Origin of the sequence: Oscillibacter ruminantium GH1 (assembly GCF_000307265.1) — a bacterium.
GTDB classification, from domain to species: Bacteria; Bacillota; Clostridia; order Oscillospirales; family Oscillospiraceae; genus Oscillibacter; species Oscillibacter ruminantium.
Genome location: NZ_DF158899.1, coordinates 1 through 207,932, shown reverse-complemented (window position 1 = coordinate 207,932; position 207,932 = coordinate 1). Strand labels below are relative to the sequence as shown.

Annotated in this window: 201 protein-coding genes, 1 tRNA gene, 3 pseudogenes, 1 riboswitch and 2 other annotated features; of the genes and pseudogenes, 114 read left to right on the top strand and 91 right to left on the bottom strand. The window is 55.3% G+C overall.

Annotation, left to right across the window (positions count from 1 at the left end; all coding sequences use genetic code 11):
* Positions 1 to 109 precede the first annotated feature (109 nt).
* A complete protein-coding gene (locus tag ON16_RS11205) occupies positions 110 to 934 on the top strand; it encodes a polysaccharide deacetylase family protein (protein WP_051131710.1) in 825 nt (274 codons plus the stop codon).
* Between the two features lie 370 nt (positions 935 to 1,304).
* Entirely contained in the window at positions 1,305 to 2,063 is a 759-nt protein-coding gene (locus tag ON16_RS11200; protein WP_243441820.1) for a LysM peptidoglycan-binding domain-containing protein, read from the top strand.
* 154 nt (positions 2,064 to 2,217) lie between these two features.
* Here the strand turns inward: ON16_RS11200 and ON16_RS11195 are convergent, their stop codons facing one another.
* The gene (locus tag ON16_RS11195; RefSeq protein WP_158441621.1) at positions 2,218 to 3,204 is read right to left on the bottom strand and encodes an FUSC family protein; all 987 of its coding nucleotides are present in this window, start codon (positions 3,202 to 3,204) and stop codon (positions 2,218 to 2,220) included.
* Between the two features lie 224 nt (positions 3,205 to 3,428).
* Between ON16_RS11195 and ON16_RS15075 the strand changes: the two genes are divergently transcribed.
* The 4 genes from ON16_RS15075 to ON16_RS11175 all read left to right on the top strand — a co-directional run bounded on the left by ON16_RS15075 (position 3,429) and on the right by ON16_RS11175 (position 6,496).
* A complete protein-coding gene (locus ON16_RS15075) occupies positions 3,429 to 4,664 on the top strand; it encodes a GH25 family lysozyme (RefSeq protein ID WP_144032098.1) in 1,236 nt (411 codons plus the stop codon).
* A gap of 416 nt (positions 4,665 to 5,080) precedes the next feature.
* Positions 5,081 to 5,554 (top strand): SAM-dependent methyltransferase, encoded by a 474-nt coding sequence (locus ON16_RS11185; protein WP_040662447.1) that lies wholly within the window; start codon positions 5,081 to 5,083, stop codon positions 5,552 to 5,554.
* 14 nt (positions 5,555 to 5,568) lie between these two features.
* Positions 5,569 to 6,162: a GNAT family N-acetyltransferase gene (locus tag ON16_RS11180; protein WP_051131708.1), complete on the top strand. Its 594-nt coding sequence runs from the start codon at positions 5,569 to 5,571 to the stop codon at positions 6,160 to 6,162.
* A complete protein-coding gene (locus ON16_RS11175) occupies positions 6,119 to 6,496 on the top strand; it encodes a nuclear transport factor 2 family protein (RefSeq protein WP_158441620.1) in 378 nt (125 codons plus the stop codon). The genes ON16_RS11180 and ON16_RS11175 overlap by 44 nt, the downstream gene beginning before the upstream one ends.
* Before the next feature lie 756 nt (positions 6,497 to 7,252).
* Here ON16_RS11175 and ON16_RS15805 read toward each other — a convergent pair.
* The 3 genes from ON16_RS15805 to safA all read right to left on the bottom strand — a co-directional run bounded on the left by ON16_RS15805 (position 7,253) and on the right by safA (position 8,461).
* Complete coding sequence (locus ON16_RS15805) at positions 7,253 to 7,426, bottom strand: hypothetical protein (RefSeq protein ID WP_158441619.1); 174 nt, start codon at positions 7,424 to 7,426, stop codon at positions 7,253 to 7,255.
* 87 nt (positions 7,427 to 7,513) lie between these two features.
* The gene (locus ON16_RS11165; RefSeq protein ID WP_040662438.1) at positions 7,514 to 7,780 is read right to left on the bottom strand and encodes a GNAT family N-acetyltransferase; all 267 of its coding nucleotides are present in this window, start codon (positions 7,778 to 7,780) and stop codon (positions 7,514 to 7,516) included.
* A 75-nt stretch (positions 7,781 to 7,855) separates the two neighbouring features.
* The gene (gene safA, locus ON16_RS11160; protein WP_040662435.1) at positions 7,856 to 8,461 is read right to left on the bottom strand and encodes a SafA/ExsA family spore coat assembly protein; all 606 of its coding nucleotides are present in this window, start codon (positions 8,459 to 8,461) and stop codon (positions 7,856 to 7,858) included.
* Positions 8,462 to 8,916: 455 nt separating this feature from the next.
* Here safA and ON16_RS11155 point away from each other — a divergent pair, with 455 nt between their 5' ends.
* Both ON16_RS11155 and ON16_RS11145 read left to right on the top strand, forming a co-directional pair.
* On the top strand, positions 8,917 to 9,390 hold the full coding sequence (locus tag ON16_RS11155; RefSeq protein WP_040662433.1) for a hypothetical protein: 474 nt from the start codon (positions 8,917 to 8,919) through the stop codon (positions 9,388 to 9,390).
* A 405-nt stretch (positions 9,391 to 9,795) separates the two neighbouring features.
* The gene (locus ON16_RS11145) at positions 9,796 to 11,400 is read left to right on the top strand and encodes a potassium/proton antiporter (RefSeq protein ID WP_040662427.1); all 1,605 of its coding nucleotides are present in this window, start codon (positions 9,796 to 9,798) and stop codon (positions 11,398 to 11,400) included.
* 215 nt (positions 11,401 to 11,615) lie between these two features.
* Here ON16_RS11145 and ON16_RS11140 read toward each other — a convergent pair whose 3' ends face one another.
* From ON16_RS11140 to rpmE, 5 genes are all read right to left on the bottom strand, one after another.
* Positions 11,616 to 12,251, bottom strand: a complete 636-nt coding sequence (locus tag ON16_RS11140; RefSeq protein WP_040662424.1) for a YigZ family protein — start codon at positions 12,249 to 12,251, stop codon at positions 11,616 to 11,618.
* Positions 12,226 to 12,780 carry a GNAT family N-acetyltransferase gene (locus ON16_RS11135; protein ID WP_040662419.1) on the bottom strand — a complete coding sequence of 185 codons (555 nt, stop codon included), beginning with the start codon at positions 12,778 to 12,780 and terminating at the stop codon, positions 12,226 to 12,228. The genes ON16_RS11140 and ON16_RS11135 overlap by 26 nt, the downstream gene beginning before the upstream one ends.
* A 5-nt stretch (positions 12,781 to 12,785) precedes the next feature.
* A complete protein-coding gene (gene hflX / locus ON16_RS11130; RefSeq protein WP_040662417.1) occupies positions 12,786 to 14,069 on the bottom strand; it encodes a GTPase HflX in 1,284 nt (427 codons plus the stop codon).
* A gap of 27 nt (positions 14,070 to 14,096) precedes the next feature.
* The gene (locus ON16_RS11125; RefSeq protein ID WP_040662414.1) at positions 14,097 to 14,603 is read right to left on the bottom strand and encodes a flavin reductase family protein; all 507 of its coding nucleotides are present in this window, start codon (positions 14,601 to 14,603) and stop codon (positions 14,097 to 14,099) included.
* Between the two features lie 131 nt (positions 14,604 to 14,734).
* Positions 14,735 to 14,938 carry a 50S ribosomal protein L31 gene (rpmE, locus tag ON16_RS11120; protein ID WP_040662411.1) on the bottom strand — a complete coding sequence of 68 codons (204 nt, stop codon included), beginning with the start codon at positions 14,936 to 14,938 and terminating at the stop codon, positions 14,735 to 14,737.
* 387 nt (positions 14,939 to 15,325) lie between these two features.
* Here rpmE and ON16_RS11115 point away from each other — a divergent pair, with 387 nt between their 5' ends.
* Complete coding sequence (locus ON16_RS11115; RefSeq protein ID WP_040662408.1) at positions 15,326 to 15,910, top strand: hypothetical protein; 585 nt, start codon at positions 15,326 to 15,328, stop codon at positions 15,908 to 15,910.
* A 71-nt stretch (positions 15,911 to 15,981) separates the two neighbouring features.
* Here ON16_RS11115 and ON16_RS11110 read toward each other — a convergent pair whose 3' ends face one another.
* Both ON16_RS11110 and ON16_RS11105 read right to left on the bottom strand, forming a co-directional pair.
* Positions 15,982 to 17,163, bottom strand: a complete 1,182-nt coding sequence (locus ON16_RS11110) for an aminotransferase class V-fold PLP-dependent enzyme (protein WP_040662405.1) — start codon at positions 17,161 to 17,163, stop codon at positions 15,982 to 15,984.
* A 275-nt stretch (positions 17,164 to 17,438) separates the two neighbouring features.
* Positions 17,439 to 17,918: a LysR substrate-binding domain-containing protein gene (locus tag ON16_RS11105; RefSeq protein WP_274531954.1), complete on the bottom strand. Its 480-nt coding sequence runs from the start codon at positions 17,916 to 17,918 to the stop codon at positions 17,439 to 17,441.
* A gap of 196 nt (positions 17,919 to 18,114) precedes the next feature.
* Here ON16_RS11105 and ON16_RS11100 point away from each other — a divergent pair.
* The 5 genes and pseudogenes from ON16_RS11100 to ON16_RS11085 all read left to right on the top strand — a co-directional run.
* Positions 18,115 to 18,911 (top strand): annotated as a pseudogene (locus ON16_RS11100) (shikimate dehydrogenase); the annotation flags it as partial.
* 6 nt (positions 18,912 to 18,917) lie between these two features.
* Positions 18,918 to 19,079: pseudogene (locus ON16_RS16455) on the top strand (sugar phosphate isomerase/epimerase); the annotation flags it as partial.
* A gap of 104 nt (positions 19,080 to 19,183) precedes the next feature.
* Positions 19,184 to 19,411, top strand: a complete 228-nt coding sequence (locus ON16_RS16015) for a hypothetical protein (RefSeq protein ID WP_051131706.1) — start codon at positions 19,184 to 19,186, stop codon at positions 19,409 to 19,411.
* The gene (locus ON16_RS11090) at positions 19,408 to 20,946 is read left to right on the top strand and encodes an oxidoreductase (protein WP_051131705.1); all 1,539 of its coding nucleotides are present in this window, start codon (positions 19,408 to 19,410) and stop codon (positions 20,944 to 20,946) included. The genes ON16_RS16015 and ON16_RS11090 overlap by 4 nt, the downstream gene beginning before the upstream one ends.
* Positions 20,947 to 21,298: 352 nt before the next feature.
* Positions 21,299 to 22,909, top strand: coding sequence for a sensor domain-containing diguanylate cyclase (locus ON16_RS11085; RefSeq protein ID WP_081579671.1), 1,611 nt, complete (start codon positions 21,299 to 21,301; stop codon positions 22,907 to 22,909).
* A gap of 144 nt (positions 22,910 to 23,053) precedes the next feature.
* Here ON16_RS11085 and ON16_RS11080 read toward each other — a convergent pair whose 3' ends face one another.
* The 4 genes from ON16_RS11080 to ON16_RS11065 form a co-directional block, all read right to left on the bottom strand.
* The gene (locus ON16_RS11080; RefSeq protein ID WP_051131703.1) at positions 23,054 to 23,887 is read right to left on the bottom strand and encodes a DeoR/GlpR family DNA-binding transcription regulator; all 834 of its coding nucleotides are present in this window, start codon (positions 23,885 to 23,887) and stop codon (positions 23,054 to 23,056) included.
* Between the two features lie 149 nt (positions 23,888 to 24,036).
* Entirely contained in the window at positions 24,037 to 26,502 is a 2,466-nt protein-coding gene (locus tag ON16_RS11075; protein ID WP_040662403.1) for an alpha-ketoacid dehydrogenase subunit alpha/beta, read from the bottom strand.
* 70 nt (positions 26,503 to 26,572) lie between these two features.
* Positions 26,573 to 27,949, bottom strand: a complete 1,377-nt coding sequence (gene lpdA / locus ON16_RS11070) for a dihydrolipoyl dehydrogenase (RefSeq protein WP_040662399.1) — start codon at positions 27,947 to 27,949, stop codon at positions 26,573 to 26,575.
* A 10-nt stretch (positions 27,950 to 27,959) separates the two neighbouring features.
* The gene (locus ON16_RS11065; RefSeq protein WP_040662396.1) at positions 27,960 to 29,276 is read right to left on the bottom strand and encodes a dihydrolipoamide acetyltransferase family protein; all 1,317 of its coding nucleotides are present in this window, start codon (positions 29,274 to 29,276) and stop codon (positions 27,960 to 27,962) included.
* Between the two features lie 475 nt (positions 29,277 to 29,751).
* Here ON16_RS11065 and ON16_RS11060 point away from each other — a divergent pair, with 475 nt between their 5' ends.
* From ON16_RS11060 to xylB, 12 genes are all read left to right on the top strand, one after another.
* Positions 29,752 to 30,837, top strand: coding sequence for a 6-phosphofructokinase (locus ON16_RS11060; protein WP_040662393.1), 1,086 nt, complete (start codon positions 29,752 to 29,754; stop codon positions 30,835 to 30,837).
* Between the two features lie 28 nt (positions 30,838 to 30,865).
* Entirely contained in the window at positions 30,866 to 31,033 is a 168-nt protein-coding gene (locus ON16_RS15800) for a hypothetical protein (RefSeq protein WP_158441618.1), read from the top strand.
* Between the two features lie 172 nt (positions 31,034 to 31,205).
* Positions 31,206 to 32,705 carry a sugar ABC transporter ATP-binding protein gene (locus ON16_RS11055; RefSeq protein WP_040662390.1) on the top strand — a complete coding sequence of 500 codons (1,500 nt, stop codon included), beginning with the start codon at positions 31,206 to 31,208 and terminating at the stop codon, positions 32,703 to 32,705.
* 13 nt (positions 32,706 to 32,718) lie between these two features.
* On the top strand, positions 32,719 to 33,717 hold the full coding sequence (locus ON16_RS11050; RefSeq protein WP_040662387.1) for an ABC transporter permease: 999 nt from the start codon (positions 32,719 to 32,721) through the stop codon (positions 33,715 to 33,717).
* Positions 33,718 to 33,797: 80 nt separating this feature from the next.
* Positions 33,798 to 34,784, top strand: a complete 987-nt coding sequence (locus ON16_RS11045) for a substrate-binding domain-containing protein (RefSeq protein ID WP_040662385.1) — start codon at positions 33,798 to 33,800, stop codon at positions 34,782 to 34,784.
* Positions 34,785 to 34,970: 186 nt separating this feature from the next.
* Positions 34,971 to 36,266 (top strand): class II D-tagatose-bisphosphate aldolase, non-catalytic subunit, encoded by a 1,296-nt coding sequence (locus tag ON16_RS11040; RefSeq protein ID WP_040662382.1) that lies wholly within the window; start codon positions 34,971 to 34,973, stop codon positions 36,264 to 36,266.
* Positions 36,267 to 36,308: 42 nt separating this feature from the next.
* On the top strand, positions 36,309 to 37,163 hold the full coding sequence (locus ON16_RS11035) for an amidohydrolase family protein (protein WP_040662379.1): 855 nt from the start codon (positions 36,309 to 36,311) through the stop codon (positions 37,161 to 37,163).
* A complete protein-coding gene (locus tag ON16_RS11030) occupies positions 37,163 to 37,591 on the top strand; it encodes a secondary thiamine-phosphate synthase enzyme YjbQ (RefSeq protein ID WP_040662376.1) in 429 nt (142 codons plus the stop codon). The genes ON16_RS11035 and ON16_RS11030 overlap by 1 nt, the downstream gene beginning before the upstream one ends.
* A 22-nt stretch (positions 37,592 to 37,613) precedes the next feature.
* Entirely contained in the window at positions 37,614 to 38,552 is a 939-nt protein-coding gene (locus ON16_RS11025; protein WP_040662373.1) for a sugar kinase, read from the top strand.
* Positions 38,553 to 38,624: 72 nt separating this feature from the next.
* On the top strand, positions 38,625 to 39,644 hold the full coding sequence (locus ON16_RS11020) for an aldose 1-epimerase family protein (protein WP_051131702.1): 1,020 nt from the start codon (positions 38,625 to 38,627) through the stop codon (positions 39,642 to 39,644).
* Positions 39,645 to 39,673: 29 nt separating this feature from the next.
* Complete coding sequence (locus ON16_RS11015) at positions 39,674 to 40,357, top strand: D-lyxose/D-mannose family sugar isomerase (RefSeq protein WP_040662371.1); 684 nt, start codon at positions 39,674 to 39,676, stop codon at positions 40,355 to 40,357.
* A gap of 6 nt (positions 40,358 to 40,363) precedes the next feature.
* Positions 40,364 to 41,824, top strand: a complete 1,461-nt coding sequence (xylB, locus tag ON16_RS11010) for a xylulokinase (RefSeq protein WP_040662368.1) — start codon at positions 40,364 to 40,366, stop codon at positions 41,822 to 41,824.
* Between the two features lie 66 nt (positions 41,825 to 41,890).
* On the opposite strand, the gene ON16_RS11005 is transcribed toward xylB, so the two are convergent.
* The 3 genes from ON16_RS11005 to ON16_RS10995 form a co-directional block, all read right to left on the bottom strand.
* The gene (locus tag ON16_RS11005) at positions 41,891 to 43,360 is read right to left on the bottom strand and encodes a sugar ABC transporter ATP-binding protein (RefSeq protein WP_040662365.1); all 1,470 of its coding nucleotides are present in this window, start codon (positions 43,358 to 43,360) and stop codon (positions 41,891 to 41,893) included.
* Positions 43,361 to 43,377: 17 nt separating this feature from the next.
* A complete protein-coding gene (locus ON16_RS11000; protein ID WP_040662363.1) occupies positions 43,378 to 44,367 on the bottom strand; it encodes a sensor histidine kinase in 990 nt (329 codons plus the stop codon).
* 71 nt (positions 44,368 to 44,438) lie between these two features.
* Positions 44,439 to 46,040: a response regulator gene (locus tag ON16_RS10995; RefSeq protein ID WP_040662360.1), complete on the bottom strand. Its 1,602-nt coding sequence runs from the start codon at positions 46,038 to 46,040 to the stop codon at positions 44,439 to 44,441.
* A 382-nt stretch (positions 46,041 to 46,422) separates the two neighbouring features.
* Between ON16_RS10995 and ON16_RS10990 the strand changes: the two genes are divergently transcribed.
* A complete protein-coding gene (locus ON16_RS10990) occupies positions 46,423 to 46,620 on the top strand; it encodes an alpha/beta-type small acid-soluble spore protein (protein WP_040662357.1) in 198 nt (65 codons plus the stop codon).
* A 148-nt stretch (positions 46,621 to 46,768) separates the two neighbouring features.
* Here the strand turns inward: ON16_RS10990 and ON16_RS10985 are convergent, their stop codons facing one another.
* On the bottom strand, positions 46,769 to 48,961 hold the full coding sequence (locus ON16_RS10985; RefSeq protein ID WP_040662354.1) for a 5'-nucleotidase C-terminal domain-containing protein: 2,193 nt from the start codon (positions 48,959 to 48,961) through the stop codon (positions 46,769 to 46,771).
* Here ON16_RS10985 and ON16_RS15605 point away from each other — a divergent pair.
* Positions 48,918 to 49,295, top strand: a complete 378-nt coding sequence (locus ON16_RS15605; RefSeq protein WP_144032097.1) for a hypothetical protein — start codon at positions 48,918 to 48,920, stop codon at positions 49,293 to 49,295. The genes ON16_RS10985 and ON16_RS15605 overlap by 44 nt on opposite strands.
* A complete protein-coding gene (hydA, locus tag ON16_RS10980) occupies positions 49,279 to 50,655 on the top strand; it encodes a dihydropyrimidinase (RefSeq protein WP_040662351.1) in 1,377 nt (458 codons plus the stop codon). The genes ON16_RS15605 and hydA overlap by 17 nt, the downstream gene beginning before the upstream one ends.
* 247 nt (positions 50,656 to 50,902) lie before the next feature.
* Here the strand turns inward: hydA and ON16_RS10975 are convergent, their stop codons facing one another.
* Positions 50,903 to 51,814 (bottom strand): NAD(P)-dependent oxidoreductase, encoded by a 912-nt coding sequence (locus ON16_RS10975; RefSeq protein ID WP_040662348.1) that lies wholly within the window; start codon positions 51,812 to 51,814, stop codon positions 50,903 to 50,905.
* A 391-nt stretch (positions 51,815 to 52,205) separates the two neighbouring features.
* Positions 52,206 to 53,294: a 3-phosphoserine/phosphohydroxythreonine transaminase gene (gene serC / locus ON16_RS10970; RefSeq protein WP_040662345.1), complete on the bottom strand. Its 1,089-nt coding sequence runs from the start codon at positions 53,292 to 53,294 to the stop codon at positions 52,206 to 52,208.
* 359 nt (positions 53,295 to 53,653) lie between these two features.
* Here serC and ON16_RS10965 point away from each other — a divergent pair, with 359 nt between their 5' ends.
* The 3 genes from ON16_RS10965 to ON16_RS10955 all read left to right on the top strand — a co-directional run bounded on the left by ON16_RS10965 (position 53,654) and on the right by ON16_RS10955 (position 56,612).
* The gene (locus ON16_RS10965) at positions 53,654 to 54,538 is read left to right on the top strand and encodes a hypothetical protein (RefSeq protein ID WP_051131701.1); all 885 of its coding nucleotides are present in this window, start codon (positions 53,654 to 53,656) and stop codon (positions 54,536 to 54,538) included.
* Positions 54,535 to 55,842, top strand: a complete 1,308-nt coding sequence (locus ON16_RS10960; protein ID WP_051131700.1) for a chloride channel protein — start codon at positions 54,535 to 54,537, stop codon at positions 55,840 to 55,842. Before ON16_RS10965 ends, ON16_RS10960 begins: the two co-directional genes overlap by 4 nt.
* A 65-nt stretch (positions 55,843 to 55,907) precedes the next feature.
* Complete coding sequence (locus ON16_RS10955; protein WP_040662339.1) at positions 55,908 to 56,612, top strand: DUF421 domain-containing protein; 705 nt, start codon at positions 55,908 to 55,910, stop codon at positions 56,610 to 56,612.
* 9 nt (positions 56,613 to 56,621) lie between these two features.
* Here the strand turns inward: ON16_RS10955 and ON16_RS10950 are convergent, their stop codons facing one another.
* Positions 56,622 to 56,807, bottom strand: a complete 186-nt coding sequence (locus tag ON16_RS10950; protein ID WP_040662336.1) for a DUF6774 domain-containing protein — start codon at positions 56,805 to 56,807, stop codon at positions 56,622 to 56,624.
* Positions 56,808 to 56,867: 60 nt separating this feature from the next.
* Complete coding sequence (csaB, locus tag ON16_RS10945) at positions 56,868 to 59,093, bottom strand: polysaccharide pyruvyl transferase CsaB (RefSeq protein ID WP_040662333.1); 2,226 nt, start codon at positions 59,091 to 59,093, stop codon at positions 56,868 to 56,870.
* 120 nt (positions 59,094 to 59,213) lie between these two features.
* On the opposite strand from csaB, the gene ON16_RS10940 reads away from it, so the two are divergent.
* The 7 genes from ON16_RS10940 (at position 59,214) to nudC (ending at position 65,546) form a co-directional block, all read left to right on the top strand.
* Positions 59,214 to 59,801 carry a GNAT family N-acetyltransferase gene (locus ON16_RS10940; RefSeq protein WP_040662330.1) on the top strand — a complete coding sequence of 196 codons (588 nt, stop codon included), beginning with the start codon at positions 59,214 to 59,216 and terminating at the stop codon, positions 59,799 to 59,801.
* 56 nt (positions 59,802 to 59,857) lie between these two features.
* On the top strand, positions 59,858 to 60,340 hold the full coding sequence (locus ON16_RS10935) for a DUF4330 domain-containing protein (RefSeq protein ID WP_040662327.1): 483 nt from the start codon (positions 59,858 to 59,860) through the stop codon (positions 60,338 to 60,340).
* 188 nt (positions 60,341 to 60,528) lie between these two features.
* The gene (locus ON16_RS10930; protein WP_051131699.1) at positions 60,529 to 61,209 is read left to right on the top strand and encodes a TrkA C-terminal domain-containing protein; all 681 of its coding nucleotides are present in this window, start codon (positions 60,529 to 60,531) and stop codon (positions 61,207 to 61,209) included.
* Between the two features lie 3 nt (positions 61,210 to 61,212).
* On the top strand, positions 61,213 to 62,331 hold the full coding sequence (locus ON16_RS10925; protein WP_040662324.1) for an ABC transporter ATP-binding protein: 1,119 nt from the start codon (positions 61,213 to 61,215) through the stop codon (positions 62,329 to 62,331).
* Positions 62,328 to 62,969 carry an ABC transporter permease gene (locus tag ON16_RS10920; RefSeq protein WP_040662321.1) on the top strand — a complete coding sequence of 214 codons (642 nt, stop codon included), beginning with the start codon at positions 62,328 to 62,330 and terminating at the stop codon, positions 62,967 to 62,969. Before ON16_RS10925 ends, ON16_RS10920 begins: the two co-directional genes overlap by 4 nt.
* Entirely contained in the window at positions 62,966 to 64,483 is a 1,518-nt protein-coding gene (locus ON16_RS10915) for a glycine betaine ABC transporter substrate-binding protein (protein ID WP_040662318.1), read from the top strand. The genes ON16_RS10920 and ON16_RS10915 overlap by 4 nt, the downstream gene beginning before the upstream one ends.
* 223 nt (positions 64,484 to 64,706) lie before the next feature.
* On the top strand, positions 64,707 to 65,546 hold the full coding sequence (nudC, locus tag ON16_RS10910; protein ID WP_040662315.1) for an NAD(+) diphosphatase: 840 nt from the start codon (positions 64,707 to 64,709) through the stop codon (positions 65,544 to 65,546).
* 145 nt (positions 65,547 to 65,691) lie between these two features.
* Here the strand turns inward: nudC and ON16_RS10905 are convergent, their stop codons facing one another.
* From ON16_RS10905 to ON16_RS10890, 4 genes are all read right to left on the bottom strand, one after another.
* Positions 65,692 to 67,575 (bottom strand): ABC transporter ATP-binding protein, encoded by a 1,884-nt coding sequence (locus ON16_RS10905; RefSeq protein ID WP_040662312.1) that lies wholly within the window; start codon positions 67,573 to 67,575, stop codon positions 65,692 to 65,694.
* On the bottom strand, positions 67,568 to 69,304 hold the full coding sequence (locus ON16_RS10900; RefSeq protein ID WP_040662309.1) for an ABC transporter ATP-binding protein: 1,737 nt from the start codon (positions 69,302 to 69,304) through the stop codon (positions 67,568 to 67,570). Before ON16_RS10900 ends, ON16_RS10905 begins: the two co-directional genes overlap by 8 nt.
* Positions 69,298 to 69,738 carry a MarR family winged helix-turn-helix transcriptional regulator gene (locus tag ON16_RS15070; RefSeq protein WP_051131698.1) on the bottom strand — a complete coding sequence of 147 codons (441 nt, stop codon included), beginning with the start codon at positions 69,736 to 69,738 and terminating at the stop codon, positions 69,298 to 69,300. Before ON16_RS15070 ends, ON16_RS10900 begins: the two co-directional genes overlap by 7 nt.
* A gap of 379 nt (positions 69,739 to 70,117) precedes the next feature.
* Positions 70,118 to 70,435, bottom strand: a complete 318-nt coding sequence (locus tag ON16_RS10890; RefSeq protein WP_040662306.1) for a YerC/YecD family TrpR-related protein — start codon at positions 70,433 to 70,435, stop codon at positions 70,118 to 70,120.
* A 547-nt stretch (positions 70,436 to 70,982) separates the two neighbouring features.
* Between ON16_RS10890 and hutH the strand changes: the two genes are divergently transcribed.
* Positions 70,983 to 72,545 carry a histidine ammonia-lyase gene (gene hutH / locus ON16_RS10885; protein WP_040662967.1) on the top strand — a complete coding sequence of 521 codons (1,563 nt, stop codon included), beginning with the start codon at positions 70,983 to 70,985 and terminating at the stop codon, positions 72,543 to 72,545.
* Positions 72,546 to 73,111: 566 nt separating this feature from the next.
* Here hutH and ON16_RS10880 read toward each other — a convergent pair.
* From ON16_RS10880 to ON16_RS10870, 3 genes are all read right to left on the bottom strand, one after another.
* Positions 73,112 to 73,594 (bottom strand): PH domain-containing protein, encoded by a 483-nt coding sequence (locus tag ON16_RS10880; protein ID WP_040662303.1) that lies wholly within the window; start codon positions 73,592 to 73,594, stop codon positions 73,112 to 73,114.
* 30 nt (positions 73,595 to 73,624) lie between these two features.
* The gene (nhaC, locus tag ON16_RS10875; protein WP_081579669.1) at positions 73,625 to 75,163 is read right to left on the bottom strand and encodes a Na+/H+ antiporter NhaC; all 1,539 of its coding nucleotides are present in this window, start codon (positions 75,161 to 75,163) and stop codon (positions 73,625 to 73,627) included.
* A 434-nt stretch (positions 75,164 to 75,597) separates the two neighbouring features.
* Positions 75,598 to 76,998 carry a pyruvate carboxylase subunit B gene (locus ON16_RS10870; protein ID WP_051131697.1) on the bottom strand — a complete coding sequence of 467 codons (1,401 nt, stop codon included), beginning with the start codon at positions 76,996 to 76,998 and terminating at the stop codon, positions 75,598 to 75,600.
* A 235-nt stretch (positions 76,999 to 77,233) separates the two neighbouring features.
* On the opposite strand from ON16_RS10870, the gene ON16_RS10865 reads away from it, so the two are divergent.
* Positions 77,234 to 77,665 (top strand): Lrp/AsnC family transcriptional regulator, encoded by a 432-nt coding sequence (locus ON16_RS10865; RefSeq protein WP_040662300.1) that lies wholly within the window; start codon positions 77,234 to 77,236, stop codon positions 77,663 to 77,665.
* A gap of 125 nt (positions 77,666 to 77,790) precedes the next feature.
* Entirely contained in the window at positions 77,791 to 78,159 is a 369-nt protein-coding gene (locus ON16_RS10860; RefSeq protein WP_040662296.1) for a metal-dependent transcriptional regulator, read from the top strand.
* Positions 78,160 to 78,338: 179 nt separating this feature from the next.
* Here the strand turns inward: ON16_RS10860 and ON16_RS10855 are convergent, their stop codons facing one another.
* Together ON16_RS10855 and ON16_RS15795 are read right to left on the bottom strand one after the other, a co-directional pair.
* Positions 78,339 to 79,253 (bottom strand): DMT family transporter, encoded by a 915-nt coding sequence (locus ON16_RS10855; protein WP_040662293.1) that lies wholly within the window; start codon positions 79,251 to 79,253, stop codon positions 78,339 to 78,341.
* A gap of 171 nt (positions 79,254 to 79,424) precedes the next feature.
* Positions 79,425 to 79,574 (bottom strand): hypothetical protein, encoded by a 150-nt coding sequence (locus ON16_RS15795; RefSeq protein WP_158441617.1) that lies wholly within the window; start codon positions 79,572 to 79,574, stop codon positions 79,425 to 79,427.
* Between the two features lie 306 nt (positions 79,575 to 79,880).
* Here ON16_RS15795 and infC point away from each other — a divergent pair, with 306 nt between their 5' ends.
* Genes infC through rplT form a run of 3 tightly spaced genes read left to right on the top strand, consistent with a single transcriptional unit; the run spans position 79,881 to position 81,075 of the window.
* Positions 79,881 to 80,453: a translation initiation factor IF-3 gene (infC, locus tag ON16_RS10850; RefSeq protein WP_081579668.1), complete on the top strand. Its 573-nt coding sequence runs from the start codon at positions 79,881 to 79,883 to the stop codon at positions 80,451 to 80,453.
* A gap of 35 nt (positions 80,454 to 80,488) precedes the next feature.
* Positions 80,489 to 80,686 carry a 50S ribosomal protein L35 gene (gene rpmI / locus ON16_RS10845; RefSeq protein ID WP_014117495.1) on the top strand — a complete coding sequence of 66 codons (198 nt, stop codon included), beginning with the start codon at positions 80,489 to 80,491 and terminating at the stop codon, positions 80,684 to 80,686.
* A gap of 35 nt (positions 80,687 to 80,721) precedes the next feature.
* Entirely contained in the window at positions 80,722 to 81,075 is a 354-nt protein-coding gene (gene rplT / locus ON16_RS10840) for a 50S ribosomal protein L20 (RefSeq protein ID WP_040662286.1), read from the top strand.
* A 211-nt stretch (positions 81,076 to 81,286) separates the two neighbouring features.
* Here rplT and trmB read toward each other — a convergent pair whose 3' ends face one another.
* Positions 81,287 to 81,976 carry a tRNA (guanosine(46)-N7)-methyltransferase TrmB gene (gene trmB / locus ON16_RS10835; protein ID WP_243441819.1) on the bottom strand — a complete coding sequence of 230 codons (690 nt, stop codon included), beginning with the start codon at positions 81,974 to 81,976 and terminating at the stop codon, positions 81,287 to 81,289.
* 320 nt (positions 81,977 to 82,296) lie between these two features.
* On the opposite strand from trmB, the gene ON16_RS10830 reads away from it, so the two are divergent.
* The 5 genes from ON16_RS10830 to acrA are packed head-to-tail and all read left to right on the top strand — an operon-like array spanning position 82,297 to position 87,108.
* Positions 82,297 to 83,073, top strand: coding sequence for an enoyl-CoA hydratase-related protein (locus tag ON16_RS10830; protein WP_040662281.1), 777 nt, complete (start codon positions 82,297 to 82,299; stop codon positions 83,071 to 83,073).
* A gap of 59 nt (positions 83,074 to 83,132) precedes the next feature.
* Positions 83,133 to 83,969 (top strand): 3-hydroxyacyl-CoA dehydrogenase family protein, encoded by an 837-nt coding sequence (locus tag ON16_RS10825; RefSeq protein ID WP_040662278.1) that lies wholly within the window; start codon positions 83,133 to 83,135, stop codon positions 83,967 to 83,969.
* A 23-nt stretch (positions 83,970 to 83,992) separates the two neighbouring features.
* A complete protein-coding gene (locus ON16_RS10820; RefSeq protein WP_040662275.1) occupies positions 83,993 to 85,135 on the top strand; it encodes an acyl-CoA dehydrogenase in 1,143 nt (380 codons plus the stop codon).
* 18 nt (positions 85,136 to 85,153) lie between these two features.
* Positions 85,154 to 85,957, top strand: a complete 804-nt coding sequence (acrB, locus tag ON16_RS10815) for an acryloyl-CoA reductase electron transfer subunit gamma (protein ID WP_040662272.1) — start codon at positions 85,154 to 85,156, stop codon at positions 85,955 to 85,957.
* 17 nt (positions 85,958 to 85,974) lie between these two features.
* A complete protein-coding gene (acrA, locus tag ON16_RS10810) occupies positions 85,975 to 87,108 on the top strand; it encodes an acryloyl-CoA reductase electron transfer subunit beta (RefSeq protein ID WP_040662270.1) in 1,134 nt (377 codons plus the stop codon).
* Between the two features lie 230 nt (positions 87,109 to 87,338).
* On the opposite strand, the gene ON16_RS10805 is transcribed toward acrA, so the two are convergent.
* Positions 87,339 to 88,223, bottom strand: coding sequence for a DNA/RNA non-specific endonuclease (locus tag ON16_RS10805; RefSeq protein ID WP_040662267.1), 885 nt, complete (start codon positions 88,221 to 88,223; stop codon positions 87,339 to 87,341).
* A gap of 259 nt (positions 88,224 to 88,482) precedes the next feature.
* On the opposite strand from ON16_RS10805, the gene ON16_RS10800 reads away from it, so the two are divergent.
* Positions 88,483 to 88,917 carry a hypothetical protein gene (locus ON16_RS10800; protein ID WP_040662264.1) on the top strand — a complete coding sequence of 145 codons (435 nt, stop codon included), beginning with the start codon at positions 88,483 to 88,485 and terminating at the stop codon, positions 88,915 to 88,917.
* 643 nt (positions 88,918 to 89,560) lie between these two features.
* Entirely contained in the window at positions 89,561 to 90,778 is a 1,218-nt protein-coding gene (locus tag ON16_RS10795) for an LL-diaminopimelate aminotransferase (protein ID WP_040662261.1), read from the top strand.
* Here the strand turns inward: ON16_RS10795 and ON16_RS10790 are convergent.
* The 4 genes from ON16_RS10790 to ON16_RS10775 are packed head-to-tail and all read right to left on the bottom strand — an operon-like array spanning position 90,762 to position 92,451.
* Positions 90,762 to 91,478, bottom strand: coding sequence for an AAA-type ATPase lid domain-containing protein (locus ON16_RS10790; RefSeq protein WP_040662258.1), 717 nt, complete (start codon positions 91,476 to 91,478; stop codon positions 90,762 to 90,764). The genes ON16_RS10795 and ON16_RS10790 overlap by 17 nt on opposite strands.
* Positions 91,426 to 91,728, bottom strand: coding sequence for a sigma 54-interacting transcriptional regulator (locus ON16_RS10785; RefSeq protein WP_040662255.1), 303 nt, complete (start codon positions 91,726 to 91,728; stop codon positions 91,426 to 91,428). The genes ON16_RS10790 and ON16_RS10785 overlap by 53 nt, the downstream gene beginning before the upstream one ends.
* Positions 91,729 to 91,763: 35 nt before the next feature.
* Positions 91,764 to 91,961, bottom strand: a complete 198-nt coding sequence (locus ON16_RS10780) for a PAS domain-containing protein (RefSeq protein WP_040662252.1) — start codon at positions 91,959 to 91,961, stop codon at positions 91,764 to 91,766.
* A gap of 7 nt (positions 91,962 to 91,968) precedes the next feature.
* Complete coding sequence (locus ON16_RS10775; RefSeq protein ID WP_051131695.1) at positions 91,969 to 92,451, bottom strand: pyridoxal-phosphate dependent enzyme; 483 nt, start codon at positions 92,449 to 92,451, stop codon at positions 91,969 to 91,971.
* A 737-nt stretch (positions 92,452 to 93,188) separates the two neighbouring features.
* Here ON16_RS10775 and ON16_RS10770 point away from each other — a divergent pair.
* The 5 genes from ON16_RS10770 to ON16_RS10750 all read left to right on the top strand — a co-directional run bounded on the left by ON16_RS10770 (position 93,189) and on the right by ON16_RS10750 (position 96,478).
* Entirely contained in the window at positions 93,189 to 93,740 is a 552-nt protein-coding gene (locus ON16_RS10770) for a nucleoside recognition domain-containing protein (RefSeq protein WP_243441818.1), read from the top strand.
* Between the two features lie 87 nt (positions 93,741 to 93,827).
* Complete coding sequence (locus ON16_RS10765) at positions 93,828 to 94,355, top strand: spore maturation protein (protein ID WP_040662247.1); 528 nt, start codon at positions 93,828 to 93,830, stop codon at positions 94,353 to 94,355.
* Positions 94,356 to 94,397: 42 nt separating this feature from the next.
* A complete protein-coding gene (locus tag ON16_RS10760) occupies positions 94,398 to 95,318 on the top strand; it encodes a S66 peptidase family protein (protein WP_040662244.1) in 921 nt (306 codons plus the stop codon).
* A gap of 67 nt (positions 95,319 to 95,385) precedes the next feature.
* The gene (locus ON16_RS10755; protein WP_040662241.1) at positions 95,386 to 95,811 is read left to right on the top strand and encodes a hypothetical protein; all 426 of its coding nucleotides are present in this window, start codon (positions 95,386 to 95,388) and stop codon (positions 95,809 to 95,811) included.
* 46 nt (positions 95,812 to 95,857) lie between these two features.
* Positions 95,858 to 96,478: a hypothetical protein gene (locus ON16_RS10750; RefSeq protein WP_040662239.1), complete on the top strand. Its 621-nt coding sequence runs from the start codon at positions 95,858 to 95,860 to the stop codon at positions 96,476 to 96,478.
* A 301-nt stretch (positions 96,479 to 96,779) separates the two neighbouring features.
* Here ON16_RS10750 and ON16_RS10745 read toward each other — a convergent pair.
* The 5 genes from ON16_RS10745 to polA form a co-directional block, all read right to left on the bottom strand.
* Positions 96,780 to 96,855, bottom strand: a tRNA-Thr gene (locus ON16_RS10745).
* 907 nt (positions 96,856 to 97,762) lie between these two features.
* Positions 97,763 to 98,770: a tRNA (adenosine(37)-N6)-threonylcarbamoyltransferase complex transferase subunit TsaD gene (tsaD, locus tag ON16_RS10740; RefSeq protein ID WP_040662236.1), complete on the bottom strand. Its 1,008-nt coding sequence runs from the start codon at positions 98,768 to 98,770 to the stop codon at positions 97,763 to 97,765.
* 24 nt (positions 98,771 to 98,794) lie between these two features.
* Positions 98,795 to 99,388 (bottom strand): GNAT family N-acetyltransferase, encoded by a 594-nt coding sequence (locus tag ON16_RS15065; protein WP_051131693.1) that lies wholly within the window; start codon positions 99,386 to 99,388, stop codon positions 98,795 to 98,797.
* A complete protein-coding gene (rimI, locus tag ON16_RS10730; RefSeq protein WP_040662233.1) occupies positions 99,342 to 99,845 on the bottom strand; it encodes a ribosomal protein S18-alanine N-acetyltransferase in 504 nt (167 codons plus the stop codon). Before rimI ends, ON16_RS15065 begins: the two co-directional genes overlap by 47 nt.
* A gap of 50 nt (positions 99,846 to 99,895) precedes the next feature.
* Positions 99,896 to 102,547: a DNA polymerase I gene (gene polA, locus ON16_RS10725; RefSeq protein ID WP_040662232.1), complete on the bottom strand. Its 2,652-nt coding sequence runs from the start codon at positions 102,545 to 102,547 to the stop codon at positions 99,896 to 99,898.
* Between the two features lie 269 nt (positions 102,548 to 102,816).
* Between polA and ON16_RS10720 the strand changes: the two genes are divergently transcribed.
* Entirely contained in the window at positions 102,817 to 103,242 is a 426-nt protein-coding gene (locus tag ON16_RS10720; RefSeq protein ID WP_040662229.1) for an RrF2 family transcriptional regulator, read from the top strand.
* Between the two features lie 62 nt (positions 103,243 to 103,304).
* Here the strand turns inward: ON16_RS10720 and ON16_RS10715 are convergent, their stop codons facing one another.
* Together ON16_RS10715 and ON16_RS10710 are read right to left on the bottom strand one after the other, a co-directional pair.
* Positions 103,305 to 105,125 (bottom strand): flagellar assembly protein A, encoded by a 1,821-nt coding sequence (locus ON16_RS10715; protein WP_158441616.1) that lies wholly within the window; start codon positions 105,123 to 105,125, stop codon positions 103,305 to 103,307.
* A 649-nt stretch (positions 105,126 to 105,774) separates the two neighbouring features.
* The gene (locus ON16_RS10710) at positions 105,775 to 106,380 is read right to left on the bottom strand and encodes a single-stranded DNA-binding protein (protein WP_040662224.1); all 606 of its coding nucleotides are present in this window, start codon (positions 106,378 to 106,380) and stop codon (positions 105,775 to 105,777) included.
* Positions 106,381 to 106,569: 189 nt separating this feature from the next.
* On the opposite strand from ON16_RS10710, the gene ON16_RS10705 reads away from it, so the two are divergent.
* Positions 106,570 to 107,733: an Mbeg1-like protein gene (locus ON16_RS10705; RefSeq protein WP_040662223.1), complete on the top strand. Its 1,164-nt coding sequence runs from the start codon at positions 106,570 to 106,572 to the stop codon at positions 107,731 to 107,733.
* 381 nt (positions 107,734 to 108,114) lie between these two features.
* Here the strand turns inward: ON16_RS10705 and ON16_RS10695 are convergent, their stop codons facing one another.
* On the bottom strand, positions 108,115 to 108,420 hold the full coding sequence (locus ON16_RS10695; RefSeq protein ID WP_081579667.1) for a DUF1540 domain-containing protein: 306 nt from the start codon (positions 108,418 to 108,420) through the stop codon (positions 108,115 to 108,117).
* Between the two features lie 422 nt (positions 108,421 to 108,842).
* On the opposite strand from ON16_RS10695, the gene ON16_RS10690 reads away from it, so the two are divergent.
* Positions 108,843 to 110,084 carry a DEAD/DEAH box helicase gene (locus tag ON16_RS10690; RefSeq protein ID WP_081579666.1) on the top strand — a complete coding sequence of 414 codons (1,242 nt, stop codon included), beginning with the start codon at positions 108,843 to 108,845 and terminating at the stop codon, positions 110,082 to 110,084.
* 72 nt (positions 110,085 to 110,156) lie between these two features.
* Here the strand turns inward: ON16_RS10690 and ON16_RS10685 are convergent, their stop codons facing one another.
* From ON16_RS10685 to ON16_RS10655, 7 genes are all read right to left on the bottom strand, one after another.
* Positions 110,157 to 111,137, bottom strand: coding sequence for an ABC transporter permease (locus tag ON16_RS10685; RefSeq protein ID WP_040662218.1), 981 nt, complete (start codon positions 111,135 to 111,137; stop codon positions 110,157 to 110,159).
* Positions 111,138 to 111,151: 14 nt separating this feature from the next.
* Complete coding sequence (locus tag ON16_RS10680; RefSeq protein WP_040662215.1) at positions 111,152 to 112,252, bottom strand: ABC transporter permease; 1,101 nt, start codon at positions 112,250 to 112,252, stop codon at positions 111,152 to 111,154.
* On the bottom strand, positions 112,249 to 113,799 hold the full coding sequence (locus ON16_RS10675; RefSeq protein WP_040662212.1) for an ABC transporter ATP-binding protein: 1,551 nt from the start codon (positions 113,797 to 113,799) through the stop codon (positions 112,249 to 112,251). Before ON16_RS10675 ends, ON16_RS10680 begins: the two co-directional genes overlap by 4 nt.
* A 300-nt stretch (positions 113,800 to 114,099) precedes the next feature.
* Positions 114,100 to 115,347: a BMP family ABC transporter substrate-binding protein gene (locus ON16_RS10670; RefSeq protein WP_040662207.1), complete on the bottom strand. Its 1,248-nt coding sequence runs from the start codon at positions 115,345 to 115,347 to the stop codon at positions 114,100 to 114,102.
* Positions 115,348 to 115,586: 239 nt separating this feature from the next.
* The gene (arcC, locus tag ON16_RS10665) at positions 115,587 to 116,519 is read right to left on the bottom strand and encodes a carbamate kinase (protein ID WP_040662203.1); all 933 of its coding nucleotides are present in this window, start codon (positions 116,517 to 116,519) and stop codon (positions 115,587 to 115,589) included.
* Between the two features lie 184 nt (positions 116,520 to 116,703).
* A complete protein-coding gene (gene ygeW, locus ON16_RS10660; RefSeq protein ID WP_040662200.1) occupies positions 116,704 to 117,897 on the bottom strand; it encodes a knotted carbamoyltransferase YgeW in 1,194 nt (397 codons plus the stop codon).
* An 88-nt stretch (positions 117,898 to 117,985) separates the two neighbouring features.
* A complete protein-coding gene (locus ON16_RS10655) occupies positions 117,986 to 119,353 on the bottom strand; it encodes a YgeY family selenium metabolism-linked hydrolase (RefSeq protein ID WP_040662196.1) in 1,368 nt (455 codons plus the stop codon).
* Positions 119,354 to 119,599: 246 nt separating this feature from the next.
* On the opposite strand from ON16_RS10655, the gene ON16_RS10650 reads away from it, so the two are divergent.
* Positions 119,600 to 120,223: a helix-turn-helix transcriptional regulator gene (locus tag ON16_RS10650; protein ID WP_040662194.1), complete on the top strand. Its 624-nt coding sequence runs from the start codon at positions 119,600 to 119,602 to the stop codon at positions 120,221 to 120,223.
* Positions 120,223 to 121,698 (top strand): pyridoxal-5'-phosphate-dependent protein subunit beta, encoded by a 1,476-nt coding sequence (locus ON16_RS10645; RefSeq protein WP_040662191.1) that lies wholly within the window; start codon positions 120,223 to 120,225, stop codon positions 121,696 to 121,698. The genes ON16_RS10650 and ON16_RS10645 overlap by 1 nt, the downstream gene beginning before the upstream one ends.
* A 46-nt stretch (positions 121,699 to 121,744) precedes the next feature.
* Here the strand turns inward: ON16_RS10645 and ON16_RS15790 are convergent, their stop codons facing one another.
* Complete coding sequence (locus tag ON16_RS15790; RefSeq protein ID WP_158441615.1) at positions 121,745 to 121,915, bottom strand: hypothetical protein; 171 nt, start codon at positions 121,913 to 121,915, stop codon at positions 121,745 to 121,747.
* Positions 121,916 to 122,055: 140 nt separating this feature from the next.
* On the opposite strand from ON16_RS15790, the gene ON16_RS10640 reads away from it, so the two are divergent.
* From ON16_RS10640 to rplL, 13 genes are all read left to right on the top strand, one after another.
* Positions 122,056 to 122,250 (top strand): YlcI/YnfO family protein, encoded by a 195-nt coding sequence (locus ON16_RS10640; RefSeq protein WP_040662188.1) that lies wholly within the window; start codon positions 122,056 to 122,058, stop codon positions 122,248 to 122,250.
* A 14-nt stretch (positions 122,251 to 122,264) separates the two neighbouring features.
* The gene (locus tag ON16_RS10635; protein WP_040662185.1) at positions 122,265 to 123,506 is read left to right on the top strand and encodes a threonine synthase; all 1,242 of its coding nucleotides are present in this window, start codon (positions 122,265 to 122,267) and stop codon (positions 123,504 to 123,506) included.
* 217 nt (positions 123,507 to 123,723) lie between these two features.
* Positions 123,724 to 124,047 (top strand): PadR family transcriptional regulator, encoded by a 324-nt coding sequence (locus tag ON16_RS10630; protein ID WP_040662183.1) that lies wholly within the window; start codon positions 123,724 to 123,726, stop codon positions 124,045 to 124,047.
* Positions 124,032 to 125,300: a DUF2812 domain-containing protein gene (locus tag ON16_RS10625; protein ID WP_040662180.1), complete on the top strand. Its 1,269-nt coding sequence runs from the start codon at positions 124,032 to 124,034 to the stop codon at positions 125,298 to 125,300. The genes ON16_RS10630 and ON16_RS10625 overlap by 16 nt, the downstream gene beginning before the upstream one ends.
* A gap of 18 nt (positions 125,301 to 125,318) precedes the next feature.
* Positions 125,319 to 126,518: a DUF2812 domain-containing protein gene (locus ON16_RS10620; RefSeq protein WP_040662177.1), complete on the top strand. Its 1,200-nt coding sequence runs from the start codon at positions 125,319 to 125,321 to the stop codon at positions 126,516 to 126,518.
* A gap of 86 nt (positions 126,519 to 126,604) precedes the next feature.
* Positions 126,605 to 127,021 carry a Holliday junction resolvase RuvX gene (gene ruvX / locus ON16_RS10615; protein WP_040662173.1) on the top strand — a complete coding sequence of 139 codons (417 nt, stop codon included), beginning with the start codon at positions 126,605 to 126,607 and terminating at the stop codon, positions 127,019 to 127,021.
* Between the two features lie 213 nt (positions 127,022 to 127,234).
* Positions 127,235 to 127,384 (top strand): 50S ribosomal protein L33, encoded by a 150-nt coding sequence (gene rpmG, locus ON16_RS10610; RefSeq protein ID WP_014118663.1) that lies wholly within the window; start codon positions 127,235 to 127,237, stop codon positions 127,382 to 127,384.
* 33 nt (positions 127,385 to 127,417) lie between these two features.
* Entirely contained in the window at positions 127,418 to 127,627 is a 210-nt protein-coding gene (secE, locus tag ON16_RS10605) for a preprotein translocase subunit SecE (protein WP_040662166.1), read from the top strand.
* Between the two features lie 10 nt (positions 127,628 to 127,637).
* Complete coding sequence (gene nusG, locus ON16_RS10600) at positions 127,638 to 128,165, top strand: transcription termination/antitermination protein NusG (protein ID WP_040662164.1); 528 nt, start codon at positions 127,638 to 127,640, stop codon at positions 128,163 to 128,165.
* Positions 128,166 to 128,269: 104 nt separating this feature from the next.
* Positions 128,270 to 128,695, top strand: coding sequence for a 50S ribosomal protein L11 (gene rplK / locus ON16_RS10595; RefSeq protein ID WP_040662161.1), 426 nt, complete (start codon positions 128,270 to 128,272; stop codon positions 128,693 to 128,695).
* An 85-nt stretch (positions 128,696 to 128,780) separates the two neighbouring features.
* Positions 128,781 to 129,473, top strand: a complete 693-nt coding sequence (rplA, locus tag ON16_RS10590; protein WP_040662158.1) for a 50S ribosomal protein L1 — start codon at positions 128,781 to 128,783, stop codon at positions 129,471 to 129,473.
* Positions 129,474 to 129,529: 56 nt separating this feature from the next.
* Positions 129,530 to 129,658, top strand: a sequence feature (ribosomal protein L10 leader region).
* Positions 129,659 to 129,735: 77 nt separating this feature from the next.
* Positions 129,736 to 130,266 (top strand): 50S ribosomal protein L10, encoded by a 531-nt coding sequence (gene rplJ / locus ON16_RS10585; protein ID WP_040662155.1) that lies wholly within the window; start codon positions 129,736 to 129,738, stop codon positions 130,264 to 130,266.
* A 51-nt stretch (positions 130,267 to 130,317) separates the two neighbouring features.
* Positions 130,318 to 130,689 carry a 50S ribosomal protein L7/L12 gene (gene rplL, locus ON16_RS10580; protein WP_040662152.1) on the top strand — a complete coding sequence of 124 codons (372 nt, stop codon included), beginning with the start codon at positions 130,318 to 130,320 and terminating at the stop codon, positions 130,687 to 130,689.
* A gap of 339 nt (positions 130,690 to 131,028) precedes the next feature.
* Here the strand turns inward: rplL and ON16_RS10575 are convergent, their stop codons facing one another.
* The 5 genes from ON16_RS10575 to ON16_RS10555 all read right to left on the bottom strand — a co-directional run bounded on the left by ON16_RS10575 (position 131,029) and on the right by ON16_RS10555 (position 135,403).
* Positions 131,029 to 132,213 carry a pyridoxal phosphate-dependent aminotransferase gene (locus tag ON16_RS10575; protein WP_040662149.1) on the bottom strand — a complete coding sequence of 395 codons (1,185 nt, stop codon included), beginning with the start codon at positions 132,211 to 132,213 and terminating at the stop codon, positions 131,029 to 131,031.
* 406 nt (positions 132,214 to 132,619) lie between these two features.
* A complete protein-coding gene (locus ON16_RS10570; protein WP_040662146.1) occupies positions 132,620 to 133,309 on the bottom strand; it encodes a PDC sensor domain-containing protein in 690 nt (229 codons plus the stop codon).
* A 507-nt stretch (positions 133,310 to 133,816) separates the two neighbouring features.
* On the bottom strand, positions 133,817 to 134,596 hold the full coding sequence (gene trmD / locus ON16_RS10565) for a tRNA (guanosine(37)-N1)-methyltransferase TrmD (RefSeq protein ID WP_040662143.1): 780 nt from the start codon (positions 134,594 to 134,596) through the stop codon (positions 133,817 to 133,819).
* Positions 134,586 to 135,092 carry a ribosome maturation factor RimM gene (rimM, locus tag ON16_RS10560; protein ID WP_040662140.1) on the bottom strand — a complete coding sequence of 169 codons (507 nt, stop codon included), beginning with the start codon at positions 135,090 to 135,092 and terminating at the stop codon, positions 134,586 to 134,588. Before rimM ends, trmD begins: the two co-directional genes overlap by 11 nt.
* A 74-nt stretch (positions 135,093 to 135,166) precedes the next feature.
* Entirely contained in the window at positions 135,167 to 135,403 is a 237-nt protein-coding gene (locus ON16_RS10555; protein WP_051131690.1) for a sporulation initiation factor Spo0A C-terminal domain-containing protein, read from the bottom strand.
* A 122-nt stretch (positions 135,404 to 135,525) separates the two neighbouring features.
* Here ON16_RS10555 and ON16_RS10550 point away from each other — a divergent pair, with 122 nt between their 5' ends.
* Positions 135,526 to 135,771 (top strand): helix-turn-helix domain-containing protein, encoded by a 246-nt coding sequence (locus ON16_RS10550; protein ID WP_040662137.1) that lies wholly within the window; start codon positions 135,526 to 135,528, stop codon positions 135,769 to 135,771.
* A gap of 66 nt (positions 135,772 to 135,837) precedes the next feature.
* Here ON16_RS10550 and ON16_RS10545 read toward each other — a convergent pair whose 3' ends face one another.
* The 4 genes from ON16_RS10545 to ylxM form a co-directional block, all read right to left on the bottom strand.
* Entirely contained in the window at positions 135,838 to 136,068 is a 231-nt protein-coding gene (locus ON16_RS10545) for a KH domain-containing protein (protein WP_040662135.1), read from the bottom strand.
* A 15-nt stretch (positions 136,069 to 136,083) separates the two neighbouring features.
* Positions 136,084 to 136,323: a 30S ribosomal protein S16 gene (rpsP, locus tag ON16_RS10540; protein ID WP_040662132.1), complete on the bottom strand. Its 240-nt coding sequence runs from the start codon at positions 136,321 to 136,323 to the stop codon at positions 136,084 to 136,086.
* Positions 136,324 to 136,399: 76 nt separating this feature from the next.
* Positions 136,400 to 137,752 carry a signal recognition particle protein gene (gene ffh / locus ON16_RS10535; protein WP_040662129.1) on the bottom strand — a complete coding sequence of 451 codons (1,353 nt, stop codon included), beginning with the start codon at positions 137,750 to 137,752 and terminating at the stop codon, positions 136,400 to 136,402.
* A gap of 3 nt (positions 137,753 to 137,755) precedes the next feature.
* A complete protein-coding gene (gene ylxM / locus ON16_RS10530) occupies positions 137,756 to 138,121 on the bottom strand; it encodes a YlxM family DNA-binding protein (protein ID WP_040662128.1) in 366 nt (121 codons plus the stop codon).
* A 365-nt stretch (positions 138,122 to 138,486) separates the two neighbouring features.
* Between ylxM and ON16_RS10525 the strand changes: the two genes are divergently transcribed.
* Positions 138,487 to 139,746 carry a DUF819 family protein gene (locus tag ON16_RS10525; protein ID WP_243441817.1) on the top strand — a complete coding sequence of 420 codons (1,260 nt, stop codon included), beginning with the start codon at positions 138,487 to 138,489 and terminating at the stop codon, positions 139,744 to 139,746.
* Between the two features lie 75 nt (positions 139,747 to 139,821).
* Positions 139,822 to 140,796, top strand: a complete 975-nt coding sequence (locus ON16_RS10520) for a dipeptidase (RefSeq protein WP_040662125.1) — start codon at positions 139,822 to 139,824, stop codon at positions 140,794 to 140,796.
* Between the two features lie 93 nt (positions 140,797 to 140,889).
* Here the strand turns inward: ON16_RS10520 and ON16_RS10515 are convergent, their stop codons facing one another.
* Positions 140,890 to 141,453, bottom strand: a complete 564-nt coding sequence (locus ON16_RS10515) for a cupin domain-containing protein (protein ID WP_243441816.1) — start codon at positions 141,451 to 141,453, stop codon at positions 140,890 to 140,892.
* Positions 141,454 to 141,615: 162 nt separating this feature from the next.
* Between ON16_RS10515 and yfmF the strand changes: the two genes are divergently transcribed.
* The 3 genes from yfmF to lgt are packed head-to-tail and all read left to right on the top strand — an operon-like array spanning position 141,616 to position 145,245.
* Positions 141,616 to 142,884, top strand: a complete 1,269-nt coding sequence (gene yfmF, locus ON16_RS10510) for an EF-P 5-aminopentanol modification-associated protein YfmF (RefSeq protein WP_040662122.1) — start codon at positions 141,616 to 141,618, stop codon at positions 142,882 to 142,884.
* Positions 142,881 to 144,146 carry an EF-P 5-aminopentanol modification-associated protein YfmH gene (gene yfmH / locus ON16_RS10505; protein ID WP_040662119.1) on the top strand — a complete coding sequence of 422 codons (1,266 nt, stop codon included), beginning with the start codon at positions 142,881 to 142,883 and terminating at the stop codon, positions 144,144 to 144,146. Before yfmF ends, yfmH begins: the two co-directional genes overlap by 4 nt.
* Before the next feature lie 25 nt (positions 144,147 to 144,171).
* Positions 144,172 to 145,245, top strand: coding sequence for a prolipoprotein diacylglyceryl transferase (lgt, locus tag ON16_RS10500; protein WP_051131689.1), 1,074 nt, complete (start codon positions 144,172 to 144,174; stop codon positions 145,243 to 145,245).
* 79 nt (positions 145,246 to 145,324) lie between these two features.
* Here lgt and pyk read toward each other — a convergent pair whose 3' ends face one another.
* Positions 145,325 to 147,067 (bottom strand): pyruvate kinase, encoded by a 1,743-nt coding sequence (gene pyk, locus ON16_RS10495; RefSeq protein ID WP_040662117.1) that lies wholly within the window; start codon positions 147,065 to 147,067, stop codon positions 145,325 to 145,327.
* A gap of 213 nt (positions 147,068 to 147,280) precedes the next feature.
* On the opposite strand from pyk, the gene ON16_RS10490 reads away from it, so the two are divergent.
* Both ON16_RS10490 and ON16_RS10485 read left to right on the top strand, forming a co-directional pair.
* Entirely contained in the window at positions 147,281 to 147,661 is a 381-nt protein-coding gene (locus tag ON16_RS10490) for a winged helix-turn-helix transcriptional regulator (protein WP_040662114.1), read from the top strand.
* Positions 147,662 to 147,765: 104 nt separating this feature from the next.
* Positions 147,766 to 148,323, top strand: a complete 558-nt coding sequence (locus ON16_RS10485; RefSeq protein ID WP_040662111.1) for a cysteine hydrolase family protein — start codon at positions 147,766 to 147,768, stop codon at positions 148,321 to 148,323.
* Positions 148,324 to 148,436: 113 nt separating this feature from the next.
* On the opposite strand, the gene ON16_RS10480 is transcribed toward ON16_RS10485, so the two are convergent.
* Positions 148,437 to 148,655: a DUF378 domain-containing protein gene (locus tag ON16_RS10480; RefSeq protein WP_040662108.1), complete on the bottom strand. Its 219-nt coding sequence runs from the start codon at positions 148,653 to 148,655 to the stop codon at positions 148,437 to 148,439.
* 191 nt (positions 148,656 to 148,846) lie between these two features.
* Here ON16_RS10480 and ON16_RS10475 point away from each other — a divergent pair, with 191 nt between their 5' ends.
* Together ON16_RS10475 and ON16_RS10470 are read left to right on the top strand one after the other, a co-directional pair.
* Complete coding sequence (locus tag ON16_RS10475; RefSeq protein WP_040662105.1) at positions 148,847 to 150,127, top strand: DUF1015 domain-containing protein; 1,281 nt, start codon at positions 148,847 to 148,849, stop codon at positions 150,125 to 150,127.
* Positions 150,128 to 150,159: 32 nt separating this feature from the next.
* Positions 150,160 to 150,528: a VOC family protein gene (locus tag ON16_RS10470; protein WP_040662102.1), complete on the top strand. Its 369-nt coding sequence runs from the start codon at positions 150,160 to 150,162 to the stop codon at positions 150,526 to 150,528.
* Positions 150,529 to 150,658: 130 nt separating this feature from the next.
* Here ON16_RS10470 and ON16_RS10465 read toward each other — a convergent pair whose 3' ends face one another.
* The 3 genes from ON16_RS10465 to ON16_RS10455 all read right to left on the bottom strand — a co-directional run bounded on the left by ON16_RS10465 (position 150,659) and on the right by ON16_RS10455 (position 153,399).
* Entirely contained in the window at positions 150,659 to 151,516 is an 858-nt protein-coding gene (locus tag ON16_RS10465) for a MetQ/NlpA family ABC transporter substrate-binding protein (RefSeq protein WP_040662099.1), read from the bottom strand.
* Positions 151,517 to 151,718: 202 nt separating this feature from the next.
* Positions 151,719 to 152,402 (bottom strand): methionine ABC transporter permease, encoded by a 684-nt coding sequence (locus ON16_RS10460; protein WP_040662096.1) that lies wholly within the window; start codon positions 152,400 to 152,402, stop codon positions 151,719 to 151,721.
* On the bottom strand, positions 152,395 to 153,399 hold the full coding sequence (locus ON16_RS10455; protein ID WP_081579688.1) for a methionine ABC transporter ATP-binding protein: 1,005 nt from the start codon (positions 153,397 to 153,399) through the stop codon (positions 152,395 to 152,397). Before ON16_RS10455 ends, ON16_RS10460 begins: the two co-directional genes overlap by 8 nt.
* A gap of 65 nt (positions 153,400 to 153,464) precedes the next feature.
* Positions 153,465 to 153,707 (bottom strand) — a binding site (T-box leader).
* 241 nt (positions 153,708 to 153,948) lie between these two features.
* Between ON16_RS10455 and ON16_RS10450 the strand changes: the two genes are divergently transcribed.
* On the top strand, positions 153,949 to 154,788 hold the full coding sequence (locus ON16_RS10450) for a DUF368 domain-containing protein (protein ID WP_051131688.1): 840 nt from the start codon (positions 153,949 to 153,951) through the stop codon (positions 154,786 to 154,788).
* A 286-nt stretch (positions 154,789 to 155,074) separates the two neighbouring features.
* Here the strand turns inward: ON16_RS10450 and ON16_RS15060 are convergent, their stop codons facing one another.
* The 6 genes from ON16_RS15060 to ON16_RS10420 form a co-directional block, all read right to left on the bottom strand.
* Positions 155,075 to 156,148 carry a uridine kinase family protein gene (locus ON16_RS15060; protein ID WP_051131687.1) on the bottom strand — a complete coding sequence of 358 codons (1,074 nt, stop codon included), beginning with the start codon at positions 156,146 to 156,148 and terminating at the stop codon, positions 155,075 to 155,077.
* A 62-nt stretch (positions 156,149 to 156,210) separates the two neighbouring features.
* Positions 156,211 to 156,657: a helix-turn-helix domain-containing protein gene (locus ON16_RS10440; protein WP_040662092.1), complete on the bottom strand. Its 447-nt coding sequence runs from the start codon at positions 156,655 to 156,657 to the stop codon at positions 156,211 to 156,213.
* 253 nt (positions 156,658 to 156,910) lie between these two features.
* Entirely contained in the window at positions 156,911 to 157,285 is a 375-nt protein-coding gene (locus tag ON16_RS10435) for a hypothetical protein (RefSeq protein WP_040662089.1), read from the bottom strand.
* Complete coding sequence (locus tag ON16_RS10430) at positions 157,272 to 157,958, bottom strand: hypothetical protein (protein WP_040662086.1); 687 nt, start codon at positions 157,956 to 157,958, stop codon at positions 157,272 to 157,274. The genes ON16_RS10435 and ON16_RS10430 overlap by 14 nt, the downstream gene beginning before the upstream one ends.
* Positions 157,955 to 158,458 (bottom strand): anti-sigma factor, encoded by a 504-nt coding sequence (locus ON16_RS15055; protein ID WP_051131686.1) that lies wholly within the window; start codon positions 158,456 to 158,458, stop codon positions 157,955 to 157,957. Before ON16_RS15055 ends, ON16_RS10430 begins: the two co-directional genes overlap by 4 nt.
* A complete protein-coding gene (locus tag ON16_RS10420; protein ID WP_051131685.1) occupies positions 158,445 to 158,957 on the bottom strand; it encodes an RNA polymerase sigma factor in 513 nt (170 codons plus the stop codon). Before ON16_RS10420 ends, ON16_RS15055 begins: the two co-directional genes overlap by 14 nt.
* A 338-nt stretch (positions 158,958 to 159,295) precedes the next feature.
* Here ON16_RS10420 and ON16_RS10415 point away from each other — a divergent pair, with 338 nt between their 5' ends.
* From ON16_RS10415 to ON16_RS10405, 3 genes are all read left to right on the top strand, one after another.
* On the top strand, positions 159,296 to 159,769 hold the full coding sequence (locus ON16_RS10415; protein ID WP_243441815.1) for a pyridoxamine 5'-phosphate oxidase family protein: 474 nt from the start codon (positions 159,296 to 159,298) through the stop codon (positions 159,767 to 159,769).
* Positions 159,769 to 160,764 (top strand): tRNA dihydrouridine synthase, encoded by a 996-nt coding sequence (locus ON16_RS10410; RefSeq protein WP_040662085.1) that lies wholly within the window; start codon positions 159,769 to 159,771, stop codon positions 160,762 to 160,764. Before ON16_RS10415 ends, ON16_RS10410 begins: the two co-directional genes overlap by 1 nt.
* Before the next feature lie 71 nt (positions 160,765 to 160,835).
* Positions 160,836 to 161,015, top strand: a complete 180-nt coding sequence (locus ON16_RS10405) for a hypothetical protein (RefSeq protein WP_040662911.1) — start codon at positions 160,836 to 160,838, stop codon at positions 161,013 to 161,015.
* Positions 161,016 to 161,338: 323 nt separating this feature from the next.
* Here the strand turns inward: ON16_RS10405 and feoB are convergent, their stop codons facing one another.
* The 3 genes from feoB to ON16_RS10390 form a co-directional block, all read right to left on the bottom strand.
* Positions 161,339 to 163,339, bottom strand: a complete 2,001-nt coding sequence (gene feoB, locus ON16_RS10400; RefSeq protein ID WP_040662082.1) for a ferrous iron transport protein B — start codon at positions 163,337 to 163,339, stop codon at positions 161,339 to 161,341.
* On the bottom strand, positions 163,336 to 163,563 hold the full coding sequence (locus tag ON16_RS10395) for a FeoA family protein (protein WP_040662079.1): 228 nt from the start codon (positions 163,561 to 163,563) through the stop codon (positions 163,336 to 163,338). Before ON16_RS10395 ends, feoB begins: the two co-directional genes overlap by 4 nt.
* 323 nt (positions 163,564 to 163,886) lie before the next feature.
* The gene (locus ON16_RS10390; RefSeq protein ID WP_040662076.1) at positions 163,887 to 164,720 is read right to left on the bottom strand and encodes a BadF/BadG/BcrA/BcrD ATPase family protein; all 834 of its coding nucleotides are present in this window, start codon (positions 164,718 to 164,720) and stop codon (positions 163,887 to 163,889) included.
* A 223-nt stretch (positions 164,721 to 164,943) separates the two neighbouring features.
* Here ON16_RS10390 and ON16_RS10385 point away from each other — a divergent pair, with 223 nt between their 5' ends.
* The 3 genes from ON16_RS10385 to ON16_RS10375 all read left to right on the top strand — a co-directional run bounded on the left by ON16_RS10385 (position 164,944) and on the right by ON16_RS10375 (position 169,125).
* On the top strand, positions 164,944 to 166,392 hold the full coding sequence (locus ON16_RS10385) for a nicotinate phosphoribosyltransferase (protein ID WP_040662074.1): 1,449 nt from the start codon (positions 164,944 to 164,946) through the stop codon (positions 166,390 to 166,392).
* A gap of 52 nt (positions 166,393 to 166,444) precedes the next feature.
* Complete coding sequence (cls, locus tag ON16_RS10380; RefSeq protein WP_040662071.1) at positions 166,445 to 168,013, top strand: cardiolipin synthase; 1,569 nt, start codon at positions 166,445 to 166,447, stop codon at positions 168,011 to 168,013.
* Positions 168,014 to 168,282: 269 nt separating this feature from the next.
* A complete protein-coding gene (locus ON16_RS10375) occupies positions 168,283 to 169,125 on the top strand; it encodes a tRNA 2-thiocytidine biosynthesis TtcA family protein (RefSeq protein ID WP_040662069.1) in 843 nt (280 codons plus the stop codon).
* 71 nt (positions 169,126 to 169,196) lie between these two features.
* Here the strand turns inward: ON16_RS10375 and ON16_RS10370 are convergent, their stop codons facing one another.
* Positions 169,197 to 171,107 (bottom strand): LTA synthase family protein, encoded by a 1,911-nt coding sequence (locus ON16_RS10370; protein WP_051131684.1) that lies wholly within the window; start codon positions 171,105 to 171,107, stop codon positions 169,197 to 169,199.
* A gap of 70 nt (positions 171,108 to 171,177) precedes the next feature.
* Positions 171,178 to 171,801: an ECF transporter S component gene (locus tag ON16_RS10365; RefSeq protein WP_051131683.1), complete on the bottom strand. Its 624-nt coding sequence runs from the start codon at positions 171,799 to 171,801 to the stop codon at positions 171,178 to 171,180.
* A gap of 101 nt (positions 171,802 to 171,902) precedes the next feature.
* Positions 171,903 to 172,050, bottom strand: a riboswitch (FMN riboswitch).
* Between the two features lie 182 nt (positions 172,051 to 172,232).
* Between ON16_RS10365 and ON16_RS10360 the strand changes: the two genes are divergently transcribed.
* The 6 genes and pseudogenes from ON16_RS10360 to ON16_RS16415 all read left to right on the top strand — a co-directional run.
* Positions 172,233 to 172,769, top strand: coding sequence for an SLOG family protein (locus ON16_RS10360; RefSeq protein ID WP_040662066.1), 537 nt, complete (start codon positions 172,233 to 172,235; stop codon positions 172,767 to 172,769).
* Entirely contained in the window at positions 172,766 to 173,623 is an 858-nt protein-coding gene (gene ispE, locus ON16_RS10355; RefSeq protein WP_040662064.1) for a 4-(cytidine 5'-diphospho)-2-C-methyl-D-erythritol kinase, read from the top strand. The genes ON16_RS10360 and ispE overlap by 4 nt, the downstream gene beginning before the upstream one ends.
* Positions 173,624 to 173,724: 101 nt before the next feature.
* Positions 173,725 to 174,363, top strand: a complete 639-nt coding sequence (spoIIR, locus tag ON16_RS10350) for a stage II sporulation protein R (protein WP_040662902.1) — start codon at positions 173,725 to 173,727, stop codon at positions 174,361 to 174,363.
* A gap of 32 nt (positions 174,364 to 174,395) precedes the next feature.
* On the top strand, positions 174,396 to 174,854 hold the full coding sequence (locus ON16_RS10345) for a VOC family protein (RefSeq protein ID WP_040662061.1): 459 nt from the start codon (positions 174,396 to 174,398) through the stop codon (positions 174,852 to 174,854).
* Positions 174,855 to 175,033: 179 nt separating this feature from the next.
* Positions 175,034 to 175,336 (top strand): helix-turn-helix domain-containing protein, encoded by a 303-nt coding sequence (locus tag ON16_RS10340; protein WP_243441814.1) that lies wholly within the window; start codon positions 175,034 to 175,036, stop codon positions 175,334 to 175,336.
* Between the two features lie 152 nt (positions 175,337 to 175,488).
* Positions 175,489 to 175,617, top strand: a pseudogene (locus ON16_RS16415) (IS3 family transposase); the annotation flags it as partial.
* Positions 175,618 to 175,938: 321 nt separating this feature from the next.
* On the opposite strand, the gene ON16_RS10330 reads toward ON16_RS16415, so the two are convergent.
* Both ON16_RS10330 and ON16_RS10325 read right to left on the bottom strand, forming a co-directional pair.
* Entirely contained in the window at positions 175,939 to 177,249 is a 1,311-nt protein-coding gene (locus ON16_RS10330) for a 2-hydroxyacyl-CoA dehydratase (protein WP_040662055.1), read from the bottom strand.
* 3 nt (positions 177,250 to 177,252) lie between these two features.
* A complete protein-coding gene (locus ON16_RS10325; RefSeq protein ID WP_081579662.1) occupies positions 177,253 to 180,195 on the bottom strand; it encodes an acyl-CoA dehydratase activase in 2,943 nt (980 codons plus the stop codon).
* A 236-nt stretch (positions 180,196 to 180,431) separates the two neighbouring features.
* Here ON16_RS10325 and ON16_RS10320 point away from each other — a divergent pair, with 236 nt between their 5' ends.
* Both ON16_RS10320 and ON16_RS10315 read left to right on the top strand, forming a co-directional pair.
* On the top strand, positions 180,432 to 181,004 hold the full coding sequence (locus tag ON16_RS10320; protein ID WP_040662052.1) for an epoxyqueuosine reductase QueH: 573 nt from the start codon (positions 180,432 to 180,434) through the stop codon (positions 181,002 to 181,004).
* A gap of 137 nt (positions 181,005 to 181,141) precedes the next feature.
* Positions 181,142 to 181,681, top strand: coding sequence for a flavodoxin family protein (locus ON16_RS10315; RefSeq protein ID WP_040662050.1), 540 nt, complete (start codon positions 181,142 to 181,144; stop codon positions 181,679 to 181,681).
* A gap of 157 nt (positions 181,682 to 181,838) precedes the next feature.
* Here the strand turns inward: ON16_RS10315 and ON16_RS10310 are convergent, their stop codons facing one another.
* The gene (locus ON16_RS10310; protein WP_040662048.1) at positions 181,839 to 182,405 is read right to left on the bottom strand and encodes a phosphoribosyltransferase family protein; all 567 of its coding nucleotides are present in this window, start codon (positions 182,403 to 182,405) and stop codon (positions 181,839 to 181,841) included.
* Between the two features lie 321 nt (positions 182,406 to 182,726).
* Between ON16_RS10310 and gdhA the strand changes: the two genes are divergently transcribed.
* Entirely contained in the window at positions 182,727 to 184,079 is a 1,353-nt protein-coding gene (gene gdhA / locus ON16_RS10305) for an NADP-specific glutamate dehydrogenase (protein ID WP_040662046.1), read from the top strand.
* An 87-nt stretch (positions 184,080 to 184,166) separates the two neighbouring features.
* On the opposite strand, the gene ON16_RS10300 is transcribed toward gdhA, so the two are convergent.
* The 3 genes from ON16_RS10300 to sfsA form a co-directional block, all read right to left on the bottom strand.
* Positions 184,167 to 185,117 (bottom strand): Na/Pi cotransporter family protein, encoded by a 951-nt coding sequence (locus ON16_RS10300; RefSeq protein WP_051131680.1) that lies wholly within the window; start codon positions 185,115 to 185,117, stop codon positions 184,167 to 184,169.
* A gap of 102 nt (positions 185,118 to 185,219) precedes the next feature.
* A complete protein-coding gene (locus ON16_RS10295) occupies positions 185,220 to 185,846 on the bottom strand; it encodes a manganese efflux pump MntP (RefSeq protein WP_081579661.1) in 627 nt (208 codons plus the stop codon).
* Complete coding sequence (sfsA, locus tag ON16_RS10290) at positions 185,821 to 186,501, bottom strand: DNA/RNA nuclease SfsA (RefSeq protein ID WP_040662043.1); 681 nt, start codon at positions 186,499 to 186,501, stop codon at positions 185,821 to 185,823. Before sfsA ends, ON16_RS10295 begins: the two co-directional genes overlap by 26 nt.
* 566 nt (positions 186,502 to 187,067) lie before the next feature.
* Between sfsA and ON16_RS16160 the strand changes: the two genes are divergently transcribed.
* Entirely contained in the window at positions 187,068 to 189,149 is a 2,082-nt protein-coding gene (locus tag ON16_RS16160) for a methyl-accepting chemotaxis protein (protein ID WP_243441813.1), read from the top strand.
* Positions 189,150 to 189,278: 129 nt separating this feature from the next.
* Here ON16_RS16160 and ON16_RS10280 read toward each other — a convergent pair whose 3' ends face one another.
* Entirely contained in the window at positions 189,279 to 190,427 is a 1,149-nt protein-coding gene (locus ON16_RS10280; protein WP_040662041.1) for a GGDEF domain-containing protein, read from the bottom strand.
* Between the two features lie 314 nt (positions 190,428 to 190,741).
* On the opposite strand from ON16_RS10280, the gene ON16_RS10275 reads away from it, so the two are divergent.
* Together ON16_RS10275 and ON16_RS10270 are read left to right on the top strand one after the other, a co-directional pair.
* The gene (locus ON16_RS10275) at positions 190,742 to 192,010 is read left to right on the top strand and encodes a methionine gamma-lyase family protein (protein ID WP_040662888.1); all 1,269 of its coding nucleotides are present in this window, start codon (positions 190,742 to 190,744) and stop codon (positions 192,008 to 192,010) included.
* A 107-nt stretch (positions 192,011 to 192,117) separates the two neighbouring features.
* Positions 192,118 to 193,023 carry an EamA family transporter gene (locus tag ON16_RS10270; RefSeq protein ID WP_040662040.1) on the top strand — a complete coding sequence of 302 codons (906 nt, stop codon included), beginning with the start codon at positions 192,118 to 192,120 and terminating at the stop codon, positions 193,021 to 193,023.
* Positions 193,024 to 193,103: 80 nt separating this feature from the next.
* Here the strand turns inward: ON16_RS10270 and ON16_RS10265 are convergent, their stop codons facing one another.
* Positions 193,104 to 193,640: an O-acetyl-ADP-ribose deacetylase gene (locus ON16_RS10265; RefSeq protein WP_040662038.1), complete on the bottom strand. Its 537-nt coding sequence runs from the start codon at positions 193,638 to 193,640 to the stop codon at positions 193,104 to 193,106.
* A gap of 179 nt (positions 193,641 to 193,819) precedes the next feature.
* Between ON16_RS10265 and ON16_RS10260 the strand changes: the two genes are divergently transcribed.
* Positions 193,820 to 194,485: a hydrolase gene (locus ON16_RS10260; protein ID WP_040662037.1), complete on the top strand. Its 666-nt coding sequence runs from the start codon at positions 193,820 to 193,822 to the stop codon at positions 194,483 to 194,485.
* Positions 194,486 to 194,534: 49 nt separating this feature from the next.
* On the opposite strand, the gene ON16_RS10255 is transcribed toward ON16_RS10260, so the two are convergent.
* Positions 194,535 to 195,893, bottom strand: coding sequence for an 8-oxoguanine deaminase (locus tag ON16_RS10255; protein WP_040662035.1), 1,359 nt, complete (start codon positions 195,891 to 195,893; stop codon positions 194,535 to 194,537).
* A 133-nt stretch (positions 195,894 to 196,026) separates the two neighbouring features.
* Here ON16_RS10255 and sdaAB point away from each other — a divergent pair, with 133 nt between their 5' ends.
* From sdaAB to ON16_RS10225, 6 genes are all read left to right on the top strand, one after another.
* The gene (gene sdaAB, locus ON16_RS10250; protein WP_040662886.1) at positions 196,027 to 196,692 is read left to right on the top strand and encodes an L-serine ammonia-lyase, iron-sulfur-dependent subunit beta; all 666 of its coding nucleotides are present in this window, start codon (positions 196,027 to 196,029) and stop codon (positions 196,690 to 196,692) included.
* Complete coding sequence (sdaAA, locus tag ON16_RS10245; protein WP_040662034.1) at positions 196,692 to 197,576, top strand: L-serine ammonia-lyase, iron-sulfur-dependent, subunit alpha; 885 nt, start codon at positions 196,692 to 196,694, stop codon at positions 197,574 to 197,576. The genes sdaAB and sdaAA overlap by 1 nt, the downstream gene beginning before the upstream one ends.
* Positions 197,527 to 197,910: a hypothetical protein gene (locus ON16_RS10240; protein WP_144032094.1), complete on the top strand. Its 384-nt coding sequence runs from the start codon at positions 197,527 to 197,529 to the stop codon at positions 197,908 to 197,910. The genes sdaAA and ON16_RS10240 overlap by 50 nt, the downstream gene beginning before the upstream one ends.
* Before the next feature lie 73 nt (positions 197,911 to 197,983).
* Entirely contained in the window at positions 197,984 to 199,375 is a 1,392-nt protein-coding gene (locus ON16_RS10235) for a uracil-xanthine permease family protein (protein WP_040662030.1), read from the top strand.
* 413 nt (positions 199,376 to 199,788) lie between these two features.
* Positions 199,789 to 201,699: an acyl-CoA dehydrogenase family protein gene (locus tag ON16_RS15360; RefSeq protein ID WP_081579660.1), complete on the top strand. Its 1,911-nt coding sequence runs from the start codon at positions 199,789 to 199,791 to the stop codon at positions 201,697 to 201,699.
* Positions 201,700 to 201,743: 44 nt separating this feature from the next.
* Positions 201,744 to 202,946: an FprA family A-type flavoprotein gene (locus ON16_RS10225; RefSeq protein WP_040662029.1), complete on the top strand. Its 1,203-nt coding sequence runs from the start codon at positions 201,744 to 201,746 to the stop codon at positions 202,944 to 202,946.
* Positions 202,947 to 203,085: 139 nt separating this feature from the next.
* Here ON16_RS10225 and ON16_RS10220 read toward each other — a convergent pair whose 3' ends face one another.
* Positions 203,086 to 203,517, bottom strand: a complete 432-nt coding sequence (locus ON16_RS10220; RefSeq protein WP_040662028.1) for a divergent PAP2 family protein — start codon at positions 203,515 to 203,517, stop codon at positions 203,086 to 203,088.
* Positions 203,518 to 203,946: 429 nt separating this feature from the next.
* Here ON16_RS10220 and ON16_RS10215 point away from each other — a divergent pair, with 429 nt between their 5' ends.
* The 3 genes from ON16_RS10215 to ON16_RS10205 are packed head-to-tail and all read left to right on the top strand — an operon-like array spanning position 203,947 to position 206,454.
* Positions 203,947 to 204,165: a cation transporter gene (locus ON16_RS10215; protein WP_040662026.1), complete on the top strand. Its 219-nt coding sequence runs from the start codon at positions 203,947 to 203,949 to the stop codon at positions 204,163 to 204,165.
* A gap of 51 nt (positions 204,166 to 204,216) precedes the next feature.
* Positions 204,217 to 206,082 carry a heavy metal translocating P-type ATPase gene (locus ON16_RS10210; RefSeq protein ID WP_040662024.1) on the top strand — a complete coding sequence of 622 codons (1,866 nt, stop codon included), beginning with the start codon at positions 204,217 to 204,219 and terminating at the stop codon, positions 206,080 to 206,082.
* Between the two features lie 12 nt (positions 206,083 to 206,094).
* Complete coding sequence (locus ON16_RS10205; protein WP_040662022.1) at positions 206,095 to 206,454, top strand: ArsR/SmtB family transcription factor; 360 nt, start codon at positions 206,095 to 206,097, stop codon at positions 206,452 to 206,454.
* A gap of 136 nt (positions 206,455 to 206,590) precedes the next feature.
* Here the strand turns inward: ON16_RS10205 and ON16_RS10200 are convergent, their stop codons facing one another.
* Entirely contained in the window at positions 206,591 to 207,535 is a 945-nt protein-coding gene (locus ON16_RS10200; RefSeq protein WP_040662020.1) for an AEC family transporter, read from the bottom strand.
* Between the last annotated feature and the right edge of the window lie 397 nt (positions 207,536 to 207,932).

Sequence of the window (207,932 nt, the reverse complement as noted above, 5' to 3'; positions counted from 1 at the left end):
ATATGCCGATGGCAACTACAGGCTCTCTTATGCATAATTTCACAGTGATCGCGCAAAACTGAACACAACTGACAAACGGTTTCATGCCGGAGAAAGAAGGTTGTGTTCCTTGTCTAATTCCATCCGGATACGCGGTGCTGCGCTTGTCTATTCTCTTTTGTTTGCAGTATCGGTGCTCAGCGGTTGCGGCTGCTCTTACAAGGGCACCGTCACAACAACGAACGGTTCTGCCTGCATTCCAGCGGTACAAACAGCCAACTGGGGACTTTCCTTTCCCACGGAGGGGCAGACCCCCATAGGCAACGCCAGCGCCGAAGAACTGGCCAAGTACCACGCCTACTATGTAGGAGACACCGCAAATAAAGTGATCTATTTGACCTTTGACTGTGGGTATGAAAACGGAAACACGGCAAAAATCCTGGATGCGCTGAAAAAACACAATGCACCAGCGGCATTTTTCGTGGTGGGGCATATGATCGAATCTGCCCCGGAACTGGTACAGCGGATGGCAGACGAGGGGTATATCGTGGGCAACCACACCTATCATCACCCCGACATGTCCGCCATTGCCAATCAGGCGGCTTTCCAAAAAGAATTGGATGACGTGGCCGCACTGTATTACAAGACCACAGGAAAGGAACTTTCCCACTATTATCGCCCTCCGAGAGGTGTGTACAGCGTAGAAAACTTGCGTCAGGCCGATGCGTTGGGTTATCGAACAATCCTTTGGAGTCTCGCATATGTGGACTGGTACGCTGACAATCAGCCCACAGCAGAACAGGCATATAAAAAACTGCTTCCACGCATCCACAACGGCGCCATCGTCCTACTGCATCAAACCTCATCTACCAACGCGGAGATCCTTGACGAGCTGCTAACCAAATGGGAGGACATGGGCTATACCTTTGCCTCGCTCGATGAACTGCCACTGTGAGATAGACCGCGACGGCTTGCCGCTACCATGGCGCAGAAGCGAAAAATAGAAGCTGTTTAATACGCGATACACCAGAACCAGATATAAAAAGGCCCTCACCGATCAATTAAGATGGGTGAGGGCAATTTCTTTTGTGCGGGCATTATTCGGGGTGATGGTTCTAATAGGGCCGGCAGCGCCCGCACTGGGTTATCGAAGCGGTTGGCTTGATGAAAAGCTGGCGGCGGCCGGACTGGGGACGGCGGTGTAGTATATAAAAGTCCGCCCGGGTAATCTCCGGACGGATTTCGCAGTTTAAGCGCTATGTGCTAATAGGCGGAAAAGGGAACATTTTCGCAAACCAATCATATCATGTAACGGCAGCATCATATTGATTGGAAAGGCAGTGAAGCCCATGTCCTCATGCCCGATAGGAACAGGTTCATATACCGTCCAGCCCGGAGACTCGCTGTGGCTGATCGCCCGGCGCTTCCAAAAGACCATGCAGGAAATCATGTCCGCAAATCCTATGTTGGATAAAAACAATCTGCGTATTGGACAGATCATCTGCATTCCTTATGCAGGTTCTCCGCCCCCGTCCCAGAGTATCAGTAAGACTGAGCAGACGTTGAGCAATCGAATGCGGTTACTGTGGGAGCAGCATGTCTATTGGACGAGGCTGTTCCTTGTCAGTGCCGCTTTCGGACTGCCCGACACGCAGCTTGTTGCAAATCGCCTTCTGCGAAATCCTAAAGATTTTGAAGCAGCCTTGAAACCATTTTATGGTGAAAACATTGCCGCAGCATTTGCGGAACTGTTTACAAGACATCTCACGATAGCCTCTGAACTTGTTAGCGCGGCAAAAGCTGGCGACAGTGCTGCTGCTGCCGATGCCGAGCGGCGCTGGTACGCAAACGCGGATGAAATTGCGACCTTCCTGAGTAGGATCAATCCATATTGGTCGGTGCAGGAATGGCAAAAAATGTTGTACGATCACCTCGCAATGACCAAGGCGGAAGCCGTTGCCATATTGACTCAGAAGTATGAAGACGGTATCAACATCTTTGAGAGGATTGAGCAAGAAGCACTGGTGATGGCTGATGCGATGACACAGGGACTCATAAGGCAGTTTTTTCAAAACTACAGATAAGAATTCTTTATAGAAATCTAACAGGTGCCGATTGGATATGGCCTTGTAAATATAAGACTCCCCGGGGCTTATCAGACGGCAGGCCCCGGGGAGTTTTTGCGTTCTTGATTTTTGCATCCGGCTACTATGTGAGATGCACACGAAAGACATCGTATTAGGAATTTTGGAGGCTCTTATCCCAGCGGCGGAACAGCCGATTCCAGAAAAACAGGCTAACCACCGTGACCGCGGCTCCAATCAAATTGTTGACAATGCGGGTAGCTGCCGCTGTATGGGCGGGCAGCAACAGGGTAGCCGTCACCAGCGCACTGAAGGAATTATAGGCCGTTTTGATAAAATAGGACGTGATAAACATGGAAAGGAAGCCCGCCAGCAGGATTACCGCTGTCTGATAGCTCTGGGGAATCAGCCAGCCGAACAGCGTCAAAAACAGGACGCAGCCCAAAATGGTGGCTGGAACCCGCAATCTCCGCCGGTGAATCAGCTCCTCCTCCACGGGGGTCATCAGCGACAGAACCGTCAGATTTACCCACATGCTCTTTGGAATGCTGAGCAAATCTCCAACCAGCATCGTGGGGATCAGCGTGCCAAGAAGACTCATGGCCCAGCGCTCCCACGCTCCGTAGCGGGACAGCGGTGCAGTCAGTGCCGCCAGACCGGCCCGTCCGCAGGTTCTGCGGTTAAACATCCAGTGGACCAGACCGATGAAGCAGCCGATCACCGCCAGACTGACCATCCGCTTCCAGAGCAGGTCGCCGGACACGTCATAGCCACGAAGCATCACAAAGCCCATAAGAAACGGCAGATAGGCACTGCGGCTCTCGTCCCGGCGGGTGGCCAGCAATACGGCGCCTAAAAACAACGTATCTATCGCAAGCCCCAGCAGGGGATGGAGCGCAGACCACTTCGCGCACAGCCCCATGGCTACCAGCAGCACCGGTATCAGTGCCCCGCTGTAAACTGCGGCCATGCCGAAGTCTGCCTTTAAAAATATCAGCAGGCTCATCAGCAACACCACGCCCACGATGCTGTTTTCCCGGCCGAACAGGGCATTGTAGCCGCTGATGAACAGCACGCAGAACAAAAACACGGAAAGTTTTCCGGCAATCATCCGCAAAATAGTTCTAATTTTTCCTTTCATATCACAAATCACCGGGAAGCAGTATACCATGGGTGTGCTTTCCAGTAAAGTCAACAATCTGTGAACAACTGCGCGGCCCCAAAATCGGGTAGTCGTGATGATACCATTATGAAAATAAAAATCTTAAGCGAAATATAGGAGGACGCCTTCACACAGAACTCACAAAGATCATCATCATTCCATAATATACGTTGATGGAGATATCATTGTGGGAATAGATAGAGGTGACAAAAATTAAAAATTGCTGCAAAAAAATATGGGTGCTGTTCATTGCTATTCTGTGTATTTGTTCCTTTTCCGAGGTAGTTTCAGCAGAAGAATATGAGGGGCTCGATGTAAGCGTTTGGCAGGGCACTGTCGATTTTATGGAAGTAAAGAGCGACGGCAAGCAAATCGTCTATATTCGAGCTGGATACGGCTTGTCCGAAGACACGATGTTTCGAACAAACTCGAAAAATGCAAGAGATGCAGGAATGAGAATGGGCTTTTACTTTTATGTGACTGCTCAGGATGTGTCCGAGGCGAAAGCTCAGGCAGAATATTTTGCTTCGCTGATCTCCAATGAGCCTTACGATTGCCGTCCAGCGGTGGATTTTGAAATATTTACGGGGCTTACAGACGAAGAATGTATCGAGATCGCGCTTGCTTTTTCCGAAACACTGGCGAATAAAACCGGAGAGACACCGCTGTTTTATACGGATGTAGATCATGTGGAATATCTCTGGGGCGACCGTCTGACTGATTATCCATTGTGGGTGGCGAATTATGACGTGAGCGAGCCGGAGTCTATCGGCGCTTGGGACAGCTGGGTGGGATTTCAATACTCCGACACAGGAAACGTGAACGGGATTGATGACAATGTTGATTTGGATAGATTCACTTCAGACGTACTTTTGGAAAGCAGCGACACGGAATTGCCGTTCATAGATGTCGCACAAGATAATTGGTATTATAAAGCAGTTGCCTCGCTTTATGATGCTGGACTGGTAAAAGGCGTAAGCAACACGGTGTTTGCTCCGGATGAGGATGCGGAACGTGCGGTTCCAGTAACGATTCTTTACCGGCTGGACGGCTCACCAAATGTTTCGAGTGAATCCGTCTTTGCTGATGTATCGTCTGATTCGTGGTATGCCGACAGCATTGCATGGGCCGCTGATAACGATATCGCAAAAGGAATCGGCGGAGATCTGTTTGCGCCGGATAAAGGCGTCAGCAGGCAGGAAATGGCTGTTTTCCTGTATCGCTACGCAGTTTACAAGGATTATGATACCACAAAAACAGACAGCATGGAGAGGTTTACGGATTATGATCTGGTTGCCGATTGGGCGGAAGACGCCATAAAATGGGCCGTGGGGATGGGAATCATTACCGGTACCAGATCGGATATGCTTGCGCCGGATGCGGCTGCCACGCGGGCGGAGGTGGCGGAAATGGTATATCGAATGATGGAAGCGTACTGACGCACCGCTCACATTTTTTTTGCATATCCGGTATGTGCGTCAAACACATGCCGGATAGGTCAATCATCTGAAAGGGACAACCACATAGATGGCTCTTTCGGATAATATGTTAGGAAGACGTACTTCTTAATAGTTGTACTTGGGGGACACGCCATTCGCATTCGGGAAATTTTGCACCACGCGCAGCGGTCGAATTTATTGTTCGCCTTAAATTTTTCATGATGTTCCTCAGGACAGGCAATTGCAGCAATTCTGAGCAACTCAATAAATTGAAGAATGAGGCACAGCGCATTTATAGAATCTGACAGAGCAATCAATCAAAATTTGTCTCGGAGAAAATAAATGCTTGAAGTATAAAAAACTTCCGCTACAATGGAATTACGACGTCGTAATTCTGTTTTACGGAGGACATCCATATGAGCTATTCTATGAATCCGGTTGGCAAAATTCACGCAGATGAAGATGGTTGTTTTATTGAACTGGAACGGAGATTCATTCCTGCCATGGCGGGGATGGAAGGATTTGCGTTTATACAGGTGCTTTGGTGGTTTAGCGACTGTGACAACGATCAGTCGCGCACAAGTCTGGTTGAGAACAAACCTTATCGGAACGGCCCGGATGTTATGGGCGTTTTTGCCTCCCGATCTCCGGAGCGGCCGAATCCCATTGCCGTCACGGCTGCTCAAGTAACTTATCTGGACCACGACAGAGGTGTTATCGGCCTTGGCTGGATCGACGCGAATAATGGAACACCGGTGCTAGACATCAAGCCCTATACTCCCAGCGTTGACCGAGTGGAGGCCCCGGCTGTTCCGGACTGGTGCGCCCACTGGCCGAAAAATGTGGAGAGCAGCGGCGAGTTCGACTGGAACACGGAATTTAACTTTTGACAGAGGACCGCGCTATGAGTTTGAACGATTATATTCTTGAAAAGCCAACGCTGGAAACGCCACGCCTAATCCTGCGCACGATGACAGCGGCGGACGCACCCGATCTGCGCGAATGGACGCCGAACAAAGCACTGTATAAGTTTTGGGGCAAAAACCCCGGTAAGGCAGATAAGAACCCGGAGCTGATGTTTGCCGCTCCTGTAAAACCAACTAAGAGTTTCCATTGGGGCGTTCTCTGCAAGGCTGACAGCAAAGTCATCGGCGAAGTATGGGTCTACCTGATCGAAAGTGACCGCATGGCCAAAATGGCCGTACGGTTATCGGAGCAATATCACGGGCGGGGCTATGCAACGGAGGCACTGCGCACGGTTGTGAGGTTCTGCTTTGAGAAAACAGAGCTTAAACGCCTTTGGGCGGATGTAGATATTCGCAATAAGGCTTCTTGCCGCATGTTGGAAAAGTGCGGTTTCATTCAGGAGGGGATGATTCGACAAGGGAAGATGGTATCAACGTGGTGCGATTATTATCTTTATGGACTTTTGAAAGAAAATGGAGGTTTTATGCTTGACTGCATTAGAGAAAGAGACGGCAATAACGGCCTATTTTAATATGTGGGTGCAACGGGAGTTCTCAAAGTTAGATACCATTTTCGCGAAGGATATATATTATTGTGAGTGCTATGGACCAGAGTATTACGGACTGTCCGAAATATATCAGTGGATCGAAGCAATGCTGCAAAAGCAAAAGGTGTTGGAATGGCGCATAAAAAGATTCTTTCATGAAAATGATTCTGTTATAGTCGAATGGTTTTTTAGAGAGCAACAAAGTTCCATTATTCACGGCTTTGATGGTGTTTCTATTATAGAATTTCAATCTGATAGAAAAATACATTCTATAAAAGAGTTTGAATCAAAGTCCGATCATATTTCGCCCTATCATTAATAGAAAACAAGGGAGAAAGATTATAGACTCCGCTGTCTTCAATAGAATGAGCATTGCTCTGGCTCGCCAGAGTTGCCGGCTATGTTGATGCAATTCATATAAAAACGGGAACCCCCAGGCTACCAACGGTTGTTTGGTAGTCTGGGGGTTGTGTTTTTAATTGGAAATTAGGCTTTTTTGCCGATAGCTGGATAGCAGGGTGTCGCAGGTCATGGAATCAGTAGTGCGGTACGCTCGTCTTTTTTACAGGTCCTTGAGGACCCGCTGCGTATTGCCTCACCCGGCATGTTTACAATGCGGTCCCCACTGCGCGGTCAAAGATTTAATGAGTCAATGTGTGTCGGCAACCGGTCTGGGTGATTTGTTTTTGCAAGATTGTTGATCCACCGATGTACCTTTTCCTGCGCCAGTTCATCCTATCTGAATCCCTAAAATTTCTTTTATGTGCTTTTTCTTGTTTTTTATATCCGTAAATTGCGGAAGGCGAAAGCACAGCCTTTGCCTGCGCCGTTTTAGCGCCCTCGTCAACCGCGGATACCTGGTGTCCATACACAAATTTTTTGCAACCTGATAGAGACGAAATACCGGATGAAGCCAAGGTGGGACAAGCGCTCCAAATCGAATGTAATTGCCGACGATAAGAAGCTCATTGAAAGTTACAACGCCGTGGTCAAGGAACGTGCATGTGGAGATTTTATTTTGATAGGCGACGATTTTTGGCATATAAAATGACCGCCCCATATGGGGCGGTCAGAATCAGAAGGCATAGTCGGCGCTTTTGACTAATCTTTTCAGAGCATCCAATGAGCTTGGCGGATCTTTCTCAGCCAAAATTTGCGCCTGAATGAATTTGGGAAGGTCGTTGAAGTATGCTGCGGCCTGCGGCTCAGGTCCGATATTGGCATACTGATCGGTATAGGTCAAATCCATATTATCACCTCTGCTGCTAGTTTGCCCAGAGGAAACAAAAATAGCATTGCAAAAGTTGGACGTTCGTATGGAAAGGAACGGTTTTGGTCAAAGCAGATCCGATGCCTCCGGGTGAGCGGAAAACCATTTTGAAGCGTAGCTGCAGATTGGACGAGCCTTCATTCCATCAGTGCGAATCTGGTCCACGGCAGCAGAGACTAGCTGAGAGGCGATCCCGTGTCCGCGCAGGGAGTCATCCACAAAGGTATGGGTAATTGCTGCCAGACCGTTTCTGGAGGGAAAATCAATTTCGGCAACCAACTTGCCTGATTCATCCTGGGCATAAATTCTGCCGGGTTCTTTTATAAAATCCATATCATTCACCTCGGTAGAAACGTATCACGGAAGGCTCAATGCTGAATATCGTAAAAGCAACACGGGGAAAGAAAATCAGCCGATGAACAGCTGCGTCCAGTAATGGCCGTTTGCCACATAGCCTACGCCGATCTGCTTATAAGAGGAATTCAGAATATTGGCGCGGTGGCCGCTGGAATTCATCCATGCATTTACCACGGCCTGTGGGGTAGTCTGGCCATAGGCAATGTTTTCACCGGCAGACTGATAGGTGAGGCCGAAGGACTTGATCATCTGGAACGGACTGCCGTAGGTGGGACTGGTGTGAGAGAAATAGCGATTACTCACCATGTCCTGAGACTTATAGCGGGCGATACGGGAAAGCTCCCAGTTTGTATTGAGCGCAGAAAGCCCGTTCTTCACGCGGATTTCGTTGACAAGACGGATCACTTCATTCTCAAAGGCCGTGACGGAGGAATCAACCTGAGGAATAGCAAGAACCTGTCCCGGGTAGATCAAATTGGGGTTGGACACGTGTGGATTGGCGAGAATGATTTCGCTGGTGCCAACCTGATACTTCACGGCCAACTTCCACATTGTGTCCCCGCTTGCGACGGTATGGGAAAGACTGGCGGCAGAGACGGGAGAGACGATCGCTGTGGTCACGAGAAGCGCCGCAAGGGCGGAGACGATCTTTTTCATGGGAAAACCTCAAAAGCAAAATATTTTCTTGCAAGAATACAATGATTGTAACTAATTTGTAACTATTTATCAACCGGTAAAATGTTCCTGCAAATTGGGCAGAATGTGTCAGGGGCTTGAATCGCCCACGAGCCATTGCCGCCGAGCGGATAGAAAACCTTTCGCGCCGGGTCGCTGGCGCGACTGCGCGACTGCGCGGCATTGCGGATGCTGGAGACGTTTTTTGACACATGCCCCATCACCATCATCTTGCCGATTTTAAATTTGGCGGACAGTGTGGGACATTGAATAAAAAACGCGGGGCAGAGTTTTTGGGGCTCAACCAAAGCGGCGTAAAATTACGCAAGTAAAATGAAAATATAGTTTTACTTTTGCGCAATCCATGATATAATGGAACCATAGCAAATAGAACATGCTCCAAGAAAATCAAAGAAAATGTCGGGAGGTAAACGATCATGGGCTATCCGCAAACAGGCAACGAGGTGTTTGTCAGCTTTTCACTGTCCAATACGATGCTTTCTGGAATTGGCAAGGGAACGATTACCAGAGAGGAAGTTTCGGTCGATTACTTAAAGGAATTGTTCAGAAAATACGGCGTGGTCGTCTCGGCAAAGCCGGAACAACGCAAGCTGTTGGAAGAGATCAATGATATCTACGACTTGAAGCTGGATATTCCCGAGAATCTGAAGATTATCCACCTCTCGGAAAAGAACCGCCGTCTCGTCGTAATCTCCGTGCAGGGCCTCAAGCGGATCAACGGTTCTCTCCTCCCAGAGTATTCGGAACAGGAATTCCAAGAGGCCACATTCAGCTTTATCAAATACTATGTGCAAAGCCGCCATTATGATGACCTGATTGCGGAGAATGCAAAGCTGAAACGGGATCTGGAGGTTGAGATTGCTTGGCGCACCAGAGAGTGCGACATCTGACCGCTCCGTATGGCACCGCTGAAGCCCTGCGGCGGAAAATGAGAAAATCAAAAACGTCAGCTGTAAAGGGTGCGGCGAGACTCCAAATACGAGTGAAACACGCAAAAGGAAAGAAACGCCCTGTCGGCGTTTCTTTCCTTTTGATATTATTGGCATTAGGCGTTTTGCAGGCACAGCCGGTAAGATACGGGACTCTGCTTAACGAAACCTTAACGGAGGAAGAGAAAAATAAATGCGGCAGGGGTCCACAGAAGTGGCTGAATATGTTATACTAGAATATAAAAATAGGGTGGAAAATGCAGAGGAATGAGACTGCGCGCCGCAGTGCCGGCGTGTCCGGAAACGGTTTTCCGGACCGCTGCCTGTGGGGCTGCCCTAAACAACAAAGAAAGGCGGTGCGTTTGACTGAGTTATTATCTGCTTGCGGTGGCGGTGGTGATCGTAGCGTGTGTAATCTGCAATAAAATTTCCAGCCGACTGGGAGTCCCTATGCTGTTGGCGTTTATCCTGCTGGGAATGTTTTTTGGTTCCGATGGAGTGGTGAAAATCCCCTTCAGCAATTATGCGCTGGCGGAACAGGTTTGCTCCGTGGCGCTGATTTTTATTATGTTTTACGGCGGCTTCGGCACCAAATGGAGCGAAGCAAAGCCGGTGATCTGGCAGTCGTTGTTGCTCTCCTCGCTGGGAACGGTGATGACCGCCGGGCTGGTGGGCCTGTTCTGCCGATACGTTTTGCATATTGCCCTGCTGGAGAGTTTTTTGATCGGCGCGGTCATCAGCTCAACGGATGCGGCCTCTGTGTTTTCCATCCTGCGGTCCAAGCGGCTGAACCTGCGGTACAACACCGCGTCGATGCTGGAGGTGGAGAGCGGAAGCAACGACCCGTTTTCCTATATGCTGACGGTGATCGTCCTCTCGCTGATGAACGGAGAAGTGTCCGGCAGCGGGTTTGCGTACATGCTGTTTGCCCAGATTTTCTTTGGGGTTGTGTGCGGTGTGGGGATCGCGGCTCTGGCGCTGGCGTTTATGAAGCGGTTTCGGTTCGCCTCACCGGGGTTTGACGCGATTTTTATCGTGGCAGTGGCGGTTTTTTCCTATGCGATTCCTGCGTGCATTGGCGGAAACGGGTATCTGAGCGCCTATCTGACGGGAATTATTCTGGGCAACCGCAGAATTCACAATAAGAAGGCGTTGGTTCACTTTTTTGACGGTATGACGGGGTTGATGCAGATGCTGCTATTTTTCCTGCTGGGTCTGCTGGCGTTTCCGTCGCAAATGCCGAGCATTGCGCCCAGAGCCTTCTGCATTGCCCTGTTTTTGACATTTGTTGCGCGCCCGATTGCGGTGTGTCTGATTCTCACGCCCTTTAAAAGCAGTCTTCGCCAGCAGATTCTTGTGGCTTGGGCGGGGATGCGCGGCGCGGCGTCCATCGTATTCGCTATCATGACGGTGATCAATCCCGCCGTGACACACAATGATATTTTCCATATCGTATTTTTTATCGTTCTGTTCTCCATCCTGCTGCAAGGAACGCTGCTGCCCATTGCGGCGCGGTGGCTGCGCATGACGGACGCGGGGGCCGACGTTATGAAGACGTTCAACGATTATATAGACGAGGTCCCGGTGCAATTTATCCAGTTTACCGTGACGGAGTCCCATCCGTGGGCGGGCAAGGCGATTTGTGAGATTGTGCTGCCGCCGGACTCCTTGCTGGCGCTGTTGGTGCGAAAGGGAGAACAAATTGCACCCAACGGCGGGACGGTACTGGTTCCGGGAGACACCTTGGTTCTCAGCGGAAAGGCGGGAGATCGGGTGTGCGGGGTGCAGTTGTATGAGCGAACCGTGCGCCCGGGGGATGGCTGGGCGGGCCGAAAAATCTCGGAGATTCCGCCGGGAGAAGCGCTGGTGGTCATGATTCGGCGGGGAAACGGCGTAGTCATCCCCAGCGGCGATACCATGTTGAATGAAGGGGACGTTCTGGTGGTAAACGACACAAAAAGCGAGAAATAAAGCGCTTTGCAGACTGCTTTTTAAAACGGTCTGCCAGACTGTGCGCTGAAATTTCCAGCAAATGATATGAAAACGCAGCGACTCCGAAATTATCGGAGCCGCTGCGTTTTTTACAGGTCTACTTCACCTTGTATGAAAGCCTCTCGCGGCGTTTTTCCATCGACTGCCCCGCGCTGTAAGCGGCGCATCTGCGGCGTTAAGCTGCTGGCGGTAATCTACCGCGCTTCCCGCGGGCCGGGACGGAAATCCTCTCCCCGCTTTTCCATGGACAGAGTACCGGCGGAAAGCTCCGTTAAGCGAGGGGCAAAAGCCTCAGCACCGCCCAGAGGGAACGCGGCGCGCAGCGTGATGTTCGCGCCGTAATCCGCATTTTCGATCATGCCTCCAGCGGTCGTCAGCTCCAGCTTTATCCGCTCCAGCAGGGGATAGGTGCAGGGAATGTCCCACAGTGTCCACAGGCTCACACAGCTGACGCCGGCGGCATCCAGCGCGTCCTTGGCGCCCCGGGCATACGCTCGTGTCAGGCCGCCTGCTCCCAGAAGAATTCCGCCAAAATACCGGGTCACCACGCAGCAGACGTTGACCACTTCTTCCCGCTGGAACACGTTCAGCATGGGCTGGCCCGCCGTGCCCTGCGGTTCGCCGTCGTCGGCGTAGCGGACCGCGCCGCCTTCTTGAAGCAGATAGCACCAGCAGTTGTGGCGGGCGTCGTAATAGCGCTTTTTCATTTCCTCGATATGGGCGCGGGCTTCCGATTCGCTCTCCACCCTCCAGATATGACTGATAAAGCGGGAGCGTTTTTCCGTAAATTCGCTTTCTGCCGCTTCAAACGGAACCAGATATCCGCTCATGCCATTCCTCCCGCGTTTGCATATAGTCGTAGGTTTGCCGCCACTCATCCATCTCCTCCACAAATTCGGTAAAGGAGAACTGATAGTGGAACCCACATTTCCGAATTACCCGGGCGGAGCGCCAATTTCCGGCATAGTGCCCGCACCAAATGCGGCAGAGGCCCAAGTCCGTGAAACCGTATTGCAGAACGGCCTCCAGCGCCTCCGGCATCAACCCTTGGCCCCAGTAGCCGGGATGAAGCCCGTAGCCGATCTCATCGTCGGGGCAGCCGGGCTGCTCTCCGGCGGGGTGGCGGCCCACATAGCCGATGGACCCCAAAGCGCGGTGGTTTTCCTTCAGTTCCATGGCGAAAATACCGGGCAGGGAGAATACGTCTCGAATGATGGTCCGGCTTTCCTCCATGCTTTGATGAGGCGGCCAGCCCGCGATGGGGCCAACGCGGGGATCGGAGGCATAGGAGAAGACGTCCTCCGCGTCCTCCGGAGTAAACGGCCTGAGAATCAGGCGTGCTGTTTCAATCTCGGCCAATCCAATCAGCTCTCTTCGTCTGTTTTTTCAAGATATGGGGCCACCTGTCCCAGAACCCGGGGAGCGCACACGGCGGTGACGTCAATGGTTGCCGCGTAATCAACCTTTTCCACCTTTGCCTCCCGGTACAGCATATCCAAAAGTCCGCCTTTGTCATAGGGCAGATGGATGATGACACGCCGAGCGCCCTTGTCCAGACGCCGGTCAATGAGCTGCAAAAGCTCCTGCACGCCCTCGCTGGTTTTTGCCGAGATGGTGACCATGTCTTCTCCCCGGGGCAAAATTTCCCCGCCGGAGAGGTCGCATTTGTTGAAAACCTCGATGCGGGGAAGACTGCTGGCCCCCAGCTCCGAGATCAGGTCTTCCACAACTTGGGCCTGCTGCTGCCACTCGGGGTTGGACACGTCGATGACGTGAAGCAGAAGGTCCGCATATTCCAGCTCTTCCAGTGTGGCCTTGAATGCTTCCACCAGCTGATGCGGCAGCTTGCGGATGAAGCCGACGGTGTCGCTGAGGACCACGTCCAGCGTGTCGCTGACCGTCAGAAGTCGGCTGGTGGTGTCCAGCGTGTCAAACAGGCGGTTGTTGGCGGCAATATTCGCGCCGGTGAGCTGATTTAGCAGCGTGGATTTGCCCGCGTTGGTATAGCCAACGATGGCCACGACGGGAATCTCGTTTTTTCGCCGCTGCTGGCGCTGTGTGCCCCGAACCCGGCGGACATCCTCCAAGTCGGCGCGGAGTTTGTCGATCTTCTTGTGGATTAGGCGGCGGTCGGTTTCCAGCTGGGTTTCGCCGGGGCCTTTCGAGCCGATGGCCCCATTGCCGCTGGTGCCGCCCTGACGCTCCAAGTGGGTCCACATACCGGTCAGGCGCGGGAGCAGATATTGATATTCCGCCAGCTCTACCTGAAGGCGGCCCTCTTTCGTTTTGGCCCGCTGGGCAAAGATATCCAGAATCAGACCGCAGCGATCCAACACTTGAATACCTAAAAGCTCTGTCAGCACCCGCTGCTGGGAAGGGGACAGATCATTATCGAAAATGACCATGGTAGCCCCCACGTTTTCGCAGTAGAGCTGTACTTCCGCCACCTTGCCCTCGCCAATAAAAGTGCGGGGATCGGGCTTTTCGCGGTTTTGGAGGATGATGCCCTCCGTTTCGCCTCCGGCGGTTGCCACCAATGCGGACAATTCCTCCATGGTAGTCTCGTCGGCGTTTTCTTCTTTGCGCAGCACCGGGGAGTTCAGCCCCACCAGCACCACTTTATCCCGAATTTCGTTTGTTTCCTGCATAAATCTCCTTTTCCGCCTATCCGGCGGTTATGCCTGATAGGCCTCCACGACCTCGCCCACATACATGCGATGCCAGTCGCCCTCCTTATAAAAAGGCTCGGCTGCCGCCTGATCAATCACACATTCCGGCTTCATGTCCTGCGCATACAGCTTGCGGCACACCAGCACCAGTTCCGCCTCGTCGAAAAACGGGGCGTCGCCCGCGCCATAGCGCACCGTGAGGCCGCAGGCCGCAATTTTATCAAGATCCCGCCCGCTTTTTGAGCCGCACAGATGCAGCGCGTCGCGGCAAGATTCCGGCAGGACGGACACGGTGAAATAGTCGTGGGATTCCATAAACTGAAAGGTATAGCGCGACTGCCGCACGTATACCGTGCAGACAGGCTTTTGCCAAAGCTCTCCCAAGCCGCCCCAGCCAATGGTCATGGGGTTGCAGATGTTTCGATCTCCTGCGGTCAGCAGGGGCGTCCGCCCCGTAAACAGACGGAGCGTCTCCAGAGAGAGATCTCTGGCGTTGACAGGTTTCAGGCGCATGGCAATCGTCTCCTTTATTTTAAAAGCATAGCGTTATTATATCCGTCCCGCCAAAAATTGTAAAGCGGGCAAATAGACGCAAAAACCCCGTATCCTTACGGATACGGGGTTTTGTGAACGTGTCAGTGGACTTATTTGCCCAGACCGAACTTCTTATTAAACTTGGCCACGCGTCCGCCGGTATCGACCAGCTTCTGCTTGCCTGTAAAGAAGGGGTGACACTTAGAGCAGACTTCCACCTTGATATTTCTCTTGGTAGAACCTGTCTCAATCACATTACCGCAGGCGCAAGAAATAGTAGTCTGCTGATAATCGGGATGGATTCCTTCCTTCATTGCTCTTGTTCACCTCTTTCGATCCGACTCGATTTTATTCAGTGCCCTCTCACAAAGGCACAAGTTAGTCTAGCACAGTTTTTCGAGGATTGCAAGATCTTTTTGTAGAAAATTTGTAAAAAGAGGAGGAAGTTCTGCTCTCGCGGCTCTGGACGATTAGAGAGGCAGATAAAAAGTCCAAAATGGACAAATCAACCAAATTTTATCCGACTATTTGCCATGACATTCCCGAGCCAACAGGTTTTTCACACGGTGTTAACAGGGGTGGGAGGGGCCTTTGCACCCGCTGAACGGGATTCCACGCTATAATTAAAACTAATAAAAGGGCTGACGGCAGAAGTGGGAGAAGGCTGCCTGCTGAACAGTTACAAGAAGGAGCGAATCATCATGGAAAAAGAATTGAATGAATACCTGCGGGAGGGCGAAACGGTCCGCTGGAGCGGACGCACCGCGCCGTTTCCGCTGATGGGCGAGCGGACAAGAGAGCAGATCATTTTCAAATGGGTGGCCACGGCAGCCGCGACCTGCGCACTGCTGGGAACTTACTGCTCACGGGATGGCGCTCTTAGCTGGAAGTTTATTGGACTGGTTGTATTTGTGGCGCTTCTGATCATTGCAACACCTTGGATCGAGCAGGGAAGCATTATGAAACAGAAGTATTTCGTTACCAACCAGAGAGTTATTTTCCTCATGCGGGACAAGAGCATGTTCTACATGGAGCTTTCGGAGTTGGACGGTGTGCAGCGGGTGAGCCTTAACGGCGAGGCGGACACCTTGGTGCTGGGCAGCGTTATCTTTGAGGATATTCGCCGCCAGCTGCGCTGGAGAGCCTGCCATCCCAAGACGAATCTGCAGGGGCAGGAGGGTCAGGACAAGGCGATTGGTCTGGTTCTCTATGGAATTCGGGACGCGGACATCGTCCAGTCCCTGCTTCAGCAGGCCACGGCGGTCAAATCGGCTAAAACAGCTTGAATTTTATAAAGGAAGACGCGTGGCGGGAACACCCGCCGCGCGTCTTTTTGCAGGGAAAGGAATGCCGAGTTTCAAGGGGCAGAGAGGAAAACAGGCCGTTGGCTCAGAATCTTTCGGATGGCCCGCAGGCATACGTCCACTTCCTCCGAAGTGTTTTCCGGTCCGAAGGAAAAACGAACCGTCCCCTGGGGAAAAGTGCCAAGAGTCTGATGGGCGCGGGGAGCGCAGTGAAGCCCCACCCGGGTCATGACCCCGGCCTCCTGTTCCAGCGCATAGGCCAGCTCCGCGTTGTCCGTGAGTGAGAAGTCCACGCTGACCACGCCCAAACGCTCCGTCAACCGGGATGGATCGGAAATTCCCGCGACTTTTGCTTGCGAAATGGCTGAAAGTCCCTCTAAAAACCGGGAAGTCAAGGCCATCTCGTGCCGATAAGCCGTTTCCGTGCCGTTTTCAAGCGCTGTCAACGCCTGCCGCAGACCGATGATGGCGGGCAGAGGCAGGGTGCCGCTCTCGAATTTGTCCGGCAGAAATTCCGGCTGATCTTCCAAGTCCGACTGGGAACCCGTGCCGCCCTCAATTACCGGGCACATCGCCGCCGCCAGCGGCGGTGTTACCAGAAAACCGCCCACACCCTGAGGCCCCCGCAGACTTTTGTGGCCGGGAAAGGCCAGAAAGTCAATCGACATACCTGCCATATCGATGGGGTAGATTCCTGCGGTCTGGGCTGCGTCCACCGCGAACCACACGCCCCTTTCCCGGCAGAGCGCGCCGATAGAGGCCACAGGCAGAATCGTGCCGCAGACATTGGAGGCATGGGTGCAGAGCACCGCCTTCGTATTGCGCTGAAAGCAGTCCCGAACTGTTTGGGGGTCCAACGTGCCGTCCGGTGCGCATGGGGCGACACTCACTTCCACGCCCGATTGGGCCAGCGTATACAGAGGGCGCATCACCGCGTTGTGCTCCATGGAGGAGACGATCACATGGTCGCCGGGAGAGAGGGTTCCCTTCAAAAACTGGTTCAGAGCGGCGGTAACTCCGCCGGTAAAGCAGACGCAGGCGTCCTTCGGGGCGGAAAACAGCCGCTTCAGCCGCTCCCGAGTATCCAGCACCTGACCCAGCAGCTCATAGGATCGCTCATAGCCGCCCCGGCTGATGTTGAACGCCCCGTTTTCAATCAGGTCGGCCATTGCCCGGCCTACGCCGGGGGCTTTGGGAAATGAGGTGGCGGCATTGTCGAAGTAAATCGTATCCATGGTGCTCCTCCATCTATCGTCATTGGCTTTATTTTAATAGGAATATGGCGGCGGTTCAATCGGTGGATGGAATCGGAGAATTATATATATCGAAGAAACCGATATGCAGAGCGCTCCAGCGACAGTTTTCAGAACTGGCGCCGGAGCGCTTTAATCTGGCTTTTGCACAGGCAAAAGGTGGGCTGAAAACAGAAAAGAGGAGTTATGCGGAAATTCTCTGAGTTCCATTGATTTTGTCTATCCAAGCAAGGACGGACCTTTCAGCTTGGCTATTTTTACAGGTGGGTTGTCCGCCGCACATAGTCGGTAAAATTCCGGGCGGCGGGGGGCAGGGACCGGTTTTTCAGCGTTGCCATATAGAAAATGCGCTCCCAAACGGGGTTGGAAATCTGCAAAATGCGGACGTTCAGCCGCAGGAGCAGTTCCATATATGGAACCACGGCAATGCCAAAGCCCTGAGCCACCAGTCCGGTGATTACCTGATTCTCCGTTACTTCGTAGGCCAGGGTGGGGGCCGCGCCCAGCTTTTTGAACATCCCGTCCACCACATGGCGCAGTCCGGAACCGGGGCCGAAAAAGATATAGGGGTAATCCAGCGTGTCCGCCAAATCCACAGTATGATGCTTTGCCAGCGGATGCCCGCCGGGGACGATCAGAACCAGATCCTGCTGAGACACCGGGGTGAAGTCCACGTCTTCATCCCCCGTGGACGAACAGAAAACCACGTCGTAATCGCCGCGGCGCAGGCCGTCCAGCAGCCGGTGATGTCGGAATCGAAGCGGAAGTCCACATGCCGACCCTCGCTCTCCTTTTTCAATAACAAAAACTATGGATTTAAAAATGTAATTAATTTGTTTTTAAGCTGTACCACCGATAGAATGTGATTTGCGAAGGGAATCAGAAAATCGAAACAGGATGGCGGTCCGTTTTGCCGCCAAGGAGGAAACAAGTATGGAAATCTCGGGAAGGACCCGGCTGCTGGGGCTGATCGGCTCTCCGGTGGAACACTCCGCCTCGCCGGCGATGTACAACTATTGCTTTGAAAAGTATGATCTGGACTGCCGCTATTTCGCCTTTAGCATTCCATTGGAAAAGGCGCGGGATTCAACCTGCGGGAGGCCAACGTGACCATGCCACTGAAGGGGGAGGTGGGTCAGTATCTCGACAAGCTGTCTCCCGCTGCGCGGATCATCGGAACGGTGAACACCATTGTCAATGAAAATGGAAGGCTGAAGGGCTACATCACCGACGGCGAGGGTTATGTGAAAAATCCCCAGTCCATCGGTTCGGACGTGAAGGGCAAAAAACTTACTCTCTTGGGCGGCGGAGCCGCCACCGCCATCATTGCCCAGAGCGCTTTAGACGGGGCGCGGGAGATCGCGGTCTTCAACATGAAGGACACGTTTTTCCCCAAGGTGGAAGCGAATATCCGCCACATTGCAAGTCAGGTGCCATCCTGCAAAATGGCGCTGTACGATCTGGCGGACACTGCGGCGCTGCGCCGCGAAATTGAAAGCAGCGACATTCTGACCAACGCCACCCGGGTGGGCATGGCCCCGCTGGAGGACCAGAGCCTCATCACCGACCTGAGTCTGCTCCGCCCCGGTCTGGTGGTTGCGGACACCGTGTATCATCCGCTGGAGACGAAGCTGCTCCGTGACGCGAAAGCAGCTGGATGCAAGACCGCCCAAGGCTTGGGTATGCTTTTGTGGCAGGGGGCGGCGGCCTTTGCGCTATACTCCGGTGAGATTGAGGAGCAGATGTGCTTTCATATGTGCGAGCTGTTCGGTGTGGAGCAGATCATCTGCGGCATGATGGAGAACTACTCCGTGGAATACACCGCCCAAAAGCTCCGGGAACTGTGCCATCGGGCGGGAAAATATGGCATCGGCGTGGAGCCGATGCCGTACAGCGGAACTTTAAAGGTGTAAAACAGGTCTTAGAGGCCGCGTGGCCTAAAATTCTGGAGAAAAAAATCAAAACTTGAAACGACTTTTTGCCAATTGAGGAGAAATTTATTATGGAATCCCGTATTTCCGGCCATACCCGGCTGTTTTGCCTGATTGGCTCTCCGGTGGGACACTCCGGCTCTCCCGCCATGTACAACTATACCTTCCAGCGCCTTGGCATCGACGCGGCCTACATGGCCTTTGAGGTGCCGTTGGACAATTTGCCTGCGGGCATGGCAGCCATCAAGACCTTCCGCGTGGGGGGGGTAACATCACCATGCCCTGAAAGACGGCGGTGAAGGACTATCTGGACGACCTGTATCCTGCCGCGGCCCTGATCGGCGCGTGCAACACCGTCACCGTGGGGGAGGACGGCAAACTCACTGGTCACAATACCGACGGCAGTCTCAGCGACCGCTCCATCGGCTATTACAGCGCCCGGGCCAAGGGCGGCCCCAGAAAGCCCTGCCTCTTCACAGACGAAACGGTTCCCGGCTTCAAGGCGGCGGCGGACGCCTGCCACCAGTACGGGGCCAAAGGCTCCATTCAGCTCCAGCATGCGGGACCGGAGGGCAGCTCCAAGCTGACGGGCTTCCTCTTGAAAGCCGCCAGCCCCATTCCTGCCCCCGAGGGACGGGAGGTGCCGGAGGCTATCGGCAAAGAAGAATTTTACCGCCTGATCGAGTGCTATGGCCACGCGGCCCGCCGCGCCCAGATGTCCGGCATTGACATGGTGGAGGTCCACTGCGCCCACGGATATTTGGTCAGCACCTTTATCTCCCAGCGAACCAACAACCGCACCGACGAGTTCGGCGGCTGCTTTGAAAACCGGATGCGCCTTGCCAGACTTATCATTGAAAACATCCGCCAAAAGACCGGCGGAAACCTCCCCATTCTTTGCCGCATCAACGCCGGCGACGAGGTTCCCGGCGGACAGACCGTGCAGGATGCGGCGGCGGTGGCAGCTTACTTAGAGCAGGAGTGCGGCGTGGACGCGCTCCACATCACCCGGGCCATCCATCTGGCGGATGAGTTTATGTGGGCCCCCGGCGTGACCCACGGCGGCTTCAATGCCGATCTTGTGACGGAGATCAAAAAGGCCGTGTCCATTCCCATCATCGCCGTGGGCCGGTTCACGGAGCTTGGCGGCAACTTCCGCATTGCCGCCTATCCCACCGGCAAGGGCCAGATCACTGCGGCGATCCGATCCATGATCGTGAAATGTGAGCAGGCGGGGATTGACTTGCAGACGGGTACGGAGGCTGCCGTGAAATCCATTCTGGCGCTGCAGCCAGACGCTGTGATTCTGGCCACCGGCGCCAATCCCCTGACTTTAAAAATTCCCGGTTTGAGTGAATGCGGTTATGTTACCGCGCAGAATTTGCTGGACGGCAAGGTCCGGATGGGCAAGCGGGTTCTGGTGGTTGGCGGCGGCGGCATGGTGGGCTGCGAGGCAGCGGAATTTTTGGCGGAGGGGGGCCATCAGGTGGGAATTATCGAAATGAAGGACGTGATCGCAGGCGATGTGGTACCGGAAAATCGAAAGTTCATGTTTGATAATTTCACCCGCCATGGTGTGGAGCTGCGTCCCGGCGCCAAGGTTGGCCAGTTTTATCCCGCCGGCGTGGACTACGCCCTGATGGACGGAACCGCCGGCTCCATGCGTGAGTATGACAGCATCGTTCTGGCCATGGGCAGCCGCAGCAGCGATCCTTTGAGCGAGGCACTGAAAGAAACTGTGCCGCAGGTCTTTGCAATCGGCGAGGCGGCCAAGGCCCCCGGCAATGCGGTCCTTGCCACCGGCGATGCGCTGGACGCGGCACTGGCCATCTGATTTTTGCGCTGAAAATTTTTGGCGCCAGAGCAGAAGTTAACTAAAAAATGAGCATATATTTCTGAATATTGCCGCCCGGAGGACTCAAAAAGCGAGGTCCGCCGGGCGGCTTTTTTCGCGTCTGCGGATTGTAAAACGCGTGCTTTTTGACAAAATCACTGAAAAACAAATTCTTTCTATTTTTTTTTCCATATTTATGCTACAATGGCTAAAAATGGATTACTATTTTATGCGTCCGCGCATTTATATGCGGACGCTGGACATTCAAGCTGCGTCAACAAAACGCGGCGGGACTTTTCCGTTGCTTGGTATGGCGAGGCAAACTCGTTGAAAAAACGGATGCCGCGCTGCCATGGGGGTTTATACTGTGTACGACTATCATCTCACAATCCATATTCTTGGCGGCAGCGCCGACTTGGAGGAGGCTTTGTGTCAGGTTCCTCTGCCGGAGCAGACCTTTTGTCACATAACGAGGTTTCCCGCTGCGGAGGGGGAATGGACGGCGTGTGACGTTCTGATCGTGAATCTTCCGGACGGAGAGGCTCTGAACCTTTTGCCCCGGATACCGGAGAAGATTCAACTGGTTCTGTGTGTCGGGCAGCAGGAATTGGCTGCCATTCCGACGGGAAGACCGTATGCTGATTTTTGGGTGCGTCCGATTCCGGCGTTTTTTCCGGCTTTTCGTTTTGAAAAGCTGTTGGGAGATTTGCGAACGCAAAGAGACGGATACATTGCGCAGAGCTGTCTGGACACAGTCATCGACAGCATCCCGGATCTAGTATGGTTTAAGGATGTCCGCGGTTCCCATGAGAAGGTAAATGAGGCTTTCTGCCGCGCGGTGGGCAAGACCAAAGAGAATATCCGGGGCCGGGGGCATTATTATATCTGGGATATGACGCCCAAGGACTACGCCGCCGGAGAGTATGTCTGTCTGGAGTCGGAGGAAGAAGTTATCCGAAAAAAACAGACCTGCCTGTTTGACGAAAAGGTATTGAGCAAGCACGGGATGCGCCAGTTCAAGACCGCAAAATCTCCCGTTTTTGACGAGGCTGGTCAGATTATCGGAACCCTAGGGGTGGCGAGAGACGTCACAGACCTTGGAAATATTAGCACGGAGCTTGAAATCTTGCTGCGCAGTATGCCCTTTGGCATTTTGATCGAAGATGACGAGGGCCACATCATCAAGGTCAATGAAAAGCTGCTGGAGTATTTTCAGATTTTCAGGGACCAGATTGAAGGACGGCCCTATGACCAATGGAAAAAAGAACTTTTGCGCAATAAGGTTCAAAGCGACGAGGACCGGGAAATCGTTGTATCGAAGACGGTGGGCGGCGCAAACAAGATTTTTAAATTTCACGAGGATACAATTTTCGATATTTTCCATGATCCGGTGGGGCGGGTTTGCATTTTGCGGGACGTGACGATTGAGCGTGCGCTCCGGGAACGGATTATCCGCAACTCCAACACGGATTTCCTCACGGGACTCTATAACCGCCGTTATTTTTACCGGTATGTCAGTAAGAATCGGGGAACGCAGCGGGTGAGCCTGATCTATCTGGATTTGGACTATTTTAAACAGATTAACGACGCCCACGGACACGGAACGGGGGACGAGGCGCTGGCGCTGGCCGCCCGGCTTTTGAAAGAAGGCTTTCCAAACGAATTCATCGCGCGTCTGGGCGGCGATGAATTTCTGATTTTACTGCTTGGGCCATGGGAACTGGCGGAGTTGAAGAATCGGACGGAACAGATGCTTCACCGAATGAGGGAGGCATTTCAAGACGACCCGCGCATGGATACGCTGTCCGCCAGTGCGGGAATTGCCCAAAGCGACGATCCGAATGAAGAGATTGATGCGGTGATTCAGCGGAGCGACGCGGCGCTCTATGCGGCAAAAAAACATGGGCGGGCCTGTTGCTTCCTTGAGGCAGATGAACGTTTGCAAAAAGGGCAAATGCGCTGATCGGCCTTTTCCCGCGCATTGAAGATCGAAATCGGATTAAACGCAGAAAACGCCGAAAGCGCAAAAATACAGCGCCGAGTCCATAGGTCTCGGCGCTGTTTTAACGTTCGGAAAAGACAGCGCGAATGCAAGAAACCGGATGATTTACAGCCGTTTCTGCTGGAGGAGGCGCTGGTAGAGCGCCTCGCGCTGGTCCGAGGACAACGGGTCCTCCGGTGTGAAAATCTGGGTGTTTGCCGCTGTGGCCGCTCTCAGAATATCCTCCGGCGGCGTCTGGTCGCAGATCAAAATCTGAATGTTCGCCAGAGACGCAAAGGTGAAGGGGTGATTTTTGCCGATTTTCCCGGAATCCAGAAGCATGATGGAAAATGCGGCTTTCCGAATGATTTTCTGCTTGAGCTGCGCCTCCTGAAGAGAACCGACGGTAAAACCGCTGGTCACAGAGTAACCGGAGGTGGCCATCACCGCAACGTCGATGTTCATGCCGTCCAGCATGGCTTCGGCCTGAGGGCCGGAACATGAGAGCGTGTTGGGAGAAACCTGCCCGCCCAGAAGCGTGACGTTAAACCGGCTGCTCAGAGCCAGCTCTGACGCAATGTTGACGGCGCTGGTCAAAACGGTGTAATTTCCCACCTTGAGGCGGCGGGTCAAGGCGGCCACCGTACTGCCGGCGTCCAGATAGTAGGCGTGATTGGAGCGGAGCAGTCCGGCGGCGAGTCTTGCGATGCGCTCTTTGGCGGCAGTGTTCTGGTGGATTCGCTCGGAAAAGGCGGATTCCAATCCGGCCAGCCTTGGCTTTTGAGAGAGAATGGCTCCTCCTCGGACCCGGACAATATAGCCCTCTTTTTCCAGCTTTTCCAAATCCCGCCACAGCGTCATCGGGGAGCAGGGACCGATCAGAGGGACCAGATCACTGTTCCGTGCCTCGGTGTGCTCTGTGATATAGGATAAAATTGTGGATTGTCGTTCGTTCATCATCCTGTGTTACACTCCAGCTTCCGGCGCTCGCGCCGTTTCAGGTTTATTTTACTGCATGGACGAGAAAATGGCAAGGTAATTAGTCAAGAGAACAGCGTGGGGCTGAACGGTGGAAAGGTTCGCGGAACCCTTCCGCCGTCCTTGCTGCATCAGATACCCAGACGGTTTTCCCGCAGCTGCTCCAGCTCGGTGCAGTTGTGGACACAGACATGACCGGGCAGAGGCAGAATGCGCTCGTGAATGGCATCCACAATCCACTCCGGCTGGGGGAAGAAGGCGTTTTCCAACTCGTGGGGCGGGGTGATCCAGTCCTTCGCACCCACGACCACGGGCGGCGCGTCCAGATAATCAAAGGCCAGCTCCGTGATGTTGGAGGCCAGATTGCGCATAAAGGAGTTGCGCTCGCAGGCGTCGCCGGTAATGACGATGCGGCCCGTCTTCTTTACGGATTCGATCACTTTTTCATAGTTGAAGGGGACCAACGACCGCGCGTCGATGACCTCGGCAGAGAGGTTGTATTTTTCCTGCAAAAGATCAGCGGCTTTCACGGCGCGGTACAGCGTGGCTCCGATGGAGAGGATGGTCACATCGCTACCGGCGCGCTTCACGTCCGGTTCGCCCAACGCGATTTCGTACTCCTCCTCGGGAACGCCCTCCTTGTGGAACAGCTCACCATAGTCATAGATGCGCTGGCTCTCCAAAAAGATCACCGGATCGGTGCCGTTCAGGGCGGACTGCATCATGCCCTTGGCGTCGTAAGGCGTGGCGGGGAAGACCACCTTCAAACCCGGGATGTGGGCGCACAGGGCGGACCAATCCTGAGAGTGCTGTGCGCCGTATTTGGAGCCAACGCTCATGCGGACGATTACCGGCATTTTCAAAACGCCCGCGCTCATGGCCTGCCATTTGGACAGCTGGTTGAACAGCTCGTCTCCCGCGCGGCCAAGGAAGTCGCAGTACATCAGCTCGGCCACCGCTCGGCCGCCGCTCATGGCGTATCCCACGGCGGCGCCCACAATGGCGGCTTCGCTGATGGGAGAGTTGAACAGGCGGTGATAGGGGAGCGTTTCGGTGAAGCCGCGGTAAACGGCGTAAGCGCCGCCCCAATCCCGCACGTCCTCGCCAAAGGCCACCAGAGTGGGGTCTTCATAGAATTTCTTCAAAATAGGCTCGGCGATTCCGTCCCGAACCTGATAGACCTTGTTCTTGCTGACGGGCTTGCCGGTTTCGTCCAGCCCCTGTCGAACCTTTTTGGACAGCGCCACGGTGCGGGGAGATTCCGCAAAGGGAACCAGTGTCTCCGCCTTGCGGCTCTCATCCATGGAGCGGATATGACCGTTGGAGAACATGAGATCGCCAATGGCGTTGGGGGTCTTGCCAAAAATGTCCACCCGGGGAGAAACGGCGTCGTCAATAGCCAGCTTCATGTTGCGCAGCATGTCCGCCTTGACGGTGGACTGAATGGCATCCAAGTCTGCCTGCGTGCAAAGACCCGCTTCCATCAGTTCCTTGCCATAGGCCTCAATGGAATCCTCTGCCTCCCAAGCGGCGATTTCCTCCTTGGAACGATAGCTGCTGGAATCAGAAGGAGAGTGGCCCGAAATGCGGTACGTGACGATTTCCAGCAGCACGGGGCCGTCCTTCTTCGCCAAATCCTTCTTCCTTCCGTAAACGTCCATGACCGCCAGCGGGTTGTAGCCATCTACGCGCTCGGCGTATAGCTGATTGGGGCGCAGAGCCGCGCCCACCCGGACGGGAGAACCGTAGCCCATCGTCTCACCCCAAGTCTGACCGCCCATGCCGTAGGTATTGTTCCAGATGTTGAAGATGATGGGCATACCGCCGCCGTCCTCACCCCAGAGGGTGCGGACCTGATCCATGGAGCTGAAGTTCATGCCCTCCCACACCGGACCGCAGCCCAGAGCGCCGTCGCCAATGTTGCAGACCACCACGCCGGGCTTTTTGTTCACCAGTTTATAGAGTGCCGCACCGGGAGCGATGGAGCCGGAACCGCCCACGATGGCGTTGTTGGGATAGATGCCAAAGGGGGTGAAAAACGCGTGCATACTGCCGCCCATACCCTTGTTGAAGCCGTTCTCCCGGCCAAAGGTTTCGCAGATCATGCCATAGAGCAAAAAGTCCCGGCCCTGCGCGCGAAGATCCTTGCCGTTGTCCTTTACCACGGAGAAGGCCTTGCCGCCGTCAAACGTCTCCATGATCTCCGTCAGGCGCTGTTCGTCCAAAGACTCCACAGCCCGGAGGCCCCGAGCCAGAATTTCGCCGTGGCTCCGGTGAGAGCCAAAGGAGAAATCGTCAATGTTCAGGTGGTAGGCCTGACCAACGTAGGCGGCCTCCTGCCCGATGCCCAGATGGGCGGGGCCGGGGTGGTTGTAGCCCACGCCCTGATATTCGCTGGTGGTTTTGATGAGCTGGAGCATCGTCTCAAATTCCCGGATGTACGCCATATCCCGGTAAACGTTGATAAGATCTGTTTTTGAATAGCGGTCTGTCTCATCCTTCACCGCTTTTTGGTACTGATTGCTGACGATATCCTGCATTTCGATGGTTCCCGGGGCGCGCATGGCCTTGGGGTCTACAAAAATCTGTTTTGACATAGGGACCCTTCCTTATCTATCAATCGTAATATGTTTCACGGAAGCCGCATATGGGCGGCGGGTTGCCGAATTATCGGCCCTTGTACTGAGCCAGAGCGTCCCGGAAGATTTCGCACACGGTGGGATGGGGGAACACAAACTCCCGCATCTCCGGCACAGTTAGCTCCAGCTCAATGAAAATGCCGGCGGCGATGATGAACTCCGAAGAGGCGTTGGCAAGCACCTGCGCACCCAGCAGGGTGCCGCGCTTGGCGTTGAACACCAGCTTACAGATGCCGTCGCCGCCCTCGTTCTCGGCGACATAGCGGCCGCTGTACTGCATGGGCAGCTTCACAACGGAAACCTCGTAACCCTTCGTTTTGGCCTCTGCTTCGCTGAGTCCCACGCTGGACAGCTCCGGCACGGTGTACAGCACGCTGGGAATGGCCTCGTACCGCATGGTGTCCGCCTTGCCCAGAATCGTGTTGACGGCGACCTCCGCCTCGCGATAGGCGGTATGGGCCAGCATGAATTTGCCGTTTACATCGCCCACGGCATAGACGCCGGGGACGTTGGTCTTCATGTGTGCGTCGGTGACGATAGCGCCCTTTTCCAGCTCTACACCAATGTTCTCAAGACCCAGCCCCGCCGAATTGGCTTTCCGGCCAATGGCCAGCAGCACCTTATCTGCCGGAAGATCAAAGGTTTTCCCATCTTTTTCGCAGACTACCGCGCCGTCCTTCACGGCGACGACCTTGGTGCCAAGGTGGAATTCCATGCCGTCCTTTTCCAGATTTCTGTGCAGAATTTTCACCAGATCCGGGTCGTTTGGGCCTGCGATGTGATCCAGCATCTCCACCACGGTAACGGCCGTTCCGGTGAGCTGATAATAGGCGGCCATTTCAAGGCCGATGACCCCGCCGCCGATCACTGCCAGCCGGGCGGGAGACTCCCGCAGGGACAAAAGCTCCCGGTTGGTCAGGGCAAAGCCGGAATCCAGCGCCTCTTTCAATCCCGGGATGGGCGGCTGGGCATTGACGGAGCCGGTGGCAACGATGAGGTTTTTGCCGATATACAGCTCCTCGCCCACCTGTACGGTGACGCCCTCGGCGCTTCTGCCGGTGATCACACCCCGGCCATTCACCACGTCCACATGGCTGGCTTTCAGAGCCGCGCCCACGCCGGAGACGAGGGTGCGGACGACCTTTTCCTTCCGGTCGATCACCGCGCTTTGGTCGATGGAGACCTTTTCTACCCGAACGCCATACGCCTCCCCGTGGAGTGCGTGGGCATAGGTTTTGGCGCTCTGCAAAAGTGTTTTGGTGGGGATGCACCCCTCGTTGAGGCATGTGCCGCCCAGATGGCGGTCCTCGACGCACAGCGTTTTCAGCTTTGCCTGTCCGGCCCGCTCTGCGGCGAGGTATCCGCCGGGGCCGCCGCCGATGATGATAACGTCGTAATTTGTCATAGCGTCCCCCTTATTCAGCCAACAGGGCGGTGATATTTTCCAGTGCCTCTTTCAATTCCTTCAGGAAGCGGGAAGCGGGAGCACCGTCCAGCGCACGATGGTCATAGGTCAGGGAAATTCCCATGGCGGGATAGACCGTGATCTGCCCGTCCACCTTGCGGACGCGGTCGATCATGCAGTCCACGCCCAGAATTCCGGTCTGGGGCGGATTAATGACGGGCGTGAAGGACTCTACACCCAAGGACCCCAGATTGGACACGGTGAAGGACGCACCCGTGAGCAGGTCGGGGCTGATGGACCCGGTCTGGGCCGCTGCCGCCAGAGACTTGGCTTCCGCCGCGATTTGCGCCAGCGACTTGGTATCCGCGTTAAAAATGGTGGGAACCAGAAGACCTCTGGGCGTATCCACCGCCATACCCAGATGGACATGGTCGAAATAGCGCATCTTGTCGTCCAGCAGATGGGCGTTTAGGTCGCGATGGCGGAGCAATACCCGGGACACCGCAAACAGCACGATATCATTATAGGTAATGTTTGGCAGGTTCAGCGTCTCCGCCGCCGTTTTCAGCTGTTTGCGGTAAGCTATCATGGCGGTGGCGTCAAAAGAGCTGTGATGGGTCAGCTGCGCCATTTCAGACAGAGACTTGTGCATGGACGCGCCGATGACCTTACGCAGATGAGAGAGCTTTTCATCGTGATAGCCTGTGTCACTGCCAATCGGCGCGGGAGCCGCGGGAATCGCGGCGGGCGCGGTCAGGTCTGCCGTGCGGATACGGCCGCCCACGCCTGTTCCGGCCACGCCGGACAGGTCGCCGCTTTCCAGAACGGCGGCGGCAGTCAGCTTTTGGCCCGACAAAACATCCCGCTCCAGCACGCGGCCGTGGGGGCCGGTGGGAGCAATGCAGGACGGGTCCACATGCAGCCGCGCCGCGGCGTTCCGCGCCCGGGGAGAAATGCTAACGCCTGCGCCGGGAGCCGCCGTGGCCGCAGCCGGCGCGGCGGATGCTTCCGCGGAGGGAGATGCCGAAACTTCTTCTGTGGGAGCAGTTTCCGCCGCTCCGGCGGGGGCCAGCGCGGAGAAATCTTCTCCGGGCGTGCCGATTACGGCCACGGTGTTCAGGCAGGGAATGTCGTCGCCTTCCTGACAGAACACAGCCAGCAAAGTGCCGTCCGTCTTGGCCTCCTCTTCAAACATCGCCTTGTCCGTCTCGTAAGTAAACAGAATGTCTCCGGCGTGTACCTCGTCGCCAACCGCTTTCTTCCACTCTGAAATCAGGCAGCTTTCCACTGATTGTCCCTGTCGGGGCATAATGACCGCTGTTGCCATGCCAAGGCCTCCTTGTTATATTTAAACATTAATATAACATATAATGTTATATATAACAATATACACAACGGACCATTCACTGTCAAGCAAAAAAGAAAAACGGACATAAAACATCATATATAAATCAAGTTTTTAAAAATTATGATGAAGATTGAGCAATAGAGTATAAATTGTCAGAGGAAAGTCGAATGGCAGTACAACGATTATAACAATAAATATAACATTATTAAATTAAATTTGTGTTATAAAATAGAGCGGATAATGGAAAGTGATTTTGCCTGATTGGTGGAATCGAAGTGAAGGAGAGGGAAGACTGCTTCAATTTGACATTTTGGGATAATCGGGCGTATACTCATCCTTAAATTGCGTCGTCCGCCATCTGCTGAATGCGGGCCGCGCCTGAAAACCTGCGGGGGAGGATTTTCCGCGCGTGAAGCGGGCGCTTGATGCAGCCAATTAAACAGGAGGAAATTCCATGAAAAGAAAAACGCGCGTGGGGTTGATTACCAGCGGCGGGGACTGTCAGGGTCTGAACGCGGCAATCCGTGGGATCGGAAAGACGCTCCTGCATTATGTGGACAATGTAGAACTCTTCGGCATGTATGACGGGTATCGGGGTCTGGTGGACGGAGATTATAAGTTCATGGAGGACGGAGACTTTTCCGGCATTCTCACGGAGGGCGGTACGATTCTGGGAACCTCCCGCCAGCGGTATGTGCCGGGGAAGATGATCGTGGACGACGACGGGAACGACTTGATGCCCGCCATGCTGGATACGTATACCCGGCTGAATCTGGACTGCCTTGTGGTCATGGGCGGAAACGGCACGCAGAAAAGCGCCAAGCTGCTGATGGACGCGGGAATGAACGTGATCACCCTGCCCAAGACCATCGACAACGACATCTGGGGCACGGATACCACCTTTGGCTTTCAGAGCGCGGTGGACATTGCCTCCAACGTGATTGATTACATCCATTCCACCGCCAGCTCCCACAGCCGGGTCTTTCTGGTGGAGGCCATGGGGCGGGACGCGGGCTGGCTGACGCTTCATGCCGGGATTGCCAGCGGAGCGGACATCATTTTGATCCCGGAAATCCCCTATGATATCGACAAAATTGTGGAGGCCATTGAACAGCGCAAAAAGCGGGGACGGAACTTCTCCATCATCGCTGTGGCGGAAGGCGCCGTCTCCACGACAGACGCTGTCCTCACCGAGGAGGAGCGCCGCGCCGCCAAGGAAACCATGGGCCACTCCACCATTTCCTATCAACTGGCAAGCCAGATTGAAAAGCGCACCGGGCAGGAGACACGGGTTACCATTCCCGGCCATTATCAGCGGGGCGGCCCACCCTGCCCCTATGACCGGGTGCTGGCAACCCAGTTTGGCACGGCGGCGGCAAAACTCATTATGGAGCGGCAGTACGGGCGGATGGTGGCCGTTCAAAACGGCCAGATCGTCTCCATTACGCTGGAGGATGCCGCCAGCCGCACCAAGTTCCTGCCGGTGGATCATCCCCTTATTACGTCCGCCCGTGACGTAGGCGTTTCCTTCGGGGACTGAGTCCTAAAGCCTTGGAGGCGGGGTACAGGTGAAGATGCAAGTGGTCGAAAAAGCCCGGTGGACTTTTCCGACCGCTTGTTTACTTTTACCAAAAGAAGTCGAGATATGGAAAAATACGGAGAATTTGGACGGGAAATATGCACAAAAGCAATTAGCTGTTTATCGTCAAAATGTTGAAAATGCTAAAACTGAGTAAAAATTGCCCCCCTAATCGTAAGATTTGCACCTTTTGAAATAATCCGTTTCGTACTATACTAACCAAAAAACATGCCACAGGTGGAAACTATTTTTGGCGGAATTATCACGAATTCACGAAATTTGGAAGCCAATTGTAAGAAAACCTCGTGAACAGTAAAGGAAACGGGCAAATGAACGAATACATTGTGGAAATGGAGAACATCAACAAATCCTTTTCAGGGGTGCCGGTTCTCAAGAACGTGCGCTTTACCCTGAAAGCGGGAGAAGTCATGGCGCTGCTGGGCGAAAACGGAGCGGGAAAGTCCACTCTGATGAAAATTCTCAGCGGCGTGTATGTTCGCGATTCCGGCACCATGAAGATTTTTGGTGAGGAACAGGGCGACTTGGACACGAAGAAAGCGCAGGAGCTGGGCGTGGCCATTATCCATCAGGAGCTGAATATGTGCCGGCATCTGACCGTGGCGGAAAACATCTTTTTGGGCCGCGAGGTCAGGAAAGGCGTTACGCTCAACAACCGGGAAATGGTGAAGCGGACGCAGGAGGTTTTGGACTCTCTGAAGATCGACCTCAGCCCCAATACGGTGGTGGGCGACCTGCCGGTATCCAAGCAGCAGATGGTGGAGATCGCCAAAGCGCTGTCTGTCCATGCTAAAATCCTGATTATGGACGAGCCGACATCCGCGCTGTCCTCCAAGGAAATTGACGAACTGTTTCGTCTGGTGGATCAGCTTCGCAGCGAGGGCTGCGGCATTGTATACATATCGCACCGCATGGAAGAACTGAGCCATGTGGCAAATCGCGTGACAGTGATGCGAGACGGCGAGTTTATTATGGAAGGGAACTTCGCAGACTATACGATGGACCAACTGATCGCCAAAATGGTTGGCCGGGATATCAAGGAGAAATTCCCCCGCGTCCAATGCCAGCGGGGCGAAAAGATTCTGGAAGTGAAGAACCTGAACGCGGGAAGAATGGTCCGCGATGTGAGCTTTGATCTTTACGCCGGTGAGATTGTGGGAATCGCGGGTCTTGTGGGTGCAGGCCGCACGGAGACTACCCGGGCAATTTTCGGAATCGACCCCAAGGACTCCGGCGAAATCGTTTTGGATGGGAAGTCCGTTTCCATTAAAAAACCCATTGACGCGATCAAAGCCGGAATTGTGCTGACGCCGGAGGACCGGAAGCGGGACGGCCTTTGCACAAAGCTGGGCGTTCGGGAGAATTTGAGCATTCCCAATCTGGACTGGCTCAGCAACGGCATCGGCAAGGTTAACCAGAAGAAGGAACGGGAAATTGCCGACAAGGTAGTGGAGGAGCTGCAAATCAAGCTGTCCTCCGTTGAAATCAATGCGGAGAGCCTTTCCGGCGGCAACCAGCAAAAGGTGGTCATCGGCAAGTGGCTGGCGCGAAACTCCCGGGTTATTATGTTTGATGAGCCGACCCGCGGCGTGGACGTTGGCGCGAAGGTGGAGATTTACAATCTGATGAACCGCCTGAAGCAGCAAGGCACCGGCGTACTGTTTGTGTCGTCTGAGCTGCCGGAGATCTTGGGCATCAGCGACCGGATTCTGGTCATGTGCGATGGGCATTTGACCGGAGAACTGCCGGTGGCAGAGGCCACTGAGGATAAAATTCTCTCTTACGCAACCGCGTTTGAATCTAAAATCTAAGGAGCAATACACAATGAATGAAAAGAAGTCAAATCGGCTGAATCAAGCCCTGTCCGCCCGCGGTGTCCGCTCGGTGGTAACCGCGGTGATCGGATTTTTGATTCTGTTTGTGGTCTTTGCCGTGGCCAGTCCCTCGTTCCGTTCCGGCAACAACATCCAGAACCTGCTCCGCCAGATCGCGCCCACGCTGATCATCGGCATCGGTCAGGGCTATGTGCTGATTACCGGTAACATCGACCTTTCCATCGGCTCTGTGGTGGGTATGTCCTGCATGACTGCCGGTACTATGATGACCAAGGGCGTGAATCCGGTTTTGGCCTGTCTTTTGACCGTTCTTCTGGCGCTGCTGGTCGGTTTTGTCAACGGCACGCTGGTGGCAAAGATGAAGCTGCCCTCTTTTATCGCCACGCTTGGCACCATGACTTTGGCACGCGGACTCGCGCAGCTGGTGAACAACAACCATAATACCGACTTCATCGGCAACGATGCACAGGCCTTCCGCGATCTGTTTTATTACGGCGAGTTTGCCAAGCTGTACAGCGCGGTGTGGATCGCAGTGATTTTGTGGGTGGTGTTCAACTTCCTGCTGAGCAAGACTCGTACCGGCCGCCACATCTACGCGGTGGGCAGCAATCTGGATGCCGCGCGTCTGTCCGGTATCAATGAATACCGCACCATCCTGATCACCTACGTTGTAAGTGCTTTCTGCGCCTGCGTCACGGGTCTGATCCTGCTGGCTTCCGCCGGTATGGGCACCATGGATGCCGGTGGCACATACGAAATGTACGCAGTGGCGGCATGCGTCATCGGTGGCATCTCCACACTGGGCGGCACCGGCATTCTGGCGGGCGTGATCGCCGGCGCCGGAATCTGGGGTATCCTGCAAAATGGTTTGCAGTTTGTGGGCGCTCCTGTGGCGCTGCGGAATATCATCATCGGTATCATCGTCATTCTGGCGGTTATGATGGACGTGGTGGCCCGCAGCAGCAGAAAGAAGATCAAAAAAGCGTAAAAACAGTGGATATTAAAGCCCGAAGGGCTTTGATATAAGGACTGAAATATCGGTCCAAAAAAATAACAAGGAGAAGAATCATGAAAAAGAAAGTATTGGCTCTCGCAATGGCTCTTGCAATGTCCACCGCGCTCTTTGGGTGCGGCAGCACCGGCTCTGCCAGCAGCGGTTCCGCCGCTTCCGGCTCTGCATCCGGCTCCGCCGCAGGCTCCACCGCCGCACAGGATGTGAGCATCATTCTGGTTACCATGGACGGTTTGGACAACCACTGGGTCAACGTGGACAAGGGCGCTCAGGCCGCCGCAGCTGAACTCGGCATTAAGTATCAGTGGATGGCTCCCGACAAGAAGGACACCGCACTGCAGATCGAAATGCTGAACAATGCTGTTGCTGCTCAGTGCGACGGTTTGGTTGTTGCCGCTGTGGATCCCGACGCGATTGTCTCCACTCTGCAGAGCGCGGCTGACGCCGGCATCAAGATCGTCTATGCCGACTCCACCGCCAACTTCGACGCTGTGGCAAAGTTCACCACCGACAACTATGCCGCTGCTAAGCAGGCTGGCGAGCAGATGCTGGCCGGTCTGAAGGAGAAGGGCATCACCTCCGGCGATATCGGCATCGTTGCTTTCTCCAACGCCACCCAGACTTCCGTTGATCGTGAGCAGGGCTTCCGCGACGCGTTCGAGGGCACTGAGTTCAACCTGCTGGAGACCCAGTATGGCAACTCTGAGGTTGCCGCGTCTCAGGCTGCTGCTGAGAACTTCATCTCTCAGGGCGTTGTGGGCGTCTATGGCAACAACGAGCCCGGCGCTGTCGGCGTGGGCAACGCTGCCGCCGCCAACCCCAACTGGAATGGCGTGGCCGTCGGCTTCGACGCTTCCGACACGACCATGGACATGGTTGAGAACGGCTCTTTGTACTGCGTGATGGCTCAGAATCCGTATAACATGGGTTACGGCGCTGTCTATGCCGCTTACAATGCCGTTACCGGCGGCGACATCGGCGAGACTGATGTGGACACCGGCGCCAGCGTTGTCAACAAGGACAACGTGGCTGATTTCCGGTAAGCAGCTGCAAAACAGCGACATCTAGGATTCATAACTAGAGCGGATTTTCCGGCGGCGGCAGAACGACGGGCGGCTGCTTGAAAATCGCTCTAATAAGGGAAAATGAGCCGCTGAGGATGATCGAAAAACTATTCGTTCCTCAGCGGCTTCCCTTTTTCAACGACGAAACAAAAAAGGAGCCATGAAATGAAAGATTATTTGCGCGATATGGTGGCCCGGCGGAAGCAGGGCGAGGTTTGCGGCATTGGGAGCTATTGCACGGCGAACGAACTGGTGATCGAAGCGTGCATGCAGCGTGCCCTGCGGGACCATCAGGTGGTTCTGGTAGAGGCTACCGCGAACCAAGTCAATCAGTTTGGCGGCTATACCGGGATGCGCCCCGTTGATTTCCGGGATTTTGTCTGTGAGATTGCGGACCGTATCGGCTACCCCCGTGAAAATATCATTCTGGGCGGCGACCATCTGGGACCGCTCACATGGCAGAACGAACCCGAGGCACAGGCGATGGACAAGGCGGAGGAACTGGTGCGCCTGTTTGTGTTGGCGGGCTTTAAAAAGATCCATCTGGATACCAGTATGCGCGTGGCGGACGACCCCCGGAATGAACCGCTGACGGACGAGACAATTGCCCGCCGGGGCGCGCGGCTGTATGCCGCCTGCGAGGAGGCGTATCAGACACTGCGGGCACAAAATCCAGATGAGGTGCGGCCCGTGTATATCGTGGGCAGCGAAGTGCCCATTCCCGGCGGCGCACAGGAGGCGGAAAGCTCTATCGCCGTCACCGATCCTGCGGCGCTCAATAAAACTGTGGAAACCTACCGCAAGGCGTTTGCCGCGGCGGGTTATGCCGACGGGTTTGAAAATGTAATCGGCGTGGTGGTGCAGCCCGGCGTGGAGTTCGGGGACGCGGACTTTTTCCGCTATAACCGCGCCAAGGCCAAGGAACTGACCGCTGCCGCGAAAAAGCTGGACGGCATTGTTCTGGAGGGCCACTCCACCGACTATCAGCCCGCCGAGGCGCTGCGCGAGATGGTGGAGGATGGCATTGCCATTTTAAAAGTTGGCCCTGCATTGACCTTTGGCCTGAGAGAGGGCCTGTTTGCTCTGGACATGATGGAACGTGTCCTGCTGCCCGAGGGGCAGCGCGCTTATTTTGCAGATACGCTGGAACGCGTGATGCTGGAGCACCCGGAGAATTGGAAGAAGTATTATCACGGCGACGAATTGCAGCAGGCCGTGAAGCGCAGATTCAGCTTCTCCGACCGAATTCGATATTACCTGACCGACGCCGAGGTGAAAGCGGCGATGGATCAGTTGATCGCAGGGATGCAGAAGGTGGAAATTCCCCTGAGCATGCTGCACCAATATATGCCCCTGCAATACCCCAAGGTCCGGGACGGACAGCTCCCCATGGATGCGCGGGAACTGGTGAAGGACTGCGTTGTAACGTTCGCAGAGGATTATATCCACGCCACACGCTGATGCGTGTGTGAAACCCGGAAAAATAGATGGGAGGAAATCATTTTGGTAATCGATATGCACGCGTTCCCCGGCTTTCTGGAAGAGATTTGCGAGGACCCCAAGCGGGTGGAGTTCCGCCGGGAACAGTATTTTTTGTATAAGCAGCACGTTTGGCCACTGAGCCTTTTCGTGCTCCAGATGAATGCGGCGGGGATTGATAAATCCGTAATCTCCGCGGAGGACGTGACCACTCGTGCGGGTGATACCATCGTCTCCAACGAGGAGGTTCGCAAGCTGGTGGATCTGTGCCCGGATCGGCTGATCGGCTTTGCCAGCGTGGACCCTTGGCGCAAGGATGCGGCGCAGGTTCTGGAAAAGGCGTTTGGAGAGCTGAAGCTCTCCGGCCTGAAGCTCAGTCCCGCGATCCAGCGCTTTATGCCCAACGACGCCATGATGGAGCCGCTTTACGCGATCTGTGAGAAGTACAACAAGCCGATTCTCTTTGAGTCCGGCATGACTTGGGTGAAGGACAGCCCGTCCCGGTACGGCAATCCGCTGCTGCTGGAGGATGTGGCCATCGCTCACCCGGACCTGAAAATGTGCATGGGCCACTTTGGCTGGCCGTGGGTGCGGGAGACGGCCATGCTGGTTCTGAAATATCCGAATCTGTATGCTGACACCGCCCTGCTGTATTTCGACTCTCCGGTTCAGTTCTTTGAACACACGTTTAAAACCGACTTGGGCGAATACTGGATCGACCGGATGCTGTTTGACAAGGTGCTCTTTGGCTCCACCTACCCCCGCATCGAGCAAAAGCGGATGCGCAAGGCAGTGGATTCCCTGACTCTGCGCCCCCACCAGCGGGAGCTGGTTCTGGGCGGCAACGCGGCGAGCTTTTTGGGACTGGAGGAAGCGTAATGGTAAAGCACTATGAATTTTTCGTCACGACGGAGGACGAGTATTACACCACCTATATCGGTGACACGGTCAAGGCGTTTATTGCGGAGTCCGGCGTGCAAAACGGCATTGTCTCCGTGGTGACGGCGCACACCAACTGCGGAATTATCGTCACAGAGCCGCTGGACTGCATTTTAAGCGACTTAAACGTTCTGCTCCACCGGCTGGTGGACGACGACGCGGAGTATTCTCACGCCCACTTCCTGCCCACCTATGGCCGCACCAGCGCCAATGCTTACGGCCATCTTCGCTCCATTCTGGTGGGAAACAGCACCACGCTGTCTTTGGTGAACGGAAAGGCCTGCATGGGCGAGGCGCAGGAGATCGTGTTCATGGAATTTGACGGGCCGCAGGCTCGGAAGGTTTTCGTGGACATTATCGGCGAATGATTGGAAAGGAAAGGGACTGAATATGGCATACGATATCGTTTCCATCGGCGCGCTGCTGTGCGAGGTCATGCGCAAGGAGCTGGATAAGCCTTTGGACACTGCGGCGGATTTTACCGGCCCCTATCCCAGCGGTGATTCCGGCATTATGCTGAATGCCGCGGCCAAGCTGGGTGCGAACAGCGCCATGATCGGTGTGGTCGGTGACGACGGCTTTGGCCGCTGCATCGTCAACCGGTTACAGGAGAGCGGAGCGGACTGCTCCATGGTGCGCGTTCACCCCGAAGCCGCCACAGGCGTTGCCTTTGTGTGCTACTTCCATGACGGCAGCCGGAATTTTATCTATCACGTCCATCAGGATGCGCCGGGGATGATGTCCGCCGAGGACATCCATCTGGAGAAGCTTCAGGGAACCAAGTGGCTCCATATCACGGGCTTTGCCATGTCCGTCAGCCACGGCGCGGCGGACACCATCCACCGTTTGGTGCGGGAGCTGCCGGCGGATACGCAGATTTGCTTCGATCCCAACATTCGGCCCGAGGCGCTGAGTGTGGAGGAAATCAAGGCGCTGTGCATGCCGGTGCTGGAACGCTCCAGCATGATCTTCCCCAGCAAGGGCGAGGCCATGATGTTTACCGGCGCGGCTACCGACGATGAGGGCTGCGGCATCTGGGCAAGTCAGGGGAAAACCGTGGTTTTGAAAAACGGCGAGCAGGGCTGCCGCATCTTCTCCGGTGACCAGATTTTGGATGTTCCCAGCTTTTCCGTGGAAGAGGTGGACCCCACCGGCGCAGGCGACACGTTCTGCGGCGCGTTTTTGACGGCGCTGATCGCCGGAAAGAGTCTTGCCGAGTGCGGCCGGTTCGCCAATGCGGCGGGTGCCATGTCCGTGCGCAAGCAGGGCCCCATGGAAGGCGCCCCCTCTCTGGCAGAGGTTGAGGAATTTTTGGCGGCGCACGCATAAACGTATCTCCCGGAAAAATACCGGGAGTGAATGGAACGCAGCGGTTTCCGGCTTAGGGCCGGAGGAAGGAGTATGGCCATGGGCCAGAGCTATCAGAAACAATTGGAGTATATCGGCGATCTGAACCAACTGATGTCCCTGCGGGAGGGCGTGCTCTCCGGCGGATTTCAGGATGGTGTTCGCGTGATGGATGTGGACAATGGCGGCAATCTCTCCGCCACAGTTCTGCCGGGGCGGTGCATGGATATCTATCAGGTGCGCTATAAGGGCAAGAACATGAACTATCTGGCGCCCTGCGGAATCGTGGCCCCGGAGTATTACGACGCACAGGGGACCCGCTGGCTGCGCAATTTCTTTGTGGGCATGCTGACCACCTGCGGCTTGCAGCACTTTGGCAATCCCCAGACGAAGAACGGCGAGGAGCTGGGCCTTCATGGCCGAATTGCCAATACCCCGGCGGAGAATGTGAAGTATGCCCGGGGTCTCCGGGGAGAAATCCCCACGCTGACGCTGGAGGGCACCATGCGGGAGGCCCGCATTTTCGGCGAGAATCTGACGCTGCACAGAAAGCTGGAATTTGTTCACGGGGAGGACAGCATCCTCCTGACCGACACCATCACGAACCACGGATTCGGCAACCGTCAGGTGCTTTACGCGTTGCATTTGAATTACGGCTATCCTCTGCTGGAAGAGGGCTGCAAGCTGATTCTTGACAGCGAGGAGACAGCGCCCCGGGAGGAGAATGCCGCCAAGTACCTGTCTTCTTGGCAGCAGATTGAAGCGCCCCAGTATCCGTATCCGGAGCGGTGCTATTTCCATAAGCTCCGCCAAGACGCGGACGGCATGGTGCAGTACACCCTGTTCAACGAGAAGCGGGGCATTGGCGTGAATGTTCGATACAGCGGAGAGGACCTGCCGTTTTTCTGCCAGTGGAAGATGCTGGGCAAGGGAGAGTACGTCATGGGTCTTGAGCCGATGAACGTCTTTTTGGACGGTCCGAAGGTGGACGAGCCGGGCTGTGCCGCGCCGATCCTCGGACCCGGGGAGAGCAAGACCTATCAAGCCCGGCTGAACTTCATCGACCACATCTGAGCCGCCCTTTGGGCAAAAGGAGAAACAATATGAAGCGTTCAAAAATTAATCAGTGCATCCGGGACATGGAAGTACTGCTGGCGGAGCACCGCGTGGAGCTGCCGCCGTTTTGCAAATGGACTCCCGCCGATTGGGCGGACAAGAGCCACGAATACGACGAAATCCGCGATAACCAGCTGGGCTGGGATATCACGGACTGCGGGCTGGAGGATTTCGACAAGGTGGGCTTTGCCCTCATCACCCTGCGCAACGGAAACCAGAACAACCCGAAATACAAAAAGGTTTACGCGGAAAAGCTCATCATGCTCAAGGAGGGTCAGCGTTTCCCCTGCCACTTCCACTGGAATAAGAGCGAGGACATCATCAACCGCGGCGGCGGCACCATGATTATCCACGTCTATAACGACGCCGGAGACGGCAGCCGTTCCACGGAGGACGTGCTGGTCAACCGGGATGGACGCTCCTATCTCGTGCCCGCCGGTACCGGCGTGGAGTTGAAGCCCGGCGAGAGCATTACGCTCTGGCCCCACCAGTACCACGACTTTGACACGGTTCCGGGCACAGGCGACATCCTCATTGGAGAAGTCTCTATGTGCAACGACGACAATACCGACAACCGGTTTTACGAGCCGGTGGGTCGCTTCCCCAAGATTGAGGAGGACGAGCCTCCCTATCGTTTGCTGTGCAACGAGTATCCACCCGCAAAGGACTGAGACAGCATGGACTATATCGGAATTGATCTGGGAACCTCGGCAGTCAAGCTGCTCTTAATGGGCGGCGACGGAACCATCCGCAATGTAGTCTCCCGGGAATATCCCATCTACTTCCCCCGTTCTGGCTGGTCGGAGCAGCGGCCGGAGGACTGGTGGAGCGCCGTGCAGGATGGACTGAAGGCGCTTTTGACCGGATTTGATGCAAAGCAGGTGGCGGGAATCAGCTTTGGCGGGCAGATGCATGGCCTTGTTATGCTGGACGCGGAAGATCGAGTGATCCGCCCCGCCATTTTGTGGAACGACGGAAGAACGGCGGAGCAGACCGCTTGGCTCAACGACACAGTGGGCAAGGAGACGCTTTCAGCCTGCACGGCTAACATCGCCTTTGCCGGTTTTACCGCGCCAAAGCTCTTATGGGTGCGGGAAAAGGAACCGGAGAATTTTGCCCGCATCGCAAAAATCATGCTGCCCAAGGACTATATCGCCTATCAGCTCACCGGTGTACACTCCACGGATTATTCCGACGCGTCCGGCATGTTGCTGCTGGACGTGGAGCACAAATGTTGGTCGGAGAAGATGCTGGAGCTGTGCGGCGTGGAGAAAAGCTGGCTTCCCGCGCTGTTTGAAAGCTATCAGCCCACCGGTACGGTAAAACCTGCTCTGGCCGCGCAGCTGGGTCTTGAATGCAACTGTGTCGTGGCGGCAGGCGCAGGGGACAACGCCGCTGCCGCTGTGGGCACCGGCACGGTGGGGGAGGGACGGTGCAACGTTTCGCTGGGCACCAGCGGCACCATTTTCATCTCCAGCCGCAGCTTCCGGGTGGACAGCCGCAACGCGCTGCACGCCTTTGACCATGCCGACGGGCAGTATCACCTGATGGGCTGTATGCTCTCTGCGGCATCCTGCAACCAGTGGTGGATGGATTCCATCATCGGAACCAAGGACTATGCTGCGGAGCAGGCCGGGATGGAAGAGCGGCTGGGGGAAAACTCCACGTTTTTCCTGCCTTATCTCATGGGAGAGCGCTCTCCTCATAACGACCCGAAAGCCCGGGGCATGTTCATCGGCATGTCGATGGACACCACCCGCCGGGATATGACGCAGGCGATCATGGAGGGCGTTTCCTTTGGCATTCGGGATTCCTTTGAGGTGGCAAAAGCGCTGGGAATCCGTCTTGACAGCACTCGTATCTGCGGCGGCGGTGCGAAAAGCGCCCTGTGGCGGAAGATGATTGCCAACATTCTGAATCTGCGGGTAGAGCGTGTGGCCTCGGAAGAGGGGCCGGGTCTGGGCGCCGCCATGCTGGCGGCGGTAGCCTGCGGAGAATACGCTTCTGTGGAGGAGGCGGCCGATGCCATCGTGCAGGTGACGGAAACTGTGGAGCCGGACCCGCTTTTGGCTGCAAAATATCAGGAGCAGTATGAACGGTTTGAAAAGCTGTATCCGGCGGTAAAAGCCTGGTTTTAAAGCAAGTTCCAAAGACACAAAAAGCGCCGGGCCCATTCGGGTCCGGCGCTTTTTCCAATCGACGGCTCAGTCGGGGAACAGGTCCTCCTGTAAAAGGCGCAGCTCATGAAACTCATCCGGTGTTTTGGCCAGCGCGATTTTCCCGCCGTCCACCCACAAAACCCGATCCGCCACATACAGCGTGTCGTAAAGATCGGTGGAGAGCAGCAGCACGGGAATGCCGCTGCTGCGCAGCTTGGAGATCAGGCGGAGCGTGTGGGGCCGCAGATACATATCCAGCCCGGAAATAGGCTGGAGGCAGACCACCAAATCTGCCTTTGCAATCAGATACTGATAGTAGGCCAGCGTATACAAATCCTGTGTGTGCAGATCGTAGAGCTGTTGTTCATCCAGCAGATCCCCCAGCTCCGGACGGTATTCCTTGGCCACGCTGTTTAAAAGCCGCTGCTTGCGCCAGATGCGGGGGACTTTTTCCCCCAGGGCAAAGCAGAGATTGTCCAAAACGCTCATGTCCGGAAAAAGTCCCGTTCGAGAGGGCAAACGATCCAACAGGCCCAATCGCAAATCGCTCAATTCTTTGCCGCAGGCCACAACGCCGGGAACAGGCACGCGCTGCTTCAAATCCTCGAAAAGACCCATCAGATCGTCCAGAACCGTGTTGCTGCGGTCGATGAGAAGGAGTGTCTCTCCCGAACAGATTTCAAGGCTGAAGTGATCCAAACCGCCCCGACAGATGTTTTCCAACCGCAGGACAGGCTTTCCGCGGGGGCGCTTGGACTCGCTGTCTGCCTGCCCCAGACGCAGCAGAGCCTCATAGGCGGGCTTGGCCAAAACGCGAATGTGCTGATTCAGATCGGAGCTTCGATCCACCACTTTTTCTATGCGGCCTTTTTTGAAAACAGCGATGCGGTCGCAGATTTTTCGCAGCGCTTCGTGGTGGTTATAGACGTAAAGAAAGGTCATCCCATTTTGGGCCAACCGTTTCAAAAGCTGATGAAACGCAGCCAGTTCCTCACTGCCCAGCAAATCCGGAATGTCAATCAGCACCACCAGAAGCTCTCCAGCGGTCATGGCGCGGAGAAGTTCCATCACCAGCCGGTCATAGTTTTTCAGCTGTCCTGCCAGCATTTGCTGGGGCAGGCGGATGTCATACTGTTGGAAAAGCTGCTCCGTCTGCGCTTGCAGTTCCCGCTCCCGCACGTAAAATTTGCGAAAACCCGGACGAATGACGAAAAGATTGTCCGCAAGGGACAAACTGTTGATCAAGCGGCTGGTACTGTCAATGATAGCGACCTTGTTTTGGGTGACGGGATGAGGGCCGGGACTGTTGACCAGCTGATCCTGAAAGAACACATGACCGTTTCGGATCGGCTCGTTCAAAGCGATCAGCTTGAACAGCTCTGCTCCGCCATGTCGCTCCAGCCGCAGCATACCATAGATCTCTCCCTGAAATATCTGCATACTCAGGTCGTTCAGATGGGTCTGCCCGTTTTCCGCGTAAAGGACGTGATCCATCCGAAAAATCTCTTTTCTCATAGCTGCCTCCGCTTTCTTCAGGCGGGACGGGGCAGCGAGATTTCCACATCGGTCCCCGCGCCCAAGGTGGAATAGACGATCATCCCGTAAGTGTCGCCAAAAAGCAGATGGATGCGGTTGTTCACATTGGCAATGGCAATGCCGCCCTTTCCGGTTCCTGGGGGAGAGTTGCCCGCGATGCGCTGATTCACCTTTTCCAGAATTTCCGGGGCCATGCCCACGCCGTCGTCTGAAATCCGAATGAGCAGACATCTCTCCGTTAGCAGCAGTTTGATGGTGACGCTGCCATCCCCCAGTTTTTGCTCGATCCCGTGGATAATGGCGTTTTCCACAATGGGCTGCAGCGTCAGCTTGGGAATTTTACACCGGATTAAGGAATCCATGTCCTCCTCGTCGTAGTCGATGTGCAAGGAGAGCCGGTTGCCAAATCGGTACTGCTGGATATAAAAATAGGTCTTGATGTTTTGCAGTTCCTCGTCCACAGTGACCACGTCCGCCTGATTGCTGATGGTATAGCGGAAAAAGGAGGCCAGCGCTTCACACATTTCCGCCACGCTGCCAAGACCCGAGATCAGCGCCTCGCTGCGGATGCTCTCCAGCGTATTATAAAGAAAATGTGGATTGATTTGATTTTGCAGAGCCTGATACTGCGCCTGCCGCTTGCTGAGTTCAAAGGAGTCTGTGGCTTTTAAAGTGGCGCTCAACCGCTCGATAAAATAGCCGTATTGCCGATTATAGTAGTATTTTGGCGAGGGCAGGTCGGCCAGCTCTGGAGTGGACGCTGCCAGACCAAGCCGCTTCGTCTCATTCCAATAGGGCTTCCACAGGAAGAAAAACTCCAGTGGAATCAAGGCGACCGCGGCAAAAGCAACCAGCAGAATCGGCAGAAACCAGCGGGTATGGTAGGCGGCGGCTGCCGCCAGAGCCAGCAGGGCGAGAAACAGGATGAAAAACGCGACCCGAAAAATCAAAAGACGCGTTTCCAAAAAACTTTTATGCTTTTTCATTTCCGGCCTCCCCTCCTATACTGCCGCGATTCATAGAGTTTGCTCTAGGGCAACACCGCACAGAGTTTGCCCTAGGAATAAAGATTCCTGTATTCCTTGGGACTGACGCCGGTGGCCTTTTTAAACGCTTTGGAAAACCGTTTGTAGTCGTGGATTCCAACGGACTCGCACACGGCCTCCGTCGTCTGCTTTGTACCCCGCAGCAGTTCCTTGGCGGCGTTGATGCGGATTTCCAGCAGATATTCTAAAAACGTTCTGCCCGTCTCCTTGCGGAACAGGGTGCTGAAATAATTGGGACTGAGTCCTACTTGGGAACATACGCCATCCAGATTGAGCGGTTCGGCATAATGCTCGGTGATATACTGCCTTGCCTCATTGATGGGGCGGACTTTCTCCCGCTTCATCCATTTTCCGGCCTCTTGCAAATCGCGCAGACAGTTGGCCTCCAACAGGCGGAAAAGGTCTTCAACCCGGCCGCACAGGTCGGCCTGTTCGTTGAAACAGGACTCCCGCTCTCCGGCGGGGGAGAAACGCAGTTCATTTTGAAAAAGGCCGGATAGAAGAAAGAGGTGATAAGCGGTCTTCACGATGTGAAGAATCTGGTGTCCGGATATGCCGCTTTGCAGGACTTTTTTCTCTAAATTTTGAATAGCAAAGCAAATTTGATCTTCGCTTTGCAGCGTGATTCCCTCCTGAACCGCCGCGCTGAACAGGTGGAAAAGCGCCTCGTTGTCCGTGTTTTCCAATTCTGGAATTTCGGACAGAAAGACGGGAACTTTTTCCAACAGAAGCCGTTGCCCCATCGCGTACTGCGCCTGCTGACGGCATTCGCCCAGTTGAGAGATAGATGTGAACTCTTTGCCAACGCTGAGAAGCAGTTCAATGCGCTCAAAGGCGTGGATTTCCATCCGCAGCTCCTTGATGACGCGGGTCAGAGCCGCTTGCAGCTGTTCCCGATTTTGCGGCGCATAATTTAAAATGCCAAAAATCTGCCGTCCCCGGGCGACCATACTGAATTCATGGCAGAGCGGACGAATCAGCTCCCCCAAGCTGTTTTCCGCCAGAGGGAGAAGCAGGTCGAAGACCGACTGCGCATAGGGAATCCCGATGGTCTGGAAATCCTTAAAGGATTCCTGAATGCAGAAAACTTGGAAAACACCCGGCTGGAAGTGAGCGTAATACTTTTTGTTGACCTCTTCCATTGTGGAGGGAACGCTGCCATTCTCCAAGTCAAACCAGATCATTTTCAGGAGATCGGCTTGCGCACCCTCCAGAGAGTCGGAGCCGTCCGAGTGCTTTTTCAAATATCGCTTGCGGACCTTTTGCAGCGTGGCGTTCAGCAACTGTTGATTGACAGGCTTGAGAATATAGTCCTGCACGCCATATTGAATGGCGGTCTGGGCATACTCAAAGCTGGAGTAACCGCTGATAATGATAAACTCCAGATCCGGATCGTATTCTCTGGCCTGCTTCATCAGCTCCAACCCGCTGCATCCGGGCATTCGGATATCTGAAAGGATCAGATCCGGCTGCTTTTCCTGAATAAGCCGCAGAGCCTCAATGCCGTTGGAGGCGGTTCCCACCAACTCCATCTCCAGAGATTCCCAGTCAATCAGATGGCAGATCAGTTGACAGACTTTTTCTTCGTCGTCTGCGACGATGACTCGAATCATGCTGTGTCTCCTTCGTACGTTGATACTTTAGGCGTTTGCGCCGTTATAGTATATTTATTATAAACATATAAAATAGTTGCCTAGCGGCTATTATACCACAGACAGGCTAAAATGCGAAGTATCTCAAAGAAAAAAGAGACAAATCCTGTTAAATCTCCGTTGTTTGAGCGCCGAAGGCGCAGGGCCAAAGAGATTGGGCGGAGCGTATTTTTTTGAAATCTGCCTGCCGATTTAAAGGAAAAGCTGTCGTGTTTCAAAATTTTACCGTCTGAATTCCGGCATATTCCTTTCTTTTCGAGTCAAACTATGCTTGCGATACCCAGAAAACCCACAAACACAAACGACACAAACAAGTTTGGTATTGAGAAAAGGAGAAACGATTATGTCTAACAAGAATAACAACAAGATCAACGTGCCCGAGGCCCGTGCTGCCATGGATAAGTTCAAGATGGAGGCTGCTTCCGAGGTTGGCGTCAACCTGAAGGAAGGCTATAATGGCGACATCACCGCCCGCGAGGCCGGTTCTGTCGGCGGCCAGATGGTCAAGAAGATGATCGAGTCCTACGAGAAGTCCCTGTAACTTCTCCACTGAACTAGAAACGCGGCTCCCGGCTTTTGCCGGGAGCCGCGCTTTTTCAAACGAAAGCGCCCCTGTGCGCAATCAACAAAAGAGGCCGCCGGTTCGAATGCACCGAACCGGCGGCCTTTCAAGGCTGTTGAATTGGAGATCAGGCGGCCTTGGAGGCGGTCAGAGTAGAGGCGAAGCGATAGATAATCGCCGCAGACTGGCCGCGGGTGGCAGTGCCCATGGGACGGACTGTGCCATCGCTGAAGCCGTTCACCAAGCTGTTGGCGTTGGCCCAAGCCAGCGCCTGCGTGGCGTAAGAGGAAACCTGAGACGCGTCGGTGAAAGCGGTCAGGCTGCCGGTGGTGGTGACGTTGTAGCCCAGAGCCTCCGCATAGCGGTACATGAACGCGGAGAACTGCTGACGGTTCACAGAGTCGGCGGCCACGAAGGTGGTGGCAGTTTTGCCGTTGACAATACCGTTTTCATTGGCCCAAGCCACGGCCTTGCCCAGATCCGTGGTGAAGTCCACGTCGGTAAAGGCGGGAGTGGCCTTGGCGGAGGGCTTGCCAGCCAGATTCCACAGAGCCAGAACCACATCGCCGCGAGTCATAGTGACATTGGGGGAGAAGGTGGTGGCGGTGGTACCGGGGATCAGGCCGCTCTTCTCGGAAAAGAGTACGGCGTCGTAGTAATAGGCGTTGGAAGCCACGTCCGTGTAAGGCAGAGCCGCGGCCTTGACGATGGTGATGCGGCCCTGAGCCTTGGCGTATTCGGCGGGGACAGTGCCCTTCAGCGTGCCGGTAATATAGTTGATGAGAATCTCGTTGTCCAGCATGGCGGGAACGGAGAGGAACTTATCCTTCTGGAACATGTTCAGGCCGTCGCCCGCGCCTTCCAGCATATAGTTGTGAGAGGCCAGCTTATAGGTCTTGTTAGCCACGATGGCCACGCCGCCAACCTTCACGTCCTTGACGCGCCGGGCACCGGTGACGGAGACGAACATCTTGTTGTCATCAACCTTCACGGTGGAGGGAACGGAGGTGTCGATGGTATAGGTCATACCGGACACATGCAGGAAGCCGCCGTTTTCATCGGGAGTGGTGCGGGAGGCCATTTCCAGCGCGTCCAGAATCTGCTGGCCGGTGGCTTCCACCATCCGCAACTCGTTGCCATAGGGATGGACCGCGATGATCTGCTCATAGGTGATGTTGCCGGCCTTGATGTCGGCGCGGATGCCGCCGCCGTTGACGATGGCGATGTCGGCGCCCGCGGCGTCACGGTAAGCGTCAGCCACCAGATCGCCCAAATTGGTCTCCTGATTGCGGATGGCGCGGGTCTTGCCGTCGGCCTCCAGCGTGGTCAGATCCACAGAGGTCTTGGCAACAACCTTTTTCAGCAGCGCGTCGTTCTTGGCCAGAATGCCCTTGACAAAGGTGTCCATACTGGAATCCTTGGCGGTATAATCCGTGACCAGTTCCGTGGTGACGGTGCCGTTGGGCTTCAGAACCAGCTTGCCGATGGCGGCCAGCTTGGTGCCGGTGGAGGTCAGTAGAACGGTCTTGCCGTCCTTGTCAGAAACCTTCTGAGAGGGAATGGTGCTGTGGGAATGCCCGTCGATGAAGGCGGTCAGACCGGAGACGTTGGCGATGATGTCGGTAGAACGCCAAGGAGCGCTCTGCTCATCAATGCCGCAGTGACCAACTGCCACAACGTAGGTGGCGCCTGCGGCCTTAGCGGAGTTCACTGCGGTCTGCACGGCGTTATACAGCTCTTTGCCGTTATTGCCGTTGCAGAAACCGTAGATATACTTGCCGGTGTTGTCCTGAAAGTAGGAAGGAGTGGACTTGGTGATGGATTCAGGCGTGTCGATGCCCACATAAGCCACCTTGGTGTCGCCGTAGGTAATCATCTTATAGGCGTCAAACACTGGCTTACCAGTCCGCAGGTCCATGAAGTTGGAGCAAACATAGCCGCTCTTCAGTTCTTTGGACAGGTTCAGGAATTGATCCATACCGTAGTCAAACTCGTGGTTGCCGGGGACGGCCACATCGTAGCCCATCTGGTTCATGATGTCCACCAGATACTCGCCCTTGGACAGTGTGCCCAGAGCCGCGCCCTGAACCGCGTCGCCCGCGTCGGCCAGCGTCACATAATCGGTGGCTTTGAGCATTTCGGCCTTATAGGCCGCAAGACCCGCGTATCCGATGTTGTCGTCCACGCCGCAGTGGACGTCGTTGGTGTACAGCACCACGACATCGCCCTTTTCTACCGTGGTGGTGTCGGTGGCAAGACCGACTGTGGTCAAAGACATGGCCATGACGGCAGCCAGCAACAGGGAAATTGCCTTTTTCATCTTCTACCTCCTTAAAATCCAAAGCACGGAACAAACCGCACTTTCTATTGATATCAGTATAAACCGCTTCTTCAAAAAAGGGAAGAGGGAAACGTGTAAACTGTGTAAAATTTTGAAGATTATAGTGAATTGCACCGGCACAATTGACAAAAATACAGGAGATCGCATGTTGAAGGGCGGCTGTGGTTTTGAAGAAAAGGGAAGATTGTCCGCCCAAAAAAATATTTCTTTCCGACGTGGCTTTCACGGCTGGAAATCAAAAGAAAACTGTGCTATGCTGAGTCTGCATAAAGCAAGGACGCAAGGGAGGTTTTGCGATGAAAACATTGCTTAAAGGCGGCAGCGTGGTGTCTGGCCGCGGTGTCCGCCGGGCGGATGTGCTGATCGACGGGGAGAAGATCGCGCAGGTAGGCCGGGGACTGTCCGCCGCAGGCGGAAATGTGATGGATGTGACGGGGATGCTGCTGTTCCCGGGGTTCATCGACGCGCACACCCATTTTGATCTGGATGTGTGCAACACCACGACCGCCGACGATTTCACGTCGGGCAGCCGTGCCGCCATTCGGGGCGGCACCACCACGGTGATTGACTTTGCCTGCCCCAACAAGGGAGAGTCTCTGGGATACGGACTGGATCTGTGGCACAAAAAGGCAGACGGCCAGGCCTTTTGTGACTACGGTTTCCATATGACCATTGACGATTGGAATCCCTCTATTGAGACGGAGCTGCCGGACATGTTCGCAGCAGGTATCTCGTCTTTTAAAATGTATCTGACCTATCCCGCTATGATGATCGGTGACGGGGCGATTTACAGTGCGCTGAAAGCCATCAAGCGGATGGGCGGCATCTGCGGCTTCCACTGTGAGAACGCCGGAGTGATCGACGCGATGATCGCAGAGAAAAAGGCCGCTGGGGAGCTTTCTCCTGCTTCTCATCCCCAGACCCGCCCGGCCTGTTTGGAGGCGGAGGCGGTGGGCCGTCTGCTGCGCATCGCACAGGCGGCGGACTGCCCGGTGGTGATTGTTCATTTGACTAATCATCAGGCGATGGACGAAGTGGAAGCCGCACGGAAACGGGGACAGAAGGTCTATGTGGAAACCTGCCCCCAGTATCTGCTGCTGGATGAAAGCGTCTATTTCAATTCTGATTACTCTGCCGCCGCGCGGTATATCTGCGCGCCTCCCATCCGGGAGAAGGCGGAGCAGGCCTATCTGTGGCGGGGGCTGAAACGGGGATTGATCCAGACCGTTTCCACCGACCACTGTTCCTTCACGTTGGAGCAAAAAGAAGCGGGCCGGGAGGACTTCACAAAGATTCCGGGGGGACTTCCCGGCGTGGAGACGCGGGGAGAGCTACTCTATTCCTATGGCGTGGAGAAGAAAAAGATTGCCCTGCCCACGATGTGTCAGGTGCTCAGTGAAAATCCTGCTAAGCTGTACGGTCTGTATCCCCGCAAGGGTGTGATCCGCAAGGGGAGCGATGCGGATATCGTGGTCTATGATCCGGGGGCGAGCCACGTGATTCGGGCGGCAGACTGCGTGAGCGCGGCGGGATATACCCCCTATGAGGGCTTTGTCACCTCCGGCGGTATCGCGCAGGTTTACCTGCGGGGAAGGCTTATGGCCGAACTTGGCAGAATTCTTGTGGCGGAGCCCAGCGGAAAATATATGGCCCGGGGCAAAAACAGCCTGTAAGCCGCGCGGAGGAACTGTGAAAAAGCATGGACGCGGAGGAACACTGGTTACTGAAGCTGCGGTTGCCTCTGCGATGGAATGCGAACGGCAGCAAAGCCGCTCATTGTGGAACCGTTTATGAGATACGACTCTGACAGTTGAAATGCAAATTCCCACCATCCCGTCAATACCACGCAAAATTAAGGCGTCATCGTTTATACGATGACGCCTTAAAAGCATTTTTATGCGCTCAGTGGAAATGAGTCGATTATGCGAAGTGCTCGATGATGTCCACCAACTCCGCGCCGATGCGCTTCTGCGCTTCCTTGGTGCCCGCGCCGATGTGAGGCGCGCAGGCAACGGCGGGATGAGAGGCCAGCGCCCAGTTGGGTTCCTTTTCACTGAGCCACACGTCAAGACCGGCGGCCTTCACCTTGCCGGAATTCAGTGCGTCCAGCAGAGCGGCCTCGTCGATGTTGCTGCCGCGAGAGGTGTTGATGATGACCACGCCATCCTTCATCTTTGCCAGAGACTCCGCATCCACCAGCGGCTTGTCGCCGGCGGGAGCGCTGAGGGCGATGATGTCGGACTGGGCCATCAGCTCGTCCATAGAGACAAAGTGCATGGTGTCGCACTCGCAGCCCTCGGGCTTGTTGCGGTGGACCGTGGACAGCACGTTCATACCCAGCGCCTGTGCCTTGTCGCCGATCAAGCGGCCGATGCGGCCGTAGCCCACCACGCCGATGGTCTTGCCCTGAAGCTCAAAGCCCTTGGAATAGGCCTTCTTCTCCCACTTTTCTTCCCGCATGGTGTGGCCTGCGATGGACAGGTTCCGGGCGCAGGCGAACAGCAGCGCGATGGCTAGCTCCGCCACGGCGTTGGAGGAGGCGCGGGGTGTATTCTTCACCTGAATGCCCGCCGCCTCAGCGTATTTTACGGCGATATTGTCCACGCCCACGCCGGCGCGGATGATGAGTTTCAGCTGGCTGCCCTTGGCAGCGTCGATCTGCGGCTCCTTGATCTTAGTGGCGCTGCGGATCACAACGATATCAAAATCCCGCAGAGCGGTTCCCAGCAGATCGGGCTCATAAAACTGCTCGACGACGTCGAAGCCGTCCAGCCGCAGCTTCTCCATTGCACCGGCATCCATGCCGTCGGTAACCAAAACTCGAATAGACATATGAAATTAAACCCCTTTACATCATTTAATAGACGCACCCCAGGGGCGTCGTCGGAGCAAAGTCCGCGCCGTTGCGTTTCCGCCTATGGCGAAAACTCCATTCCGCTCCCTTGCTCCTCCTCTCCGGTTTGGAACCGCGGAGCGGTTTCAAGCCGGGTCAAGGACGGGGAGACGGGACAAAGTCCGCCGCACGGTTTCAAAGCGGGAGACGCGGAAAAACTCCGATGGCCGTTGGAAATTCAAGGGACCATGGGGGAGGCCCCCGAAAGCTGCCCGCTTTGCGGGCAGACGCTTTATGCATTGACCCGCAGCCGCCAAAGGCGGTACGATCCATGCGCTTCATTGGCGGACAAGACCCCAAGGGGGGATAACTGCCCGTCCGTTCAAATCCTTAGGCGTGTTCCTTCTCGTACTTCGACAGGAAGTCCACCAATGCTTCAACGCCTTCCTTGGGCATGGCGTTGTAAATGGAAGCCCGCAGACCGCCCACGGATTTGTGGCCCTTCAGGTTGTCGAAGCCTGCGGCCTTGCTGGCGGCGACCACTTCGGCGTCCTGCTCCTTGCTGGGGGTGACGAAGGGCACGTTCATCAAAGAACGGTCTTCCTTCACCACGGCGCCGGTGAAGAACTTGCTCTGATCGAGGAAATCGTACAGAACCTTGGCCTTTTCCTCGTTGCGGGCATTCATGGCTTCCAGACCGCCGTTTTTCAGCAGATACTTGAAGACCTTGCCGCAGCAGTAGATCGCCCAGCAGTTGGGCGTGTTGTACAGGGAGTCGGCGTCGGCATGGGTCTTGTAGTTGAGATAGACCGGCAGCGTGTCGTCCAGATCGTCCCGGATCAGATCCTCGCGGATGATGACGATGGACATGCCCGCAGGGCCGACGTTTTTCTGCACGCCGCCCCAGATCAGGCCGTAATCCGCCACGTTGCAGGGACGGGACAGGAACATGGAGGACTGGTCAGACACCAAGACATGCCCCTTGGTGTTGGGCAACTTGCGATAGGTCAGGCCATGGATCGTCTCGTTCTCGCAGATGTACACATAGTCCGCATTATCGGGAATATCCAGATTGGAGCAATCGGGGACATAAGAGTAGTTCTTATCGGCGGAGGAGGCCACGACCTTCACTTCGCCAAACTTCTTAGCTTCCTTGATGGCCTTCTTGGACCACGCGCCAGTCTCCACATAGCAGGCCACGCCGCCCTTGAGCAGGTTCATGGGCACCATGGAGAACTGCACCGTGCCGCCGCCCTGCACGAACAGGATCTTATAGTTGTCGGGAATGCCCATCAACTGCTTCAGGTCGGCTTTCGCTTCGTCGAAAATCGTCTGAAACGCCTTGGACCGGTGGCTCATCTCCATGACGCACATGCCGCTTCCGCGGTAGTTCATCATTTCCGCCGCGATTTCCTCCAGAACCTCTTCCGGCATCATAGCGGGGCCGGCGGAGAAGTTATAGGTACGTCCGTACTTCATCTTCATATCCTCCATTGTTCAATAAATTGTCAGGTTCCCAAATATTTTGTTTGCTTTCCTGAGATTTAGTATACGACTTCTCCGAGGGATATTCAACCAGTAAGGGGGGGCAGAAGCAAGCTAAATATTAACGACGTTTTTATGGAAAAAAACCAAAATCGTTTGCGTATTCGTATACGTAAAGACAGTGCCCCGAAAAGCCGGGGGGCGCTGCGGCAAATGCGGATATCACCCAGAATGACGCATAATGCTGGAATGCTTTTTGCTGTAAACTTGAATTTTTTCGGGTTTTCCTGTATACTCAAAGACTGTATGATACTCGTCGCGGCCCGGCCGCGGGAAAGGAACGTGAGCGCGCTATGAGATCTGACGGGACCCGCGTAAAAGATCTATCGCCCATTGTGCAGGCGTTGCCATACATCATGCCCTGCCGGTATGACGCCCAGAACTGGGCCAGCGATATGATCGACGAAGATATTGTGAAGGCATATATTCGACAAAAGCGGCGGGAGGGCCGCCGCGTGACCCATATGAGCGTGCTGGCTGCGGCGTATTATAAGGCCGCGCTGGAAAACCCAAAGGTGAACTATTTTATTATGAATCGGAAAATTTACCGCCGAAACCACTTTTGTTTCTCGTTTGTACTGCTGAAAAAGCGGGCGGACGGCACGCCGGATGAAACCACGCTGAAGGTTTTTTTGAAGCCGGAGGACACGGTGTTTACCATCAGCGCCCGCGTTCAGGAACTCATTGACCGGAACAGCGAGGCACTCCACAACAACGCCACGGACAAATTCGCCAATTTGGCCTTTGCTGTTCCCGGTCTGTCCCGGTTCGCGTTCTGGATGGTCTATCAGTTGGACCTTCATGGGCTGCTGCCCCGGAGAATCATCGACCTCAGTCCTTTTCACACCAGTTTGTTTGTGACAAATCTGGCGTCGATCAACACCAGCTGTATTTATCACCACTGCTATGAGTTTGGTACCACCGGTGTGTTCATCTGCATGGGTAAACCTGTGCGAAAGCCGGACGCGCAGCCGGGAGAGAAGGGCAAAGTGATGCCCTTGGGCGTGGTGATGGATGAACGGATTGCCACCGGCGTTGAATATGCCCGCTTTTTCGCGGCATTCACTCGAAACTTGAAAAAACCGGAGACACTGGAGACTCGTTTGGACGGGGAGGAAGAACCGACGGAGAATGCGATTCCCGCATGGGCCGCCGCAGCAGGGGAGGCAGTGAAGTGACAAGGCTGCTGGAAATTCTATTGCACACGCGGTATTATCTCTCCGCGCTGGCGAAATGGGTGGCGCTGGCGGTTTTAATCGGCGTTAGCTGCGGCGTGGTGGGCGTACTGTTCCACTTGGGTGTGGAGTGGGCCACGGCATATCGGGAGTCCCACATTTTTCTGTTATGGTGTCTGCCGTTGGCGGGGCTTTTCATTGTTGGCTTTTACAAGCTGACAAAGACTGAGGGACAGGGAACCGACGATATCATCGACGCGGTTCACATGGGCAAGAGTCTTTCGATTCTGTTGCTGCCCGCCATCTTCGTGGGCACGATTTTGACCCACCTGTGCGGCGGCTCCGCCGGGCGAGAGGGCGCGGCGCTGCAAATGGGCGGCGACATCGGTTATCACGCGGGGCTGCTGTTCCGTCTGGACGACCGGGATATGCGCTCGGCAACGCTGTGCGGCATGGCGGCGTTTTTCTCCGCTCTGTTCGGAACACCCCTCACCGCCACGGTGTTCGCCATGGTGGTTATCTCCGTGGGGGTGATGTACCATGCGACGTTTATTCCCTGCTTTACCGCTTCGCTGGTGGCTTATGGAATCTCTGTCTGGATCGGAGTCAGCCCCACGCATTATACAGTGACGGCCCCGGCGCTGGACCCCACAACGCTGCTGCGGGTGGCGGCCTTGGGGGCGCTGTGCGCCCTTGTGGCAGTGCTGTTTTGCAACACAATTCGGGGAATGGGGAAGTTTTTTCGCACCCGCATCCAAAACCCGTGGCTGCGGGTAGCTTGCGGCGGTTTTCTGATCATAGGACTGAGTTATCTGGTGCGCACCTCCGATTATAACGGCGTTGGCATGGATGTGATCCGGCGGGCTGTTGAGGAGGGGACGGTGGCCCCATCCGCGTTTTTGCTGAAAATTCTTTTCACCGCCGTGACGTTGAGCGCAGGATACAAGGGCGGCGAGGTGGTGCCCTCTTTCTTCGTGGGGGCCACGTTTGGCTGCGTGGTAGGCCCGCTGCTGGGTCTGCCCGCCGAGTTTGCCGCGGCGGTTGGGCTGGTGGCGGTGTTCTGCGCCTGCGTCAACTGTCCGCTGGCGTCCGTCTTTCTGTCGGCGGAGTTGTTCGGATCGGACGGAATGCTGTATTTCGCGCTGGCCTGCGGCATCAGCTATATGCTGTCGGGATATAACGGCTTGTATTCCAGCCAGACGATCCTTTACTCCAAGCTCAAGGCTCAGTACATCAATGTCCGCACCAACTCCTATCACGCCGGTGACTTACCCGATGACCACAGTGACCTGCGTGTAAAAAAGTAAACCGGAATAAATCGCCAGAAATTGCAAAAACTCCTCCCGAATGACGATTCGGGAGGAGTTTTTATATGGAAATTTTTAAGAATATCGGGATAACCGCTATTACCTCGGTGGTATCCATTGTGGTGCTGTTCCTGCTGACCAAGCTGATGGGGAGCAAGCAGGTGTCCCAGATGACCGCCTTTGACTATATTGTCGGCATTACCATCGGCTCCGTGGCGGCGGAGCTGGCCACAGATCTGGAAGAGCCGACGCAGCCGTTAACCGCGCTGATTATTTACGGGTTCGCTGCTTTTGGTATCTCTGTACTCACCAGCAAGTCTATCCGCGCACGGGGCGCGGTCACCGGCAAACCGCTGATCCTGCTGGAGGATGGCGTGATTTTTCGGGAAAATCTGAAAAAGGCGCGACTGGACTTGAACGAATTTTTGACCTATACCCGGATGAGCGGCTATTTTGATTTGAGTCAGGTGCAGACGGCGGTGCTGGAGCATAACGGCGTGGTCAGCTTTTTGCCCAAGGAGCCTTACCGCCCCGCCACGCCCTCGGACATGGACCTGAAGCCCAAGCAGAGCCATGTGCAGATGCCGTTCGTCATGGATGGAAAGCTGCTGCCGAAAAACATCGCGCAGGCAGGCAAAGAGGAAGCTTGGGTCCGCCGGATGCTGCTTAAGCAGGGCTATCGGGATGAGAGAGCGGTCTTTCTGGCTCTGTGGGACGGGGACTCGAAGCTGACCGCATTTCCCATGGACAGAACAGCGCTGTCCTCCTGATGCGCCGCGTCAGACCCGTTCGCTGGGATCTTTGCACACATCCCGCTGCACCGCGATGGTGGCGAGGGTGTCGCCCAGCTGGGTCAGCATCGCGGCGGTCAGACTCAGATCGTCGTCGCTGAGTGTTTCGGCGATTGCCACCGCAAGGGTGTTAATCGCCGTGGTCAAGGCCAGCGGATCACAAGAGTTGCTCATGTTATCACCCTGTTCAGGGTATGCGACAAACAGGAATTCAAGCACCTGAAATCCGGGCGATCAAAGTCCCATCAGGCGTTTTGCTACTTCCACGTTTCGGTGTTCCATCTCCTGAAGCCGTGCCACGGCGGCTTCCTGCTCCTCAGGCCGTTCTGCGCGCTCCACAGCCCGGTCAATCATGGCGCACAGCTGCTCTGGGGTAACGTCGGGTAGGTCCACGAACAGGTCCTGCCCGATATAGCGCAAAAAGGCAGAGACTTTGGGATCGTACACCACGCCCACCAAGGGAATCCCCTGTCCGGCGGCAAAGATCAGCGCGTGGAGCCGCATGGAGACGACCACCTGCATTCGGGAGAGCGCACCGATGATGGTGCCGGCTTTGCCGGCGTCATTGAGGAAATAGTGGGGGACGGACACCCCCTGCGCGGCAATGGCCGCCGCCAGTGGGTCCTGATGCTTTTCCACGGCCAGAAACACCGGCGTCAGACCGTGGCGGTGATAGGCGTATTCCGCTGCGGCGGCGAAGACGGGGGCCTTTTCTTCAAAACCCTTCCATTTGCGCAGGGCGAAGCAGAGATACCGTCCGCCCGTGGGGATGCCCGCCTGCAAAAGTACGCTGTCCGTCTTGTCCGGCGGGGCGCAGTTCAGCGTCAGAGCCGGATCGGCAGTGAGGAAAATCTCGGGCTTTGTCACGCCCATGGACTTCAATTCTTCCAAAGAGTCCGGTTCTCGCAGCGTAATAACATCCACATCGGCGTTCAGCACCTGCGCCGCCATTCGGCGGTGGCTGACGCGGCTCACCGGGCCGATGCCGCAGCCGTACATCTGCACCTTGCAGCCAAGACGCTTGGCAGAGGAGATGTTGTGCAGATAGAACCACAGGGACCGGCGGGAGGTCACATCCTGAATAAGACTGCCGCCGCCGTTAATATAGAGCTTGCTGTGGCGCATGGCCTTGCGCCATGCGGGATAGTTGAACCGCTGTACCGCCCGGACCCGATAGGTCAGGCGCGTCTCCTTCGGGCTTTTGCTCAAGACCAGCACCGGCATATCCGGGTCGATGCCGCGCATCTCCTGCAAAATGGCCTCGAGAATCGCGTCGTCCCCGGCATTGCCCCGACCGTAGGCCCCGCAGATCACCACGCCGTCCCGCTCTGCTTGCGGGCGGTTGTGGCGGCGGATAATCTCCCCGTAAATATGAAGCTGGGTGTCCACCGTGTGCTGAATGGAAAACTGGGTGGACGCTTTTTCATAGAGCCGCTGGCCCATGGCGCGGCGGCGCTCGTCGTTTTGGGCCAGCGCGGCCAGCGCGTTCCCCAGCGCAGTGTCGTCTCCGGGAGCAAATAGATAACCGTTCACGTCCGTGTCGATCAGGGCGGGGATACCGCCCACGGCGGTGGCCACGGTGGCCAGACGGAACCGGGCACCTTCCGTCAGCGCGTAGGGAAACGTCTCGGACACCGAGGTCAGGGCGTTTACATCCAAAGCGCTGTAAAACCGATCCATACCGCCGGAGATCCAGCCGGCAAAGCACACCTGCTTTTCAACGCCCAACTCCTGCGCCAGTGCCTCCAGTTTTTGACGCTCTTCGCCGTCTCCGGCGATTAAAAGGCGGAGACGGCCGCATCTGGCATGTGCCTTTGCAAAGCCCCGAACCAGCGTGGAGATGTCCTTCACCGGGTTCAGCCGGGCGGCAATGCCCACCACCACGCTGTTTTCGTCCGCGTCAAGACCCAAGTTCCGCAGATAGGGAAGCCGGTCGCCTTGCGGGGGAGCGGGCGTGAAGTCAATGCCGTTGTAAATCGTGAAGAATCGGTCGGGCGGAAAGCCCCGGTCGATTAAAAGGTCCACCATGGCGTCGGACACGCCGATGCGGTAGTCCAGCTTGCGCAGTGCCTGAGCGTTGATATTACCAAAGGTCAGGCGGCTCAGAGGACGGCCCATGTAATCCAATTTATAATCGCTGTGGACCGTGGAGCAGACCGGAAGGCCGGTGGTTCTGCGGAGCATGGCGCCAATCATATTGGCTCTGGCTCCGTGGCAGTGGATGACCTGATAGCCGCCGTCCTGGATATACTGCGTCAGCTGTTTGCGGATGCGAAAGATGTGATTCCCGGACATAATCTCCGTGGGAATTCCCAATTGGCGGGCCTCGTCGGCAAAGGGGCCGTCCCGGAAGCAGACCAGCTGGGCGGTGATGGTTTCATTCAAATGCTGGAGCAGACTCAGCACATGGGTCTTGGCTCCGCCAGAGTCGCCGCCGCTGATAAGATGGATGACTTTCATAGCGTTCCCTCTTTTGAAAAACGCGCTTTTGCGCGAAATTGCTCTTGTACAAACTTAAAAAGTATTATACAATAGCAAAAGTCTGAAAGCAAGCAAAGGAACGAACCGGAGGCGCTTGAAATGGAAAAGGACTGCCGAATCAGGGTTGCGTCTCCCCATGACGCGGAGGCACTGCTTCGCATTTACGCGCCCTACGTGGAGAAAACAGCCATTACGTTTGAGTACGAGGTTCCGACTTTGGCGGAATTCACGGAACGCATCCGCCGGACTCTGGAGCGGTATCCCTATCTGGTTGCGGAGGCTGACGGCACTCCCGTGGGATACGCCTATGCGAATCCCTTTAAGGAGCGGGCGGCCTATGATTGGGCGGTGGAGACCACGGTGTATGTTGCCGAAAACGGAAAGCGTCTGGGCGTGGGCAGATCGCTTTACGCGGCGCTGGAAAAAGCGCTGGCGGCGCAGAATATCCTGAATCTCAACGCCTGCATCGGATATCCGGCCGAGGAGGACGCGTATCTGACGCAGGACAGCGTGAAGTTCCATCAACGCATGGGGTATCGGATGGTGGGAAAATTCTCCCAGTGCGGCTACAAATTTGACCGCTGGTACAACATGGTGTGGATGGAAAAGCACATCGGAGAGCACGGGGCCAAGCAGCCGGCGGTGAAACCCTTTGGGGAGATTGCGGGGGATTTATTTCCCGGCTGATGTAAATGGTTCGCTTTCTTTGAAAACTGCAAACCCTATTACTTGGAGGTCAAACAATGGAGCAGAAATCCAAAAAGAAATTGAATGTGATCGACGTGATCGCAGTCCTTATCATTCTGGCGGCGCTGGTTTTCGTGGGTTCCAAGCTGATAAACCGCGGCGGGATGGCGGGCGAGGAGGCGCAGACGCTTCATGTCACGTATGTGGCCAAGGCGGAGGGCGTGGATAAGTCCCTTTACGAAAACTGTCTGGAGCACCTGCCTTCGCCCCTGATGGCGTCCGGTGAGATTCTGAACGGGCAGATTGAGTCTGTGAAGCAGGAGCCTTACTATACGCTGGATGAAAACGGCAACTGGGTCGAGGACCCCTATCATGTGAATCTGTATTTTACCGCCAGCATTGATGTACCCGATGCCGCTGTCCAGACCACCAAGGTGGGCGATCAGGAAGTCCGCGTGGGCAAAACGGATTATGTTTTGAAGAGCGAGTACATTGAGTTCAGCAACATCACAATTGTGGACGTGCAGTGGGGCGAGTGAGCGTCCAACCCAAGCGAGATTGCCTGAATCCTTCTGAAAACGCACCGGAGAGAGAGTCCGGTGCGTTTTTTCGCGCTTTTTTGTAAAAAAATTTACACTTTTTTAACTGACGCTTCTATTTACATATTGAAGTTGTCAGTGTATAATTAGTCCCATAGAGCACCGTTTGTGCGAAAAGAGGTGGAAAAATGCGGCAAATGACTGTTCCGGCGCAATATTTACAAATTGCGGTGGACGTGGCCTCGCGGGTGGCGGGCGGAGATCTGCGAGAGGGTGACCGGCTGTATGGACGGTCAATCATGGCGTCGGAATACGGCGTGTCGCCGGAGACGATCCGCCGGGCGCTGCGGCTTCTGGCAGATATGAAGGTCATCGATGTGAAGCCACAAAGCGGCGCGGTCGTCCTGTCTCAGGACAATGCAAAGCGGTACGTCGATGGGTTCGGCGAGGGGGCGGAGACCCGTTCCCTCCGTCAGCAGATGAAAGAGATCCTGCGGGAATATGAGGAGTTGAACCGGCGGCTGGTGGAGGTGTCCGCCGCGCTGATTCAAAGTCAGGAGACTTATTCCTCCGCAACGGAGCCTTTGCCCAATTATGAGGTGACGGTTCCACCCGGCTCTCCTTTGATTGGAAAGAACATTGGAGCGCTGAGATTCTGGCAGTCTACCGGCGGGACCATTGTGGCGATCCGCCGAAGGCAGAGGGTGATCTTGTCCCCGGGACCCTATGCGGAGCTGTATGACGGAGACGTGATTATTTTAGTGGGTCCGCCTGCCGCCGCGGAGGCGGCGCAGAGACTTGCGGCGGGCCACACGGAGGTGCAGGAAACAGGCGGGCAAACGCCCGCCGCCGTGAAAGGAGCAGGTTAACGGATGATCCAATTCGAACATGTTTGCAAACGATATGGGAAAACAACAATTCTTGAAAATTTGAGCTTCACGATTCCGGACGGACAGTTCGTGGTGCTGATCGGCCCTTCCGGCTGCGGCAAGACCACGACCATGAAAATGATCAACCGTCTGCTGGAACCGGATGGCGGAAAGGTCCTGATCGACGGAAAGGACGCCGCCTCCATGGACAAGGTGGAATTGCGCCGCCACATCGGCTATGTGATTCAGCAGATCGGCCTGTTCCCCAACATGACGGTGGCCCAGAACATCTGCGTGGTACCCCGGCTTCTGAAATATGACAAGGAGCGGTGCGACCAGATTGTCCACGATCTTTTGGAGATGGTGGAGATGCCCTATGAAAAGTACGCGGGCAAGTATCCAAACGAGCTTTCCGGCGGGCAGCAGCAGCGCATCGGCGTGCTGCGGGCGCTGGCGGCGTCGCCCCCTGTGGTGCTGATGGATGAACCCTTCGGCGCACTGGATCCCATGACCCGGGAGGTTTTGCAGGACGAGGTGAAAAAGCTCCAGCAAAAGCTCAACAAGACGATTGTTTTCGTGACCCACGACATGGGCGAGGCGCTGAAGCTGGCAGACACCATTCTCTTTATGAATGGGGGCCGCATCGAGCAGATGGCCTCTCCGGAGAAGATGCTGGAAAACCCCGCCAGCGATCTTGTGCGCAGCTTCCTTGGGAAGCACGCACCCGGCGGCGCCGTCTCCGCCAAGATTGAGACGTTTATGCGTCCCAACGCCTATCGCGTGCGAAAGGACCGAGGCGTGCTGGAGTGCGCGGAGATGATGGCCCGCAACAGCGTGGATACTCTTCTGGTGACGGATGAAGCCGACCACTACTTGGGCGTGGTTACCATCCGGGGCATTAAGCTCTGGGGCAAGGGCCTGCCCAATATTGAGACGCTGATCGTCCAAACGCCCCACACCGCGCGGATTGGGGACGAGGCCAAGGAAAGCGTGGACTATCTGCTGGAATCCGGAGACGACTATGTGGTGGTGCTGAACGCCAACGACACCATTGCCGGTATCGTCACCAAGACCAGCGTTGCCAAATCCGTGGCCACGACCCTCTGGGGGGATGAACGATGAGTGCTTTCTTTGCATCCTATGGGTCTATGCTGGCACAGGCCGTGGTGATCCACGTACTGTATGTGCTGGTGAGCGTTGCCATCGGATTTGTACTGGGGCTGACTCTGGGCGTTCTTTTGAGCCGGGTTCCCCAATGGTCCGGAGTGCTGATCCCCATTGTGTCCATTTTCCAGACCATTCCCGGTCTGGTATTCATCGGCGTGCTGTTTATCTGGATCGGGATGCAGCCGGCCACGGTGATTATCGCCCTTTCCATTTACGCCATGTTCCCGGTACTGAAAAATACTTACACAGGTATCTTGGGCGTGGAGCCGAAATATGTGGAGGCGGCGAAAGGGTGCGGCATGTCCCCGTTTCAGACGCTGTGGCAGGTGGAGCTGCCTTTGGCCATGCCCACCATCATCGCGGGTCTGCGGATGGCGGCGATCTATACCGTCAGCTGGACGGTGCTGGCGGCCATGATTGGGCTGGGCGGTCTTGGCAACTTTGTCTATCAGGGCGTCAGCTCCAACAACAACACCCTCATCATCGCCGGAGCTATTCCGGCGGCAATCCTCGCCATCGTCATCGGGGCGCTGATTGATCTTCTGCAAAAGAAGGTCACGCCCCGCGGAATGCGGAGGGAGGTGGGCAAATGACTTGGGACTTGATTTTGCAGCACCTGTTCATTGTACTGGCCTCCGCGCTGGCGTCCATTGTGGTGGGTCTGCCGCTGGGTGTGCTGGCCTATCTGTACCCCAAGGCCCGGACGGCAATCTTGTGGGTGGCGGACCTTTTGCAGACCATTCCGTCGCTTGCCTTGCTGGGCATTATCATGGTGGTGGCGGGGCCGGGCAAGCTGACCGTCATCATCGGCATTACACTGTATTCCCTGCTGCCCATCGTGCGCAATACCTGCCTTGGATTGCAGGAGGTGGACCCGGGTGTGAAGGAAGCGGCCCGGGGCATGGGCATGGGCCGAACCTACCGGCTGCTGCATGTGGAATTCCCTCTGGCGTTCCCGATGGTGTTTACGGGCGTTCGCATCGCGGTGGTGAATGCCATCGGCTCCGCCGTGTTCGCGGCCTTTGTGGGCGGCGGCGGCCTTGGAAGCGTGATTAACCGGGGTATCCGCATTGCGGACATGGGGATGATTCTCTCCGCCACCGGGGCGCTGATGGTGATTGCCGTTCTGCTGGATTTGGGCATGGGCTGGTTCGAGGGGCATTTGAAAAAGTCCCACGGCGTGAGCCGCCGGTCAGGGATCATTCTGGCCTGTATTATGGCCGCCGTCGCCATCTCCATCCCCTTTGGCCTGCGGGATACCACCGGGGAGTCGGAATTGGTCCTCTATGATGGAGACTACTCCGAAACGCAGATTATGGACCGCATTATTCAGCAGCTGGTGGAGAGCAAAACGGATCTGACGGTTACCATCAAAGATCAGATGTCTCAGGTGAACAATTACAACGCCCTAAAGGGCGACGGCCATAGCTGCGACATGATGATCTCCTACGATGGAACGCTGCTGACCACTTTCCTGAAAAAGGACCCCACCGACGTGCCGGCGGGTGAGTCGCTGTACGACTTCACAAACGCGCTGTCCATGGAGCAGAATGACATGCGTCTACTGGAAAAGCTGGGCTTCAACAATACCTACGCCATCGCGGTGCCGCAGGAGATCGCGGAGCAATACGGTCTTGAAAAAGTCAGCGATCTGATTCCCGTAGCGGATCAGCTCACCTTTGGCGCGGAGCAGGAATTCTTTACGCTGGAGGGTAGCATGAAATACGGGCCGTTTACCGAGTTCTACGGATTGAACTTCAAGAGCGCCGTTCCTGTGGACGCCGGACTGAAATACACCGCCATCGAAAACCGCAGCTTCGATGTGACCGAGGTCTATGCCACCGACGGCCTGAACCGCAAGGTGGGGCTGAAGATTCTGGAGGATGACCTGCACTTTTTCCCGGAGTATAACGGAGCGTTCCTGATCCGGGAGGACACATTGGAAAAATTTGCGGACGCAGCCCCTGAGCTGGAGGATGTTTTAAATCTGCTGGCGGGGAAAATCTCCAACGAGGATATGACGGAGATGACCTATCAGGTGGACGTGCTGGGCGGCAGTGCCGACGACGTGGCCCGGGAATTTTTGCAGAGTCTGGACCTGCTGTAACGACTGCGGCCGAAAGGTCCGAGCGATGCAGAGCTGCTTTGAAAATCAAACGAACCGCCGGAAAAGTCTTTGGACTTTTCCGGCGGTTTTCTTTTTTTCGCGGTAGAGGAAAAATGCCTGCCGCAGCATGGCTTTTTTACGAAAAATGTGGTATCCTGAAAAAGTAAATTTGCTTAAGGACCTATGAATGCGGGTTCTAAGAATTTGACAGGAGGGCATTTCCATGCTTCAGGAAATTGCACCGCATGTTTTTCAAAATGCTTTCAGAAATCCGGCTCCCGTCCCGAAGGACGCGGACCTTGTGGCCTCGTTTGCGGACGGGGCCGTTCTGCTGACGCGGGAAGGCAACTTTCCAACTGTGGCGAAGATTCGGACGCTGGGCGTGCCGGAGGAGGAACTGATTCATCTTTTTGCCGTGGATGATATCCAGTTTTTCCTGCTGGAGGAGCCGACGGAAGCTGTAAAGGCCGCGCTGTGTCCCACGCCGACGACGGTGTTTCGCACCATAGAGCCGCGCTTTCTCCGTTTGGCGGGACCATCGGCGCTGCACCTGATGAATTGGCGTCAGGCCAACCGCTTCTGCGGCTGCTGCGGCGCGCCCACCGTCCGGGATGACAAAGAGCGAGCCATGCGCTGCACTGTCTGCGGCGCGCTGGTCTATCCCCGCATCAATCCCGCCGTGGTGGTGGCGCTGCGGGATGGAGATCGTCTGCTGCTGACCCGGTACGCCGACCGGAACCGGTCCGCGCGATACGCGCTGATCGCGGGCTTCACGGAGATTGGTGAAACTATGGAGCAGACTGTCTGCCGGGAGGTTATGGAAGAGGTGGGCCTCCGGGTGAAAAACGTCCGGTATCACGCAAATCAGCCTTGGGGCTTTGTGGGCAATCAGATGGTGGGCTTTTGGGCGGATTTGGACGGCGACGGAACGGTCACACTGGATACCAGCGAGTTGAAGGAGGCCGTCTGGCTGCGCCGGGATGAAATTCCAGAAAGTCACGACCCTATCGATCTGACCCACACCATGACCGAACTGTTTCGCTTGGGGAAAGACCCCCGGTGAACGTAAAAAAGCAAGACCGGACCTCTCCCCAAAAGGGGAAGAGGCCCGGCTTTTTTTGCAAGATTATTTTTTGCGTTGGAAAAAGAGAGAGACTTTGTGCGGGGTATTCCGCGCCGGGAGCCGCGCTCCGCGTGGAACGCCAATGTTACGCCAGCTCCGCCTGACCGGTATAAAGCTGATAATACCGCCCTTTTTCGTCCAGCAGCTCTTCGTGGTCGCCTCGCTCAATAATTTCGCCCTGCTCCAGAACGAGAATCGCCTGCGAGTTGCGGACCGTGGAAAGACGATGGGCGATGACGAACACCGTACGGCCCGCCATCAGTTGATCCATGCCCTGCTCAATGAGCTTTTCGGTGCGGGTGTCGATCGAGCTGGTGGCCTCATCCAAAATCAGCACAGGTGGATTGGACAGGGCGGCGCGGGCGATGTTCAAAAGCTGCCGCTCGCCCTGGCTGAGACTGCCGCCGTCTCCGGAGAGAACGGTTTGATAGCCCAGAGGCAGGTGACGGATAAAGCCGTCCGCGTTGGCAAGCTGTGCCGCCGCCTCCACTTCCTCGTCCGTGGCGTCCAGCTTGCCGTATCGGATGTTGTCCGCCACAGTGCCGCTGAACAGATGGGTGTCCTGCAAAACAATGCCCAGAGATTGACGGAGAGAGTCCTTTTCAATGTCCTGAATGTTGATGCCGTCATAGGTGATTACGCCGCTGTCAATCTCATAAAACCGATTGATGAGGTTGGTAATGGTGGTTTTTCCCGCGCCGGTGGAACCCACAAAGGCAATTTTCTGGCCGGGCTTTGCAAACAGGGAGATGTTGTTAAGAATGGTTTTCTTTCCATCGTAGCTGAAAACCACATGGTCGAACCGCACGTCGCCCTTCACGGGGATCAGTGTGCCGTCCGGCTGCTTCCAAGCCCATGCACCGGTGTCCACGGCGGTTTCCTCCAGCTTGCCGCCGGAGAGAAGGCGCACGCGAACCAGCGTGACTTTGCCGTGATCGGTTTCCGGCTCCGTCTCCATGACCTCAAAGATGCGCTCCGCGCCCGCCACGGCGGCCAGAATCGTGTTCACCTGCTGGGCAATCTGGCTTACGGGCTGACTGACCTGCCGGGTATACTGCAAAAAGGTGGCGAGGCCGCCCAGATCACCGCTGCGAATGGCGAGAATTGCGCCCACCATGCAGGTAATGGCATAGTTCATATAACTGAGATTGCCCATAACGGGCATCATGGCCCCGGCAAAGGTCTGGGCGCTGGTGGCTGCCTGGCGATAGGCCTCGTTTCGCTCCTGAAAACCCTCGATGGCAGCGGACTCGTGGTTGAAGACCTTGATGACCTTCTGGCCCTCGGTCATCTCCTCAATATAACCGTTCACCGCGCCGATGGCTTTTTGCTGTGCTGTAAAGTTTTTGCGGCTGCGACCGCCGATGCTCTTCACCGCCACCAGCATCACCGCCAGCACCGCAAAGGTGATGAGTGTCAGCAGGGGACTGATATAGAGCATCATGGCAATGGTGCCGACGAAGGTGGCGGTGCAGGAGATCAGGGAGGCAAAGGAGTTGTTGATGGCCTCGCTGACGTTGTCGATGTCGTTGGTAAAGCGGCTCATCAGTTCGCCGTGGGTGTGAGCGTCAAAAAACTTCAGAGGCAGGCTTTGCAGCTTTGCGAATAGATCCCGGCGCAGGGCGGCCACGGTGCTCTGGGAAATGTGGACCATGATCCGGGCGTAGGCAAAACTCATCAGCGCACCCAGAAGATAGACCCCCGCCATAACCACCAGCATTTTTGCAAGGCCCGGAAAGTCCCCGGGGAGGATATAATCGTTAATCAGGGGACGCAGCAGATAGGACCCGCCAACGCTGCACGCCGAGCTGATGAGGATGCATACCGCCACCAAAATCAACTGAAGTTTATAGCGGCCCAGATAGTTCATCAGCTTGCTGATGGTGCCATGCAGATTCTTGGGCTTTTGGAATCCGCCGCGGTTGGGCCCGTGCTTGGGGGTGGGGGCGTTATTTTCGTGTTCAGCCACCGATGCTCACTCCTTCCTGCTGGGACATGTAGACATCCCGATAGATTTCACAAGTTTTCATCAATTCCTCGTGGGAACCCTGCGCCGCGATACGGCCCTGCTCCATCACCAGAATTAAATCTGCGTCTGCAATGGAGGTAACCCGTTGGGCAATAATCAGCTTTGTGGTGTTTTTCAGCTCCTGTCGAAAGGCCTGCCGGATTTTGGCGTCGGTGGCAGTATCCACGGCGCTGGTGGAATCGTCCAGAATCAAAATTTTGGGCTGTTTTAAAATGGCCCGGGCGATACACAACCGCTGCTTCTGCCCGCCGGAGACGTTCACGCCGCCCTGCCCCAAATCGGTATCCAGGCCGTCGGGCATACGGGAGAGAAACTCATCGGCGCAGGCCGCGCGGACGGCGGCTTGAAGCTGCTCCTCCGAGGCGTTGGGATTGCCCCAGAGAAGGTTTTCCCGGATGGTACCGGAGAACAGGGTGTTTTTTTGCAAAACCACGGACACCGCGTCCCGCAAATGCTCCATGGTGTAGTTCGCCACAGGGCGGCCGCCCACGGAGACAACACCTTCCTGCGCTTCATACAGCCGGGGGATCAGGGATACCAGCGTGGACTTTCCGCTGCCTGTGCCGCCCAGAATACCCACGGTGGAGCCGGCGGGAATATGGAGGGTTATATCCTCCAGAACCCATTCTGTCCCGTCCTCGCTGTACTTGAAGTTCACATGATCGAAATCCACGCTGCCGCATTCCACCGCCGCGCCGGTGAGGGCGTGGTCGTTGTTGATGGCGGGCGTTTCATCCAGTACCTCACAAATACGCTTGGCGCAGGCGATGGAGCGGGACATCATCATGAAGATCATGGAGACCATCATCAGAGAAATGAGGATTTCCGTGATATAGGAGAAAAACGCAGTGAGATTACCGACTTCCATCGTTCCTGCGTAGACCATTTTGCCGCCGAACCACATCACAGCGATGATCGTGCCATAGACAATCAGCATCATGACCGGCATATTGACCACCACGGCGCCAAAGGCCTTTTCCGAGGTGGAACGCAGGTCGTTGTTCCGCTTTTCAAATTTTCCCTTTTCGTGATCTTCTCGGACAAAGGACTTCACCACTCGAATGCCGGTCAGATTTTCCTGCACCACCAGATTCAAAGCGTCGGTCTTTTCCTGTAAAACGCGGAAAAGGGGGCCTACCTTTGTCATCAGGATGCAGATGAACACCAGCAGCAGGGGGATAGCCACTAAAAACACACGGGAGAGATCCCGACTCAGCTTGATAGCAAGAATCAGAGCCGATACCAGCATTACCGGAGCGCGAACCAGCAGGCGCATTCCCATCATCAGGGTCATCTGCATGGCGTTCACATCGCTGGTCAGGCGGGTTACCAGAGACGCGGTGGAAAATTTCTCAATGTTGGAGAAGGCAAAGCTCTGCACGCGGGCGTACTCCGCCGCCCGGAGATTTGCGCCGAAGCCCATGCCCGCACGGGATGAGAACGCGGCGCTGCCAAGGCCGAATAACAGAGCGACCAACGCCATGACCACCATCAGAATGCCTTTACGCACGATATAATTTGTGTCGGCGTTGGCAACGCCGACGTCCACAATGTCCGCCATTACCAGCGGGATCAGCAGCTGGAACACGGCGTCCATGGCGGAACAGAAAACGCCCAACCCGATCCATTTTCGGTATCCTTTTGTATAAGGAGAGAGTTTCTTCAGCATTTTTTACGGTCCTCCTCTAAATTTTGAATCACACGATTCAACAGCGAATGAAGCTGCGCCAGCTCCTCCGGCGTGAAGTCGGCGACAAACTGACGCTCTGTTTCCCGCAGCTCCTGCCAAAGCTGATCCATCTGCGCCTGCCCGTCCTTCGTCAGCGAGATACAGCGGCGTCGGGCGTCGGAGTTGTCCGCACTGCGCGCCACCAGACCCCGCTCCACCATGCGGTCCACGATACCATTCACGGTAGAGGGCCTTACGTGAAAATGTTCGCCCAGCGCCCGCTGGGTGGATTGGCCGCCGCAGCGGGACAGATGAATGATAACGTGGGCCTGCAAGGGCGTCACATCGTATTTCGACATACGCGCATCCGCGCGCTCCCGGAACAGATGGGCGGCGCAGGCGATTGACTGCCCAAGCGATCTGGTTTCTTCCATGGCGTCAGCACTCCTCCAATTTTGCTTTGTGTCCTAAATGTTAGCACGCTAAATATTAACACCGGACGAAAAAGTTGTCAATGTGCAAATTGCCATTTAATTTGAACGAATTATGAACAAATTCTTGAAAATCAGTAGGTTTGTAAACAAATTGTGAAAGGTCAGCCTAATCCGTTGACTTTTAATTGGAGGCCCGGTATCATGAACTCATCAAGCAGGACACTTGATACATTTCTCCAAGTTTTCCCTCTCCTTTCTCTATACCATACAGGCAAAGCGGACGGCTGGCAGGCCGTCCGCTTTGTCGCATCATAGAAACAACGGCGGGGAGCGGCATGTAAATGCCGCTCCCCGCTATTTTTATGAAAATAAGGAGATCTTATCCTTCTTCCTTTTTTGATGACTCCTGTTCCGTCAAACGATGAATCACTCGGGCATAGCCGTCTGCACCGTAGACCAGACATTTTCGAACACGGGTAATGGTAGCGGAAGAGACGCCAGTCTTTTCATTGATGGCGTTGAAGGTCTCGCCCTCCTGAAGCATCCGGGCCACCATCCATCGCTGCGCCATGACCTGAATCTCTCCAACGGTGCAGAGGTCGTCAAAGAAGCGGTAGCAGTCCTCACGGTCCCTTAAGGAGAGAATTGCCTGATACAGATGGTCTGTCATGTCCGAGTTCATTCTGCTCTCATACATCTTGAAGCCTCACTTTCAAAATCCGGCGCCGCCGGATACTGATTCCGACGGGGAAAAACTTTAACGCAATAATACGGTATCTTATAGTTGACAGGATAGCAGACTTTTCTGTGGCTGTCAATCTGCTTCGTTCTTTCTATCAAAAATTTTACGAGAAACAGAGCAATATCCTTTTAAGTTGACGTGTTAGTTGACTAATGCTTTATCAGTATACCGTGATAATGCACAAATAAAAACGCGAAAATACAAAAATTAATGTTGATTTTAGACAAACGCAGTGCTATTATAAGAGCAAGCAAATACAAAACCGACAAGCGCACAGCACAGACAGGATCGTGGACGCTCACCCATGGGCAGGGTGACGGCACTTTCGGCGCAGACTGCGCAGGGAGCACGCCAAGCACTGCGTTCCGGCTACTTTTCTCACGCGACTTTGAATTGCCGCTGGGGCATGTCCCAATTTGACCGGTATCCGCGTAAAAACGCGGATACCGGCACGGGGCATCATTCGGGGCAAAAAATTGAATCGAGGTAACGAATCGTGATTATGAAGCCTTCTGAGATCAAGCATGTTGTTGTCGATGGACACAGCCTGACGCTGGAGTCCTTTGTGGCTGTTGCCCGCTATGGGGCGACGGTGGAACTGGCTGATTCTGCACTGAAAGCGATGCAGAAATCCCGTGCACTTGCGGAGAAAATTGTCGCGGAAAACCGCGTGGCCTACGGAATTACCACCGGCTTTGGCGACTTCCAAAAGGTCGCTGTTCCCGAGGAGATGAGCAACCAGCTCTCCACCAACCTGATTCTGAGCCACTGTACAGGTACCGGCGACCCCTACGCTGAAGAAGTGGTCCGCGGTATGTTGCTGCTGCGCGCCAATGCGCTGTGCGTGGGTGTGTCCGGCATCCGTCCTATTTTGGTGCAGATGATGCTGGAGATGCTGAACAAGGGTGTAACGCCTGTGGTGCCTCAGAAGGGCTCTCTGGGTTCCTCTGGCGATCTGGCGCCTTTGGCGCACATGACTCTGCCCATGCTGGGCAAGGGCATGGCGACCTTTAAGGGCGAGAAGATGACCGGCGCGGAGGCCATGGCCAAGGCTGGCATCCAGACGCTGGACACGCTGGTTTGCAAAGAGGGTCTGGGCATGACCAACGGTACCTGCGCCATGACCTCTGTGGGTTCTCTGGCACTGTTCGATACCATCTGCGCCGCACAGCTGGCCGACGCAATCGGCTCTCTGGACTTCGAGGCGCTCACCGGTCTGCGCAATGCTTTCGATGCCCGCATTCATGCGGTTCGCGGCCAGAAGGGCCAGATGCTGGTGGCTGCCAATATGCGCAAGCTGCTGGACGGCTCCGAGATTCTGGACAACTGCCAGAAGGATCGCGTGCAGGATGCTTACGCCCTGCGCTGCATCCCCCAGCTCCACGGCGCTGTGCGTGACGCGCTGGAATACGTGCGGAGCAAGGTCGAGATCGAGCTGAACGCCGTCACGGATAATCCGCTGCTGTTCTTGGAAGACGAGGCGGTCATCTCCGGCGGTAACTTCCATGGCGAGCCGATGGCAATTCCCTTTGATACGCTGGGCATCGCGTGCAGCGAGATTGCCAACGCTTCCGAGCGCCGCACCGAGCGCATGGTGAATGCGGCACTGTCCAACGGACTGACTCCGTTCCTGACCACCAAGCCCGGCGTGAACTCCGGCTTTATGATCGTGCAGTACGCCGCGGCCTCCATGGTGTCTGAGAACAAGGTCTTGGCGCATCCCGCGTCCGTGGACTCGATTCCTTCTTCCGCCAATCAGGAGGATATTGTCTCCATGGGCACCACCGCAGGCCGCAAGGCGGGCTGGATCGTCCAGAACACCCTGTCCGTGTTGGCGGATGAGCTGCTGACCGCATGCCAGGCCATCGACATCCGGCGGAATCTGAACACCCATGGCAAGGGTCTTGCCCCGGTCCATGAGGCCATTCATAAGCATGTTCGCGAGAAGGTGGACTTCTACGAGATCGACCGCGAGATCTGGCCGGACATTGCAGAGGTGGAAAAGATGGTTCGCAGCGGCGAGCTGCTGGATATTGTCAAGGAGTACATCCCCGACTTCGAGTAAGTGCAGAACAGTTGACACACCGCCGCACCGGTTTCCCGGTGCGGCGGCGTTGCGTTGCTCGGGCTTAACAGACGGACAGAAACGATGGGGACTTGAAACGCTGAAATCGAGTGTGCAATCAGCGGTCGGTGGGGGAGGATCTTATCCCGATTGATTGTTCATAGAACCAATGACTTTTCAGCATTTTTTTTGCGTGTGGAAATGTTGCTGTTCTTGCTGAGTATTCGGGCAACACCGCACGGCGGCGGGTGTAAAATGCACTGCCAAAATCACCCTATATATGCTGCATACGTTGTGCAAAAGGCTTTTCAGGCTGCTATACCCAGAAAATAATGCAAAACACCCGCCTGAGAAGAAATGAGAGATTTCCCGTCTTGGAGCCTGCGGATGGAGAGATCATGGGAGATTTTTGGCAAACGGTTTAACTGACCGGAAGTAAGCACGGATGCCCTGCTTTAGCAGAGCCGGACAACTTGACGCAGCGGAATATCGAGAAGACATTACTTTGGGTTGCCGCCGCCAAGAGTAAACAACGCCCCCGGAGAAATTCTCCGAGGGCGTTGTATTCAGGCTTTTTTCCGCTTTGGGGCGGGCTTGGCCTTTTCGCTGAGGTCACTGATCTTGATTGAGGAATTTTGTTCTTTTGCCAGCTTCATGATCTTTTCCGCGTCGCTCTTGGTAAAGAACAGCCGCTTACTCTTGATGTCGTTGGCAAAATAGAGCGCCACCAGTTCGGGATGGCCTTTGTCCTCACGGGTGACCGCGCGAACGTCGTTCCAGCTCAGGAAATCGTAGTGCGTGGTAATTCGCATCTGATAGAAGATCTCAAGCCCCCGGCTGGTCACGGCTACACTTTTTACCATCAGCAGCGTCAGAATGTAAAGCAGACCGAAAATGGCGGCAACGCGATACTTGGTGGTCAGCCCGCCGAGAATCAGCAGGCCAGACATGAACCAGCTGCCCACCGTCACCCACTTTTTTCGGGGCTTCAGATCCTTGGGGTAGTATTTGGGCCCTTCAACGGATTCCCATGGGAGATGTTCGATCATGACGCAGCGATTCCTTTCTCAGCAGACAGCTTAGGCGTTGATGGAGGGGGCTTTGCCGGCGGCGCGGCGCTCTGCCAGATTCTTTACAGCAATCTCATGCTCTTTTTCGGGAGCACCTGCAGGCTTGCCGGCCCGGGTCTTGCCGAACAGATTGGTGTAAGAACCGTCAGCCCAGAAGATGTTGCGGCCCAAGAAAGCAGTGATGGCGGCATAGATGGGGTTGAGAAGGTTCACGAAGGCAAACGGGAAATATACGAAGGGGTGGATGCCCAAAACGCCCATCTGATAGGCACCGCAGCCGGTCCAGGGGAACATGACGGCCCACAGAGTGCCGCAGTCCTCCAGCGTACGGGAGAGCATGTTGCGGCCAAGGCCCATTTCGTCGTATTTCTCCGCGTACAGTGGGGCGGGAACGCCGATGCCCAGGAACTGGTCGCACATGGTGGCGTCGCAGAACAGGGAGGTCAGCAGGGTTGCCAGAATCAGACTGCCCACAGAGTGGAGCTTGTTCTTCAGCTTGCCGAACAGGGACTCCACGCAGCCGCAGCGAGCCAGAGCGCCGCCGTATGCAACTGCCAGCAAAATCAGGTTGATGGTCCACATCTGATGGTCCATGCCGCCGCGGCTGAGCAGATTATCCGCCAACTCATTGCCGGACTCAAAGCCCGTGCCATAGTGCAGGGTATTGAAAATCGTGCTGATATCGGTCATACCCTGGAAAATGGCCGCAAAGAGCACGCCGCAGCCCACGGAGATGGCGATGCCCACCAGGCCGGGGAGCTTCATGATGCAGGCCGCGATGATGACCAGAATGGGCACCAGCAGGAAGGGATTGATGTTAAAGCCGTTATAGATGGCGGCCTGCAGATCGGTGGCCACAGTGGGGTCGTAGCCTGCGGTGTCGATGTTCAGACCCAGAATGGTGTAGAGGATCAGTGCGATAACAAATGTAGGAGCCGTGGTGGAAACCATGGCGGTCACGTGGTCAAAAAGTCCTGTTTTCGCAACGGCGGCGGCCAGATTGGTGGTGTCGCTCAGGGGGGAGAACTTGTCGCCCACATACGCGCCGGAGATAATCATACCGGCGGTGATGGCGGGATTGATGCCAAGGCCCGCGCCAATGCCGAGGAACGCGATACCGATGGTGGCGGTGGCGGTCCAAGAGGAGCCGCAGGCCAGACCCACCACGGCGCACATAATGCACCCGATGGGAAGGAACAGCTTCGGGGTCAGCAGATCCAGACCGTAATAGATCAGGGCGGGAATGGTGCCGGACATGATGAAGGAGGCCACCAGAATACCCACGGTGCAAAGAATCAAAATAGCTTCCATGGAGGCGTTCAGCTGATCCAGCATACCGGCCAGCATATCGGAAAAGGTGTGACCACAGACGCAGCCCACAATGCAGGCCACCACGATGGCGACCATCAGAGGCATATGCGCGTCCACGTAATCCCCTTTAGCCAGACCGTAGACCATCAGAACCATCATCACAACGATGGGGAGCAGCGCCTCAATAATATTGGGCAGGCGAACGGTACGTACCTTTTTCTCCTTAATTTCAGGCATTTGAAATCCCTCTTTCCTTATAAAAGTTGATTTTTGCAGTTTTACGGGAAACCTTGTACAGCAGACTGGCGGGCTGCTGCCCAATGCGTCTGCCTTTCACATTCTCCGTAATTGCCCTCCTTCCCGGACAGATTTGCTGCAACAACACAGGAAATACCGCCCGCGCCTTAAGCGGGCGGTGAGTGCCGAAGAATATCGGGAGCAGACAAACGCCGTTTGGGCAAAACAGCGTCCTCACGCAGCCGTTCCGAATCTCCTTCGACGGGACTTCACGGAAAAACAATTCGTTTGCAAAGGACTCTCTCCAGTTCCTCTCCGTGATTGTCCACATTTTACATGATGGAGCGTCTATAAAACGTCTATTTTTGTACGATTTACGAAATAGCTGGAAAAGAGTCCGTTCAACGTTTTTGTAACGATGGAGTTTTGGAAAATTAATGAAAAAACATAAAGCCTATCGAAGGCGGGGAGTTACTCCACCTGTCTTTTTTTATGAGAAATTCCTCGGCCACCTGAGGAAATAAGGCTAGAGAGAGAACGTCCTCCTCTCTTTGGGCAAGGGCTTTGTACTTCTCACGGCTGGCTGGCAGCTCCGGCTGCAAAAGATCCGCCGGGCGGCAGGTGATGCGGTCTTCTTCCCGAATTCCGGCTTTTTGCAGGACCTCCGGATTGACCGGCCCGGGCAGTTGGCCGTATTCGCCACGCAGCATGGCCTTGGATTCCTTGGAGAACATTTGATAGCGCTTTCCAGTGACCACGTTTAAAACGGCCTGCGAGCCGATGATCTGGCTGGAGGGAGTCACCAGCGGGGGATAGCCGAAATCACGGCGGACGCTGGGAATCTCCGCTAAAACGGATTCATACAGCTCCTCCCGCCCGATCTGCCGCAGCTGGGCAATCAGATTGGACAGCATTCCGCCGGGAACCTGCCAGATCAGCGCGCTGGCGTCCACCCGCAATACGCGGGAGTCCAGAAAACCCGCCTGCTCTAAAGAAGCCGAAACTGTGCGAAAGTGCGCCGCCGCCGAGCCAAGGCGGGAAAGATCCAGCCCGGTGTCCCGGAGGGTTCCCTTCAGGGCGGCCACCATGGATTCCGTGGCCGGCTGAGACACGCCGCCCGCGAGAGGGGAGAGGGCGGTGTCCACAATGTCCGCACCGGCCACAGCCGCCATCAGATTTACCATGGCGCCGGTACCGGCGGAATCATGAGTGTGGAGATGGATGGGAAGGGTCACCGTTTCCTTCAGCCGCTTCACCAAGGAATATGCCGCCATGGGAGACAGCAGATTCGCCATATCTTTGATACAGATGGAGTCCGCGCCCATCTGCGCAAGCTCTTGGGCAAGACGGAGAAAATACGCCTCGTCATGGATGGGGGAGACGGTGTAGGAGATGGCGGCTTCCGCCAGCCCTCCGTATTTTTTTACGGAACGAAGGGCCTGCTCCAGATTTCTTGGGTCATTCAGCGCGTCAAAGACGCGCACAATGTCGATGCCGTTCTCAATGGATTTGGCGCAAAAGGAGTCCACCACGTCGTCGGCGTAGTTTCGGTAGCCGAGGATGCTTTGTCCCCGAAACAGCATTTGCAGCTTTGTGTGGGGAAGATGGCGGCGCAAGGCCCGGAGCCGATCCCACGGGTCCTCGTCCAAATAGCGCATACAGGCGTCAAAGGTGGCTCCGCCCCAGCATTCCAGAGAGTAATATCCAATAGAGTCCAGAATTTCACAAGCGGGCAGCATGTCCTCAAGGCGCATCCGCGTGGCGGCTTGGGACTGGTGTGCGTCCCGCAGAATTGTATCGGTGATGAGAAGAGGCTTGCTGCTCAGAAATTCCATGTCAGTTTTCTCCGTTCTAAAATATTCTGCGTCAAATTTGGCGCTTTTCACAAATCAAATCGTTGGTTGCACTTCTGACTTATTTATAATATACTTGATCCATCAAAGCAACCGGACCTGCGATTTTAATGAAAAGGAAAGCGCATGAGGCACTTTTTGCTTTTGAAAAGAAGTTACAACCATATTTTTACCTGTTTTTATAAAGAGAACCATAGGAAAATAAAGGAGCGTTTTCATGGATGAAGTGGACCACGGGATATTGCAGTGCCTTCAAAAAGATGGCAGAATGTCTTTGAAAAAGATTGCCGAAAAAGTGGCTCTTACGCCTCCGGCTGTTGCGGAACGCATCCGCAAGCTGGAGCGCGGGGGCGTTATCACCGGATATACCGCCGTTGTTAACACCCGCAAGATGGAGGAAAATGTCCGGGCTATCATCAACGTCACTCTCCCGCCGGAGCGGCAGGATGCGTTTGTGGCGTGTGTGCGGGAACTGGAGGGGGTACAGTGGATGCACCATGTCACCGGCGCATTTTCCATGAGCATCTTCGCCTCCTTCCGAAATACCGATGAGCTGGAGCAAATGGTGAAGACGCTTCAAAGGTTTGGCAGGACGCAGACGCTGATCGTGATGTCCACACCCATTCCCAATGCGCTGGGGGCGATGTGAGCGGGGGCTGCCAAAACTTCGGGGGTACAGACTTGCAAATTTTTCTATTTGTGTTAACATAGATACATTCGACTGTCGGCGATGCGAGAGTGCCGCCGCAAAACTGCCAGCGAGGAGGCGGGACTATGGTGATTCATGAGTCGGCAGAGGACTACTTGGAATCAATTTTGATCTTGCGGGAGCGGCTGGGTTCCGTGCGTTCCATTGACATTGTGAATGAGTTGGGCTACTCCAAGCCCAGCGTCAGCATCGCCATGAAGAAGCTGCGGGAAAATGGATACATTACCATGGCGCCGGACGGGCTGATCTCACTGAATGACAGCGGGATGGAGATTGCGACCCGAATCTATCGTCGCCACAAGACGCTTACAAAGCTGTTTACGATTCTGGGCGTCTCGGAGGAGATCGCCGCAGAGGATGCCTGCAAGGTTGAGCATGATTTGAATGACGAAACCTTTGCCCGTATTTCGGAATTTGTGGAGAAAAATGCGTAAATTTCAAACGAGGTCTGTCTGCGGCACTTCCTTATAACATAGGATATGCGGATCGGCGGCCTTGTGCGGAGTCTGCCGCCCATCGGCAGACATCTATTCGCTTGAAAAAACTCCCCCATGGTTCAGCAGGCTGTTGCCCTGCTGAACCATGGGGGAGTTTGCTTTTAAGGGGCCGGAGATCAGGTTTCCTCTGAAAGTTCCGCCTTCGGCGCACCGTCATCAATCTTTCGCCGCTGAGCCAGAACTACCCCGGCGGTGATGAGGCCCGCGCCGAGAATCGCGGCTGCGGAAATCGGCTCTTTCAGCGTAAAATGAGCCGCCACGATGGTGACAAAGGGAATCAGGTAAATGCAGTTGTTGGTGGGAACCACGCCCAGCAGTGTGAATGCCTTTGCCCACAGCACGTAACACAAAGCGCTGCCGATCAGACCCAAGAACAGCAGGTCGAACGCCAACAGGGGGGAGGACAGCGGCGAGAGGGTAAACGCTCCGCCGGGAATAGACATGGGAATGGCGGTAATCATGCCCCAGAGCATGGTTCGCCGGGTGACAAGGATTGGGTCCAGATCTGCCGCTGTCCGGCGCAGCAAAACGGAGTATACGGCCCAGCAGCAAGCCGCCAGCAGCGCCAACAGGTCTCCCATCGGGCTGAGGTGAAGGACAAACGCGCCGTTGCATACCACAAGCACCACTCCGGCGAATGCCACAAGAAAACCGAATAGGGTATTTCTGTGAAACTTTTCATCAATCATAAAATGAGCCAAAATTGCCGTGAAAATCGGGGCGGCAGAGACAATGATGCTGACGTTCGCAGCGGTGGTGTAAAGCAGAGCGGTATTTTCCGTCAGAAAATACAGGGAACAGCCCGACACGCCCAGCACGAGAAAACGCAGCTCCGTTTTCCAAGGGAGCTTCAGCGGGCGGGGGCGGATGATCCACAGCGCGAGGTAGGCCAGAACAAACCGCATCAGCATAATGCGGGCGGGGGTATAAACTGCCAGCAGCTGTTTGCTGGCAACAAATGTAGTTCCCCATACCACCACGGTGAACAGGGCAAAAAAGTATCCGAGGGAGGTCTGCTTTGTTGCGTTCATTTGGAATTCCTCCTGCGCGTGGCGCACACAATATGAAAGCAACGATAACACGTTCTATGCAAAATCGCAAGAGACGATCTGCCGCCTTCGCCGATTTTTATTGCGAATCGCGCGGCATAAAACGCGCAGACCGCCGAAAGCAAATCTTGCTCCCGACGGTCTGCGAACAACTCAGCGCTGGGTCTGCTTGCGGTTCTCCTGCTGGGTCTGCTTGCGGTTCTCCTGCTGGTTCTGCTGATTCTGCTGATTCTGGCGCTGATTCTGCTCCTGCTGGCTCTGCTGGCGATTCTCGCGCTGATTGTTCTCACGGTTCTGGGCCATGGTAACACCTCCCTTCGACTCACTGAGTACGGAAGATAGTTTGCCGCAGGAACCGAATTTTATACAAAAGGGTGGGAAAGAAATGCGTATTAAAAATTTCTTAGGTAAAAAGAAAATAACGGTTGACAAATACGGGCGGGACTGATAAACTAATTGAGCAAAACAAAGAGAGCTGAATGCATCTGCTCCACCTCCCGCCGTTTGGTAAAGAGGTCAACATCGTACTCAAGCCGTCTCTGGCGGTTTGTTGGCAGGCGTCGTCCCGGAACTTTCGGAATGAGACGCTCTGTCTGGGGAGTGATGCGGATGCCGATTTGGCACCCGCTTTTTTTGCGAATTTTGAATGGAGGTGCTTGGACTATTAGCAGTGTAGAGCATGAACTGAACGAGGCGATCCGGGACCGGGAGATCCGTTTAATCGGAGCCGACGGCGAGCAGCTGGGCATCATGGCTTCCGCCGACGCGCAGAAGATCGCCGACGAGCAGGGCCTGGACCTGGTGAAGATCTCACCGCAGGCAAAGCCGCCTGTGTGCAAGCTGATGAACTACGGAAAGTTCCGGTTTGAACAGAGCAAGCGGGAAAAGGAAGCCCGGAAGAATCAGCATGTGGTGGAGATCAAGGAGATTCGTATGTCTCCCGGAATCGACATTGGGGATTTCAACACCAAGCTGAAAAATGCCCAGAAGTTCATTGCCGAAGGCAATCGCGTCAAGGTTTCCGTCCGTTTCCGCGGGCGCGAGATGGCCCATACCGACATTGGCCGGGCTTTGCTGACGCGGTTTGCTGAGCAGTGCGCCGAGACCGCCGCATTGGATAAGACCGCCAAGCTGGAGGGCAGGATGATGTCCATCTTCATCTCTCCCAAGACTGGTAAATAACAGGTTTTTCAAACACACGGAAGGAGATTTCTATTATGCCGAAGCTGAAGACTCACAGCGGTGCCAAGAAGAGATTCAATCTGAGCAAGAGCGGGAAAGTCAAGCGCGCCCGCGCCTTCAAGAGCCACATCCTGACCAAGAAGGACACCAAGCGTACACGCCGCCTCCGCACCGGTACCTATGCGGATAAGACCAATGTGGACGCGATCCGCAAGATGATCCCCTACAAATAAGATACTGAACGGTTTAGAATAGGAGGCATTTCGATATGGCAAGAGTTAAAGGCGCGTTGATGACGCGCAAGAGAAGAAATAAGGTCATGAAGCTGGCGAAGGGCTATTGGGGCGACAAGTCCAAGCACTTCCGGATTGCAAATGAAGCGGTCATGAAGTCCCTGAGCTATGCTTACACCGGCCGTCGTCTGAAGAAGCGCGATTTCCGTCAGCTGTGGATCACCCGTATTTCCGCGGCCTGCAAGCTGAACGGCATGAACTATTCCACGTTTATGCATGGTCTGAAGACCGCCGGCGTGACCATCAACCGCAAGATGCTGGCTGAGATGGCCGTCAACGACGCCGCTGCTTTCACCCAGCTGACCGAGCTGGCGAAGAAGGCCGCGTAAGCGAAGCCCACAGTTTACGATTAAAAAAGGAGCTGCTGAAAGCAGCTCCTTTTTTTGTGTTCTCAGAGCAGAACCCTCTCGAAAAGATGGCCTGCCGGGGGAAGAAAAGCCCAAAGGTACGGCCCACGGAGTGAGAAAAACTTCAAAAAGACGCGCGTCGGAGCGAAGAAACGCCGAAAAACGGCGCGCGCCCCGGCGCGCGGTTTCTGCGTTATGTGGGGGATTCCGTTTCGTCCTCGGCCGATGCTTCCGGTTTTTCCGGCTCTGTCCAGTCGACCATCGTTGCAACCAGACGGTTAATGGGTGTGCCCAATTCATGGAACTTTGCCTCATAGTCGGTCATGACGCCGGCGGGGCCGTGTTCGTGGAGATTCCGGGTCACTTCAGACAGCGTGAAACCAAACTGGGGGATCTCCTCCACAGAAAACTCAAACAGGGGAGCGTTGTCCGTTTTAAAATGAATCTGTCCATCGGACTTCAGAACCTTGCGGTACAGCTTCAAGAAATTTCCGTGAGTCAGGCGGCGCTTGGCGTGGCGCTTCGTAGGCCACGGATCACAGAAGTTAATGTAGATGCGGTCCACCTCTCCGGTCTGAAAAAAGGAGGGCAGCTGATCGGCGTTGGCATCCACAAAAAAGACGTTGGAAAGCCCCTCTGAGGCGCACCGTTCCATGGCCACCACCATGGCGTCCGGCACCATCTCCACCGCGATGAACAGCACATCCGGCTCCAGCTTGGCGGTTTCCACCGTGAATCGGCCCTTGCCGCAGCCCAACTCCACCCGCAGCTCCCGAGCGTTGGGCTTCAGCGTCCGCCACTGGCCGGGCAGGGAATAGGGATCGGACACCAGCAGCGCGGCGCACCGCTCCATCCGTGGGACCAGATTTTTTTTCTTTCTCATTCGCATAACGGACACATCCTCCTATTGTAAAAGCAAATTATTATAGCATAGTTTTTCTTGTTTGTAAATGTACAGGGAACGAGAAAAAATCCGGCTGGAAAGGAACCTTTCTACCAATATCCGTTAATAGATTCACACAATCGCATAAATTTACGCAACGAATTTGTGCGAAGTGTAAAAAAGGAAGATTTGTCGGATTTCTTCTACGATTGCACTTGATAATTGGAGCGGGAGAAACTATAATAAACATTGTGAGGATTTTAGCAAAGTCCGTTTTTCCAGATGGCAGATGCCTTTGATAAGGTTAAAAGGAGGAAGACATGGCGTTTGTAGAATTGGAGCACAAGGGTGATATCGCGGTCCTGACTGTGAACCGCCCCGAGGCGCTGAACGCGCTGAACGACGAGGTCATTTCCCAGTTGGACAAGGTGCTGGATTCCATTGATCCCGCCTCTGTTCGGTGCCTGATCGTCACCGGCGCGGGACAAAAGGCCTTTGTGGCCGGAGCGGATATCGCGCAGATGAGCGGCCTGACCAAGGCGGAGGGCGAGGCTTTTGGCAAGCACGGAAACGACGTGTTCCGCAAGCTGGAGACGCTGAGCGTTCCCACCATTGCGGCGGTGAACGGCTTCGCTCTGGGCGGCGGCTGCGAGCTGGCGATGAGTTGCGACATTCGCCTGTGTGCCGAAACGGCAGTCTTTGGACAGCCGGAGGTTGGCCTTGGCATTACCCCGGGCTTTGGCGGAACACAGCGCATGGCCCGCCTGATTGGGCCGGGTAAGGCGAAGGAACTGATCTACACCGCCCGCAATATGAAGGCTCCCGAGGCTTTGAGTGTTGGGCTGGTTCAGGCCGTGTATCCGGTTGAAGAGTTGATGGCGGAGGCAGAGAAAATGGCTTCCCGCATTGCCGGAAACGCTCCGATTGCTGTCCGCGCCTGCAAAAAGGCGATCAACGACGGGCTGCAGGTCGATATGGATCAGGCTGTGGTGGTGGAAGAGAAGCTGTTTGGCTCCTGCTTCGAGACTACGGACCAGAAGAACGCCATGTCTGCTTTTGTTGAAAAGCGGAAACACGATCCGTTTGTAAATTGCTGATCAATCAGCATTTATGAAATAAATCCCACGGAATTATTATAATAAATAGGAGGATCAGTATGAAAGTTGCAGTTTTTGGCGCCGGTACCATGGGCAGCGGCATTGCTCAGGTTTTTGCGGCCAAGGGCCACACCGCTCTGATGTATGCAAGTTCCGTCGCTTCCGCGCAGAAGCACAAGGATAAGCTGGCTGCGTCCCTGCAGAAGCGCGTCGAGAAGGGCAAGATGACCCAGGAGGCGAAAGACGCCCTGATGGCCAACGTGCTGGTGGAAGAGAAGTCTGCCGCAGCGGACGCCGATCTCATCATCGAGTGCGTCAAGGAAGAGATGGCTACCAAGAAGGAACTGCTCAATGAGCTGGACGCCATGTGCAAGGAGAGCACCATCTTCGCTTCCAATACATCTTCTCTTTCCATTACTGAGATGGGCCATGGCCTGAAGCACCCCGTCATCGGTATGCACTTCTTCAATCCCGTTCCCAGCATGAAGCTGGTGGAGATCATCCGGGGCGCCAACACCACTCAGGAGACTTTCGATTTTGTCTACAATCTGTCCAAGGAAATCGGCAAGGATCCCATCGAGGTTGCCGAGGCTCCCGGCTTTGTGGTAAATAAGGTTCTCATCCCCATGATCAACGAGGCCATCGGCCTTGTGGAGACCGGTGTCGCTTCTGTCGAGGATATTGACAAGGCGATGATGCTGGGCGCGAATCATCCCATGGGCCCTCTGGCTCTGGGCGATTTCATCGGCCTGGACGTGTGCCTGGCGATCATGGAAACTCTGTACAACGAGACTGGCGACGGCAAGTATCGTCCCGCGCTGCTTTTGCGCAAGATGGTCCGTGGTGGTCTGTTGGGTAAGAAGACCGGTAAGGGCTTCTACGATTATTCCAAGTAAATTCAATAGAAGGAGTAAAAGGTATGGATTTTCATCTGTCAAACGAGCAGTTGATGCTCCGTAAGATGTACCGCGAGTTCGCCGAGAACGAAGTGAAGCCTCTGGCCGAGGAAATCGATGAGGAAGAGCGCTTCCCCATGGAGACCGTCGAAAAGATGGCCAAGCTGGGCATGATGGGTATTTACTTCCCCAAGGAGTACGGCGGCGCAGGCGGCGACGTTCTCGCTTATGCTATGTGCGTGGAGGAGCTGGCCAAGGTCTGCGGCACCACTGCTGTTATCGTTTCCGCTCACACCTCTTTGTGCTGCGCCCCCATTTTTGAGCACGGCACCGAGGAGCAGAAAATGAAGTATCTGCCCGATCTGTGCTCCGGTAAGAAGATCGGCGCATTCGGTCTGACCGAGCCCGGCGCCGGTACCGACGCTTCGGGCCAGCAGACCACTGCCGTTCTGGAGGGCGACCACTATGTCCTCAACGGCTCCAAGTGCTTCATCACCAACGGCAACGTGGCCGACACCTTCGTGGTGTTTGCCATGACCGATAAGAAGGCCGGCAACCACGGCATTTCCGCCTTCATTGTGGAGAGAGACTTCCCCGGCTTTACGCAGGGCAAGCACGAGAAGAAGATGGGCATTCGCGGCAGCTCTACCTGCGACCTGATCTTCGAGGACTGCATTGTTCCCAAGGAGAACCTGCTGGGCAAAGAGGGCAAGGGCTTCAAGATCGCCATGCAGACTCTGGACGGCGGCCGTATCGGCATCGCTTCTCAGGCTCTGGGTCTGGGCGAGGGCGCCATTGACGAGGCTATTAAGTATACCAAGGAGCGCGTTCAGTTCGGCAAGCGTCTGAGCCAGTTCCAGAACACCCAGTTCCAGCTGGCCGATATGCACTGCCGTATGCAGGCCGCCCAGTATCTGGTGTATGCCGCCGCCTGCAAGAAGCAGCTCCATGAGGATTACTCCATGGACGCCGCCATGGCCAAGCTGTTTGCTGCCGAGGCCGCTTCCGATGTGACCCGCCGCGCCGTGCAGCTGTTCGGTGGTTACGGCTACACCCGTGAGTATCCCGTGGAGCGCATGATGCGCGACGCGAAGATCACCGAGATCTACGAGGGTACTTCCGAGGTCCAGCGGATGGTCATTTCCAGCCATCTGGGCGTGAAATAAGATAGGAGGTAGAGAGTAATGAAAATCATTGTCAGTGTAAAGCAGGTTCCCGATACCTCCGGTAAGGTGGCTGTGAATCCCGATGGTACGCTGGACCGCGCGTCCATGCAGGCCATCATCAACCCCGACGACCTGAACGCCGTTGAGGCTGCTCTGAAGCTGAAGGACGAGACTGGCTGCAAGGTCATCGTCGTCACCATGGGTCCTCCTCCCGCGGCTGGAATGCTGCGTGAGTTGATGGCTCGCGGCGCGGACGAGGGCATTCTGGTTTCTGCTCGTGAGTTCGGCGGCAGCGATACTTATGCAACTTCTCAGATTCTGGCCGCTGCGATCAGCCGCATCGGCGTGGAGAAGGACGACATCGTCATGTGCGGCCGTCAGGCCATCGATGGCGATACCGCTCAGGTTGGCCCTCAGATTGCAGAAAAGCTGCATCTGCCTCAGGTGACTTATGCCGCCGAGATCCAGAAGACCGGCGACACCATCACTGTCAAGCGCATGCTGGAAGACGGCTACATGACCATCAAGGTCAAGACCCCCTGCCTGCTGACCTGCATCAAGGAGCTGAACGCTCCCCGGTACATGAGCGTGGGCGGTATTTTCGAAGCATACAGCAAGCCGCTGCAGACCTTCGATTATGAGACGCTGAAGGACGATGCCCTGATCGATCCCACTACCATCGGCCTGAAGGGTTCTCCCACCAACATTCTCACCTCCTTCACTCCTCCTCAGAAGGGCGCTGGCCTGATGCTGAACGAGGGTGATGACAAGGCGAACTGCGAGAAGCTGGCGGGCATTCTGGCCAAGAAGCATATCATCTGAGAAAGGGGTAATTGAACATGTCTTTTAACAACACGGATATCGCTGCTTTCAAGGATGTATGGGTGTTCTGCGAGCAGCGTCAGGGCAAACTGATGCCTACCGATTTCGAGCTGATTTCCGAAGGCCGCAAGCTGGCTGACGAGCTGGGCGTGGACCTGTGCGGTCTGCTGCTGGGCGAGAACGTTGAGGGCCTTGCCAAAGAGCTGGGCGGCTATGGCGCGGACAAGATCTATGTCTGCGATCACCCGCTGCTGAAGAACTATACCACCGACGGTTACACCGCCGCCATCTGCCAGGTGATCGAGGAGCTGAAGCCCGAGGTCATGCTGTTCGGCGCCAGCAACATCGGCCGCGATCTGGGCCCCCGCTGCGCAGCCCGTCTGCACACCGGCCTGTGCGCCGACTGCACGCACTTGGATGTGGATATGCCCATCTACAAGGACTTCCTGCGTGAGGCGTCCACCCTTGCTCCTGAGAAGATTGACGGGATGAACTCCGCTATGGTTCTGGGCGAGAAGCACGACGTGTCCCGCGACCTGAAGATGACCCGTCCCGCTTTCGGCGGCCATCTGATGGCTTCCATCATCTGCCCCCGTTTCCGTCCCGCCATGGCGACGGTTCGTCCCGGCGTGATGAAGAAGAATGTCTTCGATCAGGCCAAGGCTGACGCCTGCCAGATCGTGAAGCCCGCTTTCACCCTGACCGAGGATGATATCCAGACCGAAGTGGTCGAGATCGTCAAGGCAGCGAAGAAGCTGGTCGATCTGATTGGCGCTGACTTCATCGTTTCTGTTGGCCGCGGCATCAGCAAGGATGTCGAGGGCGGCATTAAGCTGGCGGAAGAGTTGGCTGCTGAGCTCGGCGGCGTTGTGGGCGGCTCTCGTGCCACCATCGACTCCGGCTGGCTGTCTGCCGACCATCAGGTTGGCCAGACCGGCAAGACCGTTCATCCCAAGGTGTACGTTGCTCTGGGCATTTCCGGCGCTATCCAGCACAAGGCTGGTATGCAGGATTCTGAGTGCATCATCGCGGTGAACAAGAACGACACCGCTCCCATCTTTGAGATTGCCGATTACGGCATCTGCGGCGATCTGTTCAAGGTTACTCCGCTGCTGACCGAAGCAGTTCGCGCTGCCAAGGCCGCGAAGTAAGGAATCTATCTGTAAAAGCCCCGCCATCCCATCGGATGGCGGGGCTTTTTTAGAGAATGCATACTCATTTCTGATGAAACCATTGGATTCTCGTCGGCTTTTTTTGTGCGAAGCATGGTTGTCGTCCTTGCCGGGCGGCAGCCCGACTTTGTCCTTCGCTTCACTTCATAAAAAACACTCGCGGATGGATGCAGCGTTTCTATCAGAACTCAGCATGAGATGGCCATTTATCACGGTTTGCACTGGCCACATGGGGTATACCCCTCAGAAATCAGTGTTTCCCGGCTGCCGGTGTATTCCTGCCGATTCACTTCGCTCATAGATGCCGCGCCGGAGCAGTCCGGGCGGTGGAATTTCATGGACTTCGTGTTGAGGATGTAGTCTTCCCCTGCGGAAGGTTCCGAAGAACTATTGCTGACGCTGTCTGTCGGCTCCTCATCAGCCAGCCAGCTTTCACCGTTTGCATAGTCGATGGCGACGCCGGGCTGCGCATTGTAGACGTAGACATTGAAGCATACGCCTTCGCCTTCGTCCTCCACGGACTTGGCCTCCATTTGAACGGCGTCCGCCACGAGGTTGGTGCCCTCAAAAATAGGGGTGACCCGGTAGAGAACGTGGTTCCCCGTCTCCTGCACATAGTCTGCCACTTCGTTTTCAAAGGGCAGCATCCCAACGACGTTCATGTACCGGGTTCCGGTGATGAGATTTTCCTCGTTGGCATTTTCGGCGGTGAGTTGATAGCCGATCAGGTGGCAGCGGTTGTAAAGGTATTTGCCGTCCACACAGTCGTATTTCACGGTGTGCCAGCCGGAAGGCTTGATCTGCCCGATCTCGCCCCGTTCCTCCGTGGGCATTGTGTCCAGCCCAACGTTGGCATAAGCCGCGCCGCAGCGGCCCAACAGGTCCAGCGGACTATACGATTCAAAGGAATCTGTGGTGAAGTCCTCCTCGGGAAAATTCGGCTGATTTTCGTTTAGAATCACATAGGGTTCGTCGGAGAAATCCGGAACGTCCGCCAAAGAGAAGGAGGGGGATGGCTGAAGTTGTGCGCAGCCGGAAAGGAAGAGACTCAGCGCGAGGAACAGGGGGAGAAAGAATTTTTGCGTGTTTTTCATGGGAGGCTCCTTATACGAATCTTTGATAAGACCGCATGACGGTTTTATCACGCCGCGGAATGCAGACTTCACTGCCGTGAGCGAAACGGCGCTTTGCGCCGCAATCAAAGCGTTATGATTGAGAGCAGGATGATCAGCAAAGAGCAGACGCAAGGAAGATTGTACCACATTTTATCAGTTGGTTCAAATGCAAAACGGCGCATTTCAGAACGATCTGATTGTCAGGTGTGCATGAGAGCTTGAAAGGAGAGATCGTCAAATGACAGAATACTTTGCGGAAATTCGAAAAATTTACGAAGACTATCTGGAAAAAACAGAGCAGCTGGAGCGGAATCGGAAGCTGGGAGAGGGGATTTTCGGTTCGGCAGGCCCGAAGACGGACCCTTGCCACAGCATTTTTGCGGAAACGGTCAAGTTGAAGCTGGATGCGGCGGCGCGGGATGGAATATCATCCGCTCAGACGCGGAAGATTCTGGAATATATGCTAAAAATGCCGACTGCGCAAGAGCAAAATCAGCTGGCATATTGGATGCTGCTGGCGGTTCACGGCGCGGCGGCGAACTTGGCAGGAGGACTGGACGCCGCCGATGCAAAATCGCTTCTGGAGCTGTTTGAGCGGCTGTATCCCAAGCATCAATGGCTGCCGGTTCAAAAGCAGCTGGTAAATGTCTTAAAAGCGCGGCAGAAGGGATAACACGGATTTTTGAAGGATTGAAATTCGGCTGACAAATAGCCGCTGACGTTCCAACCGCAAGGCAAATAAGCGCCGGTTAGAATATGCCGTGTTGGACTTTGACTGGATTATTTCGGATATTTTATGAAAATGGAAAAGGAGGGGTCTGCCGCAAAATGGGCGGCGGACCCCTCCTAACCTATTTCCTAACCGCGTTGCATGACCCGACCGACGAGCGGTTACCTGAACAAAAAGGGTGGTGGAGTTGAGCGGCAAACCGCCTGTTGCGGGGTGTCAGATTGCAGAATGCAGACCGGTATGCTGTAAAAGTTTTTAAGCGAATTGATAATTATACAAAATTCGCGCGGGCCAATTTGAAAAGGAACGTTGCAACAGCACAATTTGTCCATTAATTTCAAAAATTGAGTCCATTGTGTCAGTTGTGAGGGATACTAATAAAATTGTATAATATGAATAAAAAGACGAAAAAACATGAAAAGTTATTAGGTCAACACCGCACAAAGGACGCCTTTGAATCTGCGGAGGGATTTGCCACAGGCTGTGAGGCCTGAGGACTGGATGCAGTGAGAGACATCGGCGGACCACCGTTTTACTGACTGCTGAAAAGTTGGTGCGCGGACACCAGAAGAAAAAGGAGGCCGTTATGGTAAAAGTCAATGAAAACTTTTTGAAGATGCCCGGCAGCTATCTGTTCTCCGATGTGGCAAAGCGGATTGCCGCCTATACCTCCGCTCACCCCGATGCCCGGATCACGAAATTGTCGATTGGGGATGTGACCCGTCCTCTGGTACCGGCAGTTATCAAGGCCATGCACGACGCTGTGGAGGAGATGGGTACCTTTGAAGGCTTCCATGGCTATGGGCCGGAACAGGGCTATCTTTTTCTTCGAGAGGCCATCGCCCAAAACGATTATGCCTCCCGCGGCGTGGCGATCAGCCCCGATGAAATTTTTGTTTCCGACGGTGCAAAAAGCGATTGCGGCAATATCGGCGACATTTTCGGAGTGGACAATACCGTGGCGGTGTGTGACCCGGTGTACCCCGTGTATGCGGATACAAACGCCATGGCCGGTCGGGCAGGCGACTATCTGGAGCAGATGGGTCGTTGGAGCAAGCTGACATATCTGCCCTGTGTTGAAGAAAACGGATTTTCACCTGAGCCTCCCAAGGAAAAGGTGGACATCATTTATCTCTGTTTCCCCAACAACCCCACGGGCGCCGTGGCGACCCGAGAACAGTTGAAGGCATGGGTGGACTATGCCAATGCCAATGGTTCCATCATCCTGTATGATTCCGCTTATGAGGCATTTATTCATGACCCGGAAGTCCCCCATAGTATTTTTGAGATTGAAGGGGCGCTCACCTGTGCCATCGAATTTCGTTCTTTTTCCAAAACAGCCGGTTTTACCGGGAATCGCTGTGCCTATACCGTGATTCCTCTGGAGCTGGAGCGGGGTGGAACAAAACTGAACGGTTTATGGAACCGCCGGCAGTGCACCAAGTTTAACGGCGTTCCCTATGTTATTCAAAGAGGCGCCGCCGCCATTTACACGCCAGAGGGCCATGCACAAGTGATGGAGTCCATTGAATACTATCGGAATAACTCCAAGATCATCCGCGAGAGTCTTGCATCCGCCGGATATCAGTGCTTTGGCGGGAGTAATGCGCCGTATATCTGGCTCAAAGCCCCGGGCGGTATGGGTTCATGGGACTTCTTCAGCCTGCTGCTGGATAAGGCCAATGTGGCGACGACGCCCGGCGTGGGCTTTGGCCCCAGAGGCGAGGGGTTTGTTCGGCTGACCGCCTTCGGGGACGCTGAGGCGACAAAAAACGCAGTGGAACGCATTAAAAAGGTTTTCTAAGTCCACTGGACGTTACGCCTAAAGGCGCTTTTGGGTCGCTGCACCAATGCCTCGCGCCTTGCATTCGATTCATCAAAAACCCGGCTGGCATCGAAATGCCAGCCGGGTTTTCATTCGCTTTTTCTAAAATTTTTCGATACTTTCGCAAACCGGCGGGCGATAGCCGCGTTCCGTCCCGTCCCGTTTCCACCTCTGTGTAGCCGTGGTTTTGCAGCGCTTGCAGTCCATGACGAATTTCATACTCCGTCATGGAGACGCCCCGGACCGCGCAGATATGCTGAACCCCTTTGCGTCCAAGCCCCTTACCCCGCAAGGCTGCTTCACCCAGTGCGAACAAGACGGCTTTTTCGCCGGGGAGAAGGCCCCAGTCAGCAGGACCCGCGGCGGGGATGGTGTGAAACTGCGCAGGCAGATTTTCAAGATCCACCACCGGAAGCTCCATATAGCTGAGGTATTCCACACAATTGCGCAGTTCTCGGATGTTGCCCTTCCAAGGATGACGCCAGATAGCGGCTTGCGCCCGTTCTGTCAGTGTGAAATGAATGCCAAGCAGGCGCTGGAAGTGGTCAATGAGCAGCATCACGTCGCCCCGTCGTTCCTGCAAGGCCGGAATATGAATGGGGATGACGTTGATGCGATAATAGAGGTCACGGCGAAAGCTGCTGTTCCGCCGGGGGGAAGCGTTGTTGATTGCCTGCACAAAGAGTTTTTCCGGTTCCGGACTCTCCATCCAGCAGAATGGAGACGTTGTTTCCGGCCATGGGTTTGGCAATCTCCGTGGCTCTTGGAACGGCGGGCGATTCCCCGATGGTATCCTCAAAGGTATATTTGGCGCGGTGACTCTGCCGAATCATTTGCAGATGGAGCGTATTCTGGCGGTTCTTGCCTTCTTCAAACCGCTGCAACAGCGCGAATGCGCCCAGATACTGGCCGTGGATGCGCAGCTGCATTACAGTTATGCCCGGATTAAGGCTTCGCATACAAATCAGTGTGGGTTTGACGGACTGTTGGCCGTAAGGCGCTTTATCAAAAGGAAGGAAAAAGCCTTCGCCACCGGCCGACCCAGCACTTCCGTGCGGTGAACGGCCAGAAGCTCCCGCGCCACAGCGTTAATCAGACTCACGGAGTCCTTTTCGTCGATGAACACGATGCCCTGATCGAGAGAATTCAGGATAATTTCCATTTTGTTCTCAACGGTCGGATTGTGAGAGGAAATCTGTTGCAGAGAATGGTCCACCGAGCCCAGCGTGGCGGTATGTTTCTGAAACTTGGTGCTTTCTAGAAAGAGGGAATCGTCCAGCTTTAACGCAATTTCGCTGGCGGCAACCCATCATACGATCCAGCAGGAGATTTCCGGACATGTAATCCGGCTTTTTGCCCTTGAGAACCAGAATCGGTTTGAGGCCATAGCGAATGGCGGCTGCGGCGGTCAGCCGCCCGTGATTGGTCTGAACGCCCCCAAAGGTCATCAGGGCCGTATAGCCGTTGTCCAGAGCATACTGCACAATGTAGTCCAATTTCCGGGCCTTATTTCCGCCGAGGGCAATCCCGGTCATGTCGTCGCGCTTGATGTAGAGGCGGCCCCTGCCCAATTCCTTTGTCAGTGCGGGCATCAGTTCCAACGGCGTGTTTACATAGCCCACCATTGCTTTTTTCATTTCTTCAATCTTCATCGCGAAGCACCTTCATCTTGTCAAGTTTTTCGGGAAGGTACACACGATTCATACAAGTCGAGGTCATTATATTAGCGACTGTGGAATCTATTAAAAAGGTGGAACGCCAATTTTTATATAAACAGGCGTTTTCTCCTGATTTTCATCCCGTTTAATCCTAATTTTGTCTGCTTAATTAAAACTTTTCCGGCGCGGCGGCAAAACATCCACGAAACTTAGATTACCGCATGCCTACCTTTGATATGTTTTTAGGCGGCATTTATAAACTTTGCTCAGCTTTTTTTGCAAACTCTCCAAAAAATTGCAGTTTTGGTATTTTGGTACCTGCCTTGTTGTAAAATTTAATGGGACAGCCACGAAACATACAAGTCAATTTGTTACGCAAGCACATTCAATCAGCCGAGCAAGAGGATGATAGGGGAGGAAATCCATGGAGAAATGTGGATCAACTTGAACAAGTGTGCATTGCCCTGCCGCAGCCACCGTTAGCAATTTGGACATCTCCGCAGAATGACCGGGTTTCGTGGCGGCCAAATTGCCGCCGTCTCTGTTTTCCGCGCCGCTGACAGCAGAAACTGCTGAAAGAGCGCCGAAACAGAAGCAACCCGTTAAATAAGGTCCTGCCCTTCTATTTAACGGAAGCCCCAAAACCAAAAGGAAAAGGAATGATATCATGAAAAAAACGACGAGAAGAAAAGATTGGTTTACTCAGTTGGATCTGGGCTGGCCTGATTATTGTGGGAACCATCTATACCGGCTTTACCCGAAGCATCACTGCCGTCTCTCAGGCTGCTCTGGACTTTGCCGGTACTGCCTTTGATATCGCATTCAGCCTGACTGGCGTGATGACGCTTTGGCTGGGCCTGCTGGGGATTGCCGATAAGGCCGGACTTGTCAAGGTGCTGGCGCATTCCCTGCGGGGGGGGGTTATGAAGCGCCTGTTCCCGGATGTACCGGAGGATCATCTCGCTATGGGTTCCATGGTCATGAATATTGCGGCGAACATCCTCGGCCTTGGAAACGCCGCCACGCCGCTGGGCCTGACGGCCATGGCTGAATTGGACACGCTGAACACCAAAAAGGGCGTTGCCACGGACGCCATGGTTATGTTCCTGGCAATCAATACATCTTCGGTAACGCTGATTCCTGCCACCGTGTTGGCCCTGCGTCAGGGCGCCGGTTCCACCAACGTCACGGAAGTTCTCGCCCCCATCGTTTTGGCCACCACGATTTCCACGGTTTTCGCGGTGATCCTGTGCAAGCTGTTCGGAAGACCCAGGCACTATTAACTTGAAAACTACAAGGCGATGCCGGATTCGGACGAAGCTGCGGCGGATAACGCTGCGCCAAATGATGAGGAAGGGGAGTGATTCTGCATGTTTCAAACTGTATTAGGTACGATTTCCGACTACGCCGTTCCGTTTCTTCTGGTTCTCATCCCACTGATGGGCCTGATTCGGAGAATCAACGTTTATGCCGCCTTTGTTGACGGGGCGAAGGAAGGCTTCACCACCGCGGTTCGCATCATTCCGTATCTGGTGGCCATGCTGGTGGCCATTGGTATTTTCCGTGCTTCCGGCGCGATGCAGATTCTCAGCACAATCCTCAGTCCCATCACCGGCCTGATCGGGATGCCCTCTGAAATTCTTCCCATGGGCATCATGCGTTCCTTGTCCGGCGGCGCGGCCTCTGAGCTGATGACAACTTACGGCGCGGATAGCCAAATTGGCCGCATGGCCAGCATCGCCATGGGCTCCACAGAAACAACCATGTATGCGGTGGCGGTGTATTTTGGCGCTGTCAGCATCAAGGAGACGCGCCATACGATTCCTGTTGGTTTGATTGTAGACTTTATCAGCCTAATCGTCGCTGTTTTCATTTGTAACCTTTTCTTTGGCTATTGATTTTACGTATAAACCGGTTGTCCGATGTAGAAAGGAGCAAGTATGATTTTTCCGGAAACTTTCAAAAAAGGAGACACAGTTGCCATCATTGCACCGTCTTCTCCCGTTTCTTCGCAGAGAATCGGATCGTGCATTCGTGCGGTAGAGAACTTGGGCTATCGGGTAAAAATCTATCGGCCGTTGGATGAATGCCTGCAAAACGGCTATTCCGCCGGAACCGGCGAAAAGCGGGCTGACGAGATGATGCGGGCCTTTTCAGACCCGGAGGTAAAGGGGGTGTGGTGTCTGCGGGGCGGCGATTCCAGCACCCGGGTGCTGGATAAACTGGATTTGGACGTAATCCGCCGCAACCCCAAACCATTTATTGGGTACAGCGATATCACAAATTTTCATCTCCTGTTTAATCAACAGTGCCAAATGGTGACGTTTCACGGCCCTATGGTCAGCTCCAACGTGGTGGACGACTATGATGCGTTTACCCGAGCCAGCTTTGAAACCATGCTGAATATGGGAAATGAGACAGCCCTTGCCAATCCCGAAGGCGTGCCGATCAAGGCGCTGGGCAAGGGACGCGCGAAAGCGCCGATTGTGGGCGGAAATCTGACGCTGCTGTGCGCCGCCATCGGTACACCTTATGAACTGGAGGTCAAGGGCAAAATCCTGTTTATGGAGGACGTGGACGAAACGATCTGGCGTTTGGATCGGCTGCTGTATCATCTGAAATATGCGGGCAAGCTGGATGACGCGGCTGGGATTGTTTTCGGCGCTATGAGCAACTGCACCAACGACTATAACCCAGCCTTCCTCTGGGAGGATCTGCTCAAAGACCTCTTTGCCGACTACCATAAGCCTGTGATCTACAATATTATGGCCGGGCACTGCACCCCAACCGCTACTATTCCGCTGGGGGCTACCTGCGTGATCGACGCGGATCACCCCAGCGTATTGTTTCAAAGGCCCTAACTGAAATCGGGACTGCGGCGCAGCCGCAGTCCCGACCCCAGACCAATTTCACGGGAGGGAAACATTCATGCCAGATTACGAAAGTGGGTTCCGTCAGGTGCCCTCCGACCCGTCCATCGGAATATTTGCCGGGGAAAACCTTCCAACTTGTCCTTTTTGTAGGTCAGAAATTCCTGCGTGGACGACCAGAGAAACTTACGGACTGACCACGCGGGTCCTATTTCGATGCGGGCAATGCGCTGCCGTCTTTTCTGTGACTGCGGCGGATATCATGGGCCGATCCGACTCCATCATGAGCGTGGCGGGATTGATTAAGGCACTGCATGGCAAACGACGAAACCACAGTTACTACGCGCGCGTGGAGGTTCCGGGCAACTGCCGGGAGGCTGCTGCGTGTCAGGGCCGGGAATACGCGATGGAGACGCTTTACACACTGCGGGCTTTAAATTTTTCCCTTCCAGAGAATGCGTCCCTGTTCGGTAGAATCAAATAATGCGGGGCATTCCGGCCCGCAGATTGACGATAGGTGGTTACATACGATGAACTATAAAAGACTTCGATTATTTTTCTGGGGGTACTTTCTCATTATTCTGGATTTTACCGTGCGGGGATTTGATATTCTACCGGATGTTTTGGGATACGGCTTGTTACTGGCCGGCTTTTTGTATTTTTCCAAATTGTCTGCGGATTTTAAGCTGGAAATTATCCCCACGACCGTTTCCATTGCGCTGTGCCTGATTGACTTTTATCAGGTGGCTGCCGCCCATGTGAGCGGAATGAATCCCGTCGAGTTTTCACTGTGGTTCTCAGCCGCCTACTCGGCATTCGGTCTGCTGGTAGATCTGGCGATTATTTCTCTGATGTTCCGTGGATTTTACAAGATGGCGGCCGATGTGGGCCATCAGGATTTTGCCACAGATCTCTATCATATGGGGCGGGCCGTCATTTTGCTGCAGTTGGTCATTCTGGTCAATTTTATTGGAATCCTGATCGGCTGGGTGCTGTGCGTCCTGTTTTCCTACATTCTTTCCCTGATTTTCATGCTGATCCTGCTGACATATCTCAACCGTATTGGAAAGCTCCTTCCGCTGATGCATGACCGATTTGAGGAGTCCAAACGTGGACAGGGCAACCGCACGGCCACGCTTGCTGGGCTCTGAGATGCCTGTGCGATTCGGATTTTCCATAAGGACTTCGGAAAAGCGCTGCCCGGCGCCTCCGGGGTACATTGGCACAATCTATAAAGCAAGCGGCTCTTTGGAGGAAACCAGAGGGCCGCTTCCATGTCAGCATTTCATAACCAAAAAGATTGTGCTGCCAGCGTTTTCGGTCCCCTTGCAGGAGCAGAAATCTCATTAAAGGCTAAAACGCGGCAATCCGCAGAATGCAAGAAAAAAGCGCTCGTTGAGTGCAGCTCTATACTAAAAAAGAAAGAAGCCTTGATTCCTCAAGACTTCTTTCTGGAGCTACTGGCCGGACTTGAACCGGCGACCTGCTGATTACGAATCAGCTGCTCTACCAACTGAGCCACAGTAGCATATTTAATTGGCACTCAAATTATGAGCGAGCTGCTTCAGCATTGAGCCACATCGGCGCATTTGATTCGCTTAAGCTGACCAAAACTCCTGCTCCATAAACAGAACTAAAGCAAGACAAGCAGTAGATAAGCAGTGTAACTCAAAACCTTAAATAGGATACCACATTTTTGTCAGAGCGTCAATATAATTCTGCGGAAGAATTTTGCGAAAGATAGACAGTGGGGCACTTGAGTGTATATTGAGGATGAAAGCGAATATTACAAGTGGTATTTTTGCAAGAAATATTGCAGGAAAAAATCAGCGATTTGACCAGAGGCTTTGCGCATCCAAAGCCAAAGCTACATCTTTACTCTGAAACCCCCAAAATCTCTGCTTTGAAATTGTCGGAGAACTAAAAATAAATAACAATAAAAAGGTTGAAACAAAAAAATAAATTTACATAACATATTTTGTAACTTGAGACTACAAAAAGTTATCCACTTTTTCCACAGGGTTTTCAACAGCCTGTAAATCGTTGATAAATAAACAAATTTTAATAAATTGGGTAAAAATGGGTTTCCTTGTATTGAAAAAACTAGGCGACTAAAATTGACAAAATAATTTACATAATATTTTAATTCGGAAAATTTATACGTTCTTTACGAAAAAATCGGAGGATTTTCTTTGAAATTAATAGAAAAAATAAGCCCGATGCAAAAGTGCAAGTTGACTCGCTTTACAAGGCTTGTTCATAAATTCGCAATATTCATTTTTGGAGTGCATGCTGCAAAAAACACCCGAAAAATATCCAGACAGGATTGAGCGGCTGTGGAAGGCCGGGGCTATCGGCTCGACTGGGGGAAGGTTTTGCTCTATAAAAATAGAGGGATCGTTTCTGCTTTGCAGAAACGATCCCTCTGAATCCAGTCAGGCGTCGATATCGCGGGTGGCAAAGGCATTCAACGCCATGTCTGCCGTATGGCCCGCAAGAAACTCGTAATATCCCTGTGCGCCAATCATGGAGCCGTTATCACCGCAAAGGCGCAGCGGCGGCAGGTAGAGCTGGCAGTCCGCCTTTTTGCAGGCTGCCTCCAAATCCGCACGGATGATGGAGTTGGCAGCCACGCCTCCGGCGGCGCACATGGTTTTGTAGCCTGTCTGCGCCAGGGCTTTCATAGCACGGGGAACTAACTCGCCGCTGACGGCGTTGGTAAAGTCCCGCGCCAGCGCCGCCCGATCCAGCGCTTCCCCGGTCTGTTCCGCATGGTGGGAAAGGTTGACCACCGCAGTTTTCAGCCCGGAAAAGCTCATATCCAGTTCTGCGCCGTCCACATGGGCACGGGGGAGTGTGTACACGCCGCCCTGAGATTGCTGGGCCAGCTCGTCCATGGGCTTCCCGCCGGGATAGGGCAGTCCCAAAACGCGGGCGGCTTTGTCGAAGCACTCGCCGGCGGCATCATCCCGGGTGGCGCCCAGAATTTTTAAATCGGTGTAGTCCCGCACGTCCACGATCAGCGTGTTGCCGCCGGAGATGGCCAGCGCCAGAAAGGGCGGCTCCAGCTCTGGGAAGGCCAGATAATTGGCGGCGATGTGGCCCCGGACGTGGTGGACGGGGATCAGCGGCTTGCCCCACGCATAGGCCACGGATTTGGCGAAGCTCAGACCCACCAGCACCGCGCCGATCAGTCCCGGCGCATAGGTGACGGCCACGGCGTCGATATCATCCTTTCCGCAGCCTGCGTCGTTCAGTGCCTGCTCTGTCAACGCTGCGATGACCTCCACATGCTTCCGGGAGGCGATCTCCGGCACCACACCGCCATACAGCGCGTGCATATCTGCCTGAGAGGCGATGGCATCGGACAAAATTTGCCGTCCGTCCTCCACCACGGCTACGGCCGTCTCGTCACAGGAGGATTCAAAAGCAAGAATTTTCATTGCGATCTCTCTTTCCGGGGACCGTTATTGGTCCCAAGGTATCTGCGGCATAGGCTTTGCGCCGGCGGGGCAGGGGATCCGCACATATTTTGCATATTTTTCCTCGCCAAAGGAGCTCTCATAGATGAAACGGTGCTGAAGGGCAAGCTCCGCCTCGTCCACAGGATTGTCGGACCAGTAAAGCGTTTTGTACCGCACGCCGAACGCCTCGGAGTCGTAAGCGGCGATGAGGGTGTTGTTTCGGGTGTAAAATCCAAGACGGCGTTCCGCCATGGCCGGGTCGGGAGAAAACGCCGGGTCTTCCGCCTCCCCGATAATCGTCCAGCCGGCATAGGCTTGCCGCATCAATTGCAAAATTTTCGCGCCGTATCCGCCGCTGCGCCGGGTGGGGGAGACGCATAGATAATCCAGAAGCGCCCAGCCGGGGACACCCAGCCATAAAAAGCACGCACCCATAATCTCTTCGCCGTCCACCAGTACCAGCGGGTCATAACACCCGTCGTTATACATGTCCATCATGGCCCGCAGAGGTTTTAGCTCCGCAGGCGGGAAGGAAGAGCGCAAAAAGGTTTCATAAACTGTTTTCAGTTCCGCTGGGGATGCCGTTCTCAGTTCCATAGTCAAACTCCAATGTCATGATGAGCGCGTCCTCCTTGGGATGCTCATAGTAATTTTTCCGCCGACCGGCGGTGCGAAAGCCATGGTGCCCGTAAAGTACGATGGCCGCTGTGTTGCTGGGGCGGACCTCCAGCGTTAAAAATGCCAGCTTGTTTCCGCGGGCAAAGTCAATGAAGACCTGCAAAAGCTGGGAGGCTACGCCCTTTTGCCGGTCCTCCGGACGAACGGCAATGTTGGCGATATAGCCCTCGTCCAGCACCACCTGCAGTCCTGCGTAACCGATCACGCGGCCGTCTTCATCCAGTGCCGTGAGAAAGGCGGAACAGGCGTTATCCAATTCCTCTGCCAGCATGGCTCGGGACCAAGGCGTGGAGAAGCAAATCTTTTCCAGCGCCGCAATCTCATCCAAATGATCCCCACTTATGGGGACGATGCGTACCTGTTTTCGTTGTTCCATAGGTTTCCTCTTTCCCAAAACTGCCGGGGCAGAATCAATTTCTATGGGCTTCAGCCCTTGGCCTCCAGCCAGTTTCGGCCCCAATGGGCATCGGCGGTCAGGGGGACGGACAACGCCGCAACGTGCTCCATCTCCTCCGCCAGCAACTGGCTGACGGCCGGTGCGTCCTCTTTGGGACATTCCACGATCAGTTCATCGTGAACCTGAAGAACCAGCTTTGCCTGCGGACGCTCTGCTTTCAGTCGTTTCCACACCGCGATCATCGCCAGCTTCATAATGTCGGCGGCGGTGCCCTGAATGGGCATGTTCAACGCTACCCGCTCTCCAAAGGAGCGGAGGTTGAAGTTGCTTGCTGTCAGCTCGGGCAGGTCCCGGCGGCGGTGGTACAGAGTCTCCACGTATCCGTCTGCCTTGGCCTTCTCCACCACTGCATCCATATAGGCCCGCACGCCGGGGAATGTGGCGAAATACGCGTCCATATAGGCCTTCGCCTCTTTTTGGGTTACGCCGATGTCCTGACTGAGGGAGAAGGGGGAGATGCCGTATACAATGCCGAAGTTGACCGCCTTGGCGCGGCGGCGCATCTCGTGGGTCACGTCCTCCCGGGCCACACCGAAGACCTTGGAGGCGGTTTCGGCATGGAAATCCCCACCGGAGAGGAAGGCGGCGCGCATCCCCTCGTCCCCGGAAATATGGGCCAGAAGCCGCAGTTCAATCTGGGAATAGTCCGCGTCCACCAGAACGTTTCCGTTATCGGGGACAAACATCTTTCGAATTTCGCTGCCAAGGTCTGTCCGGGTGGGGATGTTTTGCAGATTTGGCTCGGTGGAGGAGAGCCGCCCCGTGGCGGTAACGGTCATCTGGAAGCTGGTGCGCACCCGGCCGTCGGGATCAAGAGCCTTTAAAAGCCCGTCGGCATAGGTGGATTTCAGCTTTGTCAGCTGGCGGTATTCCATCACCGCGTCCACGATGGGACTTACCCAACGCAGCTTTTCCAGTACGTCCGCATTGGTGGACCAGCCGGTTTTTGTCTTTTTTCCGTGGGGCAGACCCAGACGATCAAACAGCACCTCGCCCAGCTGCTTGGGAGAGTTGATGTTGAATTCACCGTCCGCCAGCTGGTAGATTTTCGTTTCCAGTTCTTTTGCCCGGCTGCTGAGCAGCTCTCCGAAATCAGACAGGGCTTTTGCATCCACCCGGCAGCCGGTCTGCTCCATCTCCGCCAGAACCCGGCACAAGGGCAGCTCCACAGTCTCAAACAGCTCCCACTGTCCCCGCTCATGGAGCTTTGCAGACAGTACGTCATACAGCGCGTCCACTGCGGTGGCGTAGCTGTCAAAAGACGCTTCCGCCGCCGCCCGGTCGCCCAGCAGGGCGAATGCGTCCGACTGGAGGTACAGGGGCTTGGGCAGTTCCTCGTTAAAGTAGGATACGAACAGACGGGCAAGGTCATAGCTTCCCGCTGTTGCGTCCAGCAGGTAGGCGGCAATGGCCGTGTCGAAGACAAAGCCCTCGATGGGCAGGCCGTTTGTCAGCAGCAGGCGCATCAAATCCTTTATATTGTGGGAGACTTTTTTGATGCCGCCGGAGAACAGGGCGGAGAGAAGACCGTTCCAATCCCCCTGATAGCGGTCGAAAAACAGCTCCGCCATGATGGCGGTATCTGCTCCGGTGTCGCAGTACACCGCTACTCCGGACAAGTCCGGCAGTGTCAGCAGGGAGACATGATCGCTGTTTCGCCACAGCTCCAGCAGTTCCCCGGCTCTTGTTTCGCCGGTCACTTGTTCCACGGTGGTGACATTGTCGGGTTCCCGCTCTGTGGGAGCGGGCGCGTCCTGCCGCAGGCCGAAGCGCTCGATCAGCTTGGAAAACTCCAGCCGCAGGAATAGGGGATAGGCGTCCTCTCCGGGGGCTTGTACCCGGTTGTCCTCCGGGAAAAAGTCCAGCGGCGCGTCGGTGACAATGGTGGCCAGCCAATAGGAATGGCGGGCTGCCTCCTGCCCCTCGGTCAGTTTTCTAATGGCGGCGGGTTTGGCGTCGATGTCCGGCAGCTTTTCGTAAATGGTGTCAATGGAGCCGTATTTTTGGATCAGGTCCATGGCGGTCTTTTCTCCGACCCCCAGAACGCCGGGGATATTGTCGGAGCTGTCACCCATCAGGGCCTTTAGGTCAATCATGTGGATGGGATCAAAGCCGTACTGCTCCCGGAAGGCCGACTGGGTCATATCCTTGGTGGTGGTCTGCCCCATGCGGGTGGAGACGAGTTTTACCTTGGTCTTCTCCGTGATAAGCTGGAGAGAATCCTTGTCTCCCGTTACCACCACACAGTCCCAGCCCGCCGATTCGCACTTTCGGGAGATCGTGCCCAGCCAGTCGTCGGCCTCCCAGCCCTCCGCTTCATACCGGGGGATGTTCAGCGCGTCCAGTACCTCTTTAAGCACCGGAACCTGCATCCGCAGCTCTTCCGGCATGGGTTTGCGGGTGGCCTTGTAATCTGCGTCCGCCTTGTGCCGGAAGGTAGGGGCGTGGAGGTCAAAGGCCACGCACACCGCATCTGGCTGCTCCTCGTCCCGAAGACGCAGAAGGGTGGTTAAAAAACCGTAAATCGCATGGGTATACAGCCCGTCCCGGGTGCTGAGGGGGCGGATGCCGTAATATGCGCGGTTGAGAATGCTGTTGCCATCAATGGCCATGAGCTTCATAGAGAGGCCTCCGCTCGTCAAAAATTTATCATCAGAATTTCATACATAGATTATTAGTATAACGCATTTTTGTTTTTCAAGCAACTGTAATCAGCCTGTCACCCACTATAAATGGGATTTTTTACAGGATAATGACCATTTGCGGCGCTGACAGGCTCTGTTCTGAGAAGTAAGCGCTGAAACAGACAGCTTATAAATAGGAAAATAAAAGTTTCACTTGAAATCCCTAAATTCCTATGGCATTATAGGAATAAGAACGGAGGGATTTCATGCGGATATCCACAAAAGGCCGCTACGCCTTGCGGCTGATGATCGATCTTGCCCGTCGGCCGGGCAGTTCGCCGGTGTCGCTGAAGGAAGTGGCGGCGCGGCAGGATATTTCCCTGAAATATTTGGAGCAGATCGTGGGCCTGCTCAGCAAGGCCGGATTTGTCCACAGCGCCCGCGGACCTCAGGGTGGTTATCGTCTGGCCCGTGCGCCGGAGGACTACACGGTGGGAGAAATTCTGCGCCTGACCGAGGGAAATCTAGCCCCTGTGGCGTGTCTGGAAGGGCCGGAGAATCACTGTGAGCGCTGTGACCAGTGTGGGACACTGGATTTCTGGTCGGGACTGTATGCGGTGATTAACCAGTATATCGACCGGTTTTCTCTGGCGGATTTGGTAGAGGCGGAGCAGCGCAAGGAACAGAAATAACGAAAGAACGACAGGCTGTTGGAGAAATCTCCGACAGCCTGTCGTTTAAAATCTGCATTCGGTCACACGAATTTGATGTTGTGCTCTTCCGCATCGAAGACGGCAACGCACTTGTTGATGGCAGCTTCGATATTCTGGCTGACGCCGCCGATGGTCAGCCGAACACCGGGATATACCAAGCCGCTTTCCAACCGGCAGTGGGCCAGACCGTTCAGCTGCTCCATCAGCATCCTCTGGCAGGATAGAAGCGACGCGCCATCCTCTGCCAGTTGGGACAGGCGGAGTTCCGCTGCCTGAATTTTTTTGATGGATCGTTCATCCGGACGACTCCGCTCCATCCGGTTTTTCAGATAAGCAACCCGCTTAACAAGCTCCGACGATTCTGTGCGAATGTTCATCAGCTGCTTGCGATTGGCGTTCAGTTCTTCTCGGAGCTTCGGCTGAACGCCTAAGATAATCTCCGTGGGGGAACCCGACTGCGAGCCGACGCGGCTGGCCTTGATGTTTTTGGCGGCGATCACCTCTCCGCCGATGATAGCGCCCCGGCTTCCGGAAGCGAGGATCGAATCGGTACAGGAGATGCGGGAGGATAAGATGTAGTCAGCTTCCAGCGTGTCTGCGAAAACCGTGCTGTTTTCCACATATTTTGCTCGAACATGGTTGCCGCGAATGACTGCCTGCCCATTGCCGGATACGCCGTTGGAGATGACTACATCGCCTCCGGCTTCCACTGTGGCGGCCTCGACCAGCCCGTCTATGGTGATATTTCCCGTGGCTTTCACGGAAAATTGCTCCCGCACGTCGCCGCGGATGGTTACATCTCCGCGAAAATCAATGTTTCCGGTGGAGTAATCCACATCGGAGGTGATGTTCAAGAGATTTTTTACCTCAAAAAGATTGCCCCTGAATTCCAAAAATCCGTCAATACCGGCCAGCAGCTTGGTTCCGTCCTCGCTGAGCACCGTATTGCTGCCTGCGGGAACTGCGGCCTCCTTTACCGGCGGCGGCGGGACGGCAACGCCGTCTACCCGCAGACCGGCAATCCCCTCCACGGGAGGATAGATGTCGCAGATTACAGCGTCCTTTGAGATGGCTTGTACATTGCTTTGAGCGCGATAGTCCACGGTTCCGGTGTCCGTGTTTCCCATACCCCGGACAAAATTCCGCTGAAAGTGGTCCTCTGTCCAGCCGTCCTTGCCGCAGATGGGGGGTGTTCCCCATGCCACAGGGCAGAGACAGAAGTAAGTTTTGTTATCAAAAATTGCTTGCAGGGCGTCTTGATCTATGCCCACGGTGACGTTGGCATCCCGCAGCAGTGCCTCGCCATCCGCCACACTGAGACGTCTCCCGTTTCCGCTGGGAGGCAGCAGAAGCATCCAAACCACCATGCCGTCGCCTGAGACGAGCACTTGAGCCATCTCGTCCACATCCAGCGGCGCGGGCGGCACGGTTTCTTGGATTGCCGTACCCTCGGGCTTGTCGTCCGTTTCTGCTTGGTCGGATACCAACGAAGGATCAGCTTTGGCTGTTTCCTCAATCGGTGCATCCACAGGTTCTGCCTGGTCAGATTGCGACGGGGCTTCGGCGTTGTCGGTTTCCGCGCGAGCGGCTGCTGCGGCAGCGTCTGCCTCATCGCGAGCCTGCGCAGCGCTGGCTTCCATGTCCAGCCATGATTGGGACAGGGTAGACAGCTGCCTTAAAATCTTATAGAAGTTTTTCTCCAGTGCGTTTTCCGGAACGGCACGGCCGCAGTCGGGCGCGAACCGGGGGTTCAGGGTCGGTGTCCCCGGCTGGTTGCACAACGCCCAGACCTTTGCCAGAGGGTTGCCGGAAGGGACTCCAAAGGCGTCCTTTTCCTCTTGCACGGGGGCAGGAGGTTCCAAAGGCGGCGTGGGTTCCTGCTCCTGAAGAGCAGGCGTTTCCGGAGGCTCCGGTTCGCAAGAAGTGCTGCGCGAACGAAAGCCACCAAATAATTTTTTGAAGTTTAAAGAGGAACCTTCCGACATTTTTCTCACTCCTGCTTATCGACAGATATTCCAAACCGCGAGACGGCACGGAAGCAATTGCGTTTTCACATAAAAGGGCGGGAAGTTACAAAAAAACAAACTTTTGTATTATTATACCACAAAATATTCCAAAGTCAAATTGAACTCCGCATAAAATGACGAATAAGAGGGGCGGTAGGCCAATTTCGCGGCGTTTGAACGGATATTGTGAGCGGTCCGAGAGATTATGGAGAAAGAGAAAGTTGAGAAAAATGCGTTCGATCAAACCCACAAGCATGAAAAGCCGCACCGCAAATGAACGGCAACCACTTGTTAGACAGCATATCATGCGCTCTAACGGCTTGAGGTTGCTTCAAATGCGGTGCGGCTTTATAAGTCTCCAATATCGTGCAGGAGCGGCGAAGCGTTCATCCCACTTAAATTTAAGGCAACACTGCACAAAGAACGCCTAGCAGTTTTATGCACAGCTTGCTTGCAATCTCTGTGCGGTGTTACCTTAAAACAAATGAACCGAAAATAGATGCCATCAATCCGGTGATGGTTCCTCAAGTAAATGCATTACGGAGACCTCATAGGCTGTCCGCTGCTGGGGAACGCCGTCTATCACCTTTGTATAGACCCGACTTTGGAAGCGTCCCTCAATTCCCAAAATGTCCCCCACGATTTTGTGACTGACGGTTTGAGCCAACTGGCCCCAGACAATCACGGGCAGGTAATCCGCGCGCCCATACCGCCGCCCAACGGCCAGCATCACGTCGCAGATACTGCGGCCAAGAGGCGTTCGGCGGAGGACCGGAGGTTTACACAGGGTTCCGCAAAGAATCACACGGTTTACCGGCGCATCCGCCCAAGGCTCCACAGTCATGGCATAGACGGTAAGTATCAGGCGGCTTCCAAGTCCGCTCTTATTATTGAAGGACCGGAGCTGGCCCAAGACCCGAACCCTTGCCCCCACCTCAACTGCCGCGGGAAGGGGAGCGCGCAGAAGAATTGGGAGCGTATCCGACTGCCCGGAAAGACGCTCGACCCAGAGAGAGACGCTGTAAAATTTAACGCCGTGATTTTCGTGGGAGAAGACTGGCGGTGCGGTTATCGTGCCGCACAGTTCCACTTCGTTTCTGATTTGTTCCATGCCGTACACCTCTGTCCGTAAAGATGGTACAGCCTATGAAGGGCCTGTCTGAAATAGACCCGTGGATTTCTGGGAATGTTGAGCAAAGACCGCGAAAGCCGGATATAATCTCTGCGCGAAGTTGCATTTGCTTTTCAAAATTAAAAATTTGAGTATAATGAAGAGAGACTGAAGACGGGAGGAACACCAATGTCAAATCTGATGGACTATCTGGACTGGCGGGGAGATCTTACCTTTTTGAGCGCGCCCTTCAATGAGATTGATAATTTGATTTTTGCGGAGCTGGCCTTTGTGGATTTCCATGGGATTGTCCCCGGCGTTGGCGAAGGGGCGGGGGTCGTTCTGCGGGACGCGGCGGCGCGGTATTTTTCCGACGGGCGGGACAAGAAGCTGGAAAGCAGTGTACTGGTTCCAGAGCTGATTCCTGCTATGCTGGAAAAAATGTGTACCTCCGCACGGTTTGGAGATTTGATTCTGAGCTGTTGTGAAGAGCATCTGGACGAGGCGCGGGCGGAGCAGTTTGCCGCAATCACAGTGGAACTGCCGGGGCGCGCCGCTTATCTCTCTTTTCGGGGAACGGACGACACGCTGGTGGGCTGGAAAGAAGATTTTGATATGGCTCTGCTGGACACGGTTCCCTCTCAGGTGCGGGCAGTGGACTATGTCAAGCGGGCGGCCGCTCGGTATCGGGGCTGGAAGCTGTATCTGGGCGGACATTCCAAGGGCGGAAATCTGGCGGTTTACAGCGCGGTTAACTGTGGGAAATCCATCCAGAATCGTTTGCTTGCCGTCTACAACAACGACGGTCCCGGCTTTCGGGAGACGCTTTTGAGCCGGGAAGAGCACCGACGGGTGGCGGACCGGATTTTTACGATTTTACCCAAATCCTCCGTGGTGGGTCTGTTGATGGAGCATGAGGAGGATTTTATTGTGGTGGACTCCACGCAGGTGGGAGTCTTGCAGCACGACGGATTTTCATGGTGTGTCAAGGGACCGGAATTTGTGAGGATGGATGATCTCTCCGGTGTGGAGACGAACGACAAGGCGTTGAAGGAGTGGGTGGACAGTCTCAATCAGGAACAGCGGGAGCGGTTTACCGACGCGCTGTTTGAAGTGCTGTCCTCCACCGGCGCGGCGACATTGGCCGAGATGCGGGCGCAGGGGGCCAAGACGGCCGCCGTGATGCTGAAAGCGATGGTGGGGCTGGATAAGGAGACGCGCGACGCCTTGAATTATGCCGTCAGTGTGCTGTTCATTAAAAGCGGAGCGCAGTCATTGCTAAATGATTGGAAGAGGGAGAACCAGCGCCGCCGGAAGAAAAAAGAAGACCTGAAGGAGTCGCGGGGCGAATAGACCGGAAAACGGCGTGAAAAACCCGGCGGAGAATGAGGGATAATGCGCATAAGAAAGTTTGGGGTGGAACAGCCGCAGACTGAATCGAGAATGATGGGTTACGGCAGGGAATTTGCCGTGATTTCCTTTTTCCGATGGACCCCGCAATGAAACATTTAAATGGGAGCTTTCAGTTATAAGCTGCAAAAAGGAATCCGCCACAATTAAGTGGCGGATTCCTCGTCATTAATAATTTGCTGAAGCACGGCAATGAGATCATTCAAGTTGTTGAGCTGCACGTTACGCGAAAGAATTTCGTTTTTAAGGTCAATCGATAGAGATTCAAATTGCTGATGCAATTTTGGACTTACATATGACATGAAACCACCTCGTTAGGGAGAATTATTTCTCGAAAGTCTGGCATCCCGCGCCGTTGCCGCACCCGCAGTTATCAATGGTAACGCGGGATGCACTGCATCTGCAGTTGTCATTGTGCTTGCAGTTGCTGGCTTTGCAGCTGATGTTGGTGGAAGGGCTTGCAGCAGGATCCTCTGCGCTGTTGGTTGCTCCGCTGGCGGGGCGATAGGAACGGCAGGAAGTTTCGCTGCTGGACGTTGCACTGCCCCCGGTAACGTCAATGGAGGACAGGCAGCAAAGGCCAGAACAGTTATTTCCGCAAGAATGCACGCTACATCCAAGATTACTCATATTCAGCAACACCTTTCATTTCGTTTTGCAATATGCTTAGTGTTGTTCAATCCCTAAAAAATATGCAAATTGTTTTCAGTGAAGGGGAAAAGTGTAAAAAATCTGACGCAGGGAAGTTGGCGCGTTAAGCCGGTGCGGCGGAACGCAATGACCGATGTCAAACGAAGAAAGTCCCAACAAGATCACGGTGGGGACGATGACAAATCTGATCGGGCGTCCGGAGTTTTGCTTATAAATAAAAAAACACCTTTTCATTTTGTGAGATTTGTGGTATACTATAAAACTGTGTTATCAAAGAAGCAAAGTGGTTTCCGTTGATTTTGATTGACGGAAACCACTTTTTTAACTGTACAAAATAGAGGGTACTTATGCCGTGTGCATGGATGCCGTCTATTCTGATATTTTAGAATGAAGAGAACAAAATGACATTTAAAGAATTGAATTTAACAGCACCTATTTTAAAGGCCATTGACCGCCAGAATTACACAACGCCCACGCCGATTCAGCAGAAAGCAATTCCTTTTCTCTTGCAGAAAAGGGATTTGATCGGATGCGCCCAAACCGGCACGGGCAAAACCGCCGCATTCGCGCTTCCGATTCTTCAGAATCTTGCGTCAGAACGTGGAAAGTTCATTAAAGCACTGATTTTAACGCCCACAAGAGAATTAGCGATTCAGATTCAAGAGAATTTTGAAGACTATGGATCGAACCTGTCCCTCCGCTGTACGGTTATCTTTGGCGGTGTCAGCCAAGTGCCCCAAGTTGAACGGCTGCAGCGCGGAACGGATATTCTGATTGCAACCCCGGGACGGCTGTGTGACCTCATGAACCAAGGCTATGTTGACATTTCTCAGATCCAAATTTTTGTGTTGGATGAAGCCGACAGGATGCTGGATATGGGTTTTATCCATGATGTAAAAAAAGTCCTGCGCGCACTGCCCAAGAATCGGCAGACGCTCCTTTTCAGCGCAACCATGCCAACAGAGATTGAGGCCCTTGCAAAGACCATTCTTCACGATCCGGTTACGGTGAAAGTTGACCCCGTGACCAGCACAGCCGCCTCCGTTCAACAATATGTGTACTTGATTGACAAGGGAAACAAGCGCCACCTGCTGAAAAAGCTGCTGCGCGCACGTGATGTTGGAAGTGCGCTGGTTTTCACCCGGACAAAGCATGCCGCCGATAAGGTGGTCAAGGAGCTGGCCAAGGCCGGTATGGTTGCGATGGCGATTCATGGAAATAAGGGCCAGACGGCAAGACAGACTGCGCTGAAACGATTCAAAAGCGGAGATATCAAAATTCTTGTTGCAACGGATATTGCGGCGCGGGGAATTGATATTCCTGAGCTGTCCCACGTATTTAACTATGAATTGCCGAACGAACCGGAAACTTATATTCACCGCATTGGAAGAACCGGCCGCGCCGGATTGGGGGGGATTGCCGTCAGCTTCTGCGACTATGATGAAATTCCCTATTTAAAAGATATCGAAAAACTGATGGGGCATACCGTTACCGTTGAAAAATCGGAATGGCCAATGATGATACTGGAAAAATCCGAAAAAACACCTCAGAAGCGATATGGCTCTGGCCGCGCACACACAACTGCGGCAGTCAAGCCGAAGAGATCGCGTGCCTCTGGACATAAAGGACCCGGTGTGACCTAAGTCACACCGGGTTCTCCTCTTAAATATTTACTTACAAGACTTGTTCGGAAGTTCCTGCTGGGAATGATCGCTTTAGCGTTCCTCGCGGAAATAGGGAAGGCCCAGAGACGCAGGCGGCTGATTTTCCTTCTTGTTACGAAGAGAAACCGCTACCAAAACCACCAGAGTCACGATGTAGGGCAGCATTTTGAACAGTTCCTGAGAGCTGCGGTTCAAGCCGGGAATGTAGAAATACATCCAGAACAGCAGGCCGAACAGGTAGGAACCCCAGATAGCGTTGAGGGGCTTCCAAGTGGCGAAAATAACCAGCGCCACGGCAAGCCAGCCAAGAGACTCAATTCCGCCGTCGTTGGCCCAAGTGCCTTTCGTATAGTCCATCACATAGTAAAGACCGCCAAGACCCGAAACGCCCGCGCCCATGCAGGTGGCCAGATACTTGTTGCGGGTGACGTTGATGCCCGCCGCATCGGCCGTGCCGGGATTTTCACCCACAGCCCGCAGATTTAGTCCCTTGCGGGACCGGCTCATGAAGTAGTGCAGGAACACTGCGATCACAATCGCCGCGTAGGCGAGGAATCCGTAAGAGAAGAACAGCTTGCCTGCGGTCCCCATCCCCGCCAAGGGGGTGGCAGTCCGAAAGGCAGAGGAGGTAGCGGCCACAGAGATCTGACCCACGCCGCCAGCCAGCTTATTGAGGCTGCCGCCGAAGAAGTTGGCAACGCCGCCGCCAAAAATGGTCAGCGTCAGACCGGTGACGTTTTGATTGGCCCGAAGGGAAATGGTCAGGAAGCTGAAAATCAGTCCGCCCAGCGCCGCCATGCCGAATGCACACACCAGCGCGATCAGCATTCCCACAACGGGGGAGGGGGAAGTGGTGGATGCCTCATAGAAAAACGAACCGATCAGGCCTGCAATGCCGCCTAAGTACATGATGCCGGGAACGCCCAGATTCAGGTTGCCGGACCGTTCCGTGAGAATTTCACCCAGCGCGCCGAACATGATGACGGAGCCGAACATGATGGCGGCTTGGAACAGGGAAATAAATTGTGTCATATATCCACCCTCCCTCAGCTGTGCTTGCGGCGGAAGCTGACCTTGTAGTTGATGAAGAACTCGCTGCCTAAGATGCAGAACAGCAAAATGCCGGTGATAATGTCCGAGACGAAGCTGTTCAGGTTGTACCGGGAGGCGATCTCCACCGCGCCCTTTTCCAAGAACATCAGCAGGAACGAGAACAGAATCATCACAAACGTATTGAACTTTGCCAGCCACGCCACGATAATGGCAGTAAAACCGCGCCCACCGGCAGTATCCACAGAAATGGTGTGGGAGGAGCCGGAGACGGCCAAAAAGCCCGCAATGCCGCAGATTGCACCGGAGAGGAACATGGTGCGGATATAGACCTTCCGCACACTGATGCCGGCATACCGGGCAGTGTTTTCACTGTCACCCACCACGGAGATCTCATAGCCCTGCTTGGAGTATTTGAGATATACGTACATTAGAACCGCCAGAGTCAGCACGATGACGACATTCAGCGTGTATGCCTGCCCGAAGATGGGAGGGAACCAGCCGGCGTTGCTCTTCTGGTTGATGATACCCACGGAGTTTGACCCGATGGGTGTTTCCCATTTGGAAACGGCAAAGCTGGTGAGCTGGATGGCGACGTAGTTCATCATCAGGGTGAACAGCGTTTCATTCGTGCCCCAGCGGGCCTTGAACACGCCGGGGATCAAGCCCCAGACTCCGCCCGCGATGACAGAGACGACCATCATCACCGCCAGCAGCGCAGGCGTGGGCAGAGAATTGCCCAGATAAATCATACAGGCCGCGGTGGCAATGGCGCCTACCAGAATCTGCCCTTCTGCGCCGATGTTCCAAAAACGCATTTTGAATGCCGGGGCAAGACCCACGGCAACGCAGAGCATCATCATGGCGTCCCGAATGGTGACCCAAGCCCGGCGGGAGGTTCCAAAAGCGCCCTCGAACATGGCACCATAAACCTTCAGGGGGCTGAGGTGAACAATGGAGAAAATTACGAGACCGGAAATCATCAGCGCCAGAACCAGCGCGGCTCCGCGAATGGCCCAAGCCTTGCTCTGGGCGATGCCAACCCGTTTGGAAACGTGGATGAGAGGCTCGCCGCGCTCAACTGCGGAATTGCTCATACCTGCGCCTCCTTCCTGAACTGGGTCATCAACAGACCGATGCCTTCTTTTGTGGCTTCTTCCCGAGGAACGATGCCGCTGACCTGTCCGCCGCACAGAACCAGAATCCGGTCGCACAGCTCCAGCAGTACGTCCAAATCCTCGCCCACGTAAATCACGGCGACACCCTTCAGCTTTTGCTCCGTCATCAGGTTATAAATGGTGTATGAAGTGTTGATGTCCAGACCGCGGACGGCGTAAGCGCTCATGAGCACCGTGGGGTCCATGGCAATCTCCCGGCCTACCAGCACCTTTTGCACGTTGCCGCCGGAGAGCTTGCGCACCGGCGTGGTAATGCTGGGGGTGACGACCTCCAACTCTTCAACCACGTCTTCCGCCAGCTTCTTCGGCTTTTTCCGGTCAGCAAAAATACCCCGGCCGGTTAGATAGCTGCGCAGGAGCATGTTGTCCGTTAAATCCATGTTGGCGACCAAGCCCATGCCCAGCCGGTCCTCTGGCACGAAGGACAGAGCCACGCCCATCTTAGAAATATCCAGCGGACTTTTGCCAATCAGTTCGTGGACATGCTTCTGGTTTTCCAGATCGTCCGCGGGAGCGTCCGGATTCCACTGCTCATCCTTGTAGAGGATGTGGCTTTCCGGAGCGCAGGGCTGCAAACCGGCAATGGCCTCCAGCAGCTGCTTCTGGCCGGAGCCGGAGATACCGGCAATGCCGAGAATCTCGCCGCCCCGAGCGGTAAAGCTCACGTCGCTGAGGCGGGGGATGCCGTCCTTATCCCGCACGGTGAGATGCTGGACCTCAATGCGCTCCGTCACCTTTTCCGCCTTGGGACAGTCGATATTCAATTCGACCGCCCGGCCCACCATCATGTCGGTGAGCTTTTGGGGATCTGTGTCGCAGGTGGCCACGTCCCCTATGTACTTGCCCTTGCGCAGCACCGCCACCCGGTCGGACACGTCCATAACCTCATGGAGCTTGTGGGTGATGATGACAAGGGCTTTTCCGTCTGCCTTCATATTCCGCATAACCGCAAACAGCTTGTCGGTTTCCTGCGGAGTCAAAACGGCAGTGGGTTCATCCAAAATTAAAATGTCCGCGCCCCGGTAGAGGACCTTCACGATCTCCACCGTCTGCTTCTGGGACACGGTCATATCATAGACCTTTTGATTGGGGTCAATGTCAAAGCCGTACCGGTCGGCGATCTCCTTGACCTTTGCGGCGATGACCTTACGGTCCAGCCTGCCGCCCTCGTTCAGACCAAGAACGATATTTTCCGCGGCGGTAAACACATCCACCAGCTTGAAGTGCTGATGGATCATGCCGATCCCCAGATCAAACGCATCCTTGGGGGAACGGATGGTCACAGCCTTTCCGTTGACGTAAATCTGGCCATCGTCAGGGTAATAGATGCCGGAGAGCATGTTCATCAGCGTGGTCTTGCCACTACCGTTTTCCCCCAAGAGGGAGAGGATCTCTCCGCGCAGAAGCTTAAGATCAACCTCGTCGTTTGCGACGACCTCGCCGAAACGCTTGGTGACATGCTTCATTTCGACCGCAGTTATAGTTTCCAAAGAAGACCATCCTTCCTGCCCAAAAGGCATTAAGCTGAGGGGCGCAAGCGCACGGCCGGATGGGTTGTACCGACTCCCTCATCGTGTTATCACAGTATACCATGGTTTTACAGCCTTGTAAATCGAAAACCGAAAATAATTGTTAGTTATCATTATTTTTTTTTAGCAATTACGTATAAGCTTGTGGGAATTCCACAAAAGGGCGACCTTTCAGAAAAAAGATAAAAAACGAGGAGGCTGCCTTTCGGCAGTCTCCTCGTTGTAAGTTGCAATTGCTTAGTTCAGCTCGGTGATGCCGTCGATCCGCAGAGAGAAGGACGGAGCGGACTGGAAGTAAGACTCGTGATAGTAGCCGTCAATGATGGCCTCATCGGCGTCGTTGGTGAAGTCGCCGTCGGTGTCGGTAGCAAAAGCGTTGGTGACAGGCTGACCACCCACGGTGAAGTTGGCGGTGTCGAACACATGCAGGGAGCCGTCCTTGATGGCGGCAATTGCAGCGTCAACAGCCTCCTGAGTGCCGGGAGCGCAGGCACTGCCCAAGGTGGAGATCATAACGCCGTTCTCAGCATAGCCGTTGCAATAGTCGGTTTCCAGAGTGCCGCCGTCCATAGCGGTCTTGATGATCTCCTCATAGGGGACTTCCCAGTTGTTCTGGGGAGAGGTCAGAGCCACATCGGGAGCAACGGAGAGCATATCCACGTTGTAACCCACGGAGAAGACGTTGGCATTGCCCTTGTCGTGGGCGGCCTGAACAGCGGAGGGAGCGCCGGTGGAGTCGGCGTGCTGGCCGATGATGACGCAGCCGCGGCTGATCAGAGAGTTGGCGGCCTCACCCTCAGCGGTGATGTCGAACCAAGAGTTGGTGTAGGTCACGTCCATGTGGGCAGTGGGGACAATGGACTTGATGCCCAGGAAGAACGCGGTATAGCCGGAAACCACTTCCGCGTAAGGATAAGCGCCCACGTAGCCCACATAGGGATCGGTGACGGCACCGGAGTCCATCACTTCCTTCAGCTTCATGCCGGCCACGATGCCGGAAATGTAACGGGCCTCGTAGATGTTGTCAAAGAAGTTGCAGAAGTTGGAAAGGCCCTCGGTCTTGGCATGGGTGCCGGTGGCGTGGGCAAAGTAGATGTCAGGATATTCCTGAGCAGCCTGAATGATGTAAGTCTCATGACCGAAGGAGTTGGCGAAAATGACGTTGCAGCCCTGCTCCGCAAGGTCCACGGCGGCATCGTAGCAGGCTTCACTCTCACCAATGGTATACTTGAAGATCAGGTTCGTATCGGTATTGATGCCCAGCGTCTCGCAGGCGGCCTTGATGCCCTCCATGTGGGCGAAGGTGTAGCCTTCGTTCTCGTCGCCGATCAGGATTGCACCCACCTTAAAATCAGAGGCAGCGGTGGAAGCGGCGCCGGAGGCAGAGGCGGAGCCGGAATTGGCGGCAGGGGCTGCGGGCCCTCCACAGGCTGCCAGACTGACGGTCATCAGACCTGCCAGCAGCAGGGCAAGAAATTTCTTCATTTCATTTCCTCCTTCATAATTTGACGAATCAACAAGGGGAGACTTCCCCTATCGTCCCTATCATACAGGGTTGACTTGGAAATATCAATCCAAATTTAATACTTTTTTAAGATTTCACAAATTTAGAACAAGTAACCTGCAAATTCTGAGGAAAAAAAGCAACAAACTGCTGTGTAAAAGAAAGAAAAATACCAAAAAGGTTGATCTTTAAGCGCTTAAATGGCCTTGTACGCTACAATTTACTGCCGAATGGCAGTGCCGGTTTTTCCCGCAATTCCATCCCGTGCTTTTTCCAGAAGGGTGATGAGAGCTGTACGACCCTTTTTGGATTCTGCGAATTTCACAGCGGCCTGAACCTTGGGCAGCATACTGCCGGGGGCGAACTGGCCCTCCTGCTCATATTGCCGGGCCTGATCCGGGGTCAGAGCGTCCAGCCATTTCTGATCGGGCTTTCCAAAGTTGACGGCCACTTTTTCCACCGCGGTGAGAATGATGAGGCTGTCGGCGTCCAGCTCCTCCGCCAGAAGCTCGGAGGCAAAGTCCTTGTCGATCACGGCGCCCGCGCCGCGCAGGTGGTTTCCCTCGCGCATAACGGGGATTCCGCCGCCGCCGCAGGCCACCACGACCTGTCCCGCGTCGGACATGGCGCGGATTGTCTCAATTTCAATAATGGAGATGGGTCTGGGGGAGGCCACACACCGCCGCCAGCCCCGGCCTGCGTCCTCCATGACCGCATTGCCGCGGCGGCGCATTTCCTCTGCCTCTTCCTCGGTCATAAAAGTGCCGATGGGCTTGGAAGGATGCTGGAAGGCGGGGTCGGCTTTGTCCACTTCCACCTGCGTCAAAACGGTGGCAACCGGCTTGTTCATTCCGCGATTCAACAACTCTTCCCGCAGGGAGTTTTGCAGATCATAGCCGATATAGCCCTGACTCATGGCGGTGCACACCGACATGGGGGCCATGGGATGGGTGGGGTCTTCACGGGACAGGGTGGTCATAGCCACATTGATCATGCCCACCTGAGGGCCGTTGCCATGGGCGATGACGACCTGATGCCCCTCTTCGATCAGGTCTACGATGGCTTTCGCCGTCTGTTTCACGGCGATCATCTGCTCCGGCAAATTCTTACCCAAGGCGTTGCCGCCCAGAGCGATTACAATTTTTTTCGGCATTTGGATAACTCCTCAAACAAAAATAATTGTGGCGGCGGCATAGCCGCCGCCACAAAATGGGATCATTTTGTCACGCTGCGGGTCTGCTTGCAGTACCCGCGCCGCCGTCGGTATGTGTGCCGACGTTGGGAGATTTCAGCGCCGCCGGTCCGTCGGCACTGAAAACAATGAAAATTTTCCGAACTTAGAACAGCTTGCGCTTGGCGTCTGCCAGATCCAGCGCCATCAAAGCGGCGGCGGGGTCTTTGACCTTGCTCATCATAATCATAGCGGCGATGACATAGGGCTTGAAGCTGGCCTGCTTGTACAGAGGCACCAGATACCGGTCGAACACAGAGGAATCCACCTCGCCCTGGGGGCAGGAAAGACCGGTGATGTCGGCGGGCAGGCAGTGGAGATACAGCGCCTTGCCGTCCTTCGTCTTCTTCATCATCTCTTCGGTGCAGGCCCAGTCCTTGTGCTGGGCGTTCTGGGCCAAGAGCTGCTTTTCAAGCTGGTCGATGCCTGCGCTGTCGCCGGCCTGATAGAGCTTGGTGCGCTGTTCCATGGCGGCAAAGGGAGCCCAGCTCTTGGGATACACGATGTCCGCGCCCTGGAAGGCCTCTTCCATGCTGGCGACCTTCTTGAAGGACCCGCCGGTGGCGGCGGCGTTCTTGCGGGCAATGTCCTCCACCTCGGGCATCACGTCATAGCCCTCGGGATGAGCCAGCGTCACGTCCATGCCAAACCGGGTGAACAGGCCGATCACGCCCTGAGGGACGGAGAGAGGCTTGCCGTAGGAGGGAGAATAGGCCCAAGTCATGGCGACCTTCTTGCCCTTCAGGTTCTCCACGCCGCCGAACTGGTGGATGACGTGCAGCATGTCGGCCATGCACTGAGTGGGGTGATCCACGTCGCACTGGAGGTTTACCAGCGTGGGCTGCTGCTCCAGAATGCCGTCCCGATAGCCCTCGGCCACCGCGTCCATAAAGGTCTTCTGATACTTGTGGCCCTCACCGATGAACATATCGTCCCGGATGCCGATCACGTCGGCCATGAAGGAAACCATGTTGGCGGTTTCCCGGACAGTTTCGCCGTGCGCGATCTGGGACTTCTTCTCGTCCAGATCCTGCACGTTCAGACCCAGCAGGTTGCACGCGGAGGCGAAGGAGAACCGGGTGCGGGTGGAGTTGTCCCGGAAGATGGAGATGCCAAGGCCCGAATCAAAGATGCGGGTGGACTTGTTCCGCTCACGCAGATCACGCAGGGCGTCGGCCACGGTGAAGATGGCCTCCAGTTCCTCGTCGGTCTTGTCCCAGGTCCAATAGAAATCGTTCTTGTACATGTTATTGATGTGCAGGTGCTCCAGATGCTTGGCAAGTTCAATGGTCTTAGACATATCTATGACTCCTTTTAGGCTTTATTTCTGTCTTCAACAGTCGGCATGATTCAAAGTAAAACAGGAAGCTGAAATCAGGCTGAGTTTCTTACTTAATAACGTTGTTGGTCTTCCCGCCCCGGTATTCGCAAACATCCTCGCTGCCCTTGCCCTTATACAGAGAGGGAACGGCGGCGTATACGGCGGCGCAGGTCACCAGATCCTGCTTCCAAGTGATCTCGTTGGGGGCGTGGGCCTGAGACTCCGCACCGGGGCCAAAGCCCACGCAGGGAATGCCGTAGCGGCCCTGAATGGAAACGCCGTTGGTGGAGAAGGTCCACTTGTCGATCAGGGGCCGGTTCCGCAGAGCCATGGCCTTTTCCGTGCCGATGCGCTGCTCGCCGAACATGGCCTTGTGAGCGTCAGCCAGAGCCTGCACATGGGGAGCGGTTTCCTTGTTGATCCAAGTGGGGAAGTAGCACTCCGTCTCATACTTGAGGCCGGTCCATGCCGGACGGTCATACATATACATGGAGACCTTCACGTCCTTGGCGTACTTCTTGACGGAGGGCAGGTTTTCAATTTCTTTAATGCAGGAATCCCAAGTCTCGCCCGCGGTCATGCGGCGGTCCAGAGACACGGCGCAGCTGTCCGCCACGGCGCAGCGGGAGGGGGAGGTATAGAAGATCTGAGAGACGGTGACGGTGCCCCGGCCCAAGAACTGCGCGTCCTCATAATGCTCGGGGTTGAACGCCGGATTCAGCATCTTCACAAGGCCCTTGACTTCATAAGAATCCCCGTCGCCGTTTTCGTTCAGGGCGCGAACATCCTGAAGGATGTCGGCCATCTTGAAGATGGCGTTGTCGCCCCGCTCGGGAGCGGACCCGTGGCAGGAGACGCCGTGCACGTCCACGCGGATTTCCATGCGGCCACGGTGACCGCGGTAAATGCCGCCGTCGGTCGGCTCGGTGGAGATGACGAACTCGGGAGTGATTTTGTCTTCGTTGTGAATGTACTGCCAGCAAAGACCGTCGCAGTCCTCCTCCTGCACCGTGCCGGTGACGAGGATGGTCACGTCGTCGGGAATCAGACCCTGATCCTTCATGATCTTTGCGCCGTACACGGAGGAGACGATGCCGCCCTCCTGATCGGAGCCGCCCCGGCCGCCGATCTCGGTGTCGTTTTCATAGCCCTCATAGGGGTCAAACTGCCAGTTTTCCCGGTTGCCGATGCCCACGGTGTCGATATGCGCGTCATAGGCGTAGATTTTTTCGCCGTGGCCCATCCAGCCCAGAACGTTGCCCTCGCCGTCGATCTCAACCTTGTCAAAGCCAACCTTTTCCATCTCGGCGGCAATGCGGCGGATGACGCCCTCTTCCTCGCAGCTCTCGCTGGGGATGGCGATCAGATCGCGCAGGAATTTGGTCATATCGGCTTCATAGCCCTTGGCGGCGGATTTGATTGCATCGAAATTCATTTTGTGACCTCCTAATTAAACTCAATACAGAAAACAAAACTTGCCGGTGTTGTTCATTCTTTTCTATCCCCATAATAGCATAAGAAACACAGATGTCAAACAAAAAATGAGAAAACCTAAAAATTTTTTTGAAAACATGTTGATTTCTGCATAAAGTATGGTATGATGAGACTATGAATACAGGGACTTCCTCCAAAAAAGGCAGTCCCGGAGGAGGGATAGCGCACGGAAAGCGGAAAACTGGAAATGCTCAGGCAGATCGCCGCAGGAATTGCCGCTCAGTTCGGCAGCGACTGCGAGGTGGTGGTACACGACCTGAGCCGCCACCCGGATCACTGCATCGTTGCCATCGAGAACGGACACGTCTCCGGCCGCAAGGTGGGAGACGGCGCGTCTTATGTGGTGCTGGACCAGCTCACGCAGGCAGACGCCCAGCCAGAGGACCATCTTTGTTATCTGACCCGCACACCGGACGGGAAGATTTTGAAATCTTCCACGGTGTACATACGGGGCGCGCACAAAAAGGTGATCGCGATCCTTTCCATCAACTACGACGTATCAAAACTGATGATGGTGGAGGATGCGGTGCGGTCCCTCACCAGCGTTCCCGGGCCGCAGACTATGGAGCCGGAGAGAATCGTCAATATCAACGATCTGCTGGACGATCTCATCACCCAATCGGTCAGCCTGGTGGGCAAGCCCGTTGCCCTGATGAACAAGGACGACAAGGTGAAGGCCATCCGCTTCCTCAACGAAAACGGCGCGTTTCTCGTCACCAAGTCGGGCGACAAGGTGGCAAAGTACTTCGGTATTTCAAAGTATACCTTATATTCTTACATTGATGATTCAAAAACAGGAGGCAAAGAATAATGATTGATTTTACAAAAAATCCGCAGGGACTGGCTCACAACATTGAAAAGGCCAAGGAAAACCATGTGGTGATCCCCACCATTGCCCAGATGCAGCACCCCGAGACGATCCCCGAAAAGGTCCAGAGCAAGCTGAAAAACGTGGGACTGTGGGACGTGAATCCCCTGAACCTGTTCCGTATCACTTGGAAGAACGAGGCCAAGGAAACCGGCGGCCTTTTCCAGGCCGTGCCCAACTATGTGGAGCTGCCCTCCTCTCTCACCGGTGTGCCCTGCCGCATCGTCGCCATGGCGGGCAAGTGGTTCCCCACCGGCTGCCACAAGGTGGGCGCATCCTTCGGCTGCCTCGCTCCGCGTCTGGTCACCGGCCAGTTTGACGCCACCTATCACCATGCCGTTTGGCCCTCCACCGGCAACTACTGCCGCGGCGGCGCCTTCAACTCCAAGCTGCTGGCCTGCGAGTCCGTGGCCATTCTGCCTCAGGACATGTCCAAGGAGCGCTTTGACTGGCTCAAGACCATTGCTGGACAGATCATTGCCACTCCCGGCTGCGAGTCCAACGTGAAGGAGATCTTCGACAAGACTTGGGAGCTGAAGCAGGACCCCTCCATGATGATCTTCAACCAGTTTGCCGAGATGGGCAACCCCCTGTGGCACTACAATGTTACCGGTAACGCTCTTGCCGACCTGTTCGAGGCCATCAAGAACCCCGGCGACAATTTCGCGGGTGCGTGCTTCACCTCCGGCTCCGCCGGCACCATGAGCGCGGGCGATCTGCTGAAGGATAAGTATCCCCACCTGAAACTGGGCGTGGGCGAGGCATTGCAGTGCCCCACCATTCTGGACAACGGCTTCGGCGGCCACCGGATCGAGGGCATCGGCGACAAGCACATTCCTTGGATTCACAACGTGAAGAACACCGACATGGCCATCGCCATCGACGATGAGGACTCTCAGCGTCTGCTGCGCCTGTTCAACACGGAGGACGGCAAGAAGTACCTCAAGGAAGAGCTGAAGCTTTCTGATGAGCTGATTGAAAAGCTGACTTGGCTGGGCATTTCCGGCATCGCCAACGTGCTGTGCTGCATCAAGATGGCGAAGTATTACGAACTGACCGAGCATGATGTGGTCGCCACCGTTCTGACCGACTCCGCTGTGATGTACGGCAGCCGTATCGACGAGCTGAACGAGAAGCACGGCGCTTACAATGTGGTCGAGGCCGGCAAGGATCACGCCCTGCATATGCTGGGCCAGAAGACTGACAATCTGCTGGAGCTGACCTATGCCGAGCGCAAGCGCGTCCACAACCTGAAGTATTACACTTGGGTCGAGCAGCAGGGTATGCAGGTGGAGGACCTGAACGCCCAGTGGTACGACACCGAGGGCACTTGGGACGCCGTCCACAAGCAGGCCGCGGAGCTGGATGCGCTCATCAACGAGTTCAACGAGGCCACCGGCGTACTGAAGTCTCTGTAAGTCGATCAAAACGCCTCAGGGCGGGGCTTTTGCCCCGCCCTGCCGCTTATTGTGTCCGGCAGGCTGCCTCGCAGACGGATACATACTCGTCCTCCGCTTCCTGCTGTCCCCGAACCAGACATGCTCTTGCTGTGCCGAGGTTCAACGCGTCCAGCGCGTCGATGGCCTCTGATACCGCGTTAAAAAGGGTAATGTAGTATTTGGGAAGATTCTCCATAGGCGGGTTCATCTCCTTTCTACCTTTACTTTAATTCAAATTTGCACAAAATGCAATACGAATGTAGTACAAATGTAGCTCACATATAAAATTGCACACGCAATACAATATGCATGACGAATTGTATTGCGAGGTGCATTATGAAAAAATTTCAAATTCCAAAAATTCCACCGACTACAAGTAAAAGCATTCGGATGCCGAACGATTTAATTGACGAGGTGGAGGAAGCAATCAAAGGCAAAGATTGTACGTTTACCGCCTTCGTGGTGGAAGCGGTTCGGGTGGCGCTGGAGAACCTAAAAGAGGATGGGGAGCAGGGCGAATCTTATAAATAAGGAGCAACCGAAGCATGAAAAACGTGAAGTACGGCAAGTGCGTGAAATGCGGGAAAGAATACCCCGCCACGCCGGATTTAACCACCTGCGAATGCGGGGGAATTTTGGATATCGTTTACGATTATGCGTATATCAAAACCCAGTTGACCAAAGAGAAGCTGGCCGCGCGGGAGGACTGCTCCATGTGGCGCTACCGGGAACTGCTGCCCATTGAGGAGACGACGGAGAACACCCCTCTGCGGGTGGGCAACAGCCCGCTGTACGAGGAGCCTCGCCTTGCGTCGGAGCTGGGCGTGAAGCAGCTGTGGGTTAAGGACGACGGACAAAACCCCACCGCGTCTTTGAAGGACCGGGCCAGCGCCATGGCGGTAGCCAAGGCACGGGAGGCCGGAGCAAAGGTCATCGCCTGCTCCTCCACCGGAAACGCCGCCAGCTCTCTTGCGGGCAACGCGGCGGCGGCCGGGCTGAAAACCTACATCTTTGTTCCTTCCCGCGCGCCCAAGGGCAAGGTAGCCCAGCTGATGACCTTTGGCGCTACGGTGATTTCCGTGGAGGGCAGCTATGAGGATACCTTTGAGCTGTCCAAAGCCGCCATTGAAAAGTGGGGCTGGTACAACCGCAATGCCGCCATCAACCCCTATCTCTCCGAGGGAAAGAAGACGGTGTCGCTGGAGATCATGGAACAGCTGAACTGGCAGGTTCCGGACTATCTGGCGATCAGCGTTGGCGACGGCTGCACCATCGCGGGCGTGTGGAAGGGGTTGAAGGACCTGTATGCCATCGGCTTTATTGACAAGCTGCCCCGGCTGATCTCCGCACAGGCAGAGGGCTGCTGCCCGCTGAACCGGGCCATCTCGGAAAAGAAGGACTGGTATCCCATGGAGGAGAACACGCTGGCGGACTCCATCGCCGTGGGCGTTCCCCGGAACGCGGACAAGGCGCTGATGGCGATTCGGGAATCCAACGGCATCGTGGTCAACGTGTCCGACGAGGAGATCATGGCGGCGCAGAAGCTGCTGGGCCGCACCTGCGGCGTGTTCGGTGAGCCTGCGGGCGTTACCGGAACGGCGGGCGTGAAAAAACTCTGTGAGCAGGGGATTCTGGGAAAGAACGACACGGTGGTCAGCGTGGTCACCGGCAACGGCTTGAAGGATGTGGCCAATGCCATTAAGGCCTGCGGCGAGCCGATCACCATTCCCTCCGATATGGATCGTCTGCTGAAAGCCTTTGCCGACAAGGGCATTACGGTGGAATAACCGGGCCAAGTCCCGGCGCAAATGAATTAGGACGCGGGTGCGCAGGAGCGAAGGCTCCGGCGCGCCCGCGCTTTTTTCGCGCTTCGGGGAGTTGTCCCAAAGGACGGCTCTCCACTCTTACCTGAGATTTTGGCAGTTTGTATTGACATAGAGCGGTTGATGGATTACTATTATGCCATACGATATATCGCGACGCGATATAGAAGGAGAGGATAAAATGGGAGCCGCCGGACCAATGACCGAGGCCATGTATTATATTTTGCTGACGCTGACGGTCCCGAGCCACGGGTATCAGCTGATGTCGGCCGTGACGCAGGCGTCCCGGGGACGGGTGCAGATGGGGCCGGGGACGCTGTACGGCGTTTTGACCCGGCTGGAAACAGAAAAACTCATTGAAATCGTCAGCGACGACGGGCGGCGGAAGGTCTACGCCATCACGGAGTCAGGCCGGGCGGCGCTGCGGATGGAGACGGAGCGGCTGCGCTCCATGCTGGACGATCAGGAACGGTGGAAGGGGGAAATGCAGTGTTTGACCGAGTAGAGCATCGTGCGGCGGACGGGAGCGATACCGTCCGCAGATGGATACGGGACGATATCTCCGATTTGGATCGCAACGAGAGCTGGTTTTCCGACATGGCGGAGCAGGGCTTGTTTATCGACCATTTTGGTGCTTGCTTTGCTTATTTTCGGAAAGGGACACCCCGCAAAACCCGATACCGCATAGATGTGCTGTCCCGAAAGCTGACAGAGGATGAACTGGCGCTATATGACTCCTGCGGCTGGCATTTTGTGGTGATGGAAATAGAGAATCATTGGACTCCCGTGTATTTCTATGTTTATCAGACCGATGAGAACGCCACAATCCCGGAGCTGCACACGGACCCGATGGAGCAGGCGGAATCTCTGCGAAGGCTCCACCGGGGAGGTATGTGGGATTTATGTCTGAGCGTGGCTCTTTTGCTCTTTTGGAGCTGGTCTTCTCTAAAGAGACACCTGTATGCGCAGCATCAGTTTGACTTTTTGATAAATGGAGACGCCACCTATGTTTATTGGACGCTGTTCAGCTGTTTCGCCGTGGTGGAAGGCCTGCGTCGCTGGCGGAACGTCCGGCGGCTCTATAAGCGTCTGGCGGGCGGAACGCCGCTGGATCACCACGCGGACTATCGCGCCGCCCACCGGTTCTACGCGCTGACTGCCTATCTGAAACCGCTGTTGTGGGCTTTGGCCATGGTCACGCTGTTGGCACAGCTGGCTTTCTCTGCGTTGGACGGCACACGCCCCCTGCCGGAGGGAACGCCGGATTTTCCGGCGGTGCGTTTGGCGGAGATTCACAAGGGCTTGGACAGCCCGGACGCAGTTGAGGGCGAAAGCAACCATGAGCTGACATGGGCCGGCACGGTAGAGAACAGACTGTGGGAGCGCGGAAACGACCCGGAAACCAGGATGCAGATCACGTTGAGTACCACCTGCTACCGCCTGCTCTTTGAGGGGAAGGCTGATCGCGCGTTTGACGCGCTGTTGAAGGAAAAGTGGTACCGGGGAATTTCTGACGAATACTGGACCGCTGCGGCCACGCAGGTGGATACGGATCTGGTGGATGAGGCGTGGGCGGTCGCTCCCGGAGCGCAAGACGACTGGCAGTATGCGCTTTATGTCCGGGACGGGCAGTACATCGTGACGTTCTCTTACACCAACCACAATGTTGGCCGAACCGAAGAAGAAAGGGCGGCGTTCCGGGATGGGTGTACGGATAAGATACTCCCGATTTTGGCGGCGCGACTGGACGAGGCGTAAGCAGAGAGGGGGAGGCGTATGTTTGATAAGGTCGAGACAAGTGCGGTAACAGAGAAATTAGTCCGCAAGTGGCTTCCGCAGGATCTTTACAGCATTGACCGGATGGAAAGCTGGCTGACCGACATGGCGGAGGAGGGGCTGTTCCTTGAGAGTATCGGGCTGTGCTTTGCGCGTTTCCGGCGGGGAACGGCGCGAAACGTCCGCTACCGCATCGATGTGCTCTCACGGGAACTGACGGCGGACGAGTTGGCGCTGTACGATTCCTGTGGGTGGCACTGGGTGTTGACAAATGAGGAGTCCCGCATGTTTGGCGGGAATATCGAATTTTACATTTTCCAAGCCGACGAGGACGCCACTGTCCCTGAACTGCACACCGACCCGCAGGAGCAGGCGGAGTCCCTGCGAAGGCTCAATCGAGTCAGTTTTTCCGACACTTTATGGGCGCTTGTGGCTTTACTGGTATTTGTCGGCCTGTGCGTATACCCAATGGGCAACTCCCGTGCGATAGGGGCCTTCTTGCTTTACGGAGAAATAGACGCCGGATGGGTGCAAATCCCCCTCTGGATATTCTGGTCGGTATTTTACCTCTCCCGCTTGCGCAGCGTCCGGCGGCTTCGTAAGCGACTGATGCAGGGAGAGCCGCTGGATCACCGGGCAAGCTACCGCCGCCGTTTCCGCTATGGCGTGCTGCGCATGGCGGTTCAGATGGGACTGATCGTGCTCTTGTTCGTTCCGCTGATATGTGTGCAGATGGCTGATAGCACCAAAGATGCGCAGTCCCTGCCCATGCCGGAAGGCGCGCCGGATTTTCCGGCGGTGCGCTTATCGGAGTTGGAGGGCCGGGAGGACCTTGCCTTGGCAGACGGAATTTTCAACCGGGATCGGACGGTTACCGGTGCGGTGGAGAGCCGGATTTATGAGAGCGCCGCAGTGGATATCGGCTTGACGTCACTGGAAACTATTTGTTATAAAATGCCCTTTGCATGGGAAAGTTCCTATGTACTGGACTGGTATTTGGAGCGGTACGAAAAAGCAGTGCGGGTGGAGACTGATCTTGTTGACGAGGTCTGGTCGGCAGACGAGCCGGGGGCGGGTACCTGCGCCTATCTGTTCGTTCGGGACGGACGGTACGTGCTCCAGATGCAGTACAATGGGAAACAGGCGCTGACCGAGGTGCTGCCTCGGCTGGCGGCGCGGCTGGATGAAGCAGCGGACTGACGGGCTTCGCGCCTTGTGCCCAGACGCAGAGTGTGGTATTATCCAGTGGTATATTGAAAGTAAACTGTTTGGTTTGGAGGACTTCTATGCGCATTATGGCCATCGACTACGGCGACGCCCATACCGGCATCGCCATTTCTGATCCCACCGGCTTTATGGCCGGGACCACCACCGTTATTAACGCCTACCGTCCCGAGCAGGTGGCGGAGGGCGTGAAAAAACTGGCGGAGGAATACGCTGTGGAGGAGCTGGTGCTGGGCTATCCGAAAAATATGGACGGCTCGCTAGGCCCCCGGGCGGAGAAGGCGGAGGCCATGGCAGGGCTGCTGCGTGAGACAGTGGGCCTTCCTGTCACGCTGTGGGACGAGCGGCGAACCACCATCGACGCGCACCAGATTTTGATGCAGAACGGCCAAAACGCCAAGAAGCGGAAAAAGACCGTGGACGCGGTGGCGGCAGCGCTGATTTTAGAGGGATATCTCACTTTTAAGAAAAATTCGTAAGAAAATTGCAAAAATATTCCGAAAAAGCTGAAAAACAGGTTGACTCTCCGGTTTGTTTCTGTTAAAATATTAGTTACCTGTGAAAAAGGGCTTAATTGTCATGCGCGTTTTTCGCTTTTCGCGCAGGGCGTCAGCCACTTTAGAGGGCAGGGAGGCAGTCGGCTTCCCCGGCTCAAGCCGGACAGGAGGCCAATAATAAGGAGGTGCCGTTAAATGCGCGTAAAAGTGACCCTGAGATGCAACGAGTGCAAGCAGAGAAACTACAATACCATGAAGAACAAGAAGAATACCCCGGACAAGATTGAACTGAACAAGTATTGCCCCTTCTGCAAGAAGCACACGCTCCATAGCGAGACCAAGTGATTTGGACCGAACGATAAGAAAGGGCGTGTAGGAATGGCAGAAGAAGCTAAGAAGAAAGACCGGGGCCGCTGGTTCCGGGAAATGAAAAGCGAACTGAAGAAGATCGTCTGGACTGACAAGAAAACTGTCGTCAAGAACACGGGTACCGTGCTGCTGTGCTCTTTGCTCATCGGCGCATGCATCTGGATTTTCGACTATGTTCTCGTCAACGGCGTCCAGCTGCTCATCGGCGTGCTGAGCTAAGGGGCGCGGGATGGCAGAGAGCGCGAAGTGGTATGTCATCCATACCTATTCCGGCTATGAAAACGCAGTTAAGACCAGCATTGAGAAGTTTGTGACGGGCCGCAACATGGAGGATATGATTCTGAGAATCGAAATTCCTCTGGAAACGGTCACGGAGATCACCGAGTCCGGCGCTTCCAAGGAAGTGGAGCGGAAGGTGTTCCCCGGCTATGTGCTGATCAAGATGGTCCTGACGGACGATACCTGGCATCTGGTGCGGAATATCCGCGGCGTGACCGGGTTTGTCGGCGAAGCCAGCAACAAGCCCATTCCTCTGTCGGAGGAAGAGGTCCTATCCATGGGTATGGAAAAGCACGAGATCGAAGTGAAGTACGCAGTGGGCAGCCATGTGAAGATTGTGGACGGCCCCCTGTCCAGCTTTACCGGTATCGTGGAAGAAATCGAACCCGAAAAAAACCGTGTCTCCGTGATGGTTTCCATGTTCGGACGGGAAACCCCCGTGGAACTGGAATTGGATCAGCTGGAGATCATTGGCTGAATGACCGGACGCTTTTGTCCGGACAGAAGTGGGAGGGACTGAAATGTCCCGCCAAAGGGGGCCTTTCGGCCGCCACCACAATTTAAACAGGAGGTGCTACTAAAGTGGCACAGAAAATTACCGGTTATGTGAAACTACAGATTCCCGCGGGCAAAGCGACTCCCGCCCCCCCTGTCGGCCCCGCTCTGGGCCAGCACGGCGTCAACATCGCCGCATTCACCAAGGAGTTTAACGAGCGCACCAAGAACGACATGGGCATGATTATCCCGGTTGTTATCACGGTGTATGCCGACCGCTCCTTCTCCTTCATCACCAAGACTCCCCCTGCGGCGGTCCTGATCAAGAAGGAATGCAACATTGAATCCGGCTCCGGCGTCCCCAACAAGACCAAGGTGGCAACCATTTCCAAGGCATCCATCCAGAAGATCGCTGAGATCAAAATGCGCGACCTGAACGCCGCCAATCTGGAGAAGGCCATGAGCATGATCGCCGGCACCGCCCGTTCCATGGGCGTTGTGGTGGGCGACTGATTCACCCATCACCGTTTGCGCGGCGCAAATGCCGCATACAGTGGGAGGATAGATTCCGAAGAACCACTATGAGGAGGAAATAACATTGTTTAGAGGCAAGAAGTATACCGACAGCGCTAAGCTGATCGATAAAAACACTTTTTATGATGCGGCGGAAGGCATGGGCTTGGTCTGCAAGAGTGCCACCGCCAAGTTCGACGAGACTGTCGAGCTGCACGTAAAGCTGGGCGTGGACTCCCGGCACGCTGACCAGCAGGTCCGCGGCGCCATCGTTCTGCCCCACGGCACGGGCAAGACTGTCCGCGTGCTGGTTTTCGCCAAAGGCGACAAGGCCGACGCTGCGAGAGAAGCCGGCGCGGACTATGTGGGCGATATGGACATGGTGGAGAAGATCCAGAAGGAAAATTGGTTCGACTTCGACGTGGTTGTTGCCAGCCCTGACATGATGGGCGTGGTTGGCCGTTTGGGTAAGGTTTTGGGCCCCAAGGGCTTGATGCCCTCTCCCAAGGCCGGTACCGTCACTCCCGACGTTGCCAAGGCTGTTAAGGAAGTCAAGGCCGGTAAGATTGAGTACCGTCTGGACAAGACCAACATCATCCACTGCCCCATCGGCAAGGCATCCTTCGGTCCCGAGAAGCTGGTCGAGAACTACAACGCCATCATGGGCGCAATTGTCAAGGCCAAGCCCGCTACCGCTAAGGGTCAGTATATCCGCAGCTGCGTGGTGGCTTCCACCATGGGCCCCGGCGTGAAGATGAACTCCGCCAAGCTGGTCTAAGACCAAACACGATATCTGACTGCGGATTTGCCTCTTGACAAATTCCGACGGTTTGATATAATAACAGATGCGTTCCAAAGACAGCAGGTGGGGATGATTCCCGGAAATCCTGCCGAGGGCGGCTTTTTATGAAGCTATTCCGTCCCTGTGTCTTTGTGTCACAGGGACGGTTCTCTTTTAGAACGCACCTCGGGACCCTCCGCTTACGGGCGAAAGCCAGAGTGCGGAGCGCCCCTCAAAAATCTCTGGAGGTGAAACAAAAATGCCTAACGCAAAAGTCTTGAGTGCAAAGCAGGCAATCGTGGCAGAGCTGACCGAAAAGGTGCAGAAGGCCACCGCCGGCGTCATCGTGGACTACAAGGGTATCACCGTCGAGGAGGATACCGCCCTGCGCAAGGAGTGCCGTGAAAATGGCGTGGACTACGCAGTTGTCAAGAACACCATGCTCCGTTTCGCGTTTAACAACACCGGGCTCAGCGAGCTGGACGGTCTGCTGAACGGCACGACTTCTCTGGCTCTGTCTGATGATGTTGTGGCTCCCGCCCGCATCATGAGCAACTGCGCTAAGAAGATGGACGGCAAGTTCGAGATCAAGGGCGGCTTCATGGACGGTAAAGTGGTGGATCTCGCCACGATCCAGTCTCTGGCGTCTATCCCCGCACTCCCCGTCCTGCAGGCGCAGGTTCTGGGTACCATGCTGGCTCCCATTACGGGTCTGGCCGTGGTCCTGAAGCAGATCGCAGAAAAGGGCGGCGAAGCCGCTCCTGCCGAGGCTGCTCCCGCTGCTGAATAAGCGGCAAGTCGTTTCAAAAAACTAATAACTTTTATTTAGGAGGCTACTACTATGTCTGAGAAAGTTACCGCTATGATCGAAGAGATCAAGGGTCTGACCGTTCTGGAGCTGAGCGAGCTGGTGCACGCTCTGGAGGAAACCTTCGGCGTTTCTGCCGCCGCTATGGCTGCTCCCGCTGCCGGCGCTGCTGCTCCCGCTGCTGAGGAGAAGACCTCTTTCGACGTGGTCCTGACCGGCTTTGACGCCGCTGCCAAGATCAAGGTCATCAAGGCTGTCCGCGAGATCACCGAGCAGGGTCTGGCTGAGGCTAAGGCTACCGTCGAGGGCGCTCCCGCCACTCTGAAGGAAGGCATCTCCAAGGACGACGCCGAGGCTATGAAGGCGAAGCTGGAAGAAGCCGGCGCTAAGGTCGAGCTGAAGTAAGAATCGGTATTCCATATCGACAAAAAGAGTGCTCCGTTCTAGGACGGAGCACTCTTTTTTTGCCCCTTTGCAAAAGACCTGTGCAGGGCGGGGGAATGGCAGTATCCTTGCGAACCGCAGGGCATGGATAACAGATGAGCGAAAACAGTATGCTGATTCACTTCGTTGACGGAAGGAGATCTATTTCATGGATAAAGTGGAAAGTCCGGTTTGTCATTGTCCATGTGTTGCGCCTAAAAAATATAGCCGAAGATATCTCTCAAACGCACGAAGGCCTGCCCGAAACGGATTATCACAAGTGGTGGAAATCCGTTGTGGACAGGCCTTTTAAGGTTCAAATTATTGGAAGGAGTCGATCAGTTCCTTGAACAGCGGCAAACTCCGCTGGATGGTGTCGTAAGACACGCAGGTGCAGAGGCGAAAATACTCCGGGCAGCCGAAATCATTGCCGGGAACTATCAACACGTTTTTTTCCTTGGCCCGGTCGGAAAAAGCCTTGGAGCTGCCGCCGGGAGCTTTGACAAACATGTAAAACGCGCCGTTGGCCTTGGGACAGACGTATCCGTAGGAAGTCAGCGCCTCGTACAGTGCCTTGCGGTTCTTGTCATAGGCCGCAAGATCCGGCCGCTCCGCTGCGCACCGAGCTACCACCCGCTGTTGCAGGGAGGGAGGGCAGACATGCCCCAGAACCCGGGCCGCACCAGCCACCGCCGCATACAACTCTGCGCTGTCCGCAGCGCCGTCGGGTACGCAGACATAGCCGATGCGCTCACCGGGCAGAGACAGGGATTTGGAATAAGAGTAGCATACCGCGGTGTTGGGATAGATGCTGGGAACCCAGCTTACCACCGCACCGTCATAAACCAACTCGCGGTACGGCTCGTCGGAGATCAAATAGATGGGGTGACCCACCTCACGGCTTTTTTTCGTCAGGAGGTTTGCCAGCTTTTCCAGTGTCTCCTTTGTGTAGACCACGCCGGAGGGATTGTTGGGAGAGTTGATAAGGACGGCCTGCGTGTGTTCGTTGATGCGGGCGGCCATCTCGTCAAGCCGGATCTGAAAATACTCCATATCCGGCGGCGTGACCACGAATTTAGCGCCGTTGCCCTCAATAAAGGGCCGATACTCGGCAAAGAAGGGGGCCACACCCACAATCTCCGCATCCTTTACTGCCAGTGCCCGTACCACGGCGATCAACGCCGGTGCCGCGCCGCAGGTGAAGAACAGATTCTCCGGACGGATGTGTGCGTCATACCGCTGATTCAGATCGTCTGCCACGGCTTTGCGCACTCCCGCGTAACCGGCGGCGGAGGTGTAGCCGTGGATGTCCAGACTGTCCTCTGTGCGGACAATGTCCAAAAAGGACTCGTTTACCAGTGGGGGAGAAGGGATAGAGGGGTTCCCGATGGAGAAATCGAAGACGTTTTCCTTTCCCACGATGGCGGCCTGCTTCATGCCGTATTCAAACAGCTCCCGAATACAGGAGCGAGACTGGCCCAGAGCCAGCATTTCCTGAGAAATCATACGAACAGCTCCTTCCTGCCGCCGCACAGCGCGGCGGCTGTGAGCCCGCAATTCTGACGGACGGTTGTAACGCATCTGATACTGCACCTTCAAGAAAGGGGAGGATGTTGGGCCAGCGCGGAACGAACCTCGGCAGGACCGCCGACGGATAGGAGGCCACCCCTATGTACCTTTTCCTTAAAAACCAGTATGAAGCGGACAACCGATCCGCTCTGACCCAAAAGCAAGACTGGATTCTGAGCAGAACGGAAAGTGTGGCTCACTTTTTTGTAATGAATATTATCATATCACTTTTTTCAGGCGAAGAAAACCGTTTTCTTTGCTCTCTGACAAAAAACAGGAGTCCGCAGATTTCTGCGGACTCCCGTTTTAGCTGTTATTTCAGAAAAAGGGGCAGAATTAGAGATCAGCTCTCCGCGCTGTCCCGAAGGGTGAAGCCGTCCACCAGTGTTTTCAGCGCCTGCGCCTGCGCGGAAAGCTGCTCGCTGGCTGCGGCGCTTTCCTCCACGCCGCTTTCACCGGAAAGAACCGCGGCGGACAGGCTTTGCAGGGAAGCGGGCAGGTCAATGGCGGATTGAGTCGCCTGTCCGTTGACCAGCACGGTTTTTGCGCCGGTTTTGTAGTTATACATCTCAGAAACCTGCTGGGCGTCGGGATGGGCGACCACCACCCCTTCGCCGTCCAGAATCACGGAGTAGGTGTCGGCCGTGTTGTACGCATCCACGATCTCCTGTAGCTTTGCAAGACTCAGATCTGCGCCTAGAACAGCAGACATGGTCCGGCTTTGTCCTGCGGGATACACGGGATAGATCACGGAGGTGACGGCCTCGTTGGCACCCACGCTGAAATAGGATTTGGTGATAAAGGGCTGCTTGCCCGACTGAATCTGCTTAAACCACCAGCGGTCGGCCCGGCTGCCCAGCTCGCCGGAGCTTCTCGCGGTCTGCATACCGTCGTTTCCCTGCTGATAGAAAAGAACAAAGTAGGGGTTGTTCTCAATGGCCTGCGTCAGTGCGTTGCGCTGAGTCTCCGGGTCGAAGGAACGGATATCGGCACCGTAGGCCGGAGACTCTGTAACGGCATAGGCCTTGTTCATATACTCCGAAACCTGTGCCGAGACGCTGACGGTTTGATCCTGCAGCAGAGCATAGGCTGATTTTTCCCTGATGAAGTGGTGATGGAAGCACTGATAATGTTGGAAAGCAGCAGGGAAAGGACAGAGACGGATACTGCCAGCAAAATGATCTTGCTCTGAATGCTTTTTCTTCTGCTGGTTTTCACAGGCGTTTCTGTTTGGGGGTGCAGGTTTCTTTTTCTCATGTTTGCGAGCCTCACTTCTTAAAGTTTCGTATTTTGGGAATTGGGGATCAGCAATGGAGGTGACGGGAAAACTGCAATGATGTCAATAATGGGATAAAATTGCAAAATAGCCCAAATTATTGCTTTTTTGGGAGGGATTACAACAATAAAATAAAATATTTCCTGCGTTTTTCCATAATAGGGACAAAAAGGACAGTGGCATAACCACCGTCCTTCATAAAAAAATGTTGGTATTTACTGTCCGTAAAAGATCGTGCGTAAAGGCATCAGCCCCCCGCCAAAGTCAACTCTCGGCGGGATGCGTCGTTGTTTCAGCGGCAAATTCCTCCTTGGCCTGCTGAAGGACCTTTCGCTCCGCCTTGGTAGTAAGCTGTGTCTCATCAAAGGCGGCAAACAGGTCCGGTCGGCGGGCCATAGTGCGCTTGTAGCTTTCCTTTTTTCGCCAAGCCGCTACCTTTGCGTGGTCGCCGGAGACAAGGATGGGCGGGACTTCCCGCTCATGCCAGACAGCGGGGCGGGAGTATTGGGGATATTCCAAAAGCCCGTTCCAGTGGGACTCCTCCGTGAAGCACTCTTCGTCCGGCAAAACGCCCGGAACCATGCGGCAAACTGCGTCGCACACCGCCATGGCGGGAATTTCTCCGCCGGTGAGGACGAAATCTCCCATGGACAGCTCCTCGTCCACGCACTCGTCTAAAAACCGCTGATCCACACCCTCATAGTGGCCGCAGACCAGAATCAGATGCTCGTACCGCGCTTTCAGCTCCTTGGCAACGGCCTGCGTAAACACCCGCCCGCAAGGGGACATGTAAATCGTCCGCCCCGGGCCGAAGGTCTGCACCACATGATCCCAGCAGCGGTAAAGCGGGTCGGCCTGCATCACCGCGCCCCGTCCGCCGCCATAGGGATAATCATCCACCTGCATCTGCTTATTGGTGGTGTACTCCCGAATCTGATGCGACTGGATAGCGATGAAGCCCCGCTCCTGTGCGCGGCCCAGAATGCTGACGTTCAGCATGGCGTCCACTGATTCTGGGAACAAGGTCAAAATGTCAATTCTCATCAGCTGCCATCCCTTTCAGAATGTGGACTTCCATCACGTTGGATTCCAGATCCGCGGAGACGATGAACACATCCGGCACGGCGGGAATGAGATAGGTCTTTTCTCCCGTGACGGTAAAGACCTTGCTGGCGGGATAGTCTTCCACCAGCGTCAGCTTGCCTAAAAGTTCTCCGGTGTCCGCGTTTTTCACGTCCATGCCCAGCAACTCCTCATCAAAGGGAACGCTGGCGTCGGCGTCGTCCCGGCGGATAAAGACCGGCCGCTCCTTATAGGTGAGGGCCGCGTTCATATCGTCCACGCCGGGAAATTTCAGCAGAACAAAGCTCTTGTGCACATGGTTGGCGGTGGGGACGACGGGGGTCTTCTCCTTGCCGAGGTAGAAGGTTTTAAAGGTGGTGAGAAAGGCCGGATCGAAGCCACGGGGCAGAAGGCGAACCTCGCCGCGGATGCCGTGCGCATTGACAATGCGGCCCACTTGAATAAAGTCCAGTTTCATAAAAGGTCTCCTTTTGACGCGATTGGTCTTGAGCGGGATGCGCTCATTTACACAATAGTATAGACTATTTTCGGCTAATGGACAAGGGGATATCGCGAACCCTCATCTGCTCGCCGGTAAATTTCATGGACGGCATGACGAATAAATTCCTCCGGGGTGGGAACGTCACTGCCGCGCAAAACAGCTTCTTGCGCTTGTGTATGGCTTGGACTCTGATAAGCGGCGTTCAGAGCTGCTTGCATATCCTGCCTTACCACCGCAACCGTTACTCCATGCTTTTTTGCTAGCTTGCGATAGATTTTTCGATTCATATTGAAAGCCCTCCTGTCTTTTATCTCAAGACCTTTTTTCTAATACTACAATAACTGCTAACTAAAAGCAAGCAAATTATCGCTGCTTTTCAGTTAGCATTGAGAAAAGGGAGGAGATTGGGATGGAGGACTATGCGCACTATTATAAATTGCTGGGAGATAACCTTGCATACTATCGGAAAAAGCGGCATTTGACGCAGGAGGGGCTGGCGCTGAAAGCCAATATCTCCCGCGCCCATATTAGTCATATTGAAGCGGAGGGTGTTCAAAAGGTTCCATCTCTGGATATCCTGTTTCGTCTATGCGCGATTCTTCGCATTGAACCGTACCAGCTTTTTCAAGAGCGCACACAGGACGCGGACGGCTGAGCGAACCTGGGAGGTTCGGCTTTTCAGTGCAAGAAAAAGGAGGATGCTTTCGCATCCTCCTTTTCGTCAGTCCACGATATCAACGGAAACCTTGACGCCGGTACGCTGGGCATAGGAGCGCACAACTGTGCGAATCTCCTTTGCAATGCGACCCTGACGGCCAATGACCTTGCCCATGTCGTCGGGGGCGACGCGCAGCTCCAACGTCAGTTCCTGTTCGCCGGGGATTTCCGTGACGGAGACGGCGTCAGGATCGTCCACGAGGTTTCTGGCGATATAGAGCAGCAAGTCCTTCATGACGTGCCCTCCGGCTTAGAGGACTTCCACTTTTTTCAGGAGAGAGCGCACCGTGTCGGTGGGCTGAGCGCCGGACTTAATCCATGCCTGGGCGCGCTCGGTGTCGATCTTGATTTCGGCGGGGGAGACGCAGGGATTATAAGTGCCGATCTCCTCGATGAAGCGGCCGTCGCGGGGAGCGCGGGAATCAGCCACAACAAGACGATAGAAGGGAGCCTTCTTGGCGCCCAAGCGGCGCAGTCTGATCTTAACCATAAATGTGTACCTCCAAAAAATAATGTTTGTTTTTTATCTATAAATGCGCTTGCACTTATATACTGTTAAGGGGGAGTTACTTTTTCTTTCGCTTTTTCTTGCCAAGGCCGTGACCCATGCCTCCGAAACCGGTGAAGCGGCCCCGGGTGACCTGCTTTGTCAGCTGCTGCATCATATCAAACTGCTTTAAAAGCCGATTGATCTCCATCACCGCGCATCCGCTGCCTGCGGCGATCCGCCGCTTGCGGCTGGCGTTTAGAACGCTGGGGTCTTCCCGCTCTGCGGGCGTCATGGAGAGGATAATGGCCTCCGTGTGGGACAACGCCTTTTCGTCGATAGTAGCGTCTTTCAGCTTGTCGCCCATGCCCGGAAGCATCCCGGCAATCTGGCTCAGATCGCCCATGCCGCGCAGCTGCTGGAGCTGATCGTAATAATCCTCCAGCGTGAAGCGGTTTTTCCGCAGCTTTTCCTCCAGTTTTGCCGCTTGCTTTTCGTCGTAATTGGACTGGGCCTTTTCAATCAGCGTCAGCATGTCACCCATGCCCAGAATACGAGAAGCCATACGGTCCGGATGGAACGGCTCGATCATGTCCAGCTTTTCGCCGGTGCCCGCAAATTTGATGGGCTTTCCGGTGACGGCTCGGATAGAGAGGGCTGCGCCGCCTCTGGCGTCACCGTCCAGCTTGGTGAGCATCACACCGTCGATCCCCAGCGCCTCGTTAAAGGCGGAGGCGGCGTTCACCGCGTCCTGACCGGTCATGGCGTCTACTACCAGCAGAATGTCGTTGGGACGGACGGCGGCCTTCATGCGCCGCAGCTCGTCCATCAAAGCCTCATCCACATGGAGCCGTCCGGCGGTATCCAACAGCACCAGATCGTTGCCGTGGTCCCGGGCGTGTTTCACGGCGTTCTCCGCAATTTTTACCGGGTCGCCCTGCCCTTCGTCATAAACGGGAAGATCCAGCTGTTTGCCAACGACCTTCAACTGCTCAACAGCGGCGGGACGATACACGTCGCAGGCCGCCAGCAGCGGACGCTTGCCATACTGCTTGCGCAGATACCCTGCCAGCTTTGCGCCGTTGGTGGTTTTACCCGCGCCCTGCAAGCCCACCAACATCACCACGGTAGGGCCGTTGTTGGCCATAATCAGCTTGGAATCCGTTCCGCCCATCAGATTCGTCAACTCCTCGTTGACGATCTTGATGACCTGCTGCGCGGGGGTCAGACTGTCCAGCACGTCGCTGCCGACGGACCGCTCCGTGACCTTGGCCACAAAGTCTTTGACGACCTTGTATCCCACATCCGCTTCCAGCAGCGCCAGACGGACTTCCCGCATGGCCTCCTTCACGTCGTTTTCCGACAAGCGGCCCTTGCCCCGCAGCTTTTTAAAAGCGGCGTTCAGTTTTTCTGTGAGTCCTTCAAATGCCATCGGTTACTCCCTGAGCGCGGCGGCTTCCGCCGCGATGGTATCCGCCAACTCCATGAGACGCTTGTCCTCATACTGGCGGTCATTCAACGATTTAATCTCTTCAACTGCGGAAACGATGCTGTTCACATGAGTGCGCATCAACTCAAACCGACGGATGAGGCCGGTTTTGTCCTCCATCTCCTGCATGATGCCTTCCGCCCGAACGATCACATCTCGGACGCCCTGACGGGAAATTCCCGCGTTCTCCGCGATCTCCGACAGGGACAGGTCGTCATTGTAGTAGTAGTCAAAGAACTCTTTCTGACGGTCAGTAAGAAGTTCTCCATAAAAATCGTAGAGCATGGTCATGCGGTAGGTCTGATTTTTCATAGCAAACACCCCTTACCGAATACTTGTAAAGTCATACTGCTTTACAACGAATTCTAGTTTACAGGAATTCCGCCGAAAAGTCAAGGGAAAAAGAGCGGGAAATCATAGAATCCGGAAAAAGATTTTACTCCCGGAATCTTTGGCGGAACGATGGTCAATTTGTTTAAAAACAGAGTTTGAGATATGAGGTTTTTTCATAGTGGATTATCCAAATTGTAGTATTCGATCAAAATACTGTCGAAAAATTCAGTATAGTGACGAAATTAAAGCGAACCTATTGCAAAAGTTTGTGCGAACAGCTATACTGCAACCATCCGAAATACCGATGCCTTCGGTATAAATTATGAGAAAGTGGGAGGAGCATTATGTTAAATTCATTCTTCATGAATTGGCTGGGCAGGGAGAGCCTGGTCGCGGCGGACGACATGTGGTCGCTTATGGTGATCCTGTGTGCCGGTGTGGCACTGTCGATCTGGCTGGAGCAAAAGTACAACTGGGCGTCCAAGATCTCCGGTGCCATCATCGCGCTGATTATCGCAATGGTTTTGGCAAACCTCAGCATCATTCCCACCAGCTGTCCCCTCTATGACGATATCGTCTGGGGAGTTGTGGTTCCCATGGGCATTCCTCTGCTTCTGCTGCAGTGCAATGTCAAGAAGATCTGGAAGGAAACCGGCCGGATGCTGACCATCTTCCTGATCGGCGCCGTGGGCACGATCGCGGGCGCGTTCCTTGCCTACTTCTTGCTGCGCGGCGCTTTCGGAGACGCGGAGGGACTTGCCAAGGTGGCCGCGATGATGACCGGTTCTTACATTGGCGGCGGCGTGAACTTTGCCGCTATGGCCTCGCAGTATGCCGCCGGTAAGGATTTGACGGCCGCAGCCACCGTGGCCGATAACCTGTTGATGGCCGCCTACTTCTTTGTCCTGATTGCTTTTGCGGGCATGAGATTCTTCCGCAGTCACTGGCGGCATCCCCTAATCGATGAGGTGGAGTCCGGAACCTCCAGCCGCGACGCGGCGCAGACGCAGGCCGCCGCTTTCTGGAGCCGCAAGGACATTTCCCTGAAGGACATTGCGTTCAACTTTGCCTATTGCATCGCCATCGTCTGGCTGTCCAAGCTGGTTGCCGGCGGCATTGCCGGTATGGTGCCTGCGGATCCGGGCAAGTTTATGGATTTTATCGGCAAGTTCTTCGGCAGTCAGTACGTCTGGATTACCACCTTCTCTGTGATCGTTGCCACCTTTATGGATAAAAAGGTCGCCATGCTCCATGGCTCTCAGGAGATCGGTACCTATCTTATCTACCTGTTCCTGTTCGTCATCGGTGTGCCCGCGAACATCTACACGGTCATTACAAAGTCCCCGCTGCTGCTGGTGCTGACGGCCATCATGGTCCTTGTCAACATGCTGTTCTGCTTCGGCGCGGCCAAACTGTTCCGCTTTAATCTGGAGGATGCCATCATCGCCTCCAATGCCAACATCGGCGGCCCGACCACCGCCGCCGGCATGGCAATTTCTCAGGGCTGGGCAAAACTTGTGGGTCCTGCAATGCTGATCGGTACCTTGGGCTATGTGATCGGCAACTATGCCGGTACCATTGTGGGAATCGCGCTGGGCGCATAAAGAAAAAGTACAGACAAAGAAACACTCCGGCGTGCCTCCTATGAGGTACGCCGGAGCCGCAAAAGAGGGGTTATCATGTATTTTGATGCACATTCTGATATCTGGACCGATGTAACGACCCGTCGCCTGAAAGGAGAAACAAACGTCTTCCGCGACCACCATCTGGCGCGGCTGCGCAAAGGCGGCGTGGAGGGCAGTATTTTTGTCATCTGGGTCGATCCGCCCTATGACGCCGACTATGCGGCGCGCACGAGGCAAATCATGGACTGCGCCAAGGCTGAAATTGCGGAGACGAAGGATTTTCGCATCGTCCACAACTACGAAGAGATGATGCAGGCCATACGCGACGGCATTTTTTACGTGTTTATCGGGGTGGAGGGTATGGCCTATATCGGTTCCGACCTGTCCAAGATCGACGAATACTACGACTTTGGCGCCCGCCACGCGATTTTAACATGGAACGAGGCCAACGATCTGGGCGCGGGCGCACTGTCCGGCAAGGATTACGGTTTGACAGAGGTGGGAAAAAAGGCTGCCCGTAAGGTGCAGGAGAAGGGAATGCTGCTGGACGTGTCCCATCTGAACGAGGCGGGTTTCTGGGATGTGGTAAAACTGGCCACCAAGCCTTTTATCGCTTCCCACTCCAACTGCAAGGCCCTGTGCGACGTACCCCGCAACCTGACGGACGAGCAGCTGCGGGCGATCCGGGACGCCGGCGGTGTGGTGGGGCTGAACGCATTCAATCTTTTTATTGACGCCGATCCCGCCAAGCAGACGGCGGAGACGCTGGTGCGGCACGCCGCCCATATGATCGACGTAATGGGGATTGACCATGTGGGCTGCGGCTTTGACTTTTTCGAGTTCATCGACAGCCAGGAAACCATGGGCAGCATGACTTCCACTGGCAGTCCCAGCACCATCGGGCTGGAGGATTGCTCCAAGATTCCCAATCTCTTTACCCGCTTGGAGAAGCTTGGCTTGAACAAAGAGGAATTGGAGAAGCTGGCACGGGGAAACTTCCAAAGAATCGTACAAACGTGCATGGCATAAAAAAGAAAAAGCGGGCGGAGCGGCGACAGCCGCTCCGCCCGCAGTTTTGAAAGCAGCGGAAATCAGAGAAAAGGGAATGGGATAGCAAACAGCTTAGAAGAACTTCGGCGTCATGGACCAAATAGAAATGCAGTCCTCCTGATGCGTGTTGAGATAGACGTGGGGACTTGTGCTGGGATAATAGATGCTGTCGCCGGGGAAAAGCTCCAGTTCCTGCCCGTCCAGCAGGACGGTGAGGATGCCGGAGAGAACGTATCCGCATTCTTCGCCCGCGTGGCAGACGCACTCCCGATCAAAGGAAGCACCGCCCCGCAGCGTTACCCGCACCATGTCCAGCGCGCGCTCCGGGCGGCTGGAGGTCAAAAGCTCATAATCCCGGGCGCCGCCGGCCAGCAGGATGTGCCGCCGCTCCCCTTCATGCAGCAGTGTGTAAGACGGTTCCTCGGGAGCGGAAAAGAAATAGCTGATGTTTGTGTCCAGAGCCTGCGCAATGCGGAAGATGCTCACCACGGTGGGGGAAACCATGTCCCGCTCAATCTGGCTGATAAGGCCGGTGCTGACTCCGGAGCGCTCGGCAAGAGTCGCAATGCTCAGGCCCTTTTCTTTGCGCCGCCGCCGCAGGCGGCTGCCAATCTCCAGATTCTCTAAACTTTCCATATGTCCCCCTCTGACCGTTCTTCAATTTGTTTCAGTTTATACGACAGAAATAAAAAGGTCAACTCCTATTTCTATAAATAGACACAAAATAGGGTTTGAATTTACGGGGAAAATACAGTATAATAGCCTACTGTATTTGAATCGACAGGAAGGAGCCTGAAATTGGAAAAAACCAGAACAAAGTTGGCGGAGGGCGTTTACCTCACCCGCCTGCCGGCCCGGAAATTTAAAACCAGCTTGCTCTCCGCCCAGTTTATGACCCCCATCGCGGCGGAAACGGCTGCGGCGCAGGCACTGCTGCCTGCAGTGCTGCGTCGGGGCACCATGCGTTATCCCGATATGGGAGCACTCAGCACCCGGCTGGATGAGTTGTACGGCGCGGAGATTGACTATACCGTCCGGAAAAAGGGCGAGTGCCAGTGCGTGGGCTTTGTGGCCAGCTTTATCGACGACGCATTCACACCCGGCGGCGAAAAGCTGCTGGAGCCGGTGGCGGAGCTGCTGGGGCAGGTGATCGGCAACCCGGTGACCAAAGACGGCCGGTTTTTGCCGGAATACGTGGACAGCGAGCGGACAAATCTGGTGGACGCCATCCGCAGCATTCTCAACGACAAACGGGATTATGCCGATCTGCGGCTTTTGCAGGAGATGTGTGCCGGTGAGCCTTACGGCGTGAGCCGGTTTGGCGACGAGAAGTCGGCGCAGGCTCTGACGGGAGAGCAGGTGTATGAGACGTATACACGCCTCCTCTCCTCTGCGCCGCTGGAGCTGTTTTACTGCGGCAGCGCAAGCGCGGAGCGGGTGGAAGCCGCGCTTATGGCGGCACTTTCCAACCTGCCGCGCAAGGCGGTGCAAGCAATTCCCCAGTCCCAATGCCACACGGCGCGAAAAGAGGTCAAGCGCGTCACGGACTTAATGGATGTGACCCAAGGCAAGCTGGGGATGGGCTTCACCTGCGGCAGTGACGATTTCTCCGCATTGATGATGGGAAACACCCTCTTTGGCGGCAGCAGCAATGCGAAGCTGTTTATGAACGTGCGGGAAAAGCTGTCCCTGTGCTATTACGCCTCGTCCCTGTTCCATCGGCAAAAGGGAATCATCACGGTATCCTCCGGCATCGAATTCCAGAATTTCCAAAAGGCCTACGATGAGATTCAGCATCAACTGAAGGCTGTTCAGGACGGCAAGCTGGAGGACTGGGAACTGGAGGGTGCGCGGAGTACCCTTTGCAATGCCTATGCCACCATTGGGGACTCTCAGAGCAAGCTGGAAAACTTCTGGCTGGGGCAGACAGCCACGGGTCGGAACGACACGCCGGAGGCGCTGGCGGAGGGTGTGCGCACCGTTTCCCCGGAGCGGATTTATGAAGCCATGAAGACTGTGTCTCTGGACACCGTCTATTTTCTCAAGGGAGAGGGGGCGGAACAATGAAAAAGGAATTCTATGAGCGCATTGGCGAGACGGTCTACCGTGAGACTCTGCCCAACGGTCTGCCCGTTAACGTGGTATCCAAACCGGGATTTGCCAAGAGCTATGCCTTTTTCGCCACCCGATACGGCGGGATGGACACCCGCTTCTGCTTGGACGGGAACTGGATGGACACCCCGGCGGGCATTGCCCACTATCTGGAACACAAAATGTTCGATACCAAGGAGGGCAACGCCCTTCAGGAACTGGCGAAAAACGGCGCGGAGCCAAACGCCTTCACCTCCAACGCCATGACGGGGTACTATTTCGACTCCACGGAGAAGTTTGAGGAGAATTTGAAAATTCTGCTTTCCTTCGTCTCCGTCCCTTATTTCACAGATGAGAGCGTTGCCAAGGAGCAGGGGATTATCGCTCAGGAAATCCGGATGATTGAGGATGACCCGGACTGGCAGGTCTATGCCCGGATGATGGGCGCGCTCTATCAGAAAAGCACAGCGAAAAACCATATCGCCGGCAGTGTGGAGAGCATTAAGGAGATCACAGCCAAAACGCTGTACGACTGCCACAAGGCGTTTTACACCCCCGGCAACATGATTTTGACGGTGGTGGGCAACGTGGACCCGGTTCGCGTGGTCGATGTCGCCCGGTCTATTTTACCCAAGGACTGCGGGCCTAATATTCTCCGGGATCACGGCGCGGAGCCGGAGGGCGTGGCGGATAAGGCGACGGAGCGGAAAATGGAGGTTTCCATGCCACAGTTTCTGCTGGGCTTTAAGTGCGCACCCGCAGCGGCGGGGGAGGACTACCTGCGCCGGAGCCTCATCGGCAACATGGCCTGCGATCTGCTGCTGGGGGAGTCCAGCCCGCTGTATCTGCGGCTTTATGGACAGGGACTCATTAACACCAGCTTCGGCGGAGCCTTTGAGATGATGCCGGAAACGGCGTATCTTTACGCCGGAGGCGACAGCCGGGATGTGAAAGCGGTTGCGGAAGAAGTCAAAAAGGAGGCCCGCCGTCTCGCTGCGGATGGCTTGGATCGGGATTTTTATGAGCGTGTGCGTAAGGCGGCCTTCGGCGCGATGCTGCGGGGTCTAAACTCCTTTGAAAACATCGCTGTTTCGCTGACGGAGGGACATTTCGCGGGATACGATGCCCTGCGTTTCCCACAGGTATTTGACGGCATTGGCGAGGAGGATGTCCTTGCCTTCATTCGGGACGAGCTGACCGAGGAACACGCGGCCATGTCCACCATTCTGCCTAAGTAAGGCGCGGTGAAAGGAAGTTTCTGATTTGAAAGCACTCAGCGATATGCCCATCGGGTTTCCGGGGCTTTTTGGCGGGTTCACCATTGATCCGGACCCTATCGCCCTTCACATCGGCCATGGAGTTTACTGGTACGGGATTATTCTGGCTCTGGGCCTTTTGGCGGGACTGTACCTTTGCATGAAGCAGGCGAAGCGGTTTGGTTTGACAGAGGACAACGTGATTGATATGATCCTCTGGGCCACGCCCTGCTGCATCATCGGATCGCGCATCTACTATGTAATTTTTTATCTGGATCTGTACCGCAATGCGGACGGGAGTTTGGACTGGGGACGGATGATCGCCGTCTGGGACGGCGGCATCGCCATGTACGGAACGGTGATTGTGGGCCTTCTGGTGGCGTACCTTTTCTGCAAACGCAAAAAGCTGAAGTTCTTTGCCATGACGGATCTTTGTGTCATGGGGCTGTTCCTCGGTCAGTGCATTGGCCGGTGGGGCAACTTTATGAACCGGGAGGCTTTCGGCACGGACTGCACGCTTCCTTGGCGGATGCAGCTGTGGGTCAGCCAGACCCAGACCATCGAGGTTCACCCCACGTTCTTTTATGAGAGCCTTTGGAATCTGGTGGGACTGCTGCTGGCACTGTTCATCGTCAGCCGGGCCCGCCGGTTTGACGGAGAGAACACCTGCTTTTATTTCCTGTGGTACGGCCTTGGCCGCAGCTGGGTAGAGGGTCTGCGGACGGACAGCTTGTATCTCTTTGACTGGACGCTGTTTGGCCAGCCCATCCGGGTGTCTCAGGCCCTGAGCGTTGTTCTGGTGATCGGCGCGGTGATTGCGCTGGTTTATAATATCAAGATCAAAAAGCGGGACGGCAGCGACCTCTGGGTTAAACAGGTGGCGGCGGCCACCGCGGCGAACGGAGAAGCGGACGTTACAGGGCAAACCGGCGTGCTGGCGGAGACGTTGGAACCTGCGTCGGAAACCGTTCTGACGGAGTCCGACTCTGCCGCGAACGCGGCGGAGACTTCCAAAACGAAAGAGGCATCGGAAGCACAGACTGAGCGTCCGGAGGAAAGCGAACCTGCCGACAAACACTGAATTCCATAGAAAACGCGCCCCGGAATCATCCTTCCGGGGCGCGTTCTTTCGTTTCGTTCGGCCTGTAAAGCCGCGGTTTTTACTGAGGCAGACGCTGGACAGTGCCGTGGGCGCAGTCCACGCTGACCAGCATCCCGTCCGTCAAAAGATGGGTGGCGCCGTTGGCGCCCACAATCACAGGCTTATCCAAAGTCAAACCCACGGTGGCGGCGTGGCTGTTGGGGCCGGATTCCTCACTGATGACAGCGGCGCAGGAACGCATGGCAGGGAGCATGTCGTTGGTGGTGTATGGAACCACCAGTACACAGCCGGGGCGGGACTTCTCAGTTACCTCCTCCGGCGTGTGGCAGATGCACAGGGGGCCGGAGGCTTTCCCCCCGCCAATGCCCACAGCGGTGAACAGGGATCCGCCTACCAAATGAACCCGAATCATATTGGTGGTGCCGGGAACGCCCACAGGAACGCCTGCGGTGACTACCACCAGATCGCCCTGCTTGACAAGCCCCGCACTCGTTGCGGAGTCCACAGCAAATTCCACCAGCTCGTCGGTGTTGCTGGCAATGGGCATCAAAATCGGCGTGACGCCCCAGCTCAGAGCCATCTGGCGCTGGACATGCTCATTCAGCAGACAGGCGATCACCTGATTGGCGGGGCGGAAGCGGCTGACAAGGCGGGCGGTGGTGCCCCGCTGGCTGACGGTGATGATCGCGTCGGCTCCCACGTCGGCGGCAGTGGTACAGGCGGCGTGAGCCGTGGCGGCGGCGATGGACAAGTGCCGGTTTCCGGCGGCGTTTTTCATCCGTTTGGCATAGTTGATGTCTGACTCCGTCCGCAGGGCGATGGCATCCATCGTCTGCACGGCCTCCACCGGGTACTTGCCCGCGGCAGTTTCGCCGGAGAGCATGATGGCGGAGGTACCGTCGTAAATCGCGTTGGCCACGTCGGTGATTTCCGCACGGGTGGGACGGGGATTTTCGATCATGGAGTCCAGCATCTGCGTGGCGGTGATGGCGGGCTTGCCTGCGGCAACACACTGGGCGATAATGTCCTTTTGAATGATGGGAATTTCCGTGAAGTCGATCTCCACGCCCATGTCGCCCCGAGCTACCATAATCCCGTCCGACACGGAGAGAATTTCGGAGAGGTTGTTCACGCCCTCCTGATTTTCAATTTTTGCAATGATGCGAATGGAGGAATGGACGCTGTTGAGAACCCGGCGAATGTCCATAATGTCAGCGGCGCTGCGGGCAAAGCTGGCGGCAATGAAGTCGAAATCCTGCTCCGCGCCAAAGAGGATGTCCTCCTTGTCCTGCTGGCTCAGATAGGGCATAGACAGCCGAACGCCGGGGACGTTAACACCCTTATGGTTTTTGATGGGGCCGTTGTTCTCCACCCGGCAGCGAATGTCCCCGTCCTTGATTTCCAGCACGGTGAGGCGGATCAGCCCGTCGTCCAACAGGATGGCGCTGCCAACCTCCACGTCGCCGGGTAGATCCCGATAGGTGATGCCGCAGATATGCTCGTCGCCCAAAACATCCCGGGTGGTGAGGGTGAACTCCTGTCCCTCTTTCAGCTGTACAACGCCGTCCTTAAAGTCCCGCAGGCGGATTTCCGGACCCTTGGTATCCAGCAGAGCGGCCACGGGCAGTCCCATTTCCCGGCGCAGCTTTTTCAGCAGGTCCAGCCGTTTTTTATGCTCGGCATGGCTGCCGTGGGAAAAGTTGAACCGCGCCACATTCAGACCGGATTCCAGCATGGCGCGCAGCGTCTCCTCGCTGTCGGTGGCGGGGCCAAGCGTGCAGACGATCTTTGTTTTTCTCATAAAAAAACCTCCTTATGTCTTGGAAGCGAATCTCAAAAAAATACATTCCTCTTTTATTATAAACGTTTTCCTTTCCATGACAAGGGGAATTTCTGAATATTTTATAAAATTCATTAAAAACGTGGTAACGCTGCATCGAATTGGAACGGCGCAGATGCTCTTGCAACTTTTCCGGCAGCGCGGTATCATTTGATAAAATGGGGAGAGAAAAAGATGAAACTGCGAAAAAACTACACCTGCCCACTGGAACTGGTCCACGACATTGTCCGGGGAAAGTGGAAGACAATTCTGATTTTTCAGCTGCGGAACGGAAGATGTTCCTTTTCCGAACTGGAGCGGGCTATTGCCGGAATCAGCCAGAAGATGCTGCTGGAGCAGCTGGGGGAACTTCGGCGGTTCGGCTTGGTGGACAAGGTTTCCGCATCCGGGTTTCCGCTGCGGGTGGAATATTTTCTCACAGAGCGTGGAAAGAAAATGCTGTCGGCGGTGGCGATCATGCAGGAAATTGGGACAGACTATTTGACGGAACAGAACGGAGCGGACGCTTCGGGGGAACCCACCGTCTGCACCGACGGCGACCCCACAAAAAAGTAAGTAATTTACATCCCGCGAAAAGTCCGCTATGCTTGCTTCATCGACAGGCGGCGCGGCAAATGCCCCATGGGGCTGCAAGCGCCCGCAGGAAAGGATTTGAAGCGATGAGCACGGCACTTTTGATAATCGACATCCAGAACGACTATTTTCCCGAGGGAAAATTTGAACTGTGGGACCCGTTTCCCGCGTTGGAGACTACGGAGCGGATGCTCCGGCGCTTTCGGGAAGAAAACCGCCCTGTTTTTCATGTGCAGCATGTTTCCGGCAGCGGGGCAGCCTTTTTTCTCCCGGAGACGGACGGCGTAAAGATCCATCCAAGGTTAAACCCGCTGGCGGGTGAGCAGGTCATCATCAAACACACACCCAACAGCTTTTTTGGGACGGATCTGCTGGCGGAGCTTCGAAAAAACTTCGTTACGGAGTTGGTGGTGTGCGGCATGATGACGCAGATGTGCGTGGACACCACCGTGCGAGCGGCGCGGGACTTTGGCTTTTCCGTGACGCTAATCTCCGACGCCTGTGCCGCTAAAGATTTGGAGTGGAAAAATCGAACAATCCCGGCGGACACGGTGCAGGCGATCTACTTTGCATCTCTGAGCGGGAGTTTCGCGCAGATCATGACCGGGGCGGAATATCTGGATCGTCCCGCTGTATCCTGTTAAGTTGGCTTTGCAGATACTCAAGAGGGGAAAACCTTTTGGAATACGCACAAAAAATTTGGGGTCCGAAGAGTCAGACGATGTCTGTACCCTTCGGACCCGGCGCATGGTGGAAATCAGGCTGTATGATGAGCGTGGCGCTCCTCGCCGTTTTGGAACAGCAGGGTAATGCACCACAGACCGGCCAACCCCACCAGCGCATAGATGATACGGGAGAGGACCGCCATCTGTCCGCCGCAGAGGAAAGCGACCGTGTCGAAACCAAACAGGCCGATGCCGCCCCAGTTCAGTGCGCCGATGATGGCGAGGACCAGTGCGATCTTGTCGATGACCATAAAAAGACCTCCTAAAACGTATTGCTTGGGATTTGGGAACAGTATGCCCCCAAAACTGCCGAATCATACTCAATTGCAGAAAAATTTCTCCCGCCCGTTGAATCCGGCGAGGGAGTATAGTATACTGAAAAATAGACTGGACGGCGCGCGTGCGCTCGCAAAAATTGGAAAATTGGAAAAGGAGACCACATATGAACAAGAAATTCAAGCAGCTGGGTTTCTATCCTGCGGATATCCTGCTTCCTGAAAACGCAGACATGAGCAAGTGGGCCGTAGTGGCCTGCGATCAGTTCACCTCCCAGCCGGAATACTGGGAAGCGGTGGAAAAAAACGTGGGCGATGCCCCCTCGACTCTCCGTCTGATCCTGCCCGAGGCAAAGCTGAACGACCCGGATGTGGAACAGCACATCGCTGACATCAATGGGGCCATGAAGCGGTATGTGGACAGCGGCGTGTTCAAAACGCTGCCCGCGTCTTTGATTTACATGGAGCGCACCCAGTCCGACGGGAAAGTGCGCCACGGTCTGGTCGGTATGATTGATCTGGACCAATATGACTATACGCCCGGCTCCGGCGCGCTGGTCCGCGCCACGGAGGGAACCGTCCTCTCCCGCATCCCGCCCCGGGTCAAAGTCCGGCAGGACGCGCCCGTTGAACTGCCCCATGTGATGCTGCTGATCGACGACCCGGACGGGAAGGTGATTGAGCCTCTGGCTGGGAAGAGCGGGAGCATGGAAAAGCTCTATGACTTCGAGTTGCAGCAGGGCGGCGGCCACCTCACCGGCTGGCTTTTGACCGAGGCCCAGATGGATGCCACGGCCGACGCGCTGGAGGGCCTGTGTGCCCCGGCACAGATGGAGAAGAAATATGGCATGAAGGATGCCGCGCCGCTGCTGTTTGCTGTGGGCGACGGAAATCACTCTCTGGCCACGGCGAAAACCTGCTACGAAAACCGAAAGAAGGTCACGCCGCAGGAGCAGTGGGCGTCTTTGCCCGAGCGATACGCGCTGGTGGAAGTGGTGAATAATCACGATGACGCACTGAAATTTGAGCCGATTCATCGCGTGCTGTTTGGCGTGGACCCGGAAAAGGTTCTGGCGGCGTTTAAGGCGTTCTATCCCTCCGCTCATGAGGGTGAGGGCACGGGTCACACCATCGCCTATACCTATGCCGGGCACAAGGGCTTTCTCACCGTGCCGGACCCGAAGGTTCAGCTGGCGGTGGGGACGCTTCAGGCGTTTATTGATGCGTATTTGAAGGAGAATCCCGGCGAGGTGGACTACATCCACGGCGACGAGGTGACGGACGAGCTGGGCGCAAAGCCCGGCAACATCGGCTTCAAGCTGCCCGCTATGGGGAAAGAACAGCTGTTCAAAACCGTGATGGCGGACGGCGTTCTGCCCCGCAAGACCTTCTCCATGGGCCATGCGCAGGATAAGCGCTATTATGTGGAGGCCCGGGCAATTAAATAAACCAACGAAAATCTGCATCTTGAGGAAAAGTTATGCTGACATTTAATCACTTTAACTATAATGTGTCCGATCTGGACAAGTCTTTGGCCTTTTACAAGGAAGCCTTGGGGCTGACCCCCGTGGGGGAGCGCAAGGAGGCCGATGACGGCAGCTTTATCATCGTCTATCTGGGAGACGGGAAAACCGACTTTCGGCTGGAACTGACTTGGCTTAAGGATCATCCCCAGAAGTATGATCTTGGCGAATGCGAGTTCCATCTGGCCCTAAAGGCCGAGGATTACGAGGCGGAACATTCCCGTCATGAAAAGATGGGCTGTATCTGCTTTGAAAACGAAAAGATGGGGATTTACTTCATCACAGACCCGGATGGGTATTGGATCGAAGTCATTCCCACCCGGTAAAAACGCAGGACCGCCGCGAAGCACTTACTTCGCGGCGGTTTGTGCGTTGCTGGATTTTGAACAGAAAGAAAGCCGGACCCTTCAGTCAAAAGGCTGAAGGGTCCGCTTGCTGTTTATGAACTGGTTCTGCTTAGAACGCGGGGACGACGGCGCCGTTATACGTGGAAGTGATGAACTCGCGGGCAGTCTCGGACTGAAGCGCGGCCACCAGCGCCACGATGGCGGGATCGTTCTCGTGGCCTTCCTTCACGGCGATGATGTTCACATAGGGAGAGTTGGAGTCTTCGATGGCCAGAGCGTCCTCCACGGGGTTGAAGCCGGCCTGAAGCGCATAGTTGCAGTTGATGACGGACAGATCGACTTCCTCAACGGTGTTGGGGATCATGGCAGCTTCCAGTTCCTTGAACTGCAGATTCTTGGAATTTTCCGCAATGTCGTTGGGAGTGGACTCCAGATTGCTGCTGTCCTTCAGCTTGATGAGCCCCTGAGCCTCCAACAGCAGCAGCGCGCGGCCCTCGTTGGTGGCGTCGTTGGGAATGGCAATGGTGGCGCCGTCGGGCAGGTCTGCCAGCGCGGTGGTCTTGCCGGCGTAAACGCCCATCGGCTCGATGTGAATGCCGCCGGCGCTCACCAGATGCGTGCCGTTTTCAGCGTTGAAATTATCCAGATACGGCTGATGCTGGAAGTAGTTGGCGTCTTCGTCGCCCTCTTCCACAGCGGTGTTGGGAACCACATAGTCGCCGTATTCGGTGATCTGGAGATCAATACCCTGTTCGGCCAAAACGCCCTTCACGGCATTGAGAATCTCCGCATGAGGCGTGGGGGAGGCGGCGACCTTCAGCGTCACAGTCTCGGACGGGGTGGAAGCGGCGGCGGAGCCGGATACGGAACCGGCAGAGCCGGAGGCGGCGGGAGCGGAAGAGCCGCAAGCAGCCAAAGAAGCGGTCAGGCCAAGAGCCAGCGCCAGAGCAAATAATTTCTTATTCATCATATTTTCCTCCAATAAAAATCACTGTAAAATATTAAAATGTTCGATTATATTTCAATGGCCGCGTTCTCAGCCGTCGCGCGCCGGCCGGAATCCATGGTCAATAAAATAACTGCGCATGTATGATGCGTGTTTTGAGCTACTCAGAGGCGGAAAGACGGCTGCGTTTCTCCGGTGATGGGGGAACAGGTTGTGAATGCCCTTATTTCAGGCGCTTGTCGATCTTTGCGGACAGCCAACTGAAAACCGATTGAATGACCTGCACCAGAATGATAATCAGGATCACGGTGACCAGCATCATGGACGGTGTGCGGCGCTGATAACCGTACCGAATGGCGAGGTCGCCCAGACCGCCCGCGCCCACCGCGCCGGCAATGGCGGTGTACGCCAAAATCGTAATGATGGAGATGGAGCCACCCAGCAGCAGAGAGGGCTTTGCCTCCGGCAGATAGACCTTCCAGATGATCTGAAGGGGAGAGGCGCCCATGGCCTGCGCCGCCTCCACCACGCCCGCGTCCACCTCTGCCATAGAGGTTTCCACCATGCGGGCGATAAACGGAGCGGCGGAGATCACCAACGGGACGATTGCGCCCCGAATGCCGATCTTAGTGCCGACAATCAGCTTTGTGAAATCCATGATGGCAACCATCAGGATGATGAAGGGGAGGGATCGGCCCACATTGATGATCCAGCCCAAAATTCGGTTGAGCCATTTGTGTGGGCAGATGCCATGTGGCTGCGTAATGCTGAGAAGAACGCCAAGAGGCAGTCCAAGCACATAGGCGAAGACGGTGGAGATCACGGTCATCACCAGCGTATCCTGCGTTCCCTGAATCAAAAGGGAGCCGTATTGCGCCCAAAATCCAGATGTGAAAACTTCAGTCATAATATTCGGCCTCCTCTCTCTCATAAGTGACTTGCTGGCTTTTCAAAAACGCCAGCATTTTCTGCGTCAAAACCTGATCCTTGGGCAGCTCCAGCAGCATCTGTCCGTGGGCTTTGCCGTCAATGTCCTTGGTGTCGGCATACCAGATGTTCACCGGCGCGCCGGAGGCCAGCACCATGCCCGAGACGATGGGCTGGTCGGAGGTGCTGCCGTCAAAGGTAATGCGGTACAGCGGGCCATGAATAGCGCTCTTCTCGGAAATCGCGCCCTTGGGGGTGATAAGCTGCCGTGCCGCCGCCGTCTGCGGATGATGGAACACATCCGCCACCGCGCCCTGTTCCACAATGTGGCTGTCGGCAATGATAGCCACCCGGTCGCAGATCTGCTCCACGACCTTCATCTCGTGGGTGATGACCACCACGGTCACGCCCAGCTTTTCGTTCAGCTCCTTTAAAAGGGCCAGAATGGATTGGGTGGTGGTGGGGTCCAGCGCGGAGGTTGCTTCGTCGCACAGGATTACCTTCGGGTCCGTCACCAGTGTCCGGGCGATGGCCACCCGCTGTTTCTGTCCGCCGGAAAGCTGAGTGGGATAGGCGTTTTCCCGGTCTTCCAACCCCACCAGTTCCAAAAAGGGACGGGCTTTTTTCCGGGCCTCGCTCCGGCTCATGCCGCCAAGCTCCAGCGGAAAGCACACATTGTCCAGCGCAGTGCGCTGCATCAGCAGGTTAAATCCCTGAAAGATCATGCCGATGGATTGACGGGCCTTTCGCAGGTTCCGATCCGCCAGCCCCGTCAGCTCCGCACCGTTCACCCGGACAACGCCGGAGGTGGGCCGCTCCAGCAGGTTCATGCACCGCACCAGCGTGGATTTTCCCGCGCCGGAAAGACCAATGATTCCGAAGATCTCGCCGCTTTCAATATTCAGACTCACATCGTCCAGAGCCGTGACCGCGTTGGCCCCGGGAAAGGTCTTGGTCAAGTGCTCAATTTCGATCATGGACACAGCAAAAATGCTCCTTTTCAAATTAATTGGGCAATAAAAAACGCCCCTGATGCAACTGCATCAAGGACGAACGTAAAAACGCCGTGGTACCACCTTGGTTCGCACACTTCCTCACGGAAGCGGCCTTTAAGAGTGCAAACACACTCCTGCGCTTTGACGGGCGCTCCCGTCGTGACCTGCGCTTACGCGGTCGGCCACGCAACTCCGGAACCATGTTCGGCAAACCCTTCCGTACCTCTTCCCACCAACCGAGGCTCTCTGTGACGTATCTGTCTGCTTACTCTTTCCTTCATCGTCTTTGCGGTATTTACTTGTTATGTTAGAGTTTACGCAAGTTTTCCCGATTTGTCAACAGGGAAAACAACTTATAAAACACATGAATTTTGAAAATGAAACTGTGCATAATGACGGAAACTGTCAACGGACAAGGATAACAGAAAATGAAATTGGGGAATCGGATTGCAAATTTAGGGCAGAACTGTTATAGTACATGATTGATGTGATAGATGGCAAATTGCCGGTATCAAAACGGAGGCGGACCGCGTGCGGAAACAGGACCCGAATTTCATCATGCGATGCCTGCGGGACTTCCTCTGCGGCGTTTTGATCGGCGCAGGCGCAATTTTGCCCGGTGTGTCCGGAGGCGTGCTGGCGGTGGTATTCGACTTATATCGTCCGTTTATGGAGGTGCTGACTCATCCGAAAAAGGCCCTTCCGAAATATTGGCGATTTTTTCCCGCTTTGGCTTTAGGGTGGACGATTGGATTCATGGGCTTTGCCAAAGGAATTGCGGCGGCACTGAACGTGTCCGCGGCGGTGACCACGTGGGCGTTTATCGGCTTGATCGTGGGGACGGTTCCCTCTCTTTTTCGCGAGGCGGGAAAGGAAGGGCGCGGCCGTTCCGCTTGGGTCAGCCTGTTTTTCTGTGCAGGAATCATTTTTGCGGGGCTGTTCTATGTGGGCCGCGTCCTCTCGGTTCATCTGGAGCCGGGGTTTTGGTCATTCTCTCTCAGCGGAGCGCTGTTTGGTCTTGGCATTGTGGTGCCGGGGCTGGCCACATCCTCGGTGCTGATGGCGCTGGACCTGTACCAGCCCATTATGCAGGGATTGTCCACACTGGACCTCTCCGTCCTGCTCTCGCTGCTTCTGGGCATGGCGCTGACGGTTTTACTGCTGGCAAGGCTTGTAAACTGGGTGTTTCAAAAACACTATTCCATTGCGTTTCATGGAATTCTGGGCGTTGTAATTGCATCTACGCTGGTGATTATCCCCACGGAGTACACGGGGGCGGGAGAGGTTGTTCTCTCAGGAGTGTGCGCGGTCATTGGATTTATGCTCGCGTTTTTTCTCAGCCGATTGAATCGGCGGACGCAAGGCTCGTGAGCTTTGAAAATAGAATTAAGACAATACCGTACAAAGAACGCCTTATGGCTTTGCACACAGCTTGTTTGCATATTTTTCGCCATTTTGCACAGGGGTTTTTTGCCATACGCCAGTATGACGGCAAAATCCCGATACAATCTGACGAAAAATCTGACTGCGCAATCTCTGTGCGGTGTTGTCTTGAATGAAAAAAGCGTCCCCGTCGGTATGACCCGACGGGGACGCTCTGCTGTTTCCCAACGGCCTGCTTCTGAAGGGAGGTCCGTTGTCGTAATTTTCAAATGCCCTATGCCTCTAGAATCAGATCACAGCGGCTGCGAATATTCAATACGTCAAAATAGGAATTTTCCAGCGGAATCCAAAGAACAAAAAACTTTGTCTGGAGATCCGGGGTATTTCGTTTTTTGATACGGCTGTGCTGCAATTCGGGCGAGACGGAGAAAAATGCGGAAAGATCATAAGCCGGAGCCAGCTCCGGGCGCATACAGTATGCGCCCTCCACGATGTTCAGTGCCTTGGGGACAATGGTTTCCGGGTCTTGAATCGTTTGGGTGTGGCAGTTATAGCGGCGATACAGAATGGATTCGCCTCGCGTCAGGGGCGACAGAACCTCGTCTCGGAATCGCTCCCAGTCCACATTGCCGCCCGGCTCCATCAGACGGGCCTTTGTCCGCTGCTCCGGGCGGAGAAAGAAATCATCCATGTGGAAGACACTGCAATTGTATATTTGTTCGAGCATTGCCGCCGCTGTGGTTTTTCCCGCGGCACTGCCGCCCTCCAGCGCCACGATGACCCGGGACTTTTCCGCCATCAGACGGTCAATCTCGGTCAATAGTGGCAGCAGATGGGCGTATTCCCGCCGCACGACGCGATAGGCTGGGGCGTAAGCACGCTGGAATTCCTCGGAGTGGTGGCAGGCGGGATATCCGGCTTCCCGCCAGCGCGTCACGGCCTGCGCCGTCTCGACGGGAGAAAAGGGGAGCTTTTCGTTTTCCACCAGTGCCAACAGACAAGCAAGGCGTTCCGTCAGCGCGGCTTCGCCCCCATCGCTTGGCTTCGCGGCGGAGAGGGCAAACAGCCGAAACAGGGTTTCCGGGCGCAGCGCAGTGTCTTGCAGCATTTTAAGGTGGACGCGGCAGTAATCGCCATCCAGCGGCTCCACCGCCGGGCCGGTCAGCGCCGGGAGAGGGGCGGCGGCCTCTTCCCGAAGAAATTGCAGTCCTGCCGTTTCATCCGACAGGAAATGCCCACAGCCAAACGCACTCTGGTGCAGGGCCTTTAACAAATCCTGCGGACGGAGGGCCGGATAGCGGGTACACTGGTCCAGCAGAAATTCGCTGGTGCCGTGGAGATCTGTCATCAAATAGCCTCCCTTGATCAGCGGCATGAGCCGCGACCGGTATGTGCGGCAGCTTTTTTTGGTTACTTGCTCCCAGCCTTGCGGACGGCTTTTTCAATCAAGGCCTGTCCATCGGGAGAGCGGAGCACGTCCAGTACGGTGGTGCGCAGAGCCTCCTGAAATTTTTTGCTGTTCAAAAAAGCGTCAAACATCGTGCCATCTTCACTGACAGCCGCCTTTTTTGCCGGGCGGACAGCTGCGGGTGCGGGGGCCGGGGTCGGCTCGTCCATAAACGCGCCATCCATCCAGTCCGACATTTGTGTGCGGTCGTTGCTCTCACCCCGCAGATAAAAGGCGGAGACGCCGAAGAAAGATGCCAGCTTTTGCTGCTGGTCCTGCGTGGGCGTTTGGCGGCCGGTTTCAAATTTTTCAACAGCCGTCCGGGGAAGGCCCAAAGCGGCGGAAAGCGCCGGACCGCTGACGCCGCGCTCGGCGCGGAGCTGTTGGATACGCTGTGCCATTGTAATCATGGAATTGCCTCCTGTTAGTCAGCAAGATGCGGCCTTGCCGGAGCGGCAGCGCCGAAATCATCATGCGCCATGTTTTCCTGTTGTATTTATTTTATCACTTTTGTCAGGCTATGACAATAAGTTTGCCAAATTTGCCCACTCGACATACGCAACTCAGGCCAAAAACCCGGACGCTCTTTGTGAAAAGCGTCCGGGTGCGGCATTCTGAAAGCTGCGCATTAGGGGGCAGGGGCATACGGCCCTCAAACGCCCGTTACCAGCACAGATACTCCTTCGGAAAGTGGATCATGGCCCACGAGGTGAAAAAGACACCCAGCGCCAGTATGACGATCACAAAGCACAGGAGCATTCCCAGCCAGTCGTATTTGATGCGCCCGCCCTTCCGGGTGGAGAGCAGAACCTCAATCCCCAGCAGAATCAGCACGGCGGGGGAGAGCTTCATTAGAAGCTGAAAATCCAGAGAGGGGAAAAACAGGGCGGATGTCATGGTGAGACCCGCAATCACCAGCACGATGCCGAAGGTAAACGTCCCGACCCGCCGCTCCCTGACGGAGGCGGCTTTTGGTGCGGCAGGGGGAGGAGACTCCTGTTCGTCGGTGCAGACGCGGGATGCTTCATTGTCCGTCATGATCGGAGCCCTCCTTTTCCGAAGCCGCGGAGTTTGCGGAGGAAGTATCCGCGCCGCCCAAAACACTGTCCACTACTTTGCGGAACTCCGGCGCACCGTCCGGCGCCGCCCCAGTGGAAGCGGAACCGGAGGACGGCGGTGTGAAGCCGTTGAAGTCGTCTTCACGCTGCTGCTTTGGGCCGCGAATAAACCAAACGCCCAGAGCAATCACCAGCAGGAAGATGACCAGCCGGGGCAGCTGATAGCTGGCGAGCCAGTAAAAGTCATAGCCGAAGATGTTGGAAAGAAAGTCGGAGAAGTAGTGTGCCGCGGCCTGCCACAGGCCGTACAGTCCCAAAAGCACCAGCGCCCAGCCAATCAGGCTGTGCCGCTTGTCCAGCAGACGGCATAGCTGCTCCTTGTCCACGCCGGACAGACCGAAAAGATAAGCATCCGGCTCCTCCGTCCCGTTTTCCAGAGCGCGGCGGAGGTTATAGGTATCAAAAAAGGCATACAGCCACAGCACTGGCAGCGCCAGCGCCAGTTGGCCAAAATAGAGCCATGCGGCAACGCCGGTAATGAGGGCGAATGCGGACATCAGGGATACGCCCCGCTTCATATACCCTTGGTACATTTGGCCGCAGCCGGGAATGCAGGCGGAGAGGAACAGCAGAAACGGATTTTTACGGGTCATGACGAAAGCCCTCCTTGAGATTGGGATGAATCGGTTTGGGTTGCGGAGTCGCCGCCGAAGTCAAACAGATGGTTAAAGCGGTTCAATCCGCTGTTCACATATCGGTCCAGCTGTTCGATCCTCTCGGAAAAATTACTTTGCCGCAGGCTGTGCTGGGAAGTGTTTGACAGCGCGGCGGAGCCGGTCACAAGACCGCTGAAAATGTTAAAGCTCCACAAGGTTGCCACGATTAAAATGGCGGCTGCCGCCGTGGCATATCGGCTGGTGAGAACCCGGACGGCCCTCAGGCGGATGCGCTTCCAGACAGTGTCCTGACAGGAATGCTCCGGCGTCAGCAGCGCTTCTTCCGGTAAAAATGCCATGGAGCGCATTAAGCACTCGTCGCAAAAGTCCAGATGCTCCGCAATCTCCAACCGCTGAAGCTCGGAGAGCGCGCCGCCGCCGGAGAAGTGTTTCAGGGCATCGTCCGTCAGATGCCCGCGATGATCAAACAGTTCCATGGGACGACCTCCTGTTCCACTGTTCTTGAATTTGCAGCTTTCCCCGGGAAATCTGTGTGCGGACGGTCTTCACCGGCCGCTCCAGCCGCAGAGCGGTTTCCTCCGGTGTGCATTCCTTTAAAAAATGGAGAATGCAGACCTGCCGATAAGGTTCCCGAAGGTTTTGGATGATTTCTGTGATAGCCGCCGTCTCGCTGCGGGAGACGGCCAAGTCCTCCGCAGGCGGCGACAGGCCGGGGGGAATGGCATCGTCACCGGGGAGCAGAGTGTGGCGGGAATAGGCGCTTTGCAGGTGATCCTTTGCCTTGTTGGCGGCAATCCGCGCCAGCCACTGCCTTTCAAAGCCCGCCGGACAGCTGTCCCGGTGGGTGTAGGCGGCAAGGAATGCCTCCTGCGTCAGGTCTTCTGCTGTGGCTTCGTCCTGCACCAGCCGGTAACAGACCGTGTAGACCAGCCGCTCGTAATTTGCCACCAGCGCGGTGAACTCCTGATTTGTCATGATACTCACACCGGTGGACACCTCCCTTGCGTCTGTCTATCAAACGATGCAGCAAAGCAAAATGCTTCAGCTTTTTTAAAAACAACGTAAATATTTAAAACGTGATACCATAGATGCTTGTGCCGTTATAATACCACAGCGTTCTCCAGTGCGCCAGATTGACGGAGGCGGGCCGGGGTGGTAGACTAAAAAAACAGGCGGATGAGGCCGTCGTTTTGCTTTCAAATTTCAATATGGATGAATTCAGCGGAGTCGCTTGACGGTAAAGCGGTGAGTTGATACACTAAGGCACATCAAAGAAATGAAAGGCGCGTATCCGCGCGGAAGGGATTCAAGCCATGCAGGAAATGCGGAGAAAAGACCGTCAGGTGACGGACAGGGCGGAAATCTACAAGGTTCTGGACGAATGCGGCGTGTGCCGTGTGGGCTTTTGCGACGAGGGGCAGGTTTATATTGTTCCCCTGAATTTCGGTTATGAGGAAAAGGACGGCAAGCTGATCTTTTATTTCCACTCCGCCGCGCAGGGACGCAAGGTGGAGCTGTTCCGCAAGGGCGGTAGCGTGGGGTTTGAACTGGACTGCGCTCACCGGCTGGTGCGGGCGGAGACGGCTTGCGGCTATACGGAGCTTTACAAGAGCGTTATCGGCACGGGGCGGACTTATGAGGTTCCGGCGCAGGAACGTCTCGCGGCCATGAAGACGGTGATGGCCTACTACACCGACGCGGACCTTCCCTACGACCCCGCCGTTCTGGAGCGGGTGCGGCTGTTCGCGCTGGAAGTGGAAGAGCTGACATGCAAGGAGCACATTTGATGGAGACACTCATCCCACAAGTGGAAGTCGCGCCGCTGGAGGGCATCACCACTTGGATGTTCCGCCAGACACACAGCCGGATGTTCGGCGGAGCCGACCGGTATTTTACGCCCTTTTTCTCGCCCACGTCGGACCGTATTTTGACTGCGAAAGAACTGCGCGATCTGTCCCCAGAGCACAACGCAGGGGTTCCCACCGTGCCGCAGGTGATGACGAAGCGGGCGGAGGACTTCCTCTGGGCGGCGGAACAGGCGCGGGAACTGGGCTTTGACGAGGTGAATCTGAATCTGGGATGTCCCTCCGGCACCGTCACCGCGAAAGGGAAGGGCGCGGGATTTTTACTCCACCCCGACGAGTTGGACGCCTTTTTCGATGCGGTATTCCAAAAAGTCTGCCTCCCGGTGTCGGTAAAGACCCGAATCGGTTACAACGACGGGGCGGAGTTTACCCGTCTGCTGAAGATTTTCAACCGCTATCCCATCCGGGAGTTGATTGTCCATCCGCGCCTGCGGGGGGAGTTCTACAAAGGTCCTGTGCATCTGGATGTGTTTGCCGACGCATTGCAGGCAAGCCGCGCCCCCGTGACCTACAACGGGGATTTGGTAAGCATTGCGGATTTTCATGGGTTTACGGAAAAATTCCCAACGGTGGACACGGTGATGATCGGCAGGGGCGTGATCGCGGACCCGGCCCTTCTGCGAAAGCTGCGGGGCGGCCCGCCCGCCGGACGGGAGGAGCTGAAAACCTATACCCAGACGTTGTATCAGGGTTATCGGGAGGCTTATGGCTATCCCGGAACGGCGGCCCAGCGGATGAAGGAGCTTTGGTTCTATCTCATCAATCTTTTTGACGATGGGGAGAAGTACGCGAAAAAGATGCGCCGGGTGGGAAACGCGGCGGAATACGAGCATCTGGAAGCGGGCATTTTCCGGGACTTGGACCTTTTGACCGAGGCGCGCAAGCCGCTGGACGGCACTGGGAAAACCGCGCTGTGAGCGCTCTAAATAGGAACTCAAAGCCGTATTTTTTTCCGTGGACAGGGCAGACTGCCTCTGAGGTGATGGAAATGGAATCTAGCGAGCTGCCACTGGGCATGGGCATGGCTCTGGCGCAGAACATCTCCGCCATGGAGCGGTTTGCGTCTATGTCGGAGGCGGAGAAACAAGCTGTGATCGACGGGGCCCATGGAGTTCAGTCCAAGGCGGAGATGCAGGCATATTTGCAAAGGACGCTTGGCGCACAGTAAAACGAAAAAACTCTCCCGCGCGGTTGAAAATAAACCGCGCGGGGGAGCTTTTTATAGGTAAACGTATAAAAATAATGTAAAGTAAAATTACTTTATATGTACTGGAATTTCAGAATAACTGAGCATCAGATAAAGCGCGATCGAAAGGAATCCGCATCCCGTGCAGCCAAAAAAGCGGCTTAATGTCCGCAGCCGTCGCAGTGGTTGCAGCAACCGTCACAGCTGCCGCAGCATCCCTTATGCCTTCTGCAGGAATGGATTGCCGCGATGAGCCAGATTGCAAGCCCCGCTAAAATTAAAACTTCCAACAAAAGAATCCCTCCTCAAAACAGCAGTGCTAGGTGGTAGATTACAAACGCCACGACCCATGCAATCACACATTGTCCCGCCGCAACACCGGCGGCCTTCCACCCGGAGCCCAACTCTCGCCGGACGGCGGAAATTGCGGCAATACAAGGTGTATAAAGCAGTGTAAAGGATAAGAAGCTGACAGCCGTAACTGGGGTAAATAGTCCACTCAGAGCTGCGGTCACATTCCCGGCCGCGCCAGTGAGAACGCCCAGCGTGGACACCACGGACTCTTTGGCAATGAAGCCGGTGACCAGAGCCGTGGATACCCGCCAATCTCCAAATCCCAGCGGGGCGAACAGAGGCGCTGCCACCGCGCCCACCAGCGCCAAAAGGCTGTCTGCGCTGTCCTCCACCAAATTCAGCCGCGCGTCAAAGGTCTGGAGGAACCAGACAATGATGGTGGCAATGAAAATAACGGTGAATGCCCGGGTCAGAAAGTCCTTCGCCTTGTCCCAGCAAAGGTGCACCACGCTCTTGAAAGAGGGAAAGCGATAGTTCGGCAGTTCCATAACAAAAGGAATCGGGTTCCCCCGGTAAACGGTGCGTCCCATGATCTTTGCTGCCAGAATCCCAACCAGAATGCCCAGCAGGTATAGGGAAAACATCACAAGCCCGCCTTTTCCCGGGAAAAACGCGGCGGCAAACACGCTGTAAATCGGAATTTTCGCGGAGCAGCTCATAAAGGGGGTCAGTAAAATCGTCATTTTCCGATCCCGCTCAGAGGCCAGAGTCCGGGTGGACATAATGGCGGGGACGGAACATCCAAACCCAATCAGCATGGGCACAATGCTCCGGCCCGAAAGCCCAATCTTTCGCAGCAGCTGATCCATGACAAAGGCCACCCGGGCCATGTAACCGGTGTCCTCCAATATAGAGAGGAAGAAGAACAGCACCACAATGATGGGCAGGAAGGAGAGCACACTGCCAACGCCTGCGAACACACCGTCAATCACCAGAGAGTGAACCACCGGGTTCAAACCGTAGTCGGTCAGCGCCTCGTCCACCAAAACGGTCAGCGAGTCGATTCCCAGCGCCAAAAGGTCGGAGAGAAAGGCGCCGATCACGTTAAAAGTCAGATAAAAGATGGCCAGCATAACGCCGAAAAAGATGGGTAGCGCCCAAATGCGGTGGGTGACCACCCGGTCAATCCGTTCGCTTCGGCTCCGCTCCTTGGACTGCTGGCATTTCACCACCGTGTCCCGGCACACTCGCTCGATGAAGTCGTACCGCATGTCGGCCAGAGCCGCGTTGCGATCCATGCCGTGCTCCGTCTCCATCTCCTTCACGCTGTGCTCAATCAGCTCCAGCTCGTTTTGATCCAGTTCCAGTCCTGCCGCAAAATCCGGGTCGCCCTCAATCAACTTCATAGCGGCAAATCGGACGGGGATGCGGGCGGCCTGCGCGTGGTCCTCGATCTGATGGGCCACCGCATGGATGCAGCGGTGGACAGGACCGGGGGAACAGAAATCCTTTACAGCGGGAAGCGTCCTGCTTTTGGCAGTCTGCACCGCCGCCTTCACCAGTTCTCCAACGCCCTCGTTTTTTACGGCGGAGATGGGAACCACCGGGATGCCCAATGCCCGCGACATGCCTGCCACGTCAATGGTTCCACCATTTTTTCGCACCTCGTCCATCATGTTCAGCGCCAGCACCATGGGAATTTGCATTTCCATTAGCTGAAGCGTCAGATACAGGTTTCGCTCGATGTTGGACGCGTCCACAATGTTGATGATCCCGTCGGGCCGCTCATTTAAAATGAAGTCCCGCGTAACGACCTCCTCCGGCGTGTAAGGCCGGATGGAATAAATGCCCGGAAGATCCACCACTGTGCAGTCCTTCTCGCCCCGAATCACGCCGGACTTTCGATCCACCGTTACGCCGGGGAAGTTGCCCACATGCTGATTGGAGCCGGTGAGCTGGTTGAACAGCGTGGTCTTGCCGCAGTTTTGGTTTCCCGCCAATGCAAAAATCATGGTCGGACCTCCACTTCGATGTTTCGGGCATCCTCTTTGCGCAAAGACAGGGAGTATCCCCGCACATGCAATTCCAGCGGGTCCCCCAGAGGCGCAATCTTTTCCACCCGTACGGCGGTCTTTGGAATCAGGCCCATGTCAAGCAGACGGCAGCGCAGCGCGCCCTGTCCGCCGACGGCGGTAATCACGGCCTCCCGGCCGATTAGTAAGCTGTCCAGTTTCATCGGTACGACTCCCCCTCAAAAAGTTAGCAGGTTCTAACTTATACAGTTAGTCTAGCATAACGGCGTCGCTATGTCAAATACCGGCTATGCAAAGTTCAGAGAATCCTAGTGGCAAAATTTGTTCAAAATATCGAAAAAGGACGACTGCTAAAAAAAGCGTGCGGGCGGAGACTGAAAAGTCCCCGTCCACACGCTGCGGATCCATAATTGTTTGATGTAGAAAAGTCTTTTAGAAAGCTGGGCAGAAGCGGGAAAATCCAATTTCTGAAGCGCTGCCCCGCATGAGGAGCGGACGCTTAAAACGCTCCCGTGGGCGAGCCGCTTCACAGCCCCGCTTTTTTCAGGCTGCACAAACCCGCGCCGATAGCGGTTGCAAAGGTAGCGTTTTCGGGAATGATATAGTGGATGCCATAGAGCTTTTCAAAAACCTGAAAAGTGGGGGCGACCTGATCCAGCGTAGTCATGGAGCCGGTGAGAATCACCGTTTTCGTGCCGCACAGCCGGGAGGCCAGCACTGTCATGGTGCCGATGGCTTGAAGCACCAGGTTCACGGCCCCGGCCGCTAAATCTGCGGAGGATGCGTCTTCCGCCAAATTGCCGAAGTTGGCGGCGGTCATCTCCGGGTTCAGGGTCTTGGCAGGTCCGGTGGTGATGTCCGCGATGGTCAGGTCCACCTGCTTCAAATCCCCGCTGCAGGCCAGCTTCTTGATCTGGCCGAACCGCTCCATGCCGACCAGCTTGTGGCACAAGCCGCCCAGCGTGCCGCCGCCGATGCCGCTGCCGCAAAGATGCTCCACCTTGCCGTCTCTGGCCCAGAGAAAGGCGGTGCCGGTCCCCATGGTCACCACCACGCCCTCTGACTGGTCTGACAGGGCCAGCGCGCCGGTGCCGCTGGCGGTAAACTCGTCCACCCGGCAGGTGGGCAGCCCATAGATGTCGCCTTCCACATAGGCTGCGCCCACGCCGGTGAGCACCACCCGCTGCACGTCGCCCAGCGACAGCTTGTTGCTGGCCAGATAGTTGCCCAGCGCCCCATACAGGGACGTGAGCTGATCCTCCGCCCGGACGCGGAGCATAGCGCCCGGCGCTCCCTGTCCGTCCAGCCCCACGATCTTTGTGGTGGAGCCGCCGATGTCAATCCCTAAAATCATGCCCATGGTATTCAGGCCCTTTCGCTGCCGCGGGCGAGGCCGAACTGGCCGGGCGTCCGCTGAGATATAAGAGTATGGTATGTATCATAGGGGAGGAGAAGTGGATTGTCAATCGAAAATTGCCAAATGTTTGACAGAAAACAGACAGAGCGTTGATTTTCCTGAAAAAGAGCGCTATAATTAATGCAATTACCTCCGTCGAGAGCGGAGTACATTTTTGAGGTGCGATATGAGCGTCCGCGAGAAACTTAATATGTCCATGCTGTGCGATTTCTACGAACTGACCATGGGAAACGGTTATCTCCAGGCGGGGTTGAAAGACCGCATGACCTATTTCGACGTGTTTTTCCGGGATGTGCCGGATAAGGGCGGTTTCGCTCTGGCTGCCGGACTGGATCAGATCATAGAATATATTGAAGATCTGCATTTTTCAGAAGAGGATATTGCCTACCTCCGGGGACGGAATCTGTTTTCCGAGGAATTTCTGGATTATCTGAAAAACTTCAAATTCACCGGCGACCTGTACGCCGTCCCGGAGGGAACACCGATTTTTCCGCGGGAACCCATTGTGACCGTCCGCGCCCCAGCCATTCAGGCCCAAATCATTGAAACGTTTTTGCTGCTGGCCGTGAACCACCAGAGCCTGATCGCCACCAAGGCAAACCGCATCGTCCGTGCTGCCCGAGGCCGCACGGTGCTGGAATTCGGGTCCCGCCGGGCGCAGGGAACAGACGGCGCCATTACCGGCGCACGGGCTGCGTATATCGCCGGGTGCAAGGGAACAGCCTGCACCATCTCCGACCAGCTGTACGGTGTTCCCGCAGGGGGAACCATGGCCCACGCGTGGGTCCAGATGTTTGACAGCCAGTATGAGGCGTTTAAGACCTATTGCCAGCTCTATCCCACCAACGCAACGCTTTTGGTGGACACCTATAATACCCTTAAGTCCGGCGTGCCGGACGCCATCCGCGCCTTTAACGAGGTGCTGCGGCCCATGGGCATCCAAAAGTGCGGCATCCGTCTGGACTCCGGCGATATGGCGTATCTGACGCGGGAGGCCCGCAAGATGCTGGACGACGCGGGCTGGCCCGGCTGCGAGATTTCCGTGTCCAACGCGCTGGACGAGTATCTGATTCAGGACTTGCTGCTTCAGGGTGCGCAGATTGACGCGTTCGGCGTGGGCGAGCGGATGATTACCGCCCGCAGCGAGCCGGTATTCGGCGGAGTGTACAAGCTGGCAGCCGTTGAGGACAATCAGGGGAACATCATCCCCAAGATCAAGGTCAGCGAAAACGTGAGCAAGATCACCATTCCCCATTTTAAAAAGACCTACCGCATTTTTGACCGGGCCACCGGCAAGGCTGAAGCGGACTATATCTGTCTCCACGACGAGGAACTGGACGAGACGAAGCCGCTGGAGTTGTTTGATCCCAGCGCCACATGGAAGAGGAAGACCCTGACGAATTTTACCGCGCGGGTTTTGCAGGTGCCGGTGTATCTTGGCGGCAAGCTGGTTTATCAGCAGCCAAAGCTCAAGGACATTCAGGCCTACTGCGCCCAGCAGGTGGATACCCTTTGGGATGAGGTGAAGCGGTTCGACTATCCCCATAAATATTATATCGACCTGTCCCAAAAGCTGTGGGACATCAAGCAGGAGCTGCTGAACCAGAGAAAGTAAGCATCAAAATGCGGGCCGCATGGTGGCCGCGCCACGGATGAGAGGAGAGACTATGCGTCAGGCGAGAGACAGGCAGACCCGGGACCAACGAATTGAGCGGCGGATTTCTGCCGCGTCCAGCATCGCCATGTGCGTGCTGACGGTGCTGGCCCAAATCGTCGTGACGCTGCTCCTCACCCGCCTGCTGAGGCAATATGCCAATATTGCCTATGCCGCCTTGGAGCTGCTGGGCATCGTCATGGCTATCAACGTGTTTCTTCGCTCAGGCAGTCCCAGCTATAAGCTCAGCTGGATGTGTTTGCTGCTGGTGCTTCCGGTGTCAGGTATGCTGCTGTTTCTTCTCTGGGGCGGTACGCATCAGGCCAAGACGCTGAGTTTGAAACGGGTTCCCCCTCCTGCTGAACGGGAGAGTGCCCGCCGGGAAAGCGAGTCCAACGTGGCGCGCCTTACCAAACAGGACGCAGCCATGGGCCGCGTGGCGGCCTATCTTCAAAAGCGGGATTTTCTCCTGTATAAAAACACCTCCGCCAAGTATTTTGGAGACGGAATGGCGTTTTTTGACGATTTAATTAACCACATTCAAAAGGCCGAGACGTATGTTTTCCTGGAGTATTTTATCATCGCCGAGGGGAAAATCTGGGATCGGATTTTTGCGGCGCTGAAAGAGCGGGCCGCCGCGGGCGTGGAGATCCACATTATTTTTGACGACTTTGGAAATCTCACCCGATTTTCCGATAGCGCGCTTCAGGCGCTTCAAGACGCGGGAATCGAGGTGCAGGTCTTTAACCCGGTTCACCGCTATGTCAACCGCATTTACTTTAACTACCGGGACCACCGAAAGGTCGCCGTGATCGACGGCTACTGTGCCTATACCGGCGGCATCAATCTGGCTGACGAGTACGCGAATTTGTTTGAGCGGTTCGGCCGGTGGAAGGACTCCACTGTCCGCATCGAGGGAGACGGCGCGTGGGGCCTTGCGGCTCAGTTTATCCAGATGTGGGAGATGATCGGCGGGACTCTGCCCAACGAAGACGACTACTACCGCGCCCGGATAGCGGGCCCGGCGGGCGAGGGCTTTTGTCAGGCGTTTATCGACGGGCCGCTGAATAACCCGGACAACCCGATGGAGGACACATTCCTGCAGTTGATTTCCGCGTCCACCCGGTTCCTTTACATCACAACGCCGTATTACGCGGTGGAAGAAGCGATGCAGCTGGCTCTGTGCATCGCGGCGGATTCCGGCGTGGATGTTCGGCTGATGGTGCCTGCGATTCCGGATAAGCGGTACGCCTATATGGTGGCGGAGACTTATTGGGGAGAGCTGTTGAGCCATGGCGTGAAAATCTACAAGTATGCCCCCGGCTTCATCCACGCCAAAAGTATTTTGGTGGACCGGAAAATGGCTTTGGTGGGCAGTACCAACATGGACTATCGGTCTTTCCAGCTCCATTTCGAGTGCGCGGCCATGATGTATGACATGCCGGCGGTGGAAGAATTGCTGGAGGATATGGATGGGATCATGGCGGAGAGCACTCCCTATACCATGGAGGAATGGAAAAAGCGCCCTTGGTATCGGCGTGTGGTTTCGTCGATTTTGAAGTTGGGGGCAATCTGGCTCTAGTGGAGGGGCAAGTTCCATATCTCTCGTTTTGGCCTGCGGCGAAAGCTCGCTCATTTTCAAAATAAATGCGGGCATTTATTTTGAGGAAGATGGGAGATACGGAATGCGTACCCACCTGCGGCGAGGCCGCTGATCCTTGCGGGCGGACTCTCCTTTTTCCGAATAAAACAGGGAACCGGGGCGCGAAAAGACAAAGAGTACGGGGAACGCGAACCCTGCCAAGTGGAAATCGCGCATTAAATTTAAATAAGATTTCTGGAGAACAAAAGATGGCAAGAGAACTAACGCCCTGCGAGGTGGCGGAGCGGAGCATCATTAAAAAGTACCGCAAGACGCTGTGGAACCCCTTTATCGCGGCGGTAAAGCGGTATGAGCTGATTGCGCCGGGAGATAAGATCGCCGTGTGCATTTCCGGCGGAAAGGATTCCGTGCTGCTGGCAAAGCTGATGCAGGAATTGCAGCACCATACAGATCAGCCCTTTGAATTGGTTTTTATGGTGATGGACCCCGGGTACGCGCCCGAAAATCGGCAGCTGCTGGAGGAAAACGCCGCGAAATTGGAGATACCGGTGACGATTTTCAACAGCGATATCTTCGATGTGACGGTGCAGGTGGACAAAAATCCCTGTTATCTCTGCGCGCGGATGCGCCGGGGATTTCTCTATGCCAAGGCGCAGGAACTGGGCTGCAATAAAATTGCGCTGGGCCACCATTTTTCCGACGTGGTGGAGACAACCCTGATGGCCCTGTTGTATGGGGCGCAGATTCAGGCCATGCCGCCCAAGCTCCATAGCAAGAATTTTCCCGGCATGGAGCTGATTCGTCCGCTGTACTGCGTCCATGAGGACGCCGTCATCGCTTGGAAGAATTATAACCAACTGCGGTTTCTCCAGTGTGCCTGCCGCTTTACAGAGGCGCGGGACGCTGCGGAGGATGGCGTGGGACACAGCAAGCGTCAGGAGATGAAATTTCTGCTCCGAGAGATGAAAAAAACGAATCCCAATGTGGAGAAGTCCATTTTTGCCGCGATCCACGGGGTTCAGCTGGATACCATGGTGGGCGTCAAGTTCCGGGGCAGGGAATACTCCTTTTTGGATTACTACGATCAATAAAAAAGAGCCGGACGACAGAGACTTTTGTCCCTGCCGTCCGGCTTCTTTACCCCGCTCCATTGGGTCGGGTTTTAGTTTTCGGAATCCGGATACGGACCAAAATATCCCTCCGGTTGATTTTTGTCATCGAATAGGTGGTTATAGGCCATAATGCGGTAATCGTTATAAAGCTCATCCTCGCTCTGGGAGAGGGCGCTTTCGTCAACGTCGCTGAGCAGCGTGCCGTCCGGGCGGCGGAAGCCGATGGTGGTGTTGACAGGTAGCGCGTCCAGCAGCTTGGTGTGAAGCTGCTCATAGCCGGTCAGCTCGATACCGGCCAGTTCCATGGTCAGCGCGCCCAGCAGGTTAGAGCTGATGGTCAGGCCGTCCTGCTCCGGAATATCGTAGTTGGCCCAGATGAAAAACGGAACCTCATATTGCTGGAAAACCTCCTCCGTGGTGCGGTTGTCCAGTTTTTTTCCGTACAGCTTTTCGTAGAAGTCGTTGCCCAGCGGCGGCTGATGGTCGCCAAAAAAGACGATCATGGTCCGCTCGTCAGAACTCTGATAGTGCTCGATCAGCGTTTTCAAAGCGTTGTCGCTCTCCTTAATAAGGGAGAAATATTGGGCCGCCACGGCGGAAGCGCCTCGGCTGTCGCCTGCCAGCTCCACGCTGCGCTCCAGATTGTTCCAGCCCTGTGCGTAGCCGCTGTGGTTCTGCATGGTGACGTTAAAGGTAAACAGAGGGCCGTTCGTCTCGTCGGTGAGACGATAGAGCTGCTCATAGTCCGACGCATCGCTGATGTAATTGCGAATGTACTGGGGGTCCACCACGTCCTCCTGATACATCTGCCGGTCAAAGCCCATCCAGTCGTAAACGGACGTGCGGTTCCAGCCGGAGGAAAGGTAGGGGTGGAAAGAGACGGTGTGATAGCCCAAATCGTTCATTTGTGAAACTAAGGAGGGCATTCCCTCATAGCAGTACAATTGATAGGCCACAGTGGAGGAGGGCAGAAATGCCAGCGAATCTCCGGTTAGATACTCGAACTCCACGTTGGCGGTTCCGCCGCCGGTGACGGGAGAAACCATCATTCCCTTGACCGTGTTTTCCGTCAGAGAGTGGTAAAAGGGCAGGGGGTCCTCCGTCAACTCCAGATTTGGGAAGCTGGCACCCAGATCCGCAAAGGATTCGTTCATAATGACCAGCAGATTTTCCGGCGGCTCCGCGTCGGTTGCCATTCCGGCGGCAGACCCGTCGGCAATGCGCTGCGCAATATCGGGAGAGTAATCCTCCGGCGCCGAGACAAAGCTATACCGCAGGGCGGTCATAAAATTCAGCAAAAAGCCGTTGGCCTGCGTCTTCCACTGCTGCGCCCAGATTCCCACCGTGGGCAGCAGAGGTGTGCAGAAAAAGGCATATAGAAAGAGAAAAATTGCCGCCCAAGAACCAACTGCGGTGATTTTTTTCAGCTTCTGCCGTCCCTTGGCCTGCTTCGGCGGCAGGGCCAGCAAAAGGAGATAGACCACGAGAATGGCCGTCGCGATCCAGACGTTTTTGTCCGGCGTATAATCATAACTGGCGGCCACGTTTGCGGCAGTGCCCAAGGTCATCAAATCCACGGGGAAAATGATGCGCCCCCGGAACTCCAGAACATAATGATTGGCAAGGCCAAACAGAAAACAGAGCAGCACGGCAACCCGCGCTCCGGCCTTGGGCCGACCCAGCACCATCCGCGCAACCCAGAAGATCAGATAGTACCACAGGGCGGAAAAGAGAAGCTGAGTCGCGTTCAGCGCGGTAAACGGGTCGTTTTCGTTCAAATACTCCACGCATAAGTACGCCACCCATGGCCCCAGTAAAAAGAGAAGCCGTGCAGGGGTGCGGTCATCGTGCAGAACCCGCCGCAGCCACATGCGCAGACGGGAGGCTTTTTTAGGCGGTGCAACGGGAGTCGCGTCGGTGTCCGCCGGTTCGGTCTGAGGAATCAGGATTTCTTTGCTCAAGGGAATTCGCTCCTTTCGGAAAAAGCGATGGCAGGCGACAAGAAGCCGCCTGCCATGCGAATGAAGGTTCTTATCTGTGCAGCAGGGGGGACAGTGGTTTGTAGATCAGGAAGCACAGCGCCACGTCCAAAATCCCCTTTAAAAAGGTGAAGGGCATGTTAAACGTAACCAAACAGTCCAAAAGACCGTTGGCAGAGGGCCGGATGGCCTGATACATCCCCACGATGGTGTCAATGGGCATGAACTTTGCGTAGATAGGATATGTCAGGTAGTAATTCACGGGCACAGACAACACCGCCATGGCTGCGGCGCCGATCAGCGCGCCGAGAAATGCGCCCTTGCGGCTCTTGCGCTTATGGAACCGTTGGTAAACAACTCCCGCAATGCCCACAAAGATGGCTCCCAGCATGAAGTTGCACAGCTCGCCCACGCCGCCGGTAGAGGTCCGCAGGCAGTTGATGATATTTTTCACCAGACACACCGCCACGCCGTACCACGGTCCGATGCTGAACGAGGCCAGCAGGGCAGGCAGCTCTGAAATATCCAGCTTAATGAACGCGGGCATAAACGGAACCGAGAAATCCACGAACATCAGCACTGTTGCCACAGCGCTGAGCATAGCGGCGACAGTGAGTCGATGGGTGCGGGACTTTGCAAGTGAACGGCGGTTCGCTGCGCTTTCCAGTTGAGACATGAAAATACACTCCTTTAATTAGCTTGAAGACACCTCAGTACGCCGTCTCTCTAAGGTGAACCAAGCAACAAAGGAGCGCGCTCAAAGCGCGGCTCTGCCGCAAGAATCTTCTTCCATCCAGACTGTCGCCTCCGCATGGAGGCTTCACTGTCGGTCCCGGAGTTTCACCGGGTCAGCGGACATCCTTTCGGATGGCCGGTCGCGGACTATACCGCCGGTGGGGAATCGCACCCCGCCCTGAAGACACGTATTCAGTTGCTTCTGCACACAGTATACGACGGGCAGGGAGAAAAAGCAAGAGGAAAATCAAACCGGGAACAAATACACGCATTTTATGCAACTTTTTTAACTTTTAAAAATTAGCTTTACAAATAAGAACGCTTGTTCTATAATGAGAGAAAATCTGCGTCGGCTAAAAGAAAGACCAGTCGGTGAGAGGGGAGCGATCGCGCGTGCGGGGAAGACAGTCGGCCTGCTGCTTTACAGGTCACCGGCCGGGGAAGCTGCCCTGGGGGTATGCAGAGGAAGACCCACGATGTGTGGACCTGAAGCGGCGGCTTTTCGATGCGGTGGAGGCCGCATGCAGCGAGGGGTACTGTCATTTCCTCTGCGGCATGGCGCAGGGATGCGACCTGTATGCCTGCGAATGTGTGCTGGAACTGAAAAAGCGTTATCCGGAGATCACGCTGGAGGCTGCGATTCCCTGCCCCTCGCAGGCGAATGCATGGCCCGAGACGGAGCGGACGCGCTATCAACGGCTTTTGGAGCAGTGCGACTATGAAACGATGGTTTCTGCCGCATACAGCCCCAGCTGTATGCAGCGCCGGGATCGTTATATGGTGGATCATGCCGCGCTTTTGATCGCTATGTTTGACGGCACTTCCGGCGGCACTCGCTATACGATAGAATACGCGATGCGGTGTGGACTGGACGTGATGGACCTGCCCATTGTGGAGGAAGCGGAATGAACGAACTGACACTGTTAGCTCCAGCAAAACTGAATCTGACGCTGGATATTCTCCGGCGGCGGGAGGACGGATACCACGATTTAAAAATGGTGATGACCTCCGTGGAACTGTGCGACCGGGTGACGGTACGCCTGCGGGAGGATGGAGCGATCCGCGTTCGCGTCCCCGGCACAGACCTGCCCGAGGGAGAGGACAATTTGGCCGGGAAAGCCGCCCGGGCCTTTTTTAACCGGATTCAACAGACGCCGGGAGCAGAGATTTCAATTGAAAAACACATTCCGTCTCAGGCGGGAATGGCGGGTGGCAGCTCCGACGCGGCAGCGGTGCTGCGGGCGCTGCGAACCCTGCTGCGTCCGGACCTGACGGACGGTCAGATGGAGGCGCTGGGAGAGCAGATTGGCAGCGATGTGCCTTACTGCATCCGAGGCGACACTGCTTTGGCGGAGGGCCGGGGAGAGCGGCTGACAGACTGGCCTGCCCTGCCGCCTTGTGTGATCGTGGTGTGCAAGCCGGAGTTCGGCCTTTCCACGCCGGAGCTGTTTGGGCGCGTCCGAGTGGGAGATCTGCGCCATCGCCCGAATCATGACGCGATGTACGCCGCGTTGCAAAGCGGAGATGTGGGGGCAGTGGCTAAAGAAATGGCGAATGTGTTTGAGGAAGTGCTCTCGCCCAAGGAGACGGAGGTCATTCAGGACATCAAGGAGCGTCTGCGGCGCTGCGGTGCGGAGAATGCGCTGATGACCGGCTCCGGCCCCACGGTGTTCGGACTTTTTCAAAGCCCCGGCAGCGCCCAGCGGGCATTTGAGGAGTTGCGCGATCTCCATAGCCAGACGTTTTTGACCCGCCCCTTGTAAAAGGTATGAATTTTACTGTTTCTGTCCAGAATTTATCCGAGAGGCCATTTGGCCCGTACATCTCCTGCCTGTGGGCGGGAACGGAAAAGGACGGAAACAACATGGAACAGACGAAGGAACGGCGCAATCGCCATGTGCGCCGTGTTTTGGAAATTGCTTTGGGGATCGGTCTGGCCGCGGCGCTGATCTGGGGGACTGTTTCTCTGCACCGCCAGCAGGCGCTGGCGGATCGCGTGGTGCGGCTCCACATTCTGGCAAACTCCGATTCGGAAGAGGACCAGGCCCTGAAACTTCAGGTGCGGGATAAAATTTTGGCTCGGGCCACGGAGATCTTGGAGCAGTCAGAGAATCGAGATGAGGCGGAAATCACGCTGCGGGAATCGCTGCCAGAGTTTGAGCGCCTTGCAGCGGAAGAGATTGCCGCAGAAGGGTATGACTATTCCGTGACCGCAGAGTTGGCCGACACCACATTCCCCACGCGGGAATACGATGATTTTACGCTGCCTGCCGGGGATTATCTGGCGCTGCGGGTGGTCATCGGCGCGGGAGAGGGCCATAACTGGTGGTGTGTGGTGTTCCCGCCGTTATGTACGGCCGCTACCACCGATTTGGCGCAGACCGCCATGTCCGCCGGATTGAGTGACGATGATGTAAAGCTCATCACAGAAGCCGGGGAGGGCTATGTGTTGAAGTTCAAGTCCATTGAGATTTGGGAAGCGTTGAAAGCAAAACTTTCATGATTTGCGGATAGATTTGAGGGGGAGGGACCGAAATGAAATACAAAAGCCCGTTGTTGGTGGTAAAGGATTTGCAAAGATCGCTGAACTTTTACCAAAAAGTGCTGGGGCTGCATAAGACCGCTGATTTTGGGGCCAATGTGACGCTTACCGGCGGCATCTCTCTTCAGACGGAGGAGAGCTGGCTGGATTTCATTGAACGGAAACCTTCTGATTTGACCTATGGCGGCAATGCCTCCGAACTCTATTTTGAGACGGAGGATTACGATGCATTTTTGACCACGCTGGAGGATGTGGATCTGGTTCACCCGCCGATTGAACACCGCTGGGGCCAGCGGGCTGTGCGGCTGTACGATCCGGATCGTCATGTGATCGAGGTGGCGGAGCCTTTGACGGCGGTGGCCCGCCGCTTTCGAGACGCCGGACTGACGGAGGAGGGCGTGGCAAAACGGATGGACGTGCCGCCGGAGTTGGTGCGCCGATTGCTGAAGTAAACATGCGCCGCCTTGCAAAGCCCATTTTGCGGTTTTAAATGAAGTTATACGAAGCCAGCCGCCATCCTTTTGAAGTGACCCCCAATTGTTAGACAGTATGATATACTGAATGACAATTGGGGTGTTTTTGTATGCCAAAAGGAGTACCGAACAAACGATATACGCCGGAGTATAAAGCCATGGTGATTGAAACTATGCAGAAAGAACATATAGGCTACAATGAAGCCATGAGAGCATTCGGCATCACAGCCCGAGGACAGATTCAAAAATGGGAGAGCATTTACCTGACAGAAGGAGCGGAAGGCCTTGCTGTTGAGCATCGTGGACGCGGCAGCAAAGGCCGCCCAGCCAAGCTGCCGCCAAAAGCTGAGGAAGATATGCTGGCAGAGGTGCAGCGTCTTCGAGCAGAGAATGCGTACCTAAAAAACTTGCAAGCCTTGGTTTTGGAAGACGGGCGGCAAACGCGCAAAAAACGCTGGTAATGCGAGAACTAAGGCAAACATTCAAGTTGGATATCCTTCTGGAAGTTTCTCATCTTGCGCGTGCAACCTATTACTACCACGAAAAACGACTGAACAAGGCTGACAAATATGGTGACGCAAAAGCGGTAATTGCAGTGATCTACCATGAAAACAAATCCATGGAGCATTTCAAAAAAGAACTCATTGACTATCTGGACTATTATAATAACCGTCGCGGCAAGGCAAAGCTAAAGGGCTTGCCGCCTGCTATTCACAGACAACAAGCCCTCTTGAATGCTTGATTTATATATTTGTCTAACTTTTTGGGGTCACGTCACCTTTTGGATGGCGGCTGGCTTTTTTGATGTGGTTTAAAAGTTTGACCGGCCGGTTGCCACATGATTTCTTTAAAGCAAGGGGGCGAAAAATTCACGTTTGCTTCAAATTTCTTAAAAGTTTTTGCAAGCGGCAATAAATATTCCATTGGAAGAAAGGGAAAGGGTGGTCTGACTGGATATCCAGTCAGACCGCCTTCTTAATTGGTTTTCAGCACGATTACAGTATTCCGGAGCCGCGTCAACCCCAAAAAAATACGGCTGGTGGATTTGTCCGCTTGCCGAACCTCAGACTCCAAGGGCCTCCCGCTCCGGTTCCAAGGGCTGCGGTGCAAACTCCGCAGGCTTTGCGCCGCCCTCCAACCGCTCCCGGCCAACCGCCAGCATCAGCTTGATGCGGTTTTCCTGATTGACGCGGGTGGCGCTGGGGTCATAATCAATGGGCGTAATGTTTGCCGTTGGATACAGTTCCCGAATTCGATTCACCATACCCTTTCCGCAAATGTGGTTGGGAAGGCATCCAAAGGGCTGGGCGCAGATAATGTTTTCATAGCCTGCGCGCACCAGTTCGATCATCTCGGCGGTGAGGAGCCAGCCCTCGCCCATCTTGTTTCCGTGACCGATCACGCCGTTGGCCAGCTTGGTCAGCTCCTTGAATGGAAGCGGTGCGTGAAAGCCGTTTTGCTTCAACGCGTCGATCATGACGCGCTCCGTTCCAGAAAGATAGCTGAGAATCAGGCCGGACAGGTGCTTTTCAAAAAAACTCCCGCCGTACAGCTGCGCTGTCTCCGAGGGGTTGTAACAGCAATACTGCACAAAGCCCATCAGCCCCGGGAGGTTTACCTCGCAGTCCTGAGATTCCAGAAATTTTTCCAGATCGTTGTTGCCCAAGGGGGAATATTTTACATAGATTTCCCCAACCACGCCCACCTTCACCTTCGGCGTCCGGTGGACGGGAATGGTGGCAAAGTCCGCTGCCATTTTGGGCATGGCAGAGCGAATCTCGTGATTGGAATAGCCGCGGCCCACCCGAATATGGCCGCAAATGATGGTCAGCCACTTTTCAAGCATGGCGTCCGCATCGCCTTTGTGCAGTTCATAGGGGACGGTCTGAGCGCGCAGCGCCACCAGAAGGTCTCCATAATAAATGGAGGCCAGCAGCTGGCGCAGCAGTACCACCGTCATGGGAAAGCCGGAGTCCTTTTCAAGACCCGAGAAGTTCAAGCTGGCCACAGGAATCTGCCCGAAACCAGCCCGCTCCAGCGCTTTGCGCAGCAGATGAATGTAGTTGGACGCACGGCAGCCGCCGCCGGTTTGGGTGATGACCAGAGCGGTGTGATCCAAATCGTATTTTCCCGATTCCAACGCGTCTAAAAACTGGCCGATGACCAGCAGAGCGGGGTAGCAGGTGTCGTTATGAACATATTTGAGGCCGTTCTCCGCCACATGGGAGCCGCAGTTGCCCAGCAGTTCGCAGGTATAACCCTGCTGTTCCATGGCTGCGGCCAGAATTCGGAACTGAATGGGAGCCATGTTGGGAATCAGAATTTTATGGGTCTTCTTCATTTCCGGGGTAAACTTGGGATAAGTGTTCTCCATGACTCAGTTCTCCTTTCGCTGCATCCGGCGGCGCTTTTCTTCCTGCTCCTCCAGCGCGGCGAACAGACTCCGCAGACGGATGCGCACCGCGCCCAGATTTGTGATCTCGTCGATCTTCAGCTGGGTGTAGAGCTTTCCGCCTTCCTGCAAAATCTCGCGAGTCTCGTCGGTGGTGATGGCGTCCACGCCGCAGCCAAAGCTCACCAGCTGGACAAGGTCCATGTCTTTTTGCGTGGTGCAGTATTTCGCCGCCGCGTACAGCCGGGAATGATAGGTCCACTGATTCAAAACCGAGGTGGGGAACCGATCCACCCGGTCGGAGATGGAGTCCTCCGTTACCACCGCCGCGCCGTATTGCGTCAGCAGCGTGTCGATGCCGTGGTTCACCTCCGGGTCCACATGATAGGGCCGACCCGCAAGAACCACGATGCGCCGTCCCTCCGCCCGGGCCTGATCGATGATGCGCGCACCTTCTTTACGAATCTGGGCCATGTGGTGGGCATACTCGGCATATCCCGCGTCGGCGGCCTGCCGAACTTCTCCGCGAGAAATGCCGGAAAAATACTTTGCCAAAATTCCGTACATCTTGCGCACGAAGTCCTTGGGCCGATGAATGCCGACATAGTCATAAATGAATTTCACGTCCCGGATCTCCGGGCAGTTCCCGGCGATGACCTCCGGATAATAAGCCACCACGGGGCAGTTGTAGTGATTGTCGCCCTTGCCCTCGTCAATGTTATAGGTCATGCAGGGATAGAAAATAGCGTCCAGATTGAGCTTGCATAAAAGCTGAATGTGACCGTGGGCCAGCTTCGCGGGGAAACAGGCCGTGTCGCTGGGGATGGTTCCCTGCCCCTTCAGGTACAGGTCCCGGCTGGACAGCGGGCTGTGGTACACGGAAAAGCCCAGCTTTGTGAAAAATGCGTGCCAGAAGGGCAGCAGTTCATAGTTGTTCAGGCACAAGGGTAGGCCAATCTTTCCCCGCTTTCCGGGGACAGGCTTATAGTCCAGCAGCAGTTTGCGCTTGTAGGCGTAGAGATTCCGCTCACCCGAGTCAGCCTTTCCGGTAACAGGGCGGTCGCACCGGTTTCCGCTGAGGAAGGTGGACCCGTCGGAGAAGGTGTTGACGGTGAGCTGGCAGTTGTTGCCGCACCGGCCGCAGGTTTCGCTGCGGGTTTCCTGCGTGAAGGTACGCAGACACTCCGCGCTTAAAAGAGTGCTCTGCCGCCCGGATTCCGCCTTGCCCATGCCGTACAGTGCCGCGCCAAAAGCGCCCATCAGCCCGGCGATGTCGGGGCGGATGACCTCCACCCCCATCTCTTTTTCAAAAGCCCGCAGAACCGCCTCATTATAAAAGGTACCGCCCTGCACCACGATGTTTCGTCCCAGCTCCTCAGGAGTGGCGGCACGGATCACCTTGTAGATGGCGTTTTTTACCACACTGATGGAAAGCCCCGCGGAGATGTTCTCAATGGTGGCTCCGTCCTTTTGGGCCTGTTTTACGCTGGAGTTCATGAACACCGTGCATCGGCTGCCGAGGTCCACCGGACGGGTCGCAAACAGACCCAGTTGGGCAAATTCTTTCACGTCCTTGCCCAGCGCCTGCGCAAAGGTCTGGAGGAAGCTGCCGCAGCCGGAGGAACACGCCTCATTTAAAAAGAGGTTGCTGATGGCCCCGTCCTCAATCTTGAAGCACTTCATGTCCTGCCCGCCAATGTCGATAATGAAATCCACATTGGGCAGGAAGTGCCGCGCGGCGGTGAAATGCGCCACGGTTTCCACTACCCCGAAATCCGCGTGAAACGCTGCCTTCGCCAGATCCTCGCCATACCCGGTGGTGGTGACGGAGGCGATCTGCATGGCCGGGTGCTCGTCATAAAGCTGCTGAAGTACCTCGCGGATCAGAGAAATGGGGTTTCCCTGATTGGGGCGATAGTCTGTGAACAGAAGGCGGGACTCTTGGTCGATCACCGCCAGCTTCACGGTGGTGGAGCCGGAGTCGATGCCGATATGAACCGGGGCGGCATAATCCGCGCCAAAGGGAACTCTGGGAACGGATGCCTTGGCGTGCCGCGCGCGGAACGCCTCGTACTCCGCCTCATTGGCAAACAGCGGGGGCTGGGAGCGATAGGTTTCCGAAGCGCCCCGTTCCTGAAGCCGCTGCGCCACATCCATCAAATCAAACTCCTGATCGGAGTAATAGGCCGCGCCCAGAGCCACGAACAGCAGACTGTTTTCCGGGCACATACCCACCACGCCCAGCGTCTTGTCAAAGCTACTGCGCAGGCACCGGGAAAAGGTCAGCGGGCCGCCCAAATAGAGAAGGTTCCCCTTGATGGGCCGCCCTTGCGCAAGCCCCGCGATGGTCTGGTTCACCACCGCCTGATAAATGCTGGCGGCGATGTCCTCCGGCTGGGCGCCCTGATTAATGAGGGGCTGCACGTCGCTCTTTGCAAATACGCCGCAGCGGGACGCAATGGTATAGGTCTTTTCCGCCCGCTGGGCAGCGGCGTCCAGCTCGTCGGCGGTCATTTTCAAAAGGGTTGCCATCTGGTCAATGAATGCTCCCGTGCCTCCGGCGCAGGAGCCGTTCATGCGGACTTCCAATCCGTTGGTCAAAAAAAGAATCTTGGCGTCCTCGCCGCCAAGCTCCACGACCACGTCGGTGCCGGGCACCAGACGGTTTACAGCCACACGGGTGGCAAATACCTCCTGGACAAAGGGGACGGACACGCCCTCCGCCATACCCATTCCGGCGGAACCGGAGATGGAGAGCAGCGCCCGTCCATGGGGGACGTACTGCTGCGCCGTTCGGCGCAGCAGTTCTTCTGATTTCTCTAAAATATGACTGTAATGGCGCTCATATGTAGAGTAAATGATTTTTTCATCGTCGTCCAACACCACGCATTTGATAGTGGTGGAACCGACGTCCAATCCAACACGCAAGAGTATGTTCCTCCTAAAGTCAGTCCGGAAGGCGCGAAAGCCGCAGCCTACGCTCAGTTAAACACAGGTAGTTTACTCTATTTCCTCAGAATTTGCAATCGCAAAATCCGTTGCCGCCGTTAAGATTCTGTCATAAAAATGCCTGTTTTCTCTACAAAACGACACCACTGAGTTGAGGGCATCCTCTTGCGTGAAATCCGGCGGTCTGATATACTATCCATGAGGTGACATGTTTTATGGATTCCGTTTTGCTGCATTGCTGCTGTGCGCCCTGCTCGCTGTCCTGCATTGAGCCCCTGCGGGCGGAGGGCATTGAGCCCACGGCGTTTTGGTACAACCCCAACATCCACCCTTGGAAGGAATATCAGGCCCGGAGGGACTGTCTGGTGGAGTATGCGCCCACGATTCATATGAAGATGATTGTCCGCGAGGAATACGGCCTGCGGGACTTTGTCCGGCATGTGGCGGATGACATTGATCGCCGCTGCACCTATTGCTATGAGCACCGGGTGGAGGAGACGGCGCGGTTCGCCGCGGAGCACGGGTACGAGGCATTCACCTCCACCTTGCTGGCCTCTGTCTACCAGAACCACGAAAAAATTGTCGAGGCGGCGGAGCGGTTTGGGGAGCAATACGGGGTCAAATTCCTGTACCGGGATTTTCGCCCCAATTTTCGTGCGGGGAACCAGCGGGCGCGGGAACTGGGATTTTACATGCAGAAATACTGCGGTTGTGTCTTTTCCGAGGCCGACCGTTACCAAAAGCAGATCGACCGGGACCAAGAGAAATACACGGAGACTACATTATAATATGTATCTATAATAAAATGCCACGCCGCTGAATGCGGTCCCCCTCGCTTACCCCCGAAACGGGATAGGGCGATTTGCCCAAAAAGACAAAACATCGGACTGCACCGATGAATGAAGGGAAACGAGGTACGCGTATTATGAGCAGGATCGTTATATTGACTGGCAGTATGAGACGGGGCGGCAACACAGAGCTGCTGGCGCAGGCATTTGCCGATGGCGCGCGGAGGAACCATGAGGTGGAGATTCTGTCTGTCGCCGACTATCATGTGAACCCCTGCGTTGGCTGCAACTCCTGTTTCAAAAGAGAAGGACACGCCTGTTTTCAACAGGACGACATGACCCGGATTTACGAAAAGCTGCGCCAAGCCGAGGTGATGGTGATTGCCTCTCCCATCTACTTTTATGGGATCAGCGCCCAGTTGAAGGCCATTGTAGACCGGCTTCACACCCCCATGCGCGATGAGTTTAAAATTAAAAAAATGGCGCTGCTGCTGGTGGGCGGAGCAGTGCTGCCGGAATTGTTCGACCCCATCAAGATGCAGTATCAGATGGTGCTGAATTTCTTTAAGCTGGAAAACGCCGGCATGGTCCTTGTTAGAAATGTCAAAGAGCTGGGCGCGATTAAAGAACATCCGGCATTGCAGGAGGCATACGATCTGGGTGCGTCGATTCCATAACCAAGACAGCTTTCCGCTGGGAAGACTGCAGAACAAACGACAAGGGGGCACCGTTTTTAACGATGCCCCCTTGCCGTATTACAAAATTAGATGCTGTTTTTCGCGGCTGCCTTGCATAAGTTCGACTAACCAAATCAAGGATTTGGAGTCTCTCTTGTCAGCCCTTAACCGTTCCGTCGGCGTTGAACACCGGAAGGGGAGCGAGGTATTTGATGTCGTTCCGGTTCTGAGCGCCGCCCTCCGCCAAGACGGCGATGCGGCCTGTGACCGAGCCTCCGGCCAGATTCACCAATGCTTCCATGGCCTGCATGGACCCGCCGGTGGAGATCACGTCGTCTACCAGCAGCACGCGCTTTCCGCGAATCAGATCTGCATCGTCCCGGCCCATATACAGCTTTTGTGTTCCGGCAGTGGTGATGGACTGATCCTCCACATGGAGGGGGTCGGGCATATAGACTTTGGCACCCTTGCGCAGGAGGATATACTTCTTCGCCCCGGACTGGCGAGCCATTTCATGGATCAGGGGGATACCCTTTGCCTCGGCGGTGAGCATGTAATCATAGCTGTCTGCGGGGACCAGCTTCAAAAGCTCCCGTGCGCAGGCCACGGTCAGCTCCGCATCGCCAAAGACCACAAACGCGCCGATGTACAGCTCGTCTGATACTTTGCAGATGGGCAGGTCCCGCTTCAGGCCCGCCACGGTGATCGGATAAGTATGCCGCATATCAAAATGCCTCCCAAAACCAGTCGAATTTAAGTCGTCGTTGTCGGTTTCCAAACATAAATATTATATAGTTTCGTAGAAGATTGTCAATCCATGAACGACAATCTTCCTTCAAAAGAAGCAAATCCTGCAATTCTTATGTTGAAATGCACAAAAACCTGCATGAATTTTTTCGTTATACCAAAAGAAAATAGCCCATATGAAGAAATGTAGGCTTGCTTCCATACATTAGAAGTGCTAGAATACATTTAGCGAGAAATGTATCCTTTGGTTGATTTACACAAAAAACCGCTGCGTAAAAAATGAAGGAGGAAGTTTTTGATGAATGCTTACCTTGCCCGCGTACTGGAGGCTACAAAAGCCAAGAACAGCAACGAGCCTGAATTTCTGCAGACTGTTGAAGAGGTCCTGTCCTCTTTGGAGCCTGTGATCGACGCCCATCCCGAATATGAGAAGGCCGCTCTGCTGGAGCGCATTGTCGAGCCCGAGCGTACCATCGAGTTCCGCGTGACTTGGGAAGATGACAACCACAATTGGCAGGTGAACCGCGGCTACCGCGTGCAGTATAACGGCGCGCTGGGCCCCTATAAGGGCGGCATCCGTTTCGATCCCTCTGTGAACCTGTCTATTATCAAGTTCCTGGGCTTTGAGCAGGTCTTCAAGGATGCTATGACCGGTCTGCCCATCGGCGGCGCCAAGGGCGGCTCCGACTTTGATCCCCGCGGCAAGAGCGACGCTGAGGTCATGCGTTTCTGCCAGGCCTTTATCAGCGAGCTGTATCGCCATATCGGTCAGGACATCGACTGCCCCGCCGGCGATCTGGGCTGCGGCGGCCGTGAGATCGGCTATATGTACGGTCAGTATCGCCGTCTGGTGGGCGCTTCCGAGTTTGGCGCTCTGTCCGGCAAAGCAGTTTGCACCGGCGGTTCCATCCTGCGTCCCGAGGCCACCGGCTACGGCGCTGTCTATTATCTGGTGGAAGCCCTGGCACATGACGGCCAGTCCATCGAGGGCAAGCGCATCGCAATGTCCGGCTACGGCAACGTGGGCTGGGGCATCATGAAGAAGGCCAAGGAGCTGGGCGCTAAGGTTACTTACTTTGCCGGTCCCGACGGCTACATTCACGATCCCGACGGCGTGAGCACCGACGAGAAGTTGAACTTCATCCTCGAGATGCGCGCCAAGGATCCCATGCACTGCAAGCCCTATGCTGAAAAGTTCGGCTGCGAGTTCGTCGAAGGCAAGAAGTGCTGGGGCGTCAAGGACGTGGATATCTACATGCCCGCCGCCACCCAGAACGACGTTAAGATGGATTCCGCCAAGCTGATTGCCGAGTCCGGTGTGAAGTATTACATCGAAGTCGCCAACATGCCCACCACCAACGATGCTCTGGAGTTCCTGAAGGAGCAGAAGCACATGGTCGTGGCTCCCTCCAAGGCCGTCAACGCCGGTGGCGTTTCCGTCTCCGAGCTGGAGATGGCTCAGAACGCTGAGCGTCTGTACTGGACCGCTGAGGAAGTGGATGAGAAGCTGAAGGGCATCATGAAGAACATCTACCATTCTTCTGTCGAGGTTTCCGAGCGTTACGGCTTGGGCTATGATCTGGTTGCCGGTGCTAACATCGTGGGCTTCCAGAAGGTTGCCGATGCTATGATGGCTCAGGGCATTTTCTAAGAAATACCCGTCTGCAAACTAGATACATCCACACCGTGCGGGACCAATTCGGTCCCGCACGGTGTCTTTTTACCCCCGTTGTAAGCATTAGACCCGCTTAGCCTGATTCCTATTTCCGGCAGGGAGCGGTACAAACCCCGCCAAATGGTCGGACAGCGGTAAAAGCAGCGCTGCCGAGATCAGGTTGAACCCCGTGTGAACAGCCGCAATGCCCACCGGAGTGATGGGCAGTTCCAGCAGCGGCCTTCCAAAGCCCAGCCACAGCGGCAGCAGTACGGCGGTTCCCAGCAGGTTAAACCGCAGGTGGGCAAGAGCCGCACGCTTTGCGTTTTTCCCGCCGCCGATGGCGGCCAGCAGTACCGTGACGCAGGTGCCGATGTTTCCGCCCAGAACCAGCGGGACTCCGATTCCCCAAGGAATTGTCCCTGTGGCAGAGAATGCCTGCAACAGCCCGATTGCAGCGCTGGAGCTTTGCAGAACGCCGGTGACCGCCGCTCCTGCTAGAACGGCCAGCACCGGTCGGTCTGCCAGAGCGGTTAGACTGCGGAAAGCCTCTGTTCTCGCCAGCGGAGCGGCAGCGGCGGACATCTGCTCCATTCCGCTTAGAAGGAGAAAAAGCCCCAGCAGCAACCCGCCCCAAGCCCGGCGAGTTGGAATCAGTAGATAGAGCAAAAGGCCGATGCACGCGACCGCCACTGTCAGCATCGGGGCGATTGCACCCGGCCCTGTGCGCAGGCACAGCAGCCACGCTGTGGCTGTGGTTCCCACGTTGCTGCCGATCAGAACCGGAACGGTTTGACGCAGGCTCAAAATGCCCACATCCGCCAAAGATACCGCCAGCACCGTCACTGCGGAGGAGGACTGGACCACCGCCGTCACGGCAAAGCCCAGTGCCGCGCCCCGCCAACGGCTGTTTGTCGCGCGGCGCAGCAAGCGTTCCGCCCGCCCGCCGCCCAGCTCCCGCAAATGGTCACTCAACAGCGTCATGCCAAATAAAAATAAGACCACGCCGCCCAGCATGGTACATAAACAGTCCATGTCGTTTCACCTCCTGAACGGAGAATATGAGAGCAGGGTAAAAAAATGCCCGGATAGGGCGCGGCTCTCGTCCGCATCCTATCCGGGATTTCTTATATGCCATCAAGCAAAAATACCCAAATGCTCCAGCAAAATCTTTGTGCCCAGCAGAATCAAAATCACCCCGCCGGTCAGCTCTGCGCGGCGCTTGTAGCGCGCGCCGAAGAAATTCCCAACGACCACGCCGATCAGGGACAGGAAAAATGTGGTCGTTCCAATAATGGAAATCGCCGAGATAATTTCTACGTCCAGAAATGCAAAAGTCACGCCGACTGCCAGTGCGTCGATGCTGGTGGCCACCGCCAGAACCGTCAGGCGTTTCAGGTTTATGCGCTCTTCCACGGCGCACTCTGTGGCCTCCTCCTCTTTGCTCAGGCTCTCCCGCACCATGTTGCCGCCGATAAGCAGCAGCAGCACGAAGGCCACCCAGTGATCCACGCTTTGAATATATCCAGCAAACTGCGAGCCGAGAAGCCAGCCCAAAAACGGCATCAGTGCCTGAAATCCACCGAAAAACAGGGCAATCACAAACGTGTAGTTCCAGTTGATTTTTCGCATACACAGGCCCTGACAAATGGCCACGGCAAAAGCGTCCATCGACAGCCCTATGCCGATTAGTAAGAGTTCAAGCAGTCCCAAGAAATTTCGCTCCCATCCTGACAAATTATAGAATGACGGGGATCTCCCCATGGATCGCGATGCTGTCCGGCGTCACTGCACAGTCAAACGCCCGGACCTGCACACCGGCGGCTGCTGCCGTCCGCAGTGCCGCGCCGAAAGCCGGGTGGGTTGTGTCGTTGGGGGATACATCCAGCATCCCTGCCATCTGCACCACAAAAAACAGCGTAGCCGAAAGACCCTGCTCCACCGCCTTTTGCAGCTCATGAATATGCTTGACGCCCCGCTCTGTGGGAGCATCCGGAAAACAGGCGTGTCTGTTTTCTTCCAGTGTGACGCCCTTGACCTCTACCAGATGCGGACCTCGGCTCGTATCCAGACAAAAGTCGATGCGGGACGCACCGTAGGTATACTCTGGATGCACCGAGATAACATCCGGAAGAAAGCCGCCGACGGCGGCCCACTCTCCAAAAACCCGGTTGGGAGCCTGCGCGTCCATGTTGATAAGCAGACTGCCTTTTTCCACCGCGATCAGGTCATAGGCGGTTTTCCGGTTCGGGTTTTCGGCCCGTTCCAGATAGACCGTCGCCCCGGGAACCAGAAGTTCCCGACAGCGGCCTGTGTTTTTCACATGGCAGACCTGACGACCCTCCGCTGTATCTACCAGAGCGATAAAACGGTTCGGCCTCTCGGCAAAACGACCGGAAAGCACGGTTCCATACCGCATCTGTGTTCCCCTCCCCGCGCCGCTGGGCGCAAAACGTGACTTTTATTTTAGCACAACTTGCTAGACGGTGCAATCATAAAAGGGGTTGTAATTTATTTTTGGCGATGATGCGGCGTTTGCTGCGAGATCACCGCAGGAAAAAAGACCGATAATATGAGGAATTGTTTATGACCGGGCGCATTCCAAGCAGAGGAAGACGAACAGCTGCACTGTCCAAAGCAAGGCACTTGGTGACAGGTTTTTGGGGCACTTGCGTATTTTTTCTAAATTTGAATTTATTTGTGATATCTTCCATATCTAGCTTGTCATGACACAAATTAACTGTTATAATGTATATAATTTCGTTATCTCGTGGTTTTCCGGCACAGGACCGGGCCAATCGCGGAAATGGAAGAAGCCCGTTTATACAGGTGTTGCTCGGAGGTCATTGCCAGCTTCCCACTGTCCATGTGAAGCTGACCATTTTCTTCCGGATTCCGCGCTTTTCAAAACGGGATCCAGCACATTTAGAGGGGAATGAACGGGTATATTTGGGGTGAGGAAAGGTCGAAGAAGAGATGAAAAATTTGCTGGAGAGAGAACATGTAAAGAAACTCAGTTTCAAGGGCTTTCCAAAATTCACGAAAAAAAAGAAGGAGGAAGACCTGCCGGCTAAAAGCCCTGACGGAAAAAAGAATTTCGGTATTCAGGCAAAGCTGCTGGTCGCCTTAGTTCCCATTATCATTGTTGTGGTGGGCGGAATCGTGCTGACGGTTCAGTCCGCTGTTTCTGAAATCTTGCTGAAGAAGAGCGATGCACTGCTGTCCGCCAATACGGATAGTGTGGTCAGCATGGTTCAGGCGTGGATGAACGATATCACCGCCACGCTGGATATGCAGCGGGACACGCTGGAGTACATCACCATGACGCCGGACGAAGAAAAGGCTTATCTCCGCCATTCGGCTGACCCCGACAGCGCGTTTCCCGGTGGCATTTATTTCGCCACCACTGCGGGGGAGTTTGTTCATGCCAGCTATGTTCCCGACTCGGGATATGATCCCAGAGAGAAGGTCTGGTATAAAGAGGGACTGCTGTCCAACAGCTTTATATTCGGCTCCGCCTATCAGGACGTTATTACGGGAGAAAACGTTGTCAGCGCCTCCGCCGCTTTGCACTACAAAAATGGCGGCACCCGCGGCGTAGCCGCGGCGGACATACAGCTGGGCGCCATCTCTGATATTGTCAAACAGGTACAGATTGAGCAGACCGGCGGCGCATTTTTGATTGACGCCAACACCAACATGATTATCGGGCACCGCGACGAGGCTCTGGTGGGGACACTTCTGGCTGACCAATCCGCCAACTCCTTCTATGCTGATCTTACCCGGCTGATTGCCAGCGGAGCGTTCGGACTCCAGACCTGCAAGGCTGATGGAAAGGAAGTCTGCATGGACTTGGAGCAGGTGCCTGGATGCAACTGGATCACGGTGACTTACGCGCCCAAAACGGAGATTTTGCAGGATTTGACGACGTTAACGACCTTGATCTCTGTGATTGCCGTCGTTGCCATTGCACTCATGATCGCGCTGGTCTTTATCCTGATTCGCCGAATCGTAATTGTTCCCGTGAAAAAACTGGACGATGTTGCCAGCCGCATTGCCGACGGAGATTTAACCGCCAAGCTGGATCACCGTTCCAACGACGAGTTCGGTACGCTGTCGTCCAACTTTGGCAAAACGGTAAACCGCCTCCACGACTACGTGGATTACATTGATGAAATTTCCACCGTTCTAGACGAGATTGCCAAGGGAAATCTGGTCTTTACCTTGACCCGCGAATATGTGGGTGAATTCGCCCGAATTAAGGCGGCGCTGGAAAATATCTCGGTGTCTCTAAACGAGACGCTGGCCCAGATCAATCAGGCGTCGGATCAAGTTTCCGTGGGTGCGGATCAGCTCTCCGCTGGGGCGCAGACCCTATCTCAGGGCGCCACGGAACAGGCATCCTCTGTGGAGGAGCTGTCCGCCACCATTGCTGAACTATCTCAGCAGGTGAGAGCCAACGCTGCCGACTCTCGAAAGGCCAGCGGCGACGTGGATGCTGCGGCGGGCCGTGTGTCGGAGAGTAACGATCGGATGCAGCAATTGATTTCTGCTATGAGCGATATCAACGAACGCTCCGGGCAAATCGGTAAAATCATCAAGTCAATCGACGACATTGCGTTCCAGACCAATATTCTGGCGCTGAACGCTGCCATTGAGGCTGCCCGGGCCGGAGCTGCCGGACGCGGCTTCGCCGTGGTGGCGGATGAGGTGCGAAACCTTGCTTCCAAATCCGCGGAGGCCGCCAAGGGTACCGCAAATTTGATTCAGGCTTCCACCGAGGCCGTTCAGCGCGGCAGTGCTCTGGCAGACCAGACCGCCGCATCTCTCCGCTCCACAGTGGAAGATATGAATTCCGTTACCCAGTCCGTGGATCAGATTGCGCAGGCATCTGACCGGCAGGCTCACTCCATTGATCAGGTTTCTCAGGGCGTCGATCAGATTTCCCGGGTTGTCCAGACCAACAGCGCCACCGCGGAGGAAACAGCCGCATCCAGTGAGGAACTGTCTGCGCAGGCACAAATGCTGCGGGAGCTGGTGAGTCGTTTTAAACTGAAGGAAGGTTGATTTGTTTTTCAAATTTCCCACGCTCTGCATAGTATGAAAAATCGCGCCGTCCGCTGATTGCGGACGGCGCGATTGGTTTGAAAGGATAATGGGCAAACGGGAAAACACGGTACTGGGCAGCAACGGAAATTACTCTGCCTTTTCAAGCTCTGAACCCCAGATGCAAATACTGCCGCAGTGGGTTGCTTTTGCCCGGTACAACGCTCTGTCGGCCTGATTCAGGAGCATCTGCGCGCTTTCGCCGGGATGGCAGGCCGTCACTCCGATGCTGATGCCACAGGAGAGATGATCGTTTTCCGCCGCGACGATGCGAGCATAGTCGGACTGAAGCCGACGGCAGAAAGCAACGGTCTCTTCCGCATCACGACCGTGGAGAATAGCACAGAACTCGTCGCCGCCGAAACGGAAAGGCTGGAATGTATCGCCTTCATAACGCAAAAGAATGCGGCCCAGAGACTGCAAATAATAGTCGCCCCGGCTGTGTCCAAATTCGTCGTTGATCTGTTTGAACTGATCCATGTCCATCATAATGAAAAACCAGCGTTCGTTTTTGCGGCGCTCCATTTTTTGCAGTGCCTCCCGCAGCGCCCGCCGGTTTCCCACGCGAGTGAGGCTGTCGGTGACTGTTTTTTCCCGCAAACGCTGCTGCTCCAGCATAATATTCAAGCTAAAGTCCATTCGTTGGCGGTCCATCCGCACCAGAAGGAGGGAGATCATGCAGCAGAAAAGAAGTAAAACAAGACAAACGACCTGATCTGCCGAAGCCGCACCAAGCAGGCTGATGGGGGCGACATCGGGGTCCCACTGAAAAAAGAGGTCGGAGATCAGCTTTCCTCCGATACACACCGCGCTGGTGAGCGCGGTCAAGCGGACCCGCCCATAGAGGATGGTCAGTACCACCGGCACAACCAGTGCAAGTATCATGGCAGGAAAGAAGCTATGTACTGTATAAAGCGTCAGGGCTGTTCCCGCCGTGGCAAGGGAAACCGCCCCGACTTGCAAGGACTCACTGAGCCCTTTCTTACGGCGGATGAGGAGGGCGGCAATCAGCAAAGTCAGATTGAGACCCAAAGGCGCCAGAATATACCGCAGGATGTATCGCACAGGAGAACTGGAAATTTGAGAAGGGCCCAGCACAAAATAGATCAGAAATTCCATCACCACAGACACGAGAATCGTTCCGGTCAGAATCAACAGGTGAATGTTCATCCAGGCATTGGTGATGTCCCGATACTTTTGCTGTACGATCTGACTGTCTGTCAGCTTGCTCTTTGACATGCCTGTCCCCCTGTCTGCGGAATATGAGGTTGTTTTTAAGAAACTATACGAACGAAATCAGTATAGCAGGAAATATTTCAATTGTCACCAAAAATTTGTTAATTTATGGAGTGTATATTCATGGATAATATTTCTGCTTTTTTCTTTTGGTAAGGATATAAATCCCACTGCCAACAAATCGCAGGGACGCCAATGGGGTCCTTTTCCTTGCGTTTTTTGGATGCCTATGGTAAAGTAGAAAAGCCGTTGATTTCCGCCGGGACTGCCCGGCAAATCTGAAGACGGCGGAGGAATGGAGAAACTTGAATAACGAGATGATGTATGAACAGCTGGGTGTAAGCCGGGCTGTATATGAATATGGCGAAGCGGTGCTGCGGGACCTGAGACCCCGGTTCGAGGAGATCGACGCCGTGGCGGAGCACAATCAGGGAAAGGTTCTGCTGGCTATGCAGAAAAACCGGGTGAACGCCACTCATTTTGCCGCCACCACCGGCTATGGTTATGACGATGAGGGCCGGGACAATTTGGAACGGGTGTATGCCGACGTGTTTCACACCGAGGCGGCTCTGGTGCGTCCCCAGATTACCTGCGGCACCCACGCGCTGACGGTGGCGCTTTCCGCCAACCTTCTGCCTGGGGACGAACTGCTTTCTCCTGTGGGTGCACCCTATGACACGCTGGAGGAGGTCATCGGTATCCGGGAGAGCAAGTGCTCTTTAAAGGAGTACGGCGTGACCTATGCGCAGGCGGACTTAAGACCCGACGGTACGTTTGATTATGAAGCGATTCGTGCCAAAATTAACGATCGCACCAAACTCATCACCATTCAGCGTTCCAAGGGGTATGCCACCCGGCCCAGCTTTTCCGTGGCGCAGATTGGGGAACTGATTACCTTCTGTAAGGGTGTGAAGCCGGACGTAAAGTGCATGGTGGACAATTGCTACGGTGAATTTGTAGAGGTGCTGGAGCCTTCTGATCTGGGAGCCGACATGGTGGTGGGCAGCCTCATCAAAAACCCCGGCGGCGGACTTGCCCCCATCGGCGGCTATATCTGTGGCACGAAGGAGTGCGTGGAGCGGTGTGCCTACCGCCTTTCTGCTCCCGGACTGGGGCAGGAGGTCGGCGCGAATTTGGGGCTGATGCCCTCGTTTTATCAGGGACTGTTCCTGTCGCCCACGGTGGTGTCCGGCGCGTTGAAGGGTGCGATTTTCGCCGCCAACGTCTATGAAAAGTTGGGCTTTGCCTGTGTTCCGGGCGGGTTGGAGGATCGCCACGACATCATTCAGGCGGTGACGCTGGGTTCGGCAGAGGCGATGGTGGCCTTCTGCAAGGGCATTCAGTCCGCTGCGCCGGTGGACAGCTATGTCACCCCGGAACCTTGGGCCATGCCGGGCTACGACTCGGAGGTCATTATGGCGGCGGGGGCCTTTATTCAGGGCAGTTCCATTGAACTTTCCGCCGACGGTCCTATCCGGGAGCCTTATGCCGTATATTTTCAGGGTGGGTTGACTTGGTATCACGCAAAGCTGGGCATTCTCATGAGCCTTGAAAAGCTGGTGGAAGCTGGCATCGTAAAATTATAACATGTCGATGCCCAACCATTTTTTTCGGCGGCGTCCGCCTCCGGTCAAAACTCGTTAAGAAATAAGAACATTCTAATATTATAATGTATGTTTAGGAGTTTTCTCTTATGTGGTTTTGGCTTTCAATCATCACCCTGCTCTGCTGGAGTGGGTCGGATCTCTTTTCTAAGATCGGCTGCCGCGGGCAGGATAAATACGCCCACTTGAAAATGGTCATGGCCGTGGGCGTGGTTATGGGAATCCACGCGGCCTATGAGATTTTTATCGGCGGGACGGAGATTTCCGTTTCTGTTATACTGACGTATCTGCCTGTTTCCGCACTGTATATTTTGTCTATGACCATCGGCTATGTAGGCCTTCGCTATATCGAGCTGTCCATCTCGTCGCCCATCTGCAATTCCTCGGGAGCATTGGTAGCCGTGTTGATTCTGATTACCGGCGGCATCGGCGATGTGAGCGGTTGGCAGCTGATCGCCGTGGCGCTGGTGTGCGCGGGCGTGGTGGGCCTCGGCATTGTGGAAGCTCGGGAGGATGACGGCCTGCGGGCTTTGCGGCAGGAGGCGTCCAACTATAAGTATGCAAAGTCCGCGCTGGCTCTGGTGCTGCCGGTGCTATACTGTCTGCTGGATGCGCTGGGAACCTTTGCGGACTCTCTGGTTTTGCGGAAGCTGAACGAGGATTCCGCCAACGCGGCCTATGAGCTGACCTTTTTCCTTTGTGCCGTGGTTTGCTTTATCTACGTGGTGCTGGTGAAAAAGCAGCCGCTGGTCCCCAAGCAGGAGGGCGCGAAGTACGTGGGTGCCCTGTGCGAAACAGCGGGCCAGTTCGCTTATATCTATGCCATCGGCGACGAGGACCATGTCATGATGGCCGCGCCCATTATCTCTGCCTACTGTGTGGCCTCTGTGCTGTGGAGCCGTATCTTCCTGAAGGAAAAGCTCTCCGTGAAACACTATGCGGCGGTGGCGACTGTGATCGTGGGCATCGTGATTTTGGGCGTGTTCGACGCGTAACTCTCCGCATCCATATGGAAACAATGGGAAAGCGCCTGATTTCGGCAGGTACCGGAATCGGGCGCTGTTTCGATTTTTGATTACAGTCGGTCCGCCTTGGTACCGGCAAACCAGAAGTTGTACATCTGACGCAAAACTTTGGCGGCCTCCTCCGTGTGGCAGACCACGCGCACCTGCTGGGGCGTGTCATGGTCACGGAGAAAGTCCATGATTGCCCGCAGAGAGACTGATGCGGCCTGAGCCGCCGGGTAGCCGAAAACCCCGGTGGAGATACAGGGAAAGTCCACCGACTGGATGCCATTTTCTTCCGCCAACTGGAGACAGGAGCGGTAACAGGAGGCCAGCAGCGCCGCCTCATCGTGTTCGCCGCCCTGCCAGACGGGACCGGGTGTGTGAAGCACATAGCGCGCCTTCAGCTGGTAGCCCTTTGTCAGCTTTGCCTGTCCGGTGGGACAGCCGTGAAGTGTGCGACACTCCGCCAGCAGTTCCGGTCCCGCAGCGCGATGGATGGCTCCGTCCACACCGCTGCCCCCCAGCAGGGATTCGTTGGCCGCATTGACAATGGCCTCTGCGTCCGACTGGGTAATATCTCCCACAAGAATGGAAAAACGTCCCATAAAAGCGCCTCCTTTTCGGAGCTCGTATTCTTGTGATCCACCATATACCACAACAGGAAAATACGCAAGCATTTTTACGGCGGTTTTACTTGTGTTCCACGCATAGTCATGATAAAATAGAAATGAAAATTTGCAATTTTTTCCAAAAAATCCTCAAAAGTGATGAAAGGAGTGCTCCTATGGCAAAGTACATTCCAACCTATACCGGGACACTGCGCAGCCACTCGGTGACGCTGCCCCTCTGCATCAGTGAGTGCAGCGGCATTCGCGTTTTTGGGCGGCGCATCAAATCGCTGGCGTTTTCTACGGATGTGGCCATTGTGAAAAACATCAATGCCGATGCCATCATCGCCGTCTACCCCTTCACCCCTCAGCCTATCATAGCCCAAGCCATTATCACGGTATCAGACGTGCCGGTGTTTGTGGGCGTAGGCGGCGGTATCACCACCGGCGCGCGGGCTGTTAAGCTGGCGATCCAAGCGGAGCACCAAGGGGCCTATGGCGTGGTACTGAACGCCCCCACGGCCAATGAGGTTATCAGCCAGATTAAAGAAGAGGTGGATATCCCCGTGGTCATTACCGTGGTGTCAGAGGATACGGACGTCCGGGGACGGATTGAAGCCGGAGCCGATTTTCTCAACGTGTCCGGCGCGGATCGGACGCCGGAGATTGTGGCCCACATCCGCCGACAGTTTCCTGAGGTTCCCATCATCGCCACCGGCGGCCCCACGGAGGAGAGTATCCTCAACACCATTCGCGCCGGGGCCAACGCCATTACCTATACGCCGCCCAGCAACGGAGAGCTTTTTGCCGAGCTGATGGATAAGTATCGGGCGACTCACTAAAAATCAACGCACCCCTGCCGCTTAGTGAGCCGCAGGGGTGCGCTTGTCATTATGCTTTGGCGAGGTAATTCCGGCAGACCTGCCGTGCCTCGGCGGCGACGGCGTCCTCGTCCACGGTGACCAGCCGCCCGTCCTGAACAACGATTTTACCGTTGATCACCGTCGTGTCCACTGGCCCGCGGAGGCCCACCGTGGCCAGAACGGAGGCGGGATCGTATTCACCGCCGACCAACTCCAGCCGTCGGGAATCCACCAAGAAGAAGTCTGCGCACTTGCCGATCTCCAAAGAACCGATGTCTGTTCGGCCCAGCAGACGCGCGCTGCCGCAGGTGGCGATTTTCAACATGTCGTATCCGCTGGGCGCGGCGGCGCTGGAACGCAGCCGATGGAGCAGGTAGGCTACCCGCAGTTCCTCCATCAGGGACGAGCCGTCGTTGCTGGCAGAGCCGTCTACCGCAAGACCCACGGGGACGCCCAGCTTCAGCATTTCCGGCACCTGCGCCACACCGGAGGAGAGCTTCATGTTGGAAATGGGGCAGTGGGCCACGCCGGTAGAGGTTCGTGCCAACTCCCTCAGCTCTTCCTCGTTGAAGTGGATACCGTGAGCGAACCACACATCCGGCCCCATCCAGCCAAGAGACACCATGTACTCCAACGGCCGCATATGGAATTTTTCCAGAGTGAAACGTTCCTCGTCCTTCGTCTCCGCCAGATGGGTGTGGAGCCGAACGCCGTATTGCCGGGCGAGAATGGCGCTTTGGCGCAGCAACTCCGATGAGACGGAGAAAGGCGAGCAGGGGGCCAGCGCCACTTGGCGCATGGAGCCAAAGGACGCATCATGATACGTCTCCACGCAGCGGGCAGAGTCCTTCATGATCTCATCCACCGTCTGAACCACGCTGTCCGGCGGCAGTCCGCCGTCCTTTTTGGAGAGATCCATACTTCCGCGGGAGGCATGGAAGCGGACGCCCAATTCCGCCGCCGCGGCAAACTGAACGCCGGTCAAATCCCCAGCGCGGTTGGGAAAGACATAGTGATGGTCAAAGACGGTGGTGCAGCCGTGCTTCAAAAGCTCCCCGCAGCCCGTCAGCGTGGAAAGGCGGATAACCTCGCCGCCCAGCCCCTTCCATATCTCGTACAGAGTTGTGAGCCAGTCAAACAGCTCCAGATTCTGGACTTGAGGCAGATTTCGGGAGAAGACCTGATAGAGATGGTGATGGGTGTTGACAAGACCGGGATAGCACCAGAGATGGGACCCGTCGATCGTCTTGTCGGCAGATTGGGGCAGGGCAGGCCCTATGGCGCGGATCACACCATTTTCGCAGTAGAGGTCCGTGTTATTCAAAACCCGGTCCCCGTCGTCGCAGGTCACCAGAGCGGCAAGATTTTTAATCAGCAGAGAGGGCATGAGAGCAGCTCCTTTCAAATTGGGACGGCTTTTTACCATTCTACCAGATGCGTGAAAAAAAGCAACTTGAAACCTGATAAAGTTTGTGGTAAGCTGAAATTAATTTTTGAATTAAAGGGGGAGAACTCCCGTGTTGGATATTTTTGATATTTTAGGTCCCATTATGGTGGGGCCGTCAAGCTCTCATACGGCAGGCGCGGTGCGAATCGGAAAGATGGCCCGGGCGCTGCTGGGAAGCCCGCCGAAAACGGCGGAGATCGGGCTGCACGGCTCCTTTGCGGAGACAGGGCCCGGCCACGGCACGGACCGGGCGCTGGTGGCGGGCCTTTTAGGCATGAAGCCGGACGATCTGCAGATTCCGCTGAGCTTTGATCTGGCAAAGCAGGCAGGGCTTGCATTTTCCTTCCGCAATGTGGAGCTGAAGGAGGCCCATCCCAACACCGCGCTGCTGACCGTCTCTGACGGGGCAGGGCAGACGCTGGAGCTGCAGGCCGCGTCCACCGGCGGCGGGCGCATCCGAGTGGACAAGCTCAATGGCATCGATGTGAACTTTACCGGCGCATTCAACACCCTCATCATCCGCTCCACTGATGTGCCGGGCAAGCTGGCGGAAGTGACCCGAGAGCTGGAACAAGGGGGAGTGAACATCGCCAATATGAATCTCTGTCGGGCGAAGCGGGGCGGCAGCGTGCTGATGGTCATTGAGACGGATCAGCAGGTGCCGCCAGTCGTGCGGACGCTGATCGAGGAGCTGCAGGACGTGATTCATGTGACGTATTACGAGAGGGAGGACGCATAATGGCGCTGGATTCCATGCAGGAGATTTTTGACGCCGCTGATGCAAGCGGCAAGCAGTTTTGGGAAGTGGTGATGGACACCGACATGGAGGAACGCGAGGCCACGGCGGAGCAGTCCATGGAAAAAATGCGGCTCACTTGGCGGGCCATGCTGGAGGCGGATGACACTTATCGGGGTGACCGCCGCTCCGCCAGTGGACTGGTGGGCGGAGACGGAAAGCGGATGCGTTGTTACGCGGCAGAGAGGACTGCCCTTTCCGGTGAGTACCTGACAGAAGTCATCGCAACGGCACTTTGCACCGGCGAATCCAACGCCTGTATGCGTAAAATTGTGGCGGCGCCCACGGCGGGAGCCTGCGGCGTTTTGCCGGCAGTTTTGATTCCGTTGTATCACCGGGGGGATTTTGACGAGGAAGCCATTCTTCGTGGATTGTACGTGGCGGCGGGAATTGGTGCGGTGGTGGGTTATCGAGCCTGCATCGCCGGGGCCTCCGGCGGCTGCCAAGCGGAGATTGGAACTGCCTCCGCCATGGCGGCGGGGACGCTGACGGCCCTTCGGGGCGGAACCTGTGCCCAGATCGGTCATGCCACCGCCATGGCGCTGAAGAATTTGATGGGTCTTGTATGTGATCCGGTGGCGGGACTGGTGGAGGTTCCCTGCGTGAAGCGAAACGTAATCGGGGCGGTGAACGCCGTCAGCTGTGCGGATATGGCCATCGCGGGCGTGGAGAGCCGCATTCCCGTGGATCAGGTGATCGACTGCATGGGCGCGGTGGGTCGGCGGATGCCGGTGGAGTTTCGGGAGACGGCTCTGGGCGGTCTTGCAGACACGCCCTTTGGACGGGAAATCAAGGAAAAGATGCAGCGCGGGGGAACAGCTGATTAAATCAGCTCCGGCGCACTTTTGCGGCGGAATTGATCTTCCTTGGCGGGAGAACTCTCAAAAAACAGATTCAGCAGGAAGCGGCATGGCCTTTGGCCATGCCGCTTCCTGCTGGCGGTTAGGGCTTTGTTTTCAGGGAGAAACAGCCCTGAATTTGCGGAACTGTGAAATATGGGAAAAAGCAGCGCGGGGTTCGATAGAGAAATATCCGGTATCGGACACGGAAATAAATCCAAAAAATGTTTTAGCAAAACTAACAAAAAGTATTGCAATTAATAGGTCAACCTTTTATACTATAACCAAGGCCAACGTAGGGAAGATCACGGGCAACTTTTGAGCACCTTTTCGTGCCCGGAGGATATCCGCCAACGCAGTTGGTTTTGGCCAATAAAATAAAAGGAGTCTTTAGGATGAGGGACCCAAACACAAAACAGGAAGCGAAGATCGAGAATATCTACAAACTGGACGGCCGCGTCCCAATTGGAAAAGCAATCCCCTTCGGCTTGCAGCATGTGTTGGCCATGTTCGTATCCAATGTTGCACCGATCATTCTGGTGGCTTCGGTGGCCATGTACGATGGAGCGTCCTTTACTGCGGTAGAGGTGGCTCGGCTGATTCAGAATGCCATGATGATTGCCGGAATCGGCACGCTGATCCAGCTCTATCCTCTTTGGCGCATTGGCTCCCGGCTTCCGGTGGTCATGGGCGTCAGCTTTACGTTTGTCTCCGCCATGATGGTGGTGGCGGCGCGGGACTACGGGATTATGATCGGCGCGATCATCGTCGGCGGCTGTATCGAGGGCATTTTGGGACTGACCGTGAAATACTGGCGGCGGTTTGTAGCCCCCATTGTTTCTGCCTGCGTGGTGACGACCATCGGCTTTTCGCTTTTGGGTGTTGGAATCAGTTCCTATGGCGCGTCGGACGCCTTTGAATTTGGCAGCTGGCAAAACCTTTTGGTGGGAACGATCACGCTGGCGGCCTGCTTGATTTTTCAGGCTGTTGCCAAGGGCTTTTGGAAACAGCTGTACGTGCTGTTCGGGCTGGTCGTGGGGTACATCGCTGCAATCTGCTTTGGCATGGTGAATTTTGACTCGATTGGTGACACGGTAGGGGAGCTGGGCGTAATCTCCTTCCCCATGATGCTGCACTATATGCCTAAATTTGAGCTGGGCGCGATTATTTCGGTAACGCTGGTGTTTTTCGTGTCGGCGGCGGAGACAATCGGCGATACCACCGCCGTGTGTACTGGCGGTCTTGGCCGGGATATCACAGAGAAGGAACTTTCCGGGTCCCTTTGCTGCGACGGCTTCATCTCTGCGGTTTCCGGCGGACTTTTCGGCTGCACCCCCATCACGTCCTTCAGCCAAAATGTTGGGCTTGTGGCCATGACCAAGGTGGTCAACCGCTTTACCATTATGTTTGGTGCGTTGACACTGGTAATCGCGGGGCTGTTTCCGCCCATCGGTGCATTTTTCTCCACACTGCCCAGCTGTGTGCTGGGTGGCTGCACGGTCATTATGTTCGGTGCGATCATTGTCTCCGGTGTGACCATGTTAAGCCAGTGCGGTCTGGATCAGCGCAATACGCTGATTGCCGCCGCATCCTTTGCCATCGGCATCGGTGTGACGCAGGTGGATGGATTCTTCGCCCATATGCCGCAGGTCATCGGCGACATTTTCTCCGGGAATCCGGTGGCTGGTGTGTTTGTGGTGGCAATGGTTCTTTCCCTTGCACTGCCTAAGAAAATCGAATTGAAGGACATTGACGCTCTGACCCCGGAGACGGTGGAGAAGAAGTAAGTCCGTTTGGTTTAAAGGCTCACCGAACCACTCAAACAGAGCGCCTGATTTTAAATTTTAAAATTCACTGTTTTTAGCAGCAGAAGCGCACCCCGACGGAACTTTCCGCCGGGGGCGCGCTGCTTTTTATGGAGAACGGTTTTGGAATCTTAGATACTCGATCTCTGAATAGAGGATTTTTAAAGTGTTTTGTCAGAGAAAAATGTGATTGAGGATGCGGAAGATGCTTACTTTGAAATAAAGCACCATTTTACAAAATGCACAAAAATGGTGTGTAAATCGACAAATTTATAAAATATAAATACAGTTGCAAATATCACTTTGCAAACAAGGAATTCCTTATATACTAATAAATAGAAAACTTGTTGCGGTTTGCCGTGAGATGAATAGGAGTTCAAGAAGGAGGTCAGCATATGTTCTATCAAACAACCGAAGCGCAGGAGACCCTGCGGGCAAAGGTACGGGAATTTGCGGAGAGCGAAATCAAACCCATTGCGTTTATGCTGGATAAGGAGAATACTTTTCCTGCCGACGCAGTCCGTAGTATGGGAAAGCTGGGGCTCATGGGGCTTCCCTATGAAAAAAAGTACGGCGGCGCGGGACTGGATGTTCTCAGCTATGCCATCGCGGTGGAGGAGCTGGCCCGGGTGGACGGCGGCGTCGGCGTCATTCTGTCGGCCCACACATCCCTTGGGACTTGGCCGATCTGGGCCTATGGCACGGAGGAGCAGAAGAAAAAGTATCTGCCCGATCTGTGCTCCGGCAAAAAGATTGGCGCGTTTGGCCTGACGGAGCCGAATGCGGGGTCTGATGCCGGCGGCACCGAGACGACTGCTGAGGATATGGGCGACCACTGGCTGCTCAACGGCGGGAAAATCTTTATTACCAACGGCGGCGAGGCGGATACCTATGTGGTCTTTGCCGTCACCACGCCGGATATCGGGGTCAAGGGCATCTCTGCTTTTATCGTGGAAAAGGGTTGGGAAGGCTTTGCTTTTGGCGATCACTATGATAAAATGGGAATACGGTCCTCCGCAACCTGCGAGCTGATTTTCAACAACGTAAAGGTGCCCAAAGAAAATCTTCTGGGCAAGGAGGGCAAGGGCTTTAATATTGCTATGGCCACGCTGGACGGCGGGCGCATCGGCATTGCGGCACAGGCACTGGGCATTGCACAGGGGGCTTTTGAGGCCGCTGTGGAATACACCAAGGAGCGGGTTCAGTTTGGCCGCCCCATCTGTCAGCAGCAAGCCGTCGCCTTTAAGATCGCAGATATGGCAACGAAACTCCGGGCTGCTCGTCTGCTGGTATACTCTGCCGCCGCGCTGAAGGATGAACACGCACCTTACGGCATGGAGTCCGCCATGGCAAAGCAGTATGCTTCGGATATTGCGCTGGAAGTTACCAATGAGGCGGTGCAGATTTTCGGCGGCACCGGTTATCTCAAGGGGATGGAAGTGGAGCGGATGTACCGCGATGCCAAAATCACCACCATCTACGAGGGAACCAACGAAATTCAGCGGGTGGTCATCGCGTCCCACGTTCTGGGCCGGATCGCCAAGGCGGATCAGCCCGCGGTTCATAGCAAGCGCGGCCCTGAAACCGGTGTGCGGAAAAAGATCCTGTTTACCGAAGGAACTACGGATGAGCGCGTGAGCGCGCTGGTGGCGGATCTGAAAAAGGACGGCTATGACTTCACGGTGGGTATCCCGATGGATACGCCCATCGCGCAGGCGGAGCGAGTGGTTTCCGCCGGTAAGGGCATTGGCCCCAAGGAGAACATGAAGCTCATTGAGGACTTGGCAAAGGCCGCGGGCGCAGCTGTCGGTTCCTCCCGTCCTGTGGCGGAGACTTTGAAATATGTCCCGCTGAATCGCTATGTAGGCATGTCCGGCCAGAAATTCAAGGGTAATCTGTATATCGCCTGCGGAATCTCCGGCGCGGGCCAGCATCTCAAGGGGATTCGGGATGCCTCCACCATTGTGGCAATCAATCTTGATCCCAACGCGAAGATTTTCAAAAACTGTGACTACGGAATTGTGGGCGATGTGAACGAGATTCTGCCTCTGCTGACTGCCGCGCTGGACACCGGAGAAAAACAGCCTGCGCCGCCCATGGTCAAGATGAAGCGCGCCACGGCGAAGAAGACTGCACAGCCCAGAGAGCTATACGTTTGCAACGGTTGCGGCTATGAATACGATCTGCTGGTGGGAGACGAGGAAGGCGACGTCCGTCCCGGTACGCCGTTTGGCGAACTGCCGGATGGCTGGAGCTGCCCCCACTGCGGCGAGTCGACCGACCAGTTCATTAAAATCGACGTGTAAATTTGCTGATATTTTAGCTGATATTTTAAAGGAGGTATCGCGTTATGAACAATGTTCGGAAAATTACCGACGATCTTTACTGGGTCGGAGCCAATGACCGCCGTCTGGCTCTGTTTGAAAACATCCATCCGCTCTACCACGGCGTGTCTTACAACGCCTATGTCCTTCTGGATGAGAAGACCGTGCTCTTTGACACGGCGGACTGGTCCGTGGGGCGGCAGTTTCTTGAGAATATTGCGGCGGTGCTGGATGGTCGTCCGCTGGACTGCTTGGTCATCAACCATGTAGAGCCGGATCACGCAGCTTCCATTGAGGAGATTTTGCTGCGCTGGCCGGAGGTGAATATAATCACCACGCCGAAGGCCGTGATCCTGCTGCATCAGTTTGGATTTGAACTGGGCGAACGCGTAGAGGAGGTTCACGAAGGGGACACCCGGTGCTTCGGCAAGCACACGGTTACCTTCGTCAATGCCCCCATGGTTCACTGGCCCGAGGCCATGGTGACCTTTGACGTGACCGATGGAGTGCTGTTTTCTGCCGACGCCTTTGGCTCTTTCCGGGCGCTGGACGGCAAGCTGTTTGCCGATGAGTTTGATTTTGACCGGGATTGGCTGGACGATGCCCGCCGCTACTACACCAACATTGTGGGCAAATATGGGCCACAGGTGCAGACGCTCCTGAAAAAAGCCGGGGGACTGGACATCAAGTACATTTGCCCGCTCCATGGCCCGGTGTGGCGCAAGGACATCGGATATATTCTGGACAAATATATCCACTGGAGCACTTATGAGCCGGAGGAGCGGGGCGTTATGATCGTCTACGCATCCATGTACGGCAACACAGAGGCCGCGGCGGAGTTGCTGGCCGCCAAGTTGTGCCAGCGGGGCATCACCAATACTCGGCTTTACGATGTCTCCTCCACCCATGTCAGCTATCTCATTTCCGACCTCTTTAAGTACAGCCATCTGGTGCTGGCCTCCGTCACCTACAATCTGGGCATTTTCCCGCCGATGCACAACTTCCTGGCGGACATGAAGGCCCTGAATCTTCAAAACCGCACCTGCGCCATTATGGAAAATGGTTCTTGGGCGCCCCGCTCCGGAAGCCTGATGCGTGCCTGTCTAGAGGATCTCAAGCACATGGAGATTCTGGATGAGGGCATGACGCTGGCGTCCTCTCTGCAGGAGCAGAACATGCCTGATTTGGATGCAATGGCGGATGCCATCGCCGCCTCCGTTACCAAGTAACTGCAAAACGAAAGGCGACTGCCTCCTGAAATCGCGCTCAATTCATTTGAAAAGCCGATTCCCAATCTGATTGGGAATCGGCTTTTTTGTACTGATTGAAAACTTGGCTGTCTAAGAGCAGACCGGATGGTTCGCGTATTTAACCCAAAAGCAGGGCCACAGCCAGCCCCAGCAGCGCACCGAACGCCACTTGCAAGGGCGTATGTCCAAGAATTTCCTTCATTTTTTCATCGCTCTTAATGTCGCTGCTGAACAACTCCAAAAGTTCATTAAGTGCTTTTGCATGCCGCCCGGCTTCCAGCCGGATGCCCATAGCGTCGTGCATGACAATAACGGCCAAAATTGTCGCCACCGCGAATATGGCGGAATCGACGCCGTATTCCAATCCCGCTGTAACGGCTAAAGCTGTGACCGTTGCGGAATGACCGCTGGGCATTCCGCCGTCACCCACCAGCCGGTGAAAATCCAGCGTTCGATTGACTGAAGCATAGATAATTGTCTTAATAATCTGCGCCGCCGCCCAAGCGATCAGCGAATTAATCAGCAAATGGTTTTCCAAAAGCTCCATCATATGTGTCGGCCTCCCCCAATTGAATCGTACTTGGATTTATGTATGATAGCACAGGCGTAAAGCGCCGCTGTGCGATCTTATTTTTTACTTGAACACCCGCCTGTGAAGCAGGCGGTTGCGCGGATAGCAGCCGCTCTGTGGCTATTATAGCACAAGCACGAAGCACCGTCGTACTTTATTTTTCGGTTAAAATACCCGCCTGCGAAGCGGTAAATGCGCGTATCACGGCCGTTTTGCGGTTATTATAGCATAAATTTACAAAAGTAGCTACTTTCTGAACGAATATTTTACAGGTACACCGTCTGCACGTCAAAAATATTGAAAAGGGAGAAGAAAATAGACTTGACAATTTGCCGTTGTTGGCATAGAATACAAACAACGAATGAACAAATGCTCATATGTTAATTTGAGTGGAAAGGGGAACCGGCTATGAAAAAAACTTATAAAATCGACGTGGATTGCGCCAACTGTGCCAACAAGATGGAGGAGGCCGCCCAAAAGACACACGGCGTTGCCAATGCAACGGTAAACTTCATGGCGCTGAAAATGATTGTGGAGTTCGAGGACGGACAGGAGCCTAAGGCGGTTATGCAGGAGGTCCGCAAAAACTGCAAGAAGATTGAGGACGACTGCGAGATCTTCCTGTAAGTGTTTCCCCGGGGATGTTGATCCCCAATCTTTGGCTTGGAGGAAAGACCAGTGAACAAGAAACAAAAAAAGATGCTGGCGCGGATTTTGGTCACCGCAGTGCTGATCGTGATACTGGGTCAGCTGAATGTGACTGGATATGCGCGGCTGGCTCTGTATCTCATTCCCTATCTCGTGGTGGGCTATGACATTTTGCTGAAAGCCTTGAAGGGTATCCGCAACAAGCAGGTTTTCGACGAGAACTTCTTGATGGCGGTAGCCACAGTGGGCGCCATTGTTCTGGGGGAGTATACGGAAGGCGTAGCCGTGATGCTGTTCTATCAGATTGGCGAGCTGTTCCAGAGCTATGCCGTGGGCAAGAGCCGCAAAAATATCAGCCAGCTGATGGATATTCGCCCCGATTACGCCAATATTGAAGGAGAGCATGGACTGGAGCAGGTGGACCCGGACGAGGTGGAAATCGGCACGGTGATCGTGGTCCAGCCCGGCGAAAAAATCCCCATCGACGGCGTTGTGGAGGAGGGAAATGCTACGCTGAACACCAGCGCCCTGACCGGAGAGAGCCTGCCCCGCGAGGTTCGGGTCGGCGACGCGGTCATCAGCGGCTGCATCAACATGACCGGCGTTTTGAAAATCCGCACAACCAAGGCGTTTGGAGAGTCCACGGTGTCCAAGATTCTGGATTTGGTGGAAAACGCCAACTCCAAAAAATCTCAGTCCGAGCGGTTTATCTCCCGCTTTGCGCGCTATTATACCCCTGCCGTCTGCTATGGTGCTTTAGCGCTGGCCGTGGTGCCGCCGGTAATCCAGATGTTGATGGGCGGGACGGCGCAATGGGGACTGTGGATTTACCGCGCCTTGACTTTCTTGGTTATCAGCTGTCCCTGCGCACTGGTCATCAGCATTCCCTTGAGCTTTTTCGCAGGCATTGGCGGAGCCAGCCGGGCCGGTGTGCTGATCAAAGGTTCCAACTATCTGGAGACGCTGGCGCAGACGAAGTACGTGGTTTTTGACAAGACCGGGACTTTGACCCGGGGCGTTTTTGAGGTGGTGGGCATCCATCACAGCCAGATGGAGAACGAAAGGCTGCTGGAATACGCGGCGCTGGCAGAGAGCTATTCCTCTCATCCAATCAGCCGAAGTCTGAAGGAAGCCTGCGGAAAAACGATTGACCGCAGCCGCGTGACGAATGTGGAGGAAATCAGCGGCAACGGCGTTACTGCCAAGGTGGACGGCGTCAGTGTGGCGGTGGGCAACGACAAGCTGATGCACAAAATCGGGCTGACCGCCATTTCCTGCCATCAGGTGGGAACCGTGGTTCATGTGGCGGTGGACGGGATTTATGCGGGGCATATCCTGATTTCTGACGTGGCAAAGCCCACCTCCGCGCAGGCCATTCGTGAGCTGCAAAAAGTTGGAGTGAAAAAGACCGTGATGCTCACCGGTGATGCGGACCGGGTGGCGCAGCAGGTGGCACGGGAGCTGGGCGTGGACGAGGTTCACAGTGAACTGCTTCCTGCCGACAAGGTGGATAAGATTGAGGCGCTGCTTGCTAAAAAGGGAGATAAGGAGAAGCTGGCCTTTGTGGGAGACGGCATCAACGATGCACCGGTGCTCTCTCGGGCGGATATCGGCGTTGCCATGGGCGCGCTGGGGTCCGACGCCGCCATCGAGGCTGCGGACATTGTCCTGATGGACGACGACCCGATGAAGATGGTCAGCGCAATCCGCATTGCCCGCAAATGTATGCGCATCGTCTACGAGAACATCTATTTGGCTATTGGAATTAAAATGGTATGTCTGCTGCTGGGTGCTGTGGGTCTTGCGAATATGTGGGTGGCTATTTTTGCCGACGTGGGTGTAATGGTTCTGGCGGTGCTCAACGCCATTCGGGCGTTGCTAGTGAAGAAACTTTGAGGAGGAAATTGCATGACAGAGAAAGAGAATCTCTGCTGTGAGAGCACAGAAGTCCACGAAGAATTGCTAAAGATCATTAATGAGACAATGCCGGAGGAAACGGAGCTGTACGATCTGGCGGAACTGTTCAAGATATTCGGCGATTCCACCCGCATCCGAATTTTGTTTGTGTTATTTGAGGCGGAGGTGTGTGTGTGCGATTTGGCGTCGGCACTGAATATGACGCAGTCCGCCATCTCTCATCAGCTGAAGATCTTGAAGCAGAACAAGCTGGTGAAAAGCCGCCGGGATGGAAAGTCTGTGTTTTACTCTCTGGCGGACGACCATGTGCGAGCCATCATTGCCCAAGGGCAGGAGCATATTGAGGAGTGATGCGCCGGGCAAACGCTTTTGGCTTCTGAACTTATATGCTGACTGTGAAAAGCAGCCCCGGCATCCTTTTGGATGCCGGGGCTCAGCCTGTCAAAAAGGTTTAGCGTATATAATGTATAGGGAAGCGCATAAGCCGTCACATTAGGCCCAGCGTGCGCAGGATAAACGTGCAGCAGAAAATTGTAAAGATGGATACCACAGTGGTACAGCACACCAATTGCCCCGCCAGAGGGCCGTCGGCATCCATGGCCACCGCCATGGGATAGGAAGAGACTGCGGTTGGGGCGCCGAAAAAGATCATCAGAGCGCACAGTGTTCCGTCCCGGAAACCCAGCGCAATGCTGAGGGGCATGAAGATCAGCGGAATCAGAACCATACGCGCCAATACAGCCAAAATCAGCGTGCGGCGATTGGAAAGGGCCTGTCCAAGATCCAAACTGACTCCCAGAGAGATAAACGCAATGGTGGTGGTAACGCCTGCCACATCTTTGATCACGCCGTAGAGCAGGTCCGGAATTTGAATGCGCAAAGCCTGCAATGCCAATGCCAAAAGTGTTGCAATGATCATGGGGTTTTTCAGGACGGAGAGAAACAGCTTTTTCAAATCAGCGCTGCCGGAGCGATTTAACTCCAGAATTAGTGTGGAGCATACATTAATCATTGGAACAATTAGTGCTCCGAACAATGCTACTGTGCCTGCGCCGCCCTCGCCAAAGATGGATTCCGCCACCGCGATACCAAATAGAATATAGTTGGGGCGAATCAGCGCCTGGCCCACTGCCGCGGCGCTGGCGCTGTCCGTCAGCAGCCTGCGGGGAAGAAAAATGCCGGCGATAAAAAAGAGAATCAGCAGGCAGAGCAGTACATATAAAAAGCCCCAGCCGTCAACATTGTGAAGCAGATCCGACTCATAGATGTTTTTGAACAGCAGCGTGGGCATGAAAAGACGAAAGCACAGGCTGTCTACCTTTCGCATCGTGGGCCGGTCAACCACCTTGGCTTTTCGGACCAGAACGCCGATTCCCATGAGGAAGGCAAGCGGCAGTACGACGCGCAGCGCCGTCATGAAATTTTCAAACATTGTAGAAACTCCTCTTTGTGCAGCTCTTCCTGCACAATATATTAAATTTTGCAATGAAATCATCATATCATTTTTGCAGCACCACCGCAACCGGCACACAGAAAAAAGGAAAATGAGTCGATCACACGCAAAAGAAGGCGAACTGGCAGGCTGGTCTGTAAAAAATAGCCATAGGGAGGGGTGGTATAAGGGCGGATAATGGTGAATATGAGTAAAAGCGAAAAAAGAGTCGAAAAAGGGTTGACAATTGGGGCCAAGGCTGGTATTCTAACAAAGCTGTCGGCGAGAGCTGCGGCGGAACTGAAAAGGGGAAGTTAAGTTCTTGAAAAAAGTGCTTGACAAACCACCGGAAACTGTGGTAACCTAATCAGGCTGTTCCGAAAGAGACGGACGACGG

Bases quoted from the DNA above. Each gene is read 5' to 3' on its own strand.
- ON16_RS10635 (WP_040662185.1), top strand. From the start codon at position 122,265: ATGAAAAACGTGAAGTACGGCAAGTGCGTGAAATGCGGGAAAGAATAC.
- ON16_RS10345 (WP_040662061.1), top strand. From the start codon at position 174,396: ATGAAATACAAAAGCCCGTTGTTGGTGGTAAAGGATTTGCAAAGATCG.
- ygeW (WP_040662200.1), bottom strand. From the start codon at position 117,897: ATGTCTAAGACCATTGAACTTGCCAAGCATCTGGAGCACCTGCACATC.
- ON16_RS11055 (WP_040662390.1), top strand. From the start codon at position 31,206: ATGAACGAATACATTGTGGAAATGGAGAACATCAACAAATCCTTTTCA.
- ispE (WP_040662064.1), top strand. From the start codon at position 172,766: ATGAACGAACTGACACTGTTAGCTCCAGCAAAACTGAATCTGACGCTG.
- ON16_RS10865 (WP_040662300.1), top strand. From the start codon at position 77,234: ATGGATGAAGTGGACCACGGGATATTGCAGTGCCTTCAAAAAGATGGC.
- ON16_RS10575 (WP_040662149.1), bottom strand. From the start codon at position 132,213: ATGATTTCTCAGGAAATGCTGGCTCTGGGCCAGTCTCGCTCCTGTATT.
- hutH (WP_040662967.1), top strand. From the start codon at position 70,983: ATGAAGCCTTCTGAGATCAAGCATGTTGTTGTCGATGGACACAGCCTG.
- ON16_RS10780 (WP_040662252.1), bottom strand. From the start codon at position 91,961: ATGGAAATTATCCTGAATTCTCTCGATCAGGGCATCGTGTTCATCGAC.
- ON16_RS10680 (WP_040662215.1), bottom strand. From the start codon at position 112,252: ATGAGCAATTCCGCAGTTGAGCGCGGCGAGCCTCTCATCCACGTTTCC.
- ON16_RS11030 (WP_040662376.1), top strand. From the start codon at position 37,163: ATGGTAAAGCACTATGAATTTTTCGTCACGACGGAGGACGAGTATTAC.
- ON16_RS11065 (WP_040662396.1), bottom strand. From the start codon at position 29,276: ATGGCAACAGCGGTCATTATGCCCCGACAGGGACAATCAGTGGAAAGC.
- ON16_RS10830 (WP_040662281.1), top strand. From the start codon at position 82,297: ATGGCGTTTGTAGAATTGGAGCACAAGGGTGATATCGCGGTCCTGACT.
- ON16_RS10435 (WP_040662089.1), bottom strand. From the start codon at position 157,285: ATGACGGACAATGAAGCATCCCGCGTCTGCACCGACGAACAGGAGTCT.
- ON16_RS10220 (WP_040662028.1), bottom strand. From the start codon at position 203,517: ATGATGGAGCTTTTGGAAAACCATTTGCTGATTAATTCGCTGATCGCT.
- rpmI (WP_014117495.1), top strand. From the start codon at position 80,489: ATGCCGAAGCTGAAGACTCACAGCGGTGCCAAGAAGAGATTCAATCTG.
- ON16_RS10215 (WP_040662026.1), top strand. From the start codon at position 203,947: ATGAAAAAAACTTATAAAATCGACGTGGATTGCGCCAACTGTGCCAAC.
- ON16_RS10985 (WP_040662354.1), bottom strand. From the start codon at position 48,961: ATGAAAAAGGCAATTTCCCTGTTGCTGGCTGCCGTCATGGCCATGTCT.
- ON16_RS10670 (WP_040662207.1), bottom strand. From the start codon at position 115,347: ATGAAGAAATTTCTTGCCCTGCTGCTGGCAGGTCTGATGACCGTCAGT.
- safA (WP_040662435.1), bottom strand. From the start codon at position 8,461: ATGAAAAAGATCGTCTCCGCCCTTGCGGCGCTTCTCGTGACCACAGCG.
- ON16_RS11060 (WP_040662393.1), top strand. From the start codon at position 29,752: ATGAAAAGAAAAACGCGCGTGGGGTTGATTACCAGCGGCGGGGACTGT.
- ON16_RS10470 (WP_040662102.1), top strand. From the start codon at position 150,160: ATGCTGACATTTAATCACTTTAACTATAATGTGTCCGATCTGGACAAG.
- ON16_RS11085 (WP_081579671.1), top strand. From the start codon at position 21,299: ATGGGGGTTTATACTGTGTACGACTATCATCTCACAATCCATATTCTT.
- ON16_RS10525 (WP_243441817.1), top strand. From the start codon at position 138,487: ATGTTAAATTCATTCTTCATGAATTGGCTGGGCAGGGAGAGCCTGGTC.
- ON16_RS10755 (WP_040662241.1), top strand. From the start codon at position 95,386: ATGCCAGATTACGAAAGTGGGTTCCGTCAGGTGCCCTCCGACCCGTCC.
- hflX (WP_040662417.1), bottom strand. From the start codon at position 14,069: ATGCAGGAAACAAACGAAATTCGGGATAAAGTGGTGCTGGTGGGGCTG.
- ON16_RS10275 (WP_040662888.1), top strand. From the start codon at position 190,742: ATGATGTATGAACAGCTGGGTGTAAGCCGGGCTGTATATGAATATGGC.
- ON16_RS15070 (WP_051131698.1), bottom strand. From the start codon at position 69,738: ATGGAAGAAACCAGATCGCTTGGGCAGTCAATCGCCTGCGCCGCCCAT.
- ON16_RS11040 (WP_040662382.1), top strand. From the start codon at position 34,971: ATGAAAGATTATTTGCGCGATATGGTGGCCCGGCGGAAGCAGGGCGAG.
- ON16_RS10395 (WP_040662079.1), bottom strand. From the start codon at position 163,563: ATGAAACTGGACAGCTTACTAATCGGCCGGGAGGCCGTGATTACCGCC.
- ON16_RS11005 (WP_040662365.1), bottom strand. From the start codon at position 43,360: ATGAGAAAAGAGATTTTTCGGATGGATCACGTCCTTTACGCGGAAAAC.
- ON16_RS10975 (WP_040662348.1), bottom strand. From the start codon at position 51,814: ATGTCTATTCGAGTTTTGGTTACCGACGGCATGGATGCCGGTGCAATG.
- ON16_RS10750 (WP_040662239.1), top strand. From the start codon at position 95,858: ATGAACTATAAAAGACTTCGATTATTTTTCTGGGGGTACTTTCTCATT.
- ON16_RS10315 (WP_040662050.1), top strand. From the start codon at position 181,142: ATGAGCAGGATCGTTATATTGACTGGCAGTATGAGACGGGGCGGCAAC.
- ON16_RS10800 (WP_040662264.1), top strand. From the start codon at position 88,483: ATGACAGAATACTTTGCGGAAATTCGAAAAATTTACGAAGACTATCTG.
- nusG (WP_040662164.1), top strand. From the start codon at position 127,638: ATGGCAGAGAGCGCGAAGTGGTATGTCATCCATACCTATTCCGGCTAT.
- ON16_RS15060 (WP_051131687.1), bottom strand. From the start codon at position 156,148: ATGACAGATCTCCACGGCACCAGCGAATTTCTGCTGGACCAGTGTACC.
- ON16_RS10420 (WP_051131685.1), bottom strand. From the start codon at position 158,957: ATGACAAATCAGGAGTTCACCGCGCTGGTGGCAAATTACGAGCGGCTG.
- sfsA (WP_040662043.1), bottom strand. From the start codon at position 186,501: ATGCGGTATGGAACCGTGCTTTCCGGTCGTTTTGCCGAGAGGCCGAAC.
- rimM (WP_040662140.1), bottom strand. From the start codon at position 135,092: ATGAAACTGGACTTTATTCAAGTGGGCCGCATTGTCAATGCGCACGGC.
- lpdA (WP_040662399.1), bottom strand. From the start codon at position 27,949: ATGACAAATTACGACGTTATCATCATCGGCGGCGGCCCCGGCGGATAC.
- ON16_RS10920 (WP_040662321.1), top strand. From the start codon at position 62,328: ATGAGTGCTTTCTTTGCATCCTATGGGTCTATGCTGGCACAGGCCGTG.
- rplJ (WP_040662155.1), top strand. From the start codon at position 129,736: ATGCCTAACGCAAAAGTCTTGAGTGCAAAGCAGGCAATCGTGGCAGAG.
- ON16_RS10820 (WP_040662275.1), top strand. From the start codon at position 83,993: ATGGATTTTCATCTGTCAAACGAGCAGTTGATGCTCCGTAAGATGTAC.
- hydA (WP_040662351.1), top strand. From the start codon at position 49,279: ATGAAAACATTGCTTAAAGGCGGCAGCGTGGTGTCTGGCCGCGGTGTC.
- arcC (WP_040662203.1), bottom strand. From the start codon at position 116,519: ATGCCGAAAAAAATTGTAATCGCTCTGGGCGGCAACGCCTTGGGTAAG.
- ON16_RS10515 (WP_243441816.1), bottom strand. From the start codon at position 141,453: ATGGAAAGTTTAGAGAATCTGGAGATTGGCAGCCGCCTGCGGCGGCGG.
- ON16_RS10955 (WP_040662339.1), top strand. From the start codon at position 55,908: ATGGAAATTTTTAAGAATATCGGGATAACCGCTATTACCTCGGTGGTA.
- nhaC (WP_081579669.1), bottom strand. From the start codon at position 75,163: ATGCCTGAAATTAAGGAGAAAAAGGTACGTACCGTTCGCCTGCCCAAT.
- ON16_RS10720 (WP_040662229.1), top strand. From the start codon at position 102,817: ATGCGGATATCCACAAAAGGCCGCTACGCCTTGCGGCTGATGATCGAT.
- ON16_RS10760 (WP_040662244.1), top strand. From the start codon at position 94,398: ATGATTTTTCCGGAAACTTTCAAAAAAGGAGACACAGTTGCCATCATT.
- ON16_RS10795 (WP_040662261.1), top strand. From the start codon at position 89,561: ATGGTAAAAGTCAATGAAAACTTTTTGAAGATGCCCGGCAGCTATCTG.
- ON16_RS15605 (WP_144032097.1), top strand. From the start codon at position 48,918: ATGGCCATGACGGCAGCCAGCAACAGGGAAATTGCCTTTTTCATCTTC.
- ON16_RS10410 (WP_040662085.1), top strand. From the start codon at position 159,769: ATGGAGACACTCATCCCACAAGTGGAAGTCGCGCCGCTGGAGGGCATC.
- ON16_RS10710 (WP_040662224.1), bottom strand. From the start codon at position 106,380: ATGGAACAAATCAGAAACGAAGTGGAACTGTGCGGCACGATAACCGCA.
- ON16_RS10995 (WP_040662360.1), bottom strand. From the start codon at position 46,040: ATGATTCGAGTCATCGTCGCAGACGACGAAGAAAAAGTCTGTCAACTG.
- ON16_RS11045 (WP_040662385.1), top strand. From the start codon at position 33,798: ATGAAAAAGAAAGTATTGGCTCTCGCAATGGCTCTTGCAATGTCCACC.
- ON16_RS11025 (WP_040662373.1), top strand. From the start codon at position 37,614: ATGGCATACGATATCGTTTCCATCGGCGCGCTGCTGTGCGAGGTCATG.
- acrB (WP_040662272.1), top strand. From the start codon at position 85,154: ATGAAAATCATTGTCAGTGTAAAGCAGGTTCCCGATACCTCCGGTAAG.
- yfmH (WP_040662119.1), top strand. From the start codon at position 142,881: ATGAAAAAGGAATTCTATGAGCGCATTGGCGAGACGGTCTACCGTGAG.
- ON16_RS10465 (WP_040662099.1), bottom strand. From the start codon at position 151,516: ATGAATAAGAAATTATTTGCTCTGGCGCTGGCTCTTGGCCTGACCGCT.
- ON16_RS10690 (WP_081579666.1), top strand. From the start codon at position 108,843: ATGACATTTAAAGAATTGAATTTAACAGCACCTATTTTAAAGGCCATT.
- ON16_RS10990 (WP_040662357.1), top strand. From the start codon at position 46,423: ATGTCTAACAAGAATAACAACAAGATCAACGTGCCCGAGGCCCGTGCT.
- ON16_RS10965 (WP_051131701.1), top strand. From the start codon at position 53,654: ATGAGATCTGACGGGACCCGCGTAAAAGATCTATCGCCCATTGTGCAG.
- ffh (WP_040662129.1), bottom strand. From the start codon at position 137,752: ATGGCATTTGAAGGACTCACAGAAAAACTGAACGCCGCTTTTAAAAAG.
- ON16_RS11110 (WP_040662405.1), bottom strand. From the start codon at position 17,163: ATGGATACGATTTACTTCGACAATGCCGCCACCTCATTTCCCAAAGCC.
- ON16_RS10805 (WP_040662267.1), bottom strand. From the start codon at position 88,223: ATGAAAAACACGCAAAAATTCTTTCTCCCCCTGTTCCTCGCGCTGAGT.
- ON16_RS11185 (WP_040662447.1), top strand. From the start codon at position 5,081: ATGAGCTATTCTATGAATCCGGTTGGCAAAATTCACGCAGATGAAGAT.
- sdaAA (WP_040662034.1), top strand. From the start codon at position 196,692: ATGGCGCTGGATTCCATGCAGGAGATTTTTGACGCCGCTGATGCAAGC.
- ON16_RS10655 (WP_040662196.1), bottom strand. From the start codon at position 119,353: ATGAATTTCGATGCAATCAAATCCGCCGCCAAGGGCTATGAAGCCGAT.
- rimI (WP_040662233.1), bottom strand. From the start codon at position 99,845: ATGGAACAACGAAAACAGGTACGCATCGTCCCCATAAGTGGGGATCAT.
- xylB (WP_040662368.1), top strand. From the start codon at position 40,364: ATGGACTATATCGGAATTGATCTGGGAACCTCGGCAGTCAAGCTGCTC.
- acrA (WP_040662270.1), top strand. From the start codon at position 85,975: ATGTCTTTTAACAACACGGATATCGCTGCTTTCAAGGATGTATGGGTG.
- ON16_RS10390 (WP_040662076.1), bottom strand. From the start codon at position 164,720: ATGGGCATGATTTTAGGGATTGACATCGGCGGCTCCACCACAAAGATC.
- ON16_RS10415 (WP_243441815.1), top strand. From the start codon at position 159,296: ATGCAGGAAATGCGGAGAAAAGACCGTCAGGTGACGGACAGGGCGGAA.
- ON16_RS10385 (WP_040662074.1), top strand. From the start codon at position 164,944: ATGAGCGTCCGCGAGAAACTTAATATGTCCATGCTGTGCGATTTCTAC.
- ON16_RS15360 (WP_081579660.1), top strand. From the start codon at position 199,789: ATGTTCTATCAAACAACCGAAGCGCAGGAGACCCTGCGGGCAAAGGTA.
- ylxM (WP_040662128.1), bottom strand. From the start codon at position 138,121: ATGAAAAATCAGACCTACCGCATGACCATGCTCTACGATTTTTATGGA.
- ON16_RS10310 (WP_040662048.1), bottom strand. From the start codon at position 182,405: ATGCGGCATACTTATCCGATCACCGTGGCGGGCCTGAAGCGGGACCTG.
- ON16_RS11075 (WP_040662403.1), bottom strand. From the start codon at position 26,502: ATGTCAAAACAGATTTTTGTAGACCCCAAGGCCATGCGCGCCCCGGGA.
- ON16_RS10930 (WP_051131699.1), top strand. From the start codon at position 60,529: ATGCGGCAAATGACTGTTCCGGCGCAATATTTACAAATTGCGGTGGAC.
- ON16_RS15795 (WP_158441617.1), bottom strand. From the start codon at position 79,574: ATGGCCCAGAACCGTGAGAACAATCAGCGCGAGAATCGCCAGCAGAGC.
- ON16_RS10870 (WP_051131697.1), bottom strand. From the start codon at position 76,998: ATGGAATTTCTGAGCAGCAAGCCTCTTCTCATCACCGATACAATTCTG.
- ON16_RS11180 (WP_051131708.1), top strand. From the start codon at position 5,569: ATGAGTTTGAACGATTATATTCTTGAAAAGCCAACGCTGGAAACGCCA.
- ON16_RS10430 (WP_040662086.1), bottom strand. From the start codon at position 157,958: ATGACCCGTAAAAATCCGTTTCTGCTGTTCCTCTCCGCCTGCATTCCC.
- ON16_RS10520 (WP_040662125.1), top strand. From the start codon at position 139,822: ATGTATTTTGATGCACATTCTGATATCTGGACCGATGTAACGACCCGT.
- ON16_RS15055 (WP_051131686.1), bottom strand. From the start codon at position 158,458: ATGGAACTGTTTGATCATCGCGGGCATCTGACGGACGATGCCCTGAAA.
- ON16_RS10475 (WP_040662105.1), top strand. From the start codon at position 148,847: ATGAACAAGAAATTCAAGCAGCTGGGTTTCTATCCTGCGGATATCCTG.
- ON16_RS10860 (WP_040662296.1), top strand. From the start codon at position 77,791: ATGGTGATTCATGAGTCGGCAGAGGACTACTTGGAATCAATTTTGATC.
- ON16_RS10935 (WP_040662327.1), top strand. From the start codon at position 59,858: ATGGAGCAGAAATCCAAAAAGAAATTGAATGTGATCGACGTGATCGCA.
- pyk (WP_040662117.1), bottom strand. From the start codon at position 147,067: ATGAGAAAAACAAAGATCGTCTGCACGCTTGGCCCCGCCACCGACAGC.
- ON16_RS11080 (WP_051131703.1), bottom strand. From the start codon at position 23,887: ATGATGAACGAACGACAATCCACAATTTTATCCTATATCACAGAGCAC.
- csaB (WP_040662333.1), bottom strand. From the start codon at position 59,093: ATGAAAGTCATCCATCTTATCAGCGGCGGCGACTCTGGCGGAGCCAAG.
- ON16_RS10650 (WP_040662194.1), top strand. From the start codon at position 119,600: ATGCTCAGGCAGATCGCCGCAGGAATTGCCGCTCAGTTCGGCAGCGAC.
- ON16_RS10255 (WP_040662035.1), bottom strand. From the start codon at position 195,893: ATGCCCTCTCTGCTGATTAAAAATCTTGCCGCTCTGGTGACCTGCGAC.
- ON16_RS11195 (WP_158441621.1), bottom strand. From the start codon at position 3,204: ATGAAAGGAAAAATTAGAACTATTTTGCGGATGATTGCCGGAAAACTT.
- ON16_RS10340 (WP_243441814.1), top strand. From the start codon at position 175,034: ATGGTGATTGAAACTATGCAGAAAGAACATATAGGCTACAATGAAGCC.
- ON16_RS10620 (WP_040662177.1), top strand. From the start codon at position 125,319: ATGTTTGATAAGGTCGAGACAAGTGCGGTAACAGAGAAATTAGTCCGC.
- ON16_RS16015 (WP_051131706.1), top strand. From the start codon at position 19,184: ATGGAATCCCGTATTTCCGGCCATACCCGGCTGTTTTGCCTGATTGGC.
- rplL (WP_040662152.1), top strand. From the start codon at position 130,318: ATGTCTGAGAAAGTTACCGCTATGATCGAAGAGATCAAGGGTCTGACC.
- ON16_RS11000 (WP_040662363.1), bottom strand. From the start codon at position 44,367: ATGAAAAAGCATAAAAGTTTTTTGGAAACGCGTCTTTTGATTTTTCGG.
- ON16_RS10900 (WP_040662309.1), bottom strand. From the start codon at position 69,304: ATGCTGAAGAAACTCTCTCCTTATACAAAAGGATACCGAAAATGGATC.
- ON16_RS10225 (WP_040662029.1), top strand. From the start codon at position 201,744: ATGAACAATGTTCGGAAAATTACCGACGATCTTTACTGGGTCGGAGCC.
- cls (WP_040662071.1), top strand. From the start codon at position 166,445: ATGCGTCAGGCGAGAGACAGGCAGACCCGGGACCAACGAATTGAGCGG.
- ON16_RS10785 (WP_040662255.1), bottom strand. From the start codon at position 91,728: ATGCAGCTGCGCATCCACGGCCAGTATCTGGGCGCATTCGCGCTGTTG.
- ON16_RS10570 (WP_040662146.1), bottom strand. From the start codon at position 133,309: ATGAACAAGGCCTATGCCGTTACAGAGTCTCCGGCCTACGGTGCCGAT.
- ON16_RS10915 (WP_040662318.1), top strand. From the start codon at position 62,966: ATGACTTGGGACTTGATTTTGCAGCACCTGTTCATTGTACTGGCCTCC.
- rplT (WP_040662286.1), top strand. From the start codon at position 80,722: ATGGCAAGAGTTAAAGGCGCGTTGATGACGCGCAAGAGAAGAAATAAG.
- ON16_RS11015 (WP_040662371.1), top strand. From the start codon at position 39,674: ATGAAGCGTTCAAAAATTAATCAGTGCATCCGGGACATGGAAGTACTG.
- ON16_RS10235 (WP_040662030.1), top strand. From the start codon at position 197,984: ATGAGGGACCCAAACACAAAACAGGAAGCGAAGATCGAGAATATCTAC.
- ON16_RS11050 (WP_040662387.1), top strand. From the start codon at position 32,719: ATGAATGAAAAGAAGTCAAATCGGCTGAATCAAGCCCTGTCCGCCCGC.
- ON16_RS11125 (WP_040662414.1), bottom strand. From the start codon at position 14,603: ATGCGCCTGAAACCTGTCAACGCCAGAGATCTCTCTCTGGAGACGCTC.
- ON16_RS10555 (WP_051131690.1), bottom strand. From the start codon at position 135,403: ATGAATCGAAAAATCTATCGCAAGCTAGCAAAAAAGCATGGAGTAACG.
- ON16_RS10365 (WP_051131683.1), bottom strand. From the start codon at position 171,801: ATGTCTCAACTGGAAAGCGCAGCGAACCGCCGTTCACTTGCAAAGTCC.
- spoIIR (WP_040662902.1), top strand. From the start codon at position 173,725: ATGGAACAGACGAAGGAACGGCGCAATCGCCATGTGCGCCGTGTTTTG.
- ON16_RS10490 (WP_040662114.1), top strand. From the start codon at position 147,281: ATGAAACTGCGAAAAAACTACACCTGCCCACTGGAACTGGTCCACGAC.
- ON16_RS10205 (WP_040662022.1), top strand. From the start codon at position 206,095: ATGACAGAGAAAGAGAATCTCTGCTGTGAGAGCACAGAAGTCCACGAA.
- ON16_RS11155 (WP_040662433.1), top strand. From the start codon at position 8,917: ATGGGCTATCCGCAAACAGGCAACGAGGTGTTTGTCAGCTTTTCACTG.
- ON16_RS15805 (WP_158441619.1), bottom strand. From the start codon at position 7,426: ATGGATTTGACCTATACCGATCAGTATGCCAATATCGGACCTGAGCCG.
- ON16_RS10485 (WP_040662111.1), top strand. From the start codon at position 147,766: ATGAGCACGGCACTTTTGATAATCGACATCCAGAACGACTATTTTCCC.
- ON16_RS10270 (WP_040662040.1), top strand. From the start codon at position 192,118: ATGTGGTTTTGGCTTTCAATCATCACCCTGCTCTGCTGGAGTGGGTCG.
- ON16_RS10775 (WP_051131695.1), bottom strand. From the start codon at position 92,451: ATGAAGATTGAAGAAATGAAAAAAGCAATGGTGGGCTATGTAAACACG.
- ON16_RS11165 (WP_040662438.1), bottom strand. From the start codon at position 7,780: ATGGATTTTATAAAAGAACCCGGCAGAATTTATGCCCAGGATGAATCA.
- ON16_RS15790 (WP_158441615.1), bottom strand. From the start codon at position 121,915: ATGGAGAATCTTCCCAAATACTACATTACCCTTTTTAACGCGGTATCA.
- ON16_RS10645 (WP_040662191.1), top strand. From the start codon at position 120,223: ATGATTGATTTTACAAAAAATCCGCAGGGACTGGCTCACAACATTGAA.
- ON16_RS10640 (WP_040662188.1), top strand. From the start codon at position 122,056: ATGAAAAAATTTCAAATTCCAAAAATTCCACCGACTACAAGTAAAAGC.
- ON16_RS10200 (WP_040662020.1), bottom strand. From the start codon at position 207,535: ATGTTTGAAAATTTCATGACGGCGCTGCGCGTCGTACTGCCGCTTGCC.
- ruvX (WP_040662173.1), top strand. From the start codon at position 126,605: ATGCGCATTATGGCCATCGACTACGGCGACGCCCATACCGGCATCGCC.
- ON16_RS10695 (WP_081579667.1), bottom strand. From the start codon at position 108,420: ATGAGTAATCTTGGATGTAGCGTGCATTCTTGCGGAAATAACTGTTCT.
- ON16_RS10260 (WP_040662037.1), top strand. From the start codon at position 193,820: ATGGCAAAGTACATTCCAACCTATACCGGGACACTGCGCAGCCACTCG.
- ON16_RS10300 (WP_051131680.1), bottom strand. From the start codon at position 185,117: ATGGACTGTTTATGTACCATGCTGGGCGGCGTGGTCTTATTTTTATTT.
- ON16_RS11020 (WP_051131702.1), top strand. From the start codon at position 38,625: ATGGCCATGGGCCAGAGCTATCAGAAACAATTGGAGTATATCGGCGAT.
- ON16_RS10890 (WP_040662306.1), bottom strand. From the start codon at position 70,435: ATGTATGAGAGCAGAATGAACTCGGACATGACAGACCATCTGTATCAG.
- ON16_RS10265 (WP_040662038.1), bottom strand. From the start codon at position 193,640: ATGGGACGTTTTTCCATTCTTGTGGGAGATATTACCCAGTCGGACGCA.
- ON16_RS10375 (WP_040662069.1), top strand. From the start codon at position 168,283: ATGGCAAGAGAACTAACGCCCTGCGAGGTGGCGGAGCGGAGCATCATT.
- infC (WP_081579668.1), top strand. From the start codon at position 79,881: ATGCCGATTTGGCACCCGCTTTTTTTGCGAATTTTGAATGGAGGTGCT.
- ON16_RS10295 (WP_081579661.1), bottom strand. From the start codon at position 185,846: ATGGGGAGATCCCCGTCATTCTATAATTTGTCAGGATGGGAGCGAAAT.
- ON16_RS10705 (WP_040662223.1), top strand. From the start codon at position 106,570: ATGTCAAATCTGATGGACTATCTGGACTGGCGGGGAGATCTTACCTTT.
- tsaD (WP_040662236.1), bottom strand. From the start codon at position 98,770: ATGAAAATTCTTGCTTTTGAATCCTCCTGTGACGAGACGGCCGTAGCC.
- ON16_RS10460 (WP_040662096.1), bottom strand. From the start codon at position 152,402: ATGACTGAAGTTTTCACATCTGGATTTTGGGCGCAATACGGCTCCCTT.
- ON16_RS10630 (WP_040662183.1), top strand. From the start codon at position 123,724: ATGGGAGCCGCCGGACCAATGACCGAGGCCATGTATTATATTTTGCTG.
- rpmE (WP_040662411.1), bottom strand. From the start codon at position 14,938: ATGAAGGAAGGAATCCATCCCGATTATCAGCAGACTACTATTTCTTGC.
- ON16_RS10855 (WP_040662293.1), bottom strand. From the start codon at position 79,253: ATGAACGCAACAAAGCAGACCTCCCTCGGATACTTTTTTGCCCTGTTC.
- ON16_RS10675 (WP_040662212.1), bottom strand. From the start codon at position 113,799: ATGAAGCATGTCACCAAGCGTTTCGGCGAGGTCGTCGCAAACGACGAG.
- feoB (WP_040662082.1), bottom strand. From the start codon at position 163,339: ATGATTTTTGCATTGGCGGGAAACCAAAACTGCGGCAAGACCACGCTG.
- ON16_RS10550 (WP_040662137.1), top strand. From the start codon at position 135,526: ATGGAGGACTATGCGCACTATTATAAATTGCTGGGAGATAACCTTGCA.
- ON16_RS10480 (WP_040662108.1), bottom strand. From the start codon at position 148,655: ATGGTCATCGACAAGATCGCACTGGTCCTCGCCATCATCGGCGCACTG.
- ON16_RS10950 (WP_040662336.1), bottom strand. From the start codon at position 56,807: ATGAGCAACTCTTGTGATCCGCTGGCCTTGACCACGGCGATTAACACC.
- serC (WP_040662345.1), bottom strand. From the start codon at position 53,294: ATGAAGTACGGACGTACCTATAACTTCTCCGCCGGCCCCGCTATGATG.
- ON16_RS10765 (WP_040662247.1), top strand. From the start codon at position 93,828: ATGTTTCAAACTGTATTAGGTACGATTTCCGACTACGCCGTTCCGTTT.
- gdhA (WP_040662046.1), top strand. From the start codon at position 182,727: ATGAATGCTTACCTTGCCCGCGTACTGGAGGCTACAAAAGCCAAGAAC.
- nudC (WP_040662315.1), top strand. From the start codon at position 64,707: ATGCTTCAGGAAATTGCACCGCATGTTTTTCAAAATGCTTTCAGAAAT.
- ON16_RS15065 (WP_051131693.1), bottom strand. From the start codon at position 99,388: ATGGAACTGAGAACGGCATCCCCAGCGGAACTGAAAACAGTTTATGAA.
- ON16_RS10925 (WP_040662324.1), top strand. From the start codon at position 61,213: ATGATCCAATTCGAACATGTTTGCAAACGATATGGGAAAACAACAATT.
- ON16_RS10440 (WP_040662092.1), bottom strand. From the start codon at position 156,657: ATGATTACAATGGCACAGCGTATCCAACAGCTCCGCGCCGAGCGCGGC.
- ON16_RS10330 (WP_040662055.1), bottom strand. From the start codon at position 177,249: ATGGAGAACACTTATCCCAAGTTTACCCCGGAAATGAAGAAGACCCAT.
- rpmG (WP_014118663.1), top strand. From the start codon at position 127,235: ATGCGCGTAAAAGTGACCCTGAGATGCAACGAGTGCAAGCAGAGAAAC.
- ON16_RS10455 (WP_081579688.1), bottom strand. From the start codon at position 153,399: ATGATCGAAATTGAGCACTTGACCAAGACCTTTCCCGGGGCCAACGCG.
- trmD (WP_040662143.1), bottom strand. From the start codon at position 134,596: ATGAGAATTGACATTTTGACCTTGTTCCCAGAATCAGTGGACGCCATG.
- ON16_RS10880 (WP_040662303.1), bottom strand. From the start codon at position 73,594: ATGATCGAACATCTCCCATGGGAATCCGTTGAAGGGCCCAAATACTAC.
- ON16_RS10685 (WP_040662218.1), bottom strand. From the start codon at position 111,137: ATGACACAATTTATTTCCCTGTTCCAAGCCGCCATCATGTTCGGCTCC.
- trmB (WP_243441819.1), bottom strand. From the start codon at position 81,976: ATGAGAAAGAAAAAAAATCTGGTCCCACGGATGGAGCGGTGCGCCGCG.
- ON16_RS11140 (WP_040662424.1), bottom strand. From the start codon at position 12,251: ATGAGCGGATATCTGGTTCCGTTTGAAGCGGCAGAAAGCGAATTTACG.
- secE (WP_040662166.1), top strand. From the start codon at position 127,418: ATGGCAGAAGAAGCTAAGAAGAAAGACCGGGGCCGCTGGTTCCGGGAA.
- ON16_RS10320 (WP_040662052.1), top strand. From the start codon at position 180,432: ATGGATTCCGTTTTGCTGCATTGCTGCTGTGCGCCCTGCTCGCTGTCC.
- ON16_RS10280 (WP_040662041.1), bottom strand. From the start codon at position 190,427: ATGTCAAAGAGCAAGCTGACAGACAGTCAGATCGTACAGCAAAAGTAT.
- ON16_RS10545 (WP_040662135.1), bottom strand. From the start codon at position 136,068: ATGAAGGACTTGCTGCTCTATATCGCCAGAAACCTCGTGGACGATCCT.
- rpsP (WP_040662132.1), bottom strand. From the start codon at position 136,323: ATGGTTAAGATCAGACTGCGCCGCTTGGGCGCCAAGAAGGCTCCCTTC.
- ON16_RS10405 (WP_040662911.1), top strand. From the start codon at position 160,836: ATGGAATCTAGCGAGCTGCCACTGGGCATGGGCATGGCTCTGGCGCAG.
- ON16_RS10940 (WP_040662330.1), top strand. From the start codon at position 59,214: ATGGAAAAGGACTGCCGAATCAGGGTTGCGTCTCCCCATGACGCGGAG.
- ON16_RS11115 (WP_040662408.1), top strand. From the start codon at position 15,326: ATGGAAAAAGAATTGAATGAATACCTGCGGGAGGGCGAAACGGTCCGC.
- ON16_RS10825 (WP_040662278.1), top strand. From the start codon at position 83,133: ATGAAAGTTGCAGTTTTTGGCGCCGGTACCATGGGCAGCGGCATTGCT.
- polA (WP_040662232.1), bottom strand. From the start codon at position 102,547: ATGAAGCTCATGGCCATTGATGGCAACAGCATTCTCAACCGCGCATAT.